This window comes from Lentzea waywayandensis (assembly GCF_900115955.1).
Taxonomy (GTDB): Bacteria; Actinomycetota; Actinomycetes; order Mycobacteriales; family Pseudonocardiaceae; genus Lentzea; species Lentzea waywayandensis.
In genome coordinates, this window is record NZ_FOYL01000001.1 from 971589 (window position 1) to 1202274 (window position 230686).

Here is a 230686-nt window from a genome sequence, read left to right on the forward strand (position 1 = left end):
CGCCGCGGAACTGGACGGCGTCCGGTACATCGACGAAGTGTTGCAGCAGCAGGACATCGGCATCGTGGAGAGCGTCCAACGCGGGATGCGCACACCCGCGTTCGATCAGGGGCGGATCGTCTACGACCCGGCCGGGACCGGGTTGGCCGAGCACGGCGTGCACCACTTCCACGGCCTGCTGCTGGAGGCGTATCGCGCTGCGGCGGGCTAGTGACGGGCTAGGTGGTCGCGCAGCCGTTCGTGGCGGAACTGGTAGTTCGCGCCGGACTGCCGCAGCACGCCGAGCTCGTAGGCGTCCTCGAGGAACGCGACCATCGCCCACGGCATCCGCCCGGTCATCGGCCACCAGAAGCGGGCCAGGATCAGCCACTGGCCCCACGCGGTGAACGTGACCAGGTAGCCGAGCGCGGCGACGCAGCCGCTGATGGCGCCGATCGCGAGAAGGGCGAGCGGCCGCCAGTCCAGGACGCCGACCACCACCTCGATCAGCTGAACGACCACGTAGCTGCTGAGCAGGAACGCGAGGGCGACCGCGGGAACCAGCGCCGCGGCCTGACGCAGGGCGGTCACGCGGTTCTCGGCCAGAAGGCCGACGGGGTCGAAGGCCCTGCTGATGTCGAGCGGCGACTCGAAGGCCGCGGCGAGGCCGAGCACCAGGCCACCCGCGACGGCGAAGATCAGGCCCCACATGATCGAGTTGGCGAGCGTCATGACGAGCAGGTCGGCCGTGGTCACCTCGTCGGGGATGGCACCGAACAGCTCGCCGAAGAGAGTGCGCAGTGACGTGGTCGCGACGCCGTACCCGGCTCCCGCCCCGAATCCTCCGGTCAGGCCGATGGTGACCGAGCCGAGCAGTGACCGGCCGGTGCGGGGGCCTCGCCACCGCAGCCGCACCCGCGACGGCCTGACGACGTGTCCCCTGACCGTGATCACGGCGTAGACCAGGCCGAACACGATGCCGACCATGGACCCCATGAACACGCCCTCGAACAGTGCCGTGCGCACGCCACGCGCCAGGCCTGTCTCGGCCGAGTACACCGGCAGGTAGATCATCCAGTCGAAGAGCGCGGTCAGCAGTGACACCGCCACCACGACGGAGGCGATGCGCCGGAGGCGGCTCATCGCGCCACCGAGCTCCCACCACGCCAGATCCCGCGTGCCGAGCCGGGCCAGGTGCCCGAGCCACCGGCGGGCGTCGTCGGTCTCCCACCGGCGGTGGTCGCGGTAGGCGGCCGGTACGAACGCGCCGAGCAGGTGTTCCTCGGTGGCGGCTTCGTCCGGGAAGCGCGTGGCGTCGAGCAACGCGGACGGGCTCTCGGCGCCGCTGTGGACCTTGCGCGCGAGGGAAGCCATCAGCGGTGTCCGCAACACCTTGGCGAGGCGGCCGTCTGGACGGGCCTCCATCTCCGCGAGCACCGGCGCCCACGTGCCGGGCAGGTAGGCGGACAGGTCGGCCGCGGTGACGCCGGTCAACTCGATGGCCGCCGACCTGCCGAGCGGGCGGCTCGCGTTCTCGTACTCGCCGAGCCTGCTGGTCAGCAGGCACGGCAGGTTCGAGCAGCTCAGCTTCTCCAGCGCCCGGTCGTGCAGACCGGACGCGATCTCGTCGAAGCCGTCGAGCACCGGCAGGATCCAGCCGTCCTCGACCAGTTCGACGGCGAGGCTCGCGCCGCCGGGAACCTGCGCGTCCATGCCCGTGTGGTCGCGCAGCAACCGTTCGACCAGCCAGTCGCGCAGGCCGAGGCGCGCCGGGTCCCACGAGGCGAGGCTGAAGATCACCGGGACCGGGTCGGAGGCGACGCGGTGCCGCACGAACTCCTGGACGAACCGGATCGCCAGCATCGTCTTGCCGGAGCCGGGCTCGCCGAGCACGACCAGCCGTTCGCCGGGGAGATTCCGGTAGACGTCCGCGATCGTGTCCCCCTCCTTCCCGGAGCCGAGGCCGGTCCGCGCCCGCCACCGGACGGTCAGCGGGCCGGGGTCGTACAGGCCGCGGTTCTCCTCTTCCCTGCGGCAGCGGCGGTGCATGGTTTCCGCCAGTTTCCGCGCCTGCGAATTCACCAGGCCGGTATCCCGCCGTTGTGCCGCACCCAGTTTCAGCACCGAGTCGAATCCCGAGGTCGTCGCCCGGATCGGGAACTGCTTCGACGGCTCGGTCACACCGCCAGCGTCCCGGATTGCGGCTCCACGTGTCCACCCGGCCACCGATGGCCGGTTCCTGGCCTGGTCGCCGAGCAGGCACAACGCCATGATCGACGTGCTCGAAAGGAAACCGGAGGGGGAATTCCATGTCGATTCGATTTCGCACCGCGCGAAAACGCGGAACGTGCTTGTTCGCCGCGCTGACCGCCGCACTGGCGTTGTCCAGTCCTGAGGCGAAAGCCGCCGAGGCGGCACCACCGCAATTCACCGACGGATTCGGCCTGGTCGTCACGAGCAAGCCGCGCTGGGTCGACGAGAACCGTCGCACCTTCATCTTCAGCGTGTCCACGGACCAGGTGCCGACGCCGACCCTCCTGGACGGCCAGGAGCCCGGCAGGCACGCCGTCGTCGTCACGCTGCCGGACGACTACAGCGAGACGACCAGGAACTACCCGGTCCAGTACTACCTGCACGGCCACCCCGACCGGCCCGACGCGCAGTGGAACCAGCGGGTGGTCGAGAAGGCGACGGCCGGTAGGGACCTGATCACCGTGCAGCCCAACGGGAGTGGCCGCGGCTGGTACTCGAACTGGGTCAACCCCGGTGCCGCGGGGCCGCAGAACTGGGAGACGTTCCACCTGGAGCAGGTGATCCCGTTCGTCGACGCCAACCTGCGCACGAAGGCGGCCAAGGCGGATCGCGCGATCGTCGGGCACTCGATGGGCGGCTTCGGGGCGTTGCACTACGCCGAGCACCGGCCCGACCTCTTCGGCTACGCCGGCAGCTTCTCCGGTGGCCTCGACCTGCGGAACTCCGAGATGCGCGCGGCGATCACGGCCACCCTGGTCAACCCGGCGAGCGGCACGCCGACCGTGAACGCCGACGCGATCTTCGGGCCGCCGATCTGGCCGTTCGACGGCATCTGGAACGCGCAGAGTCCGGCGCACAACGTGACGTCGTTGAGGGGCATGGGCGTCGCGCTGTACACGGGCAACGGCGGCGACCTGACGGTCAACCCGATCCAGGCGGTGTTCGAGAACCGGGCCAGGGAGACGGCGCTGGTCACGGCCGCCAACCTCACCGCCGCGGGCATCGGGTTCCACTTCTCCGACTACGGCGACGGCAGCACGTGGGCACCGGGCTGCACGGGCAAGCACGCCGACGAGGCGTGCGTGCAGGCCGACATGAACCACTTCGTCGGACTGTTCACGCGACACGCCTGACGTGCGACGTTCGTCGTGAGCCGAACGGGGCATTTCTGAAACCCCGCGTCCCGAATGCCGTCCCACCTCCTCTAATGACTCGACGGGCCCCTGCACCCGCGCGAAGTGCGCGGGCAACGCCCGCTTAGGAGTTGGAGGAATCGTGTTCCTGGGTTCACGATCACGCCTGCGGACCGCGGTCATCGCCGCGGCCGTGGGCGCCGGTGTGCTGACGGCGGCCACCCCCGCCGCGGCGGCACCCGCCGCAGGTACGCGTGCTTATCTGGTCATCACGGCGCCCGGTGCCACGGCCGGTGCCGCGACGGCGGTGGGCAGCAACGGTGGCACGGTGTGGACGAGCTACGACGCCATCGGTGTCATCGTCGCGCACTCGGGTGCCTCTGACTTCGCCACCAAGATGCGCGCCATCAGCGGTGTGCAGAAGGTCGGTGCCACGCGCACCAGCGACATCCCCGCCGAGGCGGCGAACCCGCCGCTTTACCCTGCGCAGACGCAAAGCGCTCCGTCAACCAGTGAGCCGGTGCGCACGGACATGGCTCAGATCGGCGCCGACAAGGCGTGGGCAGTCAACCAGGGCTCGTCCAGCGTCACGGTCGGTGTGCTCGACACTGGCGTGGACGACCTGCACGACGACCTCAAGGCGAACTTCGACGCCGCCAACTCCGCGTCCTGTGCCTACGGCAAGCTCGACACCCGCGCTGGTTCGTGGCGTGACATCGACGGCCACGGCACACACGTCGCCGGCACGATCGCGGCGGCCAAGAACGGGCGAGGCGTGGTCGGTGTCGCTCCCGGCGTGAAGATCGCCGGCGTGCGGGTCGCCGAGAGGTTCGGCGCCGACGAGTCGCTGTTCTTCCCCGAGAACACCATCTGCGCCATGGTCTTCTCCGGTGACCGCGGCTTCGAGGTGACCAACAACAGCTACTACACCGACCCGTGGTTGTTCAACTGCCCGGACAACGCCGACCAGGACGCGATCCTCGAAGGCGTGAAGCGCGCGGTGGCCTACGCCGAGGGCAAGGGTGTGCTCAACGTCGCCGCGGCGGGCAACGAGAACTACAACCTCGCGAGCAAGAGCAGCGACGCGACCAGCCCCAACGACTCCACTCCGGCGACGCGCACGATCACCAACGCCTGTCTGAGCGTCCCGACCGAGGTCTCCGGCGTCGTCAGCGTCGCGTCGATCAACTCGAGCAACGCCAAGTCGATCTTCTCGAACTTCGGCACCGACAAGATCCACATCTCGGCGCCCGGTGACAACGTCTACTCCACGACGCGCGGCGGCAAGTACGGCTCCAAGTCCGGCACGTCGATGGCCTCCCCGCACGTCGCGGGTGTCGCCGCGCTGCTCAAGTCCACCAACCCCACCGCCACCCCGGCCCAGCTGCGCACGCTGCTGGCGACCCAGGCGGACGACCTGAGCTGCTCCGACAGCCGGTGCGCCGGCACCACGGCGAAGAACAACTTCTTCGGCGAGGGCCGCGTCGACGCGCAGGCCGCGGTCGGCACCGGCACGCCTCCCGGCAACTCGTTCGAGAACACCGCCGACGTGGCCATCCCGGACGCCGGCGCGGCCGTGACGAGCTCGATCACGGTCTCGGGCGTCACCGGCAACGCCCCGGCGACGTTGAAGGTCGACGTCAACATCGTGCACACCTACCGAGGTGACCTGGTCATCGACCTGATCGCCCCGGACGGCACGGCGTACCGGCTCAAGGCTTCGAGCAGCAACGACAGTGCCGACAACGTCGTGGCGACCTACCAGGTCAACGCGTCGAGCGAGGTCGCGAACGGCACCTGGAAGCTGCAGGTCAAGGACGTCGCGGCGCAGGACACCGGCTACGTCGACTCCTGGAAGCTGACCTTCTAGAACGGCATTCGGACGAACCTCGGCGGCCACGGCTAACTAACGTCCCTGCCTGCAGCGATAGCAGTGACGTGGAACCCGATCTGTGGTCGTCGGCCGCCGAGGCCCTCGACGAGCACGAACACGCCCTCGTGATGGCCCGGCTGGCCGGCACGGTCGTCGGTCCCGGCCAGACCGAACGGCTCGCCAGGGGTGAGCGCGACGTCGTGTTCCTGCTGCCCGACCGGCTGGTGCTCGTGCGGCCGGAACCGTTCTGGACGGGTTCCTACGAACGCGGGCAGATAGTGCGCATCATGCTCGCCGCCGGGCACGTCCAGTTCGACATGACCGGCGGCGACAGCCTCGAGTTCTGGATCGACACCGAACTGTCGCCCGCCGAGCCGTTCGTGGAGCAGGCCGAGATCTGGCTGGCCCCGCGCAAGAGCTCGACCAGCGGCGCGGTCATCGGGTTCGGGCTCGCGATCGTCCTCGCGCTGCTGTTCGTGCTCGGGCCGGTGGACCTGATGCCGTCGGACGACCGGCTCACCGTCAAGTCCAGCTGCGGCGACTTCCTCCGCGCGGGCCTCGACGAACAGGTCGAGCTGCTCAGACGGCTGTTCGGGCAGGTCGGCAGACCCGACGAGGCGAACAAGCCGATGACGCTCGACGCCTCCCGGCGGCACTGCGGCGAGCACAACGGCGCGACGCTGGACTCGCTCGTCACCGGGAAGTAGGCCCTATCGTTCGGGAATGTTCGACACCCGCCAGCTCGAGGTCTTCGCGACGGTAGCCAGAACCGGATCGTTCAGCGCCGCCGCTCGACTGCTGCACTGCACCCAGCCCGCCGTCAGCCAGCAGATGCGTGCGCTGGAACGGCAGGTGGGCGGGCCGCTGTTCGTGCGGACGGGTCGCGGGCTGCACCTCACCGAGGCCGGGCGGATCCTGGCGGAGCGCGGATCGGACCTGCTCGACCAGCTGGCTACGACGCACCAGCAGGTCAGCGCGATCGCGACGCACGACATCGGCACGATCCGGATCTGCGCGTTCCCCAGCGCCAACGTCTCGCTGGTGCCCGCGGCGGCGGCGATCCTGGCCGAGGAACGGCCTCAGCTCCGGCTCGAGCTCGTCGAGGAGGAGCCGCCGGACTCGTTCGCGCTGCTGAGGCGCGGTGAGGTCGATGTGGTGCTGAGCTTCAGCTACCTCGACGAGCCGCAGGACGAGGCCACGGTCAACGGCATGCTGAGCGTGCCGTTGCTGCGTGAACCGCTCGCGTTGCTCGTGCCCTCGGGGCATCGGCTCGCCGGCCGCGAGCGCGTGTCGTTGTCCGAGGCGGCTGAGGAACGCTGGATCGCCGGTTGTGTGCGGTGCCAGCGCGCGTTGCACCTGGCGTGCGGGGCGGCCGGGTTCGTCCCGGACATCACCTGCTCCACGGACGACAACCTGGCCATCCAGAGTCTCGTCACCGCAGGTCTGGGCGTCGCGCTGGTGCCGAGGCTGCTGTTGTCGTTCCTGAAGCACCCCGGTCTCACCGTGGTCGAGGTCGAGTCGGCGGCGCAACGGCTCACCTCGCTCTACACGTGGCCGGACCTGATCAAGCTGCCGATCATGCGCGCGACCGTGGACGCGTTGATCTCCGCGTCGGCCAAGGCATAAGCGCGCCTTATACGCCCCCAACAAATGGCCATCTACTGCGCATAGCCCGCACTGGTCATCGTTGGCGGTATGGGCATCGTCAGGACCTCTCCGCGCACGACCGACTCGGTGCTGCCCGGCCTGGCCCTGGTCGCGGGCGGTGTCGCGGTCGCGATGGTCGTGTCCTGGCTTCAGCCCTCGGTCAGCGCGCTCACGGTCGCGGTGCTGCTCGGTGCGGTCGTGGCCAACGTCGTGACGCTGCCGCGGTCGGTCACTCCGGGCGTGAAGCTCGCCGGACGTCGCCTGCTGCGCCTCGGTGTCGTGCTGCTCGGGCTGAAGCTGGTCTTCCAGGACGTGCTGAAGCTCGGCTACGAGATCCTGCTGCTCGCGGTCGTCGCCGTGGTCGTCACGTTCGTCGTGACGCGCTGGCTCGGCCGGGTGCTCGGGGTGAGCGAGGGCCTGTCGTTGCTGATCGCGACCGGGTTCTCGATCTGCGGCGCCTCGGCGGTCGCCGCGATGAACAGCGTGCGCGAGCAGGACGAGGACGACGTCGCGAAGGCGCTCGGCCTGGTCACGCTCTTCGGCACCGTCGCGATGTTCAGCCTGCCCGCGTTGTTCCCGCTGACCGGCCTCACGCCCGCGCAGTACGGGGTGTGGGCGGGTGGCAGCGTGCACGAGGTCGCGCAGGTCGTCGCCGCGGCCGGACCCGTCACCGGCGCGCTGGCCATCGCCGTGGCGGTGAAGCTGACGCGGGTCGTGCTGCTCGCGCCGATGCTCGCCGCCGTGAGCTTCGCCGAACGCCTCAAGTACCCGGCGTCCGGGCAGCGTCCGCCGCTCGTGCCGTTGTTCGTGCTCGGATTCCTGGCCATGGCGGCGATCCGCGCCACTGGTCTGCTGCCCGACGTCGTGCTGTCTGCGGCGACGTTCGTGGACAACGTGCTGCTGGCCGCGGGCATGTTCGCCCTCGGCACGGCGGTGCGCCTGCGTTCCCTCATCCGCTCCGGCCCGGCCGTGCTGTTGCTGGGCCTGCTCTCGACCACGGTGATCGTCGTCCTCGTGCTGACGGGCACGGTGCTGATCGGCTGATCTCCCCGTTCCTCGAAGGAGGACCCGCTCATGACGCACAGCCTGCTCTCCCCCACGGCCACGCTTCTGGTGGGCTCGCTCCGGGCCGCGATCGCGCGCGGTGGTGACGACGCGGCCGTTGCCGCGCGGGTGTCCAGGACGCTCGAAGGCCACCTCACCGACCCGTTCCTGCTGAGCGCGGCGCAACGGGAACCCGACCCGAACGCGTACCGCCAGCACGTCCTGCACGTCGAGCCGGACGGGACCTTCTCCGTCGTCGCGCTGGTCTGGTTGCCGGGCCAGGAGACGTGCATCCACGACCACGTCTCTTGGTGCGTCGTCGGCACCTACGTCGGCGAGGAGGAGGAGACCACCTACCGGTTGCGCGGCGATCGGCTGATTCCGTTGCGCTTCACCAAGACCCCGGAGGGCGTCGCGTCGTACCTGGTGCCGCCGGGCGACATCCACAAGGTGTGCAACAACTCCAGCTCCGTGGCGATCTCGATCCACGTCTACGGGGCCGACGTCAGCGTGCTGGGCACGAGCATCCGGCGACGCTACGACCAGCTCGTCATCGGGCGATGACGCCCCGTTCGATCGCACCGGTGGCGAACTCGATCAGCTGAGCCGGCTTGACCCGGTTGATCCGCGCGCCCTGAAGCAACAGGTCGTCGGCGAGACCGATCAACGAGTCCCAGACCCAGTGCGGCAACGCGGGATCGTCGATCAGCTCCTGGCCGCACGCCTCGGCGGTCTCGGTCAACGCCTTCGCGAGCGCCTTGAGCGTCTTGCGGTAGTCCTGCGCCGATCCGGCGACCTCCTTGCCGCGGCGGCCGCCGGAGAGCACCTTGGCCTCCCACTGCGCCGCCGAACGGCCGAAGCGCCGCCACAGGTCGGTGATCTGGGGCTCGATCTCCTTGAGCACGCCCGCGATCCCGAGGCTCCGGTCCACTTGGGCGAGGGTGCGTTGCAGGTCGTCCAGGCGGCGTTCCATCAACGCCGCGAAGACGTCCTCCTTGCCGGAGAAGTACTGGTACACGGTGCCGGAACTGACTCCCGCGCCGACGGCGATCGCGCGCATGGTCAGACCCGCGTAGCCCTGCTCTTCGAGGATCAGCTCGGCGGACGACAGGATGTCGCGCCGCCTGCCCTCCGCGTCACCCCAGGCCGTTTGCTCGGTGCTCACGATCCGCAGCTTACTTTGAACAACGTTCAGAAGCATATTGAACGTTGTTCGGTTTGGTCGCTACGCTGCGGTGCATGGCGGAGAGCGACGCGGAGCTGGCCAGGCGGCTGGCGACCGAGACAGGCAGGTTGCTGATCAGCGTCAGACCCGGCGACGGCGATCATGTCGCGCAGCTCTTCCTCGCCGCGCAACTGAACGAGCACCGGCCAGGGGATTCGGTGCTGTCCGAGGAGGCAGCCGACGACCCGCGCAGGCTGGCCGCCGACCGGGTGTGGATCATCGACCCGCTGGACGGCAGCCGCGAGTACGCCGAACCCGGTCGCACCGACTGGGCCGTGCACGTGGCGCTCTGGGAACGCGGTGAGCTCGTGGCCGGAGCGGTCGCGGTGCCCGCACTGCCCAGGACTCCACGAATCTCGCACCGCCGGCTGCGGATCGTGGTCAGCCGCACCCGGCCGCCCGCGTTCGCGCAACGGGTCGCCGAGGCGATCAACGGCGTGCTGGTGCCGATGGGCAGCGCGGGTGCGAAGACGATGGCCGTCGTGCGCGGTGACGCCGACGCCTATCTGCACGCGGGCGGCATGTACGAGTGGGACACGGCGGCACCCGTCTTCGTGGCCCGCGCGGCCGGGTTGCACGCCTCGCGCGTCGACGGGCGACCGCTCGTCTACAACCAGCCCGATCCGTGGCAGCCCGATCTGCTGATCTGCCGTCCCGAGCTCGCGGGGGTGCTCACGTGAACCACCTCGACCAGCTGGAAGCCGACAGCATCGACATCTTCCGCGAGGCCGTGGCGGAGGGTGAGCGGCCGGTGCTGCTGTACTCGATCGGCAAGGACAGCTCGGTGCTGCTTCACCTGGCGCGCAAGGCCTTCTACCCGTCGAAACCGCCGTTCCCGTTGCTGCACGTGGACACCACGTGGAAGTTCCGGGAGATGATCGAGTTCCGGGACAGGACCGTCGCGGGGCTCGGCCTGGACCTGATCGTGCACCGCAATCCGGACTGCGTGGCCGCGGGCATCAACCCGTTCGACCACGGTTCCGCGCGACACACCGACCTGTGGAAGACCCAGGGGTTGCGGCAGGCACTGGACGAGCACCGGTTCGACGTGGCGTTCGGTGGCGCCCGGCGCGACGAGGAGGCCTCGCGCGCCAAGGAAAGGGTGTTCTCGTTCCGCACCGCGCAGCACCAGTGGGATCCGAAGAACCAGCGGCCCGAGCTGTGGCGGCTCTACAACACGCGGGTCGCGCCCGGCGAGAGCATCAGGGTGTTCCCGCTGTCGAACTGGACCGAGCTCGACGTGTGGCGCTACGTCGAGCGCGAACGGATTCCCGTTGTGCCGCTGTACTTCGCGGCGCGGCGGCCCGTGGTCGAGCGGGACGGCGCACTGATCATGGTCGACGACGACCGGATGCCGTTGACCTCGGAACCACGCCAGGAGCTGGTCCGGTTCCGCACGCTGGGCTGCTATCCGCTGACGGGCGCGGTGCGCAGTGAGGCCCGCACGGTCGCGGAGATCGTCGAGGAGATGCGGACCGCGACGACCTCGGAGCGGCAGGGACGGGTGATCGACCACGACCAGAGCGGGTCGATGGAGCGCAAGAAGCGGGAGGGGTACTTCTGATGGAGCTTCTGCGGTTCATCACCTGCGGCAGCGTGGACGACGGGAAGAGCACGCTGATCGGGCGCCTGCTGTACGAGTCGAAGCTGCTGTACGCCGATCACCTCGCGGCGTTGGAGGCGGATTCGAAGCGCGTCGGCACGCGCGGCGGTGAGCTGGACTTCGCGCTGCTGGTGGACGGGCTGGCGGCCGAGCGCGAGCAGGGCATCACGATCGACGTCGCCTACCGGTTCTTCGCGACCGAGGCGCGGCGGTTCATCGTCGCGGACACCCCGGGGCACGAGCAGTACACCCGCAACATGGTCACCGGCGCGTCCACCGCCGATGCCGCGGTGATCCTGCTCGACGCGCGCAAGGGCGTGCTCAGTCAGACGCGCCGGCACGCGCGCATTGTGTCGTTGCTCGGAGTTCGGCAGGTCGTGGTGGCCGTGAACAAGCTCGACCTCCTCGACTACTCGCAGGACGTCTTCGAGGAGGTCAGCGCGTCGTTCGCCGAGTTCGCCGCGGTTCTGGACTTCGACGAGATCACCTGCGTGCCGATGTCCGCCACCGAGGGCGTCAACGTCGTCGGGCGCAGCGAGCTCACGCCCTGGTACGACGGGCCGACGCTCTTGCAGTGGCTGGAAACGGTCGAACCCAGCGTGCGACGAGCCGGTCCGTCCCGGTTCCTCGTGCAGTGGGTCAACCGGCCGGACGCGACGTTCCGCGGGCTGTCCGGGCGCGTGCTGGGCGGGACGCTCCGGCAGGACGAGACAGTTCGGCTCGGCAACCGGACCACCACCATCGCTCGGATCGTCACGATGGACGGCGACCTGACCGAGGCGCCGACCGGATCGTCGGTCACCGTCGTGCTCGCGGACGACGTAGACGCCAGCCGGGGCGACGTCCTGGGCGACGCGCAGGATCCACCGGGCAGCGCGGACTCGTTCCAGGCGCGGCTGGTGTGGCTGCACGAGAACGGGTTGCTGCCCGGCCGGCAGTACCTGGCGAAGATCGGCGCGCGCACGGTCGGGTTCACGGCGACCAAGGCGTTAGGGCTCAACGAGATCGGCGTCGACACCGTGCACTTCGACGTGGCGGTGCCATTCGAGGGCTACCGCGCCAACCGCGATCTCGGCTCATTCGTCGTGCTCGACCGGCTTTCCAACGCCACGGTCGGCGCCGGGATGATCGACTTCGCGCTGAGCCCGTCGAACGTGCGCTGGCAGACGCTCACCGTCGACAAGCAGGCCCGGATCGCACGCAACGGGCACCGGCCGTGCGTGGTGTGGCTGACCGGGCTGTCCGGCGCGGGCAAGTCCACGATCGCCGACCTGGTCGAGAAGACGCTGCACGCCGAGGGCAGGCACACGTTCCTGCTCGACGGCGACAACGTCCGGCACGGGCTCAACTCCGACCTCGGGTTCACCGACGCCGACCGCGTCGAGAACATCCGGCGCATCGCCGAGGTCGCCGCGCTGATGGTCGACGCGGGCCTGATCGTGCTGGTCTCGTTCATCTCGCCGTTCCGGGCCGAGCGGGCGCTGGCCCGGGACCTCGTCGGCGGTGACGAGTTCTGCGAGGTCTTCGTGGACACGCCCTTGGCCGTGGCGGAGCAGCGCGATCCGAAAGGCCTGTATCGCAAGGCGAGGCGGGGCGAGCTGGCGAACTTCACCGGTATCGACTCCCCCTACGAACCGCCGGTGGAACCCGAGATCCGGCTCGACACGACGACGCTGAGCCCGCAGGCGGCGGCCGACGCCGTGGTGGCGCGGCTTCGCACGCTCGGCGTCTGTTGAACGTTGTCCAAAATCGTGTACGTTCAGCTAGAACACGTTCTAAATTCGGGAGGAAGTCGTGCCGGATCAGGCGTGGTCCCAGTTCTGCCGGGCGTTGGAGAAGGCCGGTGAGGTCGTGCTCTCCGACCAGGCACCGGACACTCCGCTGGACCGCGCGGAGGGCTACCGGTACCTGGCCCGGCTCACCCGCGAGATGCTGTACTCCTGCCTGGACAACGCCGATCCCGACTTCCCGCGCTTCCACGAGCTGGACCTCGTGAAGATCGGCGCGGACAACCCGGACAACGTCTACCTGTCCGCGAACATCCGCGGCGACCGCACGTACCGGATCACCGGGACCCGCGGCACCATCGCGTACTTCAGCATCGGCTCGAAGGCCAACCGGTACGCCAAGGACGGCACGATGGCGTCGACCGGTGAGCTGTCCGACGCCGGCCTGACGATCGCGCCGGACGGCACGGTGGAGATCATCGCGAGCGCTGCTCCCCAGGACGGGAACTGGCTGCCGCTCGCCCCCGACTCCACCGGTCTGGTGGTGCGCCAGACCTATCTCGATCGCACCACCGAAGTTCCCGGTCGGTGGCACATCGAGCAGGTGGGCGGGCCGGCCGAACCCGCCGCGCTGACGCCCGAGTTCCTGGCCAAGGCGTTGCAGCGGGCGGCGTTGTCCGTGCACGGCACGGCGGCGACGTTCGCGCACTGGACGCGCACGTTCATGGCTCGCCCCAACGAACTGCCCGACTTCGGCCAGGAGATGTTCCAGCGAGCGGGCGGCGATCCGGAGATCTTCTACCTGCACGGGTACTGGGTGCTCAAGCCCGGCGAGGCGTGGGTGATCGAGACCGACGTGCCGGACTGCCCGTACTGGAACTTCCAGCTGGACAACTGGTGGATGGAGTCGCTCGACCATCGCCGCAGGATCACCGTGAACAAGCACACGGCGTCGTTGTCCGGCGGGCGGTTGACGATCGTGGTCGCCGCCGAGGATCCCGGTGTCGGCAACTGGATCGACACCTGCGGCCACAGTTCCGGCACCGCGTTGCTGCGCTGGCTCGGCGCGGCCGAACACCCGATCCCGAAGTGCCGTGTGGTGCCCCTGGAGGAGATTCGATGACGGTCACGACCGCGCTGAACGTGCCGGAGTTGCTGGAGAAGGCGTCCGCGAAGACCGGACTCTCGGACTTCGGCGACGACTGGTTCCGCGAGCCGCTGGACGTGCTCGTGCGCAGCCTCAACACCGAGGCCGCGTTGTCCCCGTTGGGCTTTGAACTGACCAAGCACCGGCTGACCGCGCTGCTGTCCGACCGGTTGCGGCTGCGGGCGTTGCAGCGGTCGAACCCCGAGGTGCTCGACGTCGAGGTCCGGGTGGCCGCCGAGATCTGCGGCCTGCCGCGCACCGGTTCGACGCTGCTGCACCGGCTGCTGGCGGCGTCGCCCCAGGTCACGTCCACGCTGTCGTGGGAGGTCGCCTACCCGCTGCCGTTCCCCGGCGAAGGACCGGACGCCGAGCAGCGCAAACGCCGCGCGCAGGAACGCATGGCGATGTTCTCGCAGCTCTCCCCCGACTTCGGCGACCTGCACACCGTCGTGTGGGACGGGCCGGAGGAGGACGTGATCCTGCTGGACCGGACGTTCGTGTCGATGAGCTTCGACTCGTTCTACTGGGTGCCTTCCTATGGAGACTGGCTGCGGGCCGCCGACCAGCGCCCCGCCTACCGCGAGCTGCGCGAGTGGTTGCAGGTGTTGCAGTGGCAGAACACTTCCCGCTCGTTGCCGTGGGTGCTCAAGTCGCCGCACCACCTGACCGCCGTCGACACCGTGCTGGACGAGTTCGCCGACTGCAAGATCGTGATGACGCACCGTTCGCCGATCAACGCGGTGCCGTCGTACGCGTCGATGGTGCGCGCGATGTCCTCGCAGTACAGCGAGAACGTCGATCCGGTCCGAATCGGACAGTACTGGTCCGGCCGGTTCTCCCGGACGTTGCGGGACTTCGCCGCGGCCCGGTCCGCGCGCCCGGACCGGTTCGTGGACGTGCGGTTCGCCGACACCGTCAGCAAACCGCTCGACGTCGCCCGCGAGGTGCTGAACGCGCTCGGCCTGCCGGCCGGTCCTGCCGACGAGGCGGCGTTCGAGACCTACCTGGCGCGCAACCGCACCGAACGGCACGGCTCACATTCCTACACGCCACCGGACTTCGGGCTGTCCGAGGACCAGTTGCGTCGTGACTTCGCCTTCTACTCGGAGGTCTACCTGTGATGCTGCAAGACGAGGTCGTGGTGATCACCGGCGTCGGTCCCGGCCTGGGCTCGAAGCTCGCCGTCCGCGCCGCCGCCGAGGGCGCGAAGGTCGTGATGGCCGCCCGCTCCGCCGACGTGATGAAGCAGGCGGAGAAGGACATCGTCGCCGCCGGTGGCGAGGCCGTCGGCGTGCAGTGCGACGTGCGGAAGCCCGAGCAGGTGGCGGAGCTGGTCGAGACGGCCGTGGCGCGGTTCGGCACGATCACCGGCCTGGTCAACTCGGCGTTCGGGCACCCCGGTTGGTTCGACCTGCTGGAGACGCCGGAGAAGGCGGTCCGCCGGTCGATGGACATCATCCTGTTCGGCGCGCTGAACGTGACCCGCGAGGTCGTGCCGCACATGAAGGCCGCCGGGCGCGGGTCGATCGTGAACGTGGGCACCATGACGACCCGCAAACCGATGCGCGGCGAAGGCGGCTACGCCGTGGCGAAGGCCGCGATGGCGACCGCGACCCAGTTCCTGGCCCTGGAACTGGGCGAGCACGGCATCCGCGCGAACCAGGCCGTGATGGGCTGGCTGGACGGACCGGGCGTGCGCTTCTACCTCAGGTTCACCGCCGAGGCACGCGGGATCTCGGAGCAGGACGTCTACGACGAGATCGCCGCCCGCAACCCGCTGGGCCGCATCCCGACCGACGACGCGTGCGCCGGCGCGGTGCTGTTCCTGTTGTCCCGGCACGCTTCCGAGGTGACCGGCGCGGTGCTGGACGTCAACGGCGGGGAGTACATGCCGTCATGACTCACCTCATCGAGTCCGTGGTCGTCGAGATCGACGCGCCCGCGTCGTTCGTGTGGGACGTGCTGCTCGACTACCCGCACTATCCACAGTGGAATCCCTACACGCTGGCGGTCGCCACGACGTTGGAGATCGACTCGCCGATCGACCTCACGCTGCCACGTCCGGACGGCGGCGAGGGGACGTTCATCAGCCGCGAGTACATCCGCGAGGTCGAGCCGCCTCGGTTGCTGCGCTACGACACCGGTGACACGTTCCCCGGCCTGCTCGGCACGCGTGACCAGCTGATCACGCCGCTCGGGCCGGAGCGGTGCAGCTACCGCACCTTCGAGACGTTCACCGGCAAGTACGCCGACGCGGTTTTCGAGGCACAGCGGACGTACGTGAAGAACGGCTTCGACTCCGTCGCCCACGCGCTGCGCGACCGGGTCGTCTCGCTGCTCAGAGTGTGAGCAGCTCGTCGATCGCCGCCTCGTCACCGTCGTGGGCGAGGTGCGCGATGGCGAGCATCGGCGCGATCGCCTGACTCCAGGCGAACAGCCGGTCTCCGTCGAGCCCGCACGCGGCCGCCACGGCCTCACACCGGGCTCGTACTCCCTCCTGCCCGGCTCCGGCCACCACCAGGTCGGCCGCGTCGAAGCAGGGATCACCCAGGCACGCCTTGGGATCGATGGCCATCAGCCCGCGCTCCCCGCCGTCGAGCACGTTGCCCAGGTGCAGATCACCGTGCAGCAGGACCGGTGAGGTGTCTGTGTCCAGCAGCTTCTCGCACCGCGCGATCGCCCGGCTCCACATGGCCTCGCTGATCCGCGCCCCGATCACCGGTTCGGCCAGCCGCCGCCCGATCCGTTGGAAGGACTCCTCACACCGCCCGCGCAACAACCCCACCGGCCGCGCCGGCACACCGTGCAACGCCGCCAGCAGATCGGCCCACCGGCCGGGCAGCGTGGCGAACGGCATGTCCTCGGCGAGCGTGCCCGGCCGCACCTCTTCGAGCACGACCGCGTCCCGTTCCTGGGCGAGCACCGCCGGAACCCGCCCCGACGACGCGAACAGCGCGAGCATCTCGCTCTGCGCGGCCAGCAACTCCCCGTCCGGACTGAGCTTCAGCACCGCCGGCGTGCCGTCGGCCCACGTGCACCGCAGCACCACCGACACCGCACCGGGTTCCAGCGCCTCCCCCGGCACGAGCCCCCACCGCGCGCTCAGCCGGTCCACCAGCGCCGGCACGTCCGCGCACCAGCCGGCGACCTCCGGCCCGAACCGCCGGGCCAGCCGCGCCGTCATGCTCGCCTGATCTTCCACCGGCCCGACGCTACCGCCCACCAGCCGAACAGGACGACCGGCCCGGCCACCAACGCGAGAACCCTCATGTCCCGCAACGCCAGGAGACCCGGCCCGGTCCCAGGTGAGTAGTTGTACCGATGCCTCCCGCCGCAACCACCGGCACTCTCGACGTGTGACCGAAACCGTCAGTGGCCGAGCAGCCGGACTGGCCGGCTTCGCCACCGCCTTCCTCCTGCTCGTGTTCACCTTCGTCGCCTTCCAGAACGACGCGCTGAAGTCGTTGGGCTGGCAGGGCGGCGAGTACGCGTACGCGTTCATCTTCGTCGCGCTCGGTTCGGCGGTCCTCGGGGTGGTGCTGAAGGCGGTCGCGCCCGCGCCGTGGCGGTCGGCCGGCACCGGGCTGATCCTGGCGGGCACACTCGGCGTGGTCGTCGTCGTCGCGTTGATCATCGCGTTCGTGTACGCCCTGTCGAACCTCTCGGTCCCGTGAACGCCCGACTTGCCTCGGTGACCGGGTTCGCCGTCCTCTTCCTCCTGCTCGTGCTGGTCTTCGCCGCCCAGCTGGCCAACGCGCTGCGACCCATCGGCTGGGAGGGCACCGAGTACCTCGTCACGTTCTTCTTCGTCGCGCTCGGCGCGGCCCTCATCGGCCCCGTCGTCAAGGTGGCCGCGCCCCGGTGGCGTACCGCGGCCAACGGCATGACCCTGGCGGGCGTGATCGGGCTCGTGCTCTTCGCCGCGCTCATGGGACTGATCTACTGGGGGCTCGGGGGCTAGCCGAACCGGCCGTGCACGTAGTCCGCGGTGCGCTCGTCCGACGGTGCCTCGAAGATCCGCTTCGTCGGGCCGGACTCCACGATCACACCCGGAGTTCCCTGCTCCGCCAGGAAGAACGCGCACTGCTGCGACACCCGCGCCGCCTGCTACATGTTGTGCGTGACGATCACGATGGTCACCTCGTGGGCGAGCTCGCCGATCGTCTGCTTGATGCGGCGGGTGGACGTCGGGTCGAGGGCCGAGCAGGGTTCGTCCATCAGCAGCACCTTGGGCCGCACCGCGAGTGAGCGGGCGATGCAGAGTCGTTGCTGCTGGCCACCGGACAACGCGCCACCCGGCTGGCGCAGGCGGTCGCGAACCTCGTTCCACAGGCCCGCTTTCGACAGGCACTCCTCGACCAGAAGTCGCCGTTGGTAACTGCGACACCCGTCGAGCTGCCATCGCCACGACCACTCCTGCGAGTCCCTGGTCAGCAGCGCACGACCGTTCGCCGGCAGTTCACGCAGCTCGGTGACCGCTTTCGCGCATTCGCCGTCAGTGGGATACGGCGTGGCGGCTTTTCCGATGCCGCGATTGTTCGCCGACAGCAGCCGCCAGGTCACGCCACCCCGGCTGCGGATCTGCAGATCTGGAAACGGGCAACCGCCATTGCGGTTCTCCCATCACTGGTTTCGGCCCCGACGCCACTTGGAATGCTTCGGTTCCGACATTGACACCAGATCAAGGACCAGCCTGCAGGAGGTAACCCGTTTCCTCACTACGGACTGCGTGACCATTCGTGACCGTTCGGCTACAACATCCGCGACAGGCCGCGCAGCGCGGTGGCGATCTGCTCGCGGTGCCCTTCCAGCGTCTCCCTCGTGACGCCGTCGGCCGCGGCCGTCGCGACGTCGTCCGTGGCGATCTTGAGCACGGCGCTCATGGCGGCGGCCTGCACCCGGACCTCGATGGCGTCGCGTGCCAGGCCCGCGCGTTCGGCGAGCACCTCCCCGAGCGCGTTCTCCGCCCGTTCGCGCAGCATCAGGTAGGCGGCGCGCAACGCCCGTTCGCCGTGGGTCAGCCGCACGACGGCGAGCACCGCCTCGATGTCCTCGTCGGTGGCCGCGTCCAGCAGCGGGCTGTAGGCCTCGCGCAGGTGGTCGATCAGTTCGAGCTCGCGCGGCCAGTCGTGCAGCACCCCGCAGAAGGCGTCGACCATCTTGGTGAGCAACGGTTCGACGCAGCTCTCCTTGTGCGGGAAGTAGCGCCAGAACGTGCGTTCGGAGACGCCCGCGGCCTGCGCGATCTGCTCGCCCGACGTGGCGGCGACGCCCTGGTCGGCGAACAGCCGGACCGCGTGACGCGAGATGTCGAGGCGCTGACGCTGACGTTGCTCGTCGCTGACCGGCGGCCTGCCCCGGCGAGGCTTTTCTGTCGCAACGTCCGTCATCGGGCGATTTAAGCACGTCACCCGACCCGGAACATTTATTGGCACCATCTGCCAACAAGCGCTACGGTCGGTGCATGAGCATTGACGCAGAGCGCCTGAAGCTGCCGCTGGCCAGGCCGAACGTCCTCGATCTCGCTCCGCTCTACGAGGTGCTGCGACGCGAGGCACCGATCGCGCCCGTGACGACACCGGCCGGCGACCCCGCCTGGCTCGTGACCCGGTACGAGGAGGTCCGCCTCCTGCTGGGCGACAAGCGCTTCGGCCGTTCACACCCGGAACCGGAGAAGGCCTCCCGCATCTCGACCGCCGCCGTCCAGGACGGCCCGACCGGCGAGTACGCGACCGAGGAGGCCGACCACACGCGCATGCGCCGGCTGCTGACGCCCGCGTTCTCCGCCAAGCGGATGCGCATGCTGGGCGACAACATGGAGGAGCTGGTCGACGCCTGCATCGACCAGCTGATCGCCGAGCACTCGTCGACCGGTGTGGCCGACCTGCACCACGGCCTCGCGTTCCCGTTGCCCGTGGCCATGATCTGCCGTCTGCTCGGCGTGCCGGAGGAGGACAACGAGAAGTTCGCGTCGCTGTCCGAACGCATGGCGGGCACGGAGATCGGCGAGGAGGCGCACCAGGCGCGCGAGGAGTTCTTCCGCTACATGGTCGGCCTCGTCGAGAGCAAGCGCGGGGCGCTCGGCGAAGACGTGATCTCCGACCTCGTGCGCGCGCAGAGCGAGGACCCGTCGTTCGACTACGTGGAAATGGTCCGGCTCTGCGTCGGACTGCTGTTCGCGGGCCACGAGACCACCGTCAACCGCATCGGTCTCGGCGTGCTGTTCCTGCTCACCGACCGCTCACGCTGGGACGCGCTCGTCGCCGACCCGGACGGCCGGGTCGACGCGGTGGTCGAGGAGGTCATGCGCCTCGGCGCGCCCGGCGACCTCGGCCTGCTGCGGTACGCGCGGGAGGACGTCGACATCGCGGGCGTGACCATCAAGGCCGGCGACGCGCTGGTCCTCTCGACCAACGCGGCCAACCGCGACGCCTCGGTGTACTCCGAGGCCGAGGAGTTCAACCCGGACCGTCCGGAAAGGACACACCTCGGTTTCGGCCACGGCGCCCACTTCTGCATCGGCGCCTCCCTGGCCCGCACCGAGCTGCGCGTGGTGTTCGCCGCGCTGGCCAAGCGCCTGCCGTCGATGCGGCTCGCCAAGGACCTCGACTCGCTACAGGTCCGCGCGACGCTCACCGGTGGCGTCGCCGAGCTGCCGATCACCTGGAGGTAGACGTGAAGGTAGTGGTGGATCAGGGGAAGTGCGTCGGCGCCGGGCAGTGCGTGCTGGCCGCCGACGACGTGTTCGACCAGCGCGACGACGACGGTCTGGTGGACCTGCTGGACGCCAGCCCGCCGGCGGAGCGCCTGGCCGACGTCCGGCACGCGGCTGCCGTGTGCCCGGCGTCGGCGATCGCCGTCTCCGAGTAGCTACTGCTTCATCAGCGGCTCGGTCAGCTTCGTGCCGTCCGCCTTGCCCACGAAGCAGTGGATGAGGCGACTGGAGCTGCGGTACCCGTTCTCCGTCTTGACCTTCCAGGCCTCGGCGGTCGGGATGATCACCCAGTACCGCAGGGTCTTCTCCTTGTCCTGGCCGTTGACCTTGGCCGACAGGAACGTGCGCGTGCACCCGGTGCCGCCGAGCTTGGTGAGCTGCTCGGCACCGGGGTACGCCACGTCCTTCTCGATCTCGGTGCTGGCGAGCACGGTGTCGAGCAGTTCGACGTCGTGCTCGGCGTAGCAGCCGACGCGGTCCTTGGTCTGGATCTTCGGGGCGTCCTTCGCGGGCAGCCAGGTCAGGCACGAGTTGCGGAACGCCATCAACGTGTCGCCCTTGATGTCGCCATCCGGGCCGAGGGTCAGGACCGGCTGCATCGCGGCGGTGCTCGCGGGGCCGTCCGGCACGCCCAGTCCCATGTTCGTGAACATCGGCTTGAACACGGTGAAGTACAACAGGACCAGCGCGCCGACGAGGAACAGCGGGACCAGCGTCGCCGAGAGGATCAGTCCGACCGGGCGCTTCTTGCGTGGGGGAACGGGAAAGACCGGGGCAGGGGCGAACTGGCCGATGACCACGGGGCCTGACGTGGGTGCGGCACCGGACAATGCCGCGACGTCCACCTTCAGCGTCGGAACGGCCGTGGTCAGGTTGCTGTCCACGGCGGGCGGCCTGGCCGGGTAGAGCTCCGCGACGGCGTGCGCGCGTTCGATCAGCCGATGTGCCTGGGCGACACCGAGTCTGCGCGCGGGATCGGGTTCCATCAGGCCGACGATCAGCTCGCCGAGCGGGCCCGCGACCTGGGGCACCGGGCGTTCGCTCATCACCGCGAGGATCGTGGCCGAGGTGGTCGGGCGGTCGAACGCGCCGCGCCCCTCCACCGCGAAGAACAGCGTCGCCCCCAACGCCCACAGGTCCCAGGCGGGCGAGGCCTCACCGCCCGCGAGGCGTTCCGGGGACATGTAGGCGGGCGAACCGATCAGCGTGCCGGTCGCCGTCAGCCGGGGATCGTCGACGGACTGGGCGATGCCGAAGTCGGTGAGCTTCGCGGTGCCCCTGCCGGGCACCATCACGTTGCCGGGCTTGACATCGCGGTGCACGACGCCGGACGCGTGGGCCGCCTCCAACGCGTTCAGCAGCTGTCCCGCGAGTGTCGCGGCCGCGCGTGTGCTCAGCGGTCCGGAGTTTTCGACCAGGGACTCCAGCGTCGGAGCGTTGATCAGCTCCATCACGATGAACGTCTGGTCGTCCTCGGAGATGAGGTCGTAGACGGTGACCACCGCCGGGTCCTGAAGTTGCGAGGCGATGCGTGCCTCGCGCAGCACGCGTTCCTGGTACACGGCACGTTCCTGAGCCGGTACGCCCACGGGCAGCAGCAGTTCCTTCACGGCGACCTCGCGGCCGAGGACGGTGTCCTTTCCGAGCCACACGGCCCCCATGCCGCCCCTGCCCAGCTCACGTTCCAGCCGGTAGCGTCTGTTGCCCACCTCGCGCATGCGCGGCAGTCTTTCACCCGGTCCAGTGACGTACACGAGCAGCGTCACCTGACGGGCGCGACGGGTCCGAGGCCCGCTTAACGTCGCGCGGCGTGAGACGACTGACGAAGCTGTTGGCGACAACGTTGCTGCTGACCGGGCTGGCGCCACTCGCGCCGGCGTCGGCGAGCACCCCGGACTGCACGACGGTCGCGGTCACCGCCCCGGCCGGTGCGAAGATCGAGTCCGTGGACGCGGTGAGCCGTCCCGAGCACTGCGAGATCACCGTGACGCTCACGCACACCGACGACCACGTGAAGGTCGTCGTCGGTCTTCCGCAGACCGGCTGGACGGGCCGGCTTCAGGGCGTCGGCGGCAGCGCGTACGCCGCGGGCGACACCGGCGCGCCGTTCACCCAGGCCGTGAAGGACGGCTACGCGGCCGTGACGACCGACGCGGGCGTGCTGGACGGCCTCAACACGAGTTGGGCGCTCAAGAACGGCGAGCTCGATCGCACGCTGCTCACCAACTTCGCCACGCGCTCGGTGCACGAGGCGGCCGTGATCGCGAAGCAGGTCGTGCGCAAGCACTACCAGCGTTCGGTCAGCTACTCCTACTGGAACGGCTGCTCGACCGGCGGCCGCCAGGGTTACGCGGAGGCGCAGCGGTTCCCGGACGACTACGACGGCGTCCTCGCCAACGCACCGGCGGTGAACTGGTCCCAGTTCGCCGTCGCGACGCTGTGGCCGCAGGTCGTGCAGGGCAACGACGGTCACGTCGTCGGCAACTGCGTGCTGGCGGCGTTCCGCAAGGCCGCGATCGAGGCGTGCGACGCGCAGGACGGTGTCACGAACGGCATCGTCGACCGGCCGGACCGGTGCAGTTACGACCCGCGTCAGCTCATCGGCGCGAAGATCCTGTGCGAGGGCAACGAAGTCACGGTGTCCCAGGCCGACGCCGACGTCATGCGCAAGATCTGGGACGGCCCCACCGACGAACGTGGCCGCACCCTCTGGCCAGGTCTGCCGAAGGGCGCCGACCCGGTGTGGCTCGCGGGCACGATCCCCGGCTTCCCCGGCCCCGGTTTCCCGGTCGCCGCGCTGTGGGTGCAGAGCTTCCTGCTCGAGCAGCCCGGTTTCGACACCTCGAAGCTGACCTACGCCCAGTACCGCGACCTGTTCCGCCAGTCGGTCCGCGAGTTCGACGACGTCATCGGCACCTCGGACCCCGACCTGTCGGCGTTCCGGCGCTCGGGCGGCAAGCTGATCACGTTCGTGGGCACCAACGACCAGCTGATCCCGCCCGGCGGCACGCTCATGTACCGCGACCAGGTCGAGCGGCGCATGGGGTACGTGAACGACTTCTACCGCCTGTTCACCGCGCCCGGCGTCGACCACTGCCTCGGTGGCAACGGCCCGCAGCCCACGAACGCCCTGGGCCAGCTGGTCGACTGGGTGGAACGCGGCAAGGCTCCGAGCACTCTCAGCGCGGCCACGGCCGACTCGACCCGCGACCTGTGCCCGTACCCGAAGACCTCGCGGTACGTCCACGGCGACCCGAAGACGGCCTCCAGCTACCGCTGCGTCTAGGTCGTACCGGCCGTTCGGGACGGCGGCGGACTTCGCCGTCGTCCCCGGTCGTCATCGACCTCCGAGCGAACCGCCGCAGCTCATCGCGTCGGTCGGCGCGGCCTCGCCGTGCGTGCGCCGGAGGTGGGCCTCGCCCCACACCCGGACTCCTTCCACGACGGGCAGAACCGTTTCCCCGTAAGGCGTGAGCCGGTAGATGACCGGCGCCGGCACCGGTCCGGTCTCCACGCGGTCGACGAGTCCGTCGGCTTCGAGCTCGCGCAGTTGCTCGGCCAGCACCTTGGGCGTGATCGGCGCGCCGCGGCGGCGCAGACCGGCGAAGTGGGACTCGCCGTGGGCGAGCCAGTAGAGCAGGGTCAGCTTCCACTTCCCGCCGACCGCGGCGAACGCGGCGGCCATCGGGCAGCCGGGCAACGGGTTGGGGCGCGAGGGGTTACCCGCAGGTGCCTTCTTGTCCACGGCCGCACTCCGCTCGGATAGTCAGGCCATGACCTTGCCACACAAGCGAATCCTGATCGCGGTCCTGTCGCTGCTCATGGTGGCCGGGACGGCCGCGTCCGCTGCCGAGTCGCAGTCCGATGGTCAACGCGACTTCGACTGGGAGTTCGGCAACTGGCGCACCAGCGTCCGCGTGCTCGCCGAACCGCTGTCGGAATCTCCCGACGAATGGCTCCAGTTCACCGGCACCAGCCTCGTCCGTCCGCTCATGGACCGGCGGGCGAACGTCGTCGAGCTCAAGATCGCGGGCGAGAGCGGCCGCATCGAGGGCATGAACCTGCGGCTGTTCGAACCGCAGGCGAACCGGTGGAGCCTGAGCTTCGTCAGCCTGCGCGACGGACTGCTCACGCCGGCGGTGTTCGGCGGCTTCCGCGACGGCGCGGGCGAGTTCTACGGCGACGACCAGCTCGGCGGCCGCCCGATCAAGGTGCGCTTCCTCGTGTTCCGCCAGGGGCCGGACAAGGCCAGGTTCGAGCAGGCCTTCTCCGGCGACGGCGGAACGACGTGGGAGACGAACTGGATCGCGGTCGACCGCCGGATCTGATCTTTCGGGCGAGCTTCCGCCCCAGCCCTCGCGTGCCACCGTCCGCGCGCCCGTCGGGTTCGATCACGCTGAAGTGGCCGTCACCGGGCGGCAGGCGCAACACGCCGTACCGGGACGGTTCGGCTCCGTAAGCGATCTTGCGAGACGTCGGAGTCCTCACGCAGGTCGCCTTCCTCTGCTACGACTGACCGTACTCGCCAGTCACGGCCGAAGGACCGCAGTCACCACACCAGTCATCTGACAGGCTCAGCCCGCTCGTAACTCGACCAAAATCGCTCCCGACAGCGACACAGGACGGAGAAACGACATGCCCACGATCACCACCCCCGACGGTGTCGAGATCTTCTACCAGGACTGGGGCACCGGTCAGCCGATCGTGTTCAGCCACGGCTGGCCGCTCTCGTCGGATGACTGGGACGCCCAGATGCTGTACTTCGTGCGACAGGGCTTCCGGGTCATCGCGCACGACCGCCGCGGCCACGGCCGTTCGTCCCACGTCGCCACCGGCCACGACATGGACCACTACGCCGCCGACCTGGCCGCGCTGACCGAACACCTCGACCTGCACGACGCCGTCCACATCGGACACTCGACCGGTGGTGGCGAGGTCGTGCACTACATCGCCCAGCACGGCGAGTCCCGCGTGGCGAAGGCGGCGCTGCTCGCCGCCGTGCCGCCGTTGATGGTGCAGACCGAGGCCAATCCCGGTGGGTTGCCGATCGCGGTCTTCGAGGACCTGCAGGCTCAGCTGGCTGCCAACCGCTCGGAGTTCTACCTGGCACTGCCGTCCGGGCCGTTCTACGGGTTCAACCGTGACGGGGTCGAGCCTCGGGAGGCTTTGATCCGGAACTGGTGGCGGCAGGGGATGATGGGGTCGGCGTTGGCCCACTATGAGGGGATTGTCGCGTTTTCGCAGACTGACTTCACGGAGGATCTGCGGAAGATCACCGTGCCTGTGTTGGTGATGCACGGCGACGACGACCAGATCGTGCCGATCGCCGACTCCGCGTTGTTGTCGGCGCCGTTGTTGAAGAACGGGACTTTGAAGGTTTACGAGGGGTTCCCGCACGGGATGCCGACGACGCACGCGGACGTGATCAACGCTGATTTGCTGGAGTTCATCCGGTCCTGATGCGGAGGTCTGGTTGCGTTGACCCCGGTCCTGTTCCAGCGGGGTTGGTCGCGTTCCGGACGTTCAGTCGCCTTGCGAGAGGGGTCTCGCAGGTCGTGACGAAGTGCGGGGTTGCGATTGGGGCTTGACCTTGAGCCTCTGGCGGGATGCTTGACGGCCGGAAAAGGGCCGGGCTGAAAAGCGCCCGGCCGTGTCCATGCGGGGAGCATCCCGCCCGCTCAAGGTAAGCCCCAATCGCCATGAGCGGACCCCTACCGCTACCCGGCGCTTCTAGGTTCAGACGGCTCGCTTCGCGCCACACCAGGTCTCGTACGTGGCCACCTTGCGAGGCTGGTTCCTTGAGCCGCTGGTCAGATGCGCTGGAGCGCCTTCGGGTACAGCCAGCTGCCGGGCGTGTCCTCCGCCGGGTTCGTGTAGTAGTCCCGCACGGCGGCCACGTACTCCTGCACGCTGATCGCCCCGTCGCCATCGGTGTCGAGGTGCGCGAACGCCGTCGCGCAGTCGGCCTCGGCCAGCCCGCGCGCCTTCAGCAGGACGCCGAACTCGGCCGAGTCGACGCGGCCGTCGCCGTTCGTGTCCATGATGACCAGCAGGGACTGGACGACCTCGAGGAAGTCCATGGCGATCGGGCCGCCCTCGACGAACGCCTCGATCATGGCCTCGCGGTACTCCTCGGGGCCGATTCGGCCGTCTCGGTCCGTGTCGCAGTGGTCGGCCAGCATCTCCCAGAAGCGGTCGTAGGCCTCGATGAGCTCGCGGCCGCGTTCTGAGGACGCCGGTTCGCCGAATGCTTGGAGCAGGCGGTTGGCCAGGGCGTAGATGTCCGCTAGTTCGATGACGCCGTTGCGGTTGACGTCGTAGTGGGCGAAGGTCGAGTCGATCCTGTGCTGCAACACCTGCTTCATGACCAGGCACTGTGGTGACGCCGGCCCGCCGGCGCAACGCGCGTCCCCCTCCTGGGTGGTGTTGTTCAGCCGGTTCCGCGAAGCCGGTATAGTTATACCGGCACCCGCTGATGGAGGAACACGTTGATCGAGCTCAAGTCGCCCGCGGAGATCGAGCGCATGCATGTCACCGGCCAGTTCATCGCGGAGGTGCTCGACGAGCTCTCCGCCAGGGCCGCGGTGGGCGTGAACCTGCTCGACCTCGAGCATCACGCGCGTCACATGATCGAGGAGCGCGGCGCCGTGTCCTGCTACTGGGACTACTCGCCGTCGTTCGGGCGTGGGCCGTTCCGCAACGTGACCTGTCTGGCCGTCAACGACGCGGTGCTGCACGGCCTGCCCAAGAGCTACGTGCTGGAGGACGGTGACGTGCTGACCATGGACATCGCGGTCACGGTCGACGGGTGGGCGGCCGACTCGGCGATGACCGTTGTCGTCGGCACGCCCCGTGAGGAGGACCTGCGGCTGGTCAAGGCCACCGAGGTGGCTCTCGCGGCCGCGATCGAGGTGGCTCAGGTGGGCAACCGCATCGGCGACATCTCCGCGGCGATCGGTGAGGTCTGCACCGGGCTCGGCTACACGCCCAACCTGGAGTTCGGCGGGCACGGCATCGGGCGCACCATGCACGAGGCGCCACACGTGGCCAACAACGGTCGTCGGCGGCACGGCATGAAGCTCAAGCCCGGGCTGACCATCGCGATCGAGCCGTGGCTCGCCGCCACGACCGACCAGATCATCTACGACGAGGACGGCTGGACGCTGCGTTCGGCCGACGGGTCGCGGACGGCGCACTCGGAGCACACCGTCGCGATCACCGAGGACGGGCCGCTGGTGCTGACCCGCCGCAAGAGCGAGCTGAGGCCTCAGGCAGAGCCCGAGGCCTCCGAGTCGACTCAGGCGCGGTTGCCGTAGTCCACGAGCTCGACCAGCAGCCCCGTCGACGGCCCGAGGTGTGCGAACGCCACCCGCAGCCCGGGCCGTCCGCCCTGGCACGGCTTCTCGTCGACGAGGATCGCGCCGCGGTCCTGCAACGCCGCCAGGTCAGCGTCGATGTCGTCCACCTCGAACGCCACGTGGTTCAGGCCGGGGCCGAGTCGCGCGAGGTGTCCGTGGACGGCGGCGTCGGGGCGCACCGGCGCGACCAGTTCGATCGAGGTGGTGTCGCCGGGGCACTGCCAGAACGAGGTCGCCACGCCGTAGACGTCGACGTCGTCCTCGTAGGTGCACTTCAGGTCCATCAGGCCCATGCCGGACGCGGCCGCCTTGATGTCGTTGGTGACCACGCCCACGTGGTCGATGCGCAGGATCATCCCGACTTCTCCTGTGCGCTCGACACGGCGGCGACGAGGCTGCCGACGTCCTTGATCGCGAAGTACTCCTGGAGGTCGAGGCGTACCGCGAACTTCTGCTCGATGCCGGTGAGCAGGCGCAACGCGTCGTAGCTCGTCCAGTTGGCGAGCGCGTCGAACCGCGCGTCGGCCGAGATGTCCTCGGCCGGCAGGTCCGTCACCTGGCCCACGAGGTCCGCGACCTCCACGAAAACCTCAGACATCGGCCGACTCCCTTTCCACGACGAGGTGCGTCCACTCAGGACTGATCTGCGGCCGCGGGTGCAGCGGCAGTGCGAAACGGCCTTCCGCCAGGCGTTCGAAGCCGGCGTCCGGGTAGAACGCGGCCGCGGCCTTGTTCCGGTCGGTGGCCGCGAAGTCGGCCTCCAGCCTCAAAGCGCCCGAGGAAGCGGCACGGTCGGCGATGTGCTGCACGACGGTGTGCTCGACGCCGCGGGTGAAGACCCGGCAGCTCATCACGAAGTTCTCGACGAGCCAGTGGTCGTGATGCTTCGACACCCAGACGCCGCCGACGATGCCCTCGGCCCCGAACCGGTCCGCGACCTCGAAGACCAGCACGACGTGGTCCTCGGACGCGGCCATCTCCCTGGTGCGGGACTCGGCGTGCGAGGTACCGATCATGTTGAACTGGTTGGTGCGCTGCCCGAGCTGGACGAGCCGGGGCAGGCTGAACTCGTCGGCCTCGCGGACCGAGACCTGGATCTCCAGGCTGCGCAGGTAGTCCTGCACCGAGCTGAACGAGCCGGCGAACTCGGTGCGTTCGGCGCGGGCCTTGTAGAGCTGCGTGCGGTCGCGGTCGGTCGCCGTGGTCGTCAGGACGTCGAACGAACCGTTGCGCTGCAACGCTGTCACGTGATCGGCCGGGTCGCCGTTCAGGTGCACGACGGTGACCTCGGGGATCGAGCCGCGGACGAGCTGCGTCTCGAACGTGCTGTCGTCGGCGAAGACGAAGCTGTCCAGGCCGAGGTTGAGCCGGCTCGCGAGCCCGCGGATGTTGTGGTCCTTGGGCTGCCAGTCGACCGCTTGGGCCGCGATGTCGGCGGGACGGATCACCATGTCCGGGTGGCCGTTGAGGACCTCGTCGACGATCGCGGCCTCGTTCTTGCTGGCCAGCGCCAGAACCACGCCCTGCTTGCGCAGCTGGACGGCCCGGCGCTGCATCTCGCGGAAGGCGTTGCCGGGGTACATCGAGCCGATCTGGATGCCGCTCGGGCCGTCGTCGCCGACGACACCGCCCCACAGCGTGTTGTCCAGGTCGAGCACCAGGACCTTCTTGGCCAGGCCGAGGAACGCGCGGCAGAAGTTCGCGGCCTCGGCGGCGTAGACCTGCTCGACCTCGGGCGTCCAGGCCGCGCTGGCGAACCGGTAGAGCCGCTCGTCGCGCAGCCGGGCCGGGGTGTCGACCAGGTACGCCTCCAGGTCAAGCGCGTGCACCTGGTCGTGGCGCAGGGCCATGCCGAGCAGGTCGCTGTTCAGGTCGCGCCAGGCCCGGCCCAGCGCGGCCCTGCCGTCGAACGCCACGACGCCGCGCATCTCCACCGGCGACAACGGCACGGTGTGCACGAGAACAGCGCTGCCGGAGCGTTCGGTGAAGGCGCTGACCAGGTTGTCGAACATCGACCAGCGGCCGCGGATGTTGTTGTCGAACGACTCCACGTCGTCCCATTCCGCCGGCACGAACCAGTCGTCGTGCAACAGGCACAGGGTCACCTGCGGTGCGAAGGACGCCAGCGGTGAATCAGGACTGCTCAGGTCGACTGCCAGCTGGTCGAAGCCGGACACGTGGATCTCCGGCGCGATCCCCTTGCCCAGCAACGCGACCCTCAGCAGCGGCGCGACCCCGGACGCGGTGAACGTGCCGGTGATCGCGATCTTCACCGGCTTGAGCTTGCCGAGCAGCCCCGCCGGTACCTTCGCGAGCAGCCGTCCGGCTTCGAGCAACGCCGGAATGTCCTTCAGCTGCTGGAGATCGGTCAGCAACGCCGGGTCGGCGGCGGCATCGGGCTTGGTCAGCTGGCGGATCCGCGCCAGGATCTCTTTGGTCTCCACGATTCTCTCCCCCTCAGATCGCCAGAAGCGTGCACAGCCAGTGCATGCCGCTGGCCGTGCTGGTCAGTGCCACGACGTCGCCCTCGGTGAACTCCTCGGTCATGAGGTAGTGCTCCAGCGACATCAGCTGGTCGGCGCACCCGACGTGCCCGTACGCCTGGGACACCTCGGTGTTCGTCCACTCGGGACCGTGGTCGAGGTCCTTGGCCAGCAACGTCATCGCCGGCACGCTGTCGTGCAGGTGCAGGAGCTTGCGCAGGTCGCCGGGCGTGATGCCGGCCCGCTTGCAGGCCCGGCGCACGACCTCGTGGTTGTTCGTGCGGATCGTCGAGACGAACTCGAACATCTTGCGGATGTCGCCCGCGAAGAACTCCTCGAGCCGCTTCTGCGGGCTCTTCACGCCCACGTCCGCCTGCCCCGCGAACGGCCGGGCCGCGGCACCGACGTCCATCATCATGAAGTCGGCGTACCGGCCGTCACTGATGATCTCGGTGTTCAGCCAGCGGTTGCGCGGGTGGTCGCGCTGGACCACGGCCGCCGCCGCGCCGTCGGAGAAGATGCTGGTGTTGATCTCCATCCGGTTCCAGTACGGCTCGCACACCCGGTTGGCGCCGATGATCAGCGCCGTGCGGTAGTCCGGGTGCGTGGCGAACTTGCCGGCGACGACGTCGAACGCGGCCACTCCCCCGCCGCACGCCTGGGTGAGCAGCACGTTCTCCGACCCGTTCGCGCCGATCTTGGCCTGGGTGGCGCCCGCGGCGTCCCAGTACAGGTGCTCGGACAGGTCCGACATGGCCAGCACGATCAGGTCGACCTCGTGCGGCTGCACACCCGCGTTGCTCAGCGCCTTCGCACCGGCCTCGGCTGCCAGGTCGGTGAGCCCGACGCCGTCCTTGGCCCGGTGGAACGTCCGGTAGCCCCAGCCGAGCACGCGGTCGACGTCACCGGTGTAGCCGGCGGCGGCGGACGCCACGTCCACGGGATCGCCGAGCACGTGGCCGAGCGACAGGATTCCGAAGTGGACGGTCACGGGATCTCCTCGATTCTGGCTCCGGCGTCCGTCAGGAATCCGGCGGTGATCTGGTTGTGCGGGGTGCGGCGGTGCCGGAACACGACGTCGCCGTGTTCTTCGCGCAGCCGTTGGAGCACGACGTCCTCGACTCCCTTGCCGAGCACGACGCAGGACAGCGAGAACACGTCCACGACGCCCTGCGCGGTGATGCCGACCGCGCCGCTGATGCCGTACTCGCCGAACTTGTCGCTGACGCGCACCGCGAACACCTCGCGGTCCTCGGACAGGTCGAGCTTCTCGGTGCCGAGCGTGAAGTCCTTGGCCCTGGACACGACCTCGACGACCTTGGCCGCCGACTCGGGCCCGACGGGCCGGAGGTCGACCTCGACGTTCAGACCCGCCATGAAGTCGTCCAGCGAGACGGTCTCCCTGGCGGTGCGCCGAGTGCGTCGAGGAGCGGTCTGCAGGGCGGGAAGGCGGTCCAGCAGCCCGGACCGGACGAGCTCACCCCGCCACGCGTCGGGCTTGGCGCCCAGCCGCAACAGGACCGCGGACTCGGCAGGCACACCGGCTTCCGCGGCCAGTGCCGCGACCTCCTCGGCACCCGTCCGCACGACCAGCCGGGCCCCGGACTCGCGCAACCACGTCAACGGTTCGTCGAACGCGGCGACCGAGTCCTGGTCCACCACGACGACCCGCGGCGTCAGCCCGTACACGGCCCGGAGCACGCCGGCGAGCTGAGCTCCCAGCTCGCCGAACACCGCCTCGGTGTAGGGGATCTTGGCGAACTTGAACATCGCGGCGTGGTGGGCCTTGGCCGTGCCGACCGCGCGGATCGCCTGCTCGGCGTCGACCACCCAGGCGTCCGGACGGCTCGCCAGCTCGGCCCGGATCGCCTCCCTGGTCTCGTGGGCCGCGGCGGCCGTTCCCGCGCCCCGCCCGTCGTCGAGGTGCCCGAACGCCCGTTCCTCCGGCACGGCGGGCAGCACGACGATCAGGAACGACTTCCAGCGCCGTGCCGCCGACATCGCGGCATCGACCGCGGTCTGCAACTCGTCACCCAGTTCCTCGAACCGTGGCGCCACCACGAGCACGTCCGGCCTCGCCAGCGCCATCACCGACGTGTCGTCCAGGCACTGCCGCACGATCTGGTTGAACGGCGCGGTGCTGAACGAGACCGGCAGCCCGGCGTCGTGCAGCGCGACGCCGGCGTACGGCATCAGCGGGTCGATCGTGTAGCTCGCCAGCAGCCCCACGCGAACCAGCGGGCGGACATCGGTCTTCCCGATCTCCTGCCAGCGCAGACGCACGTCCATCAGACCTCGACCCCCTTGGCCCGCAGTACTTCCCGGACGTCCCGGACGGTGCGCGCGTCGGCGATCTCCTCGTAGTCGAACGACAGCCCGTAGGCCTCCTCCAGCGAGACGATCAGCTGGATGTGCCGCATGCTGGTCCAGCTCGACAGCGTGTCCTGGCCGGCGTCGTCGGTGACGTGCGCCGGATCGACGTCCAGCGCTCCGGCCACCACATCGGTGAACGTCATGACCTTCCTCTCAGGCTGAGCGGGCGCATGTCCGTCCACACGCGACCGATGTGCGCCAGGCACTCGTCCTTCGTTCCGCTGACCCCCGCGTCACGCCACCCCGGCGCGTTGTCCTTGTGCGCGGGCCAGAGCGAGTACTGCTCTTCGTCGTTGATGACAACCCGGTGCGTCATGAAGATCTCCCCCTTCTCAGTCGGCCAGCGCGGGCTGGCGGTCGAGCGGCTTGACCTCGGGCTCGGGCTCGTGGTCCGGCACGAGGGTCTCGACCTCGCGGACGTTGCGGCTCAGGAAGCCCGCGACACCGACACCCGCGCCGAGCACACCGACGACCACGAACAGCAACCCGATGCCCGAACCCGGTCCGGTGCCGACCAGCCAGCCGAACGTGTCGGCCAGTGCCGTGTCGCCGCGCATCGCCGGTTCCAGCACCTTGTCCACCAGCGGGCCCGCTGCGGCGAAACCGATCGGGACCGACAGGTTCTCGAAGAAGTTGCGCGCCGCGAAGACCCGGCCCTGCACGGCGGGATCGACCTTCTCCTGCCAGATGGTCTGCGCGAGACCGTCGATGAACGGGATGGTCAGCTCGACGAAGAACATCGCCGCGGCCCACGCGATCAGGCCGTCGCCGACGCCGTAGAGGATCCGGCCGACGATGCTGAACACCAGGATCGCGCCGAGCACCACCAGCATCTTGCGGCGCGGCGGCCGCATGAACGCGAGCAGGGTGCCACCGAGCACACCGCCGACCGCGCCGATGCTCTGCACCAGGCCGAGCGTGCCCTCGTCACCCAGAGTGCGAGCGAGGACCAGCGGCACGATCAACGCCCATGCCAGCGCGGCCAGGAGGCTGATGGAGAACAGCACGATCTGCACGGCCAGCAGCGGCGGGCGTTCGACGATGTAGCGGAACCCGAACACGCAGTCCTGCCAGAAGGTGGTCTTCTCGCGGTCCTGCCCCGGCACCCGCGGGATGGTCACCACCAGCACCGTGATGATCGCGGCCACGTAGGTGAGCCCGTCGATGAGCAGGATCAGCTTGATGCCGGTGAGCCCGAGCAGGGTCGCGGCGAACGCCGGCGCGAAGATCACCGGGAAGCTCTTGACGGACCACATCATCGCGTTGGCCCGCAGGAACTTCCCCTTCTCCATCATCAGCGCGATGGTCGCCCCGAACGCCGGCCCCTGGATCGCGAGCAACGCGCCGGTCAGCACGTTGACGAGGTAGAGGTGCCAGAGCTCGGTCGAGTCGGTGAGGAAGAGCGCCAGCAGGATGAACGTGACGGCGATCGACCCGATCTCGCTGACGATGATCGACGTCTTGCGGCTCCACTTGTCGATCAGGCTGCCCGCGATCGGGCTGAACAGGACCGTCGAGCCGAAGCCGCAGAACATCATCAGCGCCATCGCGGTGGCCGAACCGGTGTGCTGCCACACCCAGATGCTGAGCGCGAAGTTCGTCATGCGGGTGCCGAGCGCGGACAGCAGCTGGCCCACCCACATGATCGTGAACGCGCCGAATCCCGAAGGCTTGGGCATTACCTCATCCTGTTCTGGTCAACGAGCCGGCGAAGCAGCTCTTCGATGTCGCCGAGCATCTGGCGCGCGGTCTCGGGCAGGTACATCTCGGTGCCGTAGTTCATCTCGACGCGGATCCGGCCGTCGACGAGCGATCCGACGACGTCGATCCGGCCGGGCCAGACGGTTCCCTTGTCCTGAAGGACACCGAGTTCGGACTGGCACAGGTCGAACAGCTCGTCGGCGCTGGAGAGGTCGGTGAACCCGAACGCGCCGGCGTAGTTGACGGTCAGCTGCGGGTTCGGCGTCTCCAGCCGTTGCCGCACAGCGGGATCCGGGTTGTTGTAGCGGAGCAGGCCGTAGCCGATGCCGTTGACCGGCACCTGCTTGAGCTGGTCCGCGAGCGAGACGATCGCGGCCGTGTCGCTCGCGGCGGGCAGCGTGAGCCGGACCGGGTACATGACCTGGAACCATCCGACCGTGCGGGACAGGTCGAGGCCGTCGAACAACGCCTCCCGGCCGTGCCCGGTGGTCGCGATCGTCCATTCAGGACTTCCGGACCGGTCCGCGGCCATCCGCACGGACGCCCAGACCAGCAGGTCGCTCACACCGACCTGGTGCGCCTTGGCCAGTTCGCGCAGGCGCGCGGTGGTCTCGGCGTCGATGGTCGTGTGGATGTCCTGCATGACGCCGAACGTGTTGGCACCGGGCAGGTCGGCGGTGATCTCCTCGGTTCCGGGAGCCTGCCGCTCCCAGTACTCCAGCTCCCGCAGGAGCTTCTCGTCGCGGGCGTACTCGTCGATCTTCAGCGCCCAGTCCCTGAACGCCGTCGTCTTCGGCCCGAGGTCGACCTTCTGGCCCGCGAGGACCTGGCGCAGCGCGTTCTGGAAGTCCTCCAGGATCAGGCTGCGGGAGATGCCGTCGGTGACCAGGTGGTGGCAGATGACCATCACGCGGTCGGGCTCGTGCCCGCCGAGTCCGAAGTGGACGACCTTGGCCAGCGGGCCGTCGGCGATGTCCAGGGTCGGGTGGACCTCGTTGAGGTGGTCCTCGATCGCCTGCTCGCGGTCGTCGGCGCCGGAGACGTCGAACGACACGAACGGCATCGCGCCCTCGACCGGGCCGTGCGAGGCGTGCCAGTCGATGCCCTCACGCCGGAACCGCAGACGCATTCCGTCGTGGTGGGCGACCAGCGCGGTCGTGGCCTGCTCCAGCTGCTCCGGCGTGGCCGGGACGCGCAACCGGAGGTAGTAGGGGTGGTTGAAGTGGGCGGGCGCGACCATCGACGTCGCCAGGGCCTCGAAGAACCAGCGCTGGGCACCGGTCGCCGAGAAGTCGCCTTCCACCGGTCCCTGGTCAGCAACCTGCTGTGGTGCGGCCAGAGCGCACAGCTCGGCGATCGTCCGCTTGGCCGTGAGCTGGGCGGGCGTGAACTTGATGCCCGCCTGGTTCGCGAGCCACACCACCTGGATCGCGGTCATGGAGTCGCCGCCGAGTGCGAAGAAGTCGTCGTGCGGCCCGACCTCGGACAGCTTCAGCACCTCGCGCCACACGGCCGCAAGCGCTTGCTGCTCCTCGGACATCGGCACCCGCAGCAGCTCGGCGATCGTGCGCTTCGCGGTGAGCTGGGCCGGGGTGAGCTTGATCCCGGCCTGGTTCGCGAGCCACACCACCTGAATGGCGGTCATCGAGTCGCCGCCCAGCGCGAAGAAGTCGTCGTGCACGCCGACCTCGGACAGCTTCAGCACGTCCTGCCAGACGGCCGCGAGCGCGCGTTCCTCGTCGGTGCGCGGGGCTTCGGTCGTGCTCGTGTCCTCCGGCAGTTCGCCCGTGTGCACGAGCCGGGCGAGTGCGTTGCCCAGCACGACGTCCTGGTCGCCCTCCGCCATCAGCAGATCGACGACGGACACCGCCGGGAAGCGCCGGGCGAGACGGTCGGTCGCGTGACCGAACACGCCGGGCCACGGCTTCTCTACGCGCTCGGACGTGGCCAGCACCGCCAGCTCCGAACCTGTGCGCCCGGTCCACCGCTCGATCGCCGAGCACAGCCGGGCGAAGGCGTTCTCGAACTCGCCTACGCCACCGTCGAACAGGTCCTCCCACCGCAACACCAGCGCGGTCGTCTCCCGTTCCACGCCGTCGAGCCCTGCCTCCGGGTCCAGCAGCGGACGCAGGACCTGACCGGCCGGCGTGGTGCGGACCGTCATCGGCAGGTCGAGCCTGTTCGCCCACGACGACAGCACCGGCAGAACTCCGTCGAGCGGCCGCGACGACACGATGCTCATCGGGAGGCCATCCACAGTGGACTCGACCCGCTCGACGACGATCTGTGCGTCCGGTGCCTCGACCAGATCGCCGAGCTGCGAGACGAACGACTCCAGCAGTTCGTCCGCACCACAGGGGCTGAGCAGGTCGGCGCTGTACTCCAGGGTCGCGGCCAGCTCGCCGTTCTCGGTCGTCAGCGTGAGGAACAGGTCGAAGTCGAGGCTGGTGACCGGCACCTCCAGCGGCACGAGGTCGAGCCCGGGCCACGACATGGCCTCGTCGGGCAGGTCCGCGTAGTTGAAGGCGCACTGGTAGACCGGGTGCCGCCCCTTCTGCCGCGGCAGCACGTGGGCGACGCTGGAGAACGGCACGTCGGCGTGCTGGTAGCCGTCGACCATCGAGCGGTGCACCCGCTGCAGGATCTGCCGGAACGTCAGGCGCCCGGCCAGGTCGACGCGGATCGGCAGCAGGTCGGTGAAGCAGCCGATCAGGTGCTCGACCTCGGGGCGTGGCCTGCCCTGCTGCGGCACGCTCAGCACGACGTCGGGCTGCGTGCTGCGGCGGTAGAGCACCACCGCGTACGCCGCCAACAGCGTGGCGAACGGCGTGCTGCCCTCGGCGCGGGCCAGTTCCTTGAGCGCCTCCGCGACCCTGCCAGGCACCTCGGACGACGTGCGGCGCGTCTCGTTGCGTTCAGGACGTTCCGCCGGCAGCTCCAGCTGCGACGGGGCGTCGGCGAGGTACGACCGCCAGTGGTTCAGGTGCGGTTCGAGCGCGTCCTCGGTGAGGAGTTCCTGTTGCCACGCCGCGTAGTCCGCGTACTGGACCGCCAGCTCGGGCAGGTCGCCCTGGGCGTAGCAGGCGGACAGCTCGGCTAGAAGCACGCCCCAGGACGTGTTGTCGCAGACGATGTGGTGCATGCCGAGCAGCAGGTGGTGCTCGTTCGCGCCGGTCCGCACCAGCCGTACTCGCAGCAGCGGCCCGTTCTCCAGGTCGTACACGTGGTTCGTGTGTTCGACCAGGAATTCTTCCGCCGAGCCAACGGACTCGGGCAGCCAGCAGTCCATGCCGGGATGCACGACCATGACCGGCCGGCCGTCCTGCTCGGCGAACGTGGTGCGCAGGATCTCGTGCCTGCGCACGACCTCCGCGACCGCGCCGCGCAACGCCGGTACGTCCAGCGAGCCGCGCAGCAGGACCGCGAACGTCGTGTTCATCCGGGTCGTGGTGGTGTCGAGCTGGGTCGCCGCCCACATGCGTTGCTGGATCGCCGACAGTTCCAAGGCACTGGTGCGGGAGACCGACGACAGCGGATGCCCGGTCTCCTGCGGCTCGTCGACGAGCGCGGCCAGTGCCTCGACGGTCGGATGGGTGAACAGCGCGTGCAGCGACACGTCGACGCCGAACTCCGCGAACACCTTCGACAGCAGCTGCGTCGCGAGCAACGAGTGACCCCCCAGCGCGAAGAAGTCGTGCGTCACACCGACCTCGTCGAGCTTGAGCACCTCCCGCCACACCTTGGCGAGCCGCTCCTCGGTCTTCGTGCGCGGCGCCACCGGAGGCGTGTCGATCGCGACGGCCCTGACGGCGGGCGCGGCGCGGTCGGCCAGCGACGCCGGGTCGCCGAGCGCGGTCTCCAGCAGGTGCAGGCGATCCGCGCCGGCGTGCAGCCTGCGGGTCAGCAGGATCGCCAGCGCGGCGAACATCTCCTGCGTGTAGGGGACGTGACCGAGCTTGTCTGCCTGCGGGTCGAACGTGCCGTTGACCGGCAACGCCTTGGCCCAGTCCGCGAACCACACGGCGTGCACGCCCTCGGTCTGGTCCGCGAGCACGGCCAGCCGGTCGTCGAGGCGACCGAACGTCTGCTCGGACGGGCACACGACGAGGAACAACGGCGCCTCCGACCGTTGCCGGTACGCGGTGACGGCGGTCTCCAGGTCCTGCCAGTTCGCCTCGACCGCGTCGCCGTGCCGCAGCCAGTCCTCCCAGCGCAGCAGGGCGACGTCGGCGAGTCTGCCCCCGTCACCGGCGAGCAGGTGCCGCACGATCTGCTGGTAGGGAGCCAGTTCGACGTCGACCGGCAGGCGCAGCACGCCGTTGAGCACGTCGAGAGGCTCGCGCACGGGGTCCGCGGTGAACGTGGCCGCGATCGAGATCCGGTCCCTGCGCCTGAGCGGCTGCCCCGACACCAGCCCGGTGAGCGCGGTGAGGAACTGCTCGCCGAGCTCGCGCACGGTCTCGTCCAGGTAGAGGTCGGCGTTGTAGCCGAGAACCCCGCGCAGCTCTCCGTCCACTCTGGACAGCACGACGAACAGGTCGAAGTCGGTGAGGCCGTTGTCGACCTCGAACGGGCTGAACTCGACGCCGTCCGCCACCCGTGCGGCCGGTGCCTCGGTGAGGCTGAGCATGGCCTGGAACAACGGGTTCTGGCTCGGGTCGCGCGGCGGGTCGACGGCCTCCACCACCCGCGCGTAGGGCGCGTCCTGGTGGGCGTAGGCCTCGCTGATGGCGCGGTGCGTGCCCCGGATGACCTCGCTCGCGTCACCGTCCAGATCGACCCGCAGCACCAGCATGTTCGCCAGTGAGCCGATCATCGTCTCCAGCTCTGGGCGCCCGCGGCCGCTGACGGGCATGCCGAGCAGCACCCGTTCCTGCCCGATCAGAGCCGCGAATCCACTGAGCACCACGGCGTTCAGCGACACGCCGAGCTCACGGGCCCGCGCGGCAAGACGCTCGGTCAGGTCCTTCGGGACGACGAAGTGGTGCCGTCCCCCGGTGTGCGTCTGCACGGCCGGGCGCGGCAGATCGGACGGCACGGTCGACCGGGCCGGGCTGCCGGCGAGCTTCTCCCGCCAGTAGGCCAGGTGCTCGTCCATCACCTCGTCGGTCAGCCTGCGTCGTTCGGCCGCGGCGTGCCGGCCGAACGACGTGGTCAGCTCGGGCAGCGTCGCGCCGCCGTAGTACGCGACGAGGTCGGCGCCGAAGACCTCGGCCGACGCCGCGTCGAACACGATGTGGTGCGCGGTCACCAGCAGGAGGTGCTCCTCCTCGCCGAGCACCACGAGCCGGAACGCCACCAGCGGACCGGCGCTCAGGTCGAACACGTGCCGGGCGTGCTCCAGCGCGATCTCCTGGGCCCGCTCGGGGTTCTCCGACAGGTCGGTGATCTCGATGGCGATCGACACGTTGTCACGAACCCGTTGGCGCAGCTCGCCGTCACGCTCGAAGAACGTGGTGCGCAAAGCGGAATGCCGGTCCACGACCCGGCCGACGGCCAGTTCGAGGGCGGTGTGATCGAGCGGCCCGGTGAGCTTGAGCCCGAACGGGATCGCGTAGGCGGGGTTGCCGGGGTCGAGGCGGTCGAGGAACCAGAGCTGTTCCTGGGTGAACGACACCGGCTGCGAACGGTCGGCGTTGCGCAGCCGCAGGGCCAGTAGCTGGCGCTGTTCCTCGGTCAGTGAGCTGGTCAAGTGGTCTGTCATGACTGGGAGATCTCCTGGGCGTCCCGCTCGCGGTCCAGTTCGGCCCGCAGCTCTTCCGGTGACATGTCGCGGATCTCGGCGAGCAGCCGGGCGAACTCGTCGTCCTCGGCCGGCGTCGCGTCAGCGCGCAGCTGGTCGACCCTGGCGGCCAGCTTCGAGGGAGTCGGTGCCTCGAAGATCGCGGCCGCGGGCAGCGCGACGCCGAGCGCGACGGTGATCCGCGCGAGGATCTGCGTGGCCAGCAGCGAATGCCCGCCCAGCTCGAAGTAGTCGTCGTTCGGGCCGATGCGCGCGATGCCGAGCAGCTCCTGCCAGATGCCGGTGATCACGGCCAGATCGCCGCCCACCGCGGTGTCGGCCGCCTGCGGCAGCACCTCGATGACCTCGATCTCGCGCGGTGCCGTACCGGGAAGATCGACCCAGTGGCGCACCCGCTCGAACGGGTACTGCGGCAACGGAACACGGCGCCGCCGTTCGTCCGCCGTCAGCGCCGCGAGGTCCACGTCGGCACCGGCGATCCACAGCCTGCCGGCCGCGGCCAGCATCGTGTCGAGGTCGTGCTTGTCCTCGCGCGGGTGCCTCAGAGACCCGAACGCCTTGGCGCCGCCCAGGTCGTGCTGGCGGGCCAAGGTGGTCAGGACGTTGCCGGGCCCGACCTCCAGCACGTTCACCGGTCCGGTGATCATCGCCCGCAGTCCTTCGCTGAACCGGACGGCCGCACGGGCGTGCCGCGCCCAGTAACCGGGGTCGGTCGCCTCGCCATCGGTGATCCACGTGCCCGACACGTTGGAGATGAAGGGGATCCGCGGCTCTCGCAGCTCGACCTGGCTCACCAGCGCGGCGAACTCGCCGAGCATCGGATCGATCATCGACGAGTGGAACGCGTGCGAGGTGTGCAGCCGGCGGCTGGTGACGCTCAACGACGCCTCGAACCTCTCGATCGCCTCGAACGTGCCCGCGACCGTGCTCATGTTCGGCGCGTTGCTCGCCGCCAGGCACACGTCCTTTGGCAGCACCAGATCGTCGGCACCCAGCGGCACCGACAGCACGGCGCCCGCGGGCAGCGCGTCCATCAGCTCACCGCGCGCCGTCACCAGTTTCAGCGCGTCCTGCAGGGAGAACACCCCGGCCAGGCACGCCGCCACGTACTCGCCGACGCTGTGCCCGAGCATCGCGCTCGGCCGCACACCCCAGTGCTCCCAGAGCTTCGCGATCGAGTACTCGACCGCGAACAGCGCGGGCTGGGTGTACCTCGTGCGGGTCAAGCGGTCCGCGTCGGCGAGCACCTCGTGCAGGTCGAACGGCAGCAGCGCGGCGCACTCGTCCAGCGCGGCGCGGAACACCGGCTCCTCGTCCGCGAGCTGGGAGGCCATGCCCGCGTACTGGGAACCCTGGCCGGGGAACAGGAAGACGGTGTCACGCCGGTCACCAGCGCCGATCCACGCCTCGGAGAGCGCGGTGGCGGAGGCGGCAGCGGGTGCCGTACTCTCCCCGCCGCCCACGACAGCGGCCATCCGGTGCCTCAGCGCCCGCCGCCCCGTCCTCAACGTGTGCGAGACGTCCGCGAGCTCCTGGCCCCCGGCGGAGAGGTGTTCGGCGAGCTGCGTGCGGCTCTCCTCCAACGACTTCTCGCTCGCGGCCGACAGCACCAGCAGGTGCCGCGACCGGCTCGGCGGCATCGGTTCGGGCGACGGCGGCTCCTCCAGCACGGCGTGCGCGTTCGTGCCGCCCATGCCGAACCCGCTGACGCCGGCTCGGCGCGGCCCCGTTCCAGGCCACGGCAGAGCCTCGCGGTTGACGAAGAACGGGCTGTTCTCCAGGCCGGTCTCGGGGTTGGGCGCGGTGAAGTACGGACTCGGCGGCACCACACCGTTCTGGACGGCGAGCGCGGCCTTGACGAACCCGGCGACACCGGCCGCCGCGTCCAGGTGCCCGATCAGCGCCTTGACCGACCCCAGCGCGCAGGCCTCGGGCGGGCTGACGAACGCCTGCGTCAGCGCGGCCACCTCGATCGGGTCGCCGAGCGGCGTGGCGGTGCCGTGCGCCTCGACGTAGCCGATCGTCGAGGAGTCCACTTCGGACAGGTCGTGCGCGGCCCTGATGACCCGGGCTTGGCCGTTCACGCTGGGAGCGGTGAAGCCCACCTTGTCCGCGCCGTCGTTGTTGACCGCGGTGCCCTTCACGACAGCGTAGATCGTGTCGCCGTCAGCCATCGCGTCCTCCAGGCGGCGCAACACCACGGCGGCGACGCCGTTGCCTGCGACCACGCCGTGCGCGTCCACGTCGAACGGCAGGCAGCGCCCGTCTGCGGCGAGGATGCCGCCCTCGGTGTGCTGGTAGCCCTCGTGCACCGGCGGCCTGATCGACACGCCGCCGGCGAGTGCGATGTCGCAGTCGCGGCCCAGCAACGCCTGGCAGGCCACGTGGATCGTCACCAGCGACGACGAGCACGCCGTCTGGACGGTGATCGCGGGCCCGGTCAGGTCGAGGTGGTAGGCGACGCGGCTGGCGAGCGTGTCCTTGTCGTTGGCCAGCAACAGGTCGAGCGGCTGCAACCCGCCCGGCACTGCGGGGTTGTTCCACAGGTGCCGCAGCAGGTACGTGTCGATGCTCGCCGACGCGTAGACGCCGACGTCCTGCCCGCCGCCGAGGTGCCCGGCGTGTTCGAGCGCGTGCCAGGCGCACTCCAGGAACACCCGCTGCTGCGGGTCCAGCACGGCCGCGTCGCGCGGGCTGTAGCCGAACAGCTTGGCGTCGAAGAACTCGATGCCGTCCAGCGCGCCGCCCATGGGTACGAAACCCGGCTCCGCGCGCCTTTCCACGGATACGCCCGCGGCGTCGAGCTCCTCGTCGGTGAAGCGGCGCACGCCGGCCTCACCGGCGAGCACGTTGGCCCAGAACTCGTCCACAGTGGACGATCCGGGGAACCGGCCGGCCATGCCGACGACGGCGATCTCCAGCCCGGTGTACTCGGTCACGACTTTCTCCCCCTTGCCAGCAAAGCCTTCCGGCCACCGACGGCCCGCGTCTCCACTTGGCCGCTTCCGTCGAAATGAGCCGCGAGCGCTCGAACGGTCGGATAGGTGAACAACGTGACCGTCGGCACCTCGCGTGCGAACACCTCGGCCAACCTGCTCCGCGCCTTCACCAGCAGCACGGAGTTGCCTCCCAGGTCGAAGAAGTTGTCGTCAGCGCCGACCCGGTCCGTCCGCAGGACCTCGCGCCACACGTCGGAGATCGCGCGCTCGGTCTGGTTGCCGGCGGGCACGACGACCCGTTCGGTGCGCACCGACTCCGGCTTCGGCAACGCCCGGTGGTCGAGCTTCCCGTTGGGGTTGCGCGGAATCGTCGGCACCTCGACGAACGCCGAGGGCACCATGTACTCGGGCAGCCCGCGCCGCAGGTGCGCTCGCAGCTCCGTCGCGTCGATCCGGCACCCGTCCGCGGCCACCGCGTAGGCGACCAGCCGCACGTCACCCGGCACGTCCTCGCGAGCGATGACCACGGCCGCGCGCACCGAGGGGTGCTGGCTCACGGCGGTCTGGATCTCGCCCAGCTCGATCCGGTAGCCGCGCAGCTTGATCTGGTCGTCCATCCGCCGCAGGAACTCGACCTGCCCGTCCGGCAGGAACCGCGCGAGGTCACCGGTGCGGTACAGGCGGCCGGAACTGAACGGGTCGGACACGAACCGCTCGGCTGTGAGCTCCGGCCGGTTCAGGTAGCCGCGAGCGACCTGCACGCCACCGAGATAGAGCTCCCCCGGCACCCCGACGGGCAACGGCTCCCGGTTCTCGTCCAGCACGTAGGCCGTGTTGCCCGCGATCGGGCGGCCGATCGGCAGCGGGCTCTCCGTGCCGTCGCACTCCGCGGAGGTGATCCAGATGCTCGCCTCGGTCGGCCCGTAGACGTTGACGAACCGGCGGCCCGGCGCCCACGCGGCAGCGACCTCGTCCGGGCAGGCCTCGCCGCCGGCCATCAGCGTGCGCAGGCCGGGTACGAGCGCCGGGTCGGTCAGCCGCAGCACGGTCGGCGGCAGGCAGGCCATGTCGACGCGCTGCGAGTTGATCGTGCGGGCCAGGTCGGGGCCTGGTTGAAGGTCGTGCTGCGCGGCCAGCACCACGGTGGCACCCGAGCGCAGCGTGACCATGATGTCGGCGACGGACACGTCGAAGCTGAACGACGCGAACTGCAGCATCCGGTTGCCCGGACCGATGCCGAGCATCCTGGCCAGCTCGTCCGCGAGGTTCACCACGCCCCGGTGCGGCAGCATGGCGCCCTTCGGCTTGCCGGTGGACCCGGACGTGTAGATCACGTACGCGAGGTCGTCCGGCTCCACGGTCCGCCGCAGGCGCGCGTCGGGAACGCCCGAGAAGTCGGTGTCGTCCAGCGGAAGCGTCGACACATCGGGAAAGCGCTCGGCCAGCGCCGCCAGCGTCACGACGACGCGAAGGCCCGAGTCGGCGACCATGTACGCCAGCCGATCCGCCGGGTACTCCGGGTCGAGCGGCACGTAGGCCGCTCCGGACTTGAGCACACCCTGTTGCGCCACCACGAGGTCCAGCGACCTCGGCAGGCTGATGCCGACGAAGTCGCCGCGCCCGATCCCGCGCGACCGCAGCAGGTGCGCGAGCCGGTTCGCCCGCGAGTCCAGTTCCGCGTACGTGAGCTGCTGGTCCTCGAACACCAGCGCCACGGCGTCGGGCGTGCGGTCGGCAGAAGCCTCCGCCAGTTCGTGCACCAGCACGCCGTCGAGCCGTGCGACGACCGGCGGGTTCCACTCCTCCAGCACCTGCACGCGCTCAGCGGGCGTGATCAGGGCAAGCCGGCCGATCGGGCACGACGGGTCGGCGAGACCGGCGGTGAGCAGCATCTCGAGGTGACCGAGCAGGCGACGGGCGGTCGCGGGCTCGTACAACGCGCTGTCGAACTCCAGCAGGCCGGTGATCCCGCCCTCGGTGGACGTGACGCCCAGCTCCAGGTCCCACTTCGCGGTCCCCGAGTGCGACGCGACCCGGTCGACGGCGACACCGGGCAGCGTGAAGATCTCGTGCTGGCTGTCCTCCATGCCGACGATCGTCTGGATCACCGGCTGATGCGCGGTGCTGCGCGGCGGGGCGAGGGCCTCGACGACCCGTTCGAACGGCAGTTCCTGGTGCTGCTGCGCGGCCAGCGTCGTGTCCCGCACCTGGTGCAGCAACGACCGGAAGCTCGCGGCGGAGTCCACACTGGACCGAATGGCGACGGTGTTGACGAAGAATCCGATCGCGTTCTCGATCTCGGTCCCGCGGTTGCCGACGTTCGTGCCGACCACGATGTCGTCGGCGCCGGAATACCGGTGCAGCAGGACGTTCCACGCGGTGAGCAGCACCATGAACGGCGTGACGCGCTCGGCCAGGCAGAACTCGTCGAGCCGCTGCTTGACCGAAGCCGGCCAGGCGAACTCGACGGCACCGCCGCGCATCTTCATCACGGCCGGACGCGGGTGGTCCGTCGGCAGTTCCAGCACCGGCGGCACCCCGGCGAGCTGCGTTGTCCAGTAGTCCAGCAGCCGAGTGCCGTCCGGGCCACCGAGCCACTCGGTCTGCCAGCGGCTGAAGTCCAGGTACTGCGTCGGCGCCGGGCCGAGGTCACGCGACTCGTACGCGGCCCGCCACTCGGCGAACAGCAGCTGGGTGCTCCAGCCGTCGCAGACGATGTGGTGCATCGAGACGAGCAGCAACGCGTCGGCCTCGTCGAACACCACCAGCTCCGCTCGCAGCAAAGGCCCGTCCGCCAGGGAGAACGGCTGCCGCGCGGCATCGGCCGCCCGGGCCGTCGCGAAAGCGTCACGGTCGTCGACGTCGGCGTGCGTCACCGCGAGCGAGAACTGCGGTTCCGGCAGGATCACCTGCCGCGGGTCGCCGTCGACGTCGAGGAACACGGTCCGCAGCACCTCGTGCCGCCGGCCGATCTCCAGCAGCGCGGCCCCCAAGGCATCGCTGTCCACGGTGCCGCGCAGCCGGAAGGCGTACGGCACGTTGTAGACGGGGCTGCCGGGGTGCAGCTGGTCGAGCAGCCACAGCCGGCGCTGCCCGGACGACACCGGGTACACGCCGAAGTCCTCACCCCGTTCGGTGAGCTGCGCGAACACGGCCGCGCGCTTGTCGGGATCCAGCGCTTTCAAGCGCCGCAACACGTCCTGCACGACTTCCCCCTCTTTCACAGATCGAGCAGGTCGGCGACGGAGAGCGAGGACCTGGCCTCGGCTCTGATCGCACCGACGGATACGGGTGTGGTGTCACGCAACCGGTCGACCTCGGTCGCGATGCCGGCGACGGTCGGGTGGTCGAACAGGGACCGCATCGGAAGCCGGACCCCCAGTTCGCTCTCGATGCGCGAGAGGATCCGGGCGGCCTTCAGCGAATGGCCGCCGAGATCGAAGAAGTCGCTGTCCCGGCCGATCGACTCCGCTCCGAGCACCTGCCGCCACAGGTTCGCGACGGCGACCTCGGTGAGCGTCTGCGGCTCGTCGAGCTCCTCGGCGGTGATCTCCGGGTCCGGCAGCGCCCGCAGGTCGAGCTTTCCGTTGCGGGTCAACGGCAACGACTCCAGCGGCACCAGCGCGGACGGCACCAGGTAGGCGGGCAGCGCGTCCCGCACGTGCCGCATCAGCTCGTCGAGCTGCTCCTCGCCCGCCCGCTCCAGCACGACGTAGCCGACCAGGCTCACGTCACCGGCGGCGTCCTCCCGGGGCACGACCACGGCCTGGCGGACGAGTCCCGACGAGTGCAGGCAGGCCTCGACCTCACCCGGCTCGATCCGGAACCCGCGGATCTTGACCTGCCGGTCGGCCCGCCCCAGGTACTCGAACGTCCCGTCGGGCAGCAGCCGCGCCAGGTCACCGCTCCGGTACAGCCGCGCGCCAGGCCTGCCACCGACGTGGTCGGGCACGAACTTGTCGGCGGTCAGAGCGGGATTGCCGACGTAGCCACGGCCGACACCGTCACCGCCGATGCACAGCTCGCCCACCGCCATCGGCGGCACCGGCTCCAGGTACTGGTCCAGCACGTAGAGCTGCGTGTTGCTCAGCGCGCGCCCCAACGGAATGCGGCCTTCCGCGCGCTCGCACTCGTGGCTGGAGGCGAAGGTCGTGGTCTCTGTGGGGCCGTAGCCGTTCACGACGTGCCGGGGACCACCGGGGTGCGCGATCAGGGTGGCGATCGCGTGCTCGTCCGGCTGTTCGCCGCCGAACACGAAGTAGCGCAACCCCGACAACGCGCCGGGCATCTCCCGTGCCACGTGCATGGCGACCGAGGTGGTGAGGAACAGCGTGTCGATCTCGTTGGCCCGCAACCACTCCCCCAGCGCCGCCGGGTCGAGTGCGACGTCCTTGGGCAGCCCGATCAGCCGGCCGCCGTTCAGCAACGCGCCCCAGATCTCGAACGTCGCCGCGTCGAACGTGGTCGTGGACGCCTGCGCGACCCGGTCACGAGGCGCGAAGTCGACGTAGTTGGTGTCGCGGACCAGCCGGACGACGTTGCGGTGGCTGACGCACACGCCCTTCGGCATGCCGGTGGAACCGGACGTGTACATCACGTACGCGAGGTCGTCCGCGACGAGAGTCCGTTGTGGACGGTCGGCGGGACACGTGAGGACCATGGCCGACAGGTCGACCAGCTCGACGCCGGACAGCTCGGCGGACCGGTCCGCGACGACGACAGCGGCGGAAGCGTCGGCACACAGGGCTTGTAGGCGGTCGAGCGGGTACTCCGGGTCGAGCGGCAGGTAGGCGCCGCCCGCCTTCAGCACGGCGATCGCGGCGACGATCCAGTCCACCCCGCGGTCCATCAGGATGCCGACGGGCGTTCCGGTGCCGACCCCGAGCGTGCCGAGGTGCGCGGTGAGCCGGTTGGCCCGCAGGTCCAGTTCCGCGTAGGTGAGCTTCACGTCGCCGAACTCGACGGCGACGTCACCGGAGTACCGGTCGACGGTCTGCTCGAACAGCTCGACGAGCGTCGCGTCCGCCGGGTACGCGGTCGCGTTCGCGTTGAGGTCGCGGACGATCCGTTCGCGCTCGTCACCGGACAGCAGCGAGAGGTTCGACAACCGCACGTCGGGTGTGGTCGTGAGCTGGCCGAGCACGGTGGCGAAACGCTCGGTCAGGTCGACGACGTCGGCACGCCGGTAGAGCGCGGTGCGGAACTTGACCCAGCCGCGCATCTCGCCGCTGCCGGAGTCGGGCAGCTGGAGTTCGAGGTCGTAGATCCCCTGGTCGCTGGTGCCCTGGGTGAACGTGAAGACGCAGCCACCGGCGGCCAGCGGACCGGCCAGCGGCGGCGGGGAGGCGAAGACCACCTGGAAGATCGGGTGCCGGTCGACGTCCCCTGTCTGCCCGAGTGCCTCGCAGACCTGGTGGAACGGCGCGTCGCGGTGGTCGAGGGCGTCCAGCACGGTGTCGCGGACGACGTCCATCGCCTCGCGGTACGTGGGGTCGGAGCCGAGTCGCACGCGCAGCGCCAGCATGTTGACGAAGTAGCCGACCAGGTCGTGGGTGTCGGCGTGCTCACGCCCGGCGGACGGGGAGCCGACCACGATGTCCGACGAGCCGGTCAATCGGTGCAGCAGCACGGAGAACGCGCTCAGCAGCACCATGAACGACGACGACCGGTACGTGCTCGCCGCGCGCCGCACCGCGTTCGCCAGTTCCTCCGGCACGACCAGCGGCAGTGCCTCGGCGGCGAAGTCGGGCTGGGCCGGGCGGGTGCGGATGGCCGGCAGTTCCAGCGGTTCCGGCAGGTCGGCCAGCTCCGAACGCCAGTGCTCGACCTCTCCCGCGAGAGGCGCGATGTCGCGGAAGGCGACCGAGGGCCGGGGCAGCGAGACGTCCGCACCGTCCACTGCGGACTGGTAGCAGCGCGGAAGCTCGTCCTGGATCACCGCGACCGACGCGCCGTCGATCGCGATGTGGTGCACCAGCAGGACGAGCTGGTGGCGGTCGTCCTCCAGGCGCAGCAACACGATGCGCAGCGGCAGTCCGCCGGAGATGTCGACGCGGAGGGCGAGTTCGGCCGCCACCAACGCCTCGGCGCGTGCCGAGCGTTCGGCGGGCGGAAGATCACGCAGGTCGCGCGTCGCGATCGACACGTGCGCTTCCAGCGCGATCTCCGGTACGAGCTCGGTGCCGTCGTGGCGGTAGCTGGTGCGCAACGGTTCGTGCCGGTTCACCACCGCGGTCAGCGCGGCGGCGAGCGCGTAGGTGTCCAGCTCGCCGGTGATCTCCACGTACACCGGCACGGTGTTGAACGTGGCGTCCGGCGCGAGCTGGTCGGAGAACCAGATCTGCTGCTGACCGCGGGTGGCCGCGGGGTGCTGCTGGGTCACTGCACACCTTCCCTGGCGGTCGCCGAACGCAGGGCGCTCGTCACCGCTGCCGGATCGTCTTTGAGGTAGAAGTGGCCGCCGGGCCGGACCACGAGGTCGAAGCCGGCGACGGTGTGGTGCTGCCAGGCGGCGACGTCGGCCACGGTCGCGAGCGGGTCATCGGTGCCGGAGAACGCGGTGATGGGCACGTCGATCACGTCCCGCACACCGTGGAACCCGGCGCACACGGTCAGGTCGGCGCGCAGCGTCGGCAGGAGCAGGCCGAGCATCTCCCTGTGTGCCAGCAGGTCCGCGGGCACACCGCCGAGCGTGGTCATCCAGTCGAGCAGACCGTCGTCGTCGAGCAGGTGCGGCTCGCCACCGAACGCCAGGTGCGGGGCCTTGGCCGCGGACACGAACAGGTGCTCGACCTGGTCGCCGAGCCTGCGCGCGACGTCGAACGCGAGCAGCCCACCCATGCTGTGGCCGAACAACACCAGCGGCTTCGGGATCTCCGCGCGGATCGCCTCGGCCAGTGGCGCGGCGATCAGTGCCGCCTCGGTGACCGCGGGTTCGCCGAACCGCCGTTCCCTGCCCGGCAGCACCGCGCTCCACAGCTCGACCGAGTCGCCCAGCAGGTCCGGCCAGTCCCAGAAGGCCGACGCACCACCGCCGGCGTACGGAACGCACACCACCCGCAGTGCCGCCTTCGGCCGAGGCCGAGGACAGATCAGCCAGCTACTCCCCACCCGTAACACCCCCGTGTTCCTTCACTGCGACGAAGCTACGAAGTGCCTCTTAGAGCGCCCTTCGGGAAACGTGATGGTTCTCTTATCCCTGCGCTACCAGCAGAAACACGACTGGGGCCACCCTCGCGAACGCTCGTCCGCGACAGTGGCCCCAGTCGGTGCGAGCGCAGGCTCAGCCCGCCCGAAGAACTCCCGAAGGCCTGTCGCCGAACAGATCCGGCTCGGAGGGCCGAACGCCGATCTCCCGCATCTGCTCCAGGTAGACCTGATACCGCCGCCGTGCCTCGCCGTGCCGACCGGCCGCCCTGAGCGCCTTCACCAGCCGCACGTGCGCACCCTCGTCGTAGCGGTCGAGTTCGAGCATCCGGACCAGGTACCCGACCTGCTGATCGGGATCACGCACGAGCTGCACCAACGCGCGCAGCACGGCGGTGTATCTCCCCAACACCTCTTCGCGCACCTGGATCGCCCACTGCTCGTACGGTTCCTCGGCCAGGAACTCGCCGAGGTACAGCTCGTCCGCGGCGATCAGCAACGGCAACGCGGCCTGGTCGCCCCGCCGGTGCGCCACCAGCGCGGTGCTCGCGGCCCCGAGGAACCCCGCCACGTCGAGGTCCACAAGGGACAGATCGAGCGACACCGTGTCGCGGTCGGCGACCAGCGGTTCGGCGTCGGCGGGCAACCCCGGCACGCACAACACGGTCCGCAACGTCGACAGCAGCACGGAGAGCCGGTTCGCCGTGCGGTCCGACAGGTCGTCCGGCCACAGCAGCTCCACCAGCTGCGGCCGTGGCACCGGCCGCCCGCTGTTGCCCGCCAGGATCTTCAGCAGATCCCTCGCCTTCTTCGACTGCCACAGCGCGGACGGCACCGGGACACCGTCGCGCAGCACCTGGAACCCGCCGAGCGTCCGCACGACGATCCGCGCGCTCCTCGGCGCGCCCGCACCGAGCACGTCGGCCATCGACACGTCGGTGCGAACTCCGTGCGCGTGCACCGCGTTCTCGAACCGGACCACGTCCACTCCGGTCAGCCGGGCCACCGCGAGCTCCGCGATCGCCGCGCCCACCGGATCGTCCGCCGCCTTCCAGACCATCACGGCCTCGGCCAGCAACGCCTTCCGATCCGCCGAGGTCGCCGCCGCCAGCTGCAACGCGTCCGCGAGTCCCGCCTTGTCACCGCGACGACCCGCCAACGCCCGCGCGGTGGCCGCGTCCGCCCGCGCCGTCTCCCGATCGCCCGCCAGCACCGCGACCCAGCCGCGGGCGAGCAACGCGGGCACCTCCCGCAGCCGCAGAACCTGGCTGGTGGCAACGGCCTGTTCCGCGAGCTGTCGTGCCCTGCCGGGATCCTCGCCCGCCACGACCCTGGCGAGCGTCGCGCAGACGAGCGGATCGGTGCCCGGCAACGCCATCGCCTCGTCGAGGAACGCCTGCGCCTGACCGGGTTCGCCCCTCCGGCGATGCACCTCCGCCTTGATCACCAGGTGCCGCGGGCACCGGCCGGCGTCGCGCAGGGCGTCGTCGAACCTCCCGAGCCTGACCGCGGCGAGCGCCCTGACGCCCAAGCAGTCCGGTTCGTGGCCGGTCAGTCCCGCCTGCCTGCCGAGGACCAGGATCTCGTCGATCTCGGCCAGCGCCTGCGCCGGATCGGTCTCGGCGGCCAGGAACCACGCCCGTTCGGACCGGATCGTCAGCTCCAGCATTCGGCAGCCCGCCCGTCTCGCCCGGTCCACGGCCTGGCCGTAGTGCAGCTCGAACGCCGCCCGGTCGCCGTCGAACCCGGCGAGCAACCCGCACGCCCTGCTGCTCCAGGCGAACGCGGCGTGGCCGCCACAACGGCGGGCCGTCTCGGCGCACCTGCCGGCCAGCTCCCGTGCCTTCTCGTGCCGCCCGGTCTCGCGGAACCAGCGCACGGCCAGCGACAGCAACCTCACCTCGTCCAGCGACGCGACGGCGTCGAACACCGTGCGCTCGAACACCTCGACGGCCTTGTCGGTCTGCCCGGCGAGCGCGTGCAGCTGCCCCATCCGCCACGACGACCTCACGGTGCGTTCGCCCGCCTGCTCGTAGCAGTGCAGCGCCCCGAGCCAGTCACCCTTGTGCTGCAAAGCGAAACCCCAGACCAGGTGCAGACGGGAGTCGTCGATCTCCAGCTGTTCCAGAGCCGCGAGCACCGCGTCGGCGTCACCGCCCGCGACGATCCGCTCGTCTCCGCGCAGCAGCAGTTGCGCGACCAGGTCCCACTTCCGCGCCGCGACAAGGTGTCTGAGGGCTTCGGCGTGCGCACCGGTGCGTTCGCAGAAGACCGCGGCCTTGACGCGGATCTCCGGGTCCTCGGTGTCGCGGCGCGACAACTCCGCGATCGGTTCGAGGACGCTCCAGTCCGGGCCGGTCAGCAGTCCGCGCCGGGCGAGTCCTCGCAGCGTCTCCCGGACGTCGGTGAACCCGAGCGCCACGCACAGCGCCGTGCTCACCCGGCCAAGCGTTGCGATGGCACGCAACAGTTCCCGGTTCTCCTCGGGCTCGGCGGCCAGCACGGACGCCGCGAGCTCGTCCTCGCTGTGGCCCTCGCCGTTCAGGACCACGGCCGCCGGCCAGCCACCGGTCCGCGCCAGCACCCCGGCCGCGTCCGCGTCGACGAGCGCGGCGATCTCCTGCTCGGTGAAGGCGAGCTGCCGGGAGTCGATCTCGCTCACCGGTCCGGGATCGAACCCCAGTTCGCCGCGGGTCAGCAGCACCACGCTGAGGAGTTCCGGGCCGCGCAGGCACAACGACTCGATCAACCGGGCGGAGTCACTGCCCTCCGGCAGCGCCCCGGCGTCGTCGACCACCAGCACGACGGGCTCGTCGAGGTGCACGTCCAGCAGCCCGCGGATCAGGCTCGCGACCGTGTCCGCGCCCTGGGCCGTGGTCGTGATCAGTTCGGCGGGAAGGCGCGGCAACCGCTGGCGCAACGCGCGCAACAGCCCGCGCGACAGGCGTTCGAGCGAGGTGCCCGCGTCGGCGGCGTTCAGCCAGCAGGCGCGTCGCGTCGCCGCCCACGCGGCCACCGAAGTCGTCTTCCCCCAACCGGGTCCCGCCTTCACCACGACCACCTTGTGGGCGGACGCGGCGTCGAGCGTCGCGGTCAGCGCGGGCCGGTCCACCAGCCGTGCGGGTAACGCGGGCTGCAGCATCTTCGAGCACCACTTCCTTGCCGTACAACCTGTCGGGAAGGAGTGCATCAACGCCTTGCATCCGTGCCGCATCGACGACCGATGCACGGATGTCGTACCTGGTCAGCCCACTGATGCGATCTCGCGCACGACCGTCAGCGCTCTCGGCGCCTCCTGGCCGCTGACGCAGCGCATGCACTCCGCGCCGGCATCACCCAGGTGCGCCCGGGGGTTCTCCGCGTCCACGGCACCGTCCGGGTACAGGGCGACGGCCCGCTCCCAGTGCGTGCGGGCCCAGGCGAGATCTCCCCGCCGGGCGGCGACGTGCGCGAGTCCCTCGTGGGCCCGTGCCCGCACCATCGGCAACGCGCCGGCCATCGCCAGTTCCTCGGCGTTCCACAGCAACGCCTCCGCCTCGCGCAGCCGTCCGGCCGCGAGGCAGGTCTCCGCGAGCCCGTTCAGCGCGTCGCCCTCCGGTTCCCGCAGGTCCATGCGCCGCGCCGACTCCAGGGCCTCCCTGCCCACGGCGAGGGCGTCCGCGATCCTGCCCTGCCGCCGGTACGTGACTCCCAGCCACGCCAAGGAGATCCCCTCACCGCGGCTCATTCCGATCTCGCGGCTGAGCCGCACGGCCCGTTCCAGTGCGACGGCCGCCTCCGCGTCACGTCCCCGAAGCTGCGCCAGCCAGCCGATGTTGATCAGCACGACCACCTCGCCGCCGACGTAGCCGTCCAGCTGGTGCATCGCGAGCGCGTCGCGGAACCGGGCGTCGGCCTCGCGGTACCGGCCGAGGTTGCAGTCCACGAACCCGAGGTCGATGGTCGAGTTCACCTCGGCCCGCTGATCGCCGATCGACCGCGCGAGCGCGACGGCCTCGGCGAAGCTGGTCGCCGCGTCGTCGAGCATGCCCGCCTGCACCTGGGACGCGCCCAGGTCGCGCAGGCCGCCGATCGCCGCGGGCAGGTCGCCGAGCTCGCGGCTGATCGCGATGGCCCGGTCGAGGAACTCCAGCACCTCGCCGTGCCGACCGGCTTCCCGCAGCGCGAACGCGATGTTCGTCAGCGCCATCGACTCGCCGCACCGATCACCCAGCGCCTGTGCGGCCTTCAAAGCGTTGCGGGACAGTTCGAGCACGCCGGAACGCAGTCCGACGCGGGTCAGGTAGGGCGTGAGCAGGCACGGCAGCTGCCACGCGTGCACGTGCCAGCCGTGCGCGCTCGCGTAGTCGGCCACCGCCACCATGTTCTTGTACTCGGCCCGAAGCTGGCGGATGTCGTCCTCTTCGGACGCCGAGGCGGGCAGCTCCGGCTCCCACGTGAGGCCGGTCCCGAAACCGCGGCGACCCGGCAGGCTGCGCCGGCCGCGCACGTCCGCCAGATGCAGGTAGTAGTCGAACAACCGGCGGCGCGCGGTGTCCAGTTCGGACGGCGCGTCCGCCTCGTCGGCGAGGTCACGGGCGCAGTCGCGCACGAGGTCGTGCAGGCAGTAGCGGTCGGACCTGCGCTGCATCAGCAGGTTGCACTCGACCAGTTCCTCCAGCACGTCCTGTGCGTCGTAGACCGGCACCCCGGCGAGCGCTGCCGCCGCGTACGCGTCGAAATCGGCGCCGGGCACCAGGGCCAGCAACCGGAACAGCTCCTGCCGGTCCGCGGCGAGGTGGTGGTACGACAGCGCGAGCACGCCGGCCACGCTCAGGTCGTTGGCGGTGAACGCGCGGGCGCGGCGTTGCCGGTCGCGCAGCTGCTCGGCGAGGTGGGCGACGCTCCACGGTCTTCGGCAGAACCGGGAGGCGGCGATCCTGATCGCCAGCGGGAGCCTGCCGCACAACGAGATCACGTCCGCGACCGCCTCCGGTTCGGCGTCCGCCCGGTCAGGGCCCGCGATCCGGCGGAACAGCGCCACCGCGTCGTCGGCGGGCAGCACGTCGAGCGACACCGGGACGGCGCCCTCGATCGCCATGAGGTGACACCGGCTCACGATCAGCACCACCGCGCCGGACGCGCCGGGCAGCAGCGGTCTGACCTGGCCGGCGTCGGCCGCGTTGTCCAGCACCACCAGCACCCGCCGGTGCGCCATCTCGGCCAGCCAGAGGTCGCGGCGCGCGGCCGGATCCACCGGGATCTCCTCCGCCGGCACGCCGATCTGGCGCAGCAGTGACTCGAGCGCGGCACCCGCGGTCATCGGTGTGGTGTCCGCGGTGAACCCGCGCAGGTCGACGTAGCAGCGCCCGTCCGGGAAGCGGTCCTCCAGCCGGTGCGCCACGTGCACGGCCAGCGCGGTCTTGCCGATGCCGCCCATGCCCTCGATGGTGACGATCGCGGGCGACCGGGTGCCGATCGCCTCGACGAGCCAGTCCACTTCGGACTCGCGGCCGGTGAAGTCGGGGATGTCGAACGGAAGGGACGACGGCCTGACCTTGACCACCGGTCGTCGTTCCGGTTCCGGCTCTGGCTGGGCGCGGAGGAGTTCGGCGTGCAGGCTCCGGAGCTCTGGGCCGGGATCCGCGCCCAGTTCCTCGGCCAGCGCCCGCCGTCCCTGCTCGAACACCGTCAGCGCGTCGCCCCGGCGACCGGCGCGGTCCAGTGCGCGCATCAGCGTGGCGCGCAACGACTCCCGCAGCGGATGTTCGGCCACCTGACCGGTCAGCTCGCCCAGCAGCGAGGCGACCTCGCCCAGTTCCAGCCGCAGTTCCGCGAGTCGTTCCACGGCCTGGAGACGTTGTTCGCGCAGTCCCTCCGCCGCCGCGTCGATCGAGGCCGAGCGGAGCCCGGCCAGCACGGGTCCTCGCCACAGGTCGAGCGCGCTTTGCAGCAGCGCCACGGCCTGCGCCGGCATGCCCTCCCCTGCGGCGACCTCGGCGTCGCGGACCTGGGCGTGGAACAGGTCCGCGTCGAGGCGCCCGTCGGGCAGGTCGAGGCGGTAGCCGTGGGTGCTGGTGGTCAGCCGGCCGCCGCCCCCGGTGACGACGCGGCGCACCGCGGCCGCCGCGTTGCATACCTGGCGGCGCGCGGTCTGCGGCGGGTCCTCCCACAGTTCGTCGATCAGACGGTCGAAGGACACGACGGTGCCGGTGCCGAGCAGCAGGAGCGCCAGCAGTTTCTGCTGACGTTCTCCGCCGAGCGCGACAGGGCGCCCGGCGGACCGCAGTTCCAGCGGGCCCAAAATGCGGTAATCCATTCGGACGCACGCTTCCATCTCGGAGTACGACGGTGGAGCCGGCGGTGGACACCAGTGGCACCGCAGCGGTGATATGAGATATCACCTTTAGGAGTCGGCATGAGGCGGAAAGATACGCCCGATTCCCTGTACCGATTCAGCGTCACGTGGAATCACGCAGAGCAGCCGGTCGCACACGGCCCGTCACCAGTTGACGAAGTGGACAAACGCTGCCATATTCCCTCCGCAGTGACGAGGGAGGGAGGTTCCTCGTCGCATCCAGGAGGGGATCAAGAAAGATGAGACGGGCCGGTTTTTTTGGCGCGCTATTGGCTGCCGTGGCACTTGTCGCCGTGACCATCGCGAGTTCCGCGTCGGATGTTCAACCCACTGATTCAGGCAACAGGACAGCACTGATCATCGGGCCCTGCACGACAGGCGAGTGCTGACCGACCGGGACAACCGGTCCGATGTCCGCCGAAATGGATTCCCAGGCTCGTGCCGCGAAAGGCATGGCCTTCACCGGTGCCGCGCTCGGGGTCATTCTCCTCGCGACCACCGTCGCCCAGCTGCCCGCCGATGTCGTCGGGCAGCGAATAGGCGCCCAGCGCGAGATGTTCCGGCTGTTCTGGCCGCAGGGAATGAAGCTCTTCACCAATGCGGCGGGGCGTGAGTTCACGGTCGCGTACCACCACGACGAAGCCGCCGGCACGTTCGTCCCGATCACCCGGACCGCGGGTGACCGGGACTACCTGGGTGGTCTCGACCGCGGGTCGTACGCCGACCTGTCCCGGCTGCTGGCCACCGTGGACGAGCTTCCCGGCGAGCACTGGCGGGACTGTGCGGCGGCGACCGTCTCCGACTGCGCCGCCGTCGTCACACAGGCTCCGAGAGTGGTCTTGAACAGCTATTTCTCTGCCGAGACGCCCTGCGGACCGACGGTGTTCGCGATCGAGCGTCCCAGCCGGGACACCTCGTCGCGGCACGTCGTCCGCGTCGCCGCCGTGGACCTCACGTGCGCACCCCGGTAGCCCGCGCGCTGGCGTTCGAACCCAGGACGCCGGCGTTCGGCATCGCTCGCTCGCTAGTCGCGATCGCCGAACTGACCGTACTCGTGTTCACCTCGGACACCGACCTGTTCCCCGTTGTGCCGAATGGACCAACCGGTCCTCGCTGCGACGGTCTGCGCGCCCTTTCACTCTGGTGTTTCGACTCCTCGGCGTCCGCCCAGACGATTTCCCGGATTGTAACAATCGCCGCACTCGTGCTCGCCGCCTCGGGTTACCGGCCGCGCTGGACGAGCATTCCGCACTGGTACGCGACCTTCAGCCTGGCGGCCGCGATCCACGTGCCCAACGGCGGCGAGAACGTGGCCCGGTTCCTCACCCTGCTGCTCATCCCGCTGTGCCTCGCCGACGACCGGATCTGGCATTGGAAACGCCCCGCCACTCCCCTGCCCGAGTGGTCGAGAGGCAGCGCCTACGTCACCCATCTGACAATCCGCCTTCAGGTCGTCATCGTCTACGGACAGGCCGTCTGGACCAAAGTCGTGGAGCCGGAATGGCGGGACGGCAGCGCGATGCACCATGTGATGCAGGACGCGTATTTCGGAGTCGGTTCCGAACTCGCGGGGTTTCTGGAATCAAGCGTTCTGACAACGTCGATCACGTGGGGGACGATCCTGCTCGAATCGGCGATCGTGGTCTGCGTGCTCGGAAATCCGGGACTGCGCCGCATCGGGCTCGCACTCGCCGTTGTGCTGCACGGTGGCATCGTCCTCGCACTCGGCCTCGTGAGTTTCGGGCTAGTGATGATCAGCCTGGTGGCCGCCGCGAGCAGCGGCCGTTCGGAGCATGGTGGCGAACTCCCACGCCCTCCGGTAACCGTGTAGCGGGCTGTGGAGGAGAACGGAGCACCCACTGCACGGGAGTCCGGATGACCACAGGGGGTAGGACAGAGCTCGGCGTCGACCTGGACGAACTGCGTCTGCTGGGGCTTGTCCTATCGCGAACCGGCACGCCGCACCGGGTGTGCCGCAGCACGTCGATCCGCGCCAACCCCGGCAACGTGGCGATTCGCCGGAACAGCCTGCTCTCCACCTCGACCGCGACCCGGTGCCTCACCACCTCGCCGAGATGCCCGCAGAGGTAGAGCAACGTGATGGCGACGTCACCGACGAGCGCCGACGCGACGCCAGAAAGGCCGCCCGGCCGGCACCGGCCTCGCCGGACGTGAGCTCGTCGACCAGCAGCATCGTCAGCCAGGCACCGCTCGCCGGCGCGGCACCGGCGACCACCGTCAGCGCGAGGGTTCCACCGGCGAGCACCGGCGAGCACCGGCGCGGCCCGGAAGGGCAACGCGAGCGCCGCCAGCGCGTTGCGGATCACGCCACCGGCGCCGGAACACCGGCGAAGTCGGCGAGCTTGATCCCGGACGCCGTCACCACACCGCCGTGCGTGTACAGCAACGTCGGACACGCCATCACCTCGAACGCCGCCGGCACCGGATCATCGGCACCGACCACGGCCACCCGCCCCAGCCCGCAGACCTTCTCGACCAGCCGCGCCGTCGCCTCGGAATCACTCGGATCTCCGTCCACAACGGACACGGCCCGGCGTTCTCCTGCAGCTCCCGATCCCTGGCCACCAGCCCGTACGTGAACAGAACGTGCACCACCACCACGGCGAGCAGCAAGACGGCAATCGTGAGCAGGGTCAACGGTTCCTCCCAGGACACGGGCGCCGGCACGAACGCGGCCACGGCGATCAGTGATCCGTTGCGCACGAGGTGCCTGGGCCCCAACACATCCCCACCCGCACCAAAACACTTGCACCGCAATGACTTCCGGCTGGTCATCGCCAGAACGATCCCGCCGCAGAACGCCGCAGGCAACGTCACGACGACGCCGTACCCGAGCCTCGTCCCGGGAACGGCAAGCAGCACAACGGCCACCGCCTCCCCCGCGAGCACCACGACGGCAAGCTCACGGGCAGGCAACGGAACCAGGGCGGCGAGCGAGTCGTGGAACTCGGCAAACCCCTGCGGCCGCACCTTTTCGATGAAGACCGCGAGGAACACCGCGGCAAGCAGCACACGAGCGCACCGGTCGAGCACGTCAGCCCCAGGGAGCAGGCGGGGTGCCGGCGACGGATCACCGGCACTCCGTTGTGTCACTTGCAGGTGCTGCTCACCGACGAGCAAGTGCCGTTGCAGTTGAAGCGGTAGCCCTTCTTGCAACACTGCCCGTGCTCCGGCACACAGGCATCAGCACCGATCCTCGGCAGCACGAGTCCGACGAGCCGCTCACCGGCCAGCTTCGCGAAACGCTTCACGCGTCCGCTCCTCCCAGTTCGACCAGCATCAACGCCGCTCACGCTGACCGAGCCCGATCGGGAGGCGACTCGCGACGGTGTCGGACGCCCCGCTGTCAAATAGTTTCCATTTTCTGGCCAATTCCAGCCCAGGAGTGCCGTCTCGCGCTCGAACTCCACGGCTGTTGGTCGTTTCGGCGCAAGGAAACGCAAGGCATCGGCCTACCTGAACCACTCATTGTTGCGTCATCATGTGATTGCCTGCACTGACCGGGACTCGGCGCGAGGGGAAACGACACCATGAGCTCATCAAGCCTGGAGCCGGATCTGGAGTCCGCACTCATCGACCTCGAAGGCGTGCCGTTCACCAGACTGCGCGACCTGGACAGCGCCCTTCTACGCCAATCGCTGCGCCACGTGGTCGAACGAGCCGGCCACGTCAGCACGGGCTACAGAAGCAGCAACGCCTCCGGCGGTGAACGGATCGACTGACCATGCCGCATTCCGGCACGTACCACTATCTGCCGTGGAGCGACTTCGATTCGTTAGCTCGACTCAACGGTGATGCGTCCATGGTCGGGCGGTTGCGTCGAGCCGAGCACAGCAGGCGAAAACTGTTGTTGCACGCACTGCTCGAGGCGTCCGCGAAGACACCTGAGTTGTACGGGCCGTTGCCGCCGCTCGATGACGTGTGGGAACTGCTCGCACGGGTCGAAACGGTGTCACCGGTAGCACTCGACAGCTTGCTCGCTCACCCCTACACCGGAAGCTGGGCCGGATACACGACCCGGCTGCTGCACAACGGAATCGACGGCGTCTGTCCGTTGTGGATGCACCTTGGTCACGTGCACGCCGTCGCCGCGGCCGCGGCGATCATCGCCAACCTGGACTTCGAGATCGCCGTGCCGCTGTGGGACGGCAACGTGGCACTGCCGTCTCTCGGCATGGCACGGATGCCCGCCACGACACCGTTCTCCACCGCCAACGTGCGTGGCGCGCGCGGACGTCACGTGGTCTCCAGCGAGACAGGAGAGGTACGGCTGCCCGCTGATCTGGCCTCCGACGCGCCCGGCTGGTGGAGCGTGCGGAAGTGCGAAACCCACGTGGGGCGTCATCGGTTCTCGGTGAGCTTGGACGACCTCGACCCCTACCGCGGGCTCTACGAGCCACTGCCTCCGGAACGACTGGAGATCACCGAGCTCGGCGCGTGGCGCCGGCTGCTGGACGAAGCGTGGGAGTTGCTGGCCGGTGCCACGCCTGAACTCGCCGGACTGATGGCGACCGGCCTGGACTCGGTGGTGCCGAAGCCCAGCGTGCCGTTCCAGAACCCGAGTGCGTCGACCGGCGAGGCCTTCGGCAGCGCTGTGATCGGCCTTCCGACGGACGCCTCCGAGCTCGCTGCCACACTGGTGCACGAGTTCCAGCACATCGTGCTGGGCGGCGTCCTGCATCTGAAGCAGCTCTACGCGAGCGATCCGCGCGAACGGATCTACGTACCGTGGCGCGACGACCCGAGGCCGCTCAGCGGTGCGCTTCAAGGGGTTTACGCCTTCTTCGGTGTCGCGGCGTACTGGCGCCGGATGGCCGAGACCGAAACCGGCCCGTCGCGGCGCGCCCGGTTCGAGTTCGCCTACTGGCGCGGGCAGACCTGGCGCACGCTGGCGACTTTACGACGCGACGCGACGCTGACCGAGGCAGGACGACGGTTCCTCGACGGAATCGCGGCCGTCCTCGGCCCGTGGCAGCACGAACCCGTGCCCGAGGACATCGCCGAACTGGCCGAAGCGCTCGCCGCCGACCACCAGGCCGGGTGGCGGCTGCGTCACCTGCGACCGGATCCCGCGATGGTCGCCGCGGCGACCGGCGCCTGGCTGGCCGGACGTTCGCGACCGCCGGTCGTCCTGGCCCCGGCAGATCTGCCGCCGACTCCGGTGCCGGACGGGCCGTGGTCGCGAAGCCGCCCCACGTTGGTGCGACTCGGCTTGAGCAAGGGCGGGCACTCCGACCTGCGCGACATCTGGCCGACGGTTCCAGGAGCCACCGTCGCGGACTTCTTGCTGACAACCGGCCGGTTCACCGACGCCGCCCGGAGCTACCGAGCGGAACTGCGCGCGGATCCAGACCTGCCGGCATCGCTGGTCGGGTTGGGTCTCGCTCTCGCGGGAACCGGCCCCAACCCTGCCGCACGCGCTCTTTTGCACCGCCCGGAACTGGTACGCGCGGTGCACCGAGACCTCCGGCGCACCGCGCGTGACGTACCCACACCGGAGAAGCTGGCTTGGTGGCTCGGCCAACTCGTGTCCGGATGAGGCCCTGCTACATCAGCATCGGGTCGATGTCGCAGTCAGCTCGCGCTCCCTTGATCGCCGCGATGGTTCCGGGATGCGCCTCGCCCAGAACCTTGCGGTACTTGTCGAGGATCGGGCCGCGATAGGGCTCGGACTCCTCCAGCCTGCCCGCGGCACGCAGATCTTGGCCGAGGTTGAGCGAAGCGGCCAGCACGGTGGGGTGGTTGGTACCCAGCACTCGCTCACCGCGCTCGACAGCGTCCTGACCCAGCGCGATCGCCCGCTCGATCTCGCCCAAGGCGGCGAGGTCACTCGCCAGGTTGATCGTGACGATGATCGCGTAGGGGTGATTCGGCCCGATGCCGTTGCGGAAGAGTTCCAACGCCCGTTCGTCGAGCACTCGCGATTCTGCCGTCTCACCCCTGAGCCGCATCGTCACCGCCAGGTCCACGGTCGCCGCGATGGTGTGCGGGTGGTCTTCCCCGAGACTGGTCCGGTACCGCTGGAACGTCTCCTCGCCCAGTTCCTTCGAGGCGCTCAGATCTCCCGAGTGGCGAAGGTCGATCGAGTGCGCCAGGGCGCACGCCATGGTCGTCGGGTGGTCGTATCCGTACACCAGCTTGAACTGTGCGAACGCCGGAGCGGACAGCTCCTGGGCTCGCGCGTGGTCGCCGTCCTTGCGCCGTGCCACGGACAAGAGGAACGCGAAAGTCGCGTAGTCAGGGGTGTCCTCGCCGAAGCGCGCCCGGAAGAGTTCGGTGAACTTCTCCTGCTCGATCCTGGCACGCATGTACTCGCCGGCCTCTCGCCGGTCGACGATGAGCGAGGCGTTGGTGCCGAGCGTCTTCTGATGATCCGGTCCCAGCACCTCGACCCTGCGCCGAACGGTCTCCTCGTCGAGATCGGCTGCCGCCTGGTACTCCCCGGAGAGCCGGAGACTGAGAGCGTGCTGGTAGGCCGCGTTGAGCGTCTCCGGGTCGTCCTCGCCGAACAGCCGCTTGGACTTGTGGTAGATCTCGTCGCTCAGCTTCGTCGCGGCCGCGAAGTCACCCTGCGCGCGAAGGTCGATCACGATGTTGGTCTGCATCGCCAGCGTCTCTTCACTGTCCTCTCCGGACACCTGGATCCGGCGCTGGAGAGTGAGCTGGTTGATGCGCGCGGCCTCTTCGAACCGGCCCAGCACCCACAGGTAGAACCCCAGCCGTGACGCCACGTCCAAGGTCTGCGGGTGGGTGGGGCCGAGCTTGCGCTCGAAGCTCTCACTTGCCCGCTTGGCGACGTGCGCGGCTTCCTCGTGGTCGCCCCACGCGAAGAGGAAGCGCATCAGGTTGATGACGAGCTGACGCACCCAGCTGTCGTCGCAGTCGACGATGTCCGCCGCATAGGCGTGCGGCAGGAGCTCGCGATAACGCGGCCAGTGACGGCTCGACTCGGGGTCGTTGGGGTCGAGACTGGCGAGGAGCTGGTGCGCGCCGTGCCGCATCTGGGCCTGCAACTGTGGTGCCATGACTCGGTTGCGGAGCACCAACTGGACCAACCGGTGCAGCTGCAACGTGTTGCTGCCGTGGTCGATCTTCGCGAGACCGTAGCGGTTGATGTCGCGAATCGCCCTCGCGAGCTTGATCGGGTCGCGCAGTGCCGCGTCGAGCTCAGGAGAGATCGACACTCGGCTGACACCGGTGAACAGGTCGCGCGAGATCGGCTCCGGCGAGAAGAAGGCGCAGATGTGCAGGATCTGGTGCGCCGCGGGGTTTCGCGTCTTCAGTTCGTCGAACGACACGTTCCACGCGGCGGCGACCGAGAGCTCGTAGTCCGACGGGGCCGAGGTGTCGAGGATCTCCGCCACGGACTCGTCGAACAGGCGCAGGTACTCGCGGACCGGCATGCCGGTGACCGCGCGCCAGGCAGCGGCCTGCTCGATCGCCAGCGGGAGGTCGCCCAGCTTCTCGGCGAGCTGACTCGCTTCCGCCTCCTCGATCTCCGGACCGCGCTTGCCCAGCAGTTCGATGCTCTCCGCACGGTCGAACACCGCGAGCTCGAGCGGCCTGGCCACTCCGGCCCAGTCCGGGTTGCGGGAGGTGATCAGGACTTCGCCCGGGCCGTTGGTGGGGAAGAACGGGCGGACTTCCTCCGGGCTCTCGGCGGCGTCGAAGACGAGCAGCCAACGACGGAACGGGCGGCCCACGCGGAGGGCCTCGCGGACGGCCGGAACGGCCGTGTTCGCCTCGGAGGCACCGGGAAGCCCGAGCTGACGCGCCAGTTCGGTGAGGCCTGCGCGGATCTGGGTCGGGCGGGCCGCCTCGATCCACCAGATGAGGTCGTAGTCCTGGAGATGGCGGTAGATGTACTCGGTCGCCATCTGGGTCTTGCCGATTCCGCCCATACCATGCAGGGCGGACGGGAGCACAGCCGTGGCGCCGCCCGCGGTCAGGCGTTTGCCGAGCTGGTCGAGAAGTTCCACTCTTCCGGTGAAGTTCGGATTTCGCGGTGGAACATTCCCCCATACGGGGGGCGGATCATCCGACCTTCGTTCGTGAAACACTCGCGAAGTGGATGAGGCGTAAACCGTCATACCGCTCGCCTCAGGAAGGTCGGCGTCGCGCGGCCGAGACGAATGCGTGATGTCCGATACGGAATGAGCCGGGGTCTCGGATACCGTGGGCTTGCTGGGGCGCTCGGCCGTATCGGGCATGTCCTCGCTCACTGTCTTGATTGATTCAGAGGATGGCGAGGCCTCGCGCGTCACGGCGTTTCCCAGCCGGTCCGCGCGAGACAGATAGGGTCCCGACAAAGCCCTCATCACCGCACGTTCCAGCCCGACATCTGCGGCGTTCGCGCTGGAAAACACAGGATCCGGCGTGTTGTCCGGATCGGCAATAGCATCCCTGAGACGTTCGAGTACCGGAATACGACCCCCGAATTCGGCGGCAGCAGTCTGCACGACACTGGCGGTTTCCGACCGCCGAGCGCCGTTGAGCAGCAGTTCACGAACTGCCTCCGGGAAGACAAAGGCGCTTGTGGACTCGTCATCCTTGGGGGCGGCAGAATAATACAGCAGCTTGCTCAACAGTAATTCACCGAGGTGCTCCGGACCAGCTTCTGGAACGAACCGCCGGCGAACGAGTTTCACGACCTCGGGATGGGCCGGAACCGCCGCCAGCAACGTGGCCAGGCGCAATGCGGGCGGGGACGCCAGGCTTCTGAACCGGCCGACGTGCTCACTGGCCGACACACCCACGACAGGCGGTCCGGCCGGCGTGTTCCGAGTGGCCAGCAGAACGGTACCCATGGCCGGCCCGTGGTGCCCGGCCGTGATCAGCCGAGCCCACCACCGCAACCACCGCGGCTGCAGTTCGATCACCGGCACCGCCACGGCACCGTCGCGCAGGTGTGCTGCCGGGTCCTCTTCGAGCCAGGCGTCCGGAAGGTCGAACGTCCATCTGCTGTTCGGTCGCAACGCTCCCGGCACGGTCAGGTTGGCCCGGTGCAGCCGCACCGCTCCACGACCCCAGAGCCATTGGGGAAGCAAATGAATCACGCTCACCGGCATGGAACGCGCCCAACGGGCCAGCATCGGGTGCAGCACGTCCGGCCGCCAGACGTCTCCCACGCCGTCCGTCACCAGCACCGCCACCCGCCGGCCCGACACGTCCAGCACCTCGCCGGGGTCGCGCTGCGTCGCGTCGGCGCTACCTCCGCGCAGTACCGGGACCTGGGCGCCATCCTCGTTCTTGACGATGTCGACCAGGCGGAACTGGATCGTGCGGAACGCGCCGAGACGCGCGAGCATCTCCATGAAAGCGATGATCTTCGGTCGCCACAACGACATCGACGGGCTGTTGTCCATAACCACGGTCAGATCGAGCCAGCGCTCCGACCTCGACCGGGTGATCGGCCACCAGACACCGGTCTGCGCCGTCTGCTCCGCCGTCGCCACTTCGTCCAGAACCATCGCGTCGTCGCGGAACGAGGCGATCTCGCGCTTGAGCGGCCGCAGCGCGCGGAAACACTCCAGCGAATCGGCCAGCGCGGGACCGTCGACGGCGGCCAGCGGAACGTCCTCGTGATCGTCCTCGTTGCGGCTCAACGAACTCAGCGGCAGGACGTCGGCGGCTTCCGGTGGCGCCGTCTCACTGCGAGGTTCTCTCCCTGATTCACTCGAAGGAGGCACCACACGATCAGGCGGCTCCTCACCGACCGCCTCGGTGCGATCCGGCCGCGGAAGATCCTGCCCTGCGGTATCCCGCTCCGCAGGAGCCTGCTCAGGGGCGGTCGGTTCGCGGGTTTCCGTTGCCCCGCCTCGCATCGCAGCCGACAACCACACGATGTCCGCGACTTCGTGCCAGTCGAGGCTCTCGAGGCCGGCCACGTCACGGCCCCGTCACGAGTCGGCGCCACAGGGCGTCCACAAGCCTCGGCCACGCCGCGTCGTCCGGCTGGTACGCACCGGACGTGGCGAGGTAGACCGCGTCGAGCAGGCGGTCCGCGGGAAGACCACCCTCCGCGCGACTCTTCGCGATGAACTCGTTCACCAGCCGATCGCGGTGTTCCCCCTGCGGGTCCAAGAGGTGGTTGGCCACCATCGCGGCCAGCTGCTCGATGCTCAGGTCCTTGATCTCGAGCTGTAGCACGCGACGCAGGAACGCGGGTGGGAACTCGCGTTCGCCGTTGCTCGTGATCACCACGATCGGAAACGCACGGCACCCGACCCTGCCGTCCACGACGGTCGCGGTGCCGTTGAGATCATTCGTGTGCACGGACACCTCGCGCAGGTGGTTGCGCACGCGCGCCAGCTCCGGGATGACGAACTCGCCGTCCTCGAAGATGCTGAGCAGGTCGTTCGGGAGATCGGACTCGGACTTGTCCAGCTCGTCCACCAGGAGCACGCGCGGCAGCTTGGCCGGCAGGAACGCGGTCCCCAGCGGGCCGAGCCTGACGAAGTCGCCGATGGAGGACTCCTCGGCATCCCCTGGTCGCGTCTGAGCGGCGGCGGCCGCCTGCACACGGCCGATGGCGTCGTAGTCGAACAGACCGGAACGCAGCGTGGTACGACTCGTGATGGACCACCTGAGCACTCTGCCCAGGCGAAGCTCCCTGGCGATGCGGTAGGCGAGGCTGGACTTGCCCACACCCGGTTTCCCGGTCAACAGCAAGGGCCGCCGCAGATAAAGGGCGGCGTTGACCACGTCGAGCTCGTGGGCGTCGACGTCCGACTCGGCCAGGTGGATCTCCGGCCCGAGCCTGCGATCCGCCTCGCCGTCGTCGTCGGGCGGCACGTCCGGTACTGGAAGCGGGCCACCGCGAAAATCGCGCCAAGGTGGCGGTGGCGGAAGGAGCTCCGCGAGGTCGATGTCGTGGATGCGCCTTCCGGTGCCCTTGTAGATCCACCAGTCCGGTGCGTCCAGTCCGACGCGCTGAGCGTCGGTACCGCGTTCGTGCGCGCTCATGCCCAGCCCCCGCTCGACATCGGCGCCGACGGCCCGTCGAGCTCGACCATCCACTGTGGATCGTCGAGCAGCACCACGAGGTCCCGCACGAGATCGTCCTGCGCCGCCGCCAGAAGAGCGTCCCGATGACGGGCCGGCAGCCCGAAGATGCCGTCCTCACCGTGGACGAGCCCGGTGACCAGCATCCGCAGGTCCTTCGCGCCCGCCCGGGGATGCCAGAAGATCAGCGGCAGGCCGGATCGCAGCGCGGCGGTCAGCGCGTCAGGCCCGGCGCTCGGATCTGGACGTGCGGCAGGTGGTTCGTCCATCACCAACCCCACCCATCTGGATTCGCTCAGCACGGCGTCGATCGGATTCTCCTTGGTTTCCGCTAGCCCGTACGGGTGGATTCGTTGCAACGAAGAGTTATCCTCACGAAGAGAGTCCCACCGACGGCGCCATGGACGATGCCAGAACGTGGAGCGCATTCGTTCCAGTGACCGCAGCACAAGGGCGTAATCGTAGACCAGCGGACGGGGATCGCCAGACCGCCGTTCCTTGCACCAGGTGAAGATCGGCAGGCCGAGCAAAGGCCTCGCCACCACGAATTCCAGCGCGACGGAGATCGCCTGGTCCGACCACGCGTCTTCGGCTTCGACGATCACATCGTCGATTCGCTGCTCGAGTTCGTCCACCGCCAGCTCGAACACACCACCGCGAACCGGTGGCCATTCCAGCGGATCATCCTGACGCCAGAACGACAAAACGCATCGGCTCTCGTCTATCGCGTCGACATCTATTGCGATCATCAGATGCAACCGCGGGTCGTCGGGAAGAGGCAACCTGGCTGCCTGGCGCTCCCGCTGCGCGCTGGTGCGCCGCAGGGCGTGGCCCTTCTGCGCCGCCCAGATCTTGAGCTCGGCACCGTTCTCATCGCCCAGGTCCGCGGCCAGCAGTTCGAGAAACTCGATCGCGGGAGGAACGCCGTCCGGGCCGGCGTTGACATCGGCCAGGTGCTGAAAAGCGTCCCAGACCGAGCCGAACCGCGGCACCGGGACGATCGAACCGGCGGCGCGGCTCGCGAGCATGGGCAGCCTTGGAGTCTCCACTTCCACCAGAAGGCCTTGCAGGACCTTCATCTCGTCCTCGGTGAGAAGGCCGCGCAGCTGAGGGTTCGCATCCGATACCGGCGCGGCCATCGCCACGGGACGCGGCACGGCCCCGCTTCCCCCGTACAGACGCAGCCACGCGTACCCGTCGAACGTCTTGATCGAGACGTCGATGCGGCGGTAGGACTCCGGCGCGCTGCCAGGGTCCTGTTCGATCACCTCGCTGAAGAAGTGGGCAGACGAGATCATCGCGATCACTCCCTCGGAGCTTCTCAACTCCGCCTTCGCCTCCTCGGCGTCGAGAATTCTGAACGCCAGGTTCACCGCGTTCCCGACCCAGCCGTGTGCGTTCCTGCGGATGTCGCCCGCGTGCAGGCTCACCCTCAGCTTCAACTGAGCCGCTGCAACACGGGTCGAGTTGTAACGGCGAACCTCGGCGACCAACCGATCGGGCAGCTTGTCGGCGAGTTCGCTCTTCGACACGGTGGGCGGCACCAGGATCAGGGCGCCGTCCCCTCGGTCGTCGACGTCGCAGTCCTCAAGATCGACGCCCACGCCCGTGAACGCGGCCTGCAGCACACCGTAGAGACCTTCGTGCACCGCGAAAAGGTCCGCGGGCCGCCTGTCCCGGCGAGTGAACTCGGCGACGTCGACCACGACGATCGTCTTGTGCTCAGTCGGTGAAAGCTGCACGACCGTCCTTTCCGCGACATCACACCGGTTCCCACCGGCGCGCTGACGCGTCGTGTACCAGACCGATCGGCCTCCGCCGTGTGCCAAATCGCACACAACTCCCAGCTTCACCCATCGGGATCTCGCCCCGCAGACGTTCGGGCGTAACTACACCAGCATTCCCTTCCCTCCAACGAGCGAACAGGCAGGAGATTCAGCCGATAGGACGAGCGGCAGCGCATGACCACTCACGTGGACACGCGGTCGTCTTAGTCGACCGGCCGCGCCTGTCCGTTACAACCAGGAGCCCGGACCTGGCGGGTTTTAGATCGATCGGGGCAACGATCGCGGCCCCTGCACGTGAATCATGGAGACATGGGGATCGACCAGTCCTTCTGGGGGATGCTCGACGCGACCGATCACACCGCCCTGCGAGCCGCAGCCACCAGGGTCGCGTTCGAGCCGGGCTCGGTGATCTGTCATCAGGGAGACGTGTCGAGGAACGTGCTGGTCGTGTCACACGGCCGCGTGAGGGTGAGCCGGTTCACCTCCACCGGTGAGGAGACGGTGCTCGCGGTCCGAGGGCCTGGCGAGATCATCGGCGAGCTCTCCGCGATCGACGGCCGGCGGCGCTCCGCGACCCTCACGGCGGTAGATCCCGTGGGAGGCATAGTGATCTCCGCTCGTGCCCTGAAGCGGTTGTGCGAGCAGCATCCCCGGATCACGTGGGCGGTGCTGCGCGTCGTCGTGTCCCGTCAGCGGGCCACGGGTGACCAGCAGGACCTCAGGACGGGGCCGTCGCTGAACCGCGTCGGCGCGGTGTTGCTCGACCTCGCACACCGGGAGGCGGACGACATGATCGCGACGGTGCCGCTCACCCAGCGCGAGCTCGCGGGCATCGCGGGCATCTCCCGTGAGACGCTGTCGAGAGCGCTGAAGACACTGCGGGACGCGGGAGCAATCGCGACTCGCAGGACCAGCATAGAAATTCTGCGTGAGGATGAATTGCGCTCTCTCTGTGGCATCTGACGCAAACCTTCGGGGCTGATGGCGTTTTCCTTGGTGTACAAGACACCGAGCACCCATCAGGAGCCGTCATGAAGCGCCACACTCTGCCGGAACCCAACTCCCGCAAGCAGATGGCGCGTGCCCGCCGCAAGCACACGGAACGGGTGGTGTTCGCGGTCATCTTCACCAGCGTCGAACTGTGGGCCGTCGTGGCCGCCGTGGTGCTGCTGGAGGACGACGGCGTGCTCGCGGTCGCCGCGTCGGTGGTGCTGTCGGCGGCGCTCATCGCCGTGTGGGACACCTGGCAGTCGGTCGTCGTGAACGGGCGGGCGTTGCGCCTGCAGTCACGGGAAGAACCTTCTGCCGAGGAGGCCGCACCGGACCAGGCGATGAAGCTGGTCCGGCTCTGATCCAGGTGTGGCCGCGGCGAAGGGGGGCGCGGCCACACCGCCCGGCCTCACCTGCCCGGCTGTACCAGCATCGTGCGCACGGCCGAGGCGATCAGCTCGGACGGCGAACCGGTGCCGTACGGCGACGGGATCTCCCGCAGCGCGGCCCGATGCCCCTCCACGTCGTCCAGCCACGCCAGCACCGAGCTGCCCACCAGCGGGCCGGGAGGAACTAGCGTGCCGAACGTGCCCTCGATCTCCGGCCGTTCGGTGCTGTGCCGCACGACCACCACGGGTCGCTTCAGCACGCTGACCTCCTCCTGGATTCCACCCGAGTCCGACACGATCACCGCGGATCCGTGCGCCAGGGCCAGGAAGGTCCGGTACGGCTGGGGTTCGATCACCTGGAGACCGTGCAGCAGGCTGTCGAGACCGAACGCGGTGACGCGTTGCGCGGTGCGCGGGTGCAGCGGCAGCACGACCGGGAGCGGCAGCTGGCCGAGCTCGCGCAGGATGGTCTCCAGGTTGGCCGCGTCGTCCACGTTCTCCGGGCGGTGGATCGTGGCGAGGACGTAGCGGTCGTGCTTGAGGCCGAGGTCGCCCAGGACCACGTCCTCCTCGTCCGCGGAGGGCAACGCGTGCGCCAGCGCCTCCACGACGGTGTTGCCGGTGACGGCGATGCGGCCGTCCGCGACGCCTTCGGCCAGGAGGTTGTGGCGGTTCAACGACGTCGGCGCGCAGCAGAGGTCGGAGAGGTGGTCGATGAGCACGCGGTTGTGCTCCTCCGGCATCGCGCGGTCGTAGCTGCGCAGGCCCGCCTCCACGTGCACCAGCGGCACGTCACAGGCGTTGGCCGCCAACGCTCCCGCGAGCGCGGAGGTCGTGTCGCCCTGCACGATCACGGCTCCGGGCCGGTGGGAGGCCAGCACCTCGTCCACGGCCGAGACCGCGCGGCCGAGCTGGTCGCCCCGGCGCAGGCCGCCCAGCCGCAGCTCGTGGAAACCGCCCGGTTCCGGCACATCGCGGCGGATGAGCGAGTACATCGAGCGGTCGTAGTGCTGGCCGGTGTAGATCATGGTGCACGCGCTGCCGAAGTGTTCGACGAGCGGCGCGAGTTTGATCAGTTCGGGCCTGGTGCCGCAGACGATCGTCACGATGTTCGTTTCCCGCACCGCGGCAAGGTACTTCATCGATCTTGACGAATCCGGGCAAATCCCCTCGGCGTTCACCCGAAAGAGTTGCCTGGGATATCGCTCGAAAGTGTTGCGGCACAGGCGTGTCGTAGTGTCCGCGCTCATGTCCGGTCATCTGGCACTTGCGGTGTCCACTGTCCTCTACGGCCTGGGGATAGTCGCGCAGACCGTCGCCGCACGGAGGGCCGACGAACGTCCCGGCACCGGTGTGGGGCTGCTCGCCCGCCTCGCCGCGGACCGCGTGTACCTGCTGGGGTTCACCGGTCAGGTCGGCGGTTTCCTGTTCGCGTTCCTCGCTCGCGAGGACCTGCCGCTCTACCTGGTGCAGGCGGGGTCGTCGTGCGCGGTCGGCCTGGCCACCGTGATCGGCGTGCTGCTGCTCGGCTGGCGGATCCGGCGCGTCGAGATCGCGGTGCTGGTGGTGATGGCGTGCGGTCTGCTGTTGCTGACGGGAGCGGCGGCGCCCTCGACGGCCCGTGAGCTCCCACTGGTGCCGGCCCTGGTCGTGCTGGGGCTGCTGACACTCGCCGTGCTGCCGCTGGCCCGCACCTTCAAGGCCGTGACGCCGGTGCTCGCCGGAATCGCGTTCGCCGTGGTCGCGGTGGCCGCGCGCAACGTCGCCGGCAAGCCGGTGCTCGACCTGGTGCTGCACCCGCTGACCTGGCTGATGGTGATCGCCGCGTTCGTCGGGCAGGCGTGCCTCGCGACGGCGTTGCAGCGCGGTTCGGCCACGTCCGCGGTGGCGTCGATGGACGCGACCACCGTGGTGATCGGCTCGGTGGCCGGGCTCGCGCTGATGGGCGACCAGATCGCGGCCGGGCGTGAGTGGTGGGTCGTGCTGGGCGTGCTGCTGGTGGTGTCCGGCGTGCTGGTGCTCGGGTCGGTCGCGAAGCCCGCCGCCGAACTGGTCTCCGCCAGAGGTGAGCGATGAAGGCCGTCGCCAGTGTCTCGCTGGATCTCGACAACCTGTGGGCGTACCTGCGCACGCACGGCGACCCCCGGTGGGAGAGCAGGCCGAGTTTCCTGCCGTCCGCGGTGCCTCGCCTGCTGGACGTCTTCGGTGAACACCGGTTGACCACCACGGTCTTCGTGGTCGGCGCGGACGCGGAACGCGACGACGGCGCCGAGGCCGTGGCGTCGATCACCGCCGCCGGGCACGAGATCGCGAACCACTCGTTCTGGCACCAGCCGTGGCTGCACCGGTTCTCCGCCGAGGAGGTCGAGAAGGAGGTCATGCGCGCCGAGGAGGCGATCATGGCGGCCGGAGCCCCGCGTCCGGTCGGGTTCCGCGGACCGGGGTACAGCGTCACGCCCGCGTTGCTCGACGTGCTCGCGCGGCGCGGTTATCGGTACGACGCGAGCGTTCTGCCGACGTGGATCGGGCCGTTGGCCCGTGCCTATCACAACCGGACGGCGGGTTCGACCGACGGCGGCGAGGATCTGTTCGGTGGTTTCGGCAAGGTCCGGGCGCCCAACACCGCGTATCGCTGGCGGGACAACGGGGTGATCGAGCTGCCGGTGACGACGATGCCGTTGCTGCGGGTGCCGATCCACGGCGCGTACCTGCTGCAGCTGCACCAGATCTCGCCCCGGCTGGCGCGCGGGTACTTCCGCACGGCGTTGCGGTTGTGCCTGGCGCGCAACGTTTCCCCTTCGTTGCTGCTGCACCCGACGGACGTGCTCTCGGGAGCCGAGGCGCCCGGGATGGAGTTCTTCCCAGGCATGGCCGTGCCGGGTGCCGCGAAGGTCGAGCTGCTGGGCTGGGTGTTGTCGCTGCTGCGCAAGCACTTCGACGTGGTCGGCACCGGCGAGCACGTCGAGCGGGTCGCGGGTTCCCGGCTGCGCGAACGGGATCCGGTCGCATGTGGGTGACCGCTCTGCTGCGCGTCCTCGCCTGCGGAACGGTGGCGCTGGCCCCGCTGGAGGGCTATCTGCTTCAGGTGCACGGGCAGTCGGCCAAGGTCGTGCCCTCCCTGTTGATCGGCGTGTGGCTGTTCTCGCTGTACCGGCAACGACGTCTGCCCGCGCCGCATCCGCTGCACCTGCTGATCGCGTTGCTGGCGGTGGTGCTGCTGGCGACCTCGGCGGTGCACGAGGCCGAGCCGTTCACGCTGGAGTACCTGGTGCGGTGGGTGCCGTTCCTGGTGATGACGGTGGTGCTCGCCGACGTGGCCGCGCGGGAGGTGCCGGTCCGCGCTCTGCTCGCGGCGACGGTCGCCGGTGCGGTCGTGGCGGCGGCGGGCGGGTTGCTCAGCGTCGTCGGCGGCTCGTTGCGCGCCACCGGGCCGTTGGAGGATCCCAACGACCTGGCGTTCTTCCTCGTGGCGGCGCTGCCGTTGCTGGTCGCGCTCCCTGTCAAGGGGCGGTCGCGGATCGTGTTGTTGTTGCTGGGCGCGGTGTTGGTGGCCGGTGCCGCCGCGACCTTCTCCCGTGGTGGCGGGATCGCGCTGGCCTGTGCGCTGGTGTGGCTGATCGTGCGGCGCGGGCTGCCGGTCCGCGCGGTGGTCGTCACCGCGGCGGTCACCGGTGTGGCGGCGCTGGTGTTCGCGTCGACCGCGCAGGCCGAGCTGTCGCGGGCGTTGCAGGAGAAGAGCCACATCGCGGGCACCAACGCGGACACCAGGATGCTGCGCTGGCAGGCGGCGTCGCGGATGCTGGCCGACAACCCGGTGCTCGGCGTCGGCCCCGGCGGGTTCCGCCAGGAGTACGCGGCGGCCGGGCACAACGCGGAGATCGACGAGCAGACCCCGGTGGCGCACAACCTGTTCCTCGAAGTCGCCGCCGAACTCGGTGTTCCGGGGTTCGCGTTGCTGATCGGGCTGATCGCGATCGGTTTCGTGGCGAGCGAACGGGCGTTGCGACGCGTGGCGGACCGGCGTGAGGCCGTGGCCGTGCAGGCGGCGCTGATCGCCGTCCTGGTCGCCTCGATCTTCCTGTCCGAGCAGTACTACCTGCCCCTGTGGTCGCTCGTCGCCATCGCGGTCGCGATCGAACAGCGTTCTCTGAAGGAGGGTCGATGCGCGTTCTCCACGTGATCAGCGAGATGGGCGCGGGCGGTGCGGAGGCGCTCGTGGCCGGCATGGCCCTCACGGGCGGTGATGTCGGCTGGGAGTCGGCGGTGGCCAGCGGCGGCGGCTTCCGCGTCGATGCGTTGCGGGCTGCCGGATTGCCCGTCTTCGACGTGCCGGTGGCACGCCGCTCCGCGCTGGGTGTGCTGCGCGCGGCGTGGGCGGTACGGGTGGCCGTGCGCCGGTTCCAGCCGGATATCGTGTTGGCGCACAACGTCTCCGCGTCGCTCGTCGCCCGTCTTGCCTCTCCGCGACGGCCTGTCGTGACGGTGTTCCACGGCGTGGCCGCGGCCGACGTGGCTGGTGCCGTCCGGGTGCTGAAGCGGGTGTCGACCGTCGTCGTGACGGTCGCTTCGGCCGCCGCCCAGCGGTTGTCCGGCCTCGACTCCGTGGTCGTGATCCCGAACGCCGCCTTCCCGTCGGTGCCTTCCGCGGACCGGGCGACCGTGCGCGCCCGGCTCGGTACCCCGATCGACGTACCCGTCGCGCTCTGCCCGGCCCGCCTGGAACCGCAGAAGCGGCACGACGTGCTGCTCGACGCGTGGGCCCAGATCCCGGGCGACGCAGAGCTGTGGCTGGCCGGCGACGGCAGCCTGCGTGCGTCGCTGGAGGCGCGGGCTCCCGGCCGCGTCCGCTTCCTGGGCACCCGCACCGACGTCCGCGACCTGCTCGAAGCCGCGGACGTCACCGTGCTCACCAGCGACTGGGAGGGCATGCCGATCGCGCTTCTCGAGTCGCTGGCGGCGGACCGCCCGATCGTCGCGTCCGATGTGGACGGAGTGCGCGAGGTCCTCTCCGGCGGTGGCGGAGTCCTCGTGCCGCGCCGAAACCCGTCGCAGACCGCGAAAGCGTTGCGCGGCCTGCTCTTCTCCCCCGCCGCGCGCTCGATAGCCGCCTCCCACGACGGCTCGGCCGACGCGCACACGTTGATGAAGTCCTACGACGAACTGCTCCGTACCGTCCTGGAGGGACGATGAAGGCTCCGAGAGCTGTACTAGAGGGCCTGCTGGCCGCCGTACTGGTCGGCGCCGCCGTCCTGCTGGCCGTCGCGCTGCGCGACGGCGTGACCGAGGCCAGACTCACTCTGCTGGCCACCCCGTCCGCAGCCGACAGCGCCCAGTTCGGCGAGGTCACCTCCCTGGCCACACCGGCCGTCGTGCAGCTGGTCCGCAGCCCGTCCGTGCTGGACGTGGCAGCGAAGGCAGCAGGCACGACGCCGGACCGCCTGTCCGACGCCATCGCCGTCGAGCTGGTCCCCGCCTCCGGCGTGGCCCGGATCTCGGTGCGCGCCGACTCGGCCGCCCACGCCTCAGCCGCCGTCACGGCGGTCGCCGGGGCTGTGATCGAAGCCGACCTGCTGGCGCCCGCCGCCAGGTTCCGGCTCATCGACCCCCGCCCCGAGACCACTCAGGTGACGCCGGACTGGCGCCTCGCCACGGGCCTCGCCCTGGTGGCCGCCGTGATCGCGGGAGTGGCCGTCGTGGCGTTGCGCCGCCTGCGCGGCAACACCGTGCGCACCGCACTCTCTGCTGCGGGCGTCACGCACCCGGTCGTCGTCGCTCACGATGACGATCCCGTTCTGGTCGAGCGTCTGACGGCGTTGTGCGTGGCGGCGGCTCGACCGGTGCGCGTGCTGGCGGTGAGCCCGTCGCTGGTGGAGCGTGCCGAGACGCTCGCGCGGGCGTTGCCGGACAAGGCTTCCGAACCCGCCGAGGGCACCGCGGTGGTCGCGGTCGCCTCGAACGACCGGGCTCGGCGCCACGACCTGGCCACGGCCCTCGCGGTGCTGCCGGCGTCGTCGGTGCTGGTGGCGGTGGTGCTGGCGTGATCGCGACGTCCGAATCCGCGGGCCTGGAGACCGGCCTCGCCGCCGAAGCCGTTCCGGAATTGTCAGACCTGCCTGAGACGATAGGAGTGGGGGCCGAATCTCCCCTGGGGGCCAGTCAGTCCGAATCGATCCGGATGACGGCCGTGCTCACGGTGGCGGGTCTCACCGCGCTGGCCGCGCTCGCGGCAGTCGCCGCGGTGGCCGTGACCGCGGTCGTGCTGGCGGTGGTGCCGGAATGACGAACTCACCCCGCTGGAGCAGCCTCCTGCGCCGCAACGACCTCCCGGCCACGCTCGCCACGGTGGCCCGCTTCACCTCACTCGCCGCGGTGGCAGCGACGTCGGTCGTCCTGGCGGTGGTGCCGGAATGATCACCACCACCAACCGCGCCGGGCTCGCCAAGACCATCGGCGGCGCCCTCGTCGCTCTGGCCGGCGCCTTCAGTGCGGTCCGCGCGCTCAGGCCGTCGTGGGAAGTTCCGCTGCCCACCGAGGCGAACCTGCCGGAAGAACGCATGCAGGACTTCCGGGACGCGCTGTACTTCCCCATCCGCGAGTTCCTCGACGGCGGCAACCCGTACGACCCGGCGGTGATGTTCGAGCACTGGCCGGTGCGGCAGAACTTCAACCTCTACCAGCCCTATCACCTCATACTGCACATGCCGTTCGCGCTGCCGGACTACCGGGTGGGCGCGGTGGCGTTCGCGTTGGCGTGCCTGATGCTTCTCATCGGCCTTGCCGTCATGGCCGCCAGCCGGGCACGGCTGCCGATCATCGCGGGCACCGTCGTGATCAGCACGCTGCTGGTGACGAGCCAGGTCGGCAAGGCGCAGATGTACGTCGGGCAGGTCAACCCGCTGATCGCGGTGGGTGCGGCCGGGGCGTTGCTGCTGCGCACGAAGAGTCCCGGGTGGGCGTCCGCGGCGCTGGCGCTGGCCTGGTTGAAGCCGCAGTTCGGGCTTCCGCTGGCACTGCTGCTGTTCGTGCGCGGCGATCGGAAGGTCGCACTCATGGGTACGGCGATCGCGACGCTGGCCAGCCTGCCGGTGGCCGGGTTGCTCGTCCTACGGGGTGGCGGTGTCGGCGAGTTCCTCGACGTCATCAAGCGGAACCTGGAGTGGGCCAGCAGCACCGGGTACGGCGCGGTCGACTCCATGACGGCGCAACGGGTCGACCTGCCGGCGGTGTTCTTCCGCACCACCGGGTGGTTGCCGCCCGCGGCGGAACTGCTGGCGTTGTGCGGGGTGCTCGCGGTCACGGCGCTTCTGGCTCGCCGGCTCGACCGGACGGAGAACGGGTCCGAAGCGGCTGATCTGCTGACCTGCCTTGGCATCGTGGTCGCGCTCGTGCACCAGCCGGGTGACGTGCTGATCGCTGTCCCGGCGATGGTGGCGCTGGCCGTCGTGTGCTGGCGGCGGCGGAAGGACGGTCACTGGCGGTGGGCCGGGGTCGCGACTTTGCTGCTCGCGGTTCCGTTCGCGCACCTCTACTTCGTCGACACGGCCATCAAGGGTCTTCTGGGAGCACGGGCGAGCGTCACGCTGGACGGGGTCGCGGTCGTCGCGGCCTGGGTGATCCTCACCGTGTTCGCGATACGACACGTGCGGCGCAGCGCATGACAGACGTGGCGGTGCGGGGGTCGTTGTGGCTCTTCGCGGTCAACCTGGTGAGCAAGAGCAGCCAGATCGTGGTGACCCTCGCGCTCGCCCTGTTCCTCACGGAAGCAGACCTGGGCGCGGTGGCGCTGGTCGTGTCGGTCGTCAACATCGGCCAGGTCATCCAGGCGATGGGCGTCTACGACATCGTCAGCCGCACCGCCCTGGATCCACAGAGGACTGCGGGAACCGTGCTCACGATGAGCATCGCGGCCGGGGTCACGCTCACCGCGATCATCATCGCCACCGCCGACCCGATCGCCGACGCGCTGGGGACGCCGGAGGCCGCCGGGATGCTGCGGCTCGCGGCGCTCACCCTGCCGTTCACCGCGGCGGGCGGGGTGCAGATGGCGTTGATGCACCGCAACCTCGACTTCCGGCGCCGCATGCTCCCCGACGCGGGCGGCATGCTCATCGGCGCCGTCGTCACCGTGACGCTCGCGGCTCAGGGCACCGGGCCCATGGCGTTGGTCTGGGGTCTCCTCTGCACGGCGGTCGCGCAACCCGTGCTCGCCGCCGTCGCCGGAGCGCGGATCCGGCCGGGCTGGGACCGCGACGCCGCGACGGAGGCGACGAAGTGGCTCGCGGTCGTCGGGCCCGGCGCACTGATCGCGGTGTTGCTGATCAACGTCGACTACCTCGCGATCGGGCACGTCCTCGGGCCCGAGGCGGTGGGCGGGTACAGCCTCGCCTTCCGCATCGCCTGGGTGCCGTACATCATGATCGCGGTCGTGCTGGGCGGCGTGCTGTTCCCGATCTGCGCCGAGCTGGTCCGAAATGGACAGACCAGCCGGCTGTCCACGACGCTCCAGCGGTTCACCGTTGCGACCCTCACCATCACCGGTGGCCTGTACGTCGTCACAGCACTGTCCGCGCACGGCATCGTGGTCCTCGGCGAGCAGTGGACGGACGCGGCGCACATCCTGGTCCTGCTGTGCGGCTACGGACTCGGCCTGAGCCTGCTGCACGTCTGGTACCAGGTGATCAGGGCCGCCGGACACGCCCGCCAGTACCTCGCCCTCGAAGCCACCCACCTCGTCGCCCTGCTGACCGCGCTCGCGTTCACCACCGAACTCGGCCCGCAGGCGGTCGCGCTCACCCAACTCGCCGTCGTCTGGCTGCTGGTACCGGTGACCTGGCTCGTACTGGCCCGCAACGGCCTCGCGTTCCCCCTCCCGCTCCGCGCAACTACAAGCGTCATCGGGGCGGCAGCTCTGTGTCTGGCCATCAGCACCCTCCTGCCGGAAGGCAAGAACATCGCGGGTCTCGTCGCCACCGGCCTGGTCCTGCTCGCGACCTACTGCGCGATCACCCTCCCCCTGAACCGCACCGTCCTCATCGGACTGAAGGAGCGCGCGTGAAGATCGTCCACGTGACGCAGCCGGTCGAGGCCGGAGTCGCCGTCGTGGTCCTGAACCTCGCCCAAGCCCAGCGACAACGTGGCTGGGACGTCAGCATCGCCTGCCCAACGGGCCGGCTCACACAGGAAGCGACCAAGGCCGGAATCCCGGTCCACCCCTGGCAAGCGACCCGCACACCAGGGCCACGCACCGTCGCAGAGCTCCGAAACCTCCGCAAGATCCTGCGAGACCTCCGGCCGGACGTCGTCCACCTGCACAGCTCCAAGGCAGGTCTGGCCAGGCTCGTCCTGCGCGGCCGCACCCCGACGATCTTCCAGCCCCACCTGTGGTCGTTCCGCGTCGCCACCGGACTGCTCAGCCGGGCCAGCCGGTTCTGGGAGGCAAAGGCTTCCCGCTGGACGACCATGCTCCTGTGCGTCAGCGACGACGAGCTCAAAGCCGGTCGCGCGGCAGGAGTGACCGCACGAGCCGAGGTCGTCTGCAACGGCGTCGACACCCAACGCCTGAGCCCGCAGCCGAAATCCCACGACACCCCCACGGCCGTGTGCGTAGGACGACTGGCCTACCAGAAGGGCCAGGACCTGCTGCTCGAAGCCTGGCCCCACGTACTCGACAAGGTCCCGGACGCCGAACTCCTGATCGTCGGCGACGGCCCGATGGCAGCACAACTCCGTGCCACCGAACACCCGAACATCCGCTGGCACGGCCACAGCGACAAGGTCGGGGACTTCTACGCCGAAGCCGACGTCGTGGTCCTGCCCTCCCGCGCCGAAGGCATGGCGTTGGTGCCGTTGGAAGCGATGGCCTGCGGACGCGCGGTAGTCGCCTTCGACGTCGAAGGCGTCGAGCAAAGCCTCGGCGACGCGGGCGAAGTGGTACCCGCCGGCGATACGAAAGCCCTGGCGCAAGCGATTGCGCTCAGGCTCGCCGATCCGGAACTGGCGGCCGCGGAAGGAAAACGCGGCAGGCAGAGGGCCGAGACCCTGTTCGACCGCGACCGCATGGCGGACCAGATCGTGACGCTCACCGAGACCCTGGTCTCCGAGGAAGGACGACGATGACACGGATCGCCTACCTGCTCACCCAGGACAGCGGTGGCCCGGTGGACGTGACGGTGCGCCTGGCCGCCGCGCTGGCCAAGTCGGGCGACGCCGAGGTGCGCGTGTTCGGCCCGAGGCCCCGGCGTGGCGCCGAGCTGATCGACCCGTTCTTCGAAGAGACCCTGGTGATGCGCAAGGGGGACATGGCCGCCGCACGGCAGGCGCGTGCCGCCCTCAAGGCCTGGCACCCGGACGTCGTGCACGCCCAGGACCGCCGGTCCGGACTGGTCAGCGCGGCACTCGCCACCACCGGCACCAAGATCGTGCACACCTACCACGGCGTGCCCGACGACGTGGCCGAGCCGTGGTTCCGCAACGTCCGGGGAGCCACCCCTCCCCCGGCCTACACCAGGGCGGTGCTGGCCGCCGACGCCGCCGTCGCCCGCGTCGTGCACCGGACGGTCGTCCCCGCCAGGGAGATGGGCCGGTTCCTGCGCGAACGCCTCTACGTGCCCCCGCACCGCATGACCCACATCGACAACTGCGTCGAGGTCGGCGCCGCGAACCCGCCTGCCAAGCCCGTGCGCAAGCTGGTGTTCGTGGGCCTGCTCGTCGAACGCAAGGGTCTGCTGAACCTGCTGGACGCGCTGGAGACCACGATGCCGGAGGACGCGACGCTCACGGTCGTCGGCGACGGCCCGCTCCGGCTCCAGGCCGAGGGCAGGGTGACCCGCCGGGGCCTCGCGAACAGGGTCGAGTTCCTGGGATTCCGCAGCGACGTCCCCGAACTGCTGCTGGAGCACGACGCCCTGGTGCTGCCGTCCACAATGGAGCAGCAGCCGCTCGTGGTCGCGGAGGCCATGGCAGCCGGCAAACCCGTGGTCGCCACCGACACCGGCGGCGTCGCGGACATGCTGGGCATCCCCGGCGACGACTGCCCGAAGCCCGGCGACGTGCCCGCGCTGGCCGCACGGCTACGCCAGTTGTTCGCCGACCCCGACCCCGCGAGCACCGGACATCGGCTCGCCACGAGGGCACGGGAGCGGTTCACCCCGGAGGTCTGCGCGCGGCGGCACCTCGACCTCTACCGCAAGCTCACCGCTTCGGGCCGTTGACCAGCACCACCGCGTCGGCCGACGGCAGGTCGAGCTGGGCCGGCACCGCTTCGCCCTTGAGCGTCACGAGACCCGGCGGAGGAGTCAGGAGCACGGAGGTCTTCGTGGGGTTCACGGCCACCCAGCCGCCCGAGTAGCGGCGGTTCCACACCCCGCTCGGCAGGCGGTTGGCCGTCTCGACCGCCTCGCCGAGCCGCGCGTCCTGGTACAGCGACCAGTACGGGTTCTTGTAGTCCGGCTCGGCCCTGGTCCAGCACGTGTGGGGGCTCGCGAGAAGCGCGGCGGAGGCGTACCCGACGCGTTCCTCCTTGTCCGACTTCGTGTGTGTGATCAGCAGCAGCCAGGACTCGCCGAGCGCGGCCTGGGCGCGCTGCTCCTTGAACTGGTTGCCCTGGAACGTGATCAGCTCGCCGGTGCCGTCGTCGCCCTGCAGGCCGAAGTTCTCCTCCATCGCGCCCGCGTACCGGGAGTGCGCCGACCACCGGCCCGGTGTCAGCTGCGACTCCGAGACGTTGGGGATCAGCATCTTCCCGGCCTTCTCCAGGGCGTCGCCGGTGAGCTGGAGCATGCCGTCGAGGCCGTCGCGCAGCAACCGGTCCGACCCGGCGGCGTCGGCGGTGCCCGCGATGATCGACGGCGAGTAGTACCGCAGCGAGCTGAAGTCGTTGTCCGCCAGCACGCCGTCCCAGCCCTCGCGCAGCACCTCGCCGACCACGGCGTCCGCCCACGCCTTCTGGTAGGCCGGGTCCCACACCGTCATCTGCCAGTGCTTCGGGTAGCCGTCCCACTCGATGCGCTGGCCGAGCGTGCTGATCGCGAACCACCCCGGCTGCTTCTGCTCGGCCGCGACGTAGCCGACCCCGGTGGGCAGGTATCGGGCGTCCCGGTCGCCCTCGACCGCGCCGTAGTAGTTGCGGGTGCTGGAGAAGTCCTTGTACACCAGCACTTTGACCCTGGGGTTCAGCTCGTGCAGCTTGCGCATGGCCGAGGTCTCCCACGCGTTGAGCACGACGACGTCGTAGTGCTTCGCGGCGGCCCGGATCTCCCACGGCGAGGGCGAGTCGCCGATGCCGTACCACCACGCGCAGGGCGCCAGCGGTCTCGGCACCGGCCCGGTGATGATCGGGTCCGACTCGGCGGCACTCACCGCACATGCACTCGAAAGAAGTACGAGAGCAACAGCGGCGAATCGACGTATCAGCGATTTCTCCGACAACACAACTCACCCGCTGTCATCAGTAGAATCCTCAGGTCGAGCCACAACGACCAATTCGCGATGTAGTAGTTGTCGTATCGAGACCTGTCGGCGATTGAAGTGTCACCTCGCAGACCGTGCACCTGGGCTAGTCCAGTCAAGCCGGTCGGGACGCGATGGCGGGCCCAATATAGCTCGTGAATAGCGGAAAACTCGCGAACGAAACCGGGACGCTCCGGGCGTGGCCCCACCACGCACATGTCGCCGCGCAGGACGTTCCACAGCTGGGGCAGCTCGTCGAGCGACGTCCTGCGCAGGAACCGGCCGACCGGACCGACCCGCGAGTCGCCGACGACGGACCACTTGACCTGCGAGTCGTCCTCACCGGACTGCCGGACGCTGCGGATCTTGTAGAGGGTGAACGTGCGGTCGTCCATGCCGACGCGGACCTGCCGGAAGAACAGCGGCCGGCCGCTCTCGACCAGCACCGCGAGCGCGCACAACCCGATCACCGGGGACAGCACGACCAGCGCGAACGCCGCCAGCAGCAGGTCGGCGGCGCGCTTGATCCACCAGGTCGGCCTGCTGGTCGGCGCCGTGCCCAGGCGCATCAGCGGGTAGCTGCGCAGCCGTTCGATGCCGGGGCCGTCCGGGTGCAGCTCGTACATGCGGGGCACCACGAGCGTCGAGCAGCCGAGCCGGTGGGCCGTGATCGCGGCCTCGACCAGCGGCGAGTCGCGGGTGTGCGAGAACGCCAGCACGACGGTGCCCGCCTTGAGCCGGACGATCGCGTCGGCCAGGTCGCCGTCGATGACCTCCAGCAACGGCGGCTGGCGGTCCGGATCGGGGCCGGAGTCGGCGAACGCGACAGGCCGCAGGCCGAACTGGGGGTGCTCCAGCATGGTCCGCGCGAGGTTCACGCCGACCTCGCCCGCGCCGACGATGATCGTGCGGTCGCAGCGGTCGAACTTGCGCCGGCACCACCGGCCGAACGCGAACACGCACCACCGGACCGGCTCGATGACCAGCGCGAACACGATCATCGCCCACTGGGCCGCGGCGAGGTCGGCCGCGTCGGAGCCGCTGACCAGGCCGATGCCGGACAGCAGCGCGAACGCCAGCGCCGTGCTCGCCGCGGACCGGGGCAGGTCCTGCAGCCACGACAGCCACAGCCGCCGCCGGTAGAGCCGCCAGGCTCCCCTGATCGTGACCACCGCGGCCACGACCGCGCCGCTCCAGCCCCACCCGAGACCGCGCTGCACGCACACCGCGGCGAGCGTCACGGCGTCGGCGAGGACGAGCAGGACCGCGACCGCGTTCACCCGGCTGAGCAGGTCCCGGCGGACCGACGACGGCTTGAGAGGGCGCTGCGGAGGGCGTCTGGGATCAGCCTCGCGCGCGTGGAGTGGAGCCGCTGGAACGGCAACCGCCGAGAATCGCCTCATGGAAGATCATCCGATCGAAGGAGTTTGGGCCGCAGGAGTGCACGAAAGAGTGAATGAGCTCTGAGAAATCATCTCTTCGGGTATCAATATCCCTCTTCTGTGTCCCGCGTGAACGCAGTTAGTGAGGTTTCGACGTTGTTCCTGCCCTGAACTCACCCAGGGCCGCCTCAAAGCTTTAGCACGCCGTGTCAATAATTCACGCCACCAACCACGAGCCACCGAAGAGGGGGCATTGAGCGTGAGAGTCGACGAACACGGCATCCGGCATTCCGCCGGCGAACCGGTCGCGATCGTGCAGAAGCCGATCCGCACGTGCGGCGATGTGCACGTCGTCCTGCCCGCCTACAACGAGGCGGTGGCGCTCCCGTCGCTGCTGGCGCGCATCGCCGGCACCGATCTCGCCGACCGGATCACCGTGTGGGTGGTCGACGACGGTTCGTCGGACGGCACCGGCGACTGCGTCGGCGACGTGCGCGGGCTCGACGTCCGCCTGGTGACCCACCCGGTCAACCTCGGGCTCGGCCAGGCCGTCCAGTCAGGACTGCGGGCCGTGCTCGCGGAGGCCTCGCCGGAACACGTCCTGATCGTCATGGACGCCGACGACACGCACGACCCCGGCGTGTTCCCCGCGATGCTGGCCGAGATCAAGGCCGGCGCGGACGTCGTCATCTGCTCCCGTTTCGTCTCGGGCGGCGACGACTCGACGGCACCGCAGTGGCGCAGGCTGCTCTCGCGCGGCGCTCGCGTCGTGTTCGGCAAGATCCTGCACTTCGACGGCGTCCGCGACTTCACCAGCGGCTTCCGCGCCTACCGGGTGAGCCTGCTGCGCCGCGCCACCGCGCACTGGGGCGAGCGCCTCGTCGAGGAACGCGGTTTCGCCTGCATGGTCGAGCTCCTGCTCAAGCTGCGGCACTGCGGGCCGATCGTCAGCGAGATCCCGCTGCACCTGCGCTACGACCGCAAGCCCGGCGCCAGCAAGCTCCGGCTCGGCCGCACGCTCAAGCAGTACCTGCTCCTGCTCACGCGTGACCGCCTCGCGCCCGTCCCGTTCCGGAAGCTCTGATGGCCGCGCGGGTCGTCGTGATCGGCGGGGGCATCTGCGGCCTCGCCACCGCGCACCGCCTCGCCCGCGAGGGCATGGCCGTGACGCTGCTGGAGGCGAGCGACCAGCTCGGTGGCCTCGGCACGTTCTTCACGTCGCAGGGCCGGTCGGTGGAACGCTTCTACCACTGCGTGATGCCGACCGACGCGGCGTTGCTGGCACTGCTGGACGAGGTCGGCCTGCGCGAGAGCGTCGGCTGGAACCCGACCACGATGGGCATGATCGTCGAGGGCGAGCACCGCTCGTTCAACTCCGCGCTGGACCTGTTGCGGTTCAAGCCGCTCAGTCTCGTGAACCGGATCCGCTTCGGCGTGGTCTCGTTGCTGCTGCGCAGGCTGGGCAAGGGCAAGGACCTCGACAACCTGCGCACCGAGGACTGGTTGCGCGGCCTGTACGGCGACAAGATCTGGGAGATGCTGCTCGCCCCGATGTTCGGCGCCAAGTTCGGCTCCGCGTTCGGTGACGTGCCCGCGCTGTACGTGTGGCAGCGCCTGGGCCGCGAGAGCAACGAGGCGGTCCGCGGCTACCCGGCGGGTGGCTACAAGAGCGTCATCGACGCGCTGAGGGCGTCCATCGAGGCGCACGGCGGCGAGGTCCGCGTCTCGGCTCCCGTCGGCAGGCTTGAGGCCTCAGCGGACCGAGTGGTGGTCACCCTGGCCGACGGCGAGACGATCGAGGCGGACCACGCGGTCTCCACGGTCCCGCTGCCGGCGTTGCGGGCCATCGCCGACGCCGAACTGGCGCCGCGGCTGCCCGAGGTCCAGCTGCCGTACCAGGGCGTCGTCAACACCTTGTTCTTCCTGCGCAAGCCGTTGTCCGGGCACTACTGGGCGCCGGTGCTGCGCTGCGGCACGGACTTCGACGGCGTGATCGAGATGACCCCGCTGACCGGTTCGCAGCGCTACGGCGACCGGCATCTCGTGTACGTCATGCACTACACCGATCGCGAGTCCGCGCTGTACCGCGAGGACTCGGACAGCATCGCCCGCCGCTGGACCGAACAGCTGCTGAGCATCCACAAAGGACTCACACCGGACGACGTCGACGAGGTGCGCGTGTTCAAGGCGCCGTTCGTCGAACCGGTGTACCCGCTGGGATATCTCACGAAGCGGCCGGCCGTCGAGGTGCCCGGCACACGGCTGCTGCTCGCCACCACGGCCCACGTCTACCCCAACGTCACGAGCTGGAACTCCAGCGTCGAGCTCTCCAACTCCGTGACGGACACGCTCCTGCGCGCCGCCAGGAGCTCCTCGACCCAGGAGAACGCCGCATGGTCAGCAGAATCGGCGCGGTGATCGCAGCACTCACGATCACCGCGGTCAACCTAGTCTCCTCGCAGCACGTCCAGGCCGACCCCGCGCCGCTGCTGCCCGATCTCCGCCAGGCGCCCATCGGCTGTCCCGGTGGCCACGACGGCTCCCCGCTGTTGTGCCGCGCCTGGGACGTGTGCCTGGTGGAGGACGCCTCGGCGCCACGGGGCAAGTGCATGTACCGCGGCGGCACCGCCCAGGCCGTCCGCCTGCGGTTCACCACCTCGATCGACAACGTCGGCGACGGCCCGTTGTTGCTGCACGCGCATCGCGACAGCACGGCCACGCCGACGATGAACGTCCGCCAGGCCGTCCAGTCCGGTGTGGACGGTTCGATCGCGGGCTCGTACAACGAGGCGCGGCGCGAGACGAACTCCAGCGCGTACTACGAGCCCGCTCCCACGCACACGCACTGGCACCTGCTCAACTTCGAGTACTTCCAGTTGCGCACCCCGGACGGCGGCGTGGTCGTCACCGACCGCAAGAACGGGTTCTGCATCGGCGACCGCTACACGGTCTCCGACTACCTGGAGCACCGGCCGGCGGACCTGGAAAGCCCCGCGGGCAAGCTCGCGCAGCGACTGGACGGTCACATGTGCGAGCACCACAACCCGTCCGCAGTGGACGTCATGTTCGGCATCTCGGTCGGCTCCGGCGACGACTACAAGCACGACGTCGACTTCCAGTGGCTGGACCTCACCCACGTGAAGTCCGGAATCTACGACGTGGTCAACGTCGTGAACTCCGACCGTGCGCTGCTGGAGAAGAACTACGACAACAACACGTCGTCGATCGCGATCTCCGTGCAGTGGCCGGACGGGGCGGCGAACCCGCCCGACACGATCGCCGAGGCACCTTCGGTGCGCATGATCCGCAGTTGTCCCGGTAAAGCGCGGTGCGCGAAGACGCACGGCTGAGAAGTATCGAAACAAGCCCCGAACGGGGGTGTTCCGCACTGCGGAGCACCCCCGTTTTCTTTTGTACCGAGACAAAACGGGCAACAAACGAACGCAATACCACGCCACCCGCTATTAGCACAAACCTTCACTCTGCGACACCATTGGCGATCACGCATAGCACACTCATACCCGCAGACACAATTGTGCACGCGAACAGCAGGGAGCGATCAAGTCAATAGACCGAGCGGTGCAATCTTGATCACAGCGCAGAGTGTCGCACGCAACCCCCTTGGCTCTTGACCTGGGCATGTGGCTGGTTGAGAGAATTCACGTTGCGATTCCACCCCGTCAGGATTGCAACCGACCGGATTACCGGCCCGATCAGGAGTGCCCCATCTTGAGCGCGCCAGCAGTCTCCCTGCACGATTTCGCCATTGGACAACTACGCGACCTCCTTCGCGCCGTCGGTTTAGCGGACTCGGCGCAAAGCGCGACAAAACTGCTGGGTGAGGCATTAGGCCCTGGTTGCAGGCTGCCTCTCGCCGCGGTTCCCCATTGGACCTCCAATGTCGCCGACGACCACACCCCGGTCGAATTCTCGGTGGCTTTGGCCCAAAACGAACGCCCCGTCGTCCGCATGATCGTCGAGCCGCTCGCCGAACAACCCGGCCCGCGCGCGAACCTCACCGCGGCGCTCGGCGTGCTCGACTGGCTGGCGCGGCGGCACCGGCTGAACCTCGGGCAGCTCGACCGGGTGCGGGACCTGTTCCTGCCGGACGACCCGCAGGGCGCGTTCGCGTTCTGGTACTCGCTGATCGTCGGGCCGGTCGCGCCGCCCGCGATCAAGGTCTACCTCAACCCCGACGTGCGCGGCCGTGAGAGCGCGACCGCACTCGTCGGCGAAGGACTGTCCCGGCTCGGCCTGAGCGCGGCGCTCCCGGCCATCTCGGAGCACGGGTTGCGGCGCGCCGGTCTGGACCGGTTCTCCTTCTTCGCCCTCGACCTCATGGACGAGAACCGGGCACGGGTGAAGACCTACGTGTCCCACGACGACGCGGTGATCGCGGACGTGGTGGCGGCAGCGGCGGCGGTCCCCGACGTCGACACGGTGCTCCTGGCGGACGTCTGCGAGCTCGCCTGCGGCGGCGCGGGCCCGTTCTCCCGGCGCCCGCTGATGTCGAGCTACACCTTCCTGTCCGGCGACACCGTGCGGCCCAGCGGCTACTCCCTCTACATCCCGGTGCGCGACTACGTGCAGGACGACCTCGAGGCCTGCGAGCGCGTCCTGGCGATCATGGCCCGGTGCGGGTTCGACCCGGCGCCGTTCGTCATGGCGCTCGCGAGCCTCGTCCAGCGCCCGCTCGGTGACGGCGTGGGCCTGATCGCCCACGTGTCGCTGCGGCTGGGCAGGCCGAAGCCGGGAGTCTCGGTCTACCTGTCGTCCGAGGCGTACGACGTCACCCCACCCCGCACCAAAGCACTGTCGCTTCAGCCGCCGCACTGAGAAAGGCCCGCCGTGGAGCCGTACCGCATCAAGGTCGTCGAGCCCATTCCCATCACCACCCGCGAGTTCCGGGAACGCCGCTACGCCGAGGCCGGGTACAACCAGTTCAACCTCACGGCGGAAGACGTCACGATCGACCTGCTCAGCGATTCCGGCACCGGCGCGTTGTCCGCGGAACAGCAGGCCGCGGGCATGCGCGGCGACGAGACCTACGCGGGATCCCGGTCCTGGTTCCGGTTCCGCGAGGTGGCCGGGGAACTCACGGGATACGAGCACATCCTCCCCGTGCACCAGGGCCGGGCGGCCGAACGGATCCTGTTCGGCTCGCTGCTGAAACCGGGACAGATCTCGGTCAGCAACACGCACTTCGACACCACCCGTGCGAACGTCGAACTGGCGGGCGGCGTGGTGCGGGACCTCCCGTCGCCGGCCTTCGCGGACCTCGACAGCGACGAGCCGTTCAAGGGCAACATCGACCTCGTCGCACTCGAGGAGTTGCTGGAGGGACCCGAGGACGTCGGCCTGGTGCTCATGACGATCACCAACAACGGTGGCGGCGGGCAGCCGGTGTCGATGGCGAACCTCAAGGCCGTGAAGAAGTTGTGCCGCAGGCACGGCGTGCCGTTCATCCTCGACGCGGCCCGGTTCGCCGAGAACGCGTGGCTCGTGACGCAGCGGGAGGAGAAGTACCGCGACCACAGTCCGCGCGAGGTCGCGAAAAAGGCGTTCCGGATGGCCGACGGATGCGTGCTGAGCCTGAAGAAGGACGGCATCGTCCACATCGGAGGGTTGCTCGCGCTGCAGGACAAGGATCTGGCCAAGCAGTGCGAGCTCCTGCTGATCGCCACCGAGGGGTTCAGCACGTACGGCGGGCTTTCCGGCCGGGACCTGGACATGTGCGCGCAGGGCCTGATCGAGGTCACCGACCCGCTGTACCTGCGCGAGCGGGCCGAGGCGACCGCGTACCTCGCCGACTGCGCGCGAGAGGCCGGTGTGGACAGTGTGCGACCGGCCGGCGTGCACGCGGTCTACCTCAACGCGGGCAGGCTGCTGCCGCACATCCCGCCGAGCAGGTTCACCGGGCACGCGCTCGCGTCGGAGCTGTACCTCGCGGGCGGAATCCGGTGCGCCGAGGTGGGTTCGCTCTACCTCGGGGACATCGACCCCGCCGGCGACCTGATCACGCCGGCGCCGTTCGAACTGGTGCGGCTCGCGATCCCACGCCGCGTCTACACCCGTAGCCACCTGGAGTACGTGGCGGAGACCCTGGCGCGCATCGCCAAGGACCCCGAACGGGTGCCCGGCTATCGGCTCACCGAGGTGCCACCGATCCTCAGGCCGTTCCGCTGCCGGCTGGAGCAGGTCCGCCCGTAGCAACAGCTGAAGCCCTTGGCGCACAACGCCAAGGGCTTCAACGAGGGTCAGGTCAGGCCATCACGTCGAGCCGGTTCATCGCGTGCTCGATCACGCGGACCAGCACCGACTTGCACGACTCGCGGTCACGGGCGTCGCACAGCACCAGCGGCACCGTCTCCGCGACGTCCAGCGCCACGCGCATCTCCTCCGCCGTGTAGGAGTGGCTGCCCTGGAAGCAGTTCACCGCCACGACGAACGGGATTCCCCTGCGCTCGAAGAAGTCGATCGCGCCGAAGCCCGCGTCGAGCCTGCGGGTGTCGACCAGGACGACCGCGCCGATCGAACCGATGGCGAGCTCGTCCCACAGGAACCAGAAGCGGTCCTGGCCCGGCGTGCCGAACAGGTAGAGCACCAGTTCGGGGTTGATCGTGATGCGGCCGAAGTCCAGGGCGACCGTGGTCGTGGTCTTGCCCTCGACGCCGTAGAGGTCGTCGATCTCCTCGCCGGCCTCGGTGAGCAGCTCCTCGGTCCGCAGCGGGGTGATCTCGCTGACCGCGCCGACCATGGTGGTCTTGCCCACGCCGAAACCGCCGGCGATGACGATCTTGACGGAGGAGGGGATGGTGAGTTCTTCTCGCCCCTGCCCGGAATCAGGCCGATCAGATTGCACGGACACCATCGAGCACCTTCTGGAGTAGGTTCATGTCGACCGGGGCCACCGTGGTGGCCGGGCCGCTGGTGATGACGTCACCGCGCTGGATGAGGTCGCTCAGCAGCACCTTCACCACGACGAGCGGTGCGTGCAGGTAGGCGGCGACCTCCGCGACGGAAAGCGGTTTCCGGCAGAGCTTGATGATCTCCAGGTGCTCCACCGACAGCGTGGCCTGGTCGGTCGTCGTGCGCAGCGCCCGGACCTGGGTCGTGAGGGTCAGGTCCTCACCCGCGGGCTTGGGCCTGGTGCGGCCGCTCACCATCGCGTACGGGCGGACCATGGGGCCCGCCGCCTCGTCGTACCACCAGTCGGAGGAGTTGCTCATGACAACCCGAGGGGGTTGGGCATCCTCGGCGACGCCAGTGTTCGAGGTGCCGACGAGAGGTAGGCGCCGACGCGCTTCACGAGCATGTTCATCTCGTAGGCGATCATGCCCATGTCGGCGTCCTCGTCGCCCACCACCGCGAGACAGGCGCCCTGGCCCGCCGCGGTGACGAACAGGTGCGCGCGCTCCATCTCCACGATGGTCTGGCGGACCTGGCCACCTCCGAAGTGGCGTCCGGTGCCGCGCGCGAGGCTCTGGAAGGCCGACGCCATCGCCGAGAGGTGATCGGAGTCGTCCTTGGAGAGCTCGGGAGAGTGGGCGAGCAGCAGGCCGTCCGCGGAGAGCACCACCGCGTGCCGGGCACCGACCACTCTCGCGACGAGGTCCTCCAGCAGCCAGTTGAGCTCGGGGTGCCCGCCGGTCAGGTCGTCCACGGAAATAGCCCTTTCAGTTTCGTGATCACGGTTCCACGACGTCGTCGGCCTGGCGGGCGTTGCGCGTGCCCTGCTGGAAGGCGGACATTCCGTCGCGGGTGCGTTCCGCCCGTTCCTCGGGGTTGAACTCCGCGAGTTCGGGCATCGGCCGGGGTTCGTCGTTGGCCAGCTGAGGTACGAGGTGCTGCTGCCGCCGCCGGCGCGGCAGCTCCGGCCGGGCGTTCTGACGCGTCGTCTCCTCACCTTCCCCCGGGTCGTCTGTCGGCCAGACGCCTGCCAGGCGGTCTTCCCGGGGCAGCTCGATCTGTCCGCTGCTGCTGTCCAGGTCCCGTTCCGGGCCTGGGCTCAGGTCGTTTCCCACTGCCCTCCCGGCCCAGAACTCGTCCAGGTGGAAGGTCTCGGTGGGGCGTTCGCCGGGCCGGGGGTCGCCGGGCCGGGGCTCGCGCGTCAGGTCGCCCTGCATCGGGACCGCGGCCCCCAGGGCCTCCGGTGACCGCGAGGCCTGCTGGAGGGCCTGCTGGCGGAACGTCGGCTTGGGCATCTGGACCGAGTCCGCGGGGTCCACCGCGCCCGCCTCGCCGACGATCAGCTCGGACGGGATGAGGACCAGCGCGATGGTGCCGCCGGAGGGGCAGTCGCGCAGCTCGACGTGGATGTGGCGACGTGCGGCCAGCCGGGCGACGACGAACAGGCCCAGGCGGGACTCGCCGCGCAGCCTCATCGCCTCGAAGTCGGGCGGCGCCTCCAGCATCTTGTTGTGCAGCTCGCGGTCCTCGGGCTTGATGCCGAGGCCGTGGTCCTCGATCTCGATGACCAGACCCTGCGGCACCTCGCTGCTGTGGATCTCGACCTGCGAGCGCGGCGAGGAGAACGAGGTCGCGTTGTCGACGAGCTCGGCGATCAGGTGGATGGTGTCCGCGACGGCGGCGCCGACCAGCGCGACCTCCGGCACCGGGTTGACCTTCACGCGGGCGTACTGCTCGGTCTCCGCGACGGCGGCGCGCACGACGTCGAGCATGCGCACGGGCTTGCGCCACTGCCGGCCGGGCTGCTCGCCGGTCAGGATGATCAGGTTCTCGGCGTTGCGGCGCGCACGGGTGGCGAGGTGGTCGAGCTGGAAGAACGCGTCGAGGTGGTCGGGGTTCTCCTCCTCGCGCTCCAGCTTGTCGAGGATCTTGAGCTGGCGGTGCACCAGGCCCTGGTTGCGGCGCGCGATGTCGAGGAAGACCCGGTTCACGCCTTCACGGGTCTGGCTCTCCTTCACGGCCGCGGCGACGGCGGTGTACTGCGCGGCGTTGAACGCGTCGGCCACCTGCCCGATCTCGTCGTTGCCGTAGTCGAGCGCGGGAACCTCGGCGGCGACGTCGACGTGCTTGCCCTCGCGCAGCCGCTCGACGATGCTCGGCAGCCGTTCGTGCGCGAGCTTGAGCGAGTCGCTCTTCAGGGCGATCAGACGGACGATCAACGCCTTGTTGACGAGGCGGTTCGAGACGCGGACGGCGACGAAGATGCCGGCGATGACCGCGATGAGGGCGATGAGGCTGCCGATCAGGACGGTGGTGAACTTGTCCTTGCCGTTGGCCATGGCGATGTTGACCGCGCCGGTGGACTGCTCCTGCACCATCGTGGTCAGCTCGGTGGACACGGCGCGGGTGGCGTTCTCGTAGTCCGCCAGCGTGACCTGCTGCGCGACGGGCCGTTCCGCGTTCTGGAGCAGGCGGTTCTCGATGGTCACCAGCTGCTGGTACGGCGCGCTTCCGGTGAGCCGCTTGAAGTGTTCCCGCACGTCCGGCAGAGCCGTGGGCTCGATGACGTTGAGCGTGAAGTGGTAGGCGCCGACGAGGTTCGCGAACTCGCGGTGCTCGTCCGGGGTGAACTTGCCCGACGCCAGCGCACCCGCGGCGACCGAGCTGGACCGCGACATCGCGTCGGAGGCCTGGAAGTACTGCAACGCACCGAGTGCGCCCTGCACGGTCTCGGCGTCGGGCACGATGCGGGCCTGCGTGCCGAACAGCGAGCCACCGGCGTCGAGCACGCTGTTGTAGTAGCGGTAGATCTCGTCCTTGGACGCGTTGCCGGACTCCAGGCGCTCGCGCTGGTCCGGCAGCTGGTCGAGCAGCCCGTTGAGCTTGTTGATGCCGTCGACGATCTCCTGCGGCGCCTGGGAAGCGAGCTCGGCGAACGCCGACTTCATCTTCTCGACGTCCTTGTCGGTGTCCTGCTGCTGCTTGAGCAACGCCGACGTGCTGGAGCCGGTGCGGCTCAGGCTCGTCATGCTGAGCTCGCGTTCCTTCTGCAGCGACGCGAACGACTGGACCGCGGGGATCGAGGCGTCCCGCGCGCCGGAGGCGACCAGCTGGAGGTAGAGACCCTCGAACACCGTGTAGGACGAGAACAGCGCCCACATGGCCAGAAGGACGACGCTGGGAACCACCACGACACCAGTGAGCCGCGAACGAATTGTCTTGTAATTCGTCTCAGGCACGTTCTTCAGCTTCACAACGCTCCACGACCACCCGAATTGGCGACGGAAAGATAACACCACATGATCAACATGACCAACAGCGATGATCTTGAGGGGGTGAGTGCAGACTACTCAGTCAGATGCGCAACGCAACACCCCCGTTCTCAGGTTCGATCCCCAGCTGTTGCAGTGATGTACACGCTCTCGCAGGGAGGCCGCGCTGCCGCGGCCGAGTGAGCGAAAGGACGCGAGCTGGGCTTTCGCTAACTGAACAGTGGAAACATGGCGGCTATTGCCCCGAACTTGACAGCGGCGTGCGGCATCTTCTAAGCGAGAACGGAGCGCAACCAAGCGTCGCTTTCCGTTACCAGCTCTTATTCGCGAATTCGCATGCGGATCACCGCACCCCATCGTGATCAACACAGGTCATTCCTTGGTCGTGATCAACGAGACCGGCCGCTCCCGCGCCGTCAAGAACGCGGCAATACCGCTGGTCACCGCCACGACCGGCGACAGATCCGGCCGCGACCACCGCGAGGTGGGTCCAAGGAACGTGCACGACGGTGACCCCGATCGCGGCGCGGACGGAACCGCCGATGCCCGCCAATCCGGCGGCCGCGCATCCGAGCACGAGACCGATGATCGCCACCGCAGTGGCCTGGGCCACAGCGGTCGGGACGACCTGGGGCCGGCTCAGCCCGGACACCCGGAAGACGGCGAACTCGCGGCGGCGTTCCGTGCCCGCGATGACGACCGAGTTCACGACGGCCATCAGGGCGCAGAGCCCGGCCAATCCCATCAGCACACTAAGGATCTGCACGTTTCCTGCCTGATTTCTGCCCGCACGCGCCGCCGCCCAATCCTGCACGGTGTGCACCTGCCCGATACCGGCTCGCTGGATCCGTTCGGCGACAACAGGCGGGTTTTTGTTCCGTTGCCACCTGGATGACCGTCTCGGTCGGCGCGTTCGCCCACACCCGCCTCGGCAGAATCGGGCGGGGGACCAAAAAGGCTCTCGCCCGGTTCCAGGGTCTCCGGAAGTCCTTCGACGACCGTGAGGCTCAGCCGTTTTCCTTCTGCGTCCGCGGTGAGTGCGTTCAAGTCGCCGATCGCCGGAAAGAGGTTGTGCGTTCGCATGTGGTCGGCCGCGATGATCCTGGAGTGGGCGCGATGGCGAACCCCGAGCAGCAGGGCGAGGTCGCGCGGGTGAACGGCGTGCAACCGCGCCGCGACACGGCGAATCAGTCCACGACGGACAGTGACTACCGCTACGGTGGGTAGGTGCTTGCAGCGTGGGGGCTGACCAAGGCCTACGAAGGTCGCGTCGTCGTCGATCAGGTGGGCTTCGAGCTCCAGCCCGGTACCGTGACCGCCTTTCTCGGGCCGAACGGCGCGGGCAAGTCGACGACGTTGCGCATGATCACCGGACTGACCCGGCCCGATCGCGGCCAGGCGACGATCGCGGGGCGCGCGTTCACCGCGTGGCCCAACCCTTCTCACGTGGCGGGCGTGCTGCTCGACGCGGCGGCCGTCCATCCTGGACGGAGCGGACGTGGTCATTTGCGGATGGCCGCGACGCTGTCCGGTGTGCCCGTGCGCAGGGCCGACGAGGTGCTGGAGCTGCTGGGGCTGGCCGACGCCGCCACCCGCAAGATCGGCAAGTACAGCCTCGGCATGCGGCAGCGGCTCGGCATCGCGCACGCGCTGCTCACCGATCCGCCGTTGCTCGTGCTCGACGAACCCATCAACGGCCTCGACCCCGAAGGCATCCGCGCGGTGCGCAACCTGTTGCGGGGGCATGCTTCCCGGGGCGGCACCGTGCTGCTGTCCAGCCACGTGCTGTCCGAAGTGGACCAGACGGCCGACCGCGTGCTGGTGATCGGCGGCGGGCGCATCGTGGCGGACGGGCCGCTGGCGAGCCTGACCACGTCCTCCCGCTCCCTGGTGCGCGCCAAGGACATGAACCGCCTGGCGGAGTCGTTGCAGCGGGGCGGGATCGCCGTTCAGCCGGCGCCGGACGGTTTCCTGGCCGCGCACGCGCCGGTCGAGCAGGTCTCGTCCGTCACGTTCGCCGCGGGAGTCCCGTTGCTGGGACTGCGCGAGGAGCAGATGAGCCTGGAAGACCTGTTCTTCCGCCTGACCAGTGGAGGTAGGTCGTGACCGTCGGTCATCCACCAGCGTGGCAACAGCAGGCCGCGCCCGTACCGGCGCCTGGCCCGTGGGCCACCCGCGCCTCCCGGTCGTCGTCGTTCTGGCGGCTGGTGGCGGTGGAGGCGCGCAAGCTCGTCGGCACGCGGTCGGACAAGATCGTGATGGCCTGCGCGCCGGTGTTCCTGATCGGGCTGATGGCGCTGTTCACGTTGCCGCAGACGAACCTCGCGAGCGCGGGCAGGCAGCTCCAGCCGATGCTGCTGGTGATCCAGCTCGGCCTGCTGCTGGTCTTCGCGACCGTGATCAAGCTCGTCGCGGGCGAGTGGCAGTACAAGAGCGTGCAGCCCACGCTGCTGGTGCAGCCCTCGCGCATGCGCTACCTGCTGGCTCAGGGCACGGTGCTCGCCGGGGTGTGGCTGGTGTGCTCGCTGGTCACGTTCGTCCTGTACCCGTTGCTGATCAAGAGCGCGGCGCAGGGGCTGGGCCACAACTACCTGCTCGGCTCACGGCCGGGCTGGGTGCTCGGCGTGACGATGCTGGCCACCGCGCAGGTGCTGCTCACGGCGTTGATCGTCTCGCTGCTCATCCCGAACACGGGCGGTTCGCTGACGGTGTTCTTCGTCGTCGTACCGATGCTGGCGGTGGCCCGTCTGGCGCTGCCGGAGGTGTTCGGGCTGATCTACCCGCTCGAAGCGGCCTGGCACATGGCCGGTGACGGCGCGGGGTGGCCGCAGACGATCTCGTCGCTGCTGGTGTGGCTGACGCTGCTCGCCGTCTCGCTCGTGGTGCTCAGCCGGCGCGACGCGGGCTGAGGCTCAGCGCGCCCGGCTGCCGCCGTTCTCGTCGATCAGCGGCAGCAGCTTCTCCGCCGCCTGTGTGGCCCTGGGGCAGAAGTCGCGCATCGCGCGGTCGATCGGCTGGTCGACGTCCTGGGCCGACAGGGCGATGCTCTCGTCGAAGTCCATCGAGGCCGTGACCTCGAACGGCTGCTCGGAGCCGGTGTCGACGGTGACCGTGCAGTTGTCGTTGACCGAACCGGCGATCTTGGTGATGGCGTAGTAGCGGTCCAGCAGGATCGACCGCTGGAAGTAGCCGCCCGCGCCGAGGTCGCCGTTCCAGGCGTCGGAGAAGTACTGGGCCTGCGACTTGCGGTTCGACATCGGGCTGAACAGGTGGATCGAGAGGTTCCCCCACGACTCCCGCGCGTTGCAGCCGCCACCCATGCCGTCGGCGGGCTTCGACTCGAGCCCCAGCAACGACTGGAGGTCACGCGGAAGCGTGCCGCACTTGTTGTCGAAGACCGACGGCCGTGACTTCACGAAGTCCAGGTTGTCGTAGTTGACCGCCTGCGGGTCCAGCTCCGGTCCCGGCGAGGCCACCGGCGGTTCGGGCGGCGCGGTGCAGGCCGTGAGAGCCGCGATGCAGGCCAGTAGTGCGGTGTAACGGATCGTGCGCGTGCCCATGCCGTTAGTTCAGCACATCCGTGATCTTCCGGCGCCGATTCGGCGCAGTTGACCGGGTGCACGACCGGGTGACGCGTGGTCAGGAGGGCGCGCCCGTCCAGTCCCTGTTCACTCCTCGGTTCCCCTTCTCCCCGTTTTGTCTGTGGCGGCAGGACTGAGCCCCCAGCCCCGGCCTGCCGCCACATCCCCCCAGAAACCGGCCGGCGTCTTGCGTGCCGTCCGGAACCAGCATGTCCCGCAACGACTTCCCTGGGCAGGGGTCTCCCGTCTCCCGATCACGCAGGCGACGGGAGACGCCTGGGATTGCGCGGGGCGGCGGATCAGACTCGGAGACAGCCAGGCGTCCGCCGACGCCGGCGCTCCGGGGGGACTGGGCCTACGACCAGCGGCTCAGTAGTCTGCAACGGTCGATTCACCGGCCGCGGGGAGCGGCGGTCGAGGGCGGGGACGAATGGCTGAGCAGTCGGATGTCTTTGGAGTGGAACTGCGGCGCCTGCGCACCGCGGCGGGCCTGTCGCTGGCGGCGCTGGCGCAGCAGGTCCACTACAGCAAGGGCTATCTGGGCAAGATCGAGACTGGCTTCAAGCAACCAGGTGTTGATCTGGCCCGGCGCTGCGACGCGGTTCTCGGAGCCGGTGGACGTCTGGCAGCCCTGGTGGACCAGCCCGCCCCCGCGAGCCCGCTCGCTGCCGTCGCGGCCGACGGCGACGGCGAAGTGTGGGTGATGAGCATGGCTCCGGACGGGTCGAGCTGGATGGTTCCGATGCCTCGGCGCGAGGCGATCGCGACGGGCGCCGCGTCGTTGCTCGGGCTGACGCTGGGGGCTCCCCGCGCCGCCTCCGCGAGTGCGGCGCACGACGGCACGCTGACGGCGTTCCGCTCGCTGTTCGCCGAGGTCAGGAAGCTGGGACAGACGACGAGCCCGAGCGTGGTGCTGCCGATGGTGACGGTGCACACCCACACGTTGCGCGGCATGGCCAACGGCGCGCCCACGCCCGTTCGCGAGCAGCTGCTGGGCCTCGCCGCCCGCTACAGCGAGTACGCCGGGTGGATGGCCCAGGAGGCCGGCGACGACAGGGCCGCGATGTGGTGGACCCGCAACGCCGTCGAGATGGGCGCCGCGGCCGGTGACACCGAGATGGCCACGTACTCGCTGATCCGGCAGGCGTTGATCACGCTCTACCGCGACGACGCCGGCGGCACCGTCGACCTGGCCCAGCAGGCGCAGGCCGCACCGGGCACCTCCCCTCGCGTCCAGGGGCTCGCCGCGTTGCGCGAAGCCCAGGGCCACGCGCTGGCCTGCGACTACGACGCCTGCCGGCGGGCGCTCGACCGCGCCGCCGTCCTGCTCGCCAGGGCGGGCACCGCCGACGGCATGGTCATGGGTTCGGGCTCGGTCAGCGGCGCCGACCTGAACAGCCTGGTCGAGGCCTGGTGCCTGCACGACCTCGGCCAGTCCCGCCAGGCGGCAGACGTCTTCGACCGGCAGCTGGCCCTCGTGCCCGACAGCGCCCACCGCACCCACGCGCGCTTCGGCGCCCGCCGGGCCCTCGCCTACGCCTCCGCGGGCGACATCGACCACGCCAGCGCGTTGACCGCGAAGGTCCTCGACGCCGCCGACCTGGTCGACTCGGCCACCGTGCGCCAGGACCTCAAGCAGCTGGCCCGCCTCCTCGGCCGCGAGCGCAAGCAGGCCGCGGTCAGCGAGGTCTACCCCCGCCTCAACGCGGCTTTGCGCAGTCAGCTCCACTAACGATTCACCGAACACAGCACGATGGGGGCGTCGAAGTGTCCGATGCGGCGATTTTCCAGCGCAGGTTCGAGGCGCTGGCCGCGAACGTCGAGGACTTCATCCGCGGCAAGCCCGAGGTGGTCAGGCTGGCACTCGTGTGCCTGCTCGCCGAGGGACACCTGCTGATCGAGGACGTACCGGGCGTGGCGAAGACCTCGCTCGCCAAGGCGATCGCGCGCTCGATCGCGGGCGCGGAGGTCAAGCGGATCCAGTTCACCCCCGACCTGCTCCCGTCCGACGTGACCGGCGTGCAGGTGTACGACCAGGGCCGCTCGCGCTTCGAGTTCCGCCAGGGCCCCGTCTTCACCCACATCCTGCTCGGCGACGAGATCAACCGGGCCTCCCCCAAGACCCAGTCGGCACTGCTGGAGGTCATGGCCGAGGGCCAGGTCACCGTCGACGGCCGCCCGATCCCGGTGCCGTACCCGTTCCTGTGCATCGCCACCCAGAACCCGGTGGAGCACCAGGGCACCTACGCCCTGCCCGAGGCGCAGCTGGACAGGTTCATGATGCGCATCAGCATCGGCTACCCCGAGAACCTGGCCGACGAGATCAGCATCCTGTCCTACGGCGTGACCCGCCGCCGCCCGGACGAGCTCAAGTCCGTGATGGAACTCGACGACCTCCGCCTGATGATCCGAGCGGTCCGCGAGCAACGAGTGGCCGACGACCTCCGCGAGTACGTCGCCCGCCTGGTCCGCGCCACCCGAGTGCACCCGGACGTCGAACTGGGCGTGAGCCCGCGCGGCGGCATCGCCATGATCACCGCCGCGCAGGCCTACGCGCTGGCCGCCGGCCGTCCGTACGTGACGGCGGACGACGTGAAGGCCGTGGCCGTGCCCGTGCTGAACCACCGGCTGCTGCTGACCCCGGAGGCCCGCATCCAGCAACGCACCGCGGAATCGGTGCTCGGCGACGTCCTGGCGACAGCGCCGGTGCCGGCCGGCCGGTGAGTGCCGTGCTGACCAGGTCCGGGGCCTGGATGACGGCCGCCGCCACCGGGCTGGTCGCCCTCGGCTGGTGGACGGACTACCCGGAACTGGTGACGCTCGGCCTCGCCGCGGCGGGCTCCCTGCTGGTGGCCGCCGCCTGGCTGGCGGTGGCACCCCGGCTGACGGCCGTGCGGGAGGTGCGGCCGAGGCGGGTGTTCGAGGGCAGCGCCGCCCAGGGCACGCTGACCGTGACGAACGTGGGCGGGCGCGGCAGCCCGCCGCTGATGGTCACCGAGACCGTCGGGGGGAACCGCACCACCGTCACGGTGCCCGCGCTGGGCGCCGGCCACAGCTGCACGGTCGGCTACCCGCTTCCGGTCGGGCGGCGCGGACGCTACGTGATCCCGCCGGTGGAGCTCGGCCACTCGGACCCGCTGCGCCTGCTGCACCGCGGCCGCGCGTCCGGGAGCGAACTGGTCGTGCACGTCTACCCGCGGGTGCACCTGCTCGCCACGATCGCCCTCGGCGGGGCGCAGGACGCCGAAGGCCAGACGACCAGCAGTGCTCCGCTGGGCGGGGCCGCGTTCCACAGCCTGCGGGAGTACGCGCCCGGCGACGACTGGCGGCGCATCCACTGGGGCGCGACGGCCCGGACCGGGACGGTGATGGCCCGCCACGTGGTGACGCCCGACGAGCCACGTCAGCTGATCGTGCTCGACACCGGTTCCGCGCCCTACCGCGGCTCGTCGTTCGAGGACGCGGTCCGCGTCGCCGCGTCGTTCTGCGTCGCCGCGGAGCGCTCAGGGCTGGCGCTTCGCCTGCGCACCACCGGCGGTGCCGACCGGGAGTCGACCGCAACCGCTCTGGAGTTCCTGTCCACCGTGGACCACGGTGACGCCGATCGAGGGCTCGCCGCGTTGCCCGGTCTGGTGCGGGACGTGGTCACCGACACCCAGGGCGTCGCGCTCGTCGTCGTCACCGGTCGCGTGGACGCCGAGGCCGCTCAGCTGCTCATGTCGCTGCGTCCCCGGTTCCTCTCGGTCAGCCTCGCCCAGCTGGTCTCGCCGGACGCCGCGGTGCCGGCCAGGCCGCGCGGTGTGCTCGCGGTCGCCGCGCCGAGCAGCGAACAGTTCGCCACGAACTGGAACCGGCTGGTGCTGCGATGACCTCGCGGAGGTTCACGCCGGGCAGCGCGGCCGAGGTGGCACTCGCGGTGACGGCCTGCGCGGCCGGAGCACTCGTGTACCTCCGGTTCTTCGCCACACCCGGCTATCTTCCGGTGCTCATGCTCGCGTGCCTGGTCGGCGCGGCGACCGCGGCGCTGGGTCATCGGCGCACGTGGGCCGCGCTGGCACTGGCGGTCTCGGGGCTGGCCCTGGTCATGGTCTACGGCGTGTTCGGTGGCGCCGCCTCCGCCGTCTTCGACGGCCTGCGCGGCAGCTGGAACCGCCTTCTCACGGTGACCGCGCCCGTCGACACCTGGGGCGAACTGCTCGCGGCACCGGCACTGGTGACGTGGGCGGCGGCGTTCTCGTCGGTCCTGCTCGTGCTGCGGACGCGAAACCCGCTGGCACCGCTCGTGCCACCGTTGGCCGGCTTCCTGTTCGCTCTCTTCGCCGTCGGCAACCAGGCAGGTGGACACCTGGTCGCGACCGTCGTGTTCCTGGTCGCGGCACTGGCCCTGATCGCGATCCGCACCCACCAGGGCGGCACGACTGGCACGGTTCGCGTCGAACGCCGGTCGTCGAGACCGGGCGTCGCGCTCGCCCTCGTGGCCACGATGGTCGCCGCCAGCGCGTTGTTCGGCGTGGCGGGCGGGCAGGTGCTGCCCCTGGCGTCCGGTGATCACCGGTTCGACCCGCGTGACGTGCTCGCGCCGCCGGTCCTGAACACCGACGCGCTCACTCCGCTGGCAGAGCTGAAGAAGCAGCTCAACGAAAGCCCTCCGCGTGCCTTGTTCACCGTGCGAACGCCCTTCAAGGCCGCCTGGCCTCCCCAGAGGATCCGCACCTCCGCGCTGGACACGTTCGACGGCACCACGTGGACCGCGAACGACACCTACCGCGTGGCGGGGAGCCGGCTCACGGTCGACCCCGAACTGGTGCACAGCAGTGCGGTGACGGCGCACATCGAACTCCAGGAGCTCGCTGGTCCGTACCTGCCGGTCCTCGGCTGGCCGTCCCGCTTGGACGTGCCCGGCGAGAGCAGGGGCCGGTTCGGGTTCGACCCGGACTCGGGCGTGGTGGTGAGAACCGGCCCGGCCTCAGCGGGGTTCAGCTACGACGTCACGAGCGAGACCTACGTGCGGGACGGCAACCTGTCGCAGGCCACCCCTGCGACGACCCGCTCGTCTCCTCTCCCCGCCGGCGTCCCGCAAGCCCTGCACACGGTCGCGGCGAACGCCTTGCGACGCGGCGATGCCGTGCGTCCCCGCGACCGGCTCGACCTCCTGGAGACCGAGCTGCGCAAGAGGGACTACAGGCTGGACAGGCCGCCGGGGCACTCCTACGCGGCCCTCGACCGCGTGCTGGCGGAGGGGAGCACCGGCGGCGGGTACGCCGAGCAGTACGCCGCGGCGTTCACGGTGATCGCCAGGATGTGGGGGTACCCGGCCAGGGTCGCGGTCGGTTACCGCCTGCACGACCCGAAGGACGGCGTCTTCCACGTCACCACCGCCGACGCTCACGCGTGGTCCGAGGTGCACTTCGCGGGATACGGCTGGATCGAGTACGACCCCAGCAGCATCAGCGACACGAACACGCCGAACCCGCCGCAGGAGGCACCCCGCGTCGTCCCGCCGCAACCAGCCCCGCCCACGGCCACGCCGGAGCTCGCACCGCCGGCGCGGCCTCAGCCCTCCGACGCACCCGACGAGTGGGCCTTCCGCTGGAGCGACGTCCTGAACGGCACCTTCGTGCTGGTGCCGTCGGTCGTTCTGCTCCTGCTTCTCGCGGGCGGACTCGTGGTGCTCGGGAAAGCCCGTCGCCGCAGGCGCCGGCGCCGCGATCCCGACCACGCGGCGCAGGTTCTCGGCGCCTGGCACGAGCAGCTCGACCGGCTGACCGAACGCGGCGTCTCACCGCCCGTCTCACTCACGTTCCACGAGGTGGCCCAGCACGTGCGTGGCAGCCTCGGTGACGCGGCGGACCCGATCGCCGCGACCGCTGGACTTGCGACCACGGCGATCTACGCACCGGAGCACCTCGACCGTCCGGAAGCCGAGCAGGCCTGGGAACAGGTGGCACGACTGACCGCCGAGCTCTACCCGGGACGCATGTCCGCGGGACGCGTTCGCGCGGCGCTGGACCCGCGTCCGCTGTGGACCTCGTGGAGCGTCGCGCGGCGCAGGCGACGGGCTGGGGAAAGCCTGGAAATGGGACGATATCGATGAAACCGAGGCACGTCCGGGTCGCGCTCGCCGTCGTCGCCGTGCTGGCCGGCGCTGTTCTGGTGGTGGGGCCGGGTTATGAGACCTCCCAGGCGCGGATGTACTCCGGCGCGGTCTGGCTGGCATCGGGACGAGTCGGCCAGGCGACGCTGGTGGACGGCGCCTCCGCCGAGGTGAAGGCCCAGGTGTCGGTCGACAGACCGAGCACGGCGCTGAGCGTGACCCAGCAGGGTGGCGGCGCGCTGGTCCTGAACGAGAAGACCGGCTTGCTGCGCCGCGTCGACGGCCCCACCGAACAGGTCTCCCCACAGGTGTCCGTTCTCCCCGCCAGCGACGGCCTGGTCGTGCTGCCGTCACCGGACGCGCCGCGGGTGATCGACGTCCACAGTGGAGTGGTCGCCGTGGTCGACCCCGTGACGCTGGCGCCGCGAGGCGAGCCGGAGCGCCTGGCTGAGACGATCCGGCCGGGCAGCGCCGTCGTCGACGGCGAGGGCCGGGTGTGGGCGATCGACGACACGACCGGTGAAGTCGTCTGGCTCAGCGAGGGCAAGCGGCGAAACCGTGCCACGACGACCAAGAACGGTCTCCTCACGATCACGCGGGGTCTGCCCGCACTGGTGGATCCCGAGCACGGCACGGCCCAACTGCTCCACACCGGGACCGGCGGCGTCAGCCGATCACTGCGGCCGGACCTCCGTGCCGACGACGAGGTGGTCGTCAGCGGCTCCGCGGACCGGTCACGGCTGCTGATCGCTGTTCCCTCTCGCGGCGAGCTGATCTCGTGCACGTTCGACACCGGCTCCTGTGCCGCGCCCGTGAAGGTCAGTGCCGCCGGCGCCGAACTCGGGTCCCCGGTCGAGGTCGACGACCACGCGGTGGTGCCCGACCACTCCACGGGGCAGGCGACGATCGTCGATCTCGGCACCTCGCGAGTGGTGGCTCAGCGCCGGCTGTTCGACCGGCCCGCGCCGTTCGAGCTGATCGTCCGCGACGGCATCGTCTTCTTCAACGACCCGGAGAGCAACAAGGCCGGCGTGCTCGACCTGGGGGGCGAGGTACGAACGATCACCAAGTACACCGAGGACCCCGCCACGCCCGAACTCCCGCAGGTGCCCGAGGCCAAGCGGTCGGACGAGGTGAAGAAGACGGGGCACGAGAAGTCGGACCCCGGGCTGGGGCTGCCCGGCCGGACGGGCAAGCCCGATCCGACGGCTCAGGGCCCCACAGCGTCCATCCTGGTCAAGCCCGGCAACCGCGGTGTGGTCGGCGACGAGTTCGAGCTGACCTTCGTGCTCCAGCCCGCCACCGCCGCCAGCGTCCGATGGTCGTTCGGCGACGGGGCCGGCATGACCGGCTCCTCGGTCCGGCACAGCTGGGACGAGCCTGGCGTCTTCACCGTCCGCGCCACCGCCACCTTCGGCGCCGGAGAGCGGGCCGAGGCCGAGACCACGGTGACCGTGGACCCGCCGGACGCCCCGCCGGCCATCACCTCACTCGGCATCAGGCGGCCGAAGCCGGTGATCGGGGAGCCGGTGCACTTCAGCGCGGACACCACCCGCGATCCGGACAAGTGGGAGTGGACCGTCACCAGGCCGGGCCGGCCGACACCCGAGGTGACCGCGCAGACGGCCGAGTTCGACCACGCGTTCACCACAGCCGGCCGCTACGTCGTCGCGCTCACCGTCACCAAGGGATCCCGGACCGCGCGGGCGACACGGCAGTTCACCGTGGGACGAGGCGCGGTGAGGGCTTGGGGTGGCGACAACTTCTACCACGTGCTGGACGTTCCACCGGAGGCCGGGAGCGGCGTGATCGCGATCGACGCGGCGAGTCAGCACGCGCTGGCGTTGAAAGCGAACGGCCGCGTGATCGCCTGGGGCGACGACGACTACGGGCAGCTGGCCGTGCCGCCGCAGGCGCTGAGCGGGGTGACCGCGATCTCCGCCATGGGCCTCTTCAGCCTGGCGTTGAGGGCCGACGGCTCCGTCATCGCCTGGGGCGACCACAGTTGGGGGAAGACGGACGTGCCGAAACTCGCCCAGCACGGAGTGGTCGCGATCGCCGCGGGGATGGACCACGGCATGGCGTTGAAATCGGACGGCTCCGTCGTCGCCTGGGGCTCCAACGACCAGGGGCAGGCGTCCGTGCCCGAGGAGGCGCTGACCGGTGTGGTCGCGATCGCTGCGGGGCACTACACCAGCCTGGCGTGGAAGGCCGACGGCTCCGTCCTCGTCTGGGGCAGGGAGCTCCCTTCGTCACCGGCGCCGATGCCGGGCCACATCGCCGGCCTGCGCACGATCGCCATGGGCTTCGACGTCGGCCTGGCGCTGCGAGACGGCTCGCTCATCAGCTGGGGCTACGCGAAGTCCCACGTGTACCGGTTGCCGGACGAGGTGAAGAGCGGCGTCGCCGCGGTGGACTTCAGCTTCCAGCACGCCATCGTGGTGAAAACCGACGGCACCGCGTTCGCGTGGGGTCTGGTCGACGAGGACACGTCTGTTGTTCCACATGAGTACAACCGTGGCGTGCTGGCCGCCATGGCGGGCATGAACTACAACCTGGTCCTGCTGGAAGAGATCGACTGACCGATGAGACCGCTGAAGCGACGCACCCGGCTCCTGACCGCGCTCGCCGCCGTCGCCGCGACCACCGCGGCCGTTCTCGTGGTGGGGCCGGGCTATCACTCCGCACAGGTGCGCATGCACTCCGGCACGGTCTGGCTGGCGTCCGGGCGGGCCGGCGAGGTGACCCTGGTGGACGGCGCCGCCGCCGAGGTGATGGCCCACGTGCCCGTCGCCGCTCCGGACACGGCGCTGACCGTCGCCCAGAGGGCTGGCGCGGTCGTGGTGCTCGACCGGGAGACCGGCCGGTTGAGCGGTGTCGACAGCGCCACCGAACGGGTCACGCCCGCGGCGTCGGTCCTCCCCCCGAGCGACGGGCTGGTCGTCCTGCCCGCCCCGGACGCGCTGCACGTGGTCGACGTCCACAGTGGAATGGCGGCCGCCGTCGACCCCGAGACGCTGGCACCGAGAGGCGAACCTCGGCGGCTGGCGGACTCGATCAGACCGGACGGCGTCGCCGTCGACGACCGCGGCCGGTTGTGGGCGATCGACGACAGGACCGGCGATCTGGTCTGGCTGAGCGACGGGCACCGACGGACCCGTTCCGCCGCGGCGGAGAACGGCCGTCTGACGATCATCGGGGGCCGGCCGGCGCTGGTGGATCCCGGCCGCGGCACGGCCGAGCTGCTCGACCCCGAGACCGGTGCGGTCACGCGGTCCACCCGGATCGACGCGCCGGCCGACGACACGACGGCGATCGGAAGGTCCGCCGACCAGGAGCGGCTGCTCATCGCGATCGGCAGCCGGGGCGAGCTGGTCTCCTGCACCTTCGACGCCGGCTGCGCCGCGCCCGTGAAGGTCGGTTCCGCGGGCGCCGACCTCGGGAACCCGATCGAGGTAGGCGACCACGCGGTGGTGCCCGACCGCTCCACCGGGCAGGCCACGATCGTCGACCTGGCCCGCTCCAGGGTGGTCGCACAGCGCCAGCTGTTCGACAAGCCGGTCCGGTTCGAGTTGATCGCCCACGACGACGTCGTCTTCTTCAACGACCCGAACGGCGACACGGCCGGGGTGCTGGACCTGACCGGTGACGTCCGGACGATCACCAAGCACACCGGGGAACCCGTCGAGGGCGACGTCCGGCCCGCACCCGACCCCCGCGCGCAGGCGGACCAGGTGACGAAGATCGATCGCCGGAAGGACGAGCGCGGTCTGGGGCTCCCCGCCCAGACCGGACGGGCCACCCGGCCGACACCGGGGCCGGCACCCACGGCGTCCATCGAGATCAGTCCAGACGACCACGGCGTGGTCGGCGAGGAGTTCGAGCTGACGATGGTGGTGCGGCAGGCGACCGCCACGTCGGCCGACTGGTCCTTCGGTGACGAGACCCCGGCGGTGGCGGGCACCACCGTCCGGCACCGGTGGCAGCGGCCCGGCACCTTCACCGTCCGTGCCACCGCGATCCTCGGGAACGGGGGCACCGCGCGGTCGGAGGCCACCGTGACCGTGACCGAGCCGGGGGCGCCGCCGAGCATCATCGGGATCGCCTTCCAGCGGCCGCGGCCGGTGATCGGCGAGTCGGTCCACTTCGGCGCGGACACCACCGGGCAGCCGGACAGCTGGTCGTGGACCGTCACCAAGGACGGCACGGCCGAACCCGAGGCCACCGCGGACACCGCGGAGTTCGACCACAGGTTCGCCACCGCCGGCACCTACACCGTCTCCCTCACCATCACGACCGGCACCACGACCGCGCGGTCGTCCCGGCAGGTCAAGGTCGCTCGCGGTGCGGTCAAGTTCTGGGGTCGCACCATCGACGGCGACCTGACCCCGCCGGAGTCGGTCGCCAGTGGAGTGATCGCGATCGACGCCGGCGGCGAGCACGCCCTGGCGTTGAAGGCGGACGGCTCGGTGATCGCCTGGGGCGACAACTACTCCGGCCAGTCGAGTGTGCCGCAGGAGGCTCTCAGCGGCGTGGTCGCCATCGCCGCCGGCTACCAGCACAGCCTGGCGCTGAAAGCCGACGGCTCCGTCATCGCCTGGGGTCTCGACATGGAGGGGGTCACGACCGTCCCGCCGGAGGCCAAGCACGACGTGGTCGCCATCTCGACGGTCGGCACGCACAGCCTGGCGTTGAAGAAGGACGGGAGCGTGATCTCCTGGGGCTTCATCTGCTGCCCCTACTACTGGGGGCCCGGGCCGGCGCTCACCGGCGCCACCGCCATCGCCGCCGGCGCCAGTCACAGCATGGCGGTGAAGGCGGACGGCACCATCGTCAGCTGGGGTGACACCAGGGAGTACAGCTGTGACCCCGTCGAGCCGGTGCACGACGTACGCGCCGTCGCCGGGGGGTACGGCCCCTGTCTGGCACTGCTGACGGACGGCACGCTCCTGGGCTGGGGAGCGGACCACCTGGGTCCGTTCTCCGTTCCCCCTGCCGCGCGACACGATGTCGTCGCGATGGACGTCAACCTCTGGAACGCGTTGGTCCTGAAAGCGGACGGCTCGGTCATCGGCTGGGGAATCGACGGCATGGCCAAGCCTTCCGCGCCTGTACCGCCGGAGTTCGACCGCGGCGTCTTGGCCATCGCCGCCGGCGCCACCTACGGTCTGGCCGTGGTGGAATGATCCCGCCGACGGCTACGAGTAGCGGGCGCGGGTGGCCTGGCGCAGCTCGCGCCAGGCGCCGGCCACGTTGCCGGGATCTCCCCCGAACGCCCCGGCGCGCAGCAGTGCCGACTCGGCGTCCAGCCGTGCGGCGTTGCGCTGGTAGATGACCGAGTCGTCGTGGTCGAGCCGCACAGCGAACTCACCCAGCGACGAGAAGGGCGCGTCGTGCAGTTCCAGCAGGCTGCGCAGGAACTCGTAGTCGGCGAACGCCCAGTCGAACGAGGCTCCGTCCACGACGTTGAAGAACACGCGGCTGAGCACCTGCCTCAGTTGCACACTCAGCGCCTGATGAGGAGGCGCGCCGCCCCACGCGGGAAGCGCTGCCGCGAGTCGCGGGTCGACCACGTTGCGCAGCGCCAGTTCCCGCAGCACCGGCGTCGACCGGCCGTCGGCGGAGGTGGCCGAGGTCCGGCACAGCAGGCGGTGCAGGAGCTCCTCCCGTCCCGCGGCGACGGCGGCCACGCCGATCACGCAGGTCAGCAGCAACGCCGGGTACGACGAGGCGTTGACCCACACGTCCTGCGCGCCGCGGCGCTGTGGCCCTGGGCGCAGGAAGCGTTCGACCAGGGCGGTCCACAGCTCGTCGTGCCGCCGGTCGCCGGACCGCACGCCGATGGCGACCAGTCTCAGCAGCGGCGCCATGTCGTGCTCGTAGGCGGTGAGCCGCTTTTCCAGCGCCGCGGGAAGCTCGCTGTCGTCCAGGTGGCCGGAGGTGGGGTAACGCGACTCCGTCAGCAGTTCGAGCGCCGCGGCTGCCGTCGCCTGGACGCGCTCGTGCACGGACAGTCCCAGCGGCTCGGACAAGGCCTGGCGGAACTCGGTGATCGGGCTGCGCAGTTCGCCCTCGGCCGGGCGGTCGGGGCGCGGGGCGGACGGGGCGGGCCTGGGCGTGACGAGTTCCGGCACCAGCTCGACCAGTTCGTCGACCAGGCGCGGGAGGTCCAGGTCGTCGCTGCGGTGGTGGATGCGCAGGTACTGGCAGCGGGCGACGCGCTTCAACGCGTCGGGCAGGTCGGCCTCGCGCAACGGGTCGATGCCGTCCATCAGCACCGGGATGACGCGCAGGCCGCAGTCGAAGGCCTCGAGGATCTCCCGGCGCACCCAGTCGTCGGGCTTGTCGAGGCGGTGGACGCCCTCGCGGTCGACGGCGTTCACCCAGCGGGGGCCGATGAGGGCCAGGAGGACCTCGCACCGGCGCAGGCCGCTCAGGATCTCGCGGGAGAAGTCCTCGCCGAGGCGGATCGACTGGCTCGCGTAGAAGACCTGGTCAGCTCCGAAGCGCGCGCTCAACTCCCGCTTGACCAGGGCAGCCGCCCATTCACCGTCGCCGGTGCGGTAGTTGACGAACACGCCAGGCATCGCCCTAACCCTCTCACGTGAGGCTGTGGCGAGGAGATTACTGACCGCCTCCAAAGCGATTTGCCACCCGGCGCTCTTCGCGGGCCTGTTCGACGCGTTCCTCCAGTGCCTCGAACCACTCGCGGCCCTGCCGGCCGCAGTTGTCGCGGATCTCGTGTTTGAGGTCGGAGGTGTTGGCGTTCAGGGTGCGGACCATGTCCAGTCCCTGGTCGACCTGCGTCCGGAGCTCGCTCTGCGACCTCTGCAGATGTGCCGCAGCCGCGCGCATCTCGGCGCGGGCCCGCTTGCTCACCACCAGCTGTAGCGGTGCGACTCGGGCGTGGCGGACGACGAACGCCATTGTGCGCAGTGAGGTCTGCGCGGATCCGTAGGCCAGGTGTGCGGTGTCGGCGCACTGGTACGACTCGCGGTGGAAGACGCGCAGGGAGTGGAACTCGACGTCGGGGCGCGCGGGGTTCCTGGCCTGGAGCTTCACCAGGCGGGCCTGCACCTGCTCGGCCTGGCGGCGCACTCGGGCGTTCTCGGCACGGACGCGTTTCAGCGTGCGGTCGGCCTCGGCGGCCGCGGCGCGCACTTCCTCGACGGTGACCCTGCGGGGGCGGCGGTCCCACCACGCCATCGCGCCGAGCACGACGACACCGGTCAGCGCCGCGCCGACGAAGAGCGACATGCCGTCGTCGATGACGTGGTCACCGGGGACGGAGGGCTTCTTCCCCAGGAAGACGAAGGCGTTCATGGCGGCCAGCAGCACGACGCCGCGCAGGAGGAAGCCCGGCCAGCGCTTCGGAATCGGTGAGCGGCGCAGCCGGCCGTTCCTGTTCAGCGCGAACCGGGCCAGCAGCACGCCCAGCGGCAGCGACACGGCCGCGCCCCACAGCCACTCCCGCAGGTAGACCGCGTGTTCAGGGATGTCGTCGACGATGATGCGCGCCGCGATCGCCGGTGACACCAGCACCATCGCCAGTGGCAGCCCGAAGAACAGGGCGAGGAACGCGAGCGCGCAGCCGCCGCAGCCGCTCCGGTTGCGGCTCACCGGCGGCGGCGGCCGGGCTTGCGGCCCGCGGGTGCGAGAGCGGCCGCGCCGGAACCGTTGAGCACCTTGTCGATGACGTTCGCGACGCCGCCGGTGAGGTCGGAGTGATGCTGGACGAGCATCGTGGTGAAGTGCGAGGTCAGGTCGATGTAGGCACGGCGTTCGTCCAGCGCCAGCCCCGGTTTCACGGTCTCGCGCTGCATGTTGACCATGCACTCCCGCAGTGCCACCGCACTGCGGTCCGCCCTGCCCAGGTGCTTCTGCATCTGGCGCAGCGTGGTGGAGGACTCGCGGCGGCGCTGGTCCAGCAACGCCAGCGTGATCTCCTTGTCGTGCGCGGACTTCGACTCACCGACCCGGCGCATCTCGGTGTTCAGCGCGTACGACTCGGCGACGCACCGCCCGGCGGGCCCGAGCGGGCTCAGCGAGTCGGCGATGCGTGCCACCGTCTCGCTGAACCTGACGTCGTTTCCCTCGACCGTGACCAAACCCATGGCAGGTTCATCCACCCCGCCGGGCAGAGCGTTACAGCCCGAACGAACCGTCTCAGGGCGTCAGGATCGCCCGGCCGCGCACCCGTCCGTTGTCCAGGTCGTCGATCGCGTCCTGGAACCGGTCGAGCGGGTACTTCTGCGTGTGCAGCGTGACCTTTCCCTGTGCTGCCAGCACCATCAGCTCGCACAGGTCGTTGTAGGAGCCGACCAGGTTGCCGATCAGGTTGATCTCGGTGGAGATGATGTCGATCGTGGGGACGTCGATGTTCTCGCCGTAGCCCACGACGTGGTAGTCGCCCGCACGGCGCAGCATCGCGATGCCGTCGCGCGTCGCGCCGCCCTCGCCCACGAAGTCGATCACGGTCTCGGCGCCGTCGCCGCCGGTGAGGTCCAGCACCGCCGCGACGTGGGAGCCGTCCGCGACGACGCCGTGATCGGCGCCGATCGTCTCGGCTAGCTTCACCGCGTCCGGGTTGCGGTCCACGACGACGATCTCGGCCGCTGTCAGCGCTTTGAGCACCTGCACGCCGATGTGCCCGAGGCCGCCCGCGCCGATCACCACGCACCGGTCCCCCGGCCGCAGCCTGCGCGCCGCCTTGGCCGCCGCGTGGTACGCCGTGAGGCCCGCGTCGGCGAGCGCGGCCACGTCGGAGGGTTCCAGGGCGTCGTCGATCTTCACGACGCTGCGCGCCGAGGTCTTCAGGTACTCGGCGTAGCCGCCGGCGGTGTCGATGCCGGGGAACCGCGAGGCGGCGCAGTGCACGTCGTCGCCGCTGCGGCAGGCCCGGCACAGGCCGCACGTGATCAGCGGGTGCACGATCACCTTGTCGCCCTCCGCGACGTTCGTGACGGCCGCGCCGACCGCGTGCACCCAGCCCGCGTTCTCGTGGCCGATCGTGTACGGCAGCGTCACGCCGGACTTCTCCGCCCACTGCCCTTCGAGGATGTGCAGGTCCGTGCGGCACACGCCCGCGCCACCGATGCGCACGACGACGTCGAACGGGCCGGTCACCGTCGGTTCGCTGACCTCGGTGAGCTCCAACGGCCTGTGGTAGCCGACTACCTGGACGGCCTTCATGCCGTTCCCTCCATTGCGTAACGGGTGCGGAGCAGGCCACGGCAGAAGTGCGCGTTGCCCTCGATGGAAATACCGACCGACCTCGCGAACCGCAGCCGCAACGGCAGTTCGCCCGGCGGCAGCGGAACTCCGTTGTCACCGACGAGCACCAGCGCGTCCGGGCCGGTGTCGAAACCGAGGGCGGATCGTCTGCGCCGCAACGCCTCGGTGGCTTTCGAGTCAGGAAGATCCTTGAGCGTCAGCGACCTCAGGCGGTCCGGCGGCACGTCGCGCACGGCTCGTTCCATCGCCGCCGCGTGAGCCTTGCGCTGGAACGTCAGCCGCAGCTCGGCCAGGTCCCGTGACGCCTCATCGCCGTACGTGCCAACGAATCCGGAGTCGGCGGCGATACCGCGGTTGATCACGTCCGAGTCGTGGTGGTCGTCCAGCACCACGACCACGTGCGGTGCCAGCCCGCGCAACACGTCCTTCGCGTCCGATGCCATGAGATACGCGAAGTTCGGTGAGCAGAACGCCGTCGGCAGTCGCAAGTGGACGGTCAGCACCTCTCCTTCCGCCGCAACGGATCGCACGAACCCGAGCGTGGTGATCGGCTCGTCCAGTTCGGGATCCATCACCTCGTCCAGCGCCTTCCAGGCCGCGTCGATCATGCGACCGACACCGCCTCCTGCTGGACGGGCGCAATGTCGAGGCCGGCGGGCACGGGGATGTCGTACATGCGTGCAGCGTTCAAGCCGAGGATCTTCTTCTTCTGCGCCAAGGTGAGCGGCGCGTACTCGGTCATGTCGGCGGGGATCTGGAAGTCGACGAACCGCTCGATCAGCCAGCGCGGCGTCCACAGCGCGTAGTCGCTGGAGAACTGGATCCTGTCCTCGTTGAGCCAGTACAGCAGCTCGCCGATGATCTGCGCGAAGTAGCGCGGCCGGGTGTGGATGAACGGCATCGCGACCGCGAGACCCGCGTGCACGTTCGGTTCCTGCGTGGCGATCCAGCAGAAGTCCTCCAGGCGCGGCAGGCCGCAGTGCTCGATCACGAAGTTCAGCTCGGGGAAGTCCGTTGCCGCGTGATCGACGTCCGCCACGTCGAACGCGTCGCGGTCGAGCGGCCGGATCGTCGGCCCCTTGTGGATGTGGATGTTGCGGATGCCCAGCTCCTGCGCGGTCTCCAGGTACCGGTAGTTCCACGGGTCGTCCAGGCGCCAGCCGCGCGAGTCGCCGTACCACTCGGCGGTGTAGAGCTTCACGCCCTTGAGCCCGAACCGTTCCGCGTCGCGCTTGAGCTCGTCGAGGCCCTGCTGCTCGCGGCGCGGGTCCCAGCAGTGGTTGTAGGTGAGCTTGTCCGGGTGCTTGGAGGTGAGCGCGAACGCTTCCTCGGTCTGCCCGAAACCGTTGTGGTAGAAGGCACCCAGGTGCGCGGGCTGGAAGATCGCGTGGTCCACGTACCCGTCGTCGAACAGGTCCTTCATCAGGCGTTCGCCGCCCTGGTACAGGTACTCCTCGTACGACCAGACCTCCTCCTCTGGTGAGAGGTTGCGGTGGTAGTCGTAGAAGCAGTCGATGAACTGCTTGCCGTGGATGTTGCGCTGGTTCTCCGGGCGGGCGTCCCAGAGAGCGATGTGCGCGTCGACGATGAAGTACTGCTCGCCGTCCTTCGAGTACATGGATGCCTCCAGTGGTTGCGACCGACCGTAGGAAGATCGGCGCAGCTCAGGGACCCACCCGGTGTCTCACTTTGAGACAGCGGCATCTACGCCGGACGAAGCCGCGAGTCGTACATTGGGTGGAACGCGCGACGAGGAGGTCGACGTGGACGACCGGCAGCTGGCCGCGATCCCGCAGCGCCTGCGGGCGTCGTGGCTGCGCAGCGAGCGGTACGGCGTACCCGAGGACGAGGTCCGGCCGGTCTTCACCGGCACGGTCGACACCACTTCGCTGTTCTACGAGTGCGGCCACGAGGTGCTGCGCGGCCTGCACGCCACGTTGTCCAACGAGCCCATCAGCCTGATGATCACCGACAGCGAGGGCCTGGTGCTGACCAGGCTGTGCACGGACCCGGCGATCGTCCGCTCGCTCGACCGCGTCTCGCTGGCCCCCGGCTTCTACTTCGCCGAGAACAACGCCGGCACGAACGGCCTGGGCCTCGCGCTCGCCGACCGCACCGCGACCCTCGTCCGCGCCGCCGAGCACTACTGCACGGGCCTGCGCGGCTACACGTGCGCTGCCGTGCCGGTGCTCGACCCGGTGTCCGGCGCGCTGGCGGGCAGTGTGAACCTCACGACCTGGTCCGACCAGTCGTCCGACCTGCTGCTGGCACTCGCCCAGGCCGCGGCGGGCAACACGGCGGCGTTGATGCTGGCCCGTGCCTCAGGCCGCAGGGCCCGTCCCGCCCCGCGCGGCGAGGTGTTCCGCGTCTACGCCGGCCGCGTGCGGCCACCACGGCTGTCCGCGGCCTGGACGTCCGCGGTGGCCACGGCGGTCGAGGCCATGCTGGACGACCGCGTCGTGGCCGTCGTCGGCGAACCGGGCGCGGGCAAGACGGCGCTCGCCACCCTCGCCCGCCGCACGGTCCGCCCCCGCGAACGCCTGCTCAACGCGCGCCCGCCGGCACCGGACGACGTCGACTCGTGGTTGCGCCTGTGGACCCCGGAACTCGGCAAGGCCGACACCTGCGTCGTCGTCTCGGACGTCGACGCACTGCCCGCGTGGGCCGCGTCCTCGTTGGCACCGCTGCTGACCGGCTTCGCCCTGACCGCGACCGCCGCGTTGCCGGACGCGTTGGCGCCGTTGGTGGACGTCGTGGTGGAGGCGCCGGCGCTGCGGTTCCGCCCGGACGACGTCCTCCCGCTGGCCCACTACTTCGCGCACCGCGACCGGGGCCGCGAGGTCACGTTCACCTCGGCCGCCGTGCGCGCGTTGCTGTCGTACGAGTGGCCGGAGAACACCAGGCAGCTGCGCCAGGTCGTGCGCGTCGCCGCCGCCCGTTCGGACGTGATCGACGTGCAGCACCTGCCCGCCGAGGTGTTCACCAGCGTCGGCCACCGGCTGAGCAGGCTCCAGGTCCTGGAACGCGACGAGATCGTGCGCTGCCTGACCGCGCCGGGCGCGACGATCGCGCAGGCGTCCGCCGAGCTCGGCATCGGGCGGGCGACGATCTACCGCAAGATGGCGCAGTACGGCATCAAGGCCGATCAGCTGCGGGGCTGGTGACGGCGTTCGCGATCCGCAGCGTCATCAGCTGCTGTGAGCTGTCGCGGACCGTCGGCGTGAACGAGTACGCGATGCGCCGCTGCCCGTCCCGCGTCGAGAACATGCCCGCGTTGAAGCCGTACCACTCCCCCGTCTTGCCCCACACCTCGACGCCGTTGATCGTGAAGGTCTGCAAGCCTGTCGCGTACGAGGCGGGCGAACCGTCCACCATGGACACCTTGGGCACGGTGAACATCTTCTCCAGCAGGTCTTTCCGGACAAGCCTGCCGTAGAACAAGGCGGCGATGAACCTGGTGAGGTCACCGGTCGTCGAGACCATGTCGCCCTCGCCGTGGGCCCTGGAGGAGTTGTAGTCGCTCACGTCGACCAGCCCCTGACCCGGCACGTTCAGATAACCGTGCACGTGCGAGCCGCGGATCTTCGTCTCGTTGCGGCCCGGCACGTAGGTCCTGGTGAGCCCGAGCGGCCGGGCGATGCGCTTGTCCACTTCCTGCGCCAGATCGTGGCCGGTGACCTTCTCGATGATCATCGTGGCGAGCAGGTAGTTGATGCCCCGGTACTCCTGCTTGGTACCGGCCTCGAACTTCGGTTCGGTCGCGGGGACCAACGCCCTGAGCTGTTCGGGGGTCCACTGGTCGTAGCGGTGCGCGAGGACCTTCTCCGGCGTGCTCAGGTCGGGGTAGCCGACCTCGTTCGGGATTCCGCTGGTGTGGTTGAGGAGTTGCCCGACCGTCACCGCGTCGATGGTCTCCGGCAGGTCGGGGAGGTAGTGCCGGACCTTCGTGTCCAGGCCGAGCCTGCGTTCCGCCACCAGTTGCAACGCGACCGTCGCCACGAACACCTTGGTGACGCTGCCGATCCGGAACCGGTCGTCCGGCCGCACCGGGCGTCCTTGCTCCGCGACACCTTCCGCGCCGTACCAACGGCCCGCCGGGCCCGCCACCCGCAGTTGTGCCGCCGTCACCACCGGGTGCTCCAGGTCGGCGATGGCCGCGTGCAGCAGTTCTGGCTGCAGCGGCGGCAGAGGAGTCACCGCGACCAAGGCGGCGATCAGGAGTGATTTCATGATCACCACGGTGCCGTGGTGATCATGTCGCGGAAATGGTGCCGGCCCCCGCGCTCGCGGTAGGGCCAGCACCAAGTCGTTCTACCGCTAGCGAACCGCGCGCACGCCGTTCTCGAAGAACGCCAGCCGGACCTCGCGGTCCATCGCCCGCTCCGGGTGGTCCATCAGGCCGAACGCCAGTCCGTCGGCGCTCGTGATGCCCGCGACGTCCTCGAACGACCCGTCCGGGTTGGAGTCCTTCTCGTACCGCAGCGCGACGCGGTAGCCCTCGGTCTCACTGCCCGGGTCGAAGCGACCCTCGCCGTGCGCGCACGGGAAGGTGAGGGTCTGGCCGCCCAGGCCGGCGAGCCACGGGCTGTCGTTGTCGCTGTCGACGACGTGCCGCTGGTTCTCCTCGTTGTGGAACGTGCCGGCGCTGTTGACCTTCAGGCCGACCTTGCCGAAGCAGCCGCCGCGCACCGCGATCTGGAACCCGTTGCAGATGCCGATCAGCGGACGCTGACGACACGCCTCGAACTGGTCCGCGAGGTGGCTGCGCAGCAACGCCGCCGCCACCGCGCCACCGCCGAGGTGGTCGCCGAACGAGAACCCGCCGGGAACGCAGAGGATGTCGGCGTCGTCGAGCCGTTCGGTGCCCGCCAGCAGGTCGGCCGCGAACCTCATCCTCGGCTCGGCACCCACCTCGGCGAACGCTCGGACGGTCTCCTCCTGGCAGTTGGTGCCGGGCAGGTACAGGACGTTGACGGTCGGCTTCATGCGATCCTCGCCGTGAACGAGTTGAGCCAGCCGTCGCGCGCGGCCGGAGCGAACAGGTCGATGCCTTCGAGCACGATTCCGGTGCCCTCCAGCGTGCCTTCGAGCGTGCCGAGGACGACAGGGCTGAGCTCGGCGGGAAGTCCGGCGACGTCCTCGGGGGCGACCTCGACGACAGCGCCGACGCGGTGCTCGGCGAAGAGCGACTCGGTGGTCGCGGACTCGAGCTTCACGCCGATGCCACTGGCGAGCACGCCCTGGGTGAGCACACCCGCGACGCCACCGGCGCCGATGCGGGCACCGCTGCGCACCAGGTTCCTGCTCGCGGCGAGCGCGGTCAGGTAGCTGTCCACATCGGACAGTGTCAGGTCGTCGAGCGCGCCGACCGGCAGGCCGAGCTTGCGCGCGGCGACCGTGCCGACCGGGGACGACGTGCTCAGGCCGACGCGCACGAGCACGTTGCCCGGCGTGGTCCACTGCTCGCGCAGCAGGCCGTCGGTGTGCGGCACCTTGCCCAGCGCGCTCAGGAACACCGCGGGCGGCACGCTGACGAGGCCCTCGTCGGTGTGCACGGAGCCCGCCGAGGAGTCCTTGCCCGAGATCAGCGGCACGCCGAAGTGGCGGACCAGGACCGCGAGCTCGTCGACCATGCCGACCAGCCACTCACGCCAGTGCGGCGACAGGTGCGGGGTGTAGAAGTTGTCGCACATGCAGATGTCCTTGACGGCGACGCCCGCGAGCACCTGGCCCGCGATCGCCGCGCAGAACATCTGACGGGTCGCGGCGACCGGGTCCGCGTCGAACATCCACGGGTTGAACGCGGTGTTGAGCACGGCCGCGGCGGGTGAACCGGCCACCGGCGTGCCCGCCCAGTAGGCCGTGCGGACCGAGTTCTCGGTGCCGTAGTGCGGGCCGTACCAGGTGTTGCCCTGGACCGTGGAGTCGTACTGCGAGTCGGCGAAGTGCTGCGAGGCGACCTCCGCGTCGGCGACGACCTCCTCCAGCAGCCCGGCGAGCTGCGTGGGTGCGAGCTCAGGCCACTCGACCACGTCGGTCGGACGCGGCGGCGGGCCGACCTCGAACCGTTCGACCTCGATGTCCAGCAGGTCGTACGACACGTCGAAGCCGAGTTCGCCCTGGTGCGCGGGCACGGTGTCCGGCGCGGCGGCGATCAGCGCTTCCTCGGTCAGGTCCGGGGCGTGGAACACGTGGTAGCGACCCGTGTCCGCGAACCGGCCGATGACCGTCGAACGCACCATGTGGCGGTCGAGGATCTTCTTCGCCCGCTCCTGGTGCTCCGGCGGCACGGCGAGCAGCATGCGTTCCTGCGACTCGGACAGCAGGATCCGCCACATCGGCAGCGCCGCGGTCTTCAGCGGCACCAGCGCGGTGTTGATCCACACACCGCACGCCTCGCCGATCTCGCCGACGGCGCTGTTCAGGCCCGCGCCACCGACGTCGGTCAGCGCGCTCATGCAACCCGCCTCGCGCAGTTCGATCAGCGCCTTGCGGAACTTGACCTGCTCCAGCGGCGCACCGATCTGCACCGCGGCGGTGTCCATCACGGCGCCCGCGGAGCTCGCGGACGCGCCGTGGATGCCCTCGTTGCCGGTCAGGCCGCCGATCAGCACGACGAAGTCACCCGGCCGCGGGGTGCCGCGCTGCGCCGCCGACACGGGCAGCAGGCCGATGCTGCCGCCCAGGGCGAACGGCTTGGCGCGGTACGCGGGGTGGAACGTCATGCGCGACGACATCATCGGCACGCCGAACGTGTTGCCGTACTCCTTGATCGCCCGGATCGTCTCGCCGGCGAGCCTGCGCGCGTCCGGCCGGCCCTTGATCGGCGCGGGCGCCTCGGGCTCACCGATCGCGGTGTACTCGAAGCTGCCGATCGGGTCGGCGGACAGCCCCGTGCCGAGGATGTCGCGCAGCACGCCGCCGAGCTTGGTCAGCTGGCCGAAGTAGCCGGAGATCGCCGACGGCCCGTTGTGCGTCTCGGCCTTGATCGCGATGGCGTGGCCGTCGTAGAAGTCCCAGACGCCGGCGTTGTCGTGGAACATGCTCAGCACGTTCGGGTTGCCGACGTCCTTGGCGGCCTGGACGAGCCGTCCGAGCAGGCTGCCCAGCGACTTCCACGTGGTGTGCGCGCAGTGGTCGCTCCAGCGGGCGTCCAGCGCCTCCAGCAGGACGTCCGTGACGAACTCGTCGCCGAGCGTCTGCTGGACGTGCTGCACGTGCTTCATCTGGGCGAGCGAGAGGTTGCGGCCCCCGGCCACCCCCAGCTCGGTGAGCCCGGCGTCGTCGAGCCCGCGCAGGTCGTACTGCGCGGCCGACTCGTAGTGGCCCTGCGGGACGAGGGTGTCGTAGTGCGGTTCCTCGTCGTGCAGCTCTTCGATCGTCGCGTTGAACCGCGTCGAGGCGATCAGGTCGCGCAGCCGCGGCGACGCCGACCTGTAGCTGGTCGCGACCTTGCCCGCGCGAGCCTTGACGCCGAGCAGCCCGCACACGGTGATGATCGAGTCGCTCTCGTTGTCGACCACGCCGCGCTTGTAGGCGACCTGCACGGCGCCCGCGTCCAGCGGCTGGTCCATGGAGACCTCGACGTCGAGCTGGTCACCGAGCACGGCGGCCACCTCGGCCAGCGCGGCCGGGTCCGGCGTGCCCTCGAACTCGACGTAGTAGTCGCGCCACACCTCGAGGTCGTCGAGCTCCCACGATCGGCCGAGCTCACGGATGTCGGGCTCCGCGATGCCCGCGGAGCGAACCGAGAACTTGTGGATCAACAATCCTCCTGGAGCTGAACGGTCGGAGCCAATTGTCCTGGGCGGCGATCGCGCTCGTGGAGGCACCCAGGCAACCGGGCGAGGCCGCACTGCGACACATGCAGCACCCTAGGCGGTGAGCCCGCGCCGACCCGCATCGGCGCAGGGCGACGCGCGTCACTCACACGCGGGAAAAAGGTCACCCACTCGTCGCGGAGTCGTGGGACCCTGGCGAGCGACGACCACGAGATGATATGGATCGCCGAATTCCGAGTGAACCGGAATTCAGATTGGCAACTTTTTGTCCATCCATTGGCATTGATCGCGAGAATCAGCCCACTCATCGGTCACCAGGCGCATCTGTTCCACGAAAATCTCACCCAACCCGGTGAGCGTCCCGGACGCCGCCAAAGAACGGATCGCGGCGCGGGTGGCACTACTCCAGCGGTCGAATTCCGTGCGTGCTTCCCGGTCGTCGTACCGACTCCAGAAAGCGGACACGGCAAGATGTGCGTATACACCCTGCAGAACGGCCACGGGTGGCCGGGGATCCTTGCGCCAAGCCACCCTCATCCGGCGCGGGGAAAGGCTGTCGACCAAAGGGAACAGGTCCAGCAGCGCGGACAGCTTGCCGTGCTGCACCTCGTGTGCAAGCGCCACGGCCATCACGCGCGGGTCCTCCGGCAGGGACATCGCGACGCAGCCGAACGCGTTCGCGAACGTCAGCGCGGCGTGGCCGGAGCCGGACGTGGAGAGCGGGGTGAGGACGGACAGCGTCGCCGCGACCTCCTCGGCCACCTGACGGTGCCGCGTGACGAGCAGGCGCCACGCCTCGGAGAAGCGCTCCCACCAGCGGTTTTCCTTGCCCGACGGCAGGGTGTCGTGGGCGCGGACCTGGTCGGGGAGATTCTGCTCGCCGGTGCCGTCGACCGCCAGCGTCAGCCTCAGGCCGTCGTGTTCGGCGTGCAGCCGGCCCACCGGCCGCCAGTGTGCGGTCGCGCCGCCGGACAGGTCGCCGTGCGCCACGCCATCGGACGCGAAACTGCCTTCTGCCGTGGTCACGACGCACACCGGGCGTGAGGTCACGGGGCGGAACGTGCCCAGCGACGGCAGCACCACGGCGGCGGCACCTGGTACCTCCACGACGCCCTCGACGCCGGCGTGGACCCGTGCGGAGGCCAGTACGGCGGCGAGCTGTTCGGGCGCGGCCGCGGCGCCCGCTTGCAGCCGGGCCGTCGTGCGCACCGCCCACGCACCCACCCTCGGGTAGTCCAGAACGGCCCGCATCGCCGCTGTCGGCACGGCTCTGAGCTGCTCATACGTGGTTCGGGTCGCCGGGGCGGCAGGGTGGCCGCCCCGTTCGGCCAGGTCGACCATGGCGTGGATGAGCAGGAGGGTCCGGCTGCGGCGCACCTCCGCGAGCAGGGCCACGGCGGCCGGTCCGCCGCCCCCGCTCGCCAGCGCGGTGAACATGGCCGGGTCCATCTCGTGCGTGGTCATCGCACGGCTCCTGGCAGCGCCGCGACGTCCCGGGTCAGGCGGTCTCTGACGTGCGAGATCAGGGCGTAGAGGTCCGCGCAGTACACCGACGGGTTCAGGAACGAGCCGGCCCGGTAGCGGTGCGCGTAGACCCCGCCTCCGCACACTTCGCGCAGGTCACAGGCCTCGCAGGTCGCGGAGAGGCGGGTGCTCTGCTGGGCGATCACGCCGGGAGCGCGCAACGCGTCGTCGAGGGACGAGGAGCCGATGACCAGGCCGGTCGCGGCGGCGCCCTCGAACGCCGAGGTCAGCATGTCCGAGACCTCGATGGCGCCGTCGGTCTCGATCACCACCGTGGAGGGCGCGGACGTGCCGAAGCCCTCGACCGAGGAACGTCCGCCGAGCAACACGTTGATGATCTCCGCGAAGCCCCTGACCTGCGTTTCACCGCCCTCGTACCAGCGGTCGAACACCGCGGTCAGCCAGCCCGCGTAGGACCCGGCGGGCGGTGGCGAGGACCAGTTCGCGTTCGGCAGCAGGAAGTCCACGGCCGGTGGCGCGAACGGCAGCAATGCCTCGTACGTCCGCACCGGGTCGTTCGCGAGGTCGATCGTGCAGAGCAGGCCGCCGTAGATCGACCGTCCGGCGAGCAGGCGCACGGCCGCGGCCACCGCGTCGTAGCTGCCGCTGCCGTCGGGCCGGCGCCGGTGCCGGTCGTGCGCCTCGCGGTCGCCGTCGATACTCACGCCGACACGAACTCCCAGGTCAGTGAGCACGTCAACGGTCGGTGCGTCGAGCAGGACCCCGTTGGTCTGCATCGCGAACCGCACGGGCGCGGCAGCACCGATGACACGTACGGCCTCGGCCACACGGGCCACGCCGGCCAGCAACGGCTCACCGCCGTGGAACACCACCTCGACCTCGTCGAGCCCGTGCGCGCGTACGTGCTCCTCGATCCGCAGCGCCACCTGACGCACGACCTCTGGCGACATGGTGCGGTCGCGCTGCCGCCAGCGCTGGTCCCGCATCGTGTAGACGTAGCAGTGATCGCACGCCAGATCGCACCGCGCGTGCATCTTGAGGATCACCTGCCGGAATGGTCTCCCCACGTCACACCGCTTCCGCCACGATTGATGGAATCACCGCCCAGGTGGCCGATCGACACACCTCACGGCTCCCTCGATAATGCCGGACACCAAACTCATCGGAGTGAAGAATCCACCCAATTAGATTGTGCCGTCCGCTAACACGTCAAGGCCACTCCGAGACTCTACTATTGTGTGGCACCGCAAAGGGGCGGAGATGGGACGGTGCCGGACGCATGATGGAGCAGCACGACGCCAGCCTGAAGTCGGATCTGGTCGATCTGAGCGGGGTGGATTTTGATCAGCTCGACGCACTGCCCTCGTCGGTTCTGACCAGATCTCTGCACCGGGTGCTGCGGGAAAACGCGTCGAACATCGACCACTACGCGGCCTTCCAGAACACGATCTGACGACAGCTCACCCGTGGAGCGAGGATGACCGACGACCGACCACCACCCGGCAAACCGAGGATCGTCGCGTTCACGTCGCCGACGAACGGGGCCTGGCGCACCGAGGTGGTCGCGAACGTCGCGTGGACGCTCGCCGCGGCGGGCAGGCGCGTGGCGATCGCGGACTGGGGCAGCGACGCCCCGCACGTGCACGACTACCTCCAGCCGTTCCAGGCCCGGACGCTGAGCGTCGGGGAACTGCTCGACGAGGTCCTGGACGACACGAGGTTCAGCACGCCCGCGCGGCACCTGCTCTTCGACGAGAAGGTGTACCCGCGGATGGAGGCGCGGCGCTACGAGCTGCCGGGCGGCCTCGGGCGCATCGACGTCCTCGCCTCCCCCGAGCCGGGCACGCCGGTGCGCGGGTTCGATCCGGGGGACCGCGATCTCGGCGAGGTCGAGACGCTGCGGGCGGGCATCCAGCGTTCGATCTACGACCACGTGCTGATCGACTCCCCCGCGCCGCTGTCCCCCGGCCTGGCGGCCAAGATGGCGCGCCTGTGCGACGTGGTCGCGCTCTGCTTCGAGCCGCAGAGCAGCAGCATCCGGCAGTCCGCGTGGTTCGCGGGCGAGGTGTGGGACGCCGCCCCGGTCGGCATCCGGGTGCTCGCCGTGCCGGTGCGTCACGACGAGACGGACAGGGACCGGGCCGAACGCACGCTCACCCTGGTCGGCGCGGCGTTCCACTCGTTGCTCACGCACGAGACGGACGAGTTCGGCAGGACCATGTCCGCCGAGGTGGTGGGCGTCCCACCGCACGACGACGGTTCCCCCGCGAAGACGCTCGCCGTGCTGGCCTGCGACGACGCGGCGCAGCCGGAGGCGTACCAGCGGCTCGTCACGGCCATCGGCGGCAAGGCGGCCGGAACGCCGCGCACGCTCACGGTGGACCTGCTGGAGAGCTATCGGCGCAGCGTCGGCCTGTTGCCCACCCTCGTCGCGCTGGAGTGGGCGCCGCGGGACCGTCCGTGGGCGGACTGGGTGCGCGCGCAGCTGATCGCCGCCGGGGCGCAGGTGGCCGACAGCGCGGAGGCTCCCGGCACCACGCTCGTGCGCATCTGTTCACAGCACCCGCTGCCACCAACGGCGGTGACCGGCCGGACGATCGCCATCACCGTCGACGAGACCGACCTGCCGCCCGAACTGGCGTCGGCGACGCACGTGCCGCTGGCCGGCCTGGGCGAGAGCACCTCCCGCACCCGAGTCCTCGAAGCGCTCTCGTTCGTGGCGGGCCCGCCGGGTTCGGGCACCCGCTTTCCCGGTGCCGTCACCAGGAACCAGCGCACCCTGCCGCCCAGGCTCGCCCTGTTCGCCGGACGGGGTGCCGAGCTGGAGGCGATGCGGAACGACCTCGCCGGGCCGGACAGCCCGCGCACGTGGTGGCTCACCGGGGCCGCCGGCGTGGGCAAGAGCGAGCTGGTGAAGGAGTACGCCCACCGGTTCGAGTTCGACTACGAGCACGTCTGGTGGATCCCCGCCGCAGACCGCATGACGATCACGGAGAGCCTGGCGAAGCTGGCGCGCGTGCTCGGCGTCCCGGCGGAGAACCAGGTCGCCCAGAAGGTGCTGGACCTGCTCGGCCGGGCCGACGAGACCAGGCGCTGGCTGCTCGTCTACGACGGCGCGGACGAGCCGGGAGTGCTCGACGGACTGGTGCCCACCCGCGGCCGCGGCCACGTCGTCGTCACCTCGCGGTCGCGACCGAGCCACGTGGACGCGGTCACCCTCGGCCCGTTCACGCCGGACGACAGCATCGAGTACCTGCGCAACTCCCTCAACGACGTGGGGGAGGCAGGTCTTCGCGAGGTCGCGGACCGCACCGCGCACCAACCGCTCGCGTTGCGGCTCGCGCGGGCGTGGATCGTGCGGGCCGCGTGGCAGGCGAGGCAGCAGACCGACTCCCGCCAGAACGCCGAGATCCGTGCGGCACAGGAGTTCTGCGCGATATCGGACGCGCTCGGCGACGGCCCGGCCATCCCCCGCACGGTCCAGCTGACCGTGAACACCCTGCGACGGAGCGAGCTCGGGCGCTCGGTGCTGAGGGTCGCCGCGGTGTGCTCGTTCCTCTCCCCTGACGGCATCGCGCTCTCCCTGCTGCACAAGGTCTCCCTGCTCGCTGCGGTGTCGGACGCGCTGGACGACGTCGAGCTCGACGGCATGCTGTGGCACGGCGTTTGCTACGGGATGTTCCACGTCTCGTGGCGACGGCCGGGCACGGTGACCGCGCACCCGTTGCTCCTCTCGCACATCGCCGCGCTCGCGTCCGACGAGGAACTCTCCGCCATCCGCACGGCCGTGCAAGAAGGTCTCGCCGTGATCGCGCCGTCGGAGAGCGAACTCGACCAGGCGTGCGCCGGTGAGCTTCGGGAGCTGCGCAAGCACATCGTGCCGAGCGGCGCCCCGTCGTCGGACTCCCTGGCGGTGCGGCGCTGGCTGGTCAGTCAGATGGGCCACTTCCTGCGCGAAGGCGACCACGAGGCGTGGCGGTTCGCGACGTCGTTGTGCGAGCGGTTGCTGGAGAACTGGCCGGAACAGGACGCACCGGGGCTGCGCATGCGGTTGCGGTTCCACCTCGGCAACCTCCACCGGTACCTCAACCGGCCGATCGACGCGCTCACGGTGGACGAGAACCTGCTCGCGGACCAGCGCCGGATCCTCGGCCGCGAACACCCCAGGACGTTGCGCACCGCACGCGGTGTGGCGCACGGGCAACGGGTCCTCGGCCTGTTCACGGAAGCGCTCGTCGAGGAACAGGCGACCGTGCGGGGACTTCGGCGGGTGCTGGGCGAGAATCACCCGGACACGTTGCGGGCGACCAACAACCTGGCGCAGTCGCTGTTCCTCGCGGGTGAGCCAGGCCAGGCGCTGAAGGTGCAGAGCGCCAACAGGGACCGCAGGCGCGAGGTGGTCGGGCCCGACCACCTCGACGTCTGGTGGTCGGCGTGCAGCATCGGCACCTACCTGCGCGAGCTGGGCCGCTACGACGAGGCGTGGAACGAGCTGCAGACGGCCAAGCAGCGGGTAGCGCAGCTGCCGGGGGCACCCCGGCACCTGCTGCGGATCAAGTGGAACCAGGCGATCATCCAGCGGCACAGGGGTGACAGCGCCACCGCGAAGGCCATGTCGTGGGAGGTGCTGACCGAGTACCGGCAGACGTTCGGCGAGGACCACCCCGACACGAGGGCGTGCAAGCTCAGCTTCGCCGCCGACCACTTCGCGGTGGGCGAGTTCGACGTCGCGGTCGACCAGGCGCGCGAATGCCTGAACGGCTACTGGCAGCGCTCCGGCCCGTTCCACGCCTTCTCGCTCATGTGCCAGCTGGACCACGCGATCTTCCAGCACTGGCTGGGAAACGCTCCGGAGGTGGCGCTGCTGTCGGTCAAGGAGGCTCGCGGCGGACTGGTCACCCGGCTCGGCGACGTGCACCCGTGGGCATTGGCCGGACGCCTCGCGCACGCCGTGGTGCTCGGCCGGACCTCGGACACCGACCTCGGCCGGCACCTGCTCGGGGAGGTCCACGACGACTGCGTCGAGTACCTCGGGGTGGCGCATCCGACGACGAGGACCGCGGCGGCGAACCTGGACGTGTCCGCGGACGAATGGCAATGCGTAGTGCTCGACGTACCGGAGATGTGAAGGAGGCGGTTGAAGTGACTGGACCACATGTGCACAAGGGGCCGCACGTCGACGCCACGTGGGACGACGTCGTGGAAACGATGCACGAGGCGATGACCGGTGACCACATGTTGTGCCACCTCGGGCACTACACGGACGGGCAGATGGACGTCGCCGTCGACGTGCTGGGCCGGCGGCCGGATCATCCGGAGTGTCACCGCGACGAGTACGTGCGGACCGCGCGCCGCCTCAGCACGTTCGTGAGCGAACTGGAACGCGAGTTGCTCCCGGTGCGCACCGGCTCGTTGATCAGGGTGGTGCTGCAGGCGGCGACCGGCGCGGTGTACTGCGACGCGGTGGTGCCCGACCAGCACGTGATCGCGTTCATCCGCAACGGCGAGCAGCCGGAACCGGTGACGTGGAGCGAGGTTCCGCTGGTGCGGCTCGCGGACAGACGCACCACCAAGGTGGCGACCTCGTTGCGGCTCAGGCTGAGCAGGCAGGCCCTGAACCTGGGCGGCTGGCTCACCGAACGGCTGCCCGACGCGGACGCCGATCCCGCCCTGGTACCCGTCGCGCCACCCGGTGCGGTGCACACCTCCGGCGACCTCGGCGGCCCGATTCCCGAGCAGTGCCAGAAGGTCGTCGATCCGCGCGACCTGCACCTCGTGTCGTGGTGGGTCGACGACGAACCGGTGTTCACCGTCGACGTGTTCGACGATCCCAAGGTGCGCCGGTTCTTCAACAAGAGCATCAGCGTGGCGCAACGACGGCGGTTCTACGACGCGCTGGGCGGCAGGCTGCCCTCGATCGTCACGCAGTTCGGCCGCATGTGCCGCGAGTCGCTGGGCGGCAGGCTGGAACGCGCGGTGCTGGACGTCGAGCAGGGCGCGATCTACTACCTGCGCGTGCGAGCACGCCAGTACCTCGTCGGCGTCACGCTGAACCAGAACGAGGTCTCCCCGTCCGACGACAAGATCGCCAGGCTGGGCGTCACCGTCCGGTCCTTGTGATGACGACCGGCGCGTTCAGCGCGACGATGCGGCGCCTGCTGCTGCTCCTGGTGGCCGTGGGCATCGGCTGGGCGCTGGCGCGCGGCACCGGCATGGACGACCTCCCCTCGTCCGGCTGGTACTTCACCGCGGCCACGGCGTTGCTCGCGATCGGTCTGTACAACAGCACGTTCGGCATCGACATCGCGGACGTCCGCCGGCACCTGCGCATCGTCGTCACCGCGGTGACCCTGGGCGTGCTGGTGAAAGCGGCGCTGATCGCGACGGTCATGTGGCTCGCGTTCTCCTCCCCCGCGTACCTGGTGCTGGGCATCGCGGTCGCGCAGATCGACCCGCTGTCCACGGCGGCGGCGATGGGGTCGTCCCGGTTGTCGAAGCGGGCCAAGAGCGTGCTGGCGGCGTGGGCGGCGTTCGACGACCCGATCACCATGCTGCTCACCATCTACCTCTCCGCGCTGGCGCTGAGAGCGCAGGGCGCGACGGGCGGGACGTTGGCGCAGGGCGGGCTGTTCTCCTTCGGCACCAACGTGATCGCGAACCTGCTGCTCGCCGCCGCCGGTCTCGGCCTGTGGTGGTCGCTGTCGAGGATCAGGCCGGAACGCGTCCGGCTGGTGGCCCAGCTGGTGCTCGTGGCCGCCGTGCTCGCGGTCGGCGTGTGGCAGTTCCTGATGCTCGGCGTGGCGATCGTCGGCCTGGTGGCTCGGCCACCGATCGCGGCCGTGCTCGACCGGATCACGCGGGTGGCCTTCCTGACGGCCTCGGTCCTGCTGGGGTTCCTGCTCGTCGGCGGAGTCCTGGTGCCGCAGGGAGTCGTGCTGGGGCTGGCCGCGTTCGGCGCGCAGGTGCTGGTGGGACTCGTGATCACGGGTGGGCTGGCGCGCAGGGACCGCACCTACATCGCGTTCGCGCAGCAGAACGGGATCACCGCGATCATCCTGGTCCTGTTGCTGGAACCGGATTTCCCCGGCACCGCGGCCGTGGTGGCGCCGGCCGTTCTGGTGATCAACACCCTGCACGGCGTGTTCACCGGGTTCTGCGAGAACTACAGCGACGCGTTGCTGCGCCGGCTCAGCGGCTCTCCGCGACCGACTCGAGCACGGCCGCCTGGACTTGGCCGCTCAGAAGGTTGAACACCTCCTGCGCCTCACCGACCTGGGGCGGCAGCAGAACGTTGCCGTCGAGCAGTTGCGGGCTGAACCCGTCGAGATCTTCCAGCCGGTAGAACGGGACGTACTCGTAGACCGTGTCGTACGCGAGGCACAGGGCGCTCAGCCTGTCCTTGTCCGCCGGGTACGGGTCGCCGGACGAGCTCGGCACGTACGAGCGGTACCACTCGTTGATGCTGTCCCGGAACGTGACCAGCAACGTGCGCAGCATCGCGCCCACGCCCACGGCGGAGAACAGGTGCGGCGACCGCAGTTGTCCTCGTACGGCGACCCGCGCGTCGATGGCGTTCGCGGAGTCACCGGACGCGGCGGCGAACATGGTCCGCAGCGTCGCGTCGACCTGGTCCAGTCCGTCCAAGAAGGACTGTGCTCTGGTGAACAGCACCATCACCGGGGGAGGCAGGCGCAGTGGCGGGGACTCGGTCCCGGGGTGGGCCGCCCGGTCCGCGGTGCTGAGCTCGGTGAGCTCGCGCTGGATCTGGCCGAGCGAGCGTTCCGACGAGGAACGCATGGCCGTCAACGTCTTCAGCGCCTGTTCGAGCATCCGCTGGGTGTTCGCCTGCTGCCTGCCCAGGCGCCGGAACCGTTCCTCGCCCAGCACGAGCGTGTCGTCGCGGTCGAGCGTCCGCAGCTGCCGTTCCAGCACCGACGACAGCGTCTCGGTGAAGGTCCAGTGGTCGTAGGAGATCGGTTCCTCGCTGAACGCCTCGCCCAGCTCGGACACGAAGTCGGCGTTCAGCAGGCCGACGACGACGAGCAGCACCTGCCGCTGCTCGGCGGATGTCTGCAGGAACGTCGCCCTGCTGACGAGCGCGTCGCAGTCGCCCTGGGTCAGCACGGCGTCGATGAGCACCAGGGCGCAGCCGGCGCCGTCCTCGTCGCCGTAGGGCACCCAGTAGTCGGCGCGCGAGTCGGTCTGCGGGTCCATCCAGTGATCGCGCTCGTAGCTCAGGCCCAGCGCGGCCAGCACCTGGCGGATCTCGTTGCGCACGTGGTCGGTGCTGCGCGCGCCCGCCTGCTCCCTGGCCACCTTGCGCACCATGGCCTCGGTGACCAGCGCCCTGGCCGGGTCGCGCGGGCTCAGGTCCATCGCGTGGCGGTAGAGATGGCTGCACAGCCGGATGATGCGGCGGGCGTTGCCGTCGGTGAGCTTCACCAGGTACCGCACGGTGTCCTCGGTGAACGGGTGCAGCACCCGGCCGCGGCCGATCGCCTCCTGGCTCTGCCGGATGTACTCGATGGCGTTCTCGGGGTTCAGCGGCGAGATCAGGATCGTGCGGCCGATGCGTTGCTGCACCGTGCCGCCCAGCTCGTCGAGGTAGTCGGGCAGTCCGGCGAGCACCAGCAGTGCCTGCGCGCCGGCGAACACCTTGATCAGCTTCTCGAACGCGTCGACGGCGTTCTCGCTCGGTTTCCGGGTGGCCGACACGACTTTGTTCATCTCGTCGATCGCCAGCACGAACTTCTTCCCACGTGTGCTGTAGAGCAGGGCGATGACGCCCATGGCCTCCAGCGCGAGTTCCTCCGTGGCGATGGGGGTGTCGACGCCGCGGTCGACCAGCACCGGATCCGGGTAGTGGCCGGACAACCACTCCCAGGCGGCGTCGGCGAAGTCGTGCCGCAGCAGCAACGGAAGCACGATGCCGAACGCGCGGTTGCGGGTGACCACCTCCAGCCGTTGCCGCAGGCGCGCGAGGTACTTGCTGCCCATGAGGTTCAGCCGGTCGGAGACCTCGACGGGGTCGACCTCGCCCCGGCGCAACCGGACCGCGATCTCGGCGGTGAGCTCGGACTCCCCCAACGCGTCGGCGAGCACGTCCGCGTAGAGCTCCCGCACCCGCGCGCAGACGTCGTCACGGCGCAGCTCCGTGCCGATGAGCTGCTTGTAGAGGTCGACGAACGTCGCCGGCCTCGCCTCCAGGAACGCGACCCTCGGGCGCCGCTCCTCCGGCACGCTCAGGGCGTGGTGTAGCACCGCGCCGACGAGGTGGCTCTTGCCCGTGCCGTACTCGCCGACGATGGCGACCACGGTGCCGGCGGGCAGCGTGGACGGCCGCAGGAAGCTGTCGACGATGCTGATGGCCTCGGTGATGGACGGCGTGGGGATGGAGACCGTGCCGCCGGAGAACTCGCGCGGCTTCGCGACGGCGGCCATGAGGAACGGATTGTCACTGGGGGCTGGACCCGGATGCTCGCTCATCACGTCGTTCCCCGCCTGAAGTAGAAATCAGTGATGGTGTTGTAGGTCACCTCGTCCGTCAGGCCTGAGCCTATCGGACCCGAATTCGTACGTTCAGCCAGAATCTCCTCGAACAACCGGAAGAGGAGATTGTGCAGCTCACCGATCGAGAACTCTTTCGCCGCGATCACGGCACGTATCGTTTCCTTTGACACGAACGGGTAAACCACGCCATCCGTTCGGTGGCCGTTGCGCGCCTGCACGAACGCCCAGCCGTCGTCCGGCTCCAGTTTGCCGACCTCCAGCTGGATCGGCACCGTTCCCTGTTCGGTACTCGCGCTCTTGATCTTCGGCCAGTGCGCCCGCACCGCCTCGACCTGGCGGCTCTCCGCGAGGAACACGAGGTTGCGGTGAGTCCAATGCGCGTAGCTCTCGACTTCCTGTTCGAGTTCGATGCGGGGCAGAAGAATCACGACAGCGGTGTCACCCAGCACGTGGTTGCCCAGATAGCGGTATTTGAGCTTGGGCGCGTACCCGTCCAGCTTCTTCCGATGTTTCGACGTGAGCATGTCGCGGTCGTCCAGCTCGTCGATCAGACACTGGCAGACCGCTTTCTGCCGTTCTTCGACGGAATCGCTGTCGCGGCAGGCGTCCGTGAACGAGAACACCAGGCATTGGCCGTCGTCCTGCCGCAGAACGGACTTCAGGTGGGTGGCGCACCGGTTCAGCAACGAACTCTTGCCGCACCCGTCCCAGCCGAGCGCCACCACGAGCCTTCCCTTGGCCCGGATCTTCGCCGCGTCCCCGATCGAGGCCTTGAACTGCTCGAACGCGGCCAGGGTGTGGTCGACCGGCACGTAGAAGTCCTCGTGCGTCGGATCGTCGTGGGGACGGAGCGGGCCGGGGCCGTCGCCGCCGAGCGGAACGAGGTAGGGGTTCAAGCGCGCGCCCCCTCACCGAACTCGGGCGCGAACAGCTTCTCCGCGTCAGAGGGCCGTTCCAGCGCACGGGCGAGCACTTCGACCCGGCCGTCGAGCTTCGCGGCCGCCGCGTTCAGTTCAGCGGCACGGGGTCGCAGCTCGGTCCGGTTCCGGTCGAACTGCCAGCCGCTCGCCACGCCGTCGCCGAACGCCATCGCCTCGCCGCGCAACGTCCTCGGCGCCGTCCAGTCCGGCCACAGCAACGCCGTCACCGCGAACTGGTTGGCGAGCAGGTCCCGTTTGCGCCACAACTCGGCGGCCGACGGAGGAGTGCCGTCCGTGCTGCCTTTGAGCTGGACGTCGCAGTACTCGCGCACGGCGGCCACGAACTCGTTGCTGGCCGTGCGCAACGAGACCGCGTGCTGCTTGCCCCGCGTGCGGTCCTCCCGCCGGTTCGCGGTGAACCAGGCCGCCCAGGCACCCGCCCCGGCGACGAGAAGACTCGCCAGCATCGTGAACACCGTGGACACCCAGACGGGCGACGAACTCGGCGACGCGGGCTTCAGCACCGGTTCCGCGAGAGCGTTGCAGGCCTTGACGAAATCCGCCCGGCGCTGATCGCGCCATTCGTCGAACGAGAGCGTTTTACCGCCCACCACCACCCTGTTTCCAAAAGACGTGGAATCCACGAGTTTCAACGAGGCAGCGGCCTCCAGTGTTTCCGACTGCCGTCCCTTGGCGGTGCAATAGACCGCGGCGGCATCGGAAACCGTTGGGGCGGAAGCACATCCGGTCAGCAGGAACAGCAGGACGAGGAGCGTCGACCGGCCGGCCATGCGACCTCCCCACGTCCTGAAATCGTCAGCGCACACGCCTTGCATGTCGTTCCCGCTTCCACCCGCGTAACGCCGCGACACCGATCGTGTACGTCTTTACGCGCAAATTCGATAGGTTCGCCTTGAAGAGACCGTCAATTGACCCCGAACGGACTACCGAAGTAACAGCGGGCGACGCTCGTCCGCTGATCTGGGGGACCCACATGCAGCAGTACGACCTGTCCTGGGCAGACGCCGGGCACGGCGATCCCGCTTTCCTGAGCGAGATCTTCGGGCTCGCGTTAGTCCGCGACATCGCCCCGCTGGAGGCGTTGCGCCGCGTCGGCGGCCTGGAGGACACGGTGGCGGACCGCACTCCCGCGCAGATCGTCGACCTGCACAACTTCGACGACGGCTACCCGGAAGTGGCCTCGGCGCTCTCGCTGGGCGAGTGGACGGTCCTGGTCCAGCCGAACAGCTTCTGGTTGAGACACCTGGTGGACGCGCTCTCGCGGGGCACCGAGGCCGTCGCGATCGTGCGACACGACTACGCCTCGCCGAACTTCACCCACGCCGTCGACGGCACGGTCACGACGTCGTTCAACCTCAACTACCCCGACCAGCGCGGCGGCACGGACCCCGACCGTCTGCTCCCGCTGATCCGCGAGGCGGGCTTCGACCCCGACACGGTCGACGACGGGGACGACGATGACGACGACGAGTCCTGGCTGGACCGCTACGAGAACGTCATGGCCCGCGCCCTGCGGCTGACCGGCCTGATCACCGGTGTTCTGCCCACCTACGAGCAGATCACCGAACCCCTGCCCAGCATGCACTTCGACCGCTGGTTCAGCCGCACCAGGCCGTCCGACGTCGAGGACGCCCTCGCCACGGCCACCGGGCTCGTCGCCGAACTGAACGTGGGCGACACCCCGGGCCTCGCCGCCGCACTGGCAGCCGCCGGCCGCGGCGAACCGGTCGTCGTCACGCCGGACAGCGACCTGGGCCGGCACGTGCGCGAGTGGTCGACGCTGGCGAGCAGGGCCGGCTGGTCGCTCAACCTCGACCGGGGCCGCCTGACCGACGAGGAAGGCAGGCGCGGCGGTCGTTTCGGCCACCTGACCCAAGCCCTGGCCGCCGCGTTCCGCGCAGATCTGGCCTGATCCCCGCGGCCGGGACTGGCTCGGCACCGCCGGACACGGACCCCGCGATCGGCCACGGCAGGTCCGTCGCCCCCGTGCCGGCGGCCTGGCTCGCCGCCGCGACACTCGGCCGGCGGAATCGGATCGTCGCGGCAGACAACCATTCGCCGGGTCCGACTGGTAGAAGCCAGTGACGGACTGAGTCGAAAGGCCGTGAAGTGGTGCGCTCACCTGAGGGGTTCGAGGAGTTCGTGGCGACCGCGTCGCCACGACTGCTGCGGACGGCTTTTCTGCTGACGCGGGACGCGGGGCACGCGGAGGATCTGCTGCAGACCGCCCTGGCGCGGGCGTGGCGGGCCTGGAACCGCATCGACGGCGACCCGGAACCGTACGTCCGGCGGATCATCGTGAACTCCCACGCCACCTGGTGGCGGCGCCGGTGGAGAGGTGAGGAACCGACCGCCGACCTGCCGGAACGACCTGGCGAGTCCCCGCAGAGCGCGGTGGACGAGCGCGAGTGGCTCTGGCAGGCGCTGGGGCGGTTGCCCCGCAGGCAGCGCACCGTCCTGGTGCTGCGGTTCTACGAGGACCTCACCGAGGCGCAGGTGGCCGGGCTGCTCGGCTGTTCCGTCGGCACGGTCAAGAGCCAGGCCAGCAAAGCGCTCGCCAAGCTCCGGCTCGACGACACGATCACGTTCGAAGGGGTGCGGCGATGAACCTGACCGACCTCCGCGAGGTGCTGCGCGACCGCGCCGAGCTCGCCGACTCCTCGCACGAGGCGCGCATGGCGGGCGTGCGGGCCAGGGTGACGGCCGCCAAGCAGCGCCGTGCCGTCGCCGGTGCCGCCTTCGTCGTGCTCGCGCTCGTCGGGATCGTCTACGCGCTGCTGCCCCGCCTCGACCAGCCCGAACCCGCTGTCCCTCCGCGCAGCCTGCCGGAGTACCAGTTCGGCACGCGGCTGCTCACCCAGGCCTGGGGTGATCTGCCCTCGACCAGCGCCACCGTGCGGTTCGTGCCGAGGTCGCTGGACCTCATGCTGTTCATCAAGTGCGACACCGGGCCGACCGACAAGCTGCTCATCAGCATCACCGTCAACGGCCACCCTTTCGCCGAAAACCGCACCTGCGGCGGTGCGTCCAGCGCGAACTGGAGCAACCTCGGCGTCGTGGTGGGACAGCAGTCCGTCATCACGCTGACCGTCGACGGCAAGGAGGGCAGCGGCACCTCCAACCCTCCGCCGGTGTTGCCCTCCCCGGAGAGCGGCTCGTTCGCCCTCGGTGTCGGTGAGGCCGTGCCGGTGAGCGAGTACCCGTTCCCGCCGCGCCCGCAGACGTTGGAGACGTTCCCGCCGAGCTTGGGGGAGCCGGCGATCGAGGTGCGGTCCGACGCGGCGGACCCTGCCGGGCGGAAGGAGATCACCGCCGCCTGGCCTGGCGACAACGAACTGCACGCGGAGATGAACACGCCTGGCAGGATGCGGATTCTCGTCAACGACGTCGAGGTCATCAACTACTCGCACTGGACCTACGGCTTGGGCAGCAGTCACACCTTGCCCGGCAACTGGCCGAGACGCGGGCTCCAGCTGACCAAGGGTCAGCAGGTCAAGATCACGGTGATCCCCGAACGCACCACGGGCGAGTGGAGGGTGACGCTCACTCCGCGACGGTGAACCGAGAGGGTCACTCGTACCGGGGCAGGAACGTCCGCAGGTCCAGCGCCGCGAGCCAGCGGCGCCACCGCGGCACCGTCGCGCGCATCCGGCTCCTGGTCTCCCGCACGGCCGCCCAGTACGCGTCCACGGCGGCCTGGTCCGGTGTGCCGGGGCCGAACACGTGGTCGTCCGCCCGCACGGCGAGACCGCGCAGGTCGAACCTTGCCAGCGCGGCCGCCTGCTGGCGCCGGGTCAGTCCCCGCGGCACCGTCGCCCCCAGGTCGCGGGCGTGGTCGACGACCTCGCGCCAGCCGGTGGCGAACCTCGTCACCGGACTCCCGCGCGTCCGCCTTCGGTGGCGCCGCAGGGACTTCACGCCGACGAGCAGGCCGATCAGCGCGCCGATCGGGAGCAGCACCGAGCCGAGGGTGATCAGGAGATCCCTGAGCCACGACGGCAGGAACGGCTGGTCGATCGGGCCGGTGCCGACCCCGGCCGCGTCCGCACGGCTGGCGTCGACGAGCGAGCTGGGCATCTTCACGGTGTTCGGTGGTGGCACCACCGAGGCGTCGGTGTTCTCGATCTCCTGCGGCGGCTGGTGATCCGGCTTCTTCGAGCGGTCGGGCATGTACTCGGTGTTCGGGATGACGGCCCAGGTGCCGTCCGCGAGGTGGATCTCCACCCACGCCTGCACGTTCTCGCCGCGCACCACCCCGCCGGAGCCGGGCAGCGCGCCCAGCACGACTCGCGCCGGCATGCCGATCTCGTTGGCCACCAACGCGTACGCGGCGGCGTACTGCTCGTCGTTGCCAGCCGGGCGCTTGGCGTTGAAGAACGCCGTGAGCCTGGACGTGCTGTGCCCCGGCAGGTACTCCGTCTCGCCAGGGCCGCCGTCGGTGTAGGCGCCGTTGTCGCGCAGGTACGCGGCAGCCGTCTTCAGGCGTTCGGCGATCGTCGTCGCGTCACCGGCCCACTTCGCGACCTTGCTCCGCACGAACGCCAGGTCACCGGTGCGCACCGACGGCCGTCCGAACGGCTGGGCGTCGTCCGGGATTCCCTGCGCCGCAAGGACTGTGCGCAACGCGTAGGTGTCGCCCGCGCGGAGCCGGTCGGCGACGATGCCGGACGCCGTCGCGAGGTTGTAGCGCAGATTCTCGGTGTGGCCCGCCTTCCGCTCGCCGGCGAACGCGATCTCCCGCGCGCGTCCGGCCGTCGGCAGCCACGCGCTCAGCTCGTCCGCCGTCGCGTAGGCCGCCTCGATCCTGATCGTCACGTCCGCCTCGGCGCCGGAGCCGGTGACCGGGATCCGCGCGCCGACGCGTTGGAAGTTGTTGCGCTGCAACGGTCCCGCGATTCCGGAGGGATCGTTGGTCGCACCCCACACCCGGCCGTCGTAGCCGTCGAGCGTGGCGATCCGGACGCGTTCGCCCTCCGGCAGGCCCTGCACGGTGAAGAGCGTCTGGTCCCACAGCTGGTTGGCGTCCTTGGTGTGCTTGCGATAGCCGACCAACGGGCTCGCGTACGCGCCGATCTCGAACGGCGGCTCCACGTAGTTGCGCAGCACCAGCCGATCCGCGCTGCCGGTACCGGGCAGCACCGGCGCGGCCAGCAACGCCAGGCCTGCGGCGGCACCCACCAGCACCACCGCGGTCACCGCTCGCATCCCCCGGACGCGTGCCCCGGTGCGATGCCGTGCCGCCCGCACCGCCAGCCAGCCGGTGCCGACCGCCGCGAACGCGGCGCCCAGCATCCCGGCCGCCTCTCCGGTGCCGAGCAGGATCACCGCGGCGAGCACGGCGAGCGGCGCGCCGATCGGGGCCGCGCTGAGCTTCACCCGGCGGGCCAGCGTGAATCCGCCCGCGCCGCAGATCAGGCCGAGGATGTACGGCAGCACCAGCAACGGCCCGGTGCCGTCGACCGGCGGCAGCGTTGTGAGCAACTGCTTCCAGCCGTGGACACCGATGTCGGCCAGCCCGGCGAGCGTGTCCGGGGTCGGCACTCCCCCGCTGCCGCGCATCGCCACCGCGCCGCCGAGGAGGAAGAACACCGCGACCGTCATCGCGGCGACGGCGATCATCGGGCGCCGCAGCACGGACGCCACGTGCCCGGCGAGAACTCCGAGCACGAGCCCGGTGCCACCGGCGAGCAGGAAGCCCCAGCCGGTGTAGGTGGTGCGAAAACCCAGTAGCGCCACCACGAACAACGCGCTCAGGAAAGCGGCGTCGACGAGGTCGTCGCGGCGGGGCACGAGTCCGGTCACTGCAGAGTCCCTCCCGCCAGCAGCCCCGGCAGGTCGCCGAGCTGCCGCAACGTGAGCACGGTGAAAGAGGTGCTCGCCGCTCTTCTGGTGTGCTCGGCCGGATCCACCCGCAGCACGACCTTGCGCACCTCCGGTGAGAACGCGGACGCCGCGACCCGCAGGTCCGCGTAGCTGTGCCGCGCGCTCGTGATGATCACGACCAGGGTGGCGTCCGGTGCCGCGGCCACCGCGCGGGTGGCAGCTCCGGCGAGGCCGGGACCACCGAGTTCCGCGCGGGCGAACACGTCCAGCACGTGTTGTCCGCCGCCGCGGCCGGAGACGTGGCCCGCCGCGACCACGGTGGTGTCGATCTCGTCCGCCGCCGCCCGTTTCACCACGGAGGCACCGGCCGACAACGCCATCTCGAACACCTCGGGGTCCGAATAGGACCGTTCCGCGCCGTCGACGATCACGACGATGTGCGCCCGCCGCGTGTCCAGGTACTGCCGGACCAGGAACCGTCCGTCCTGAGTGGACGCCGCCAGCTTCGCCGTGGAGCGCCAGTGGATGTGCCGGCGGTCGTCACCCGGCGCGTACTCGCGCAGGGCGTGGAAGGCCAGGTCGCTCATCGAGACGTCGTTGGTGGTGCAGCCTTCCAGGTCGCGCAGCAGCCCGGTGCCCAGTGGCGCGAGCGGCACGGTCAGCGGGTGCACGAACAGTTCGACGACCTCCGTCATCCCGACCGTCCGCCGCACCAGCCCGAGCGGGTCGCCGCGCACCGTCGTCGCGGGACCGACCGCGATCACCCCGCGCTTCAGGCCGGCGATCTCGATTTCCCGGCCGCGGTCGAACACCTCGACGCGGTCCTTGCCGATCGGGAGCTCGACCTCGGGCGCGAACAACGACCTCCGGCCGTGGTGCTCCACTTCGACGGTGCACCGCGTGGACTCGTCGGGCTGCAGCCGTCGCTTGGTGACGTCCACCCGGACTCGAACCGCGCCACGACCCAACGTCAGTCCGCACGCCAATGCCAGCAACAACACGCCGGTGGCACCGAGCAGCACGAACTCGTCCCAGCCGAGCACGGCGCCGAGCACCCAGGTCCCTGCCGCGACCGCGGCGAGCAACCGCCCGGACGGCGAGACGGCCTCCAGCAGCCGCCCCACGTCAGACACCTCGCCGGACGGGCGGCTCGATGTCCGCGAACAGCGAGTCGATCACCTTCTCGACCGTCGCGCCGTCGAACTGCGCCTCCGGGTGCAGCAGGATCCGGTGCCCCAGCACGGGATGCGCGAGTTCCTGGATGTCGTCGGGCACCACGTGACTGCGGCCCTGCGCGAGCGCCCACGTCTTCGCGCACCGCACGTACGCGAGGCAGCCGCGCACCGAAACCCCGAGCCGCACGGCAGGATGCGCCCGCGACGCCTCGGCGATCCGGCTGACGTACCCGAGCACGGCCGGGTCGACGTGCACGAGGTCCGCCAGCGCGGTCAGCTGCGACACCGCGTTCGCGGCGATGGCGGCGGGCACGTTCACCGACCGGTCCCGCGTGGCCGCGTCCGCCAGCAACGCCACCGTGGCGTTGTGGTCCGGGTAGCCGACGCTGGTCTTCATCAGGAACCGGTCGAGCTGCGCCTCCGGCAACCGGTAGGTGCCCGCCTGCTCGATCGGGTTCTGCGTCGCGATCACCATGAACGGCGACCCGACCGGGTGCGTCTCGCCGTCGACGGTGATCCGCCCCTCCTCCATCACCTCCAGCAACGCCGACTGCGTCTTCGGCGACGCGCGGTTGATCTCGTCCGCGAGCACGATCGAGCCGAAGATCGGGCCGGGGTGGAAGCGGAACACCCCGCGCTGCTGGTCGTAGATCTGCACCCCGGTGACGTCCGACGGCAGCAGGTCCGGCGTGAACTGGATGCGGGTGCTCTTGCCCTGCACGGTGTTCGCGAGCGCCTTGGCCAGTGACGTCTTTCCCGTGCCGGGATAGTCCTCCAGCAGCAGGTGCCCGTCGGAGAGCAGGCAGGTGAGCGCGAGACGGATCACGTGCTCCTTGCCGGAAATGGCACGGGAGATGTTCAGCACCATCTGCTCGAAGGTCTGCGCGAACAGCCGAGCCTGTTCAGGAGTGGCGGTCATGATTCTTTCCTTTGCTGTTTCGCACGTCACCAGACCATTGATCCCGATACACCGCCACAGGTGGCTGTGACCGTCTGATTCCTGAATCCGAAGAAGTTCCTCGTTTCCCTGCGCTCATTCGGCCCGAAGCTCTCGTTGAAAAAGCCGCCGCCGGCACTGCTGCTGAAACTGCAGGTCACCCTGCCGGGGAAATTCGCCGTCTGAACCCCGATGTAGGCACAGTCGTCCGACCTGCAGGACCCCACCGTGCCCACACACCCTCCCGCAGGGCACGGTCCGCCCTTGAAGACGGTTACCGTCGGTGGCGGTGGTGGTGTCGTCTGCTGCTGGGACTGGCTCAGCGTCGGCCGGCCCGCATCGGTCACCGTCACCGTCACGCTCACCGTCTGTGAGTGGCCGACGTCCTGGCTGCCCGACCAGCTCCACCCGCCCACACCGGTCGTGAACGACTGGTTGAAGCCCCGGCTCGTGGTCACCTGGACGTTCGCCGGCTTGCCGTTCGGGTTCACCGACACGGAGAAGTTGACGACCGTGTTGCTCGTGGACGTGTTCAGCACGAGGTCGCGCATCGGCCCGTACGTCGTCACACCGGCACTCACCGCGCTGTTGCACGGGTTGCCCGCGTAGGCACCGCCGCCGCTGCCGTTGCACGCCTGGAGGTTGATCGTCACCGGCTGCCCGTTCGGCAACCCGGTGATCGTCTGCGTCGCTCCGCCCTGCCCGCCGGTCGGGTAGGTCCACGTTCCGCACGAACCGCCGGACCACGTGCAGCTCACGGTGTTCGACTTGCCGTGCGAGGCCGGCGCGTCGAACCGCAGCGTCGCCTGCCCGTCCGACCCGGTGGGCGTCGCGGTGAACCCGGTGATCGGGTCCGGGGTCGCGGTCGCCTCCATCTGCGCGGGTGCGCTGGCGGGCGAGGTGTGCCCGGCGGGCTCGGACTCGGCGGCGGCGTTCGCGGCGACGACGGTGTAGCTGTAGATCGTGCCGTCGTTCTGCAGGCCGTCGTCGAGGCAGGTGGTGGCGGTGACCTTGGTGCAGACGGTCTTGGTGCCACCGCCGGTGCGGGTGAGCGTGTAGGTGGTCGGGCCGGGCCCGTTGGCTCCGACCGCGCCCCACGACACCGTGACGGCACGGGTCTGCGCGTTCGCGGCGTTCGTCGCGGTGAACGACGGCGCCGCCGGGGCCTGCGGTGCGCCCGCCGACTGTCCTTCGACGGTGACCGCCGGGCCGGGGCCCTGCGAGTTGACCGCGATGACGGTGAACACGGTCCTCGCGTCGTTGTCGAGCCCGGTCGCGGTCACGCCCGTCGCACCGCCCGGTGCCGTCGTGCGGCCGCCACCGGACCACGTGATCTCGTGCCGCAGCACGGGCGTGCCGTCGTTCGGCGCCGCGACCCAGCTCAGTTGCAACGAACCGTCACGCGGCGTGGACGTGCTCAGCCCGGACACCGCGCCTGGCACCGTGTTCGGCTGTGCGGGTGCGGACGCGCCGCTGGGCTTGCCCCAGCCGACGAGGTTGTGCGCCCGCACGGTGAACGTGTACTCCGTGCCGTTGGACAGGCCGTTGATCGTGCACGGCGAGGCGGAACACACCTGCTTGCCGCGGCCGTAGTCGACCTCGTAGGAGTCGATCGGCGCACCGTTGCCGGACGGCGTGCTCCACGACAGCTCGACGACCTTGCTCAGGACCGTGCGGCCGGGTGCCGGGGTGCCGGGGGCGTCGGGCACGCCGAGCACGTTCAGCCTGATCCGGCCGGTGACCTTGCGGTCTTCACGGCTGGTGTCGGCGACATCGGTCACGACGACGTTGAAGTCGATGGCGCCGTGCGCGTCGCCATTCGGTGTGATGCGCACGGTCGAACCGTCGTTGCTCGCGCTCGCCGCCGCACCGCCGATCTGGTTCACGGAGACGACCGAGATCTTCGGGTCACGCAGTTGCGAACGCACGTACGAGACGAGGTCGACGGTGGCGGTGTCACCGGCCTTCACGCCGTCCAGCGTCACCGGGGCGACGGTGGGCGGCGGGGCGGCCGCGACCTTGACCGCGATCTTGCCCTTCGGCCCGTCGCCCGCGCTGACCTCGATCGTTCCGGTCGTGCCGGGCTTCGCTCCGCCCGCCGCCGTGACGGTCAGCGTGCGTTCGCCGGAGCCTTCGAGCGAGACGCCGTCCGGTTGTTCCGCCCAGGCCGCCGAGTACCGGACGTCGCCGAGCTTGGAGCGGTCCGCGACCCACACGTGGCACACGGCGGTGACGTCGATCTTCACCGGCAGCCCGCCCTCGACGACCGTGAGCGCCGACGCGGGACAGCGCAGCACCGGGGTGTCCGGGCCGACCTGCACCGGCACCGTGATCAGGGCGAACCTGCCCTCGGGGTCGGTCAGAGAGTTGCCGTCGGTGACCTCGAACGTCACGGCAGCCGGTCCGGTGTAGCCACCGCGAGCGGTCAGGACCAGCCCGGTGTCGCCCTCGTTGCGGACCTCCAGCCCAGTCGCCGGCGCGGCCGTCACCCTGTCGACGGTCGTGAGCTTCGGCTGCTTGCCGGACGGCACCTCGACGTAGTCCTTGACCTGTACGGACGTCGAACCGTCTGCCGGTACGGAGATCAGCTTGTCCGGGATCGCCCTCGGCGCCCCGGTGCCCTTGGACGGCACGTGGATCAGGCCGGCGGCGGTCGCGCCGGACGCGTCCTTGACCTCGTAGGCGAGGGTGCGCGGGTGGTCGCCGACCGGCACCGTCGCCTTGCGGCCGGACACCTTGGCCTGGTCGTGGAACACCTTGGTGATCTCCAGCCGGTCCGCAGGGCCGTCCGGGTCGGCGATCGCGGGGCCGAGATCCACCTCGATGGTGCTGTCTTCCTTCTTCACCACCGGGAACAGCTCGCCCGCGACCGGCGGGATCGCGTAGTCCTCGCGGCTGCGCACGGTCAGCGTGGCGATGGACGGCTGGCCCAGGCCGTTCGTGATGCCGTACGTGATCACCAGCGGCTTGCCGGTCAGGTCCGGCGCGGTCAGCTCGATCCGGCCGTCCTGCCCCTTCACGTCACCGGGCAACGACGGGTTGCGCGTGCTCAGCGGCTCGACGGTGACCGTGTCGCCGGGAGCCCGCACGTCGTTGGTCAGCACGTTCACCGCCAGGCGCGCGCCGGGTGCGGCCGTCACGACGTCGTCCACGGCGACCGGCGGCTGCGGATCTCCCGGCGGCACCACGGCGACGCGGATCAGCGACGTCCCTTCGCGGCCGTAGGTGTCGGTGACGATGAACCCGAACGAGTCGGTGCCGTTGGACGTCGGGAACGCCTCGTAGGTGAGCGAGGTGCTGGCCATCCCGACGACCCGCCCGAGCGTGGGCGCGGACGCGATGCCGGTGACCGCGACCGAGTCGCCGTCCGGGTCGGCGCCGCTGGACGGGATGGTGATCGTGACCCGGTCGCCCGCGACGGCCCGCACCTCGACAGGCTCGGGAGCGGGCGGCTGGTTCGGGTTGGCCGGGGTCGGCGCCGGGTTCACCGTGACGTGCGCGCGGCCGACGGCCTGGTCGCCGTCCGGGTTCTGCACCACGTAGGAGACCTCGGCGACGAACGGCGTGTCGAGGCGGTCGGGAGCGAGGTAGCGGACGACGTCGCCGGAGACATAGGCGGTGCCGGGGTCCTGGCGGCCGTCCCGCGCGGTGACGGTCAGCCTGCCGGTGCCCGGCGTGCCCTGCACGTTGGACTGCAGGGAGAGCGGCGCTCCACCGGGCGAGATGTCGTTGTCCAGCACCGGGATCGTCGCCGAGTCGCCGGCACGGGCCGTCGCGCGGTCGTCCTTGGGCACCGGGGTGTCGTCGGCGGGCGGCGGGAGCTGGGTGACGGTGACCTCGCCGGTGATCGGACCGGTCACGCCGTCCGTCACCGTGTAGCGCACGACCTGCGGGTTGCGGTCCAGGGCGGGCGCGGTCGCGTTGATCCGCAGCCACCGGCCCTTCACGACTGCCACCTCCAGTTGTCCGGTGGTGCCCTCCGCGTGCTGCACGCCGAGGACCGATCCGGCGGGGCTGAAGTCGTTGGCCAGCACGTCGGCCACAACCGGTTCCTGGCCGCGCACGACCGCGTTGTCGGGCATCGCGACCGGCGGCAGCGGCGTCTCGGGAGCCGCGGTGACGTCCACGCGGATCGCGCCCTTGGCGAACGGCGCGTTGCCGAACGCGGCGGTGTAGTCGAGCGGGTAGGTGCCCGGTTTGGTGGCGGTCAGCGTCACCGAACCGGTCTTGGTGTCGGTGGTGACCGTCGCTCCCGCCAGCGGTGCGACGTCGGCGGCGAGCCGCAGTTCGGCCGACGGATCGACGGGATCGGCGCCGGGAAGGTCGTTCTCCAGCGGGCGGACGAGCACGGGCGTGCCGACCTGGCCGCGCGCCACGTCCGGACGGGCGACCGGGGGCAACGCGGTGGGGGCGGCCGGGTCGAGGACGCGTACGCGTTCGGCACCCGCCACGGGGTCCGCGATGCCGTCGGTGGCCTTGTAGTCGATGGTCTGCTGACCCGCCTCGACCGGAGCCGCGTACTCGACGAACCCGCTGTTCGTCGTGGTCGCGACGCCTGCCTTGGCACCCGCCTCGACGAGCACGACCGGGTCGCCGTCGAAGTCGCGCCAGTCCGCGAGCACCGGCAACGTCAACCGGCCGCCCGACGCGACCGACCACTCGTACGGCTCCGCGCCCTTGCGCACGGCCGGTGCCTCGTTCTGCGCCTCGGTGCGCACCTGCACGGTGACCGCGGCCGTCGCGTTGAGGCCCTTGCCGTCGTCGACCGTGTACTTGAAGTGCACGTCCTGGGCCTGCTCCGGCAGCGTCACCTCGACGGTCTGGCCGTCGGGGGCGATCGCGAGCCCGGCCTCCTTGCGGTCTAGGTCGCTCACGGCCGTGACGGACAGGATGTTGCCGGCGGGATCGGAGTCGTTGTCGAGCACGTGCAGCACCGTCGTGCGGCCGGGACGCGCGCCGAGCGTGTCGTCGGTGGCTTTCGGCGGCTTGTCCTTCGCCGACTCGGTGGTGTTGTCGTTCTTGTCCTTGTCGCTGGGCTTCTGCTCGGGCGGGGGCCGCACCGACTGCCAGTCGTCGACCTTGTTCTGGGTGCCCAGGTCCCAGACCGCGCCGGTCGCGACGTCGTTGAGCACGATCGCTCTGCGGTTCATCCGGAACACCGGCTGGACCAGGGCTTTCGCGTCCTTGAGGTTGCCGGCCGACGCCTTCTGGCCGCCGCACGAGCGGAAGTAGCCGCCGGACGCACCGGCCCACGCGCTGTGCACGCATTCGCCGAGCCGCACCGGTTCGGCCGGAGCACCGTCCACGCCCTCGTGCAATGTCGACGTGCCGTCACCGTCGAGGTCGAACGTCTTGAGCTTGTCCTTGGTGGCCACGACGACCGCGGGCGAGTCCGGTCCGGCGTGCTGGAGCACGGACTCCCGTCCGGCCTGCGTCGTGCGGCCGCCGGGGAGGAAGAGGGTGCCGGACTCGGCGTCGAGCACGATCGCCTCGCCACCCACGGCGGTGATTCGCGGTGCCTTGGGCGTGGAAGTGAGCTTGCCGTACGCGGGCTCCGCGAACCCGGTCTCGGCGGGCGTCACCTTCACCGTGCGGCCGTTGGCGGACACGGCGTGCACCGTGCCGTCCAGTCCCACGGCGAGAGCGGCGGCATCGGCCCCGTCCAGTGTGGCCAGCGGTGGGGACTCCTGGCTCAGCTGGTCCAGCGCGCTCACGCCGGCGTCGACGTCGACCCGGCTCGCCCACACCTTGCCCGCGGCGGGGTCGAGCACGGCGAGCGTGCCGCCCGCGAGCGCGACCTGACCACCGGTCGGCAGCACCAGTCCGTGATCACCCAGCGTCACCGAACGGGCCACGTCGACCGGGTAGAGCTTGCCGCCCGCACGGTCCCGCGCGACCACCGCGGCGGCGTCCTGAACGATGTCCAGTTGGTAGTTGCGCTGCGCTCCACCCGGCGGGTTGATCGCGGCGTCCAACGACCCGACCGGTTTGTTGAGTCTTCCGAACAATCCGTCGCGGTCACTCGTCACCCACACGCCACCGTCGTTGAGATCGACCTGACGGACCGGATTGCCGTTCGACGAGAACGCGTAGACGACGAGCGAGGCGGCCGCGAGAACGAGCACCGTTCCGGACGCGAGCGTGGTCCGGTGCTTTCGGAAGAATCCCACTGTTCCCCTCGCAGAGGTCGCGTTCCCTCATCGGCGGTTCCGTCAACCGCCTATCGGGCCGATCCACGAATTCGTTGCAGCAATCACCCGATTGCTGACGAAGAATTATCCGCAGCTCTCCTGCGACCAGTCCGCGGTCGCGTTGCTGCCGTCCGCGCGCACCACTTTGACCTGGAGGCAAAGGGGTTGCGCGCCCTCGACGTCCACCTGCGGCTCCTTCGCGACACCGGTGCGGGCGTCGTCGGAAGTGCGCCAGGAGAACGTGTCCGTCGCCTGCTGCGCCGAATAATTCCAAGTGAACCGGACAGTTTTCGCGTCCAGTCTCGTCGCGGTGATCGCGGGCCTGCCGGGTGGCGCGTTGTCCGCGCCCGCGTTCTGGCCGGAACCGTCGTCGGCGACGGTGCTCACCGCCGGTCCGTTGCCCTGCTTCTCCTGACCGGACAACAGGAACACGCCCACACCCACGATCACGACCGTCGCCAGCGCGCCCGCCGCGTAGTGGGGCCAGCGCAGGCGGACCGGCTGATCGGGCCGCGGCTCCACGACGGGCGGCGGTGGCCGGAGGATCGTCTGCGGCGACGGCTTCTCCTTGCGCACCACGGTGTGCGGTGCCGAGCTCGCCGGAAGCGGAGACGTGAACATCTTGCGTTGCGTCGGCGGCGCGACCGGCGGTGGGGGCGGTACGAACGCAGGGGCGGCGGGTGCCGGTTGCCTGCGAGGCGCCACAGCGGGCATCAGCACCAGCGCGGTCTCGCCGTACCGTTGCGCCTTCTGGATTCGCTGCAGACCCAGCGCCAGCTTCAGCGCCGACAGCGGCCGTTCCTCCGGCTCCGTCGCCATGGCGCCCAGCAGCAACCGCCGCAGGTCCTCCGGCGCGGGCAGCCCGGACGGCAGCCAGCCGGACACGATCCGCTGTTCGACGGCTCCGATCGAGTTGTCGGTACCGGGCGGCATGAACGGCGAGTGCCCCACGATCAGGTGCCACAACGTCGCCCCGAGCGAGAACACCTCCGTCAGGACCGCGTTCTTCTCCTTGGCGGCGCCGGTGAGCAGTTCCGGGGCCGACCACGGCACGGACAGCATCACCTGGCGTTCCGCGTCGTTCTCGGCGAAGCGGCCGGCGATGCCGAAGTCGGTGAGACACGGCTTGCCGTACTCGTTCATGAGCACGTTCGCGGGTTTGATGTCGCGGTGCAGGATCCGGCGTTCGTGCGCGGTCTCGACCGCGCACGCGATCTGCACGCCGATGTCGAGCACGTCCCCGACCGGCAACGGTGCCACGGCCGAGATCTTCGCGAGATCGCCGCCGGGGCAGTACTCCATGACGAGGAACGGGCGTCCGTCGGCCGCGGTGTCCGTGTCGTAGACCGTGGCGACGTTCTGGTGGTTGCCCAGTTCCGCCATCGACTCGCCCTCGGCGATGAACCGCTCCCGCACGTCCTCGGACAGGCCGGTCGCCTTGGGCACCTTCACCGCGACGTCGCGTTTGAGCTTGTGGTGGTAGTAGCGGTACACCATCGCGAAGCCGCCACCGCCGATGTCGCCGCGGTACTCGAAGTGCGGGATGTCCGGCGGTCCCAGGGTCATCCGCTCACCTCGAAGGTGAAGAAGAACTGGTCGCCGAGCGTCACACGGGTGCCGGGGTAGAGGATCTCGTCGATGTGCGGTGCCAGCTTCTCCGGCGGGCAACCCGGCCGCGAGATGCTGGTGCCGTTCATCGAACCGAGGTCGCGCACCAGCACGTCCCAGTTCGCCGGCCGGATCTCCACGTGCGTCCGGGAGATCTCCGTGTCGTTCTCCCTGCCGACCTGCACGAGGTTCACGCCGCCGCGGTCACCACTGGGATCGCGGCCCATCACGACGTTGCGGTCGAGCGAGATCGTGTCCCCGTTGGACAGTCGCAGCAACCCGAGCACCGGCACGGGCAGCATGGCGGCGACCTGCTCCGGCAACGGAACCTCGCACACCCGGCAGTACACCGCGTAGTCCGAGCTGAGGTGGCCCGCCGGGCACTTCCTCGCCCGCACCAGGTCCTTCCTGGTTCCCTGCAACATCTGGGTGTCGTTGGGAGACAACATGGTCGTGCGCAGCACCGTTTCCGTCACGGGCGGCCGGGCCGGAGCCGGGGGCGCGGGGGTGGGCGCCGGGGTGTTCTGGGGTGCCCAGTCGAACGACTGGATCACGCCGGTGACCTGGGTGATCTGCGGGGGCGCTGGCGGTGGTGGCGGCGGTGCGGGTTGCTCACGCACGACGGTCAGCTCGACCGCTTCTTCTTGCTGCACAACGGTCAGTTCGGCCGGGACGGGCACCGGCTGCGGCACCGGCTGCGGCACCGGCACGGACTGCGGCACCGGCACGGACTGCGGCACCGGCACGGACTGCGGCACCGGAACCGGCTGCGGCACGGACTGCGGCACGGCGTCGGACAGGGCGACCAGAAGCTCGTTCGCGAGCACCACTCCAGCACGCACCGGCAGTCCGGGCCCGCTCACTCCGGCCACGACGCGCAACCGTGCGACGTCGTCGAGGTTGCGGTCGACCCACGTCCCGACGCCCGCGGCGGTGATCTCCTCGACGGCGCCGGAAGCGTTCATGACCTGAAGCCGTGCCTCACCCCGCACCACCACGCGGTTCGCGGTCAGCAGCGCGAAGCCGCTCACCGCGCGAAAACCCTCGTGGACGATCGCGGCGAGCACCTCGTCCAGCGGCTCGTCCGACCGCACCAGTTCCCAGCAACGGCGCACGAGAGCGGACTCGGGCGCCACGGCCAGCAGGAGCCACGTGCGCTCCCCCACGACCGCGACCCACGTGCCCGGCACGTACTCGACCTCGGTCATCTCGGGCTCCGAGGTGCCGTGTCACAGCTGGACGCCTCCGCCACGACCAGGTGGTCGACCACGAGCGCGGTCACGTTGTCGCGCGCCCGAGCCGCCACCGCACGGTCCACCAGCACGGCCGCCGCTTCCTTCGCGTCGGCGTGCTGCCGGAGAACCTCTTCGATCTCCGCGTCGGCGATCTCGTTCGTCAGCCCGTCCGTGCAGATCACGAACCGCTCGCCGACGCGCGGCGGGAACAACCACAGGTCGGGGTCGCCGATACCCGCTTTGCCGAGCACGCGGGTGACGACGTTCCGGCGCGGATAGTTCCTGGCCTCGTCCGCGGTCAGCAGTCCCGCCGTGACGAGCTCCTGTGCCTCGGAGTGGTCGACGGTGAGCTGGGTCAGCCCCGCGCCGTCGAACCGGTAGACCCGCGAGTCGCCAACGTTGAACACGACCCAGTGCGGCCGCTCGGACAACGTGACGAGCGCGATCCCCGCCACCGTCGTCATGCCACCGTGGTCGGCCTCTTCCAACGTCCTGCCCGCGGCGGACAGCGCGGCACGCACGTCCTCCGGCCCTGGCACGTCGTGCTGGTCCAGGTCCCGCAGACGCGCGACGAGCAGCGCGCTCGCGACCTCGCCGGCCGCGTGCCCGCCCACGCCGTCGGCGACCGCGAAGACCTGCCTGCCCGCGATCGCGTTGTCCTCGTTGACTTCCCGCACCACACCGGGATGCGTGGCGACGCCCGCCAGCACCGCGCTCACCGCACCACCTCCGCTCCGCCGTTCGGACCTCTCATCGCTCGGCGTTCACGAAGCGTTATGCGGATTCAGGGACAAAAAGTGGCCACGAAAAATCGGAAACGTCTGGGCGACGGGCAGCGATGCACTCACCACGTGACGGGAAGCGACCTCAGTCCGTAGACGATCTTGTCGGCGGTGTGGACGAGGTCCTCTTCGGCGACGGCGAGTCGCAGCCCCGACATCCGGCGGAACAGCGTCTCCAGCGCGATCCGCAGTTCGACGCGGGCCAGCGCCTGGCCGAGGCACAGGTGCGTGCCGTGGCCGAACGCCATGTGCCGCTTGGCATCGCGCGTGACGTCGAGCTCGCACGCGTCGGTGCCGAACTGCTCCTCGTCGCGGTTGGCCGTGGAGATCAGCCCATCGAGGCGACCTCGGCGGGGCTGAGGTCGTCGCGCTCCACCAGCCTGCTCAGGAATGGGGTCTCCCGGCCTTCTGGTACGCACTCGTCCCGGATTCCTCGCATCCCAATGACTCACCACCCGAACAACTGTCCACTGTGGACAACAGGCGGGTTCGGACGGAGTTAAACGATCTCCGGCCACACCAGGGTGGCGGACCCCCAGGTGAACCCGCCGCCGAACGCGGTGAGCAGCACCTTCTCCCCTGCGTGGATCTCGTCGCGAGCCACGGCGTCGGCCAGCGCGAGCGGGATGGAGGCGGCACCGGTGTTGCCCACGCGGCTGATGTTGCCGAGGACCTTGTCGTCCGAAATGGACAGTCGCTGCCCCACCAGGGAAAGGATCCTGGCGTTGGCCTGATGGGCGACGACGCGGTCGATTTCCGACGTGGTCCAGCCCACATTCTTCAGTGCGGCAAGGGAAGATTCAGTCATTCGAGTGACAGCATGCTGGAAGACCTCGCGCCCGCTCATCCGGAAATGGCAGTCCGCGGGCCCGTATCGCCCCGGCTCCGCCCGTCCGCGCGCACCCCCGCCGGGCACGGTGATGAGGTCGTGCCCCGCCCCGTCGCTGCCGAGGTCGAACCCCAGCACCTCGCCCGCCTCACCGGACTCACCCGCGCGCAGGACCACCGCGCCGGCCCCGTCACCGAACACCACACCGGCACCGCGGTCGTCCGGCGAGATCAACGTCGAGTAGACGTCCGCCGCCACCAGCAACACCCGCCGCGCGATGCCGGCCGTGATCATCCCGCTGGCCGTGGCCAGCCCGTACACGAAGCCGGTGCAGACCGCGGACACGTCGAAGGCCGCCACCCCGCCCAGCCCCAGCCGCGTGGCCAGCACGGGAGCCATCCCCGGCATCGGATGGTCCGGCGTCGATGTGGCCACCACCACAGCGTCCACGTCACCGGCCGGACTCTTCGCCAGCACCGCCTCCGCGGCGGCCAGCGCGAGATCCCCGGTCGAGGTGCCCTCGTCGACCCAGTGCCGGGTGCCGATCCCCGTCCGCCGGCGAACCCAGACATCGTTGGTGTCCCAGTGCGCCGGAAGGTCCTCATTGGACACGACCCGTGGCGGCACGATTCCGGCCACCGCCTCCAGCACCGGTACCGGGCGATGCGTGTGCTCACTCACCGTGCGTCCTCTTTCTCACAGCCTCAAAGGGGGATGAGACTGAACGTACAGGGCGGGAGCACGACGCCCTTTCCCATCTACGAGACGGAGTTGTTCCGTTGAAAGGATTTCAGCGGCCTGGACCGGTCCAGGCCGACCGAGGGGGCGGGGGTGATCCCGCCCCCTGAACGGCCTCAGACGTGAGCGGCCGCGACGTCGATGATCCAGGTGACGCCGAACCGGTCGGCCAGCATCCCGAAGGCGGGCGCCCACGGCGCGGGGCCGAACTTCTCGATCACCGTCGCGCCGTCGGCGAGACCTTCCCAGACCGGGGTGACCTCCTCGACGTTCTCGCCGCGCACGGACAGGAAGAACGGCTCCTCGGTGACCGTGGTGCCGTTCACGCGCCGGGTGGTGGGCTCGCCGGGCGCGACCGGCTCGCCGGATCCGGGCACGTCGTAGGCCATGACGCGGAAGCCGTTCTCGGCGACGACCTCGCCGAACACCACGTTCTTGGCGCCGGGCACCTCGACGGGCATCCCGAAGTCGGCGTACGTGATGACGGTGATCTGCCCGCCGAACACCGAGCGGTAGAACTCCAGCGCCTCCCTGGCCTGGCCGCGGAAGTTCAGGTGGGTAACTGCGTTGAGTGACATGAGAGGGACTCTGTCAGCAGTAGCGGACAGGGAACGTCCGCTACTTGTGCGAGGCTGAACGCATGCCGATCGCCGCCTCGACGACCACGTCCGGTCGCCTGCTGTCGTTGCTGTCCATGCTCCAGGTCCGCCGCGACTGGCCGGGCGGTCTGCTGGCGGAGCGCCTGGGTGTGAGCGAACGCACGGTGCGCCGCGACGTCGATCGGCTGCGCGAGCTCGGCTACCTCGTCCACGCGGTCAAGGGCCCCGACGGCGGGTACCGGCTCGAAGCGGGCAGTCAAGTGCCGCCGCTGCTGTTCGACGAGGACCAGGCCGTCGCGCTCGCCGTGGCGCTGCGGATCGCCGTCGGCACCGGCGCGGGCATCGAGGAGGCCGCCGCGCGGGCGTTGGCCACCGTGCGTCAGGTCATGCCGTCCCGCCTGCGCCGGCGCATCGACGCGCTGGAGGTGGAACCGGCCGGGCGCGGCCCCCAGGTGGACACCGACCTCCTGCTCGCCCTGAGCACCGCCATCCGCGGCTGCGAGGAACTGCGGTTCGACTACGACGCCCCAGGCCGCCCGGACACCCCGGGGCCGCCACGCCGCGTGCAGCCGCACCACCTCGTGGTCCGGACGGGCCGCTGGTACCTGGTCGGATGGAGTCCGGAACGCGAGGACTGGCGGACCTACCGCGCCGACCGGATGACGCTGCGCACCCCCAACGGCCCGCGGTTCACGCCGCGCGAGGTGCCAGGAGGCGACGTCGCCACGTTCCTGTCCGCCCGATTCAAGGGCTCCGACACCGACGCCTGGCCCTGCCGCGGCGAGGTGATCCTCGACCTGCCGCTCGCCGACGTGGCCCCGTTCGCCGGCGGCGACACGGCGCAGGAGGCAGGCCCTGCCCGGACCAGGCTGCTGACCGGCGCGTGGTCGTGGGCCGCGCTCGCCGCGAAACTGGCCCGCTTCGACGCCGACGTCGAGGTGATCGGCCCGCCCGCCCTGCGCGACGCGTTCGCCGACCTGTCCCGCCGCGCCGCCAGGGCCTCGCTCACCCCTTGACGTCCACGGTGACCTCCGTCAACGGCGTGCTGGTGCAGGCGAGCACCCGCCCGGCGGCTTTCTGTTGCGCGGTGAGGCAGTTGGGCTCCTGCTGCGACACCTTCCCGCCCAGCAGCTTCACCACGCACTCGCCGCAACTGCCGACGGTGCAGGAGTACGGCATCGGCAGCCCGGCCGTGAGCCCCGCGTCGAGCAGGGTCTGACCGGGCTCGACCACCGCGGCACCAACGGGTCGCCCACCGTCCTCGACCCGCATCCGTTGCGGCATAGCGGAGACGACCGCCGCGGAAGGCCCGCCGGCGTAGCGCTCGACGAGGACGTGCTCGCCGGGCACGCCCAGTTCGTTCAGCGCCTGCCGGACGGTGTCCATCAACGGTTCCGGGCCGCAGACGTAGAACCTGGGGCCGGACAACGCAAGGGCGGTGACCCACTGCCGTACCCCGGCGACGTCCAGGCGTCCTTCCCGAGACGTCAGCACGTGCGTCACGGACAAGCGCCCGGGATGCTGCTCCCCCAGCCGAGCCAGCTCGGCGGCGAAGATGGTCTCCTCGACACCGCGATTGCTGTACAAGAGCGCGATTCGGCCCGTACCGGGTGCGCTGAGAAGTGTGCGGATCATGCTCATCATCGGCGTCACACCGCTGCCCGCCGCGATGAGCACCACGCCGCCATTGGATTCCCCTGGCAGGTGGAACGCGCCTGACGGCCCACGCACGAACAGCCGGTCGCCAACCGAGAGACCATGAACGTGGCCCGAGAACCGCCCGCTCTCCACCTGCTTGACCGTGACCTCCAACCGCGACGAGCCAGGCACCGACGACGCCGAGTAGGGCCTGCGCACCTGGCGACCGTCGACGTCGGCCACCAGCGTGAAGAACTGACCGGCCTTGAAGTCGAACGGCTTCCCGTCCTCCAGCACCACCGTGACCGCGCTGGGCGTCTCGCGGCGCACCTCGACGACCCGAACCTCCCGCAACGGGTCCACCGCGGCGGCACGGGGCCGGAGGCTCGCGATTTCGTAGCCCTCCTTGCGCAGACCCGAGCGGTAGGCGAGGTTCATGACCGCCCGCAGCCACTTCTCCGGGATCAGCCGCGTGATCCCGAGCAACCTGCTGCCGGTGTTCGCGGCCAGATGCCGGCTCGCCAGCGCCATCAGGTCCGGCACGTCGCGATCGAAGTCCGCGGTCCACATCCGTGCCCGCGCGACGGCCTCACTCACGACCAGCTCGGCGGCCTCGACGTCGACGAGCACCGCGGCGTGCGGCGGAGTTCCGTGCAGCGCCAACGGTTCCAGGTGCGCGGGATCGACGGTGATCATCCCCCTGCCGCGAACCTGGAGCACACCGGTCCGTCCAGGGACCAGCGCGGCGAACGAGAGCCGGTCGTCCTGCAGGAGGTTGTGCAACGAGTCGGCACGCTTGTTGCCCTTGCGGTCCGCCATCAGAAGCGTGCGGCCGTCCACGATCCGCACGACCGCACCCTGATCACCGCGCGGACTGGTGTCGCTTCCACCCGAGGAGTCCCATGTGGACAGAACGAGGAAAGGCGACGCCACCAGGAAGTCCGCGACACCGTTCTGCGCCAGCGGACCGTCACCGATCTCCGGCGCCGGCCCCGCCTGCGAGGGCGGCTGCCACAGCCCGGACCGCAGAACGGCCTGAGCGCAGTGCACGTACACCTCCTCGACGTCGAAGACCACCTCGCCGTCACGACGCGCGAACCCGTTGACCCGCAACGTCTCCCCCACGCCCGGCAGCAGGAAGACCAGCGAGGCCGGCCCACCGCCGACGGATCCGTTCACCGGAAAGGAGATCCGCGTCGGTGAGTGCACCCGCGCGAACCCAGACCGGCCGCCGACGAACGTCGTGGTGTGCCCGCCATCCGCGTCCCGATACCCGAACCCCGCGATCGGACTGCGGGAGAGCACCTCCACGCACCCCTCGTCGAGAGCCTTGAGCTGCTTCGCCACGACCATCGAGGCAGGCCGTCCGACCACCGACTCGACCTCGTCCACGGTCGTGAGCAGATGACCGTCTTCCAGCTTGTTTTCCCAGCTCATAGCACTATTATGAGCTTTTGCTCACGTCTTGGATACTCGCTTTCGCAGCCCCACCAGGAGGACGCCGTGCCGCCGGCCAACCGCGACATCGACCCACGTCGGAAGCCCAGGCAGGTCCGGGCGGAACTCACCCGGGACCGCATCCTCACCGCGGCTGCTCACGTTTTCGCCGAACACGGCTACGCCGCGGGCACCACCAACAAAATCGCCGAACGGGCGCGCGTCTCGATCGGTTCGCTGTACCAGTACTTCCCCAACAAGGACGCGATCCTCGCCGAACTGCTGGTGCGCCACGTGGACCGCGGCACGTGGACGGGAACCGAGCACCTGGACCTCGCACCGGGCACCCTGGAACCGCTCGTGCGAGCCCTGGTCCGCGACGCGATCGACAACCACCGCGACGACCCCCAGCTGCTCCGGATCATGGTCGAGGAAGGCCAGTTCTCGCAGGAGCTGCGCGACACGATCACCCGGCACGGCGCCCAGCGCGTGGCCCAGGTCCGCGACCTGTTCGCCCGCCACCCCGACGTCCGGGTGCACGACCTGGACACCGCGGTCGACCTCATCGTGTTCACCGTGGAGCTCAACACCCACCGGTTCGCGGCGACCCCGCGGACCACCCCGGTCGAGACGTTCGAGAACGAGCTCGTGCACATGGTCACCCGCTACCTGCGCGGCGACTGATCTGGAGCGGTGCCCACCGGAACAGCTGTCCTGATGGTCACCGCCGACTCGGTGGCCGCGGGCGTCACGGACACAGGTTCGCCGTACTCCCCACCGACGTCCTGCGCCACGCGGCCGACCTTCCGGACGAACTCATTCCCGCCGAAGCGTCCGAGCGGTCAGCGGCGGCACGGCGGCCGTCACCACTGGGACGGCGAGCAGGGCGCACAGCGCCATCGTGGCGAACAGCAACGGTGTGACGCTGGTCGTCGCGATGCCGAGCGGTTTGCCCAGGGCGCGCAACAGGATGACGGTGATGGCGAGGGTGGCCACGGTGATCAGCACACCACCGGTCGCGGTGGGCACCCACAGGCGGACGAGCGCGGTGGTGCGCAACGTGCCGGAGTCGAGGCCGACCACGCGCAGCCGGGACTGTTCTCTCCTGCGGCGCAGCAGGTCGTCGGTGGTGGTGATGGCGAGTGCGATGGCTCCGAGGCTCAGGGTGGTGATGGCCAGCGCGGTCGTGACGGGCCCGATGGTGGCGGTGTCGAGGGCTTCACGCACGATGAGAGGAGCGGCGGCGGTCGCGGCCGGGACGCGGGCGCCGAGCACCGCACGCACCCGGTCTGCCGCAGGAACACCACCGTCGATGAGGACAGTCGTGACCAGCGGGGGCACCTCGCCCGGCGCCAGCGCGGTCAGGGTCGCCACGTCCGTGAAGGTTCGGGTCGTGGTGTCCGAGCGCGGTGTCAACGCCAGATGAGACGAGTCTCCTGCTGTCGTTGAATAACGCCGACCGTCCACACACGACTCCGCGCCGGTGTAGAGGATGCGGAGCGAGTCGCAGTCGGCGACGAGGGTCGTGTCGTGGACGATTCCGGAGCGGGCGACACCGACCACACCGTCGACAGCCGCGAGTTCGCTGGTCACCGAGGACGTCAGGGGATGGTCTATCTCGATGGAGACGGCCTTGCCGACGAACGAGTTCGGCACACCGCCGTCCACAGCGGTGGCGGTGCTGATCACTGATCCCGCGCCGGCCGCGCACAACCCGGCCAGGACGCCCGCGAGCACCCGAGTGCTCGACAGGGGGTCGAAGCGCAGTGCCGCACCCCCCAGCCGCAGCGGGAACACGCGGGTCCGCGCCAGGAGTCCACCGAGCCACCGCACGAGCAGTGGAAAGCTGGTCAGCAGGCCGACGAGGGTCAGCACACTCCCCACTGCGGCGGGAAGCAGGAACCATGCGGCGTTCTCGCCCAGATTGGGATCGACAGGTCCGACCACGACCGCGCCTCCCAACGCGAGCACTCCGAGCACCAGCGGCACCACCCGTGCGGCGGACGGCTTGCGCGGACTGCGCCGGGCGGGCCTGAACGGGTCCCGGACGACAGGGCCGATGGCCAGCGCGGACACCAGCACGGCGTAGAGCGGGACACCTACCGCGATCACCACGCCCAGACCGACGCCGATGGCGAGATCGCCGGAGTAGGCGCCGATCGGCCCGATCCACCAGGTCTCGCGAAGACCGCGCACGAGGGCGAAAACGACGAGCCCGAGCAGTGCCCCCGCTCCCGCTGCCACCACCGTCTCCACGGAGTTGATCAACTGGCAGCGCCGCACGCTGAACCCGATCACCCGGAGCGAGGCCAGCTTGCGGTCCCGGGTCGCCGCCGAGAGCCGGGTGGCGGTCGCGATGACCACGGCGAGCGGCAGCAGCACGTAGAGCAATGCCAGCAAGGTGAGAATCCGCGAGGGTGTCAGCAGGTCCGACCAGTCCTTGTCCACGTTGAGCCGGATCGAGGAGCCGTTGGACGCCAGTTTTCCGAAGCCTGCGACCGGTGCGAACGATTTCTCGTCACCGGGGAAGGGCTCGACCACGGTGTACACGAACAGCTCGCCGGGGCCGGTCACGCCCTCCTGCCCGATGACCGCGGCGATCGGCTGTGGGTACTCGGCACGCAACGCCTGGTCGTCCAACGCTTTCGCCATCGCGGGCGAAACCACGATGGCACCCGCCGACGGCCACGCGGCGACACCCGGCGGAACCGGCGCCCCCTCCTTCGCGATCACCGCCACGGTCACCACCTCCTCGCCGCGGTACGAGGACACCCGCTCGCTCATGAGCAGGGCGGTCGCTTCCCCGCCGAGTGCCGCGGTCGGTGTGCGGGCCTCCTCGCGCTGTTCCGTGGCGGTGATGGCGGACTGGGCCGCCAACGCCGACGTGAGCAACAACGCGGCGACCAGGCCGGCCAGCGCGCCCAGCGCCAGCCGCAGCCAGGACCGGCTGCCCGAGGCCACCGCCATCCGCCATCCCAGCATCAGATCGCGCATCAGGCCACGACCCTGCCGTCGAGCATGCGAATCTCGCGATGCGCGCTGCTCGCCAGTGCGCGTTCATGGGTGGCGAGCAGCACCGTGGCTCCGCGGTCGGTCGCGGCGCGCAGGAACAGGTCGAGCACCTTCGCTCCCGAACTCTGGTCGAGCGAACCGGTGGGCTCATCGGCCAGCACCAGCGGCGGGTTGTGCACCAGCGCGCGAGCGATCGCGGCACGCTGCGCCTGGCCGCCCGAAACCTGGTCGGGAAAGCGGTCGGCGAGGTCGCCCACGCCCAGTTCCGCCAGGGTGTCCCTGGCCAGCGCGGCCGCTCCCTTGGCGCGCACGCCGTGCAGAGGCAGGGCCACGTTGTCCAGCAAGGTCAGTTCGGGCACCAGGTCGCCGAGCTGGAACACGAATCCGCAGTTGACCAGCCGCCACCGGGTGCGCACGCGGTCGTTCGCCGCAGTGAGGTCCACCCCGCCCACCTGAACTCGGCCTTCGTCCGGCTGCAGGAGCCCCGCCACGATGTGCAGCAGCGTGGACTTCCCACATCCCGAAGGCCCGGTCAACGCCACCACCGAGCCGGCGTCGACCCTCAGACCGACCTCGTCCAAGGCACAGGTGGAGCCGTAATTGAGGCCCACCCCGACCAATTCGATCAATTTCATCCCCCAGCCCGACGGGTGGGAGGCGCACCTGGCACCCCCCACCCGTGTCACCATCCGTGACCAAACCCTAGCGGAGAGCCATCATCAGCAGATGAACTGCAGGCTTTCCGCCTCGTTGTCGAAACCGACGCTCGACAGGTTCCCGTTCGAGGTCTGCTTGTTGAGGTCGTAGAAACGACCCGTCCAGGCGTCGTTGGCGAACAGCCGGAGCTTGCAGGTCGAGTCGTTGTTGACAGACGAGATCTCGTTGTCACCATTCCAGCCGTCGATCTCGCACTTGTCCTCGCTGCACTCGCCCTGGCCGACGTCGATGTAGCGGTCGCCCGAGAAGTTGTTGTCCTCCCAGCCGAAGGCCCTGCCGGCGAACTTGCTGACGTCACCGGTCACCTTGGCCGGCATTTCCTTGCCACCCACGTTGAAGCTGATGACCGTGCCCTCGTCGGCCGCGGGAGCATCAGCGGGGCTCGCCGACGCGCTGCCCACGAGTCCCAGCACCGCGCCGATCGACACCGTCGCGACGACCGCCATCCGACGTGCCCAACCGGCTTCGCTCATGGTTTTGTTCATTGCAAATCCCCCAAGTAAAAAGACAGGAAAGGCGATATTCACCACCACCGCTCAAGTGGTGGTGAAATCACCCTAACGTGACTCCGCGGGTTCGCTCAAATGATTCTGCCGCGCCAACTCGAACAATGCCGAGCCGCACTCGAACGGCGCAGTGCGGAACCCGGTCACTCGACCTCCAGAGAATCCGCGATGTGCGCCCACGTGGTGGCGTTCGCCCGAGCCAACGACGCGATGACCGACGAGCAATGCGTTGGAATCCTGGACAGCAGTTGCTCACAGCCGGCGGCATCGACGGTGTGCGTGTCGAGCCAGCGCAGCAATGCCCGCCCGCTCTCACTGAGCCTCAACGAGGGGTCATTGCGCAGGCCGCGCAACGTGTCGGCGGGATCCGACTGCGATCCGCGCGGCTTTCTCACCCGTTTCGCGCTTTTCGCGCCACGCAGCCTCGTTGGAACCGGATCCTGCCCGGCGTTGAGCCGCTCTCGCACGTCCAGCACCGTTGACGGTGCCACTCCCGCGGCGCGAGCGATCTCCCTCAACGACAGACCGGGGTTCTCCTGGATGAGCAGGCCGGCGAGTCGCCTGCCCTCCGCCGAACTCAGCGGCCGGGCCCGCCCGTCCTTGCCGATTCTGGTGTTCGACTCCGGATTCTCCGGCCTCGAACGGCACCGGATCGAGGCCACCGTCTTGTCCGACAAACCGGCGATCGAGGCGATCGCCCCGTCGGACCAGCACGGATGCGAGCTGACGATACGAGTGGCCGCCGCGGTGCGTTCCGCCAGCGTCAACGGCAGGCCGTGTGCGATGTTGGCTTCGACAGCGAGCACGAACAGATCCCTGCCGTCCCCGTCGTAGAGCCTCGCCTCGATCTCCCGCCGGCCCCGCAGCACAGCGGCACGAATTCGGTGCATTCCGTCGATGACTTGTCGCGTCACCGCGTGCACGAGGATCGGCGGCAGCTCCACCCCAGACTCCGCCAACGCGCGGGCGTGCTGTTCGTCGATGCCCGCGAGTCGAGGTGAGTCCGGAGGCTTCAGAGAGTCGATCGACACGACGGCGACAGGGCACCGCTCGACACGTCTCGACACGGCTGACTCAGGTATCCGATCGCCTGCGAACTTGTCGACACTCTCGACGCGACTCAACGTTCCCCCCAACGGAACTCTTTACCGCACATGCGCATATCTGCTCTTGTCGTCAACTTGCTAAGGACGCGTCTTCCCGGATGAGCAACCCGTGGAATCGACAGGTTCGTCCCGCGCTTATCAGCCCCCACAGCGGTTCGAGGCTATCGATCAAGGCGGTCGTGGAGCAAGAGATCCATCGCATACATCCGATCGGACCAGCGCTTCGCCGAAACCTCGAGGTGGCTTGGGGCACACAAAAGCCTGCGGCGTTCAACTGCGTCCGTCATCAATTCGACCCGATGTTCTTCTGCTCCGGCCTGTTCTTCCAGGTCGGTCGCAAGCGGAACCGGCCGGGTAAAGGAGTCTCAGTCCGTGCGGGTGTGCGAAGGCTGGGCAAGAACAGTCGGATCCACTTCGAGAGCGATCGCGACGACGCCGTCGAGATCCATGGCGCGCCCTGCCTCGACCGCGTCCGCCAGCTCGGTGTCGGTGAGCACGGCGCGGATGCGAAGCAGCATCTTGTCGCGGACGGCCAGCTGGCGCCTGGTCATCGGCGTGCTCTCCTGGTCTCGGATCACTTCGACGGCGCCGAGCATGCGAGCGGCCAGGGCGGGTTCCGCGGTGCTGAGGAGATCGATCAGGGAGCTGAGCGTGTAGAGGACCGCGAACCGGTCACCGAACCCGTGGTGCTGGCGGATGGCGTTGGTGTACAAGCGATACGCCTCGACCGGATCGCCTTCCAGCCGCGTGAGCCGGCCGAGGATGTGGACGGCGTACGCCTCGCCGCCGATGTCGCCGATCCGCCGGCCGATCTCGACGGCCTCGGTGAGCAGCGGGCGGGCGGTGGCGGCATCGCCGAGGTCCACGCAGACATCGCCGAGACCGGCCAGGGTCAGCAGGAGCGAGCGGAGGTTGCCGAGTACGCGAACCAGCTCGACGTCGCGCAGCAGGAGCTCGCGGGCGGTGTGCAGGTCACCCTCGAAGAGCGCGATCATGGACAGGTTGCCGCTCGCGGCGGCCAGGATGCTGTCGCGCCTCCCGCGTGCCTCCTGGATCTCGACGCACTCGCCGAAGCAGGCACGGGCCCGGTCCATGTCACCGCTCTGCCTGGCGACGAGGCCGACGATGTTGAGCGCCTTCGCCACGAGGTCGAGGTCGCCGAGGTCGCGGCCGAGCCGCAAGCTCTTCTCTCCCAACGACAACGCGGTCTCCTGGTCGTCCTGCTTGATGGCGAGGAACGCCGCTGACTCCATCACCCACCCGCGGACGCGGTCTGGCAGCAACGGGTCCACCGCGAGCACCTGGCGGTGCCATTCCCGGCCCTCGCGGATGTGCCAGCCCTTCTGCCAGTACCGGTTGGCGCCGAGGACGATCCGGGCGGCGGTGAGTGTGTCCCGCTCCGACATCGCCCAGGTGTACGCCGCCCGCAGGTTGAGGTACTCGCGGCTGACCCGCGCGTACCACGTCGCCCCGTCCGGGCCGGCCAGTCCGTGGTCGGCGCGTTCGGCGAACGAGGCGAAGTAGGCGGCGTGACGCTGGGCCGGTCCCTCGTCGGTCGCCGTGGCCGCCAGCCGTTCGCCCGCGTAGGCCCGGATGGTTTCCAGCATGGTGTACCGGATGCCGTCCGCGGTGTGCCGCGCGCCGAGGAGGTTCCGGTCGACCAGACCGGCCAGCCGGCTGGGGAGCGTGTCGACGGTCTTGCCGGGAGGCGGACAGACCGCGGCGACGGCGTCGGCCGAGCAGCCACCCGCGAAGACGGCCAGGCGGGTCAGCAGTTCCTGGTCGCCCGCGTCGAGCAGGGCGAAGCTCCAGTCGATGGTGGCCCGCAGCGTCCGCTGCCTGGCCGGTAGGTCCTGCGGCCCGATCGCCGGGAGTTCCGACCGTTCGTTCAACTGGGCCAGGATCTGGGTCGGCGAGAGAACGTCGCAGTTCGCCGCGGTGAGCTCGATGGCCAGCGGGAGGCCGTCCAGTCTGCAGCACACCTCGGCGGCGGCGCGCAGGTCGTCCGGAGTGAAGGTCAGCCCGTAGACGGCTTCGGTGGCTCGCGACACGAACAGCGCCAATGCCGGAGAGGCGGCCAGTGCCGCGTCCGTCTCCTCCGGCAGGGTCGGTAATCGGTCCAGTTCGGGTACCGGCAGCGGCGGCACCGGGTAGACCTGCTCGCCGGTGAGCCGCAGCCGTTGCCGGCTGGTGGCCAGCACCCGCACACCGGGCGCGGCGGCCAGCAGCGCGGCGACGAACGGGCCGGCGCTCAGCACGTGCTCGAAGTTGTCCAGCACCAGCAACAGCTCGAGCCCGCTCAGCGCCCGGATCACCGTGTCGGCCAACGGCTCGTCCGTGCCCTCCGGCACCTCCAGCGCCGCGGCCGCCGTGGAGACCACCACCTCGGCCGTCGTGGCCTCGGCGAGGGGCAGGAACACGGCCCCGTCGGCGAACTCGTCGGCCACGGCCCCCGCCACGGCCAGTGACAGCCGGGTCTTGCCGATGCCGCCGGCGCCGGTCAGCGTGATCAGCCGCCGATCAGCCAGCAGGTCGGCCACCCGCGCGATGTCGCGCGCCCGGCCGACCAGGCTGCTCACCGCCGCCGGCAGCCGCCGCCGGGCGTTGTCGGCGCGGACCAGGGCTTCTCCGGACACTCCCCAGTCACCGTTGCCGCCCTGTTCCAGGTGCCCGCCGTCGGCGAGCTGGGTCAGTCCGCGTTCGGCCCGGGCGATGAAACCGCTGCTGCGCCGGGCCAGCCACTGCACCAGCTCCCGCGTGGGTTCGCCGTGCAACGTCGTGCGCAGCCAGACGTGCAGCGCCGAATCGGACAACGGCCCCAGCACCACGGTGTCCAGCAGCGGCAACGACGGGACCGGCCCGACCGGATCGTGCACGGCCTGCACCAGGCCCACCACACCCGCGCCGCCTGGGCCGGCGAGCCTCCGCACCCGTCTGCTGATCTCCGCGAGGTCGGCATCGGTGTCGGCGATCACCAACACCCGCTCGGCCGGATCCGCACCGCCGTCCACCGCGTCGTCGCCCATGTGCAGCACCACGAACCCGCGCATGCCGGCCAGCTTGCCCACCTCGGCCAGGAACCTGCTGTGCCCGGCGCCCCGCTCCCCGGCCACCCGCAGCGCGCCACGCCCGCGAGCGTCCAGCCGGACGAGGAAGTCCCTGGCCGCCGCGAACGCCGCGTCCCGCTCCAGCAACCGGTCCGAACGCCGGCGGCCGCCCGCCTGCAGGTCGTCACCGACAGCGCGTCCCCGGCCCCGGCGCTTGGCCAGGTAGTTGCGGCGGTCGGCGAGCTCGATCAGCGCGTGGCGGTCCGCCGCGTCATCCGGATAGGTCGCCAGGCCAAGGCTGATCGACACCGACAGCGGCGGATCTCCCGGGAACGGCTCGGCGCCGATGGCGTCCACCAGCCGTGACGCGACCTGCGCCGCCTCCACCGCCGTCGTCTCCGGCAGCACCAGCACGAACTCGTCACCGCCGTAGCGCACCAGCACATCGGCGTCGCGGACCACTGCCTTCGCCCGCTCGACGATCAGCCGCAGCACCGTGTCGCCACGGGCATGGCCGTACGCGTCGTTGACGGTCTTGAAGTGGTCGACGTCGAACACGAACGCCGAGCAGCAGCCGCCGGTGCGCCGGGCCCGGACGATCGCCCCGTCCAGGCAGCCGTCCAGGCCCCCGCGCGCGAGCGCACCGGTAACCGCGTCGGTGAACAGCGTGCGAAGCACACCGCGGTCGGTACCGGGAGGGTTGGTCACGGCGCTCCGTTAGAGTTGGACGACCATTCTCCGATGATGGTTGCCGATGCTGTCCTCGTGAGATGGCATCGTGTTTTCGGCAAGTACCGTAACCGAAGCAACCAACGGACGGTACAGTCCGCGCTCCGCGGGTGGAACAGCGGCCGCCCGTGCCCCCGACGACACGAGCGACCCTGCCCCTCAGGGCCCGTTCAAGCGCACGCTTCAGGCGGGGACCGCGCCCACCAGCCGTTCGGTCATGATCCGCAGCAACACGTCCTGGTGGCGGGTCAGGAAGAAGTGCCCGCCGGGCAGCGGAACCAGCTCGAACCCGCCGGTGGTGTGCTCGGCCCACGCCCGCACGTCCGGCAGCGGAGCCACCGGGTCCTCGGTGCCGGTGAACGCCACCACCGGCGTCGACAGCAGCGCGCCTGGGGTGTGCCGGTACGTCTCCACCGCGCGGTAGTCGTTGCGCAGCACGGGAAGGATCATGCGCACCACCTCCTCGTCACCGAGCAGGTCCGCCTCCGTGCCGCTCAACCGGCGGATCTCGGCGATCACGCCCTCGTCGGAACGGGTGTGCACGCGGTCGTCGCGGTAGCGGTCGGGCGCGCGGCGGCCCGAGACGAACAGGGCCGCCGGTCCGGTGCCCTCCGCCTCCAGCCGCCGCGTCACCTCGTAGGCCACCATCGCGCCCATGCTGTGCCCGAACAGCGCCAGCGGCAGGTCGGACTCGTCGCGCAGCAGCGCGGTGATCCGGTCGGCGAGGGCGCCGATCGTCGGGATCAGCGGCTCCTGGCGGCGGTCCTGCCGTCCCGGGTACTGAACGGCCAGCACCTCCACGTCCGGGGCCAGTGCCCTGGACACCGGGAAGAAGAACGACGCCGACCCTCCCGCGTGCGGCAGGCACACGAGGCGTGCTTTCGGCGCGGCGGTGGGGTGGAACCGGCGGAACCAGGCGTTTCGGTCCTCCATCACCACGTCACCGGGAGCTCGGCCACGCGGTACACGCCCAGGCCGCCGGGCGGCACGTCCTCCGCCGGCACGGCCAGGCGCAGGCCCGGCAGGCGCGCGAACAGCGTCGAGAACACGACCTCCAGCGCGGCCGTGGCGAAGTTCATCGCGACGCACTGGTGCGGGCCGTGGCCGAACGTGAGGTGCGTCTTGTCGTCGCGGCGCAGGTCGAGCTCGTCCGGCTCGGGGAACGCCTCGGGGTCGCGGTTGACCGCCGGAGTCGCCAGGATGACGCCTTCGCCCGCGCGGATCGTCTGCCCGCCGACCTCGATGTCCTCGGTCGCGAGCCGCGAGATGATGTCGCCCGCGGAGATGTAGCGCAGCAGCTCCTCGACGGCGCGCGGCGCGGCGCCGGCCGGGTCCTCGCGCAGAATGTCGGCCTGTGCCGGGTTGTTCAGCACCGCGAAGGCGCCGAGCGAGATCATCGTCATCGTCGACTCGTTGCCCGACACCGTCACCAGCATCGCCGAGTTGAGCAGCTGCTGGAAGCCGATCTCGCCCGGCCGTTCGTCGAAGCTCGTGACCATGTGCGTGGCGAGGTCCTCGCCCGGCTCGGAGCGCTTGCTGTCGAACAGCTTGATGTAGAAGTCGCTGAGGGTGTAGATCGCCGGGATCATCATGTCCGGCCGCGTCGCCAGGTACTGGACGTGCTCGGTGTAGACGCCGCGGTCCTCCTCGGGCACGCCGAACAGTTCCGCCATCATCAACGACGGGAACGGCACGGCGAACTGCGACACCAGGTCCGCGGTGTCGCCGGCGGCCAGCATGTCGTCGATCAACCTGTCGACGATCCGCTGGATCTTCGGCCGCATCATCTTGGCCTGCCGCAGGGTGAAGCTGGGGATCACCAGGCGGCGCTGGGCGTTGTGCTCCGGGTCGTCGAGCTGGGCGAACGTCAGCGCGTCACCCTCGGGGACCGGCTGCGGCATCCCCGTGCCGGGCATGATCTTGGCGTTGTTCGGGAAGTCCGGGTGCGAGCGGGCCGCCGACAGCCGCGGGTCGGCCAGCAGCGCGCGGGCCTCCGCGTAGCCGGTGACGACCCACGCCGTCTTCTCGTCGACCAGCTTCACCTTCGACAGCGGCGCTGTCCGGTGCAGCTCCGCGTATCCGGCGGGCGGCTGGTACGGGCACTTGCCGCGCGGAAGCGGGAACGCCGGCAGTTCGGTCGTGGTGTCGAGGGTCTCGGTCATGCCGGATCTCTCCGATCGGTTGTGGTGGTGCTGACGACCAGCGGGACCCGCTTCGGTGCGAACAGCAGATGGGATTCCCGGTACTCGACGGCCTCGTCGACCGTCCACACAGGAATTCGGTCGAACAGCACGTCCAGCGCGCCGGCCACCTCCACGCGCGCGAGCATCGCGCCGAGGCAGAAGTGGATGCCGTGGCCGAACGTCAGGTGGCGGTTCGGGCCGCGGCGGATGTCGAACCGCTCCGGCTCGGCGAACACGGCGTCGTCGTAGTTCGCCGAGAGCATCCACGGCACGACGACCGCGCCCGCCGGGATCGGGTGCCCGGCGACCTCGGTGTCGACCGTGGTGTAACGCTGCAACCGCGTCGAGGGCGGACGGCAGCGCAGCACCTCCTCGACCGCGCCCGGCAACAACGAGCGGTCCGCCCGCAGTGCGGCCTGCGCCTCAGGATGCTCGGCCAGCAGCACGAGGGCGTGGCCGAGCACCGCGGCGGTGGTGAGGTGGCCCGCCTGAAGGATCTGCACGGCCAGGCTTGCGACCTCGGGATCGGTCAGGCGCTGGCCGTCCAGCTCCGCGCCCACCAGGTCGCCGATGAGGCCCGGCGCCGGTTCGGCACGCCGCCGCGCGCACAGCTGAAGCAGGTAGCCCATCAGTTCGAGGAACGGGCCGCCCAGCGCGTTGTCCGCGGCCGCGCGCACGGCCGCCTCGTCGGTCAGGTTCGGCGGCTCGATCTCCATGATCTGCTCGACCAGCGTGCGGAACGCGCCCGCGTCGGCGGCCGGGATCCCGAACAGCTCGGCGATCATGACGGCGGGCAGCTCGACGGTGAAGTGCTCGACGGCGTCGAACCCGCCCTCGGGCGCCCGATCCAGCAGCCCGCCGGCGATCTCGGCGACGCGCGGACCGAGGTCGCGCATCTTGCGAGGCGTGAACGCCTGCGCCGCGAGCCGCCGCAGCTTGCCGTGCTGCGGCGGATCGGTGACGAGCATCATCCCCTGGGTCATGTTCGGCACGTCCGCCGGCAGCACGTGAGCCGGGTTGCTGGAGAACGTCGCCGGATCCTTGGTGACCCGCTCGACGTCGGCGAACGAGAAGACGTGGTGGTTGCCGAACCCGTCGACGTGCACCTCGCCCTTCTCCCGCATCCGCCGCAGCCACGCGAGCTGGTCCGCGAGACCGAACCGAGCCGACGGGATGTCCTCAGTGGACAGAGAGCTGGTCACGCCCGCTTCACCCGGACGCGGACGGACTTCGGCGTGAACAGCTCGCTCTCGTAGAACTCGACCGGTTCGTTGGCGACGACCTCGATCGAGCTGAAGCGGCGCAGCAGTGCCGCCAGGCCGAGCCTCGCCTCGGTCTTGGCCAGCGCCGCGCCGAAGCAGTAGTGGATGCCGTGGCCGAAGGTGAGGTTGCGGGAGGCACCGCGGTCGATGTCGAACGTGTCCGGGTCGGTGAACTCGGCCTCGTCGTGGTTGGCCGAGAGCAGCGACAGGAAGACCATGCTCTTCGCCGGGATCCGCACGCCACCCAGTTCGGTGTCGGTGGTGGTGAAGCGCTGCAGCCGCGGCACGGGCGGGGTGAACCGCAGGACCTCGTCGACGGCGGCCGGGATCAGCGCGGGGTCGGCGCGCAGCCTGGCCTCGATCGCGGGGTTCTCCGCGAGCTTCAGCACGGAGTTGGCCAGCACCGAGGCCGAGGTGATGTGCCCTGCCTGCAACAGCTGGATGGCGAGGTTGACGGCCTCGTGGTCGGCGAGGCGCTCACCGTCCACTTCGGCCTGGAGCAGGTCGCTGATGAACCCGTCGCGCGGGTTCGCGCGCAGCTCGGCGCAGAGCCCGGCCATGTACTGCTGCATCTGGACGAGCGGGCCGAACAGCGCCGCCTGCAACGCCGCGTCCATCTCGGCCGCGTCGTTCGGGTTCGGCACGGTGACCTGGAGCAGCTGCTCGGTCCAGCCGAGGAACTGCGGCAGGTCGGCCCTCGGGATGCCGAGCAGCTCCGACACCACGACCAGCGGAAGGTACTGCGAGAACGACGTGACGAAGTCGAACTCGTCTTCCGTTGCCGCGTTGAGCAGTTCCTCGGCGATCGCCTCGATGCGCTCGTTGAGGTCCTTGACGCGCTTGGGGGTGAACGCCGCGCTCGCGATCCGGCGGACCTTGGTGTGCGCGGGCGGGTCCATCACCGCGAGCATCCCCGCGGACAGTTCCGCGGCGGCCTGCGGCATCACGTGCGACGGGTCGCTGGAGAACGTGCCGGGGTCGCCCAGTGCCTTCTGCACCTCGGCGTGGGTGAAGACGTGGTGCATGCCGAACGGGTCGCGCAGCACCGGGTTGGCGGCACGCATCCGGCCCAGCCACGGCAACGTGTCCGACAGTCCGAAGCGGACGGACGGGGGCAGCAGCGCCGGGTCGAACGCCGGCATGACGAACTCGGTCATTTCAGTCCTTTTCCTTGTCATCAAAGCTGTTCGAGCCATGAGCGCACGGCGTCGGCGCCGGCCGCGGCGTGACTTTCCATCATCGACCAGTGGTTGCCGGGCACGTCCACGCCGACGTGCGGCGCGGTCCAGGTAGGCCGCCAGGCGTCACCGGACTCCCCCTCGCCGCTGACCGACTGCAGGGATTCGCTGGCGCGCACGAACAACGTCGGCACCGCCGTGTCCTGCGGCTCCCAGTCCGCGAACACCCGGAAGTAACACCCCATGCCGGTCAGTCGCAGGTCGTCGATCCCGCCGACGGCCTCCTCGCGGTCCTGCGCACTGGTCACGAAGGTGCTCTTGAACCGGTCGATCTGCCCGCTCTGCGGCAGGTAGGTGTCCATCAGCACGATGCCCTCGGGCGGCGAGCCGAGCTGTTCCAGGTGGGTGGCCACCGCGTGCGCGAGCCAGCCGCCGGACGAGTGGCCCAGCAGCACGAACGGTGTGCCGCCCGCGCGGTTCCAGACCAGCTCCGCCTGCAGTTCGACGGTCGCCTCCACCGAGGCCGGGAGCAGCTCGCCGGGGCGGAACCCCGGCGCGGGCACCATGGTCACCTCGCGTTCGCCGCGGAACCCGGCGGCGAACCGCGCGTACTGCTGGGCCCCGGTGATCGCGACCGGTGCGGCGAAGCAGAGCAGGTCCGGCGTCCGGTCGCCGCGGGCGAGCCGGACGGGCTCCGGGAACTGCTTGACCTCCGTGATGCGGTCGAACGACGGGCGCAGCCGGGACGCCGCCTTGATGAACTCGACGGCTTCGGCGATCTTCCCCTCGTCGCAGGCCTTGCGGTACAGCAGCTGGATCGAGCCGTTCTCCGGCAGCTGCTCCGGTTCGTCCTCTGTGGACTCACCGGCGACCACGTCCTGCGGAACGAGCTCGCCGCCGAGGAACTCGACCAGCGCGTCCGCCGTGGGGTGGTCGAACACCAGCGTCGCGGGCAGGCGCAGCCCGGTGAGCCCGATCAGCCGGTTGCGCAGTTCGACGGCGGTGAGCGAGTCGAAGCCCAGTTCGGGGAAGCCCACACCGGCCGGAATCGCGTCCGGGCCGGCGAAGCCGAGCACTCCCGCCACCTGGGTCAGCACGACCTCCCGCAGCACGGCCTGGCGCGCGTCCCCGGTCAGCCCGGCCAGCTTCTCCGTCAACGACGCGGCGTCGTCGGCGGTCGCGGCGGCCCGGCGGGCGGCGGGCCTGATGAGCCCGCGCAGCAACGGCGGCACGCCACCGGCGCCGAACTGCGTCCGCAGCGCGGCGACGTCGAGGTGCATCGGCACGAGGACCGGGTCCTCCGACGAGCGACCGGCGTCGAACAGGCGCAGGCCTTCTTCGGACGACAACGGCCGCAACCCGGCCCGGTTCACCTTGTCCCGCCCGGACGAACCGAGCTTCCGGGTGAGGTCGCTGGCCTCGTCCCACAGGCCCCAGGCCAGCGAGGTGGCGGGCAGTCCTGCCGCCCGCCGGTGGGTGGCCAGTGCGTCCAGGTAGGCGTTGGCGGCGGCATATCCTGCCTGTCCGGCGTTGCCCAGCACTCCGGCCGCCGACGAGAACAGGATGAAGTCCGTCAGCTCGGCGTCGCGGGTCAGTTCGTGCAGGTGCCATGCCGCGTCGGCTTTGGGCCGCAACACGGTGGCGAGGCGCTCCGGGGTGAGGCCGTCGAGCATGCCGTCGTCGAGAACACCGGCCGCGTGCACGACAGCGCGCAACGGGAGCTCCGCCGGGATCACGGCGAGGACGGCGGCCAGTGCGTCACGGTCGGACGCGTCGCACTCCGCGACGGTGACGCGCGCTCCCGCCGCTTCGAGGTCTGCCACCAGTGCGTCGACACCGTCGGCGGCACGGCCGCGACGGCTGGTCAGCACGACGTGCCCGGCTCCCGCGCTCGCCACGTGCCGGGCCACCAGCCCGCCCAGCAGTCCGGTGCCTCCGGTGATGAGCACCGTGCCGGCCGGGTCGAACCCGGCCGGCTCGGTGTCCGAACCGGCGGAACGGGCGAGGCGCGGCACATGGATTTGCCCGTTCCGCACGGCGGTCTGCGGCTCGTCGCTCGCGGCGAGCCTGGTCAGCAGTTCATCGGGTGTCGCGGGCTCCGCGTCGATCAGCGCGAACCTGCCGGGGTGCTCGGTCTGCGCGGACCGCACGAGCCCCCACACCGCGGCCGCGGCCAGGTCCGTGACGTCCTCGCCGGGCAGAGCCGCGACGGCGCCACGGGTGACGACCGCGAGCCGTTTCGCGGCGGAGTCCTTGTCGGACAGGAAGTCCTGCAACGACGCGAGCACGCTGGCGGTGGTCTCGTGCACATCGCCCGAAGCCACCACGACGAGAACCGGGCCCATGGGCGCGGTTTCGGCGGGCACGGCCACCGGGGTCCACTGCACGCGGAAGAGCGGATCGCGCCGGGTGTTCAACGCCTCGGCGGAGACGGGACGGGTCACCAGCGAGCCGATCGTCAGCACGGGTTCGCCCGCGCTGTCGGCGACGTCGAGGCGGAGACCGTCCGTCCCTTCCGGAGTGATCCGGACGCGGATCGCCGCCGCGCCAACGGCATGCAGGCTGACACCGGTCCACGCGAACGGCATCCGCGCGTCACCGGTGGCGGCACCCGCGACCATGCCCGCGTGCAGTGCCGCGTCGAGCAACGCGGGGTGCACGCCGAACCGGTCCGCGTCGGCCGCGTCGACGGCGACGTCCGCGAAGATCTCCTCACCGCGCCGCCACACCGCGCGCAGACCCTGGAAGGCCGGGCCGTAGCCGAACCCTCGCTCGGCGAGCGCCGCGTAGGCGCCGTCCAGCTCGACCTCGGTGGCACCGGCGGGCGGCCACTCGGTCAGCGGCGTTCCGGCCGGTTCACCGGTGCCGAGCAGGCCGGAAGCGTTGCGGGTCCACGGTTCTTCCGAACCGGCCGGGCGCGAGTGGATCGTCACCTCGCGGCCGGCACCGACCACGACCTGCACCTGGATCCCGCCGTGTGCGGGGAGCGTGATCGGCGCTTCGAGCGTCAGCTCTTCCACCACCGGGCTGCCGGCGTGCGCGCCCGCCTGGAGGGCGAGCTCGACCAGCGCGGTGCCGGGAACCAGTGCGGTGCCGAGCAGTGCGTGGTCCGCCAGCCACGGATGGGTGCGCAGCGACAGCACGCCGGTGCACAGGAAGCCGCCGGACTCCGGCAGCGCCACGACCGCGCCGAGCAACGGGTGACCGGCGGACTCCAGCCCTGCCGAGCCCACATCTCCCGCCCCTGCGGGCGATTCGAGCCAGTAACGCTCGCGCTGGAAGGCGTAGGTCGGCAGGTCCACCCGCTGAGCGCCGGTGAACGCCTCGGTCCAGTCGATCCGCACGCCCTGGACGTAGGCCTCGGCCAGCGAGGTCAGCAGCCGGGCGGGCCCGCCCTCGTCGCGGCGCAGCGTGCCGACCGCGATGACCGGCCGCTCGGCCGTCTCCTCGATCGCCATGGTGAGCACCGGGTGCGGGCTGCACTCGACGAACACACCGTGGCCGCCGGCCAGCAGGGTCGTCGTGGCCGCCGCGAACTCGACGGTCTCGCGCAGGTTCCTGGCCCAGTAGGCCGCGTCGAGCGCGGTGGTGTCGAGGAAGTCCCCGGTCACCGCCGAGCAGAACGGGATCTCCGCCGCACGCGGGGTGATCGGGGCGAGGACTTCGAGAAGCCGGTCGTGGATGCGGTCGACGTGCGCGGAGTGCGAGGCGTAGTCGACCGGGATCAGCTTGGCGCGCACGCCGTCGGCCACGCAGGCGTCGACGAACTCGCTCAGCGCGGCGGCGTCTCCGGAGATCACTACCGAGGACGGGCTGTTGACGGCGGCGAGCGAAAGCCCGTTCCACCGCTCCAGCCGTTCTCCCGCGGCCTGCGCGGACAACGACACCGAGGCCATCCCGCCGGCGCCGCTCAGCGCCAGGATCTCCTTGCTGCGCAACGCGACCACCCTGGCGCCGTCGTCGAGCGACAGCGCACCCGCGACGACGGCGGCGGCGATCTCGCCCTGGCTGTGCCCGACGACCGCGGCGGGTTCGACACCATGGGCGCGCCAGAGGGCGGCCAGCGACACCAGCACGGCGAACAGCACCGGCTGGACCACGTCGACGCGGTCCAGATCGCGGCTCTCCCGCAACACTTCCACGGCGGAGAAGTCCACATAGGACGACAGTGCGGCGGAGCACTCGGCCATCCGGCCCGCGAACACCGGGGAGGACTCCAGGAGTTCGGCCGCCATGCCCTGCCACTGCGAGCCCTGGCCGGGGAAGACGAACGCGACCTTGCCGGGGCGGGTCGCGGTGCCGCGCACCAGTTGTGCGTGCGGGATGGCTTCGGCCACGGCCGTGAGTCCGGCGGTGAAATCGGAGTCGCTGATCACGACGGCCCGGTGGTCGAACGTGCCTCGGGTGGCGGCCAGGGACCAGCCGACGTCGACCGGGTTCGCGACCACGGAGGTCAGCGCCTCGGCCTGGCCGCGCAGGGCGGCTTCGGAGCGGGCTGAGATCACCCAGGGGAGGACGGCGGCGGGACGTGCCGGGCCGTCCTGCTGGACCACGTCCGCGGCCGAGACCCCGTTCTGCGCCACCCGGTACTCCGGGCTCGCCTCCAGGATCGCGTGCGCGTTCGTGCCGCTGACACCGAACGACGAGACCGCCGCACGGCGCGGCCGCCCGGTCTCCGGCCACGGCCTGGCGCCGGTGAGCAGCTCGACCCGGCCCGCGTCCCAGTCGACGTGCGGGGACGGCTCGTCGACGTGCAGGGTCGCCGGCAGCACACCGTGCCGCATGGCCTGCACCATCTTGATCACGCCCGCGACACCGGCCGCGGCCTGGGTGTGCCCGATGTTGGACTTGACGCTGCCGAGCCACAACGGCTCGTCCGCGCGGTCCTGTCCGTAGGTGGCCAGCAGGGCCTGCGCCTCGATCGGGTCGCCGAGCGCGGTGCCGGTGCCGTGCGCCTCCACGGCGTCCACATCGGACGGTGCGAGCCGGGCGGCGGCCAGTGCGGCGCGGATCACCCGTTGCTGCGCGGGACCGTTGGGCGCGGTGAGCCCGTTCGACGCGCCGTCCTGGTTCACCGCGGTGCCGCGCACGACCGCGAGCACGCGGTGACCGTGGCGGCGTGCGTCGGAAAGCCGTTCCACCAGCAGCATTCCCGCGCCCTCGGCCCAGCCGGTGCCGTCCGCCGACGCGGCGAAGGACTTGCACCGCCCGTTGCCGGACAGCCCGCCCTGGCGGCTGAACTCGAGGAACGCGGTCGGCGTGAACATCACCGTCACGCCGCCGACGAGCGCCATCGAGCACTCCCCCGACCGCAGTGACTGCGCGGCGAGGTGCAGTGCGACCAGCGACGACGAGCACGCCGTGTCGATCGTGACGGCAGGCCCCTCCAGGCCGAAGGTGTAGGCGACCCGGCCGGAGGCCACGCTGCCCGCGCTGCCGTTGCCGAGGTAGCCCGCGAGGTCGTCCGGCACGGAGGTGAGCCGCGAGACGTAGTCGTGGTACATCAGGCCGGCGAAGACGCCCGTCCTGCTGCCGCGCAGGGTCACGGGGTCGATGCCGGCGTGTTCGAACGACTCCCACGCGGTCTCCAGCAGCAGGCGGTGCTGCGGGTCGATGGCCATGGCCTCGCGCGGTGAGATGCCGAAGAACTCGGGGTCGAAGCGGTCGGCGTCGTAGAGGAACCCGCCCTCCGGCACGAAGTCGCCGGTGTCGGGCACGTCCCAGCCGCGGTCGGCGGGGAACCCCGAGATGCCGTCGCGCCCTTCGGTGAGCAGCTCCCAGAACCCGTCCGGCGAGCTCACGCCGCCGGGGTAGCGGCAGCTCATGCCGATGATCGCCAGGGGCTCGTCGGCGGGGCCTGCGGTGCTGACCGCGGTGACCGGCGTCGCCGCTCCGCCCAGTTCGGTGACGAGGTGCTCGACCAGTGCGGCGGGGCTCGGGTAGTCGAAGATCAGCGTCGCGGGCAGCCGGAGTCCGGTCGCCCCGCCGAGGCGGTTGCGCAGCTCGACGGCGGTCAGCGAGTCGAAGCCGAGGTCCTTGAACGCGCCGTCGAGGTCCACCGCGGCCGCCGACCCGTGCCCGAGCACGGCGGCGACGTGCGTGCTGACCACGTCGGCGAGCACCTCACGACGTTCCGCTTCCGCCAGACCCGCCAGCCGCTGTGCGAGGGCCGCGTCGACGGCTTCGCCCGCGCGGCGCATCGGCGTGCGGACCAGGCCGCGCAGCAACCAGGGCAGCATCCCGGCGGACGCCTGCCGGCCGAGCGCGGCCAGGTCGAGGCGGCTCAGCACGGACACCGGAGCGGAACCGGCGAGGGCGGCGTCGAACAGCGCCAGACCGTCCGTTGTGGACAGCGGGACCATGCCGCCGCGGCTCATCCGGCGCAGGTCGGCGTCGGCCAGTTCCGCGGCCATGCCGGTGGCCCAGGCACCCCAGGCCATCGCGGTGCCCGGCAGGCCGGCGGCCCGGCGAGCGGTCACCAGCGCGTCGAGGAAGGCGTTCGCGGCGGCGTAGTTGCCCTGCCCCGCGCCGCCGAGCACACCCGCGGCGGAGGAGAACAGGACGAACGCGGTCAGCGGCCGGTCGCGGGTCAGCTCGTGCAACGCCCAGGCGGCGTCCACCTTCGGCCGGAACACGGCCTCGAACCGTTGCGGTGTCAGAGACTCCACGACTCCGTCGTCGAGCACACCCGCGGCGTGCACGACGGCGGTCAGGTCCTCAATGCCGTCGAGGACAGCGGACAGCGCATCCCGGTCGGCCACATCGCAGGCCACCACAGAGGCATCGGTGCCGAGTTCCTCGAGCAGTTCCGCGGCACCTGGAGTGTCCAGCCCGCGGCGGCCGGTCAGCACCAACCGGCGAACACCCTGCTCGGCCAGATGCCGGGCGACCAACGCGCCGATGCTGCCCAGCCCGCCGGTGATCAGCACGGTGCCGTCGAGAGCAGGAGCGTCCACATCGGACTGAGGCGCGCGAGCCAGCCGCAGCATCCGCAGTTCACCGTCGCGCCAGGCCAGCTGGGGTTCGCCGGTGGCCGCCGCTGCCGCGAGGACGTCCTCGGTGAGGTCGTCGGTGTCCAGAAGCACGAACCGGCCGGGATTCTCCGACTGCGCGGCCCGCACGAGACCCCACGCGGCGGCCGCGGCGAGGTCGGGGACGTCGTCGCCGTCGCGCACCGCCACCGCACCCTGCGTCACGAACACGAGCCGGGCGTCGGCCGGCTGGTCGCCGGACAGCCAGTTCTGCAACGCCTCCAACGTGATCGCGCTCGTCTCACGGACCTGCGCGGGCACTGCTCCCGTAACGGACGGAAGACGCACGACCTCGACAGGTCCGGCGAAGTCACCGGCCGGAGCGGGCTGCCACTCCGGGGCGAACAGGGCGTCGCGCAGGCTTCGCCCGGCGTTCAGGCCGTCGGCGGACACCGGCCGCGAGACCAGCGAACCGATCGTGGCGACCGGCTTCCCGGCCGGGTCGGCGAGGGTCAGCGACACGGCACCGGTTCCCGCCGGGACCAGCCGGACCCTAACGGCGGCGGCACCGGCCGCGAACAGCGAGACGTCGGTCCACGTGAACGGCAGCCGTCCTTGCGGCGCCTCGTCCGGCGTCGCCAGTCCCGCCGCGTGCAGGGTCGCGTCGAGCAGTGCGGGGTGCAGGCCGAAGCGCTCCGCGGCGGCGGTGTGGTCCTCGTCGAGCGCGACCTCGGCGAACACCTCCTCGCCCCGGCGCCAGGCGGCGCGCAGTCCGCGGAAAGCGGGGCCGTAGTGGAAACCCGCGGCCTCGACGGCGTCGTAGATCCCGTCGACGGGCACCGGCTCGGCGCCCGCAGGAGGCCAGGTGGTCAGGTCCGGTCCGGGCGCGGCCGTCCCCACGGCCAGGAACCCGGCGGCGTGCCGGACCCACGGCTCGTCGAACGCGGCGCCGTCGGGCCGTGAGTGCAGGCCGACGCTCCGGCGGCCACTCGCATCGGGCGCACCGACCGCGAGCTGCACCTGGACGGCGTCGTCGCCCAGCGCGAGCGGGGCTTCGAGAGTCAGCTCCTCGACGCGCTCGCAGCCGGCCTGTTCCCCTGCCCTCAGTGCGAGTTCGAGCATCGCGGTGCCCGGCAGCAGCACCGTGCCGAGCACGGCGTGGTCGGAGAGCCAGGGGTGCGCGCGCCGGGACAGCACACCGGTGAACAGGAAGCCGTCACCGGCCGCCAGGGACACCGCGGCACCGAGAAGCGGGTGCCCGGTCGCCCCCAGGCCGACCGAGGCCGCGTCGCCGTCGGTCTCCTTGGCGTCCAGCCAGAAACGCTCGCGCTGGAACGCGTACGTCGGCAGCGGGATCCGCTGGGCACCGTCGAACAGCGCGGCCCAGTCCACCTCCCGGCCGCGGGTGTGCAGCCGGGCGACCGCGGACGCGAACGTCAGGGATTCCGGCCGCTCCGGCCGCAACGTCGCGACCGCGCAGACCTCCGCAGGCACGCAGTCATCGACCAGCGCCGCCAGCCGGCCACCGGGGCCGACCTCGACGAAGGTCGTCACGCCCGACTCGTGCAGAGTGGCCACGCCGTCCGCGAACCGGACGGTGGCCAGGACGTGCGTGACCCAGTACTCGGGGTCGGCGAACTCGTCGGCGACCTGCTGGCCGGTCACCGTGGACACGACCGGAATCGTCGGCGTGCCAAAGGAAAGGCCGGCGATCGCGGCCAGGAACTCGGCCGTCATCGGTGCCATCAGCGGCGAGTGGAACGCGTGGCTGGTCGTGAGCTCCCGCGTCTTGCGGCCCTTGTCCGCCCAGGCCGCGGCGACCGCCGTGACCGCTTCGGCCGGACCGGACAGCACCACCGAGCCGGGTCCGTTGACAGCGGCGATCGCGACGTCGTCGGGCAGGGTCGGGCCGATCTCGCCCTCGGCGGCCTCGACGGCGACCATCACGCCGCCCGCGGGCAGCGCCTGCATCAGCCTCGCCCTGGCGGTGACCAGTGTGGCCGCGTCCGCCAGCGACAGAACGCCGGAGACGTGCGCGGCGGCGATCTCGCCGATCGAGTGGCCCAGCAGGAAGTCCGGCCGCACTCCCCACGCTTCGAGCAGCCGGAACAGCGCGACCTCGACCGCGAACAGCGCGGGCTGCGTGAACTCGGTGTCGTCGAGCCGGGCGCCGTCGAACACCGCCGTCCGCACGCCGGGGTCGAGCTCGGCCAGTGCGGCGTCGAGCGCGGCGGCGAACACCGGGTAGGTCTCGTGCAGTTCGGTGGCCATGCCCCGGTACTGGGCGCCCTGCCCGGAGAACAGGAACGCGGTCTTGCCCGGCGCCACCGTGTCGGTGACCGCCGTGCCCGCCGCGAGATCGGCCAGCCCGGACATCAGCTCGGCGCGGTCGCGGCCGAGCACGACCGCGCGATGCGGGTGCCGGGCACGGGTCGTCGTGGTGAAAGCAGCGTCCACAAGGGACGGCTCGTCTGCCAGATGGTTCAGAAGTGCCTGCGCCTGGGCCGGAATCGCCTCGCGGCTGCGTGCCGAGATCAGCAGCGGCAGCACCGGAGGGCTCACGCGGTCAGCCGGCGTGTCTTCGTCGGGCAGCTCGAGGACGACGTGGGTGTTGGTGCCGCTGACGCCGAACGACGACACACCGGCGCGCCGCGGCCGTCCGGTCTCCGGCCACGGCCGGGCCTCGGTGAGCAGCTCGACGGCACCCGCGGTCCAGTCGACCCGCGGGTTCGGCTCGTCGACGTGCAGCGTCTTCGGCAGCACGCCGTGCCGCATGGCCTGCACCATCTTGATCACACCGCCGACGCCCGCCGCGGCCTGGCTGTGCCCGATGTTCGACTTCAGCGAGCCGAGATAGAGCGGCTGCGCCCGGTTCTGGCCGTAGGTGGCGAGCACCGCCTGCGCCTCGATCGGGTCACCCAGCACCGTGCCGGTGCCGTGCGCCTCTACAGCGTCCACATCGGACGGTTCCAGGCCGGCGGCGGCGAGCGCCTCGAGGATGACCCGCTGCTGGGCCGGGCCGTTCGGCGCGGTGAGCCCGTTGGACGCACCGTCCTGGTTCACCGCCGTGCCGCGGACCACGGCGAGCACGGGGTGACCCAGCGCCAGCGCGTCGGAAAGCCTTTCCACCAGCAGCATGCCGGCGCCCTCGCCCCAACTGGTGCCGTCGGCGGACGCGGCGAAGGACTTGCAGCGGCCGTCCGGGGCGAGCCCGCGCGCCCGGCTGAACTCGATGAACGCGGTCGGGGTCGACATCACCGTCACCCCGCCCGCCAGCGCCATCGAGCACTCCCCGCGGCGCAGCGCGGCGACCGCCAGGTGCAGTGCCACCAACGAGGACGAGCACGCCGTGTCGATCGTGAGCGCCGGGCCCTCGAACCCGAAGGTGTAGGCGACGCGACCCGACGCGATGCTGCCGGCGCTGCCGTTCCCGATGAACCCCTCGAAACCATCGGGCACCGGCTGCAACCGAGCCGCGTAGTCGTTGTACATCACGCCCGCGAACACACCGGTCCTGGTGCCGCGCAACGACGCCGGCGCGATGCCGGCCGACTCGACGGCCTCCCACGACAGCTCCAGCAGCAGCCGCTGCTGGGGGTCCATCGCGAGCGCGTCCCTGGGCGAGATGCCGAAGAACGCCGGGTCGAAGTCGGCGGCCCCGCGCAGGAAGCCGCTCTCCCGCACGTAGTAGGTGCCCAGGTGGTCAGGGTCCGGGTCGTAGAGCTTGCCGAGGTCCCAGCCGCGGTCGTCCGGGAACTCGGCGATGCCCTCCCCCGCGCGGTCGACGAGGTCCCACAGTCCGCCGGGGGTGTCGGCGCCACCGGGGTACCGGCAGCTCATCCCGACGATGGCGATCGGTTCCCTGGCCCTGGCCTCGAGCTCGGCCAGCTGCGAGCGCGTCGCGCCGAGCCGTTGCCGCGCCTGCTGAAGGTCGGCTGTGGCCCGCTTCAGGTAGTCGCGGAGGGTGTCTTCGTTCGCCATCTCGGGCGTTCTCCTCGGTGGATCGGTGGGGCCGGCGGGCGGCCGATCAGTGGACCTCGAAGTCCTGGTCGATCAGTGCGAACAGCTCCTCGTCCGTGGCGGTGTCGAGGCCCCCATCGGTCACCGCGCCGCCCTGGTCACCGGTCTGCGGGTAGAGGGTGCCAAGCAGCACTTCCAAACGGGTTCTAAGAACGGTCAGGGTCGTTTCGCCCGGTCGCGCTCCGGCCAGACCGGCTTCGAGCTGCGCCAACGCGGTGAGCGCCGGGTCGGCCTCCACGGCGTCCCCGCTGCCCAGTTCCGCGAGGAGGAAGCCGGTGAGAACCACGGGGTTCGGGTAGTCGAAGATCAACGTCGCGGGCAGCCGGAGCCCCGTGGCCGCGGCCAGGTTGTTGCGCAGCTCGACCGCGCTGAGGGAGTCGAACCCGAAGTCGCTGAACGCCCGCTCGGGGTCGACCGCGTCGGCCGACGCGTGGCCCAGCACGGCCGCGACCTGCGTCCGGACCAGGTCGAGCAGCACGGCTTCCCGCTCCTCGGCGGGCACGCCGGCCAGCAACACGTCCTCGCTGGGAGCTGCCGGACGTCGAGCCGCGCGGATCAGGCCGCGGAACAACGGAGGCACCGTGCCGCCGCCGATCCGCGTCCGCATCGCCGCGAGGTCCAGCTCCATCGGGAGCAGAACCGGCTGCGCGGTGCCCAGCGCGGTGTCGAACAGGGCGAGCGCGTTCTTCGTGGCCAGCGCGCCGAACCCGCCGCGGTTCATCCGCTTCCGGTCGACCTCGGTGAGCTCGCCGAGCAGCCCGCTCGACTCTTCCCACAGACCCCACGCCAGCGACGTCGCGGGCAGGCCGTGCGCGTGCCGGTGCCGGGCCAGCGCGTCCAGGACGGCGTTGGCGGCGGCGTAGTTGGCCTGCCCGGCGTTGCCGAGCGTGCTCGCGGCCGAGGAGAACAACACGAACGCGGCGAGGTCGAGGTGCCGGGTCAGCTCGTGCAGGTGCCACGCCGCGTCCGCCTTGGGCCGCAGCACGGTGGCGAACCGTTCCGGCGTCAGCGACGCAAGCACGCCGTCGTCGAGGACACCCGCGGTGTGCACGACCGCGGTCAACGGGTGCTCCGCGGGAATCCCGTCCAGAAGCGCCTTCAGCGCCTCGCGGTCGGCCGCGTCGCACGCCACGACCGACGTCTTCGCGCCGAGAGCGTCCAGTTCGGACACCAGGTCGCCGATGCCGGGGGTGTCCTGGCCGCGCCGGCCGGCGAGCACGAGGTGCCGGACGCCGGTGGTGGCGAGGTGCCGGGCGAGCAGGCCGCCGAGCGTGCCGGTGCCACCGGTGATCAGCACGGTGCCGTCGGGGTGCCACGCCCGCGACGTCTCCTCTTGGACGGCGACCCTGGCCAGCCGGGGTGCGAGGGCCTCGCCGCCGCGCAGCAGCACCTGCGGTTCGCCGCCTTCGAGGGCCGCGAGGATCTGCGCGCCGTCGGGTTCGCCGTCGAGGTCGAGAAGCGTGAACCGGCCGGGGTTCTCGGCCTGGGCGGTGCGCACCAGGCCCCACGCCGCGGCGGCGGCGACGTCGGTGACCTCTCGTTCGGCGCCGCGGGTGACGACGACCAGGCGGCCGTCGGCTCGGGTGAGCCAGTCCTGCACGGCCGCGAGAACGTCGGTGGTGACGCGGTGGACGTCGTCGCCGCCGTTGACCGGCAGGAACACGAGGTCCGGGGTCGGCTCCGGGAGATCGGCCAGGGTGCCGTAGGACGTGGCGCCGTCGATCGCGGCCGCCAGTGCGGGATCGCCGATGACCGCGCGGGTGGTCGTGGTGACGGCGGCGGTGGCGGCGGGCGCCCAGTCCACCTGGAACAGCGACCGGTGGTGTTCGCGCCGGGCTTCGATGCCCGAGGCCGAGATCGCCCGCAGCAGCAGGGAGTCCGCCGAGGCGACCGGCCTGCCCGCGGCGTCGGCGACGGTCAGGCTGATGGCGTCCGGCCCGACCGGCGCCAGCCGCACCCGCAGGCTCGCCGAGCCGGAGGTGCGCAGCGCGACCCCTGACCACGAGAACGGCAGGTGCCCCTGGCCCTTCGCGGTGACGAAGTCGCCGAGCCCGACCGCGTGCAGGGCGGCGTCGAGCAGCGCGGGATGCACCCCGAACCGCCCGGCCGAGTCCCGCTGCCCGTCCGGCAACGCGACCTCGGCGAAGACGGCGCCGTCGAGCGACCAGGCCGCGCGCAGGCCCTGGAACGCGGGGCCGTAGCCGAACCCGTTGTCCTGCAGGCCGTCGTAGAGGCCGGTGACGTCGATGGCCGTCGCGCCGTCCGGTGGCCAGACCGCGAGACCCGGCATCGGGCCGGGCTCGTCCGGTGTGAGCGTGCCCGTGGCGTGCAGGCTCCACGACTCCTCGTCACCGGTGGCGGAGTGCACGGTGATCGGCCGCTTGCCCGCGTCGTCCGCCGCGCCGACGGCGACCTGGATGCGGGCGGCGCCCCGCGGCGGCAGGACCAGTGGTGCGGCGAGGGTCAGTTCCTCGATCGCCGCACAGCCGGCCTCGTCGGCGGCGCGCAGTGCCAGTTCGACGAACGCGGTGCCGGGCAGCAGCACGGTGTCCTGCACGGCGTGGTCCGCCAGCCAGGGATGCGTCCGGACCGAGAGCGAGCCGGTCAGGAGGAAGCCGCCGGTGCCGGGCAGCTCGACGGCCGCGCCGAGCAACGGGTGCTCCGCCGCAGCCAGCCCGGCGGCCGTCACGTCCACTGCCTGCGAGGGCTCCACCCAGAACCGGTCCCGCCGGAACGCCTGCGTCGGCAGCCCGACGCGCCGGCCTGCGAACACGGTGGCCCAGTGGGGCGTGATGCCACGGACGTGCAGCCGCGCCAGGGCTCCGACGGCCGTCCGAACCTCGTCGTGGCCGTTGCGCAGCACCGGAATCGCGTCCTCGACCATGGCCGACAGCACGGCATCCGGGCCGAGTTCGACGAACGTCCGCGCGCCCTGTTCCCTCGCCGCCGCGACCGCGTCGGCGAACCGGACGCCCTCGCGGACCTGCCGCACCCAGTACGCCACCGAGCCGTCGCCGCCTCCCTCCACAGTGGACAGGAAGGGGATCACCGGCTTGGCGGGCGCGAGGCCGTCGAGTGCCGCGGCGAACTCGGCCAGCATCGGTTCCATCAGCGCGGAGTGGAAGGCGTGGCTGGTGTTGAGCCGCTTGGTCTTCGCGAACCTGGCCGCGACCTCGGTGACCGCGCGTTCCTCGCCGGACAGCACGACCGCGTCCGGCCCGTTCACCGCCGCGAGGGAGACACCGTCGGGCAACGGCAGAACGTCCTCTTCCGACGCCTGCACGGCGATCATCACGCCGCCCTCGGGAAGTGCCTGCATCAGCCGTCCGCGCGCGGTCACCAGCGTGGCCGCGTCGTCAAGGGTGAGCATCCCGGCGACGTGCGCCGCCGCGATCTCCCCCACCGAATGACCGAGCACGAGGTCCGGTCGCACGCCCCAAGACTCCAGCAGCCGGAACAACGCGACCTCGACCGCGAAGATCCCCTGCTGCGCGAACTCGGTCCCGTCCAGTTCGGGAGCGCCCTCGAAGACGATCTCCCGCACTCGTGGGTCCAGGTGAGCGCAGACCTCGTCGAACGCCTTGGCGTACAACGGGAACGTGTCGTACAGCTCCCGGCCCATCCCGGCGCGCTGGGAACCCTGGCCGGTGAACAGGAACGCGACGCCACCGCTCACCTCCGTCCCCTGCACGAGCGAACGGTGCGGCCGGCCTTCGGCGAGGGCACCGAGGCCGGTCTGGAGCTCGTCGCGATCCGCCGCGAGCACCGCCGCCCGGTGTTCCAGGGCCGCGCGGCCGGTGGCCAGCGTGTGCGCGACGTCGGCGGGAGCGAGGTCGTGGCCGATTTCGGCCTGGAGCTTCGCCGCCTGCGCCCGCAGGCCCTCGGCGTCGCGACCGGAGAGCATGAACGGCAGGACCGGCAACGGTTCCCCGCCCAGCGGTTCGGCGGCGACGGGCGGCTCTTCGAGGACGACGTGCGCGTTGGTGCCGCTCACCCCGAACGACGACACCCCGGCGCGGCGCGGTCGTTCTCCCGCCGGCCACGGACGGACGTCGGTCAGCAGTTCGACAGCGCCTGCCGTCCAGTCCACGTGCGGAGTCGGCTCGTCCACGTGCAACGTCTTCGGCAACACGCCGTGCCGCATCGCCTCGACGATCTTGATCACACCGCCGACACCCGCGGCGGCCTGCGTGTGACCGATGTTCGACTTCAGCGAGCCGAGCAGCAACGGCCGTTCCCTGCCCTGCCCGTAGGTCGCGAGCACGGCCTGAGCCTCGATCGGGTCACCCAGCACCGTGCCGGTGCCGTGCGCCTCCACGACGTCCACATCAGACGGTGCCAGGCTCGCGTTCGCCAGCGCTTGGCGGATCACCCGCTGCTGAGACGGCCCGTTCGGTGCGGTGAGGCCGTTGGACGCGCCGTCGGAGTTGACCGCGGAACCGCGCACCACGGCGAGGACCTCATGGCCGTTGCGCAGGGCGTCGGACAGACGTTCCACCAGCAGCATCCCGGCGCCCTCCGACCAGCCGACACCGTCGGCGGCCGCGGCGAACGACTTGCAGCGACCGTCCGGGGCGAGTCCGCGCTGACGGCTGAACTCGATGAACCCGGCCGGGGTGGACATCACCGTCACCCCGCCCGCCAGCGCCATCGAGCACTCGCCGGACCGCAGCGCCTGCGCGGCCAGGTGCAACGCCACCAGCGACGACGAGCACGCGGTGTCCACGGTGAGCGCGGGCCCCTCGAAGCCGAGGCTGTAGGCGATCCGGCCGGAGATCACGCTGGACGCGGTGCCGGTGCCCACGTACCCCTCGGCCTCGGCGGGAATGGTGGCCAGCAACGAGCTGTAGTCCTGCGCCGAGGTCCCGGCGAACACGCCGACCTTCGCCCCGCGCAGGGCCGTCGGGTCGACCCCGGCGTGCTCGAACGCCTCCCAGGACGCCTCCAGCAGCAGGCGTTGCTGCGGGTCCATGGCCAGCGCCTCGCGCGGCGAGATCCCGAAGAACCCGGCGTCGAAGTCGGTCGCGCCGGTGACGAACCCGCCCTCGATCGAGTACGTGGTGCCCGGCCTCGACAGGTCGGGGTCGAACACGGCATCGACGTCCCAGCCTCGATCACCGGGGAACATCGAGATGGCGTCGGTGCCGGAGGACACCAGCTTCCAGAGATCGTCCGGCGAGCTCACCCCACCCGGATACCGGCAGCTCATGCCGATGATGGCGATGGGCTCGTCGTTGGCCTGAATGGTCTCCGCGATCACCGCGCTGTCCACACCGGACAGTTCGGCATCGAGGAACGCCGCCAGCGCCAGCGGAGTCGGGTGGTCGAAGACGAGCGTGGCGGGCAGTTCACGGCCGACCGCGGTGGCGAGCAGGGTGCGCAGCTCGACGGCGGTGAGCGAGTCGAAGCCCAGCTCCTTGAACGGCCGGTCGGCGCGCACCTCGTCGGCGGTCTCGTGGTTGAGCACGACCGCCGCCTGACCGCGGACCAGTTCGGTCAGCACGCGGATCCGTTCGCCGGCGGGGATTCCGGCGAGGCGCGCACCCAGCCGGGTCGGCTCGGGCTTCGCGGCGGGCTCGACGAAACTGTTCGACCCTGTTGCCTCCAGCCAGAAGCGCGTGCGCTGGAAGGGATAGGTCGGCAGGTCGACCCGGCGGGCCCCGCTGCCGGCGAAGTAGGCGCCCCAGTCGGGCGTGACGCCTCGCGTGTGGAGGCGGGCCAGCGCGGCGACGGCCGACCGGACCTCGGGCCGCCCGGCGCGCAGGACCGCGACGGCGGCGGCGCTGTCCGGCAGGCAGTCCTGGGCGAGCGCGCTGAGCACACCGTCCGGCCCGAGCTCGAGGAACGTACGAGCGCCCTCGGTGTGCAGTGCCGTGACGCCGTCGGCGAAGCGGACCGCCTCACGGACGTGCCGCACCCAGTAGTCGGGGTCGGTGACGAGCCCCGGCGTCGCGAGCGCGCCGGTCACGTTGGACACCAACGGGATGCGCGGCTCGGTGAAGGTGATCTGCTCGACGGCCGCGCGGAACCCGGCCAGCATCGGGTCCATCAGCGCGGAGTGGAACGCGTGGCTGGTGGTGAGGGCCTTGGCCTTGCCGAAGCGGGCCGCGACCTCGGCGACCGCGCCCGCCTCCCCGGACAGCACGACCGACCGCGGGCCGTTGACGGCGGCGATCGAGACACGGTCCCGCAGCGCCGCACGGACGTGGTCCGCGTTCGAGAGGGCCGCCGAGCCACCGTCCGGCAGCACGGCCTGAACGGCGTCCCCGCTCACGCCGACCGCCGAACCGCCGTCCCGCAGCGCGACCCGAATATCGTCCCCGCTCACGCCGACCGCCGAACCGCCGTCCCACAGCGCGACCTGAACGGCGTCCCCGCTCACGCCGACCGCCGAGCCGCCGTCCCGCAGGACCTCCCGCACCTCCTCCTCACTCGCGCGGACCGCGACCATCGCGCCCCCGACCGGCAGCGCCTGCATCAGCCGCCCGCGCGCCGTGACGAGCACCTGCGCGTCCGGCAACGAGAACACCCCGGCAACGTGCGCGGCGGCAATCTCACCGATCGAGTGCCCGAGCAGGAAGTCCGGCCGCACACCCCACGACTCCATCAGCCGGAACAGCGCCACCTCCACGGCGAACAGCGCCGGCTGGGCGAACTCGGTGCGGTCGAGGTCCGCTCCCCCGTCAAGAACCAGATTCCGCACCCGCGGGTCGAAACCCGCGCAGATCTCGTCGAAAGCCTTGGCGTACACCGGGAACTCCGCGTGCAGCTCGCGACCCATCCCGGCCCGCTGGGAGCCCTGCCCGGTGAACAGGAAGGCGACATCGCCCGCCGCCACCGCGTCCCGCACGACCGACGGCGCCAGCTCTCCGGCGGCGATCGCGCGCAACCCGGAGACCAGGTCGTCACGGGTGTCGCCGAGCACGACGGCCCGTTCGGTGAAGGCGGCGCGGTTGGTCGCCAGCGCCGCCGCGACTGACACCGGATCCGCGTCGACGTCCGCCAGCCGCGTGGCCTGAGCGCGCAGAGCGGCCTCGGTCCGTCCAGAAAGGACCCAAGGCAGTACCGCAGGCGGTTCACCAGCCGACGGGATCTCCGAGTCCGGAGCCTGTTCGAGGACGACGTGCGTGTTGGTGCCGCTGACACCGAACGACGACACCCCGGCCCGACGCGGCTGACCGGTCGAAGGCCAGTCCACCGCCTCGGTCAGCAACGAGACCGCGCCCGCCTCCCAGTCCACGTGCGGCGAAGGCGAGTCGACGTGCAACGTCTTCGGCAGCACGCCGTGGCGCATCGCCTCGACCATCTTGATCACACCACCCACACCGGCCGCCGCCTGCGTGTGACCGATGTTCGACTTCAGCGAGCCCAGCAACAGCGGCCGTTCCCGATCCTGTCCGTACGCCGCCAGCACCGCCTGCGCCTCGATCGGGTCACCCAGGACGGTGCCCGTGCCGTGCGCTTCCACGGCGTCCACATCGGACGGAACGAGCCCGGCGTTGGCCAGTGCCGCCCGGATCACCCGTTGCTGCGCGGGCCCGTTGGGCGCGGACAACCCGCTGCTGGCGCCGTCTTGGTTGACGGCGGTGCCGCGGACCACGGCGAGCACGGGGTGGCCGAGGCGGCGGGCGTCGGACAGCCGTTCCACCAGCAGCATTCCGGCGCCCTCGGCCCACGCGGTGCCGTCGGCCGCGGCGGCGAACGACTTGCAGCGGCCGTCCGGGGCGAGTCCGCGCTGACGGCTGAACTCGATGAACCCGGCCGGGGTCACGATCATCGTGACGCCGCCCGCCAGCGCCATCGTGGTCTCGCCGCGGCGCAGCGACTGCACGGCCAGGTGCAGCGCCACCAGCGAGGACGAGCAGGCCGTGTCGACGGTGATCGCCGGGCCCTCGAAACCGAAGGTGTAGGCCACCCGCCCGGAGGCGACGCTGCCCGCGTTGCCGCTGCCGAGGTATCCCTCGACGATCTCCGGCACGGACGTCAGCCGCGCCGCGTAGTCCTGGTACATCACGCCCGCGTAGACACCGATCCGGTGGCCGCGCACGGTCGCCGGGTCGATCCCGGCGTTCTCGAAGGCCTCCCAGGACGTCTCCAGCAGCAGCCGGTGCTGCGGGTCCATCGCGAGGGCCTCGCGGGGGCTGATGTCGAAGAAGCCGGGATCGAAGTCGGCGGGAGCGGACATGAATCCGCCCTCCCGCACGTACGACTTGCCGGGCACGTCCGGGTCGGGGTCGTAGACGTCGTCGGCGGTCCAGCCGCGGTCGTCCGGGAAGTCCGAGATGGCGTCGGTGCCCTCGGCGACCAGCTGCCACAACTCGGCGGGCGAGGTGACGCCGCCGGGGTAGCGGCAGCTCATCCCGACGATCGCGATCGGCTCGTGGTCGCGTTCCTCCAGCTCGTTCACCCGGCCGCGGGCCTCGCGCAGGTCCTTGGCGGCCTGCTTGAGGTAGTCGCGCAGCTTCTGTTCGTTCGACATGCGGTGGCTCCTGGGTTCGCGGTCGGGGTGGGTCACGGGATCCGCAGCTCGTCGAGGACGCCGAACAGCTCGTCGTCCGTAGCCGAGTCGATGTCGTCGATTGCGGTCGTGTCGCTCCACCGCGACAAGAAGTCCTTCAGGCGCAACGTGATCGCTGCGCGGGCGGTGTTGTCGCCGGCGAACGGCGACAACAGGTTTTCGAGGCGGCCGAGCTCGGCCAGTGCGGGGGCGAACGCCGGCGTGTCGTCCGTGCCGAACCGTTCGGCGAGGAACGCCGCGAGCGCGGTCGCCGTCGGGTGGTCGAACACCAGCGTCGCGGGCAGCCGCAGGCCGGTGGCGGTCTGCAGGCGGTTGCGCAGCTCGACCGCGGTCAGCGAGTCGAAGCCCAGGTCGAGGAAACCGCGGCCGGGCTCGATCACTCCGGGACCCGCGTGCCCGAGCACCGCGGCGGCCTGGGCACGCACCAGGGTCAGCAGCACCCGGTCCCGCTCGTCCGGTGCGAGACCGGCCAGCTGGCGGCGCAACGAGGCGTCGCCACCGGCCGCGCTCCTGCGGACCGGCGTGCGGACGAGGCCGCGCAGCAGCGGCGGCACGACCTGGTCGGCACGCGGGCGCAGCGCGGCCGGGTCGAGCTGAACCGGTACCAGCACCGGCTCCCCCGTCGCGACGGCGAGGTCGAACGCCGCGAGGCCGTCCTCGGCGGCGAACGCCCGTGATCCGTTGCGGCGCAACCGATTCTGGCCGTGAGTACCGAGCGTGCCGGTCAGCTCGCTCGTGTCGGCCCACAGCCCCCAGGCGAGGGACTGCGCGGGCAACCCCGCGGACCGGCGACGCCGGGCCAGCGCGTCCAGGCAGGCGTTGGCAGCGGCGTAGTTGCCCTGGCCGGGCGTGCCGAAGGTGCCTGCCGCAGAAGAGAACAGGACGAACGAGGACAGTGCTCGATCGCGCGTCAGCTCGTCCAGGTGCAGTGCCGCGTCGACCTTCGCGCGCAACACGGCGTCGATCCGTTCCGGCGTAAGGGCTTCCACAACGCCGTCGTCGAGCGCACCTGCCGTGTGGATCACGGACGACAGGTCCGGCACGGCGGCGAGGACTTCGGCGAGCCGGGCGCGGTCGGCGACATCGCACGCCACCACGGTCACCTCGGCACCCAGCTCGGTCAGGCCGGACACGACGTCCGCGGCACCGGGAGCGGCATATCCACGGCGGCTCACCAGCACCAACCGGCGGGCACCTTGGCGGGCGAGATGCCCGGCGACGAGCCGGCCGAGAGTGCCGGTACCGCCGGTGATCAGCACGCTGCCGTCGAACGCCTTGGGCTCCACGGGTTCGGCTGGCACCGGAGCCAGTCGCGGCACCCAGATCTGTCCACTTCGGACCGATAGCTGGTCTTCGCCGACCGGCAGTGCGGGAATCGGGTCGTCCAGGTGTTCCAGGTCGATCAGCACGAACCGGTCGGGGTGCTCCGCCTGGGCCGAACGCACAAGACCCCAGACGGCCGCGGCGGCGACGTCGTCGCCTGTCGCACCCGACGTCACGAACGCGATCCGGCGGTCCTCGGACAGAGAAGCCTGGATCCGGGCCAGCACCGCGCCAAGAACCTCGCGGACGTCCCCGGCGGCGACGGGCACGACCTCGGCGTCCAGCTGCTCGGCCGGTCCGGTGGCGGGCACCCAGTCGACGCGGAACAGCGGACCGGATCTCCTCGCCGCCCGCACCTGGCCGGGCACGACCGGACGCGACACGAGCGCGTCGACCGCCGCGACCGGCGCACCTGTGGAGTCGGCGACCTCGACGCTCAGCGTCTCCTCGCCGGACCGCACGAGCCGCACGCGCAACGCGGTCGCTCCGGCCGCGTGCAGGCGCACTCCGGTCCACGAGAACGGCAACCGCCCGGTGCCCTCGGTGTTCAGGGATCCGAGTGCGATGGCGTGCAGAGCCGCGTCGAGCAGCGCCGGGTGCACGCCGTACCGCGCCGCCTCGCCGTGCTGGTCCCGTGGCAGAGCGACCTCGGCGAAGACCTCGTCGCCGCGCCGCCACACCGCTTGCAGGCCCTGGAACACCGGCCCGTAGCCGAACCCGCGCTCGGCCGCGCGACCGTAGACGTCGTCGAGCGGCACCGGTTCGGCGTCCGCCGGAGGCCACACGACAAGCCCACTGGCAGGACTGAAGTCACCTGGCGCGGCGAACCCGGCCGCGTGCCGCGTCCACTCGGCGAGCGGGTCGTCCTCGGGACGCGAGTGCAACGCGATGGCCCGGCGGCCGTCCTCGCCCGGTGCGCCGACGGTGAGGTGGATCTGCACCGCGATGTCGCGCGGCAGCACGAGCGGTGCCTCCAGCGCGAGCTCTTCCACCTCGGCGCACCCGGCTTCGGCCGCGCCGTGCAGTGCCAGCTCGACGAACGCCGTGCCGACCAGCAGCACGGTGCCGTGCACGGTGTGCTCGGCGAGCCACGGGTGCGAACGCGCGGAAAGCCTTCCGGTGAACAGGAAACCGCCGTCGTCCGGCAGTTCGACGGCCGCCCCGAGGAGGGGGTGACCGGCCGCGGTGAGGCCCGCGGAGCCGAGGTCGGCGACGGCGGTCGTCGCCGGGAGCCAGTAGTGCTCGCCCTCGAACGGGTAGGTCGGCAGCGGCACGACGCTCGCGCCGTCGAACGCGGTGGACCAGTCAACGGGAACACCGCGCACGAACGCCTCGGCGACCGAGCGCAGCAACCGCTCCGAACCGCCGTCGTCGCGCCGCAGCGACCCGACGGCGGCGACGTCCACGTCCCCCGCCGTCTCCTGCACGGCGCTCGTCAGCACCGCGTGCGGGCTGCACTCGACGAACACGCGGTGGCCGTCGGCCAGCAGGGCACGCGTCGCCTGCTCGAACTCGACGGTCTGGCGCAGGTTGCAGTACCAGTACCCGGCGTCGAGCTGGCTGGTGTCCGCGGGACGGCCGGTGACGGTCGAGTAGAACGGCAGCTCCCCCGCTCGCGGCCGCACCGGTTCCAGGACTTCGAGGAGCCGTTCCTCGATGGTCTCGACCTGCCCGGAGTGCGAGGCGTAGTCCACCGGGACGCGGCGGGCGCGGATGCCGTCGGCCGCACAACCGGCGAGCAGTGCGTCCAGTGCCTGCGGGGTTCCGGAGACGACCGAGGAGGCAGCCCCGTTGGCGGCGGCGAGCGACAGTCCGGTGCCGGCGATGCGCTCGTTCACGACCGCGGCCGGCGCGGCCACGGAGACCATGCCGCCCGCGCCGGCCAGGCTCGCCAGCTCACGGCTGCGCATGGCGACCACCAGGGCGGCGTCCTCCAGCGACAACGCGCCGGCGACGCAGGCGGCCGCGATCTCGCCCTGGCTGTGGCCGATGACCGCCGCGGGCTCGACCCCGTGGGCCCGCCACACCGCGGCCAGCGACACCATCACAGCCCACAGCGCGGGCTGCACGACGTCCACGCGCCGCAACGCGATCTCGTCGGACAGCACGTCGAGCAGATCCCAGTCCACAAAGGACTTCAGCGCGTCCGCGCACTCGCGCATCCTGGCCGCGAACACCGGGGAGGACTCGAGGAGCTCCTTGCCCATCCCGGTCCACTGCGAGCCCTGGCCGGGAAAGACGAAGACGACACCACCGGTCGCGGACGGCACGCCCTCGACGACCGCCGGGTCCGGGTCGCCGGCGGCCAGTGCGGTGAGGCCGCGCCGTAGTTCGTCCTGGGTACCGAACACGACCGCGCGCTGGTCCAGCACGGTCCGGGTGGTGGCGAGGGAGAAGCCGATGTCGGCCGGGCCGCCGTCGAGCCCGGCCAGTTGCGCGGCCCTGGCGCGCAGGGCGGACGAGGTCTTGGCGGACAGCACCCACGGCACCACGCCCGTGCTGCCAGCCGGCTCGATGTCGGTGTGCGCCGGAGCTTCTTCCAGGATCACGTGGGCGTTCGTGCCGCTCACCCCGAACGACGACACCCCCGCTCGCCGCGGCCGGTCGGCGGCGGGCCACGGCCTTGCCTCGGTCAGCAGCTCGACCTCGCCCGAAGCCCAGTCGATGTGCGGCGACGGCGCGTCGACGTGCAGCGTCTTGGGCAGTTCGCGGTGCCGCAACGCCTCGACCATCTTGAGGATGCCCGCGACGCCGGACGCCGCCTGCGCGTGCCCGATGTTCGACTTGACCGAGCCGAGCCACAGCGGAGCGCCCGCCCTGGCCTGCCCGTAGGTCGCGAGCAGCGCCTGGGCCTCGATGGGGTCACCGAGCTCGGTGCCGGTGCCGTGCGCCTCGACGACGTCGACCTCGGCCGGGGTGAGCCGGGCGTCCGCGAGCGCCCGGCGGATCACCCGTCGTTGCGCGGGACCGCTCGGCGCGGACAGGCCGTTGGACGCGCCGTCCTGGTTGATCGCGGAGCCGCGGATCACCGCGAGCACCCTGCGGCCCTTCGCGACCGCGTCCGACAACCGTTCCAGCAGAACGACTCCCGCGCCCTCGGCCAGGCCCATGCCGTCGGCCGCGTTCGCGAACGCCTTGCAGCGCCCGTCCGCGGCGACCCCGCGCTGGCGGCTGAACTCGATCAGCACGGCCGGGGTCGACATCACGGTCACCCCGCCCGCGAGCGCCGCCGTGCACTCGCCGCGCCGCAGTGCCTGCACCGCGAGGTGCACGGCCACCAGCGATGACGAACACGCGGTGTCGACGGTGACGGCGGGCCCCTCCAGGCCGAGCGTGTAGGCGATCCGTCCGGAAAGGACACTGCCGGCCTTGCCGGTCACGAGGTGGCCCTCGACGCCCTCGGGTGCGGACTGCATCGGGCCGCCGTAGTCGGAGAACCCGCCGCCGACGAACACGCCGGCCGCTTCGCCGCGCATCGACAGCGGGTCGATGCCCGCGTTCTCGAAGGCCTCCCAGGCGATCTCGAGCAACAGCCGCTGCTGCGGGTCCATCGCGAGGGCCTCGCGCGGGCTGATGGAGAAGAAGCCCGCGTCGAACTTCGCGGCGTCGCGGTAGAAACCGCCGCCGCTCGCGTAGGTGGTGCCCTGGCTGTCCGGGTCCGGGTCGTAGAGCGTCTCGACGTCCCAGCCGCGCTCCGCGGGGAACTCCCCGACGGCGTCTCCGCCCTCGGCGACCAGCCGCCACAGCTCGGCGGACGAACGAACCCCGCCGGGATAGCGGCAACCGGTGCCGACGACGGCGATCGGTTCGTGCGCCCGGTCCTCGAGGTCGGCGAGCCGTTTGCGGGTGTCGCGCAGGTCCGTGGTGGCGAAGCGCAGGTAGTCCCGCAGCTTCTCGACGTTCTGCGCTTCGGGGGTGGACATGGTGGTGCTCCTTGGTGCGAAGGAAGGTCAGGGGGTGCGCAGGCCGTCGAGCACGTCGAACAGCTCGTCGTCGGTCGCCGAGCCGAGGTCGCCAGTGCCGTTGTCGTGGGTGGGACCACCCGCAAGGCGGCTCAGCAGGGTTTCCAGGCGCAGGGCCAGTTCCGCGCGGGCGGATCCCTCGGCGATGCCGTCCACCAGTGCCGCTTCCAGCCGGTCGAGCTCCGCGAGGCCCGGTGCCCGGTCGCCCGGCAGGACCTCGGCGAGCACGTGCTCGGCGAGCGCCTGGGCGTTCGGGTGGTCGAAGACGAGCGTGGCGGGCAGCCGCAGGCCGGTCGCGGTGGCGAGCCGGTTGCGCAGGTCGACCGCGGTGAGCGAGTCGAACCCGAGGTCCTGGAACGCCTGCGCCGGGTCGAGCGCGGCCGGTGAGGCGTGTCCGAGCACGGTGGCCGCGATGCCGCGAACGAGATCGAGCACGGTCCGCCGGCGTTCCGCTGTACCCATCGCCGTCAGCCGCTCCCGCAGCGCTTCGAGGGTGCCGACCGCAGCGGCGTCGGCCTCGGCCTCCGCCGCGGCGAGCCTGCGGACGTCGTCGATCCCGTTCAGCAGCGGGCTCGGCCTGCCGGAGGTGAACGCGGCGGTGAACCGCGCCCAGTCGACGTCGGCGACCGCCACGAAGGTGTCGTCGAGGTCGAGCGCCCGCTGCATGCCGCGCATACCGGCGGCCGGAGCCATCGGTGACAGCCCGTGCCACTCCGGGTTGAGGTCCATCAGGTCCTCGACGACGACGCCGTCGTCCAGCACGTGCAGTGCGTCCCAGACGCCCCAGGCGATGGACGTCGCCGTGCGGCCGCCTGCCCTGCGCCGTTCGGCGAGAGCGTCCAGGTAGGCCGATCCCGCCGCGTAGGCACCGTGATCACCGCTGCCCCAGACCCCGGCGATCGAGGAGAAGAGCACGAACGCGTCGAGGTCCCGGTCGGCGAACAGCTCGTCGAGGTGGGCCGCTCCCGCGACCTTGGCCGCGAGGACGTCGGCGAGCTCGTCCACAGTGGACTCCGCCAGCGGGGTGAGCCGGATCAGCGCGGCGGCGTGCACCACCGAACGGATCGGCCCGTGCTCCGCCTCGATCTTCTCGACCAGCGCCCGCAGTGCGTCGCGGTCGGCGACGTCGCAGGCCGCGACGGTGACGCCGACCCCGGCCTCGGTGAGCTCGGCGGTCAGTCCGGCCATCCCCGCGGCCGCGTTGCCACGACGGCTCGTCAGCACCAGGTGTTCGGCTCCGCCCTCGGCGAGCTTCCGCGCGATCACCGGGCCAAGCGCGCCGGTCGCCCCGGTGACGAGGACGGTGCCGCGCGGTCGCCACGGGACCGGTGCGACGGCGGGCCTGGTGGCCCGGACGAGCCGCCTGCCGAAGGTTCCGTTGTCCCGCAGCGCGACCTGGTCCTCGCCGCCCTGACCGGTCAGCACGGCGTGGCAGCGCCGCAACGCCTCCGCGCCGGGCTCCACCGGCAGGTCGACCAGCCCGCCCCAGCGCCGGGGCTGTTCCAGGCCGAGCACCCGGCCCATGCCCCAGGTCTGCGCCTGCACCGGATCCGGCGGCAGGTCCGTCGCCGCGACGCTCACCGCGCCACTGGTCACGCACCACAGCGGCGCGGTGATCCCGGCTTCGGTCAGGGCCTGGGACAGCACGAGGCCGGCGACCAGTCCCGCCGTGACGCCCGGCCGGAGTTCGGTCCGGTCGAGCGCGAGCAACGACACCACGCCGTCGAACGGCAGGTCACCGAAGCCGTTTCCTGGCCTCGTGGTCACGACCTCGCTGCCCTGCCGTTCGAACTCCGCGACCAGCTTCTCGGCGACCAGGTCGGCGCCCGGTGGAACGACGACGAGCCAGCGGCCGGGTTCGCCCGCTTCGGGTTCGGCGACGGTCTCCCAGTCGACGGTGTAGCGCATCGAGTCCACAGCGGACTCTTCCGCCCGATCAGCTCGCCACCGGGTCAAAGCCGGCAGCACGGCAGCTACCGCTTCTTGGTCGGCATCGAGCATCTCTGCCAGGTCGCCGTTCTCCACGGCGGCCCAGAACCCGGCGTCCTCCGGTGCCGCCGCCGCGGGCAACTGGAAGTCGATCCAGAAACGCTGGTGCTGGAACGGGTACCGCGGCAGGTCGACCCTGCGGGCGCCGGTACCGGCGAAGATCTTCGCCCAGTCGACCGGCACGCCGAGGACGTACAACTCGGCCGCCGACAACAGGACCCGGTCGGCACCACCGGCGTCGCGCCGCAGCGTGCCGCCGGTGACGACCGCACGTTCGGAGCGGTCGGCGGTCTCGCTGATCGCCGTGGTCAGCACCGGGTGCGGGCTGCACTCGACGAACACGCCGTGCCCTGCCTCGATCAATGCCTGGGTGGCCTGCTCGAACTCCACGGTCTGGCGCAGGTTCCGGTACCAGTACCCGGCGTCGAGGGTGGTGGTGTCGATCGGCTGCCCTGTCACCGTCGAGTACAGCGGCACGCTCCCGGCGACCGGTGCGACCGGGGCCAGCAGTGCGCGGACCTGGTCCTCGATGCGCTCGACGTGCGCGGAGTGCGACGCGTAGTCCACCGGAATCCGGCGGGCTCGCACCCGGTCGGCGACGCAGGCCTCGTAGAACCGGGTCAGCTCGGCGGCCCCACCGGACACGACGACCGAGTCGGGGCCGTTCACCGCGGCGACCGCCAGGTCCGCGTAGTCCGCGAGCCGTGCCCGCACCGCGTCGGCACCGAGCGCGACGGAGACCATGCCACCCTGACCGGCGAGTTCCCGGATCGCCTGGCTGCGCAGGGCCACAACCCTGGCGCCGTCGTCGAGGGACAGCGCCCCCGCGACGACAGCCGCGGCGATCTCGCCCTGGCTGTGCCCGAGCACCGCGTCGGGCCTGATCCCGAACGACTCCCAGACCGCGGCCAGCGAGACGAGGATCGCCCACAGCACCGGCTGCACGACGTCGACCCGCTCGATCGACCCACGCTCCCGCACGACGTCGAGAACCGAGAAGTCCACATAGGACCGCAATGCGGCGGCGCACTCGGCCATCCGAGCGGCGAACACCGGTGACGAGCCGAGCAGGTCGGCAGCCATTCCCGTCCACTGGGAACCTTGACCGGGGAAGACGAACACGACCTTCCCAGGGGCACCGGCCACGCCTTCCGCGACACCGGGCCCGGCCAGTGCCTCCAGGCGGGTGCGCAGCTCGGCGCCGTCCCTCCCGACGACGACCGCGCGGTGCGGGAACTCCGATCGCGTCGTGGCCAGCGAGAACCCGACGTCGACGGGGTTCAGACCGTCCACTTGAGACAGCAGCTCGGCAGCTTGGTCCCGCACCGCTTCAGCCGTACGAGCCGAGAGCACCCACGCGACGGCGGGCGGTGCGCTCGGTTCGGCGACAGGTGCCGGTTCGGGGGCCTCCTCGAGGATCAGGTGGGCGTTGGTACCGCTGACGCCGAACGAGGAGACGCCGGCGCGGCGCGGTTCCTCGCCGCGCGCCCACGGCCGTTGCTCGGTGAGCAGCTCCACCGCGCCCGCGGTCCAGTCGATGTGCGTCGAGCGCTCTTCGGCGTGCAGGGTGCGCGGCAGGACCTCGTACCGCAGGGCCTGCACCATCTTGATCACGCCCGCGACACCGGACGCCGCCTGGGTGTGACCGATGTTCGACTTGACCGATCCCAGCCACAGCGGGACTTCCCGGTCCTGCCCGTAGGTCGCCAGCAGCGCCTGCGCCTCGATCGGGTCGCCCAGCGACGTGCCGGTCCCGTGCGCCTCCACCGCGTCCACATCGGACGGACGGAGGCCAGCGGCCGCCAGGGCCGTGCGGACCACCCGTTGCTGCGACGGGCCGTTCGGTGCTGTCAGGCCGTTGGACGCGCCGTCGGAGTTGACCGCCGAGCCGCGGATCACCGCGAGCACCGGGTGCCCGTTGCGCTGGGCGTCGGAGAGCCGCTCCAGCACGACCATGCCGATGCCCTCCGCCATGCCCATCCCGTCCGCGGTGGCGGAGAACGCCTTGCAGCGCCCGTCCTTCGCGAGTCCGCGCTGGCGGCTGAACAGGACGAACGGAGCCGGGGACGCCATCACCGTCACGCCGCCGGCGAGCGCCAGCGACGACTCGCCGGTGCGCAGCGACTGCCCGGCCATGTGCAACGCGACCAGCGAGGACGAGCATGCCGTGTCGAGCGTGACGGCCGGGCCCTCGGTGCCGTAGACGTACGCCAGCCGTCCGGCGGTGACGCTCATCGACGTGCCGGTGAGCAGGTGTCCCTCGGTGCCCTCCGGCGGCTCGGCCAGTCCCGCGCCGTAGGACGACGTGCTCGCGCCGACGAACACACCGGTGCGGCTGCCGCGCAACGCGGCCGGGGTGATGCCGGCCGCCTCGAACGCCTCCCAGGACGTCTCCAGCAGCAGTCGCTGCTGGGGGTCCATCGCCAGCGCCTCCCGCGGGCTGATCCCGAAGAACGCCGCGTCGAAGTCGCCGACGCCGTCGAGGAAACCGCCTTCGCGGACGTAGGTCTTGCCGGGTGCGTCCGGATCGGGGTCGAAGAGCCCGTCGAGCTCCCAGCCGCGGTCGGCCGGGAACCGGCTGATCCCCTCACCGCCCGTCTCCAGCATCCGCCACAGGTCCTCCGGCGAACGGACGCCGCCGGGGAACCGGCAGCTCATCCCGACGATCGCGATCGGCTCGTCCGAGTTCGCGACGGTGACGGTCTCCGCCTGCGTCACCTCGCCACCCAGTTCGGCGGTGAGGTGACGGGCCAGCCCTTCAGGACTGGGGTAGTCGAAGACCAGAGTCGCGGGCAACCGCAGCCCGGTGGCCGCCTGGAGGCGGTTGCGGAGCTCGATCGCCGTGACCGAGTCGAAGCCGAGGTCCCGGAACGCCCGTTCGGCGTCGACCTCCGCACCGGAGTCGTAGCCGAGCACCGCCGCGACCTGGGCGCGCACGACGCCGAGCAGGTCCTTCGCCCGTTCGGGAGCCGGAGCCGACTCCGCGACGAGCCTGCGCACCTCGGGAATCTCGCGGAACAACGGGCTCGGCGTGCCGGACACGGCGACGACGCGAGCCCAGTCGATGTCGACGACCACCGCGCTGGTCTCACCGCGGTCAAGCACGCGCTGCAGCGCCGAGATCGCCAGGTCCGGGTCCATCGCCGGAACGCCGCGGGAGAACATCCGCTCCTCGACGGCGCCGGTCGCCATCCCGCCCGCGGCCCAGTGCCCCCACACGACGGCGGTCGCGGGCAGGCCCTCGTCCCGGCGCCGGCGCGCCAGCGCGTCCACGAAAGCGTTGCCAGGGGCGTAGTTGCCCTGGCCGGCCGCGCCGAACATACCGCCGAACGACGAGAACAGCACGAAGGCGGACAGGTCGAGGTCGCGAGTCAGCTCGTGCAGGCTGACTGCGGCCTCGGCCTTGACGCGCAACACGTGCTCGACCTGGTCCAGGGTCAGGTCGCCGAGCAGGGCGTCGTCGAGCGCCGCCGCGGTGTGCACGACAGCGGTCACGGGCCACTCGGCCGCGATGTCGTCGAGCAGCGCGGCGAGCGCCTCCCGGTCCGCCAGGTCCACTGTGGACACGGTGACGGCGCTGCCCAGCTCCTCCAGCTCGGCGACGAGATCGGCCGCACCGGGCGCGTCGAGCCCGCGCCGTCCGGTGAGGACGACGTGCTCGGCACCACCGCGGGCAAGCCACCGGGCGACGTGCGCGCCGAGTGCCCCGGTGCCGCCGGTGACCAGCACGGTCCCGGTCGGCTTCCAGGTGCTGGGAGCATCGTCCTCTGCCGCGTGAGCCAGCCTCCTGGCCAGCACCCCGGTGGAGCGGACGGCGAGCTGGTCCTCCGCACCGGACCCGGCCAGCACGGCGCTCACCCGGTCGGCCGCGACGGGATCCGCGGTCGGCGCCAGATCGATCAGCCCGCCCCAGCGGTCGGGGTGCTCCTGCCCCACCACGGGGCCGAGGCCCCAGACGAGCGACTGCTCCGGGTCGTCGACCGGGTCGGACGGGCCGGTGCTCAGCGCACCGCGGGTGGCCACCCAGAGGGGCGCGTCGATCCCGGCGTCACCGAGGGCCTGGACGAGCGTGATGGTCGCCGCGTGGGCCAGCGGGACGGCTGGGTAGCGGGGGTGCCGGCCATTTGCGCAGGCGAGCAGCGACAGGACGCCTGCCGCTTCGCCCTGGGATGCCAGGTGGGCGGTGAGGGTGGCGCGGTCGGCGGACGGGTCGACGGTCAGGCGCACGACTTCGGCGCCGTTGGTGGCCAACGACTTCTCAAGGGCATCGGCCCAGTCCGCGCCGGCCGCGCCAGTGACGACCGCGTCAGCACCAGCCAAGCCAACACCAGCCAAGCCAACACCAGCCGCGTCAGCACCAGCCGCGTCAGTGCCGACCGTGCCGGCGCCAGCCGCGTCAGCGCCAGCCGACGACGTACCAAGCACATCGGCCGAGTCAGCGCCGCCCGCCGGTACCACCAGCAGCCAGCGGCCGGTCAACGCCCCCGGCGCCGGAGTGAGCGCACGCCACGTCACCCGGTACCGCCATCCATCCACAGTGGACTTCTCCTGCTGCCGCCGACGCCAGGACGAGAGCACCGGCAGCACCGCGCCGAGCGCCTCGGACTGCGCGCGGTCGGCACCCAGGTCGTCCGCCAGCGCGGCCAGGTCGTCGCGCTCCACCGCCGTCCAGAACCGCGCGCCGACCGGGTCGGCCGAACCCTGCTGTGGCGCAAGGGGTTCGCTGGGCCAGAACCGGCGGTGACGGAACGGGTAGGTCGGCAGCTCGACCCGCACGGCACCGGTGCCGTGGAAGGCCACGGTCCAGTCGACGGGCACGCCGGCCACGAAGGCCTCCGCCAGCGACCGGGTGAGCCGGTCGGCTCCACCGTCGTCGCGGCGCAGGGTGCCGGTCACCACGACCGTGCGGTCCGCCGCGTCGGCGGTCTCCTCGACGCCCGCGGCGAGCACCGGGTGGGCGCTGCACTCGACGAACGCCGTGTGCCCGCCCGCCACCAGACCGGCGACGGCCAGGTCGAAGCGCACGGGCTCGCGCAGGTTGCGGTACCAGTAGCCCGCGTCCAGCTCCGCGGTGTCCAGCACGTCACCGGTCACCGCCGACACGAACGGGATCCGCCCGGCCAGCGGTTCGATGCCGGCCAGCACCTCGGCCAGTTCACCGGCCAGCAGTTCCACCTGAGCCGAGTGGGAGGCGTAGTCGACGGCGATCCGTCGCGCGCGGGCGTCCTGGGCGGCGGCCACGAGCTCGTCGAGAGCGCTGGACTCGCCGGATACGACGACCGACGACGGCGCGTTGACCGCCGCCACCGAGATCCGGTCAGCCCACGGCGCGATCAGCTCACGCGCGCGGTCCGGCGTGACGGCCAGCGACACCATGCCGCCGGAGCCCGACAACCGGAGAATCGCCTTGCTCCGCAGCGCGACGACGCGAGCACCGTCCTCAAGAGACAGTCCTCCGGCCACCACGGCGGCGGCGATCTCGCCCTGGGAGTGGCCCACCACCGCGGCCGGCTCGACGCCACGAGATCGCCACACCTCGGCGAGCGAGACCATCACGGCCCACAGCACCGGCTGCACGACGTCGACCCGCAGCAACGCGTCGGCGTCGTCAAGAACGTCCAGCAGCTCCCAGTCCACAAAGGACGACAAAGCCTCGGCACACTCGGCCATCCGCGCCGCGAACACCGGAGACGACTCCAGCAGCTCCCGGCCCATCCCGGCCCACTGCGAACCCTGGCCGGGGAACACGAACGCCACCCGCCGTCCGGGCCGGGCGATGCCGGTGACCACGTCCGCGGGAGCGCCACCATCGGCGAACGCCCGCAAGGCTTCCGCGTGGTCGCCGAGAACGACCGCGCGGTGCTCGAACAGCGCACGGGTGCTGACCAGCGAGAATCCGACGTCCACCGGCTCGCCGAGCGGCAGCCGCGCCGCCTGGGCCCGCAGCGCGTCCTCGGTCCGTGCGGAGAGCACCCACGGCACCACCGCGGGCACGGTCCGTTCCGCCGGGACCGCCGCTCCACCAGGAGCGGCCTCGAGGATCACGTGGGCGTTGGTGCCGCTGATGCCGAACGACGACACCGCGGCACGCCGCGGCCGTCCCGTCTCCGGCCACGGTGTAGCCGAAGACAACAACTCGATCGCACCGGACGACCAGTCGACGTGCGGTGTCGGCGTGGCAGCGTGCAGGGTGCGCGGCACGGTGTCGTTTCCGAGCGCGAGGACCATCTTCACGACGCCCGCGACCCCCGCCGCGGCCTGGGCGTGCCCGATGTTGGACTTCACCGAACCGAGCAGCAGCGGCCGGTCCCGGCCCTGCCCGTAGGTGGCGAACAGCGCGTCCGCCTCGATCGGGTCACCCAGAGACGTGCCGGTGCCGTGCGCCTCCACGACGTCCACATCGGACGGTGCCAGGCCGGCGTTCGCCAGTGCGGCACGGATGACGCGCTGCTGCGACGGGCCGTTCGGGGCGGTGAGGCCGTTGGAGGCACCGTCCTGGTTCACCGCCGTGCCGCGAACGATCGCGAGCACGGGGTGACCGAGCCGCCGCGCGTCGGACAGGCGCTCCACCAGCAGCATGCCGACGCCCTCCGACCAGCCGGCACCGTCGGCGTCGGCGGAGAACGCCTTGCAGCGGCCGTCTCGCGCGAGGCCGCGTTGCTGGGAGAACTCGACGAACGTGCCTGGCGTGGCCATCACGGTCGCGCCGCCCGCCAGCGCCATCGTGCACTCGCCCGAGCGCAGCGACTGCACGGCGAGATGCAGCGAGACCAGCGACGACGAACAGGCGGTGTCGACCGTGACGGCCGGGCCCTCCAGCCCGAGCGTGTAGGCGATCCGGCCGGAGGCGACGCTGCCGGAGTTGCCGACGCCGAGGAAACCTTCGACGTCGTCAGGTCCGCCGGACAGCCGTGCGCCGTAGTCGTGGTACATCAGGCCGGCGAACACCCCGGTGCGGCTGCCGCGCACGGTGGCCGGGTCGATGCCGGCCCGTTCGAACGCCTCCCACGCCGCTTCGAGCAGCAGACGGTGCTGCGGGTCCATGGCCAGTGCCTCCCGCGGCGAGATGCCGAAGAAGGCCGGGTCGAAGTCGGCCGCACCGTCGAGGAACCCACCCGCGCGCACGTAGGTCTTGCCGGGCCGTGGCTGCGGGTCGAAGAGCGCGTCCACGTCCCAGCCGCGATCGGCCGGGAACTCGCTGATCGCGTCACCACCGTCGGCGAGCAGCCGCCAGAGGTCCTCCGGCGAGGCGACCCCGCCGGGGAACCGGCAGCTCATCCCGACGATGGCGATCGGTTCGGTCGAGGCGGCCGCGGTGACGACCTGCTGAAGTGCCGCGTCACCACCGAGTTCGGCACTCAGGAAAGCGACGAGTGCCGCCGGCGTCGGGTGGTCGAACACGAGCGCGGCGGGCAGGCGCAGCCCGGTGACGGACTGGAGGCGGTTGCGGAGGTCGACCGCGGTCAGCGAGTCGAAACCCAGGTCCCGGAACGCCACCGAAGTGTCCACAACGGACACATCCGCGTGGCCGAGCACCGTCGCGACGTGGGTGCGCACGATCTCGGTGAGCAAGCGGTCGCGTCCGGCGTCGTCGAGCCCCGCCAGCCGCGCCCGCAGGCCGTCGTCCGTCGCCGCCACGGCGCGCAACGGAACGATCTTGCGCAGCATCGGCGGCACCTGCTGGTCGCGCAGGGCGGCGACGTTCAGCTTCACCGGCACCAAAGTCGCGCCGTCCAGCGCGCGGGCGGTGTCGAACAGCGCGAGCCCCTGCTCGTCGGACAGCGGCGGGAACCCGGCGCGAGTCATCCGCCGCACGTCGAGGTCCGTCATCGCGCCGGTCATCCCGCCGCTGCGGGCCCAGAGCCCCCAGGCGAGCGACTGCGCGTCGAGACCACGGGCGCGCCGCCGGAGCGCGAGGGCGTCGAGCACCGCGTTGGTGGCCGCGTAGGCGCTCTGCCCGGCGCTGCCGAACGTGCCGGTCGCCGAGGAGAACAGCACGAACGTCGCGGCGTCGGTCAGTTCGTCCAGGGCGAGTGCGGCGTCCACCTTGACCCGCAGGACCTTCTCGAAGTCGTCGGCGGTCAAGGACTCGACGAGTCCGTCCGCGAGCGCGCCCGCGGCGTGCACGACGGCCGTGATGTGGTCGCCTGCAAGGAGTTCGGCGAGCTGGTCGCGGTCGGCCACGTCGCAGCGGACGATCCGGATGTCGGCGTCGAGGCCGTCCAGGTCGGGGTGCCCGGCGCCGGAGCGGCTGGTCAGCAGCAGGCGGCGGGCGCCATACGTGGCAACGAGATGCCGGGCCAGCAGCGAGCCGAGCGCGCCGGTGCCGCCGGTGATCAGGACGGTGCCGCTGACGTCGAACGCGGGTGCCGCGTCGGTCCGCTGGACGCGCACAAGTCGCGGCACGAGAACCTCGCCACCGCGCAACGCGACCTCAGGCTCCTCAGCCAGGACGGCGACCAGCGGTGTGACATCAGCGGTGTCGGTGTCGGCGAGCAGGAACCGGTCGGGGTGCTCGGCGCGGACCGACCGGATCAGCCCCCAGACAGCGGCCGCGGCCGGGTCCTCCCCCGTCGTCGCGCCCGAGGTGACGAACGCCAGGCGGCCTTCGTCCTTCGCGAGGTGCTCGCGGACGAGGTCGAGTGTGCGAGCCAGTACCGTGCGGACGCTGCCGCCGACATCGGCCGGATCGCCCGCGACAGGCGCGAGCACCAGGTCGGTGCCCGGCACAGGCAGCAGGTCGTCATCGAGGTGCACGGGCGCCGCTGCTGAAGGCACCTCGACGGGTGTCCACTCCAGACTGAACAGCGAGTCGGCGACGAGTTGCTGAGCCACCAACGGCCTGAGCACCAGTGACGAGACGGTGGCCACCGCCGCACCGGACGCGTCCGCGACGTCGAGCGCCACCGCGTCCTCCCCGGCCGGCCGGATCCGCACGCGCGCCGCAGCGATGCCGCTCGACCGCAGGACCGCACCGGACCACGCGAACGGCATCAGCGCGCGATCTCCGCCGCCGAGTGCCGCGGCCTGCAGTGCCGCGTCGAGCAACGCCGGGTGCAGGCCGAACCGCGCCGCCTCGGGGGCGAGGTCCGCCGGCAACGCGACCTCGGCGTAGATCTCCTCGCCGAGCCGCCACGCCGCGCGCAGGCCGCGAAACGCAGGCCCGTAAGCGAAACCCTGTGCAGCGAACCGGTCGTGCAGGCCGTCGACGTCGACGGGTTCGGCACCGGCGGGTGGCCAGATCAGCAGATCAGCCGCCGCGGGCTCGGTGCCGCCGAGCACGCCGCTCGCGTGCCGGGTCCAGCTGTCGTCCGCGGCACGGCTGTGCACAGCGACCGCGCGCCGGCCGGTGCCGTCAGCAGCGCCGACCGACACCTGGACCTCGACGGCGCCGTCCTCCGGCAGCACCAGCGGAGCCTCCAGCACCAGGTCCTCCACGACCCGGCCACCGGTCTCCCGCACCGCCCGCACCGCGAGTTCCAGCAATGCCGTGCCGGGCAGCACGACGGTGCCGCGCACGACGTGGTCGGCGAGCCACGGGTGTGACCTCGTGGACAGCCGTCCGGTGAAGAGGTGGCCGTCGCCGTCGGCGAGGGCGACGACCTGGTCGAGCATCGGGTGCCCGGCCGAGCCGAGGCCCGCATCGGTGGTGACCGCGGGCGCGTCGAGCCAGAAGGTCTCGCGCTGGAACGGATAGGTCGGCAGTTCCACGCCTGCCGGGTCCACGCCCTCGAACTCGGCGGAGAAGTCCACGGCCACGCCGAGGCTGAAGGCCGCGCCGATCGACGTGAGCAGCCGGGCCCGGCCGCCTTCGCCGCGACGCAGGGTGCCGACGGTGTCCGCGGTCTCGTCGAGACCGGTCGTGAGGACCGGGTGCGGACTGCATTCCACGAACACCGGACGGTCTGGGAGCAGCTGCCGCACAACCTCGTCGAACCGCACGGTCTCGCGCAGGTTCCGGTACCAGTAACGAGCGTCCAGCCCGGCGGTGTCGAGCGGGTCACCGGTGACCGCCGAGTGGAACGGCACGGCACCGGTCCGCGGGCGGATCGGCGCGAGTGCGGCGAGCAGCTCCTCCTCGACGGCTTCGACGTGCCGGGAGTGCGACGCGTAGTCGACCGCGATCCGCCTGGCCGGAATGTCCTGCGCCAGCAACTCGTCGAGCGCGGCGGCGTCACCGGAGACCACGACCGAGGACGGGCCGTTGACCGCGGCGATCGAGAGGCTCTCACCCCAGGGCGCGATCAGCTCCTCGGCGCGCTCGACGGACGTGGTGAGCGACACCATGCCGCCCTTGCCGGACAGGGCGAGCAACGCCTTGCTGCGCAACGCGACCACGCAAGCGCCGTCGGAGAGGGACAGGCCACCCGCGACGACGGCGGCGGCGATCTCACCCTGGGAGTGACCGATCACGGCGGCGGGCTCGACCCCGTAGGAACGCCAGACCTCGGCCAGCGACACCATCACCGCCCACAGCACGGGCTGCACGACGTCGACTCGCTGCAACGCCTCGGCGTCGTCGAGCACGTCCAGCAGTTCCCAGTCCACAAAGGACGACAGAGCGTCGGCGCACTCCGCCATCCGCGCCGCGAACACCGGGGACGACTCCAGCAGCTCCCCGCCCATCCCGGCCCACTGCGAACCCTGACCGGGGAACACGAACACGGCCCGGCGCACACCGCGGGCGACGGCGGCACCCGTGCCCTGCTCGGCCAGGGCGGTCAACCCTGCCCGCAGGTCCCCTGCCACGACGGCCCGGTGCTCGAACAGCTGGCGGAACCTGAGCAGCGCGGCCCCGGCCGCGGGAACATCCACAAGGGACAGCAGGTTGCGCGCCTGAGCCCGCAACGCCGGTTCGGAGCGGGCCGAGAGCACCCACGGCACCACCGAATCCTCCGTGGAGGCGGTGGTCGACGGCCGCGGTCGCGCTTCCAGGATCACGTGGGCGTTGGTCCCGCTGACCCCGAACGACGACACACCCGCCCGTCGGGCAGCGCCGGTCTCCGGCCACGCGACGGCGTCGGTCAGCAGCTCCACCGACCCCGCCGACCAGTCGACGTGCGGTGAGGGCGCATCGACGTGCAGGGTCTTGGGCAGCACGCCGTGGCGCATCGCCTCGACCATCTTGATCACACCGCCGACACCGGCCGCGGCCTGCGCGTGACCGATGTTCGACTTCAGCGAGCCGAGCAACAACGGCCGTTCCCGGCCCTGCCCGTACGTCGCCAGCAGGGCTTCGGCCTCGATCGGGTCACCCAGCGACGTGCCCGTGCCGTGCGCCTCCACGACGTCCACATCGGACGGTGACAGCCCGGCGTTGGCCAGCGCCGCCCGGATCACCCGCTGCTGCGCCAGGCCGTTCGGCGCGGTCATGCCGTTGGAGGCGCCGTCCTGGTTGACCGCAGTGCCCCGGACCACGGCCAGGATCGGGTGACCGAGGCGTTCGGCGTCGGAAAGCCGTTCCAGGAGCAGGACACCGACGCCCTCGGCCCAGCTCGTGCCGTCGGCGGCGGCCGCGAACGCCTTGCAGCGCCCGTCCGGTGCCAGCGCCCGCTGCCGGCTGAACTCGACCAGCGCGGACGGTGTCGCCATCACCGACACACCTCCGGCGAGAGCGAGGGTGCAGTCGCCCTGGCGCAGCGCCTGTGCGGCGAGGTGCAGGGCGACCAGCGACGACGAGCACGCCGTGTCGATCGTGACGGCGGGCCCCTCCAACCCGAAGGTGTAGGCCACCCGGCCCGAGGCCACGCTGCCCGCGCTGCCGTTGCCGAGCAGGCCCTCGAAGCCCTCCGGCACCCGGTACATGCGGCCCGCGTAGTCGTTGTACATCACGCCGGAGAACACGCCGGTCCTGCTGCCCCGCACCGAGTCCAGGGTCAGCCCGGCCCGTTCGAACGCCTCGTACGACACCTCCAGGAGGAGCCGCTGCTGCGGGTCGATGGCCAGCGCGTCCCGCGGGCTGATGCCGAAGAACGCCGGGTCGAACTGGTCGGCGTCGTGCAGGAACCCACCCTCACGCGTGTAGACCTTGCCCGGCTCGTCGGCGTCCGCGTCGTACAGGCCGTCGAGGTCCCAGCCACGCCGCGTCGGGAAGCCGCTGATGGCGTCACCGCCGCGGGACACGAGGTCCCACAGCTGTTCCGGCGAACCGGCGCCACCGGGATAGCGGCAGCTCATCCCGATGATCGCGACGGGTTCTCCCGCCGCGGCCTCGAGCTGCCGGTTGACCTCCCGCAGCCGGTCGCTCTCCTTGAGCGACGCGCGCAGGGCTTCGACGATCTTGTCCGGGGTGGTGGCCATGGTGGGGTCTCCGCGATCAGGTCAGGAGGGGTCGCCGTCGAGGGCCAGGGCGACGAGGTCGTCCACGTCCATGGCGTCGATCGAGGCTTCGATGGGGGCGGTGGTGACGGCAGCGGGGTCGGCGAGCCGCAGCAGTGGTTCGAGCAGCCCGGCCGCGCGCAGCCGGTCGACCCCGATCGCGGCGAGCACCGCGGTCAGGTCCGGCTCGGCCGGTTCGACGTGCAGCTCGGACTCCAGGTGCGTGGCGAGCGCGGTCGCGTCCGGGTAGCTGAACACCAGCGTCGCGGGCAGCCGCAGGCCGGTCGCGGCACCGATCCGGTTGCGCAGCTCGACCGCGGTGAGCGAGTCGAAACCCAGGTCGCGGAACGACTGCCTGGCCGGAATGGCGTCCGCGTCGGAGTGCCCGAGCACGGCGGCCACCTGGGTGCGGACGAAACCGACGAGCAGGTCGTGGCGACCGGCTTCCGGCACCGCCGCCAGACGCTGTACCAGTTGGTCCGGCGCGGCCGCCCGTGCCGGAGTCCGGACGAGTCCTCGCAGCAACGCGGGCACCTCGCCCCGCACCGTGAGGTCGAGCCGCATCGGGACGACTGCCGCGCCACCGTCGGCACGGGAGGCGTCGTACAACGCCAGTCCGTCCTCAGTGGACAGTGCGGTGACCGCGCCCCGGCGCGCCGCGTCTCCCATGCCGTCGGCCCACAGGCCCCAGGCGAGGGACTGCGCGGGCAGGCCCGCCGCCCGGCGGTGGGCGGCCAGTGCGTCGAGGAACGCGTTGGCGGCCGCGTAGTTCGCCTGCCCCGGCGTGCCGAGTGTGCCGGCGGCCGAGGAGAACAGGACGAACTCGTCGAGGTCGCCTGCCAGCTCGTGCAGGTGCCAGGCCGCGTCGGCCTTGGCCCGCAGCACGGTCTCGACCTGCTGCGGTGTCAGGGTTTCCACGACACCGTCGGCGAGCACGCCCGCGGTGTGCACGACCGCCGTGACCGGGTGGGCGGCGAGCAGCCCCGCCACCGCGTCCCGGTCGGCGAGGTCGCACGCCACGAGCGTCACGTCCGCGCCGAGCTCACGCAGTTCGTCCGCCAGTTCGGACGCGCCCGGCGCCGTGGAGCCGCGACGGCTGGCGAGCACGAGGTGCTGTGCTCCCCGTTCCGCCAGATGCCGGGCAACGGCCGCACCCAGCGCCCCGGTCCCGCCGGTGACGAGCACGGTTCCGGAAGTCGCCGGCACCTCGCCCTCGCCGACGCGGACACGGGCCAGCCGTGGCACGAACAGTCGCCCGGACCGGACAGCAGCCTGCGGCTCGTCGGTCAGCACAGGAGCCGAATCGTCGAGGTCGAGGACTGTGAACCGGTCTGGGTGCTCAGCCTGAGCCGAGCGCAGCAAGCCCCACACAGCCGCGGCCGCCAGATCCGGCACGTCCTCGCCGGGCGAGGTCGCGACGGCGCCGCGGGTCACGACGACCAGGCGTGCCCCAGAGCCCGCGACCCACTCTCGGACGGTGCCGAGCACCGACAGGACGGTCTCGCGCACAGCGTTCGGAACCGTGCCAGCGATCCGCGGTACGGGCAGGAAGACGACGTCCGGGTTCTCCCCGGACACCTCGACGCCCGCCTGCTTCAGCGCGGCGACCAGGTCGGTGTCGTCGCCGAGCACCTCGCACCGGGTGAACGGTGACGTCGTGACCGGCGCCGGGACCCAGTCGACGCGGAACAGCGCGTCCCGCACCCCGAGCACGTCGGCGGAGAAAGGCCTCAACGTCAACGAGTCCACGACGCCGACCGGCGCTCCCGTCCCGTCAGCCAGTGCCAGTGCGAAGCCCTCGGGTACCGGCGTGAGCCGGACCCGCAGGCTGGTCGCGCCCACTGCCGAGAGGTGGACGCCACTCCAGGAGAACGGCAGCTGGGCCGTGCCGTCGCCCCTAAGCGCAGCCGTGTGCAGCGCCGCGTCGAACAGAGCCGGGTGCAGCAGGAACCCTGGTGTGGCCTCGGGAAGTGCGACTTCCGCGAACAGCTCCTCGCCGAGCGACCAGGCGGCCCGCAGCCCCTGGAACACCGGTCCGTAGCCCAGCCCCGCTTCGGCGAATCCCGGGTAGACCTCGTCGATCGCCACCGGTTCGGCACCGGGAGGCGGCCATTCGGTCAAGGCCACCAACGGTTTGGCGCCTTCCGCGACCGTGCCGACGGCGTGCCGGGTCCACGGTTCTGTGTCGTCCCGGCGGCCGTGCACGCGCACCGGGCGTTCCCCGTTCTCGGCGACGCCGACCGTGACCTGGAGCTGAACTCCCTGGTCCGGCACCACGAGCGGAACTTCGAGGGTCAGTTCGGTGACGACGTCGCAGCCGGTCTCGGCCACGGTCCGCAGCACCAGTTCGAGCAGCGCGGTACCCGGAAGCACCGTGGTTCCGCCAACGGTGTGGTCGGCGAGCCACGGATGGGTCCGCGGCGAAAGCCTTGCTGTGCCGAGAACACCGTCCTCCCCTGCCAGCGGGACGACCGCGGCGAGCAGCGGGTGACCGGTCGCGACCAGGCCGGCCGAGGTGACGTCCCCGGACGGCTTGGCGGCGAGCCAGAACCGCTCCCGCTGGAAGGCGTAGGCCGGCAGGTCGACGTGACCGCCGGGGCCGAAGCCCGCCGCCCAGTCGACCTGGCGTCCCCGCACGTGCAACCGGGCCAGCGCGGTGATCAGGGTCTCCGGCTCCGGACGGCCCGCCCGCAGCACCGGGACGGCCTCACCGTCGACCATCGCGCTCAGCACGCCGTCCGGCCCCAGCTCCAGGAAGTCCGTGACGCCGTGGACTTCGCGCAGGGCCACCACTCCGTCGTGGAACCGCACCGGTTCGCGCACCTGGCGCACCCAGTGTGCCGCGGTGGCCGGGTCGCTTCCCTCCACTGTGGACACGATGGGAAGGTTCGGCTCGGCGAAGGTCAGCCCTTCGACGACCGCGCGGAACTCGTCCAGCATCGGTTCCATCAACGCGGAGTGGAAGGCGTGACTTGTGTTGAGCCGTTTGGTCGTCGCCCAGCCCGCCGCGAAGGCGGTGACGGCGTCCTCGTCACCGGACAGCACCACGGAGTCCGGTCCGTTGACCGCGGCCAGCGAGACACCGTCCGGCAACGGCTGGACGTCCTCGACAGAGGCTTGGACGGCGATCATCGCGCCGCCCGAGGGCAGCGCCTGCATGAGCCGGCCGCGCGCGGCGACCAGCGTCGCGGCGTCCTCCAAGGACAGAATCCCGGCCACGTGGGCGGCGGCGATCTCGCCGACCGAGTGCCCCAGTACGACCTCCGGCTCGACGCCCCACGACGCCAGCAGCCGGAACAGCGCGACCTCCAGTGCGAAGATCGCCTGCTGCGCGAACTCCGTCGTGTCCAGCTCCGGCCCGCCGCCGAAGACGACCTCAGGCAGCCTCGGGTCGAGGTGCGCGCAGACCGCGTCGAAAGCCTCGGCGTAGACGGGGAAGCTCTCGTACAGTTCCCTGCCCATGCCCGCCCGCTGCGAACCCTGGCCGGTGAAGAGGAACGCGGTCCGCCCGTCCGGCACGACCGCTCCGGTCACGGCGCCGGACCCGTTGCCGAGCGCAGCCAGTCCCGCCTGCACGTCACCGACGACGACCGCCCGATGGGCGTGCTGGGTCCGGCCGACCAGTGCCTTCGCCACGGCCGCCGGTGTCTGCTCGGGATGAGCGGTCAGGTGTTCGCGCAACCGAGTCGCCTGCGCTCGCAGAGCAGCCGGTGACTTGGCCGAAAGAACGAAGGGCGGGCACGGGTGTGCCACCACAACGGCTTCCGGCTCCGGGACCGCTTCGAGGATGACGTGCGCGTTGGTGCCGCTGATGCCGAACGACGACACCGCGGCGCGACGAACGCGGCCACCCGCGGGCCACGCGACGGGCTCGGTCAGCAACCGGACCTCACCGGCGCTCCAGTCGACGTGCGGAGTCGGCTCGTCGACGTGGAGGGACCGCGGCAACACACCGTGCCGCAACGCCTGCACCATCTTGATCACGCCCGCGACACCCGCCGCGGCCTGCGTGTGCCCGAGGTTCGACTTGACCGAACCGAGCCACAGCGGCGTTTCCCGGTCCTGGCCGTAGGTGGCGAGAACCGCCTGGGCCTCGATCGGGTCGCCGAGCCGGGTGCCGGTGCCGTGCGCCTCGACAGCGTCCACATCGGACGGTCCGAGGCCGGCGGCGGCAAGCGCCTGGCGGATCACCCGCTGCTGCGAGGGCCCGTTCGGCGCGGTGAGGCCGTTCGAGGCGCCGTCCGAGTTGATCGCGGAGCCCCGCACCACCGCCAGCACGCGGTGGCCGTTGCGTCGCGCGTCGGACAGCCGTTCCAGGACCAGCACGCCCACGCCCTCGGACCAGCCGGTGCCGTCGGCGGCCGCCGCGAACGGCTTGCAGCGACCGTCCGGCGCCAGCCCGCGCTGACGGCTGAACTCGACGAACGTCGCCGGCGTCGCCATCACGGTGACACCGCCGGCGAGCGCGAGCGAGCACTCGCCCTGCCGCAGCGCCTGGGCGGCGAGGTGCAGGGTGACCAAGGACGACGAGCACGCCGTGTCGACGGTGACCGCCGGACCCTCCAGCCCGAACGAGTAGGCGACGCGTCCGGACAGGACACTGCCGGAGTTGCCGATGCCGACGAACCCCTCCACACCCTCCGGCACGTCGGTCAGCCGGGCACCGTAGTCGTGGTACATCTGGCCGGCGAACACACCGGTGCGGCTACCGCGCATGGCACCAGGGTCGATCCCCGCACTTTCAAACGCCTCCCACGACGCTTCCAGCAGCAACCGCTGCTGGGGATCCATGGCAAGTGCCTCGCGCGGACTGATCCCGAAGAACGCCGCGTCGAACTCCGCCGCGTCGTAGAGGAACCCGCCCTCGCGCGTGTAGGTGGTGCCGGACCGTTCGGGGTCGGGGTCGTACTCGACGTCCCAGCCGCGGTCGGCCGGGAACTCCCCGATGGCGTCACGCCCGTCGAGGACCAGCCGCCAGAGGTCGTCCGGCGAGGTGACACCGCCGGGGTACCGGCAGCTCATCCCGACGATCGCGACGGGCTCGTCCACGGCCAGGGTCACCGGCGCGGCCACGTCGGCGCGTTCACCGGTCAGCTCGGCTTCGAGGTGGTCCGCCAGGGCGGCGGGCGTCGCGTGGTCGAACACGACGGTCACGGCGAGCCGGAGCCCGGTGGCGGCGTCGAGCCGGTTGCGCAGTTCGACCGCGGTCAGTGAGTCGAACCCCAGTTCCGAGAACGCCTGGTCCGGCTCGATGGCTGCGGCCGAGCCGTGGCCGAGCACCGCCGCGGACTCGGCGCGCACGAGGTCGAGCAACGCCTTGCGGTCCCTGCCGGCGCGCTTCGCCGCCGCCTTGCGGACGGGGACTCGCACGAGCCCGCGCAGGATCGCCGGGAGTCGCTCGCCCTGGCCGCGCAGGACCCCGTGGTCGAGTTTCACCGGCCACAGCACCGGTTCGCCGTGCGCCAGGGCGGCGTCGAAGAGCGCCAGTCCGGTGGCGGTGTCGATCGGGCGCAGGCCGCTGCGTTCGATGCGGCGCCGCTCGGCGTCGGCGAGCCCGGCGGCCATGCCACCGTCCAGCCACGGTCCCCAGGCCAGCGACCGCGCCGGCAACCCCTGCGCGACCCGGTGGGAGGCGAGGGCGTCGAGGTAGGCGTTCGCGGCCGCGTAACCGGCCTGGCCCGCACTGCCGAAAGCCCCTGCGACGGAGGAGAACAGCACGAGTTCGACCTGATCTGAGATCAGCTCGTGCAGGTACCTCGCGGCGTCGGCCTTCGGGCCGAGGACCGCGGCGAGCCGGGCGGGGTCCTGCGCGGAGAGCAGGCCGTCGTCGAGCACCCCGGCCGCGTGCACCACCGCGGTGAGCGGGCGGTCCTCCGGAACGGTATCGAGCAACGCGGCGAGCTCCCCGCGGTCGGCGACGTCGCACGCCTCGACCGTGACCTGGGAGCCGGCCGCCTCCAACTCCGTGACGAGAGCCTTCGCGCCCTCTGCTTCCAAACCTCGGCGTGAGGTGAGCAGCAGGTGCCCGGCCCCCTGCCCGGCGAGGTGCCGGGCGACGGCGGCGCCGAGGGCACCGGTGCCGCCGGTGATCAGGACGGTCCCGTGCGGGTCGGCGATGGTCGTGGCCTCGCCGTGCCCGGTGACCTTGGCCAGTCGCGGCACGAGCACCTGGCCGTCGCGGACGGCCGCCTCCTGCTCGTCGGGCAACGCGCGGAGTTCGTCGTCCGGCCCGAGGTCGGCCAGGCCGAACCGGCCGGGGTACTCCTGTGCGGCGGTGCGCAGCAGGCCGCGGGCGGCGGCAGCGGCGAGGTCGGTGACGTCCTCGCCGGAGCGGGTGGCCACGGCCCCGCGAGTCACGAGGACCAGGCGGGAGTGGGTGAACCGCTCGTCCGCGACCCAGGTGTGCACGAGGTCGAGAGCACGCGTGACGGCGTCGGCCAGGTCGTGCGGTGCCCATTCGATCGCGACGACGGCGGGCACCGGGTCAGCGAGGGCGGAAAGACCGGCCACGATCGTGGGGCGGACCGAGCCAGCGTCCGCAAGACCGGCCACGATCACCGGTCGAACGCCGGTGTCCGCCGCGCGCACCCACTCCAGCCGGTGCAACGCCTCCGGCCGCGTCGTCTGGTTCGCCGACACCGGACGCAACGCCAGCGAGCGCACGCTCGCCACTCCCCGTCCGGTCGCGTCGGCCAGAGTCAGGCTGATCGCGTCCTGACCGGCCGGGCGGATCCGCACCCGCAGCGACGCCGCACCCGTCGCGGCCAAGGACAAACCCGTCCAGGAGAAGGGCAGGAACGCTCCATCGGCCACGAACGCGCCGAGTCCGACACCGTGCAGGGCCGCGTCGAGCAGGGCCGGGTGCAGGCCGTACTCCCCGGCCTCCGCCACGCGGTCCTGCGGCAGTTCGACCTCCGTGAACACCGTGTCTTCGTGCCGCCAGGCCGCCCGCACCCCCTGGAACGCCGGGCCGTAGCCGAAGCCCTGTTCCGCGGCGCGGTCGTAGAGATCGCCGACCGGTACCTCGGTCGCCCCCGCAGGAGGCCAGTCCGTCAGGTCGTCGTTCTGCACACCGGAAGCGCTCACCGCTCCAGTGGCGTGCAACGTCCAAGAGTCCTCATCGGACTGTCGTGAGTGGATTGTCAGCTGTCGTCGCCCGTCGATCAGAGCTCCGACGGTCACCCGCAGGGACACCTGACCGCGCAGCACCAGTGGCGCGGCGAGGGTGAGCTCGTCGACGACCGGGCACCCCAGCTCGGCCCCCGCGCACAACGCGAGGTCCGCGAACGCCGCGCCGGGAAGCAGCGGCTCGCCCAGCACCTCGTGCTCGGCGAGCCACGGCGCGGTCCGCGTCGACAGCGTGCCGGTGAACACCGTCCCGGCGTCCGGCAGTTCGACGGCGGCGCTCAGCAGCGGGTGGCCGGGCGCGGACTGACCGAGTGCGGCCACGTCGGCGACCGGCGCCGCGTCGAGCCAGTACCGGCTGCGCTCGAAGGCGTAGGACGGCAGGTCGACCGGCGCCGAGCCGGTGCCCGCGAACACCTCGGCCCAGTCGGGCTCGACACCGCGTACGTGCAGCCGGGCGAGCGCCGTGAGTACCGAGGAGGCCTCCGCACGTCCCGCACGAAGCAGCGGAACGGCACCGTCCACCATCGCGGCGAGAACGGCGTCGGGGCCGATCTCGACGAACTCCGTGACGCCCTGCTCCCGCAACCGCGTGACGGCGTCGGCGAACCGGACGGGCTCGCGAACCTGCCGCACCCAGTACTCCGGCGACAGCTGCGCCGAAACGTCCACACTGGACACGAACGGGATCGACGGCGGTGCGCAGTCGAGACCGTCGATCGCGGCACCGAACTCGGCCAGCATCGGCTCCATCAGCGCCGAGTGGAACGCGTGACTCGTGTTGAGCCGCTTGGTCTTCGCGAACCGGGAGGCCACCGCGGCAACTGCTTCCTCGACTCCGGAGAGCACGACCGACGAAGGCCCGTTGACCGCGGCGAGCGAGACTCCGTCCGGCAGCGGCAGAACGTCCTCCTCGGACGCCTGGACCGCGATCATCACGCCACCTTCGGGCAACGCCTGCATCAACCGGCCGCGCGCGGCAACCAGCGCGGCCGCGTCCTCCAACGACAGGATCCCGGCGACGTGGGCGGCGGCGATCTCGCCGACGGAGTGCCCGGCAACGAGCCCAGGCCGGACACCCCACGACTCCAGCAGCCGGAACAACGCCACCTCGAGCGCGAAGATCCCCTGCTGCGCGAACTCCGTGCGATCCAGCTCCGCGGAATCCAGGACCTCGCGCAGCCGCGGATCCAGAAGCGCGCAGACCGCGTCGAACGCGGAGGCGTAGGCCGGGAACGCCTCGTACAGTTCGCGTCCCATGCCCGCGCGCTGCGAACCCTGACCGGTGAACAGGAACGCGACCTTGCCGGCCCCAGCGCGTCCGATGTGGACATCCGCAGCGGGCGTCCCCGAAGCGACGGCCTCGAGCCCGCGCAGCAGTTCGGCACGGTCGGCGCCGACGACGGCCGCACGGTGGTCCAGCGCCGCGCGACCACCGGCCAGTGCCTGGGCCACCGCGGACACCGGCAGGTCCGGGGCCGCGGCGAGCAGCCGTCGCGCCTGCTCGCGCAGCGCGTCCGGGGACTTGGCCGAGAGCACCCACGGCACCACCGGCAGTTCGCGAGAGGCGGCAGCAACGGGCGCGTCCGGAGCTTCTTCCAGCAGCACGTGGGCGTTGGTGCCGCTGATCCCGAACGACGACACCGCGGCGCGACGGACGCGGTCACCCGCGGGCCACGCGACAGGCTCGGTCAGCAGCCGAACCTCACCCGCGGTCCAGTCGACCTGCGGAGTCGGCTCGTCGACGTGCAACGTCCTGGGCAACAGCCCGTGCCGCAACGCCTGCACCATCTTGATCACGCCGGCGACACCCGCCGCGGCCTGCGTGTGCCCGAGGTTCGACTTGACCGAACCCAGCCACAACGGCCCCTCCGAGCGTTCCTGGCCGTAGGTCGCCAGCAACGCCTGAGCTTCGATCGGGTCACCGAGCCGCGTACCGGTGCCGTGCGCCTCAACGGCGTCCACATCGGACGGAGTCAGGCCCGCGGTCGCCAGCGCGGCCCGGATGACGCGTTGCTGGGACGGTCCGTTCGGCGCCGTCAACCCGTTGGACGCGCCGTCCGAGTTGACCGCCGAGCCACGCACGACGGCGAGCACGCGGTGCCCGTTGCGCCGGGCGTCGGAAAGCCTTTCCAGCACGAGGACCCCGACACCCTCGCCCCAGCCGGTGCCGTCGGCCGCCGCGGCGAAGGACTTGCAGCGCCCGTCCGCCGCGAGCCCGCGCTGGCGCGAGAACTCGAGGAACGTCGCCGGGGTCGCCATCACGGTGACACCGCCGGCGAGCGCGAGCGAACACTCGCCCGAGCGCAGCGCCTGAGCGGCGAGGTGCAGCGCGACCAGCGAGGAAGAGCACGCCGTGTCGACGGTGACCGCCGGGCCCTCCAGCCCGAACGAGTAGGCGATCCGTCCGGAAAGGACGCTGCCGGAGTTGCCGATCCCGAGGAAGCCTTCGAGATCCGCCGGCGCGGTCGTGATCCGGGCGCCGTAGTCGTGGTACATCAGGCCCGCGAAGACACCGGTGCGGCTGCCCCGCACCGAGTCGGGAGCGATGCCCGCGTTCTCGAACGCCTCCCACGAGGACTCCAGCAGCAACCTCTGTTGCGGGTCCATCGCGACGGCCTCACGGGGACTGATCCCGAAGAACGCCGCGTCGAACTCCGCCGCGTCGTAGAGGAACCCGCCCTCGCGGGTGTAGGTGGTACCGGTCCGCCCCGGGTCCTGGTCGTACTCGACGTCCCAGCCGCGATCGTCCGGGAACTCCCCGACGCCGTCCCTGCCCTCCGCCACCAACCGCCACAGGTCGTCCGGCGACGTGACGCCACCGGGATACCGGCAGCTCATGCCGACGATCGCGATGGGCTCGTCGGCCGCGACGACCGCGGCCGGCGCGGCGGAGATCGAGGTGCCCAGCATTTCGGCGCCGAGGTGCGCGGCGAGCGCGGCCGCGCCGGGGTGGTCGAACACGAGTGTCGACGACAACCGCAGCCCGGTCGCCTCCGCGAGCCGGTTGCGCAGCTCGACCGCGGTCAGCGAGTCGAACCCGATGTCGCTGAACGCCTTGCTCACGTCGATCCTGGTGCCGGGCTCGTGGCCCAGCACGGCCGCGGCCTCGGTCCGGACCAGTTCCAGCAGCAGCGCCTCGCGCTCGGCGGCGGGAACGGAGGCCAGCCGCTCACCGAACGCCGAACCGGGCACAGCGCGCCGGGCCGACGGCCGCACCAGGCCGCGCAGCAGCGCCGGCACCTGCCCCGTGCGGAACGCGGCCAGGTCCAGCCGCACCGGCAGCGTGACGGCCCGACCGGCCGCCAGTGCGGCGTCGAACAGGGCCAGTCCATCCTTTGTGGACAGAGGAACGAGGCCGCCCAGCGGTGCGTCGGCGGCCATGCCGGTCTCCCAGGCGCCCCAGGCCATCGAGGTGCCGGGCAGTCCGGCGGCGCTGCGGTGCGCCACCAGTGCGTCGAGATAGGCGTTGGCGGCGGCGTAGTTCGCCTGCCCGGCCGCACCGAAGACACCGGCGACCGACGAGAACACGACGAACGCCGACAGTCCGGTGCCAAGGGTCAGCTCGTGCAGCAACCAGGCCGCGTCCACCTTGGGACGCAACACGGTGGCGAGCCGCTCCGGCGTCAGCGAGTCCAGCACGCCGTCGTCGAGCACGCCGGCCGCGTGCACCACGGCGTCGAGACCGGGCAACGAGCCGAGCAGTGCGGAGACCGCGTCCCGGTCGGTGACGTCGCAGGCCACGACCTCGATGCCGAGCCCGGTCAGCGCGGCCGCACCGGGTGCGTCCTGCCCCCGGCGGGTGGCGACGACGACACGGCGGGTGCCGCGGTCGAGCAGGTGCCGGGCGAGTGCCGACCCGAGCGCGCCGGTGCCCCCGGTGATCAGGACCGTGTCCCAGTCCAGCGGATCGCCGGCGGGCGCGGCGGCCCTCACCAGCCGCGGTACGAACACGCGACCACCGCGGACGGCGAACTGCGGCTCCCCTGCCGGGAACCGCGTGACGCCCGCCAGGTCGTCGGTGTCCACCAGCACGAACCGGTCGGGATGCTCGGCCTGCGCCGCCAGCACCAGCCCCCGCACGGCCGCGCCGGCGAGATCGGTGACGGCCTCGTCCTCCACGGCGACCGCACCGCGCGTGACGATCACGAGGCGTTCGTCGGGCGCGTGCTCGGCGGCGAGCCAGTTCTGCAGCTCTCTCAACACCTGAGTGGTCGCGGAGAGCGCAGCAGCGGGGTCGACGCCACCGTCGACCACCAGGCGTTCGTCGGACGCGGGCTCGGCGGCCTGAGTGGCAACGGCGTGCGTACCGCCGCCGACCACCAGGAACGTCGGCCGGATGTACTCGGACGTCCCGCCTGGGGGAAGCTGCGGCCAGTCCACCGCGAACAGGGACTGCCGCGGCACGGCGACCGGCCGCACGGTCAGCCCTTCGACGGCGGCGACCGGCTGTCCGGTCTCGTCGGTGGCCACGAGAGTGACGGTGTCCGATCCGGTGGCGGACAACCGGACCCGCAGCGCCGAACGGCCGCGCGCGGGCACCGTGACGCCGGTCCAGGAGAAGGGCACCCTGCCCGCGCCGGTGTCCGGCAGCACACCGAACGCCAGCCCGTGCAACGCGCTGTCGAGCAGCGCGGGGTGCAGCGCGAACCGCCCGGCGGCGTGCGCCGAGTCCGGCAGCTCGACCTCGGCGAAGACGTCGTCGCCACGCCGCCAGGCAGCGCGCAGGCCCTGGAACGCCGGGCCGTAGTCGAAACCGCGGTCGGCGAACCGGGCGTAGAGGTCGTCGACGTCCAGGACCTCGGCTCCCGCGGGCGGCCACTCTGCGGACCCCGTGGCGGACCGGCCTGCCGTGGACAGGGTGCCGGTGGCGTGCCGGGTCCAGGGCTCGTCGAACGCCGAACCCGCTGGGCGCGCGTGGATGCGCAGGCCGCGGGCACCGTCCAGGCCGGGAGCGCCGACGGCGATCTGGATCTCGGCTCCGCTGTCGGTCAAGGTCAGCGGCGCCTCGATGGTGAGCTCGTCGATCCGGTCGCACCCGGCTTGCTCGGCGGCGCGCAGGGCCAGCTCGACGAAGGCGGTGCCGGGCACCAGCGTCGTACCGAGCACGACGTGGTCGGCGAGCCAAGGGTGCGATCGCGGCGAGAGGACGCCCGTGCAGAGGAACCCGTCACCGTCGGCGAGCGCCAGCGCGGCGCCCAGCAGCGAGTGGTCGAGGCGGGTGAGTCCGGCGGCGCTGACGTCACCGGTCAAGGCGGGTGCGGCCAGCCAGAACCGCTCGTGCTCGAACGGGTAGTGCGGCAGCGGGAGCCGCCGGGCGCCGCCGAAGAACCTCGGCCAGTCGACGGCCGTGCCGCGGACGTACAGGGTGCTCAGCCCGCGGATGACCGTCTCCGGTTCCGACTTGTCCTTGCGCAGCAACGGAGTCACGTCGTCGGCAAGCGGGGTGAGCACCGCGGCCGGACCGATCTCGGCGAACACCGTGACGCCCTGGGCGCGCAGGCGTTCGACGCCTGCGTGGAACCGGACCGGCTGCCGCACCTGGCGGACCCAGTAGTCCGCGTCCCACGCCGCCGATTCCTCCACTGTGGACACAACGGGAATCGTCGGCGCGCCGAAGGTGAGCCCGGCGAGAGCCGTGCGGAACTCGGCGAGCATCGGTTCCATCAGCGCCGAGTGGAAGGCGTGGCTCGTGTTGAGGCGCTTGGTCTTCGCGAACCGGGAGGCAACAGCGACAACAGCGTCCTCAGCCCCGGAGAGCACGACCGAGGACGGCCCGTTCACCGCGGCCAGCGAGACCCCGTCCGGCAGCGGCAGAACCTCGTCCTCGCCTGCCTGCACGGCGATCATCGCGCCACCCTCGGGCAACGCCTGCATCAGCCGTCCGCGCGCCATGACCAGCGCGGCCGCGTCCTCCAACGACAAGATCCCGGCGACGTGCGCCGCGGCGATCTCCCCCACCGAGTGCCCGAGCACGAAGTCCGGCCGGACACCCCAGGACTCCAGCAACCGGAACAACGCGACTTCCAGCGCGAAGATCGCCTGCTGTGCGAACTCCGTGCGGTCCAGTTCCGCACAATCCAGGACCTCACGAAGCCGCGGATCCAGCAGCGCGCACACCGCGTCGAACGACGACGCGTAGGCCGGGAAGGCCTCGTACAGCTCGCGGCCCATGCCGGTCCGCTGCGATCCCTGACCCGAGAACAGGAACGCGGTCTTCCCACCGGGCTGCCCCTGGACGACGTCGAAGTCGCGCAGAGCGGCGCGAAGCGCGTCCCGGTCCGAAGCGACCACGACGGCACGGTGTTCCAGACCGCCGCGAGTCGCCATGGCGGCCGCCAGTTCCGGCAGCTCGAAATCCACAGTGGACAACAGGTGAGCCTGCTCGCGCAGCGCGGTCGCCGTGCGGGCGGAGAGAAGCACCGGCGTGACCGGCAGCGCGGGCGCCTCCGCGGGATCAACGGCCGGGGCCTGCTCCAGGATCACGTGCGCGTTGGTGCCGCTCATCCCGAACGACGACACGCCCGCTCGGCGCGGCCTTCCGGTCTCGGGCCACGGTGTCGTGCCGGTGAGCAGCCGGACGTTGCCCGCCGCCCAGTCGACGTGCGGCGTCGGCTCGTCCACGTGCAGCGTCTTCGGCAGCACGCCGTGCCGCATGGCCTGGATCATCTTGATCACGCCACCGACTCCGGCGGCGGACTGGGCGTGCCCGATGTTCGACTTCAGCGAACCGAGCCACAGCGGTTCGGGCCGGTCGCCGCCGTAGGTCGCGAGCACGGCCTGCGCCTCGATCGGGTCGCCGAGCCGGGTGCCCGTGCCGTGCGCCTCGACAGCGTCCACATCGGACGGAGAGAGGCGGGCACCGGCCAGCGCGTCCCGGATCACGCGTTGCTGCGACGGCCCGTTCGGCGCGGTCAGCCCGCTGCTCGCGCCGTCCTGGTTGACCGCGGAACCCCGCACCACCGCGAGGATCTCGTGACCGTTGCGCCGGGCGTCGGACAGCTTCTCCAGCAGGACGAGCCCGACACCCTCGGCCCAGCCGGTGCCGTCCGCGGCCGCGGCGAAGGACTTGCAACGCCCGTCCGCCGCGAGCCCGCGCTGACGCGAGAACTCGACGAACAACGTCGGCGAGGCGAGCACCATGACGCCACCGGCGAGCGCGAGCGAACACTCCCCCGCGCGCAGCGCCTGTGCGGCGAGATGCAGTGCCACCAACGACGACGAACACGCCGTGTCCACCGTGACCGCGGGCCCCTCCAGCCCGAACTGGTACGCGAGCCGTCCGGAGATCACGCTGCCCGCGTTGCCGGTCAGGAGGTGGCCCTCGAGGCCTTCCGGAGCCTCCGGGAAGCCGCTGGCGTAGCCCGACGAGGACGCGCCGACGAACACACCGGTCCGTCCGCCGCGCAGGCTCGCCGGGTCGATGCCGGCGTCCTCGAACAGCGCCCACGACGACTCCAGCAACAGCCGTTGCTGCGGATCCATCGCCAGCGCGGCCCGTGGCGAGATGCCGAAGAACTCGGCGTCGAACCCGGCGACGTCGTCGAGGAACCCGCCCGCCGCCGTGTGGCTCGCGCCGCGCTGGTCGGGATCCTGACCGGTCAGGGCGGCGAGGTCCCAGCCGCGGTCGTCCGGGAACGGCGTGATGGCGTCACGGCCTTCGCGCACCAGTTCCCACAGGTCGTCCGGCGACGCCACGCCGCCGGGGTAGCGGCAGCTCATGCCGACGACGGCGATCGGCTCGGGTTCGCCGGACTCGATCTCCTGCAGGCGCGTGCGCGTCCGCTGCAGGTCGGCGGTCACCCGGCGCAGGTACTCGACCAGCCGTTCCTCGTTGGACACCGTCAGTTCCCCAATGTGTTGTCGATGAAGTCGAAGAGGTCGTCCGCGGACGCCGTGGCGAGGCTGTCCGCGACGTCGGCCCCGGCGGTGCCGGACCACTTGGCCAGCAAAGTCTGGAGCCGCCCGTGCAGCGCGGCGCGGCCGGCGTCGTCGAGCTCGGCGGCCAGCAGCCGCGTCTCGAGTCCGTCCACTTCGGACAGAAGGCGCTCGGCGTCCGGCGCGGTGCCGGACAGTTCGCCGCGCAGGTGCGCCGCGAGGGCCGCGGGCGAGGCGTGGTCGAACACCAGCGTCGACGGCAGCCGCAGCCCGGTCGCCGCGGCGAGCCGGTTGCGCAGTTCGACGGCGGTCAGCGAGTCGAAGCCGACCTCCAGGAAACCGCGGCTCGTCTCGACACCCGAGGCGTCGGCGTGCCCGAGCACCGCGGCCATCGCCTCGCGGACCAGTTCCAGCACGATCGCGTCCTGCTCGGCAGCGGTGCGCCCGGCCAGCCGCCGGGTCAGCTCGGCCGCGTCGGACGGCGCGACCACTCGCCGTGGCTTCGCCCTGACCAGACCGCGCAGCAACGCCGGCACGTCGTCACCACGCAGCGCCGCCGGGTCGAGGCGCATCGGGACGAGCAGACTCGCCGCCTCCGCGACGGCCGCGTCGAACAACGCCACACCATCCTCTGTGGACAGAGGCAGCAAGCCGGACCGGCTCATGCGGCGGCGGTCCGTCTCGCCGAGGCCTCCGGCCATGCCCGCGTCCCACGCGCCCCAGGCGAGCGAGACGGCAGGCAGCCCGGCCACCTGGCGGTGGTGCGCGAGGCCGTCGAGGTAGGAGTTGGCGGCCGCGTAGCCGCCCTGCCCCGGGGTGCCCGAAAGTCCGGACACCGAGGAGAACAGCACGAACGCGGCGAGGTCGGCGTCACGGGTCAGCTCGTGCAGGTGGCGGGCGCCGTCCGCCTTCGGCCGCAGCACGGCCGCGAGGTCGTCGCCGGTGAGCCGGTCGACGGTGGCGTCCGCCAGCACACCCGCGGCGTGCACCACGGCGGTGAGCGGACGGCTCAGCCCGGCCAGCAGGCCGGCCACCGCGGCCCGGTCGCCGACGTCGCAGGCCACGATCGTCACTCCCAGTCCCGCCAACTCTGCCGCGCCCGGAGCGTCCAGCCCGCGGCGCCCGGTGAGCACGAGGTGCTTGGCGCCACCGGCGACGAGGTGCCGGGCGAGCGCGGCGCCGAGCGCCCCGGTGCCGCCGGTGATCAGCACGGTGCCGTCCGGGTCGATCCCGTGCGGGACGGTGAGCGCGAGCTTCCCGACGTGTTTGGCCTGGCTCAGGTACCGCAGCGCGCCCGGCGTCTGCCGCACGTCCCACGCGGTGACCGGCAGCGGCCGCAGGTGTCCCGCGGCGAACAGGCCGAGCACCTCCGTGAGCATCCGCCCGAGCCGTTCGGCCCCGGCCTCGCCGAGGTCGAACGCCCGGTAGTCGACGCCGGGCACCGAACGGACGTCGGTCTTGCCCATCTCGAGGAACCGGCCGCCCTCCGCCAGCAGCGACAGCGACGCGTCCACGAACTCGCCCGCGAGCGAGTTCAGCACGACGTCCACCCGTCCGAAGCTCTCGGCGAACGCGAGAGTGCGCGACGAGGCCACGTGCTCGACGCCGAGACCGCGCACCACGGCGTGCTTGCCGGGACTGGCGGTCGCGTACACCTCGGCACCGAGGTGGTGTGCGAGCTGGACGGCGGCCATGCCGACGCCACCCGCGGCCGCGTGCACCAGCACGGACTCGCCTGGCTTCAGCTCGGCGAGCTCGACGAGGCCGTAGTAGGCGGTCAGGAACGCGACCGGCGTGGTCGCCGCCTGCGCGAACGTCCAGCCTTCCGGAACCGGTGCCACCAAACGGTGATCGGTGACAGCGCGGGTGCCGAAGGTGCCGGGGAACAGGCCGAAGACGCGGTCCCCCACCGTCAGTCCGGTGACGCCCGAGCCGATCTCCGCCACCACGCCCGCGGCCTCCTGTCCCAGCGGAACAGGCCCGCCGGGGTACTGCCCGAGGGCGTTGAGGACGTCGCGGAAGTTCACGCCGGCGGCGCGGACGGCGATCCGCACCTCGCCCGCGGCAAGCGGTTGCGCCGGTTCCGGCAACGCCGTGACGCCGTCCACCGTGCCGGGCGCGGTGACCGCGAGCCGCCAGTCACCTGCCGGAAGCTCCAGGCCGGGCGCCGTCCCGCGGACGACGCGGGGAACCAGCACACGGCCCGCCCGCACTGCCAGTTCGGGCTCTCCAGCCGGAAGTGCGGGAACCACGTCGTCGGCGAGGTCCACCAGCCGGAACCGGCCGGGATGCTCGGCGCGGGCGGAGCGGACGAGCCCCCAGGCCGCGGCCGCACCGAGGTCGGGCACGGCGTCGCCGTCCGCAGCGGCGACCGCGCCCCGCGTGAGGAACACCAGCTCGGCGTCCCCTTCGGTGGCGAGCCAGGACCGGATCTCGGCCAGCACCGTCGCGGTCGTGGTGTGGACATCGGCCGGAGCGACCAGGACGGTCTTGGCGTCGGCAGCGGGCTCTCCTTGAGCCTCAACCCATTCCACGCGGAACAACGCGTCCCGGACCTGCCCGAACTGGTCGGCCGCGACCGGCCGCAGCACGAGTGAGGCAACGGACAGCACCGGCCTGCCCGACCCGTCGGCCACCGTCAGGGCAACGGTGTCAGGCGCGATCGGCGTGAGGCGAACTCGCAGGGTGGCGGCACCTTCGCTGTGCCGTGCCACCCCGGACCAGGTGAACGGCAGCCGCCCCTGACCGTCGTCGGGCAGCAGGTCGCCGAGCCCCAGACCGTGCAGCGCGGCGTCGAGCAGCGCGGGATGCAGGCCGAACCGCGCGGCGGTGTCGCGGTCGGCGGCGGGCAACGCCACCTCGGCGAACACCTCGCCGTCCCGCAGCCACGCCGCGCTCAGTCCCTGGAACGTCCGCCCGTAGGTGAAACCCCGGTCCTCGAACCCGGTGTACAGGTCCGTGACGTCCACTTCGGACGCTCCGGCGGGTGGCCATTCCCCGAGTTCCCCGGCGGGCACCGGCTCGGCGGTCAGCACACCGGTGGCGTGCCGCGTCCAGGGCTCGGTCTCGGCGCTGCGGGAGTGCACGGTGACCTCGTACCGATCGTCGACCGGTGCAACCGCCACCTGGACCCGGACGGTGCCGGTCGGCGGCAGCACGAGCGGCGCGGCGATCGTCAGTTCCTCCAGCACCGCACAGCCCACCTCGGCACCCGCGCGCAGAGCCAGCTCCACGAACGCCGTGCCGGGCAGGATGACCGTGCCGTGCACGGCGTGCCCGGAAAGCCACGGCGAGGTCCGGGTCGAGAGCGAGCCGGTCAGCACCCTGCCGCCGGACTCGGGCAGCTCCACGGCCACACCGAGCAACGGGTGGCCGAGCGCGCCGACGTCCCCCGCCGCAGCGCCGTCCAGCCAGAACCTCTCGTGCTGGAACGCATAGGTCGGCAGGTCCGCACGAACCGGACCAGATCCGAACACCTGCGACCACAAGGCGGTCTCAGCGAAGTGCGCGAGCGCGGTCAGCACGCCGAGACAGTCGGAGCGACCCGCCACCAGGGTGGGCACGGCCTCCTCGACCATCGGGGTGAGCACGGCGTCGGGACCGAGCTCGACGAACTCGGTGACGCCCGCGGAACGCAGCCGCGCGACGGCATCGGCGAACCGGACCGGCTCGCGCACCTGCCGCACCCAGTACTCCGGCGAGACATCCGGTTCTTCATCCACAGTGGACACGAACGCGATGGCCGGTTCGGCGTGGTCGAGTCCTTCGACAACGTCGCGGAACTCGGCGAGCATCGGCTCCATCAGCGCCGAGTGGAAGGCGTGACTCGTGTTGAGCCGCTTGGTCTTGGCGAACTTCGACGCCAGCGCGGTGACCGCGCCCGCCTCTCCGGACAACACCACCGAGGCCGGACCGTTCACCGCGGCCAGCGAAACCCCTTCCGGCAGCGGCAGAACCTCGTCCTCGCGTGCCTGCACGGCGATCATCACGCCACCGGGCGGCAGAGCCTGCATCAGGCGTCCACGCGCGGTCACCAGCTTCGCCGCGTCCTCCAGGGTCAGGATCCCGGCGACGTGCGCCGCCGCGATCTCCCCGACCGAGTGTCCCGCGACGAAGTCCGGTCGCACACCCCACGACTCCAGCAGCCGGAACAACGCGACCTCGACCGCGAAGATCCCCTGCTGTGCGAACTCCGTCTGATCCAGTTCGGGCGAACCGAGAACCTCCCCGAGCCGCGGATCCAGCAGGGCGCACACCGCGTCGAACGCGGCCGCGTAGGCCGGAAACCCCTCGTACAGCTCGCGGCCCATCCCCGCCCGCTGGGAACCCTGGCCGGAGAACAGGAACGCGGTCTCCCCGCGCAGCGATCCCCGGACGACCTCGGCGACCGACCGGCCCTCGGCGAGGCCGGTGAGCCCGCGGCGGACGCCGTCGAGGTCGGCGGCGAGCACCACGGCCCGGTGGTCGTGCGACGCCCTGGCCGTGGCGAGGGTCCTCGCGGTCGCGACCAGGTCGGGTTCCGTGCCGAGAAACGCCAGCAGCCGCGGGGCCTGCGCCCGCAGCCCGGCTTCGGACCTCGCCGAGACCAGCCACGGCACGACGCCGCCGGAGTACGTCTCCGCCGGCACGGGCTCAGGAGCGGGTGCCTCCTCCAGGACGACGTGGGAGTTGGTCCCGCTGATACCGAACGACGACACCCCTGCCCGGCGCACACGACCGCCGGCCGGCCACGGCACGGACTCGGTCAGCAACGAGACCTCGCCGGCCGACCAGTCCACCTGGGACGACGGAACGTCCGCGCGCAGCGTCCTCGGCAGCACCTCGTGCCGCAACGCCTGCACCATCTTGATCACGCCGGCGACGCCCGCGGCCGCCTGGGTGTGCCCGAGGTTCGACTTCACCGAACCCAGCCACAGCGGCGCTTCCCGGTCCTGCCCGTAGGTGGCCAGCAGCGCCTGAGCCTCGATCGGGTCGCCGAGGCGGGTCCCGGTGCCGTGCGCCTCGACGGCGTCCACATCGGACGGTCGCAGGCCGGCGGCGTCGAGAGCCTGCCGGATCACCCGTTGCTGCGACGGGCCGTTGGGCGCCGTCAACCCGTTGGACGCGCCGTCCTGGTTGACCGCCGAACCGCGGAGCACCGCGAGCACGGGGTGGCCGTGGCGGCGGGCGTCCGACAGCCGCTCCACCAGCAGCAGCCCGGCACCCTCGCCCCAGGCCGTGCCGTCGGCGGAGTCACCGAACGGCTTGCACCGGCCGTCGGCGGCCAGACCGCGCTGACGTGAGAACTCGACGAACCCGATCGGCGTGGACATCACGGTCACACCGCCCGCGAGCGCGAGCGTGCACTCCCCCGCCCGCAACGCCTGCGCGGCGAGATGCAGTGCCACCAGGGACGACGAACACGCCGTGTCCACCGTGACCGCGGGGCCTTCCAGACCGAACGCGTACGCGACGCGGCCGGAGAACACGCTCGCCGAGCTGCCGGTGCCCAGATAGCCCTCGACCTGCTCGCGGGCGTTCATCAGCAGAGTGCCGTAGTCCTGGCCGTTCGTTCCGACGAACACGCCGACCCGACTGCCGCGCAACGCCACCGGGTCGAGCCCCGCGCGTTCGAACACCTCCCACGACGTCTCCAGCAGCAACCGCTGCTGCGGGTCCATCGCCAGCGCCTCGCGCGGGCTGATCCCGAAGAACGCCGCGTCGAACCCGGTCACGTCGTCCACAAAGGATCCGTGCCGGACGTAGGAACGGCCGGGCACCTCGGGATCGGGGTCGTACACGGCCTCGACGTCCCACCCGCGGTCGTCGGGGAACTCGGTGGCCGTGTCCCCACCTGCTGCCAGCAGCTCCCACAGGTCCTCCGGGGAGTCGACCCCACCAGGGAACCGGCAGCTCATCGCGACGATCGCGATCGGCTCGTCGGCAGCACCCCGCTCGGAGACCTCGGCAACGGCACCGGTCGCGCCGGTGAGCCGCTCCGCGAGGTAGCGGACCAACGCGCCAGGACTGGGGTGGTCGAAGACCAGGGTCGCGGGCAGTTTCAGGCCGACCGAGGCACCCAGCCGGTTCCGCAGCTCGACCGCCGTCAGCGAGTCGAAACCCAGGTCGCGCAGGGCTCGGGCGGGATCGATGCGGCCGGGCTCGGAGAACCCGAGCACGGCGGCGATCTGCGTGCGCACGATCTGAAGCAGCCGCCGGTCCCGCTCCTCCGGCGCCAGGTCGGCGAGACCGGGTTCGGCATCGGTGCGGACGAGCCGCATCTCGGGAAGGTCGGAGAGCAACGGACTCGGTGCCACGGCGGCGGTCCAGTCGACGTCGGCGACGACGACAGCCGTGTCGTCGAGGTCGAGGACCCGCTGAAGACCGTCGAGGGCCAGCTCCGGCTCCATCGGCGGCACACCGCGGTGCAGCAGCCGGGTCTCCAGGCCCCCGTCGGCCATGCCGCCGCCCGCCCAGTGCCCCCAGCCGATCGACGTCGCGGGCAGGCCCAGGCCACGGCGATACCGCGCGAAGGCGTCCAGGAAAGCGTTGCCCGGCGCGTAGTTCCCCTGGCCCGCCCCGCCGTACGTGCCGGCGAGCGACGAGAAGAGCACGAAC

138 protein-coding genes and 3 pseudogenes (2 of these 141 only partly in view) are annotated in these 230686 nt (G+C 70.8%); 63 read left to right on the plus strand and 78 right to left on the minus strand.

Annotation, left to right across the window (positions count from 1 at the left end):
• Positions 1-211, plus strand: the 3' portion of a protein-coding gene (locus tag BM417_RS04090; protein ID WP_093588332.1) for an SRPBCC family protein. It extends 137 nt beyond the left edge of the window; only the last 211 of its 348 coding nucleotides appear in the window; its start codon lies beyond the left edge, outside the window; its stop codon occupies positions 209-211.
• Here the strand turns inward: BM417_RS04090 and BM417_RS04095 are convergent.
• Positions 208-2160, minus strand: a complete 1953-nt coding sequence (locus tag BM417_RS04095; protein ID WP_177320265.1) for an NACHT domain-containing protein — start codon at positions 2158-2160, stop codon at positions 208-210. The two genes, BM417_RS04090 and BM417_RS04095, sit on opposite strands and share 4 nt — an antisense overlap.
• Before the next feature lie 128 nt (positions 2161-2288).
• On the opposite strand from BM417_RS04095, the gene BM417_RS04100 reads away from it, so the two are divergent.
• The 6 genes from BM417_RS04100 to BM417_RS04125 all read left to right on the plus strand — a co-directional run bounded on the left by BM417_RS04100 (position 2289) and on the right by BM417_RS04125 (position 8493).
• Entirely contained in the window at positions 2289-3365 is a 1077-nt protein-coding gene (locus BM417_RS04100; RefSeq protein WP_093588334.1) for an alpha/beta hydrolase, read from the plus strand.
• Between the two features lie 142 nt (positions 3366-3507).
• The gene (locus BM417_RS04105) at positions 3508-5235 is read left to right on the plus strand and encodes a S8 family peptidase (RefSeq protein ID WP_245821681.1); all 1728 of its coding nucleotides are present in this window, start codon (positions 3508-3510) and stop codon (positions 5233-5235) included.
• A 68-nt stretch (positions 5236-5303) separates the two neighbouring features.
• Complete coding sequence (locus BM417_RS04110; RefSeq protein WP_093588336.1) at positions 5304-5945, plus strand: hypothetical protein; 642 nt, start codon at positions 5304-5306, stop codon at positions 5943-5945.
• Between the two features lie 16 nt (positions 5946-5961).
• Complete coding sequence (locus BM417_RS04115; protein ID WP_093588337.1) at positions 5962-6864, plus strand: LysR family transcriptional regulator; 903 nt, start codon at positions 5962-5964, stop codon at positions 6862-6864.
• A 69-nt stretch (positions 6865-6933) separates the two neighbouring features.
• On the plus strand, positions 6934-7929 hold the full coding sequence (locus tag BM417_RS04120) for a YeiH family protein (RefSeq protein ID WP_093588338.1): 996 nt from the start codon (positions 6934-6936) through the stop codon (positions 7927-7929).
• Between the two features lie 30 nt (positions 7930-7959).
• Entirely contained in the window at positions 7960-8493 is a 534-nt protein-coding gene (locus tag BM417_RS04125; protein ID WP_093588339.1) for a cysteine dioxygenase family protein, read from the plus strand.
• Here BM417_RS04125 and BM417_RS04130 read toward each other — a convergent pair.
• On the minus strand, positions 8480-9094 hold the full coding sequence (locus tag BM417_RS04130) for a TetR/AcrR family transcriptional regulator (protein WP_177320266.1): 615 nt from the start codon (positions 9092-9094) through the stop codon (positions 8480-8482). The two genes, BM417_RS04125 and BM417_RS04130, sit on opposite strands and share 14 nt — an antisense overlap.
• Before the next feature lie 74 nt (positions 9095-9168).
• Between BM417_RS04130 and BM417_RS04135 the strand changes: the two genes are divergently transcribed.
• Genes BM417_RS04135 through BM417_RS04165 form a run of 7 tightly spaced genes read left to right on the plus strand, consistent with a single transcriptional unit; the run spans position 9169 to position 15980 of the window.
• Entirely contained in the window at positions 9169-9834 is a 666-nt protein-coding gene (locus BM417_RS04135) for a 3'(2'),5'-bisphosphate nucleotidase CysQ (RefSeq protein ID WP_093588602.1), read from the plus strand.
• Positions 9831-10718, plus strand: a complete 888-nt coding sequence (gene cysD, locus BM417_RS04140) for a sulfate adenylyltransferase subunit CysD (RefSeq protein ID WP_218164313.1) — start codon at positions 9831-9833, stop codon at positions 10716-10718. The genes BM417_RS04135 and cysD overlap by 4 nt, the downstream gene beginning before the upstream one ends.
• A complete protein-coding gene (gene cysC, locus BM417_RS04145) occupies positions 10718-12493 on the plus strand; it encodes an adenylyl-sulfate kinase (RefSeq protein WP_093588341.1) in 1776 nt (591 codons plus the stop codon). The genes cysD and cysC overlap by 1 nt, the downstream gene beginning before the upstream one ends.
• Positions 12494-12551: 58 nt before the next feature.
• Complete coding sequence (locus BM417_RS04150) at positions 12552-13607, plus strand: DUF1214 domain-containing protein (protein ID WP_218164314.1); 1056 nt, start codon at positions 12552-12554, stop codon at positions 13605-13607.
• Complete coding sequence (locus BM417_RS04155) at positions 13604-14752, plus strand: sulfotransferase family protein (RefSeq protein ID WP_093588343.1); 1149 nt, start codon at positions 13604-13606, stop codon at positions 14750-14752. The genes BM417_RS04150 and BM417_RS04155 overlap by 4 nt, the downstream gene beginning before the upstream one ends.
• Positions 14752-15531 carry an SDR family oxidoreductase gene (locus tag BM417_RS04160; protein ID WP_218164315.1) on the plus strand — a complete coding sequence of 260 codons (780 nt, stop codon included), beginning with the start codon at positions 14752-14754 and terminating at the stop codon, positions 15529-15531. Before BM417_RS04155 ends, BM417_RS04160 begins: the two co-directional genes overlap by 1 nt.
• Positions 15528-15980 carry an SRPBCC domain-containing protein gene (locus BM417_RS04165; RefSeq protein ID WP_093588345.1) on the plus strand — a complete coding sequence of 151 codons (453 nt, stop codon included), beginning with the start codon at positions 15528-15530 and terminating at the stop codon, positions 15978-15980. The genes BM417_RS04160 and BM417_RS04165 overlap by 4 nt, the downstream gene beginning before the upstream one ends.
• Here BM417_RS04165 and BM417_RS04170 read toward each other — a convergent pair.
• A complete protein-coding gene (locus BM417_RS04170) occupies positions 15970-16815 on the minus strand; it encodes an aminoglycoside phosphotransferase family protein (protein WP_093588346.1) in 846 nt (281 codons plus the stop codon). The two genes, BM417_RS04165 and BM417_RS04170, sit on opposite strands and share 11 nt — an antisense overlap.
• 172 nt (positions 16816-16987) lie before the next feature.
• Between BM417_RS04170 and BM417_RS04175 the strand changes: the two genes are divergently transcribed.
• Together BM417_RS04175 and BM417_RS04180 are read left to right on the plus strand one after the other, a co-directional pair.
• Complete coding sequence (locus BM417_RS04175; protein ID WP_093588347.1) at positions 16988-17305, plus strand: hypothetical protein; 318 nt, start codon at positions 16988-16990, stop codon at positions 17303-17305.
• Entirely contained in the window at positions 17302-17592 is a 291-nt protein-coding gene (locus BM417_RS04180; RefSeq protein ID WP_143138490.1) for a hypothetical protein, read from the plus strand. The genes BM417_RS04175 and BM417_RS04180 overlap by 4 nt, the downstream gene beginning before the upstream one ends.
• Here BM417_RS04180 and BM417_RS04185 read toward each other — a convergent pair.
• Positions 17589-17993, minus strand: a pseudogene (locus BM417_RS04185) (phosphate ABC transporter ATP-binding protein); the annotation flags it as partial. The gene BM417_RS04180 and the pseudogene BM417_RS04185 sit on opposite strands and share 4 nt — an antisense overlap.
• Positions 17994-18382: 389 nt before the next feature.
• Entirely contained in the window at positions 18383-19021 is a 639-nt protein-coding gene (locus BM417_RS04190) for a TetR family transcriptional regulator (protein WP_093588349.1), read from the minus strand.
• Between the two features lie 74 nt (positions 19022-19095).
• Between BM417_RS04190 and BM417_RS04195 the strand changes: the two genes are divergently transcribed.
• Positions 19096-20304 carry a cytochrome P450 gene (locus tag BM417_RS04195; protein ID WP_093588350.1) on the plus strand — a complete coding sequence of 403 codons (1209 nt, stop codon included), beginning with the start codon at positions 19096-19098 and terminating at the stop codon, positions 20302-20304.
• A 2-nt stretch (positions 20305-20306) separates the two neighbouring features.
• Complete coding sequence (locus BM417_RS04200; protein ID WP_093588351.1) at positions 20307-20501, plus strand: ferredoxin; 195 nt, start codon at positions 20307-20309, stop codon at positions 20499-20501.
• On the opposite strand, the gene BM417_RS04205 is transcribed toward BM417_RS04200, so the two are convergent.
• Positions 20502-22064: a serine/threonine-protein kinase gene (locus BM417_RS04205; RefSeq protein ID WP_143138491.1), complete on the minus strand. Its 1563-nt coding sequence runs from the start codon at positions 22062-22064 to the stop codon at positions 20502-20504.
• A gap of 92 nt (positions 22065-22156) precedes the next feature.
• Between BM417_RS04205 and BM417_RS04210 the strand changes: the two genes are divergently transcribed.
• The gene (locus tag BM417_RS04210; RefSeq protein ID WP_093588353.1) at positions 22157-23632 is read left to right on the plus strand and encodes a tannase/feruloyl esterase family alpha/beta hydrolase; all 1476 of its coding nucleotides are present in this window, start codon (positions 22157-22159) and stop codon (positions 23630-23632) included.
• 51 nt (positions 23633-23683) lie between these two features.
• On the opposite strand, the gene BM417_RS04215 is transcribed toward BM417_RS04210, so the two are convergent.
• Complete coding sequence (locus BM417_RS04215) at positions 23684-24091, minus strand: winged helix-turn-helix transcriptional regulator (RefSeq protein ID WP_245821684.1); 408 nt, start codon at positions 24089-24091, stop codon at positions 23684-23686.
• 28 nt (positions 24092-24119) lie between these two features.
• On the opposite strand from BM417_RS04215, the gene BM417_RS04220 reads away from it, so the two are divergent.
• Positions 24120-24674, plus strand: coding sequence for a hypothetical protein (locus tag BM417_RS04220; RefSeq protein ID WP_245821685.1), 555 nt, complete (start codon positions 24120-24122; stop codon positions 24672-24674).
• A 307-nt stretch (positions 24675-24981) separates the two neighbouring features.
• The gene (locus BM417_RS04225) at positions 24982-25806 is read left to right on the plus strand and encodes an alpha/beta fold hydrolase (protein ID WP_093588355.1); all 825 of its coding nucleotides are present in this window, start codon (positions 24982-24984) and stop codon (positions 25804-25806) included.
• Between the two features lie 350 nt (positions 25807-26156).
• Here the strand turns inward: BM417_RS04225 and BM417_RS04230 are convergent, their stop codons facing one another.
• Positions 26157-26711, minus strand: a complete 555-nt coding sequence (locus tag BM417_RS04230; protein ID WP_093588356.1) for an EF-hand domain-containing protein — start codon at positions 26709-26711, stop codon at positions 26157-26159.
• Positions 26712-26834: 123 nt separating this feature from the next.
• Here BM417_RS04230 and map point away from each other — a divergent pair, with 123 nt between their 5' ends.
• Complete coding sequence (gene map / locus BM417_RS04235) at positions 26835-27662, plus strand: type I methionyl aminopeptidase (RefSeq protein WP_093588357.1); 828 nt, start codon at positions 26835-26837, stop codon at positions 27660-27662.
• On the opposite strand, the gene BM417_RS04240 is transcribed toward map, so the two are convergent.
• From BM417_RS04240 to BM417_RS04310, 15 genes are all read right to left on the minus strand, one after another.
• Entirely contained in the window at positions 27644-28060 is a 417-nt protein-coding gene (locus BM417_RS04240) for a VOC family protein (RefSeq protein WP_093588358.1), read from the minus strand. The genes map and BM417_RS04240 overlap by 19 nt on opposite strands.
• A complete protein-coding gene (locus BM417_RS04245; RefSeq protein ID WP_093588359.1) occupies positions 28057-28302 on the minus strand; it encodes an acyl carrier protein in 246 nt (81 codons plus the stop codon). The genes BM417_RS04240 and BM417_RS04245 overlap by 4 nt, the downstream gene beginning before the upstream one ends.
• Positions 28295-30148, minus strand: a complete 1854-nt coding sequence (locus BM417_RS04250; RefSeq protein WP_093588360.1) for an HAD-IIIC family phosphatase — start codon at positions 30146-30148, stop codon at positions 28295-28297. Before BM417_RS04250 ends, BM417_RS04245 begins: the two co-directional genes overlap by 8 nt.
• 13 nt (positions 30149-30161) lie before the next feature.
• Positions 30162-31178 carry a 3-oxoacyl-ACP synthase III family protein gene (locus BM417_RS04255; protein WP_093588361.1) on the minus strand — a complete coding sequence of 339 codons (1017 nt, stop codon included), beginning with the start codon at positions 31176-31178 and terminating at the stop codon, positions 30162-30164.
• Positions 31175-32476, minus strand: a complete 1302-nt coding sequence (locus BM417_RS04260; RefSeq protein WP_093588362.1) for a hypothetical protein — start codon at positions 32474-32476, stop codon at positions 31175-31177. The genes BM417_RS04255 and BM417_RS04260 overlap by 4 nt, the downstream gene beginning before the upstream one ends.
• Entirely contained in the window at positions 32476-32703 is a 228-nt protein-coding gene (locus BM417_RS04265; protein WP_093588363.1) for an acyl carrier protein, read from the minus strand. Before BM417_RS04265 ends, BM417_RS04260 begins: the two co-directional genes overlap by 1 nt.
• Entirely contained in the window at positions 32700-32876 is a 177-nt protein-coding gene (locus BM417_RS04270; RefSeq protein WP_093588364.1) for an MbtH family protein, read from the minus strand. The genes BM417_RS04265 and BM417_RS04270 overlap by 4 nt, the downstream gene beginning before the upstream one ends.
• Before the next feature lie 16 nt (positions 32877-32892).
• A complete protein-coding gene (locus tag BM417_RS04275) occupies positions 32893-34239 on the minus strand; it encodes an MFS transporter (RefSeq protein WP_093588365.1) in 1347 nt (448 codons plus the stop codon).
• Complete coding sequence (locus tag BM417_RS04280) at positions 34239-39965, minus strand: condensation domain-containing protein (RefSeq protein ID WP_093588366.1); 5727 nt, start codon at positions 39963-39965, stop codon at positions 34239-34241. Before BM417_RS04280 ends, BM417_RS04275 begins: the two co-directional genes overlap by 1 nt.
• Positions 39962-42943, minus strand: coding sequence for a type I polyketide synthase (locus tag BM417_RS04285; RefSeq protein ID WP_245821687.1), 2982 nt, complete (start codon positions 42941-42943; stop codon positions 39962-39964). The genes BM417_RS04280 and BM417_RS04285 overlap by 4 nt, the downstream gene beginning before the upstream one ends.
• Positions 42940-46167, minus strand: coding sequence for a non-ribosomal peptide synthetase (locus BM417_RS04290; RefSeq protein WP_093588367.1), 3228 nt, complete (start codon positions 46165-46167; stop codon positions 42940-42942). Before BM417_RS04290 ends, BM417_RS04285 begins: the two co-directional genes overlap by 4 nt.
• Complete coding sequence (locus BM417_RS04295; RefSeq protein ID WP_093588368.1) at positions 46164-49325, minus strand: non-ribosomal peptide synthetase; 3162 nt, start codon at positions 49323-49325, stop codon at positions 46164-46166. The genes BM417_RS04290 and BM417_RS04295 overlap by 4 nt, the downstream gene beginning before the upstream one ends.
• Positions 49322-50053 carry a thioesterase II family protein gene (locus BM417_RS04300; RefSeq protein WP_177320267.1) on the minus strand — a complete coding sequence of 244 codons (732 nt, stop codon included), beginning with the start codon at positions 50051-50053 and terminating at the stop codon, positions 49322-49324. The genes BM417_RS04295 and BM417_RS04300 overlap by 4 nt, the downstream gene beginning before the upstream one ends.
• A gap of 172 nt (positions 50054-50225) precedes the next feature.
• Entirely contained in the window at positions 50226-53231 is a 3006-nt protein-coding gene (locus tag BM417_RS49785) for a BTAD domain-containing putative transcriptional regulator (RefSeq protein WP_093588370.1), read from the minus strand.
• Positions 53232-53333: 102 nt separating this feature from the next.
• Positions 53334-56387, minus strand: coding sequence for an AfsR/SARP family transcriptional regulator (locus tag BM417_RS04310; RefSeq protein WP_177320268.1), 3054 nt, complete (start codon positions 56385-56387; stop codon positions 53334-53336).
• A gap of 449 nt (positions 56388-56836) precedes the next feature.
• Between BM417_RS04310 and BM417_RS47540 the strand changes: the two genes are divergently transcribed.
• Together BM417_RS47540 and BM417_RS04315 are read left to right on the plus strand one after the other, a co-directional pair.
• On the plus strand, positions 56837-57397 hold the full coding sequence (locus BM417_RS47540; protein WP_177320269.1) for a hypothetical protein: 561 nt from the start codon (positions 56837-56839) through the stop codon (positions 57395-57397).
• A complete protein-coding gene (locus BM417_RS04315; RefSeq protein WP_177320270.1) occupies positions 57382-58257 on the plus strand; it encodes a sporulation-delaying protein SdpB family protein in 876 nt (291 codons plus the stop codon). The genes BM417_RS47540 and BM417_RS04315 overlap by 16 nt, the downstream gene beginning before the upstream one ends.
• A gap of 228 nt (positions 58258-58485) precedes the next feature.
• Here BM417_RS04315 and BM417_RS04320 read toward each other — a convergent pair whose 3' ends face one another.
• From BM417_RS04320 to BM417_RS47545, 3 genes are all read right to left on the minus strand, one after another.
• Positions 58486-58692, minus strand: a complete 207-nt coding sequence (locus BM417_RS04320) for a hypothetical protein (RefSeq protein ID WP_093588373.1) — start codon at positions 58690-58692, stop codon at positions 58486-58488.
• A 155-nt stretch (positions 58693-58847) separates the two neighbouring features.
• Positions 58848-59540, minus strand: a complete 693-nt coding sequence (locus BM417_RS04325; RefSeq protein ID WP_143138493.1) for a MauE/DoxX family redox-associated membrane protein — start codon at positions 59538-59540, stop codon at positions 58848-58850.
• Complete coding sequence (locus BM417_RS47545; protein WP_177320205.1) at positions 59537-59698, minus strand: hypothetical protein; 162 nt, start codon at positions 59696-59698, stop codon at positions 59537-59539. The genes BM417_RS04325 and BM417_RS47545 overlap by 4 nt, the downstream gene beginning before the upstream one ends.
• Positions 59699-59977: 279 nt before the next feature.
• Between BM417_RS47545 and BM417_RS04330 the strand changes: the two genes are divergently transcribed.
• A complete protein-coding gene (locus BM417_RS04330; RefSeq protein WP_093588375.1) occupies positions 59978-60169 on the plus strand; it encodes a hypothetical protein in 192 nt (63 codons plus the stop codon).
• Between the two features lie 92 nt (positions 60170-60261).
• Positions 60262-61986, plus strand: a complete 1725-nt coding sequence (locus tag BM417_RS04335) for an HEXXH motif domain-containing protein (protein WP_245821688.1) — start codon at positions 60262-60264, stop codon at positions 61984-61986.
• Between the two features lie 7 nt (positions 61987-61993).
• On the opposite strand, the gene fxsT (BM417_RS04340) is transcribed toward BM417_RS04335, so the two are convergent.
• The 3 genes from fxsT (BM417_RS04340) to BM417_RS04350 are packed head-to-tail and all read right to left on the minus strand — an operon-like array spanning position 61994 to position 69193.
• Positions 61994-66334, minus strand: a complete 4341-nt coding sequence (gene fxsT, locus BM417_RS04340) for an FxSxx-COOH system tetratricopeptide repeat protein (RefSeq protein ID WP_281251287.1) — start codon at positions 66332-66334, stop codon at positions 61994-61996.
• A gap of 1 nt (position 66335) precedes the next feature.
• The gene (locus BM417_RS04345; RefSeq protein WP_093588377.1) at positions 66336-67412 is read right to left on the minus strand and encodes an AAA family ATPase; all 1077 of its coding nucleotides are present in this window, start codon (positions 67410-67412) and stop codon (positions 66336-66338) included.
• Entirely contained in the window at positions 67409-69193 is a 1785-nt protein-coding gene (locus BM417_RS04350; RefSeq protein WP_093588378.1) for a VMAP-C domain-containing protein, read from the minus strand. The genes BM417_RS04345 and BM417_RS04350 overlap by 4 nt, the downstream gene beginning before the upstream one ends.
• 354 nt (positions 69194-69547) lie before the next feature.
• Between BM417_RS04350 and BM417_RS04355 the strand changes: the two genes are divergently transcribed.
• The gene (locus BM417_RS04355) at positions 69548-70201 is read left to right on the plus strand and encodes a Crp/Fnr family transcriptional regulator (protein ID WP_093588379.1); all 654 of its coding nucleotides are present in this window, start codon (positions 69548-69550) and stop codon (positions 70199-70201) included.
• A 68-nt stretch (positions 70202-70269) separates the two neighbouring features.
• On the plus strand, positions 70270-70590 hold the full coding sequence (locus BM417_RS04360) for a hypothetical protein (RefSeq protein ID WP_093588380.1): 321 nt from the start codon (positions 70270-70272) through the stop codon (positions 70588-70590).
• Between the two features lie 47 nt (positions 70591-70637).
• On the opposite strand, the gene wecB is transcribed toward BM417_RS04360, so the two are convergent.
• The gene (gene wecB / locus BM417_RS04365; protein ID WP_245821690.1) at positions 70638-71741 is read right to left on the minus strand and encodes a non-hydrolyzing UDP-N-acetylglucosamine 2-epimerase; all 1104 of its coding nucleotides are present in this window, start codon (positions 71739-71741) and stop codon (positions 70638-70640) included.
• A 124-nt stretch (positions 71742-71865) separates the two neighbouring features.
• Here wecB and BM417_RS04370 point away from each other — a divergent pair, with 124 nt between their 5' ends.
• The 11 genes from BM417_RS04370 to BM417_RS04410 are packed head-to-tail and all read left to right on the plus strand — an operon-like array spanning position 71866 to position 81827.
• Positions 71866-72693, plus strand: coding sequence for a hypothetical protein (locus BM417_RS04370; protein WP_093588606.1), 828 nt, complete (start codon positions 71866-71868; stop codon positions 72691-72693).
• Entirely contained in the window at positions 72690-73634 is a 945-nt protein-coding gene (locus tag BM417_RS04375) for a polysaccharide deacetylase family protein (protein ID WP_093588382.1), read from the plus strand. The genes BM417_RS04370 and BM417_RS04375 overlap by 4 nt, the downstream gene beginning before the upstream one ends.
• Positions 73625-74797, plus strand: coding sequence for an O-antigen ligase family protein (locus BM417_RS04380; RefSeq protein WP_093588383.1), 1173 nt, complete (start codon positions 73625-73627; stop codon positions 74795-74797). The genes BM417_RS04375 and BM417_RS04380 overlap by 10 nt, the downstream gene beginning before the upstream one ends.
• Positions 74779-75807, plus strand: coding sequence for a glycosyltransferase (locus BM417_RS04385; protein ID WP_177320271.1), 1029 nt, complete (start codon positions 74779-74781; stop codon positions 75805-75807). Before BM417_RS04380 ends, BM417_RS04385 begins: the two co-directional genes overlap by 19 nt.
• Positions 75804-76658, plus strand: a complete 855-nt coding sequence (locus BM417_RS04390) for a hypothetical protein (protein WP_093588384.1) — start codon at positions 75804-75806, stop codon at positions 76656-76658. The genes BM417_RS04385 and BM417_RS04390 overlap by 4 nt, the downstream gene beginning before the upstream one ends.
• Positions 76655-76897 carry a hypothetical protein gene (locus BM417_RS46595; protein WP_143138495.1) on the plus strand — a complete coding sequence of 81 codons (243 nt, stop codon included), beginning with the start codon at positions 76655-76657 and terminating at the stop codon, positions 76895-76897. The genes BM417_RS04390 and BM417_RS46595 overlap by 4 nt, the downstream gene beginning before the upstream one ends.
• Positions 76894-77028 (plus strand): hypothetical protein, encoded by a 135-nt coding sequence (locus BM417_RS49790; RefSeq protein WP_281251288.1) that lies wholly within the window; start codon positions 76894-76896, stop codon positions 77026-77028. The genes BM417_RS46595 and BM417_RS49790 overlap by 4 nt, the downstream gene beginning before the upstream one ends.
• A complete protein-coding gene (locus BM417_RS04395) occupies positions 77025-78275 on the plus strand; it encodes a glycosyltransferase family 87 protein (protein WP_093588385.1) in 1251 nt (416 codons plus the stop codon). Before BM417_RS49790 ends, BM417_RS04395 begins: the two co-directional genes overlap by 4 nt.
• Entirely contained in the window at positions 78272-79672 is a 1401-nt protein-coding gene (locus BM417_RS04400; protein WP_093588386.1) for an oligosaccharide flippase family protein, read from the plus strand. Before BM417_RS04395 ends, BM417_RS04400 begins: the two co-directional genes overlap by 4 nt.
• Complete coding sequence (locus tag BM417_RS04405; protein WP_093588387.1) at positions 79669-80733, plus strand: glycosyltransferase family 4 protein; 1065 nt, start codon at positions 79669-79671, stop codon at positions 80731-80733. Before BM417_RS04400 ends, BM417_RS04405 begins: the two co-directional genes overlap by 4 nt.
• The gene (locus tag BM417_RS04410) at positions 80730-81827 is read left to right on the plus strand and encodes a glycosyltransferase family 4 protein (RefSeq protein WP_093588388.1); all 1098 of its coding nucleotides are present in this window, start codon (positions 80730-80732) and stop codon (positions 81825-81827) included. The genes BM417_RS04405 and BM417_RS04410 overlap by 4 nt, the downstream gene beginning before the upstream one ends.
• Here BM417_RS04410 and BM417_RS04415 read toward each other — a convergent pair.
• Together BM417_RS04415 and BM417_RS04420 are read right to left on the minus strand one after the other, a co-directional pair.
• Positions 81808-82974: a putative glycoside hydrolase family 15 protein gene (locus BM417_RS04415; RefSeq protein ID WP_245821691.1), complete on the minus strand. Its 1167-nt coding sequence runs from the start codon at positions 82972-82974 to the stop codon at positions 81808-81810. The two genes, BM417_RS04410 and BM417_RS04415, sit on opposite strands and share 20 nt — an antisense overlap.
• 50 nt (positions 82975-83024) lie before the next feature.
• On the minus strand, positions 83025-84344 hold the full coding sequence (locus tag BM417_RS04420; protein ID WP_245821692.1) for a sugar transferase: 1320 nt from the start codon (positions 84342-84344) through the stop codon (positions 83025-83027).
• Positions 84345-84705: 361 nt separating this feature from the next.
• Here BM417_RS04420 and BM417_RS04425 point away from each other — a divergent pair, with 361 nt between their 5' ends.
• The 5 genes from BM417_RS04425 to BM417_RS04445 all read left to right on the plus strand — a co-directional run bounded on the left by BM417_RS04425 (position 84706) and on the right by BM417_RS04445 (position 90656).
• Entirely contained in the window at positions 84706-85530 is an 825-nt protein-coding gene (locus BM417_RS04425; RefSeq protein WP_093588391.1) for a glycosyltransferase, read from the plus strand.
• Positions 85530-86864: an NAD(P)/FAD-dependent oxidoreductase gene (locus BM417_RS04430; protein ID WP_093588392.1), complete on the plus strand. Its 1335-nt coding sequence runs from the start codon at positions 85530-85532 to the stop codon at positions 86862-86864. Before BM417_RS04425 ends, BM417_RS04430 begins: the two co-directional genes overlap by 1 nt.
• Positions 86840-87796 carry a lysyl oxidase family protein gene (locus BM417_RS04435; RefSeq protein WP_093588393.1) on the plus strand — a complete coding sequence of 319 codons (957 nt, stop codon included), beginning with the start codon at positions 86840-86842 and terminating at the stop codon, positions 87794-87796. Before BM417_RS04430 ends, BM417_RS04435 begins: the two co-directional genes overlap by 25 nt.
• Before the next feature lie 289 nt (positions 87797-88085).
• Positions 88086-89282: a tryptophan dimethylallyltransferase family protein gene (locus tag BM417_RS04440; protein ID WP_093588394.1), complete on the plus strand. Its 1197-nt coding sequence runs from the start codon at positions 88086-88088 to the stop codon at positions 89280-89282.
• 12 nt (positions 89283-89294) lie between these two features.
• Entirely contained in the window at positions 89295-90656 is a 1362-nt protein-coding gene (locus tag BM417_RS04445) for a tryptophanase (RefSeq protein ID WP_093588395.1), read from the plus strand.
• 52 nt (positions 90657-90708) lie between these two features.
• Here the strand turns inward: BM417_RS04445 and BM417_RS04450 are convergent, their stop codons facing one another.
• The 5 genes from BM417_RS04450 to BM417_RS04470 all read right to left on the minus strand — a co-directional run bounded on the left by BM417_RS04450 (position 90709) and on the right by BM417_RS04470 (position 95393).
• Positions 90709-91317, minus strand: coding sequence for a GTP-binding protein (locus BM417_RS04450; protein ID WP_093588396.1), 609 nt, complete (start codon positions 91315-91317; stop codon positions 90709-90711).
• Entirely contained in the window at positions 91298-91675 is a 378-nt protein-coding gene (locus BM417_RS04455) for a DUF742 domain-containing protein (protein WP_093588397.1), read from the minus strand. Before BM417_RS04455 ends, BM417_RS04450 begins: the two co-directional genes overlap by 20 nt.
• On the minus strand, positions 91672-92109 hold the full coding sequence (locus BM417_RS04460; protein ID WP_030475700.1) for a roadblock/LC7 domain-containing protein: 438 nt from the start codon (positions 92107-92109) through the stop codon (positions 91672-91674). The genes BM417_RS04455 and BM417_RS04460 overlap by 4 nt, the downstream gene beginning before the upstream one ends.
• Before the next feature lie 25 nt (positions 92110-92134).
• The gene (locus tag BM417_RS04465; RefSeq protein WP_245821693.1) at positions 92135-94546 is read right to left on the minus strand and encodes a sensor histidine kinase; all 2412 of its coding nucleotides are present in this window, start codon (positions 94544-94546) and stop codon (positions 92135-92137) included.
• 424 nt (positions 94547-94970) lie between these two features.
• Complete coding sequence (locus BM417_RS04470) at positions 94971-95393, minus strand: FtsX-like permease family protein (RefSeq protein ID WP_143138496.1); 423 nt, start codon at positions 95391-95393, stop codon at positions 94971-94973.
• A gap of 125 nt (positions 95394-95518) precedes the next feature.
• Here BM417_RS04470 and BM417_RS04475 point away from each other — a divergent pair, with 125 nt between their 5' ends.
• Genes BM417_RS04475 through BM417_RS04485 form a run of 3 tightly spaced genes read left to right on the plus strand, consistent with a single transcriptional unit; the run spans position 95519 to position 97536 of the window.
• Positions 95519-95854 carry a hypothetical protein gene (locus tag BM417_RS04475; RefSeq protein WP_093588400.1) on the plus strand — a complete coding sequence of 112 codons (336 nt, stop codon included), beginning with the start codon at positions 95519-95521 and terminating at the stop codon, positions 95852-95854.
• Complete coding sequence (locus tag BM417_RS04480; protein WP_093588401.1) at positions 95855-96733, plus strand: ABC transporter ATP-binding protein; 879 nt, start codon at positions 95855-95857, stop codon at positions 96731-96733.
• A complete protein-coding gene (locus BM417_RS04485) occupies positions 96730-97536 on the plus strand; it encodes a hypothetical protein (protein ID WP_093588402.1) in 807 nt (268 codons plus the stop codon). The genes BM417_RS04480 and BM417_RS04485 overlap by 4 nt, the downstream gene beginning before the upstream one ends.
• A 3-nt stretch (positions 97537-97539) precedes the next feature.
• Here the strand turns inward: BM417_RS04485 and BM417_RS04490 are convergent, their stop codons facing one another.
• Positions 97540-98187, minus strand: coding sequence for a DUF3558 domain-containing protein (locus BM417_RS04490; RefSeq protein ID WP_093588403.1), 648 nt, complete (start codon positions 98185-98187; stop codon positions 97540-97542).
• 451 nt (positions 98188-98638) lie between these two features.
• Between BM417_RS04490 and BM417_RS04495 the strand changes: the two genes are divergently transcribed.
• Genes BM417_RS04495 through BM417_RS04520 form a run of 6 tightly spaced genes read left to right on the plus strand, consistent with a single transcriptional unit; the run spans position 98639 to position 109488 of the window.
• Positions 98639-99940 (plus strand): helix-turn-helix domain-containing protein, encoded by a 1302-nt coding sequence (locus BM417_RS04495; protein WP_093588404.1) that lies wholly within the window; start codon positions 98639-98641, stop codon positions 99938-99940.
• A 35-nt stretch (positions 99941-99975) separates the two neighbouring features.
• Positions 99976-100932, plus strand: coding sequence for an AAA family ATPase (locus BM417_RS04500; protein WP_093588405.1), 957 nt, complete (start codon positions 99976-99978; stop codon positions 100930-100932).
• Positions 100929-102077 carry a DUF58 domain-containing protein gene (locus BM417_RS04505; protein ID WP_218164316.1) on the plus strand — a complete coding sequence of 383 codons (1149 nt, stop codon included), beginning with the start codon at positions 100929-100931 and terminating at the stop codon, positions 102075-102077. The genes BM417_RS04500 and BM417_RS04505 overlap by 4 nt, the downstream gene beginning before the upstream one ends.
• A complete protein-coding gene (locus BM417_RS04510) occupies positions 102074-104302 on the plus strand; it encodes a transglutaminase family protein (protein ID WP_093588406.1) in 2229 nt (742 codons plus the stop codon). Before BM417_RS04505 ends, BM417_RS04510 begins: the two co-directional genes overlap by 4 nt.
• Positions 104299-106884, plus strand: a complete 2586-nt coding sequence (locus tag BM417_RS04515) for a PKD domain-containing protein (protein ID WP_093588407.1) — start codon at positions 104299-104301, stop codon at positions 106882-106884. Before BM417_RS04510 ends, BM417_RS04515 begins: the two co-directional genes overlap by 4 nt.
• A 3-nt stretch (positions 106885-106887) precedes the next feature.
• Positions 106888-109488 (plus strand): PKD domain-containing protein, encoded by a 2601-nt coding sequence (locus BM417_RS04520; RefSeq protein ID WP_093588408.1) that lies wholly within the window; start codon positions 106888-106890, stop codon positions 109486-109488.
• A gap of 12 nt (positions 109489-109500) precedes the next feature.
• Here the strand turns inward: BM417_RS04520 and BM417_RS04525 are convergent, their stop codons facing one another.
• The 6 genes from BM417_RS04525 to BM417_RS04550 are packed head-to-tail and all read right to left on the minus strand — an operon-like array spanning position 109501 to position 115154.
• Positions 109501-110889: a toll/interleukin-1 receptor domain-containing protein gene (locus BM417_RS04525; protein ID WP_093588409.1), complete on the minus strand. Its 1389-nt coding sequence runs from the start codon at positions 110887-110889 to the stop codon at positions 109501-109503.
• Between the two features lie 37 nt (positions 110890-110926).
• A complete protein-coding gene (locus tag BM417_RS04530; protein WP_093588410.1) occupies positions 110927-111922 on the minus strand; it encodes a hypothetical protein in 996 nt (331 codons plus the stop codon).
• Positions 111919-112416 (minus strand): hypothetical protein, encoded by a 498-nt coding sequence (locus tag BM417_RS04535; RefSeq protein WP_093588411.1) that lies wholly within the window; start codon positions 112414-112416, stop codon positions 111919-111921. Before BM417_RS04535 ends, BM417_RS04530 begins: the two co-directional genes overlap by 4 nt.
• A 52-nt stretch (positions 112417-112468) precedes the next feature.
• The gene (locus BM417_RS04540; RefSeq protein ID WP_093588412.1) at positions 112469-113494 is read right to left on the minus strand and encodes an NAD(P)-dependent alcohol dehydrogenase; all 1026 of its coding nucleotides are present in this window, start codon (positions 113492-113494) and stop codon (positions 112469-112471) included.
• Positions 113491-114144, minus strand: coding sequence for an iron-sulfur cluster assembly protein (locus tag BM417_RS04545; protein WP_093588413.1), 654 nt, complete (start codon positions 114142-114144; stop codon positions 113491-113493). Before BM417_RS04545 ends, BM417_RS04540 begins: the two co-directional genes overlap by 4 nt.
• Positions 114141-115154: an amidohydrolase family protein gene (locus tag BM417_RS04550; RefSeq protein WP_093588414.1), complete on the minus strand. Its 1014-nt coding sequence runs from the start codon at positions 115152-115154 to the stop codon at positions 114141-114143. The genes BM417_RS04545 and BM417_RS04550 overlap by 4 nt, the downstream gene beginning before the upstream one ends.
• A gap of 145 nt (positions 115155-115299) precedes the next feature.
• Between BM417_RS04550 and BM417_RS04555 the strand changes: the two genes are divergently transcribed.
• Positions 115300-116700: an AAA-type ATPase lid domain-containing protein gene (locus BM417_RS04555; RefSeq protein ID WP_093588609.1), complete on the plus strand. Its 1401-nt coding sequence runs from the start codon at positions 115300-115302 to the stop codon at positions 116698-116700.
• Here the strand turns inward: BM417_RS04555 and BM417_RS04560 are convergent.
• From BM417_RS04560 to BM417_RS04580, 5 genes are all read right to left on the minus strand, one after another.
• On the minus strand, positions 116672-117766 hold the full coding sequence (locus tag BM417_RS04560) for a serine hydrolase domain-containing protein (RefSeq protein ID WP_218164317.1): 1095 nt from the start codon (positions 117764-117766) through the stop codon (positions 116672-116674). The genes BM417_RS04555 and BM417_RS04560 overlap by 29 nt on opposite strands.
• A gap of 87 nt (positions 117767-117853) precedes the next feature.
• Positions 117854-118522: a phosphoribosylformylglycinamidine synthase subunit PurQ gene (locus BM417_RS04565; protein ID WP_093588415.1), complete on the minus strand. Its 669-nt coding sequence runs from the start codon at positions 118520-118522 to the stop codon at positions 117854-117856.
• Positions 118519-121302, minus strand: a complete 2784-nt coding sequence (locus BM417_RS04570; protein ID WP_143138497.1) for an AIR synthase-related protein — start codon at positions 121300-121302, stop codon at positions 118519-118521. The genes BM417_RS04565 and BM417_RS04570 overlap by 4 nt, the downstream gene beginning before the upstream one ends.
• Positions 121303-121566: 264 nt before the next feature.
• Positions 121567-122781 (minus strand): HEXXH motif domain-containing protein, encoded by a 1215-nt coding sequence (locus BM417_RS04575; protein WP_093588417.1) that lies wholly within the window; start codon positions 122779-122781, stop codon positions 121567-121569.
• Positions 122778-123869, minus strand: coding sequence for an FxsB family cyclophane-forming radical SAM/SPASM peptide maturase (locus tag BM417_RS04580; RefSeq protein WP_245821694.1), 1092 nt, complete (start codon positions 123867-123869; stop codon positions 122778-122780). Before BM417_RS04580 ends, BM417_RS04575 begins: the two co-directional genes overlap by 4 nt.
• Positions 123870-124084: 215 nt before the next feature.
• Between BM417_RS04580 and fxsA the strand changes: the two genes are divergently transcribed.
• Genes fxsA through BM417_RS04600 form a run of 4 tightly spaced genes read left to right on the plus strand, consistent with a single transcriptional unit; the run spans position 124085 to position 130052 of the window.
• On the plus strand, positions 124085-124255 hold the full coding sequence (gene fxsA, locus BM417_RS04585; protein ID WP_177320273.1) for an FxSxx-COOH cyclophane-containing RiPP peptide: 171 nt from the start codon (positions 124085-124087) through the stop codon (positions 124253-124255).
• A gap of 24 nt (positions 124256-124279) precedes the next feature.
• Positions 124280-127930 carry an FxSxx-COOH system tetratricopeptide repeat protein gene (gene fxsT / locus BM417_RS04590; protein WP_093588419.1) on the plus strand — a complete coding sequence of 1217 codons (3651 nt, stop codon included), beginning with the start codon at positions 124280-124282 and terminating at the stop codon, positions 127928-127930.
• 14 nt (positions 127931-127944) lie between these two features.
• Positions 127945-128922 (plus strand): hypothetical protein, encoded by a 978-nt coding sequence (locus BM417_RS04595; RefSeq protein WP_143138498.1) that lies wholly within the window; start codon positions 127945-127947, stop codon positions 128920-128922.
• The gene (locus tag BM417_RS04600) at positions 128922-130052 is read left to right on the plus strand and encodes a cation:proton antiporter (RefSeq protein WP_143138499.1); all 1131 of its coding nucleotides are present in this window, start codon (positions 128922-128924) and stop codon (positions 130050-130052) included. Before BM417_RS04595 ends, BM417_RS04600 begins: the two co-directional genes overlap by 1 nt.
• On the opposite strand, the gene BM417_RS04605 is transcribed toward BM417_RS04600, so the two are convergent.
• The 3 genes from BM417_RS04605 to BM417_RS04615 all read right to left on the minus strand — a co-directional run bounded on the left by BM417_RS04605 (position 129991) and on the right by BM417_RS04615 (position 134023).
• Positions 129991-132288, minus strand: coding sequence for a hypothetical protein (locus BM417_RS04605; RefSeq protein ID WP_143138500.1), 2298 nt, complete (start codon positions 132286-132288; stop codon positions 129991-129993). The two genes, BM417_RS04600 and BM417_RS04605, sit on opposite strands and share 62 nt — an antisense overlap.
• A complete protein-coding gene (locus BM417_RS04610; protein ID WP_143138501.1) occupies positions 132288-133124 on the minus strand; it encodes a hypothetical protein in 837 nt (278 codons plus the stop codon). The genes BM417_RS04605 and BM417_RS04610 overlap by 1 nt, the downstream gene beginning before the upstream one ends.
• A gap of 80 nt (positions 133125-133204) precedes the next feature.
• Positions 133205-134023: a hypothetical protein gene (locus BM417_RS04615; RefSeq protein ID WP_093588424.1), complete on the minus strand. Its 819-nt coding sequence runs from the start codon at positions 134021-134023 to the stop codon at positions 133205-133207.
• A 203-nt stretch (positions 134024-134226) separates the two neighbouring features.
• Between BM417_RS04615 and BM417_RS04620 the strand changes: the two genes are divergently transcribed.
• The 3 genes from BM417_RS04620 (at position 134227) to BM417_RS04630 (ending at position 136813) form a co-directional block, all read left to right on the plus strand.
• A complete protein-coding gene (locus BM417_RS04620) occupies positions 134227-135165 on the plus strand; it encodes a DUF6461 domain-containing protein (protein ID WP_093588425.1) in 939 nt (312 codons plus the stop codon).
• A 200-nt stretch (positions 135166-135365) separates the two neighbouring features.
• Positions 135366-135860 (plus strand): SigE family RNA polymerase sigma factor, encoded by a 495-nt coding sequence (locus tag BM417_RS04625; protein ID WP_093588612.1) that lies wholly within the window; start codon positions 135366-135368, stop codon positions 135858-135860.
• Entirely contained in the window at positions 135857-136813 is a 957-nt protein-coding gene (locus BM417_RS04630) for a hypothetical protein (RefSeq protein WP_093588426.1), read from the plus strand. Before BM417_RS04625 ends, BM417_RS04630 begins: the two co-directional genes overlap by 4 nt.
• Positions 136814-136823: 10 nt before the next feature.
• Here the strand turns inward: BM417_RS04630 and BM417_RS04635 are convergent, their stop codons facing one another.
• The 10 genes from BM417_RS04635 to BM417_RS04685 form a co-directional block, all read right to left on the minus strand.
• Positions 136824-139055 carry a transglutaminase-like domain-containing protein gene (locus BM417_RS04635; protein WP_093588427.1) on the minus strand — a complete coding sequence of 744 codons (2232 nt, stop codon included), beginning with the start codon at positions 139053-139055 and terminating at the stop codon, positions 136824-136826.
• Positions 139052-140200, minus strand: coding sequence for a DUF58 domain-containing protein (locus tag BM417_RS04640; protein ID WP_093588428.1), 1149 nt, complete (start codon positions 140198-140200; stop codon positions 139052-139054). Before BM417_RS04640 ends, BM417_RS04635 begins: the two co-directional genes overlap by 4 nt.
• A 1-nt stretch (position 140201) precedes the next feature.
• Positions 140202-141170: an AAA family ATPase gene (locus BM417_RS04645; RefSeq protein WP_093588429.1), complete on the minus strand. Its 969-nt coding sequence runs from the start codon at positions 141168-141170 to the stop codon at positions 140202-140204.
• 26 nt (positions 141171-141196) lie between these two features.
• Positions 141197-147358 carry an Ig-like domain-containing protein gene (locus BM417_RS04650; RefSeq protein ID WP_093588430.1) on the minus strand — a complete coding sequence of 2054 codons (6162 nt, stop codon included), beginning with the start codon at positions 147356-147358 and terminating at the stop codon, positions 141197-141199.
• 105 nt (positions 147359-147463) lie between these two features.
• Entirely contained in the window at positions 147464-148945 is a 1482-nt protein-coding gene (locus BM417_RS04655; RefSeq protein WP_093588431.1) for a serine/threonine-protein kinase, read from the minus strand.
• A complete protein-coding gene (locus tag BM417_RS47550; protein WP_177320274.1) occupies positions 148942-150195 on the minus strand; it encodes an FHA domain-containing protein in 1254 nt (417 codons plus the stop codon). Before BM417_RS47550 ends, BM417_RS04655 begins: the two co-directional genes overlap by 4 nt.
• Positions 150192-150941, minus strand: coding sequence for a PP2C family protein-serine/threonine phosphatase (locus BM417_RS04670; RefSeq protein ID WP_093588434.1), 750 nt, complete (start codon positions 150939-150941; stop codon positions 150192-150194). Before BM417_RS04670 ends, BM417_RS47550 begins: the two co-directional genes overlap by 4 nt.
• A 125-nt stretch (positions 150942-151066) precedes the next feature.
• Positions 151067-151423 carry a cytochrome P450 gene (locus BM417_RS49795; protein ID WP_281251289.1) on the minus strand — a complete coding sequence of 119 codons (357 nt, stop codon included), beginning with the start codon at positions 151421-151423 and terminating at the stop codon, positions 151067-151069.
• A gap of 80 nt (positions 151424-151503) precedes the next feature.
• Positions 151504-152514: a beta-ketoacyl-ACP synthase III gene (locus BM417_RS04680; protein WP_245821695.1), complete on the minus strand. Its 1011-nt coding sequence runs from the start codon at positions 152512-152514 to the stop codon at positions 151504-151506.
• A gap of 173 nt (positions 152515-152687) precedes the next feature.
• Positions 152688-153149 (minus strand): VOC family protein, encoded by a 462-nt coding sequence (locus BM417_RS04685; RefSeq protein ID WP_093588437.1) that lies wholly within the window; start codon positions 153147-153149, stop codon positions 152688-152690.
• A 62-nt stretch (positions 153150-153211) separates the two neighbouring features.
• Here BM417_RS04685 and BM417_RS04690 point away from each other — a divergent pair, with 62 nt between their 5' ends.
• Entirely contained in the window at positions 153212-154186 is a 975-nt protein-coding gene (locus BM417_RS04690; RefSeq protein WP_093588438.1) for a helix-turn-helix transcriptional regulator, read from the plus strand.
• On the opposite strand, the gene BM417_RS04695 is transcribed toward BM417_RS04690, so the two are convergent.
• Positions 154176-156245, minus strand: a complete 2070-nt coding sequence (locus tag BM417_RS04695; protein ID WP_093588439.1) for a 2Fe-2S iron-sulfur cluster-binding protein — start codon at positions 156243-156245, stop codon at positions 154176-154178. The two genes, BM417_RS04690 and BM417_RS04695, sit on opposite strands and share 11 nt — an antisense overlap.
• Before the next feature lie 66 nt (positions 156246-156311).
• Between BM417_RS04695 and BM417_RS04700 the strand changes: the two genes are divergently transcribed.
• Positions 156312-156929 (plus strand): TetR/AcrR family transcriptional regulator, encoded by a 618-nt coding sequence (locus BM417_RS04700; protein ID WP_093588440.1) that lies wholly within the window; start codon positions 156312-156314, stop codon positions 156927-156929.
• Between the two features lie 132 nt (positions 156930-157061).
• On the opposite strand, the gene BM417_RS04705 is transcribed toward BM417_RS04700, so the two are convergent.
• The 15 genes and pseudogenes from BM417_RS04705 to BM417_RS04775 form a co-directional block, all read right to left on the minus strand.
• Positions 157062-159239: an FtsX-like permease family protein gene (locus BM417_RS04705; RefSeq protein ID WP_093588441.1), complete on the minus strand. Its 2178-nt coding sequence runs from the start codon at positions 159237-159239 to the stop codon at positions 157062-157064.
• Positions 159239-159892 carry an ABC transporter ATP-binding protein gene (locus BM417_RS04710; protein ID WP_093588442.1) on the minus strand — a complete coding sequence of 218 codons (654 nt, stop codon included), beginning with the start codon at positions 159890-159892 and terminating at the stop codon, positions 159239-159241. Before BM417_RS04710 ends, BM417_RS04705 begins: the two co-directional genes overlap by 1 nt.
• Before the next feature lie 84 nt (positions 159893-159976).
• Positions 159977-160507 (minus strand): hypothetical protein, encoded by a 531-nt coding sequence (locus tag BM417_RS04715; protein ID WP_143138503.1) that lies wholly within the window; start codon positions 160505-160507, stop codon positions 159977-159979.
• Positions 160508-160623: 116 nt separating this feature from the next.
• Complete coding sequence (locus BM417_RS04720; RefSeq protein WP_093588444.1) at positions 160624-161511, minus strand: ParB/RepB/Spo0J family partition protein; 888 nt, start codon at positions 161509-161511, stop codon at positions 160624-160626.
• Between the two features lie 440 nt (positions 161512-161951).
• A complete protein-coding gene (locus tag BM417_RS04725; RefSeq protein WP_093588445.1) occupies positions 161952-165341 on the minus strand; it encodes a diguanylate cyclase in 3390 nt (1129 codons plus the stop codon).
• Between the two features lie 204 nt (positions 165342-165545).
• On the minus strand, positions 165546-166295 hold the full coding sequence (locus BM417_RS04730; RefSeq protein WP_093588446.1) for a thioesterase II family protein: 750 nt from the start codon (positions 166293-166295) through the stop codon (positions 165546-165548).
• Entirely contained in the window at positions 166295-167524 is a 1230-nt protein-coding gene (locus BM417_RS04735) for a cytochrome P450 (protein WP_218164319.1), read from the minus strand. Before BM417_RS04735 ends, BM417_RS04730 begins: the two co-directional genes overlap by 1 nt.
• Positions 167521-168747 (minus strand): cytochrome P450, encoded by a 1227-nt coding sequence (locus BM417_RS04740; RefSeq protein ID WP_093588447.1) that lies wholly within the window; start codon positions 168745-168747, stop codon positions 167521-167523. Before BM417_RS04740 ends, BM417_RS04735 begins: the two co-directional genes overlap by 4 nt.
• On the minus strand, positions 168744-169964 hold the full coding sequence (locus BM417_RS04745) for a cytochrome P450 (protein WP_177320275.1): 1221 nt from the start codon (positions 169962-169964) through the stop codon (positions 168744-168746). The genes BM417_RS04740 and BM417_RS04745 overlap by 4 nt, the downstream gene beginning before the upstream one ends.
• 20 nt (positions 169965-169984) lie before the next feature.
• Positions 169985-180937, minus strand: a complete 10953-nt coding sequence (locus BM417_RS04750) for a type I polyketide synthase (protein ID WP_093588449.1) — start codon at positions 180935-180937, stop codon at positions 169985-169987.
• Positions 180938-180983: 46 nt separating this feature from the next.
• Entirely contained in the window at positions 180984-189491 is an 8508-nt protein-coding gene (locus BM417_RS04755) for a type I polyketide synthase (protein WP_407656073.1), read from the minus strand.
• Positions 189488-194707 (minus strand): SDR family NAD(P)-dependent oxidoreductase, encoded by a 5220-nt coding sequence (locus BM417_RS04760; protein ID WP_456085499.1) that lies wholly within the window; start codon positions 194705-194707, stop codon positions 189488-189490. The genes BM417_RS04755 and BM417_RS04760 overlap by 4 nt, the downstream gene beginning before the upstream one ends.
• 60 nt (positions 194708-194767) lie before the next feature.
• A pseudogene (locus BM417_RS49005) lies at positions 194768-209053 on the minus strand (type I polyketide synthase); the annotation flags it as partial.
• A 36-nt stretch (positions 209054-209089) separates the two neighbouring features.
• A complete protein-coding gene (locus BM417_RS04770; RefSeq protein ID WP_093588452.1) occupies positions 209090-224053 on the minus strand; it encodes a type I polyketide synthase in 14964 nt (4987 codons plus the stop codon).
• Between the two features lie 2 nt (positions 224054-224055).
• A pseudogene (locus tag BM417_RS04775) lies at positions 224056-230686 on the minus strand (SDR family NAD(P)-dependent oxidoreductase); its annotated part runs 3626 nt beyond the window's last position; the annotation flags it as partial.

Excerpts from the sequence above, each read along its gene's own strand:
- BM417_RS04100 (WP_093588334.1), top strand. The coding sequence starts at position 2,289 with ATGTCGATTCGATTTCGCACCGCGCGAAAACGCGGAACGTGCTTGTTC.
- BM417_RS04115 (WP_093588337.1), top strand. The coding sequence starts at position 5,962 with ATGTTCGACACCCGCCAGCTCGAGGTCTTCGCGACGGTAGCCAGAACC.
- BM417_RS04120 (WP_093588338.1), top strand. The coding sequence starts at position 6,934 with ATGGGCATCGTCAGGACCTCTCCGCGCACGACCGACTCGGTGCTGCCC.
- BM417_RS04125 (WP_093588339.1), top strand. The coding sequence starts at position 7,960 with ATGACGCACAGCCTGCTCTCCCCCACGGCCACGCTTCTGGTGGGCTCG.
- BM417_RS04135 (WP_093588602.1), top strand. The coding sequence starts at position 9,169 with ATGGCGGAGAGCGACGCGGAGCTGGCCAGGCGGCTGGCGACCGAGACA.
- cysC (WP_093588341.1), top strand. The coding sequence starts at position 10,718 with ATGGAGCTTCTGCGGTTCATCACCTGCGGCAGCGTGGACGACGGGAAG.
- BM417_RS04155 (WP_093588343.1), top strand. The coding sequence starts at position 13,604 with ATGACGGTCACGACCGCGCTGAACGTGCCGGAGTTGCTGGAGAAGGCG.
- BM417_RS04160 (WP_218164315.1), top strand. The coding sequence starts at position 14,752 with ATGCTGCAAGACGAGGTCGTGGTGATCACCGGCGTCGGTCCCGGCCTG.
- BM417_RS04165 (WP_093588345.1), top strand. The coding sequence starts at position 15,528 with ATGACTCACCTCATCGAGTCCGTGGTCGTCGAGATCGACGCGCCCGCG.
- BM417_RS04170 (WP_093588346.1), bottom strand. The coding sequence starts at position 16,815 with ATGACGGCGCGGCTGGCCCGGCGGTTCGGGCCGGAGGTCGCCGGCTGG.
- BM417_RS04190 (WP_093588349.1), bottom strand. The coding sequence starts at position 19,021 with ATGACGGACGTTGCGACAGAAAAGCCTCGCCGGGGCAGGCCGCCGGTC.
- BM417_RS04195 (WP_093588350.1), top strand. The coding sequence starts at position 19,096 with ATGAGCATTGACGCAGAGCGCCTGAAGCTGCCGCTGGCCAGGCCGAAC.
- BM417_RS04205 (WP_143138491.1), bottom strand. The coding sequence starts at position 22,064 with ATGCGCGAGGTGGGCAACAGACGCTACCGGCTGGAACGTGAGCTGGGC.
- BM417_RS04220 (WP_245821685.1), top strand. The coding sequence starts at position 24,120 with ATGACCTTGCCACACAAGCGAATCCTGATCGCGGTCCTGTCGCTGCTC.
- BM417_RS04225 (WP_093588355.1), top strand. The coding sequence starts at position 24,982 with ATGCCCACGATCACCACCCCCGACGGTGTCGAGATCTTCTACCAGGAC.
- BM417_RS04230 (WP_093588356.1), bottom strand. The coding sequence starts at position 26,711 with ATGAAGCAGGTGTTGCAGCACAGGATCGACTCGACCTTCGCCCACTAC.
- BM417_RS04240 (WP_093588358.1), bottom strand. The coding sequence starts at position 28,060 with ATGATCCTGCGCATCGACCACGTGGGCGTGGTCACCAACGACATCAAG.
- BM417_RS04245 (WP_093588359.1), bottom strand. The coding sequence starts at position 28,302 with ATGTCTGAGGTTTTCGTGGAGGTCGCGGACCTCGTGGGCCAGGTGACG.
- BM417_RS04260 (WP_093588362.1), bottom strand. The coding sequence starts at position 32,476 with ATGGACGTGCGTCTGCGCTGGCAGGAGATCGGGAAGACCGATGTCCGC.
- BM417_RS04265 (WP_093588363.1), bottom strand. The coding sequence starts at position 32,703 with ATGACGTTCACCGATGTGGTGGCCGGAGCGCTGGACGTCGATCCGGCG.
- BM417_RS04270 (WP_093588364.1), bottom strand. The coding sequence starts at position 32,876 with ATGACGCACCGGGTTGTCATCAACGACGAAGAGCAGTACTCGCTCTGG.
- BM417_RS04275 (WP_093588365.1), bottom strand. The coding sequence starts at position 34,239 with ATGCCCAAGCCTTCGGGATTCGGCGCGTTCACGATCATGTGGGTGGGC.
- BM417_RS04280 (WP_093588366.1), bottom strand. The coding sequence starts at position 39,965 with ATGACAGACCACTTGACCAGCTCACTGACCGAGGAACAGCGCCAGCTA.
- BM417_RS49785 (WP_093588370.1), bottom strand. The coding sequence starts at position 53,231 with ATGCTGCAGCCCGCGTTACCCGCACGGCTGGTGGACCGGCCCGCGCTG.
- BM417_RS04310 (WP_177320268.1), bottom strand. The coding sequence starts at position 56,387 with ATGGATTACCGCATTTTGGGCCCGCTGGAACTGCGGTCCGCCGGGCGC.
- BM417_RS47540 (WP_177320269.1), top strand. The coding sequence starts at position 56,837 with ATGTCCGCCGAAATGGATTCCCAGGCTCGTGCCGCGAAAGGCATGGCC.
- BM417_RS04330 (WP_093588375.1), top strand. The coding sequence starts at position 59,978 with ATGAGCTCATCAAGCCTGGAGCCGGATCTGGAGTCCGCACTCATCGAC.
- BM417_RS04345 (WP_093588377.1), bottom strand. The coding sequence starts at position 67,412 with ATGAGCGCGCACGAACGCGGTACCGACGCTCAGCGCGTCGGACTGGAC.
- BM417_RS04355 (WP_093588379.1), top strand. The coding sequence starts at position 69,548 with ATGGGGATCGACCAGTCCTTCTGGGGGATGCTCGACGCGACCGATCAC.
- BM417_RS04360 (WP_093588380.1), top strand. The coding sequence starts at position 70,270 with ATGAAGCGCCACACTCTGCCGGAACCCAACTCCCGCAAGCAGATGGCG.
- BM417_RS04370 (WP_093588606.1), top strand. The coding sequence starts at position 71,866 with ATGTCCGGTCATCTGGCACTTGCGGTGTCCACTGTCCTCTACGGCCTG.
- BM417_RS04375 (WP_093588382.1), top strand. The coding sequence starts at position 72,690 with ATGAAGGCCGTCGCCAGTGTCTCGCTGGATCTCGACAACCTGTGGGCG.
- BM417_RS04380 (WP_093588383.1), top strand. The coding sequence starts at position 73,625 with ATGTGGGTGACCGCTCTGCTGCGCGTCCTCGCCTGCGGAACGGTGGCG.
- BM417_RS04385 (WP_177320271.1), top strand. The coding sequence starts at position 74,779 with ATGCGCGTTCTCCACGTGATCAGCGAGATGGGCGCGGGCGGTGCGGAG.
- BM417_RS04390 (WP_093588384.1), top strand. The coding sequence starts at position 75,804 with ATGAAGGCTCCGAGAGCTGTACTAGAGGGCCTGCTGGCCGCCGTACTG.
- BM417_RS49790 (WP_281251288.1), top strand. The coding sequence starts at position 76,894 with ATGACGAACTCACCCCGCTGGAGCAGCCTCCTGCGCCGCAACGACCTC.
- BM417_RS04395 (WP_093588385.1), top strand. The coding sequence starts at position 77,025 with ATGATCACCACCACCAACCGCGCCGGGCTCGCCAAGACCATCGGCGGC.
- BM417_RS04400 (WP_093588386.1), top strand. The coding sequence starts at position 78,272 with ATGACAGACGTGGCGGTGCGGGGGTCGTTGTGGCTCTTCGCGGTCAAC.
- BM417_RS04410 (WP_093588388.1), top strand. The coding sequence starts at position 80,730 with ATGACACGGATCGCCTACCTGCTCACCCAGGACAGCGGTGGCCCGGTG.
- BM417_RS04430 (WP_093588392.1), top strand. The coding sequence starts at position 85,530 with ATGGCCGCGCGGGTCGTCGTGATCGGCGGGGGCATCTGCGGCCTCGCC.
- BM417_RS04435 (WP_093588393.1), top strand. The coding sequence starts at position 86,840 with ATGGTCAGCAGAATCGGCGCGGTGATCGCAGCACTCACGATCACCGCG.
- BM417_RS04440 (WP_093588394.1), top strand. The coding sequence starts at position 88,086 with ATGTGGCTGGTTGAGAGAATTCACGTTGCGATTCCACCCCGTCAGGAT.
- BM417_RS04450 (WP_093588396.1), bottom strand. The coding sequence starts at position 91,317 with ATGGTGTCCGTGCAATCTGATCGGCCTGATTCCGGGCAGGGGCGAGAA.
- BM417_RS04455 (WP_093588397.1), bottom strand. The coding sequence starts at position 91,675 with ATGAGCAACTCCTCCGACTGGTGGTACGACGAGGCGGCGGGCCCCATG.
- BM417_RS04475 (WP_093588400.1), top strand. The coding sequence starts at position 95,519 with ATGACCGTCTCGGTCGGCGCGTTCGCCCACACCCGCCTCGGCAGAATC.
- BM417_RS04490 (WP_093588403.1), bottom strand. The coding sequence starts at position 98,187 with ATGGGCACGCGCACGATCCGTTACACCGCACTACTGGCCTGCATCGCG.
- BM417_RS04495 (WP_093588404.1), top strand. The coding sequence starts at position 98,639 with ATGGCTGAGCAGTCGGATGTCTTTGGAGTGGAACTGCGGCGCCTGCGC.
- BM417_RS04510 (WP_093588406.1), top strand. The coding sequence starts at position 102,074 with ATGACCTCGCGGAGGTTCACGCCGGGCAGCGCGGCCGAGGTGGCACTC.
- BM417_RS04515 (WP_093588407.1), top strand. The coding sequence starts at position 104,299 with ATGAAACCGAGGCACGTCCGGGTCGCGCTCGCCGTCGTCGCCGTGCTG.
- BM417_RS04520 (WP_093588408.1), top strand. The coding sequence starts at position 106,888 with ATGAGACCGCTGAAGCGACGCACCCGGCTCCTGACCGCGCTCGCCGCC.
- BM417_RS04525 (WP_093588409.1), bottom strand. The coding sequence starts at position 110,889 with ATGCCTGGCGTGTTCGTCAACTACCGCACCGGCGACGGTGAATGGGCG.
- BM417_RS04535 (WP_093588411.1), bottom strand. The coding sequence starts at position 112,416 with ATGGGTTTGGTCACGGTCGAGGGAAACGACGTCAGGTTCAGCGAGACG.
- BM417_RS04540 (WP_093588412.1), bottom strand. The coding sequence starts at position 113,494 with ATGAAGGCCGTCCAGGTAGTCGGCTACCACAGGCCGTTGGAGCTCACC.
- BM417_RS04545 (WP_093588413.1), bottom strand. The coding sequence starts at position 114,144 with ATGATCGACGCGGCCTGGAAGGCGCTGGACGAGGTGATGGATCCCGAA.
- BM417_RS04550 (WP_093588414.1), bottom strand. The coding sequence starts at position 115,154 with ATGTACTCGAAGGACGGCGAGCAGTACTTCATCGTCGACGCGCACATC.
- BM417_RS04560 (WP_218164317.1), bottom strand. The coding sequence starts at position 117,766 with ATGAAATCACTCCTGATCGCCGCCTTGGTCGCGGTGACTCCTCTGCCG.
- BM417_RS04565 (WP_093588415.1), bottom strand. The coding sequence starts at position 118,522 with ATGAAGCCGACCGTCAACGTCCTGTACCTGCCCGGCACCAACTGCCAG.
- BM417_RS04575 (WP_093588417.1), bottom strand. The coding sequence starts at position 122,781 with ATGACCACGCACGAGATGGACCCGGCCATGTTCACCGCGCTGGCGAGC.
- fxsA (WP_177320273.1), top strand. The coding sequence starts at position 124,085 with ATGGAGCAGCACGACGCCAGCCTGAAGTCGGATCTGGTCGATCTGAGC.
- fxsT (WP_093588419.1), top strand. The coding sequence starts at position 124,280 with ATGACCGACGACCGACCACCACCCGGCAAACCGAGGATCGTCGCGTTC.
- BM417_RS04600 (WP_143138499.1), top strand. The coding sequence starts at position 128,922 with ATGACGACCGGCGCGTTCAGCGCGACGATGCGGCGCCTGCTGCTGCTC.
- BM417_RS04605 (WP_143138500.1), bottom strand. The coding sequence starts at position 132,288 with ATGAGCGAGCATCCGGGTCCAGCCCCCAGTGACAATCCGTTCCTCATG.
- BM417_RS04615 (WP_093588424.1), bottom strand. The coding sequence starts at position 134,023 with ATGGCCGGCCGGTCGACGCTCCTCGTCCTGCTGTTCCTGCTGACCGGA.
- BM417_RS04620 (WP_093588425.1), top strand. The coding sequence starts at position 134,227 with ATGCAGCAGTACGACCTGTCCTGGGCAGACGCCGGGCACGGCGATCCC.
- BM417_RS04630 (WP_093588426.1), top strand. The coding sequence starts at position 135,857 with ATGAACCTGACCGACCTCCGCGAGGTGCTGCGCGACCGCGCCGAGCTC.
- BM417_RS04645 (WP_093588429.1), bottom strand. The coding sequence starts at position 141,170 with ATGACCGCCACTCCTGAACAGGCTCGGCTGTTCGCGCAGACCTTCGAG.
- BM417_RS04655 (WP_093588431.1), bottom strand. The coding sequence starts at position 148,945 with ATGACCCTGGGACCGCCGGACATCCCGCACTTCGAGTACCGCGGCGAC.
- BM417_RS47550 (WP_177320274.1), bottom strand. The coding sequence starts at position 150,195 with ATGACCGAGGTCGAGTACGTGCCGGGCACGTGGGTCGCGGTCGTGGGG.
- BM417_RS04685 (WP_093588437.1), bottom strand. The coding sequence starts at position 153,149 with ATGTCACTCAACGCAGTTACCCACCTGAACTTCCGCGGCCAGGCCAGG.
- BM417_RS04690 (WP_093588438.1), top strand. The coding sequence starts at position 153,212 with ATGCCGATCGCCGCCTCGACGACCACGTCCGGTCGCCTGCTGTCGTTG.
- BM417_RS04695 (WP_093588439.1), bottom strand. The coding sequence starts at position 156,245 with ATGAGCTGGGAAAACAAGCTGGAAGACGGTCATCTGCTCACGACCGTG.
- BM417_RS04705 (WP_093588441.1), bottom strand. The coding sequence starts at position 159,239 with ATGCGCGATCTGATGCTGGGATGGCGGATGGCGGTGGCCTCGGGCAGC.
- BM417_RS04710 (WP_093588442.1), bottom strand. The coding sequence starts at position 159,892 with ATGAAATTGATCGAATTGGTCGGGGTGGGCCTCAATTACGGCTCCACC.
- BM417_RS04730 (WP_093588446.1), bottom strand. The coding sequence starts at position 166,295 with ATGGAGGACCGAAACGCCTGGTTCCGCCGGTTCCACCCCACCGCCGCG.
- BM417_RS04735 (WP_218164319.1), bottom strand. The coding sequence starts at position 167,524 with ATGACCGAGACCCTCGACACCACGACCGAACTGCCGGCGTTCCCGCTT.
- BM417_RS04745 (WP_177320275.1), bottom strand. The coding sequence starts at position 169,964 with ATGACCGAGTTCGTCATGCCGGCGTTCGACCCGGCGCTGCTGCCCCCG.
- BM417_RS04750 (WP_093588449.1), bottom strand. The coding sequence starts at position 180,937 with ATGGCGAACGAAGACACCCTCCGCGACTACCTGAAGCGGGCCACAGCC.